Here is a 223533-nt window from a genome sequence, read left to right as displayed (position 1 = left end):
GATAGAGCTTCTTCGGGCTGGAGCCGCCGGTCAGGCAGATCGCGATGCGGCCGGGATTGGCCGCGATCCGCGCCATCACCCGCTCGGCCGCGGCGCGGGCGAGGGCCTCGGCGTCGGCCTCCACGATCAGCTTCGGCTGGCCCGCCGCGGCCATCACGAGAACTTCCGCCAGCTTCGCCCGTCGCGCCGCAGCAGCTCGTCGGCGCATTTCGGCCCCTCGCTGCCGGCTTCATAGGTCTCGATGCCGTTGGTGCCCGCGCTTTTCCAGGCGTCCAGGAACGGCTGCACCGCCTGCCATCCGGCCTCGATGCCATCGGCGCGCTGGAACAGGATGTTGTCGCCGATCATGCAGTCGTAGATCAGCGTCTCATAGCCGGTCGAGGGATCGGCCCGGAAATAGTCGCCATAGCGAAACTTCATCTCGACACCGTCGATGGTGACGCTCGGCCCCGGGATCTTGGCGTTGAACTGCAGCTCGATGGTCTCGGTCGGCGCGATGCCGATGGTGAGGAAGTTCTGCGACAGACGATCAATCGCCGTCCCCGAGAACATCGACAGCGGCGCCTGCTTGAACTTGATCGCCACTTCCGTGCGCTTGTGCGCCAGCGCCTTGCCGGTGCGCAAGTAAAACGGCACGCCGGCCCAACGCCAATTGTCGATCATCAGCTTCAGCGCGACATAGGTCTCGGTGGTGCTGCCGGGCTTGACCTCCTCGGTCTTGCGGTAGTCCGGGATCTCCTCGTCGCCGATCTGCCCGGCGAGGTATTGCGCACGCACCGAATTCCTCAAGGCTTCTTCCCGGCTCGGCCGCTGAATCGAGGTGAGCACCTCGGCCTTCTCGGAGCGCACGGAATGCGCATCGAAACGCGCCGGCGGCTCCATCGCGACCAGCGACATCAGCTGGAACAGATGGTTCGGCACCATGTCGCGGAGCGCGCCGGTCGAATCGTAGAAGCCGCCGCGATGGCCGACGCCGAGCTTCTCCTCCACCGTGATCTGGATGTGGTCGATGTGGTTGCGATTCCAGATCGGCTCGAACATGCCGTTGGCAAAGCGCAGCACCAGGATGTTCTGCACCGTCTCCTTGCCGAGATAATGATCGATCCGGTAGATCTGGTGCTCCTCCATGATCTTCAGGAGCTCGGCGTTGAGCGCGCGCGCCGAGGCGAGGTCGGTGCCGAACGGCTTCTCGATCACCAGCCGCCGCCAGGCGCCGTTCTCCTTCATCAGACCCGTGCGACCGAGCTCGCGCGCGGTCGGCGCGAACGCGGCAGGCGGCGTGGCAAGGTAGAACAGGCGGTTGCCGCCGGTGCCTTGCGAGCATTCCAGCGAGTCCAGATGCGCGCGCAGGCGGTCGAACGACGGCGGGTCCTTCGGATCGGCCTCGACGAAGGTGACGCATTGCAGCAGCTGTGTTGCGACGTCGTCGTCGACCGGCCGCGTCGCGAACTCGCGCAAGCCCTTCATCAGGCTGTGGCGCAGCTCGTCATCCGACTGGCTCTTGCGGCCGACGCCGACGACGCAGAACTTTTCCGGCAACAGGTTCTCGGCGGCGAGATTGTAGAGCGACGGCATCACCAGCCGATGGGTGAGGTCGCCGGTCACGCCAAAGATGACGAAGGCGCAATTCTCAGGCTTGCGCTTTGGCTGCGGATCTTTTGTCACGAATGATGGGCCTTCGCTTGTTACGTCTTATCTCGGCTTGGTGCCCGGCTGCTTCGGCTCCTTGTGGCCGCCGAACCCCGCGCGCATCGCGGAGAGAATTTTCTCGGCGAATGTGTGTTCCCGACGGGAACGGAAACGTGTGTAGAGGGCGGCGGTCAGCACTTCGGCCGGTACGGCCTCGTCGATCGCGGCATTCACGGTCCAGCGGCCTTCGCCGGAATCCTCGACGTAGCCGGAATATTCCGTGAGCTGCGGGCTGTCGGCGAGTGCCGTGGCGGTGAGGTCGAGCAGCCATGACGGGATCACGCTGCCGCGCCGCCACACTTCCGCGATGTCGGCGAGATCGAAATCGTAGCGGTGATCCGCCGGCAGGGCCTCGATGTTGGCGTTCTTGAGGATGTCGAAGCCTTCGGCATAGGCCTGCATCAGGCCGTATTCGATGCCGTTGTGGATCATCTTGACGAAATGGCCGGCGCCGACGGGGCCGGCGTGGATATAGCCCTGCTCGATGCGGGGATCGCGGCCCTCGCGCCCCTCCGTGCGCGGAATGTCGCCGGCACCGGGCGCGAGCGCGGCGAAGATCGGAGCGAGCCGGTCAACCACGGTCTTCTCGCCGCCGATCATCATGCAATAGCCGCGGTCGAGACCCCAGACGCCGCCCGAGGTGCCGACGTCGACATAGTGGATGCCGCGGGCCTTCAGCGCCTTGCCGCGGCGGACGTCGTCCTGCCAGAAGGTGTTGCCGCCGTCGATGATGACGTCGCCTTCCTGCATCACGCCGGCTATCGTGTCGATCGTCGTCTCCGTGATGTGGCCGGCCGGCAGCATCACCCAGGCCGTGCGCGGCCGCTCCAGCTTCGAGATGAAGTCCTCGAGCGAGGCGGAGCCGACCGCGCCGTCGGCGGCAAGGCCCGCGACCGCCTTGGCGTCCTTGTCGTAGACCACGGTCGAATGTCCCTGGCGCATCAGGCGGCGAACGATGTTGCCGCCCATCCGGCCGAGGCCGATCATGCCGAGTTGCATTGGCAATATTCCTTAAGTGAGCGCGTCGTTGAGGGCTGCATTGAGCGCGGCGAGGCCCTTCGTGAGTCCGCCCTTCAGGTGCACGCGGAGCGCGCGCCTCCCGCGTTCGGTCAGCACGTCGAAATCGCCGCGCGCCTGGGCCGCCTTGATCACGCCGAAGCTTGCCTTGTGTCCGGGCACCTTGAGATCCCTGGCGTCGTCGGCGGTGATCTGGAGGAACACGCCGCTGTCGGGCCCGCCCTTGTAGGCCTGTCCGGTCGAGTGCAGGAAGCGCGGCCCGAACTCGGCGCAGGTCGCGACATGCCGCTTCTCGCGCACCTCCAGCCGCATCGCCTGCAGCGCGTCGATCGTCGCCTTGTCGCGCGCGATGTAGCCGAGCAGCGCGACGTAGTCGCCGTCGCTGGATCGCGACAGATGCGCCTTCAGCCAGGAGCTGAGATCGCCGTTGGCGCCGGCGGCGCGTAGCGCCGTGGCGTTGGCCTCGTCGGTGTAGAGATCGGCCTCATCGGTGCTGATCACCGGCTGCTCCTCCGGCAGCGCGCCGGTCTTCTCGAACGCGGCAGTGAGCTCACGGGTCTTGATCTTGGCCGCTTCCACGTCCGGCTGGTCGAACGGGTTGATGCCGAGGATCGAGCCCGCCACGGCGGTGGCCATCTCGAAGCGGAAGAACTCCTGGCCGAGATGGTCGATCGACTTCATGACGATGCGCACTACGGGATGGCCGGCCGCTTCGATGGCGGCGAGCTTGGAATCGTGGGCGGCGTCCGCTTCGCCCTCGACGCGGATGTCGATGAAGAAGCGGTCGTTGCCGTAAACGGAAGGGTCGCCCAGCGGCTCGCCCTCGATCGGGATCAGGCCCTTGCCTTCCTTGCCGGTCGATTCCGCGATGAGCTGCTCGGCCCAGGCGCCGAAATCGGCGATCTTGTTCGAGGCCAGGATCGTCACCTTGTCGCGGCCTTCGAGGCCGGCAAGGCCCATGGCGAGGCCGAGCTGCACGCCCGGGTTTTCACTCGGCGGCACGTCCGGGCCGCAGGAGCGGGCCATCGAGAGCGCATGCTTGACGAAGGTCTTGACGTCGATGCCGGCGGTGGCCGCCGGCACCAGGCCGAACGGCGAGAGCACCGAATAGCGGCCGCCGATCGAGGGCTCGCCGTGGAAGATGCGGGCATAGTTCAGCTTCTTCGCCGCCGTCTCCAGCGACGAGCCGGGATCGGTCACCGCGATGAAGCGATGGCCGGTCTTCACCTTCGCACCCACCGCCTTGGCAACCTGCGCGTGGAAATAATCCTTCATCGCATTCGGCTCGGTGGTGCCGCCGGACTTGCTCGACACGATGAACACGGTGTTGGCGATGTCGATCTTCGCCTCCATCGCGCGCACCTCGGCCGGGTCGGTCGAATCCAGCACATGCAGCTTCGGGAAGCCGGGCTTCTTGCCGAAGGTCTCGGCCAGCACCTCGGGACCGAGGCTCGATCCGCCCATGCCGAGCACGACGGCGTCGGAGAATTTCTGACCCTTCACGCGGCCCGCATAATCCTCGTAATCGGCGACGTCGGCCTTGGCGGGGCTGTCGAGCCAGCCGAGCCATTTGTCCTCATCAGTGCCGGTCCAGACCGACTTCTCGCGCTGCCACAGCCTGCGGATCTTGGCGGACGCGCGCCATTCTTCCGTGCTCTTGGCCACGGCCTTGCCGAGGCCATCGCCAAGCGAGAGAAGCTGCCGATCGAGTGCGGGGGCGAGCACGGTGGCGCGCTTGTGAGCGACCGCGCCGTAGAGCTTGTCGGCGGCGTCCGCGAACAGCTTGACGCCGTCCTTGACCAGCTCCTCGGTGATGGCGTCGAGCGAGATGCCGGAGCGCTCCAGCTCCTCCAGCACACGCCTGGCGTCATCGACGTTCTCTTCCAGGCTGTCGCGCGGCTTGCCGTGGTCACGGAACGCGTCCAGCGTCGCCGGCGGCACCGTGTTGATGGTGTCCGGGCCGATCAGCTCCTCGACATAAAGGACGTCGCTGTAATCCTTGTTCTTGGTGCCGGTCGAGGCCCACAGCATGCGCTGCGGCTTGGCGCCCTTGGCGGCGAGCTTGTCCCAGCGGGGACCTGCGAACAGGCGCTTGTAGTCCTGGTAGGCGACCTTGGCGTTGGCGATCGCGACCTTGCCCTTCAGTGCGGCGAGCCGCTCCTTCTCTGACGGGTCGTTGGCGCGGGCGATCTTGTCGTCGAGCTGCTTGTCGACCACGGAATCGATACGGCTGACGAAGAAGCTTGCGACGCTCGCGACATAAGCGGGGTCGCCGCCGCCGGCGACGTATTTCTCGAGCCCGGCGATGTAGGCTTCGGCCACCTGGAGGTAGACCGCCCTGGAGAACAGCAGCGTGATGTTGATGCTGATGCCCTCGCCAATCAGCGTCTCGATCGCCGGCAGGCCCTCGGGCGTCGCCGGCACCTTCACCATCAGGTTCTTGCGGTCAACGTCCTTCCACAGCCGCCGCGCTTCGGCGACGGTGCCCGATGTGTCCATGGCGAGATAGGGCGAGACCTCCAGGCTGACATAGCCGTCGCCTCCCTTGAGGCGGTCATAGACCGGGCGGAGCACGTCGGCGGCGTTCTGGATGTCCTCGACCGCGATGGTCTCGAACAAATCGGCCACGGTCCGGTCGCCGCGCTTCAGTGCCTTGCCGATCGGGGCATCGTATTCGTCCGAGCTGCCGATCGCCTTCTCGAAGATCGAGGGATTGGAGGTGACGCCCTTGACGCCGTCGGTGTCGATCAGCCGCTTCAGGTCGCCCTTGGCGATGAAGCCACGGGCCAGGAAGTCCAGCCAGACCGCTTGTCCGTGCTTTTCCAGTTCTTTGACGGGATTCATGATGCTTATTTATCTCCAAGCCTGCGGGCGAGGGGTTTCCGCGCCAGTCCTGACGCGCTATCCTCTAGCTTACATGCTCCCGGGAGGGAACCAATCAAGGGTACAGGCGTCCTACCCTCCGGTGTAACTCCGTCGCGATCATGGCGATCCCGGCGACAGTAGTCCTGTTGCGTAAAAAGCCTTCGGCCGAAAGCTCGGCCGAGGCCAGTTGAGCAACGTCGGTTCGCCCTGAATTTGGTTGCCGAAATTTCTGCTGAACTGCGCCGCGGGCACGAGATGATCGCGCTGACGCCGACGCTCGACTTGAAGCGGCCATTCCGCCGTATCCCTCAACTTGACCCGCGCAGAACGATCGGAGCGTCCATCCGGTCGGACGGCTTGGCAGTCGATTTGATACAGTGCTGCGTGGCGACGCGCACTGTGCACCGCATTGCAGCAGGAAGATGAACGCGGCTCTCGAGGCTGCGCTCAAGGCTTCGCCGTACAAGCGTCATAAGATCGCCGCTGGCGGCTCGCTATGCTGCAACGCCGGATGAACGCATCCCCGGTAAGGCCCGGATGTTGCGACCAAGTGACATTTTCTGGAAATGAGCCAATATAGATGGAGATTCGCACAAAATACGGGCAGGTGCCTGTTCGTAACTCAACGAGTGCCTACGTTGTGCGTTGCGTCGTGTCGGCACCCGGGTGTCCAATGATCGTCATGTGCTCACGCTGATTCGAAACGGCCTGAGGAACGGTCCGGTAACTGCTTTCGTTTCAGCTTGTAGCGGAACTCACGCGGAGAGGGATCATGTACAACGATTCTCTATTCAACGCTTTCGCTCGGTCGTTCGAGGCGAGAAGCCAGCACGACATGTCGATGGCAGAATATCTGGAATCGTGTCGAAGCGATCCCATGAAATACGCGAACGCGGCCGAACGACTACTAGCGGCGATCGGTGAGCCTCAGACGATTGACACGGCCAAGGACCCACGCCTTGGCCGTATTTTTTTGAACCGCACGATCCGGACCTATCCGGCCTTCGCCGGCTTCTACGGCATGGAAGAAACCATCGAGCGCATCGTTGGTTTCTTCCGTCATGCGGCGCAGGGCCTCGAGGAGCGCAAGCAGATCCTCTATTTGCTCGGGCCGGTCGGCGGCGGCAAGTCTTCGCTGGCCGAGCGGCTGAAGTCGCTGATGGAAGTGCATCCGATCTACGTGCTCAAGGCCGGCGATGAACTCTCCCCGGTGTTCGAGAGCCCGCTCAGCCTGTTCGATCCCGATCAGCTCGGCCCGATGCTGGAAGAGAAATACGGCATTCCGCGCCGGCGTCTCACCGGTTTGATGAGCCCGTGGTGCTACAAGCGGCTGGAAGCCTTCGGCGGCGACATCTCCCAGTTCCGGGTCGCCAAGATCCAGCCGTCGCGGCTGCGCCAGATCGCGATCGCCAAGACCGAGCCCGGCGACGAGAACAACCAGGACATCTCCTCGCTGGTCGGCAAGGTCGACATCCGCAAGCTCGAGACCTACGCCCAGAACGATCCCGACGCCTACAGCTATTCCGGCGGCCTCAACCGCGCCAACCAGGGCGTGCTCGAGTTCGTCGAGATGTTCAAGGCGCCGATCAAGATGCTGCATCCGCTGCTCACCGCGACGCAGGAAGGCAATTACATCGGCACCGAGAATATCGGCGCGATCCCGTTCACCGGCGTGATCCTGGCGCACTCCAACGAGGCCGAGTGGGCGAGCTTCAAGGCGAACAAGAACAACGAGGCCTTCATCGACCGCATCTGCGTGATCAAGGTGCCGTACTGCCTGCGCGTCACCGAAGAGCAGAAGATCTACGAGAAGCTGATCCAGGGCTCCGAGCTCGCCGCGGCGCCGTGCGCGCCCTCGACGCTGGAGACGCTGGCGCGGTTCTCGGTGATGTCGCGCCTGCGCAAGCACGAGAATTCCACCCTGTTCGGCAAGATGCGGGTCTACGACGGCGAGAGCCTGAAGGAATCCGATCCGAAGGCGCGCAGCGTCCAGGAATATCGCGATGCCGCCGGTGTCGACGAGGGCATGGACGGCGTTTCCACCCGCTTCGCCTTCAAGATCCTGGCTGCGACCTTCAACCACGATCCGCAGGAGGTTGCAGCCGACGCGGTGCATCTGATGTACGCGCTGGAGCAGGCGATCCGTAGGGAGCAGCTGCCGGAGGAAGTCGAGAAGCGCTATCTTGAATTCATCAAGGCGGATCTGGCGCCGCGTTATGCCGAGTTCATCGGCAACGAGATCCAGAAGGCCTATCTGGAATCCTACTCGGATTACGGCCAGAACCTGTTCGATCGCTACGTCGACTATGCCGACGCCTGGATCGAAGACCAGGACTTCAAGGATCCCGACACCGGCCAGCTGCTCGATCGCGAGCTTTTGAACCAGGAGCTGACGAAAATCGAGAAGCCGGCGGGCATCGCCAACCCCAAGGACTTCCGCAACGAGGTCGTCAAATTCTCGTTACGGTCGCGGGCCCAGAACGGCGGCAAGAATCCGGCCTGGACCTCCTACGAGAAGATTCGCGATGTGATCGAAAAGCGGATATTCTCCCAGGTCGAGGACCTGCTTCCGGTCATCTCCTTCGGGTCGAAGAAGGACGGCGAGACGGAGAAGAAGCATGGCGAGTTCGTCGCGCGCATGGTGGAGCGTGGCTACACTGAGCGTCAGGTTCGCCGGCTCGTCGAATGGTACATGCGCGTGAAGCAGGCCGGTTGAGGCGGATGGGAGGCGAATGGTCAAGTGCCCATTCATATTATTGACAGGCGCCTGAATCCAGGCGGCAAGAGTCTTGAGAACCGCCAGCGGTTCTTGCGTCGGGCCAAGTCCCTGGTGCAGGGCGCCGTCAAGAAGACCTCGCAGGAGCGCGACATCAAGGACGTCCTGGAGGGGGGCGAGGTCACGATCCCCCTCGACGGCATGCACGAGCCGCGCTTCCGCCGCGAGGGCGGCACGCGCGACATGGTGCTGCCCGGCAACAAGAAGTTCATCGAGGGCGACTATCTACAGCGCTCCGGCCAGGGCCGCGCCAAGGATTCCGGCCCGGGCGAAGGCGACAGCGAGGATGCGTTCCGCTTCGTGCTGTCCCGCGACGAATTCGTCGATCTTTTCCTGGACGATCTCGAGTTGCCCGATCTTGCCAAGCGCAAGATCGCCCAGACCGAGAGCGAGGGCATCCAGCGTGCCGGCTACACTACGTCGGGCTCGCCCGCCAACATTTCGGTGAGCCGGACGGTGAAGCTCGCGCTGGCCCGCCGCATTGCGCTCAAGCGCCCCCGCAAGGAGGAGATCGAGGAGCTGGAAGCTGCGATCGCGGCCTGCACCGACGAGGACGAGCGTGAAGTGCTGCTCGCCCAGCTCGAAAAGCTCAAGGCGAAATCCAAGCGCATCCCCTTCATCGACCCGCTCGACATCCGCTACCGCCGCTTCGAGACGGTGCCGCGGCCGGTGGCGCAGGCGGTGATGTTCTGCCTGATGGACGTCTCGGGCTCGATGTCCGAGCACATGAAGGATCTCGCCAAGCGCTTCTACATGCTGCTCTACGTGTTCCTGAAGCGCCGCTACAAGCACGTCGAGATCGTCTTCATCCGCCACACCGACCGTGCCGAGGAGGTCGACGAGCAAACCTTCTTCTACGGCCCGGCCTCGGGCGGCACGCTGGTGTCGAGCGCCCTGCAGGCGATGCACGAGATCGTGCGCGAGCGCTTCAACCCGTCGGACTGGAATATCTACGCCGCGCAAGCCTCCGACGGCGACAATTCCTATTCCGACGGCGAGCTCACCGGCATGCTGCTGACCGACAAGATCCTGCCGGTCTGCCAGTTCTTTGCCTATCTCGAGGTCGGGGAGTCCGGCGGCAGCGCCTTCGATCTCTCCGACTCCTCGCTCTGGAGCCTCTATGAGCGCCTGCGCAACAGCGGCGCGCCGCTCTCGATGCGCAAGGTCTCGGAGCGCAGCGAGATCTTTCCGGTGTTTCACGATCTGTTTCAGCGCCGCGAAACGTCCCAGGAGAAGGCCACTCCATGACGGAACGATTGTTTGAAGGCGCCGATTGGGACTTCCACACCTTGCAGCGCATCACCGATGCCTGCGAGGAGGTGGCACTGAAGGATCTCGGGCTCGACGTCTATCCGAACCAGATCGAGGTCATCACCGCCGAGCAGATGCTAGACGCCTATTCGTCGGTCGGCATGCCCTTGTTCTACAAGCACTGGTCGTTCGGCAAGCATTTCGCCTTTCACGAGGCGTCCTATCGCAAGGGCCTGATGGGGCTCGCCTACGAGATCGTGATCAACTCCTCGCCCTGCATCTCCTATCTGATGGAGGAGAACACGGCGACGATGCAGACCCTGGTGATCGCGCACGCCGCCTTCGGCCACAACCACTTCTTCAAGAACAACTACCTGTTCAAGCAGTGGACCGATGCCGACGGCATCCTGGATTATCTCGACTTCGCCAAGAACTACGTCATGCAATGCGAGGAGCGTTACGGCCGCATCGAGGTCGAACGCACCCTGGACGCTGCGCACGCGCTGATGTCGCACGGCATCGACCGCTATCCCGGCAAGAAGAAGCTCGATCTGCGCGCCGAGGAGAAGCGGGCCGGGCGCCGCCGTCAGCACGAGGAAGAGGTCTTCAACGACCTCTGGCGCACCGTGCCGGCCGGCAAGAGCAAGACCCGCTCTGCGCTCAGCATCGAGCGCCGCCGCAAGCTGCTCGGTCTGCCGCAGGAGAATTTGCTCTATTTCCTGGAGAAGAGCGCGCCGCGGCTGGCGCCGTGGCAGCGCGAGCTGCTGCGCATCGTCCGCCACATCGCGCAATATTTCTATCCGCAGAGCCAGACCAAGGTGATGAACGAGGGGACGGCGACCTACGTCCACTATCGCATCATGACCCAGTTGCACCAGCAGGGCCGCATCACCGACGGCAATTTTCTCGAATTCCTGGGCTCGCACACCAATGTGGTGTTCCAGCCCGAGTTCGACGATCCGCGCTTCTCCGGCTTCAACCCTTACGCGCTCGGCTTTGCCGTGATGCAGGACATCGAGCGTATCGTCACCAGGCCGGAGGACGAGGACCGCGAATGGTTCCCCGACATCGCCGGCAAGAACGACGTGATGGGCGTGCTGCGCGACGTCTGGGCCAATTACCGCGACGAAAGCTTCATCGCCCAGTTCCTGAGCCCCAAATTGATGCGGCACTTCCGCATGTTCCACCTGCACGACGATCCCGAGGAGCGTGCCGGCATCAGGGTCGACGCCATCCACGACGAACGCGGCTTCCGCCGCGTCCGCCGCGAGCTGGCACGGCAGCATGATGTCGGCTATATCGACGCCAATATCGAGGTGGTCGACGTCGATCTCTCCGGCGACCGCCGCCTGATCCTGCATCACCACGTCATCAAGGGCGCGCAGCTCAACGAGACCGATGCCAAGCGCGTGCTGCAGCACCTCGCCGATCTCTGGACCTACGACGTCGCACTGATCGAGGTCGATGCCAACGACAAGGTCCTGCGCGAATATGTCGTGAGCCCGCGCCCGATCCCCGCCGCGGTGGCGTGAGGTGGGCCGGCTGTGTGGGCAATAAGGCGAGATGCGCGTTGATGTGCCCTCGCCCCTTGTGAGAGAGGGCAGCGAGGACGGCAGACACAAGCTCACTTGGGTGAGGGGTATCTCTCCACACCTTCTCCTGCCGATGGAGACCCCTCATCCGGCGCTCCGCGCCACCTTCTCCCACAAGGGGCCTGTTGCATTATCGGCCTTTGAGGCTGAGGCCGTCAGGAGAGAGGGACACGGACACGGCAATTGCCCGGCAAGTCTGTAGTTGTCGCCCTCGGTGGGCGGCTCAGGCCGCGATCGTGGCCCACCGCCTCATGTTGAAGGCGATCGAGGCGAGTAGGACCTGCCCGCTTGCCTTCATCAGACCAACGTAGCGGATGCAGGTCAGTCGCATGCGGCGTTTGAGGGTGGCGAAAGTGGTCTCGACCTGGGCTCGTCGTCGCGCGATGAGAAGATTGTAGCGTTTGAGCCGGGCCGGCAGTTCCGGATGGTGCCTGTTGGGACGGAACGCGATGCGGGGCTTTTTGCCTTCCGCCTTCAGTCGAGCCCTCCTGGCATGCGTGTCATAGGCCGCATCAGCCCACACCACGGCCTCGTCGCCGCGGATCAACTCATCGGCTGGCGTCGTGTCATTGATGTTGGCAGGCGTGGTCAACACCGCGCGGATCAGGCCGGATCCTTCGTCAACGCCCATATGGGCCTTGTAACCGAAGGTCGAGCCGCTCTTGCCCTGCCGCTTGGTGAAGCGAGCGTCGGGATCGTTTGAAGGACGATCCTCCTTCGGAGGAGCCGACACCGCCTGGATCAGGGTTGCATCCAGCATCGTGCCGCGCTTGAGGATGACGCCGGCATTCTCAAGCTGGCGATCCAGTTCGCCAAACAGCTTCTCCAGCAGGCCTTGCTCAACGAGCCGGTTCCGGAAACGGTTCAGGACCGTATGATCGGGTGTGGCATCCTCCAGGCTCAAACCAACGAATCGCTTGAACGACAACCGGTCGCCCAGCGCCTCCTCCAGTTCGCGTTCCGAAAGACCATAGAGCGACTGCAACAGCACCGCACGAAACAACACAAGCACCGGATAGCCTGGACGACCGGGGCTCCCTTCATCCCGTAAATGACCGATCAGCTTCTCGAACCGATACCACTTCACCAAGCCAGCCAACCGATCCAGCGCCGCATTGGCGCCGGCGCCCTTCGGCATCAGCGCTTCTACAAAGCTCGGCTGCCCCGTCCGCTTCACCGCCATCGATCCCTCCAGCCTTTGCCTTAGGGAATCACAACTGGCGAATTACGCAACAGCCCCACAAGGGGAGAAGGAAGGCCCTGCGCTACGGCGCATCAGGCCGGCCGCTTCTTCGCCTCCTTCTTCTTCGACGCATTCAGCTCCACGGCCGCGCGGATCAACGCCTTCAACGCCCTCTCGTTGACCTTTTCGCCTTCGCGAATATCGATCGCCCGCCGCACATTGCCGTCGAGGCTGGAATTGAACAGGCCTGAGGGGTCGTCGAGTGCCGCGCCCTTGGCAAAGGTCAGCTTCACCACTTGCTTGTAAGTCTCGCCGGTGCAGATGATGCCGTCGTGCTCCCACACGGGGACGCCGCGCCATTTCCACGCTTCCGAGACGTCAGGGTCGGCTTCCTTGATCAGGGCGCGGATCCGCTTCAGCATGTCCCCGCGCCAGTCGCCCAGCTCCTTGATCCTGCCGTCGATCAACTTGGCGGGCGAAAGCCCGGTCGCTTCCGTCGCGCCGACTCTCTTTGCAGTCACGGACTTCTTCATTATCTCGCCTCACGCGTTGCTGCGGCCGAGATAGGGCAGCGCGAATAGATACAGTCCTGTCGCAAGCAACGGAATCAGCGGCACGAGTGCCAGGAATCCGATCCACACGGCCTGGAGCTGCATGATCATCGCGGCGATGTTGGCGACGACGGCCAGCGTGAAAGCCATCGACAGCCAACGATGAATTTGCCGAATCCACATCTGCGTGCTCATCGGATCCTCCCTTGCGAATGTTTGGAAATAGACACGGCGGAGGGGCTAGTCCCCTCGCGCCAACACCTCGTCCAGCTTGGCCAAGAACTGCTTCCAGCCGGCATGCGCACCGCCGAACGCCTGCTTCTGCGTCGGGCTGAATCCTGCCTGCTCGACGCGCAGATGCGTGCCCGCGCTGGTCGGCGTCAGCGTGAAGGTCACCACGCTCCTGAGGTCGAAGGCGGCGTCCTCATGCGAGAAATTCCAGGTATAAGCGAGGGTCTTCTGCGGCTCGATGGTGAGCACCTCGCAGTCCAGCACGCCGCCCCATTCGCCGCGCAGGTTGAAGCGATGTCCGACATCAGGCTTGAAGTCGTTCTTCATCAGCCATTCCTCGATCAGGTGCGGCTGCGTCAGCGCGCGCCAGAGCCGCTCGGCCGGAAAGGCAAATTCGCGCTCGATCACCACGGAGCGCGTCTCGGCGGGTTCGTTCATTGGTCCATCCTCTTCAGGAGATCGTCGAGGGCGTCGAGCCGCCGCTGCCAGAAGGACGACATCTGGCTGGTCCAGTCGATCAGCGGATTGAGCGCGCCGGGTTGCGCGCTGTAGTGGGTCTGGCGTCCCTCATGGCGGTCGCGCACGAGGCCAGCCTGCTTCAGCGCGCCGAGATGTTTTGACACCGCCGGCTGCGAAACCCCGGATCGCACCGTCAGCGCCCCGACCGTCTGCTCGCCCTCGCGGCACAGCCGCTCGAAGATCGCCCGCCTCGTGGGGTCGGCGAGGGTTCTGAACAGGAGGTCGGGGGTGGGGGACATGGCGATCCATAACTGGGAGGTTATGAATTGATCTATAACTGGTGAGTTATGGGTAAGTCAAGTACGAGGGGAGGCTGCGGCGATGGCTGGCGCAGCCCTCTCCGCGTCATTGCGAGGAGCTCGCGACAAAATTGCGTAGCAATTTTGCGCTGATGCGACGAAGCAATCCACACCGTCTCAACGGTGGGGCTCCGGATTGCTTCCGCCTTCGCCAAAGCTTTCAGCGGACAAGTCGCTGCGCTCGCAATGACGGGGAACTTCAGTGCCGCGCGCACTCCTAAGGCCGCAGATACAAATACCCCTGCGACTGCAGCTCGGCGATGCGGACCACGCCGCCCCTCTCCAGGTTGACGAAGCCGGGCAACAGATCCGCCAGCGTGACGTTCTGCGCCTTCATCGTGTTGCCGCAGGCGGCGAGCTCGACCCCGTCCTTGGAGAAATCACTGACGCGCCTGCTGATATCGGGATTGGCCTGCGCCGAATGAAACGCCTTCAGCGCCGGCCCGTGGATCACCAGTGCGATCGTGACATGGTCGGGGCCGCCGACGCCGTCGATATGGTTCTGGATATTGCCGAGCACGAAATTGACCTTCTCGGCGTCGCTGAGGTGGTAGACCACCTTGAGCTTGTTGCCCGGGCCGGCTCCGGTGGCTGCTTGCGCACGTGAGGCGCCGAACGCGGCGCCTAGTGCCGAGACGGCGCTCCACAAGATGTTGCGGCGATTCATGGTGAACTCCCTGAAGCGACGACGATGCCAGACAAAGTATCACTTGTGGCGCAGCGCGGCGAGTTCCTTGCGGTCGGTCACCAGCGAGGCGCATTCGCTTGTATCGGTGCGATCGAGCCGGAAGATCCTGTCGTCGGCGCCGCCGACCAGCGCATGTTCGGCCTCATCGTCCGGCTTGTTGTTTTGCCAGACGCGCACCCGCTCGAGCCGCACGATCGCCGCCTTGTCGTCCTTGGAGAGCGCAACGCCGATGCCGCCGCCGTCGCAATCGACACCGCAGCCGAGGCGCACCTCGCTGCCATTCCTGGTGAACACGGCGTGATTACACGAGCCGCTGGAGTCGAAATCGCCGCTGCGGTGACGGTATCTGAAGCCGAGGCGGAAGGAGTTGTGGAGCTCCTTGTCCTCCTTGTCGAACTCCGCAGAGACCAGCAGCTTCATCGCGGCGACCTTCTGCTTCGGATGCCGCGCCAGATGCTCGGCATCGTAGCGGCGGACGAAGCAGGCATAGGCCTTGTCGCCAGGAGGCTGCGCATACATGCGCGCATTGAAGGCCTCGGATTCAGCCTTGCTGGCCTCGCGGATATCGTCGCCTTCCTCGGCCTGGGCGGCGCCGAGGAATGCGGCAAGGGCAAGCGGAAGGACAAGAGCAAGCTTCATGGTAGCACCGGACGCTCGGCGGCAATGGCCCGCCGCGGCAGGGCGGCACAGGCCGGTCTGCCATTAGTCGCGGCGCCGGCGCAGCGCGTTCAAGCGTTCGGCACGGTCACCGCAGGCTGGCGTTGATCTTGTCCAGCACCGCCGTGCCCGGGCACAGCGTGTCGGCTTCCAGCGAGTTGAGGGGCGTCTCGACCGTGTTGAGATGCTCGTGCAGGTCTTCCGCCTCGGGGTCGACGTACAGAAGCCCGGTGACGATCTGCCCCTTTGCGGCGTGCCGGGCGAGGAAGGTCTGGGCGCCCAGCCGGTCGTGCGGATCGTAGTCCGCGTCGATCTTGCGCAGGGCGATCTTGCTGCCATCGTGTTGCTCGACCACCTGCACCGTGCCGGGCGCGTAATCGACCGCGATCGGGTCGCGGCCGACCAGCACGTCGAGCCGGTTCACCGCGTCGTTGTGCTCGCGGACATAGTCGAAGCTCTTGGTCGAGCCGGCGTGGTTGTTGAAGGCGATGCAGGGGCTGATGACGTCAATGAAGGACGCACCCTTGTGGCGGATCGCGGCCGCGATCAGCGGCACCAGCTGGGTCTTGTCGCCGGAGAACGACCGCGCGACGAAGGTGGCCCCTAGCTGCAGCGCGATCGCGACGAGATCGATGGCGTTGTCGGTGTTGGTGACGCCTTTCTTGCTCTTCGAGCCGCGGTCGGCGGTCGCCGAGAACTGGCCCTTGGTCAGGCCGTAGACGCCGTTGTTCTCGACGATATAGGTCATGTTGACGCCGCGCCGGATCGAATGCGCGAACTGGCCGAAGCCGATCGAGGCGGAATCGCCGTCGCCGGAAACGCCGAGATAGATCAAATCGCGGTTGGCGAGGTTGGCACCTGTGAGCACCGAGGGCATGCGGCCGTGCACGGAATTGAAGCCGTGCGAATTGCCGAGGAAATAGTCCGGCGTTTTCGAGGAGCAGCCGATGCCGGAGATCTTCGCCACCCGGTGCGGCTCGATCGAGAGCTCGTAGCACGCCTCGATGATCGAGGCCGTGATCGAATCATGGCCGCAGCCGGCGCACAGCGTCGAGATCTTGCCCTCGTAATCGCGGCGCGTGTAGCCGAGCTCGTTCGGCTTCAGCCCGGGATGATGGAATTTCGGTTTGGCGATGTAGGTCATGAAAGCACCTGAAGCTTCCGCGGCGTCATGGCCGGGCTTGACCCGGCCATCCACGTCTTTGCGGCGACGACGAAGCGCGTGGATGCCCGGGTCAAGCCCGGGCATGACGAAAGAGAGAGCAAGCTATGGGTCATGACACGGCCTTGCGGAGCGGGGTCACCTTGAGGTGATCCTGATGGTCGCCGATGGCTTTGGCGATGAAGCGGGCGGTGATCGGGGTGCCGTCGTAGTGCACGATCGGCACGAGGCGAACGGGATCGATGCCGTTCTCGTTGACGATGAGCTGGCGCAGCTGGCTGTCGCGGTTCTGCTCGACCACGTAGACGAAGTCGTGCTCGGCGAGGAAGCTCGCCACGCTGGAATGGAACGGGAAGGCGCGAATGCGCAGCCGGTCGAGCTGATGGCCGCGCGCCTCCAACAGGCCGATCGCTTCGTCCATCGCCGGCGAGGTCGAGCCGAAATAGATCACGCCGTATTTGGTCGGCCGTTCCGCATTGGCCTGCAGCGGCCGCGGCACCAGGTCCTGCGCGGTCTCGAATTTGCGCATCAGGCGCTGCATGTTGTCGGCGTAGACCGAGCCCTCCTCGGAATAGCGCGCATAGCGGTCGCGCGAGGTGCCGCGGGTGAAATAGGAGCCCTTGGTCGGGTGCGTGCCGGGATAGGTGCGATAGGGAATGCCGTCGCCGTCGACGTCGAGATAGCGGCCGAAGTCGCGGCCCTCATCCAGCATCTCCGCGGTCATCACCTTGCCGCGGTCATACTGCTTGGCATCGTCCCATTTCAGCGGGCGGGAGAGCCGGTGGTTCATGCCGATGTCGAGGTCGAGCATCAGGAAGATCGTGGTCTGCAGCCGCTCGGCGAGATCGAACGCGGCGGCCGCGAACTCGAAGGCCTCGGCCGGGTCTTCCGGGAACAGCAGCACATGCTTGGTGTCGCCGTGCGAGGCATAGGCGCAAGCGATGATGTCGCATTGCTGGGTGCGGGTCGGCATGCCCGTCGAGGGGCCGGCGCGCTGGATGTTCATGATCACGGCCGGGATCTCGGCAAAATACGACAGGCCGATGAACTCGGTCATCAGCGAGATGCCGGGACCTGAAGTCGCGGTGAAGGCGCGGGCCCCGTTCCATGACGCGCCGATGACGATGCCGATCGAAGCCAGCTCGTCCTCGCCCTGCACGATCGCGTACTTCGCCTTGCCCGTCTCCGGATCGTGCCGGTACTTCTTGCAGTGAGCGGTGAACGCCTCCGCCACCGACGAGGACGGCGTGATCGGATACCACGCGCACACCGTGGCGCCGCCATAGACCGCGCCGAGCGCGGCGGCGCTGTTGCCTTCGATGAAGATGCGGTCGCCGACCTTGTCGGATTTCTTGACGCGAAGCCCGATCGGGCATTTCAGGTTCGAGAGCGCCCAATCGCGGCCGAGATGCAGCGCGTGGACGTTGGAGGAGAGCAGCTTCTCCTTGCCCTTGTACTGCTCGCCGATCAGCTGCTCGATCAGCTTCGGGTCCATGTCGAGCAGGGCCGAGAGCGCGCCCAGATAGATGATGTTCTTGAACAGCTGGCGCTGGCGCGGATCAGTGTAGGTCGAGTTGGTGATGGCGGTTAAGGGGACGCCGATCACCGTGATGTCGTCGCGGAACTTGGTCGACGGCATCGGCTTGGTCGAATCGTAGAACAGATAGCCGCCGGGCTCGATGCCGGCGACGTCCTTATCCCAGGTCTGCGGGTTCATCGCCACCATCATGTCGACGCCGCCGCGGGCGCCGAGATGGCCGTCTTCGGTCACCCGCACCTCGTACCAGGTCGGCAGGCCCTGGATGTTGGAAGGGAAGATGTTGCGGGGCGACACCGGAACGCCGTGGCGCAGGATCGCGCGTGCGAACATCTCGTTGGCGCTGGCCGAGCCCGAGCCGTTGACGTTGGCGAAACGGACGACGAAGTCGTTTACGCTGCTGATCGGCTTTTTGTCGGACATGTCGAACCTGCGTGGGTCATCTCGATGAAATATTTCTGCATGTCCCAGGCGCCGGTGGGACAACGCTCGGCGCACAGCCCGCAATGCAGGCAGACGTCCTCGTCCTTGACCATCACCCGCCCGGTCTTGAGGTCACTGGAGACGTAGAGGTCCTGGTCGGGATGGAGTGATGGCGCCTTCAGGCGCTGGCGCAGGTCGCTTTCCTCGCCGTTACCCGTAAAGGTGATGCAATCCATCGGGCAGATGTCGACGCAGGCGTCGCACTCGATGCAGAGCGAGGTCGAGAACACCGTCTGCACGTCGCAGTTCAGGCAGCGATGCGCTTCGCCGAGCGCGAGCTTGACGTCGTAGCCGAGCTCGACCTCGGCGCGGATGTCCTTCAGCGCGATCACCTTGTCGCGATGCGGCACCTTGTAGCGCTTGTCGACGGAGATGTCGTTGTCATAGCTCCATTCGTGGATGCCCATCTTCTGCGACGAGACCTGCACGTCGGGCAGCGGGCGCTCGGTGATGTCCTCGCCGGAGAGCATCTTGTGGATGGACAGCGCGGCGTCGTGGCCGTGCGCGACCGCCCAGATGATGTTCTTCGGCCCGAACGCGGCGTCGCCGCCGAAAAACACTCTTGGATTGGTCGAGACGAAGGTCTTCGGGTCGACCTTGGGCATGTGCCATTTGTCGAACTCGATGCCGCAGTCCTGCTCGATCCAGGGGAAGGCGTTCTCCTGCCCGACCGCGACCAGGACGTCGTCGCAGGCGATTGTCTGATCGGGCTCGCCTGACGGAACGAGATTGCGCCGGCCCTTGGCGTCGTACTCGGCCTTCACCTTCTGGAAGGTGACGCCCGTGAGCTTGCCGGCCTCGTGCACGAAGGCGACCGGAACCATGTAATTGAGGATCGGAATGTCCTCGTGGATCGCGTCCTCCTTCTCCCAGGGCGAGGCCTTCATCTCCTCGAACCCGGAGCGGACGATCACCTTGACGTCCTCGCCGCCGAGCCGGCGGGCAGTGCGGCAGCAATCCATTGCGGTGTTGCCGCCGCCGAGCACGATGACGCGCTTGCCGATCTTGTCGGTATGGCCGAACGACACGTTGGCCAGCCATTCGATGCCGATATGGATGTTGCCGGCGGCTTCCTTCCGGCCGGGGATGTCGAGCTCGCGGCCGCGCGGGGCGCCGGAGCCGACGAAGATCGCATCGTACTTCTCCGCGAGCAGCGCCTTCATGCTGTCGATGCGGTGACCGCCTTTGAACTCGACGCCGAGGCCCAGGATGTAGCCGGTCTCCTCGTCGATGACGGAATTGGGCAGGCGGAATTTCGGGATCTGCGTGCGCATCATGCCGCCGGCTTCCGGATCGGCATCGAACACCGTGCAATGATAGCCAAGCGGTACGAGATCGCGCGCCACCGTCAGCGACGCGGGGCCGCCGCCGACCAGCGCAACACGCTTGCCGTTCTTCGGCGCGGGCCGCGGCAGGCGCTGCCTGATGTCGTCCTTGAAGTCCGCGGCGACGCGCTTGAGGCGGCAGATCGCGACCGGATTTTCCTCCACGCGTCCGCGACGGCACGCCGGCTCGCATGGACGATCGCAGGTGCGTCCCAGGATTCCGGGAAACACGTTCGATTTCCAATTGATCATGTAGGCGTCGCTGTAGCGGCCCTGGGCGATCAGTCGGATGTATTCGGGAACCGGGGTGTGCGCAGGACAGGCCCATTGGCAATCGACCACTTTGTGAAAGTAGTCGGGGGCCGCAATATCGGTTGGTTTCATTCCTACCCTGTCCGCGCAGGCTCAAAGACCCGGCGGCCTCTTTTGTTGAGCCTGGCGGACGCTTAACGCGTCTCGATCTGGTTTCTGAATGACGTCATTGGGTTAGCTTATTAGAACCGTTCCGAAGTACAACGGCAAAATTGCGCGCGCCCACGCTTTCATGGGAGCTACGCGCGCACAGCATTAACGCCATACGCAACATGCGTGCGATGCAACATGTTGCGCTGCGTGCGCGCGTCAGCCGCGTGCGATGTCGCTCTTCGCGAGATCCCACATCAGGCAGTAGGTGCCGACCGAGACGGGAAGCGGGAAGGGCGCCGCCGCAGGCCCAGTGAAGCGCTCGGCGATCACGGCGGAGACCGCGCCGATTTGCGTGCCGTCGATCAGCACGAACCAGTCGCGCGCGCCTTCGTTGGCTGTCGCCGGAATTCCTGCTTTTGCACCCGACAGTTCGGGCTCGCTTTCGAGCAGGTGCATCGAGATGATGCCGTCGCGTTTGTCCGGCGTCAGCTTTTCTTGCAGCGCATCACGCCATGCCGCGGCATTGTCCGGCGTCGGCCGCAGCCGCACCAGGCCGAGCGCGGCCCCGCGTCCGGTGCCGTTGCTGACGGTGATGCGCGCGACGACGCGCAGCATGTCCTTGAAGCGCGCCATGGTCTGCCGTGACCAGTCGGTCGGGTTCGCCAGCTGCGCCTTGTAGGCGGGGCTGTCGAGCACGCCGACCGCTTCGGTCGAGTACAGCAAGAGATATTTGGGATTGGCGGCATGCGCGACATAGCGCCGCGCTTCGAGAAATCCGGCGATCGCGACCCGCTCTTCCAGATGCTCGCGATCGTACCAGCGGTTGAAATCGGCTTCATCGGCTGCGTCGATGTTCATCGACGTCAGCAGCATGCCCTTCCCGGCGAGCGGCATTCTTCTTGTCCTCTCATCGCCTGATCTTCGATGCGAGGTCCGCGATCGACTTCATGACCGCGTCCCTCACGCCGGCATCATAGAGCGAATGTCCGGCTTCTTCCACGATGCGAAGCTCGGAACCGGGCCATACTTTCGCAAGGGCCTGTGAGGTCTGCGGCGGACAGAGCAGATCGTAGCGGCCCTGCACGATCATGCCGGGAATGCCGGTGAGCCGATGCGCGTTCCGCAACAGCTGGTGTTCGCTCATGAAGGAATTGTTGACGAAATAATGCGCCTCCATGAACGGCGTTGCCGGCAGCGTGCGCCAGACGTTCAGCGAGGCGAGGTCGAGCCGCGTCTTGGCTGCCTTGTGCTCGGACAGTGCGCGCTCGGTGTCATGCCAGGCCCGCGCCGCAGGGCCGTGCACGGCCGGATCGGCATCGAGGATGCGGCGCCAATAGGCGTCGACCGGTTGCTCGCGCTCCTCGGGCGGCAGCACGCTCAGGAAGTCCTCGTAGAGCGCGGGATAGAATTGGGACAGGCGCAAGGTGAAGGCCGTCTCGACCTCAGCCCGCGTGCCGAGGAACGTCGCGCGCAGGGCAATGCCGGAGACGCGCTCCGGATGCGCCTCGGCGTAAGCCAGCGCCAGCGTGGCGCCCCAGGAGCCGCCGACCACCATCCATCGATCAAAGCCGAACCTTTCGCGGATCGCCTCGATGTCCGCAACCAGATCGGCGGTGGTGTTGTGCGCCCGCGAGCCCTTCGGCCTGCTGCGGCCGCAGCCGCGCTGGTCGAACAGCACGGCGCAGAAACGATCGGGATCGAACAGCCGGCGATGGTCCGGCTGGCAGCCGCTGCCGGGTCCGCCGTGCAGGTAGATCGCAGGGATTCCGTCGGCGCGGCCGACGCTCTCGACGTAGAGCTCATGGCCGTCGCCGACGTCGAGCATTTCGGAAGTCAGCGGCGCAAAGGGATCGGCGCGTCCCGCCGCCGTGCCTGCGTCGGCGTCAGGTCCCATTCTCGGATTCCAGGGTGCCGCCGGCGAAATTGCGATAGACGAAGCGGCTGGTGTCGCCCTCGGCCTCGGCTTCCGCCTGCTTGAAGATGGTCTCGTGCAGCGGCGACAGCGCGCAAGCGGGATCGGTGTTGGCGGCGTCCCCGGTCAGCGCAAAGGCCTGGCAGCGGCAGCCGCCGAAATCGATCTCGCGGAACTCGCAGGACTTGCACGGCTCCTTCATCCAGCCGGTGCCGCGATAGCGGTTGAAGGCCTCGGAATTCTGCCAGATCCAGGCGATCGAATGATTGGAGCGCACCGACTCGAATTCGAGCCCGGTGATGCTCTCGGCGGCGTGGCAGGGTAGTACCTTGCCGGCGGGCGAGATGTTGAAGAACTGCCGGCCCCAGCCGCCCATGCATTTCTTCGGCCGCAGCGCATAGTAATCGGGAACGACATAGTCGATCGTCAGCCGGCCCTTCAGCCGCTCGCGCGCCGCCTCGACGATTTCAGTGCACTCGTCCAGCTGCGCCACGGTCGGCATCAAGGCGGCGCGGTTCTTCAGCGCCCAGCCGTAATACTGGACGTTGGCGACCTCGAGCCGGTCGGCGTCGAGATCGAGCGACATCTGGATGATGTCAGGCAGCTGGTGCAAATTCTGCCGATGCATCACCGCGTTCACGGTGAGCGGCAAATCGAGTTCGCGCGTCCATTTCGCGACCTCGAGCTTCTTGCGGTGCCCGCCCTTGTAGCCGGCGACGCGGTCGGCGAGGGTTTCCTCGATGCCCTGGAAGGAGATCTGCACATGGCAGAGCCCGGCATCGGCAAGCTCACTCAAACGCTCGCGCGTCAGCAGCACGGCCGAGGTGATCAGATTGGTGTAGAGCCCGACCTCGCTGGCGTGCTTCACGAGTTCGACGAGATCCTTCCGCGCGGTCGGCTCGCCGCCGGAGAAATGCACCTGGAGCACGCCGATCTCGGCGAGCTCGCTCAAGACCTTCTTCCATTCCTCGGTGGTCAGCTCCTTGCCGGAGCGGTCCAGCTCGACCGGATTGGAGCAATAGGGGCATTGCAGCGGGCAGCGATGCGTGATCTCGAGCAGCACCGCGAGCGGAATGCCGAAGGTTTCCGCGGCCGAGCGCTGCTTCTCCAGCACCGCCAGGCTGTCGTTGGGTGGGATAGTCACGTCGCTCATGACGTCTTCTCCCTGATCTCGGTGAGAAAGCCCTTGTCGGCGAGATCCTGCAGCATGACGATGACGTCAGCGAGGATCGCCTCGCGCGGAGCTGCGTATTTCGCTGCCAGCTGGTCGGAGACGTCGCCGACGCTGCGCTTGCCGTCGCAGAGCTCCAGCACCTCGACCGCGATCTCGTCCGGGGCCAGCACGCGTTCCGGCGCCAGGATCACCCAGACCTTGCGGGTCTCGTCATATTTCAGCTTGGCATGCCGCGGCAGCACGGGGCGGCTTGCCTCGCTGACGCTGATGTGACGCGGCCCGGCCATCAATCTTCCTCTCAGCCCGCTTTGGGCACGAACGCGCCCGGCGGAATGTGGCCCTCGACATAGGCATGCTGGAGCGCGTCGAGCTGCACCCACAGCACGTTGGTCTTGAAGATCAGCGCGTTGCACACCTGTGCGCGCTGCTCCGGCGTCGTGGCATGCGTCTTGACGTAATGAAGCGCGAAATTGGCATCGCGCGGCGCCTGCGTCAGGCGGCGCTTGAAGTAGCTCATGGTGTCGGGATTGACGAAATCGTAGTGCTGCAGCATGCCCGCGATGCGTTCTTCGTGGATGCTCGGCGCGAACAGCTCCGTGAGCGAGGAGGCGATCGCCTCCAGCGGGCTCTTCTCGCGGCAGTAATGCACGTAAGCCTCCACAGCGAAGCGCGTCGCCGGCAAGATGCCTTCGGTGGATTCGACGTAAGCCGTGTCGAGGCCGAGGCCTTCCGTCAGCTTGATCCAGCGCTCGATGCCGCCTTCGCTTCCGACGTCGCCGTCATGGTCCTCGATGCGGTGACGCCATTCCACGCGGGTGGCGCGGTCGCGGAAGCGCGAGATCACCACCGCGTCCTTGATCGGGATCGTGCTCTGGTAATAGTAGCGGTTGAGCGCCCAGGCCTGCACCTGGCCCTTGTTCAGCTTGCCGCCGTGCAGCAGCTTGTGGAACGGATGCAGGCTGTGATAGCGGGTCGCGCCGATGTGGCGCAGCGTCGCCTCGAGCTCCTCGGCCGAGTTGAGCCTGATATCCCTGCCGATCGAGAGCGCAGTCATTCCAGTCATTGATGCCGTAGTCACAGCACGATCTCCGTTCCATCCGCCGGTATCTGCCAGCCGGCCGCCTCAGCTTCCTTGCGCTCGGGTGAGGCAGGCAGCAGCGCCGGGTTCGAGTTATTGATATGCAGAAATATCTTCCTGTCGATATCGAGATCGGCCAGGCGCGCGATGGCGCCGTCGTCGCCGGACATCGCGACATGTCCCATGCTCTTGCCGGTCTTGTGGCCGAGGCCGGCCCTGATCATCTCGTCGTCCCGCCAGACGGTGCCGTCGAAGAACACCAGCGAGGCGCCGTCGATCTCGGCCTTGAGCGCGTCGGTCACGTCGGCGCAGGCCGCGATGAAGTAGAAATACTTGCCGGTCGACTTGTCGGTGATCTTCAGGCCCAGCGTATCGCCGTCGCCGCTGCTCCCGCCGGGATGCGCCTTGCCTTCCAGGTACCAGGCCGACTTGCCCGGCACTGCGAAGGGCAGCACCTCCAGGCCGGAGCGCGCACCATCCGGAAGGCGAGGCTCGAATGGCTCATTGATGCCGATCGGCTGGCGCCGCACGTGCTTCTCGTTCAGCACGTTGAAGATGCTGTTGCTGGCGAGGATCGCCAGCACTTTGTCATGCGCATAGATCGTGAACGGCGAGCTTTCGCGCATCGAGAGCAGGCCCGCCACCGCATCCACTTCGCTGTTGGTCAGGATCACGCCCGCAATCGGACTGTGGCGCAGCGCGCCGGCCCTGGGGTGCAGTTGCGGCGTGGCATTCAATTGCTGGCGCAGGTCGGGGGAGGCGTTGATCAGGAACCAGTTCTCGCCGTCACCGCTGAAGGCGACCGAGGCCTGCGTCCGGTGCAGCTCAGGCCCGCCTTTGCGAGCCGCCCGGCAGCCTTCGCAGCCGCAATTCCACTGGGGAACTCCGCCGCCGGCTGCGGCGCCCAGGACGACGACGCGAAGCATGATCCGTCTCCTGGAAGGGAACACGCGCGGTGGATCTCAGGCCGACGCAAGCGCCGACACGGATTCTTTCCTTCGGAGATGCCTCGTGACCGAAAGATCCACCGCCGCAGAACGCGAGTTCGCCAACTGGCTTACTTGCGGGTGGCGCTCACATACATGTTGATTTCCATGCCACAGGGCACTTCGACGATCTTCGGGGCTTTCCATGCCATTTTGGCTCTCCATTTCTGCGAATTCGGACGTATCCGCCCATTGGCTAAGTTAATGCGGGCGGAGAAGTTCGCTAGTGAAATTTTCCCGGACCTAGGTAGTAGGCCTGCCGAATTGCTGCACTGCAAAGCGAGCGCATTGCCGCAGTAGAGATCCGCAATGGACATTCGCAAAAACCGCCGATAGGTCGTGATCCCTGTCGGGATAAACGAGTTGTGAGTTAGAACGGCTTCCAATCATCTGCAGGCGACCCCATTGGATCAGGCATGCCCAGATATTTCTTCAATACCCGTATCGGCGACGAACTGATCGTGGATCCTGACGGTGAGGACCTGCGCAACCCCGACCGCGCCTGGGAGGTCGCCCGCCAGATGATCCTGGAGGTGGTGAAGTCGGAAGGCACCCAGCGGGCCCTGCTCGAGGCGGTGATCGAGGTGACCGACACCGACGGCGAGGTCGTGCTGGAGTTCCCCTTCACCGAGGCGCTGCTGGATATGCCGGATCCCTCGGCGACGAGGCATTAACCCCCGCTCTCTCCCCGTCATTGCGAGCGTAGCGAAGCAATCCAGACTGCCTCAGCAGAGGCACTCTGGATTGCTTCGTCGCAAGAGCTCCTCGCAATGACGGGCGGAAATCCGACCCTTTCCCGCCCTTCTTCCCTGCGAAATCTGCATGGCTTTGCTGCGTTCCCGGCGCTAAAAGACGCCGGATACACGGAGCAAGTCATGCAAGATCTCTGGCGCCTGTCGGCCGCCGACCTCGCCACCCTCGTCAAATCCAGGAAAGTCTCCGCCAGGGAGGCGGCCACGGCCGGTCTTGCCCGGCTCGACGCCGTCAATCCCCAGCTCAATGCGGTGATCGACCACCGGCCGGACGACGTGCTCAAGCAGGCCGACGCCATCGATGCCGCCATCGCGCGAGGCGAGGACGTAGGCATGCTCGCCGGCGTGCCCGTCACCATCAAGGCCAATGTCGACCAGGAAGGCTTTGCCACCACCAACGGTCTGAAGCTGCAGCGCGACGTGATCGCGCGCGAGGACAATCCGGTCGTCGCCAATTTCCGCAAAGCCGGCGCCATTCTGCTCGGCCGCACCAATTGCCCGGCCTTCTCCTATCGCTGGTTCACCACCAATCTGATCCACGGCGACACCAAGAACCCGCGCGATGCATCGCTGACGCCGGGCGGCTCGTCCGGCGGCGCCGGTTCGGCGGTCGCGGCCGGCATCGGCCACATCGCCCACGGCACCGACATTGCGGGCTCGATCCGCTATCCCGCCTATGCCTGCGGTGTGCACGGCCTGCGTCCGACGCTGGGCCGCATCCCCGCCTTCAACCCCGCGCTGCCGGAGCGCCCGATCGGACCGCAGATCATGGCGGTGTCGGGTCCGCTGGCACGCACTGTCAACGACCTCAGGATTTCGCTCGAAGCAATGGCAGCCCGCGACATCCGCGATCCCTGGTTCGTGCCGGTGCCGCTGCAGGGCCCGGCGCGGGACAAGCGCGCTGCGCTTTGCCTCAATCCCGGCGGCCTTGCCACCACACCGGAGGTGAAGGCGGCGGTGAGCGATGCCGGCAAGCGGCTGGAGCGCGCCGGTTGGACCGTCGACGTGATCGAGGACACCCCGCCGATGCGCGAGGCGGTGGAGTGGCAGATCAAGCTCTGGCTCGGCGACGGCTACGAGGCGCAGCTCGAGATGGCCGAGCGCGAGGGCGATCCCGGCGCGCTGGCGTGCCTGCGCGGCAACCGCGCCAGGGTGACGCCGATGGACCAGGCCAATTACGCCAAGGCGCTGACACGCCGCGCCACGCTGACGCGCGAGTGGATGCTGTTCTTCGAAAAATATGCGGTGCTGCTGACGCCGGTCTCGGGCGAGCTGCCGTTCCCGGATCACCTCGACCGCAAGGACGACGAATCCTTCAAGCGGGTCTGGGAAGCGCAGCTGCCGCAGATCGCCATTCCCTTCATGGGATTGCCGGGCCTCGTGGTCTCCACCGGTCTGGTCGGCAAGGCGCCGGTCGGCGTGCACGTCGTGTCCGGCCGCTATCGCGAGGATCTCTGTCTGCTCGCGGGCGAGGCGATCGAGGCCGGCGGCGTGCCGCCGTCGCCAATCGACCCCGTGGGCTAGCGATGTCCGCCATCTACGACTTCAAGGCCAACTCGCTTGCCGGCGAGGAGGTGCCGATGAGGCGTTTCGAGGGACAGGTGTTGCTGATCGTCAACACCGCGAGCAAATGCGGCTTCACGCCGCAATATCGCGGGCTGGAGGATCTGCATCGCGATCTCTCGCCGCGCGGCTTTTCCGTGCTCGGCTTTCCCTGCAACCAGTTCGGTGCGCAGGAGCCGGGCCAGGCGAGCGAGATCCAGGCGTTCTGCTTGGCCAACTACGCCGTCACCTTCCCGCTGTTCGAGAAGGTCGACGTCAACGGCGCAAATGCGCACCCTCTGTATGCGTACCTGAAACGCCAGCAATCGGGCCTGTTGGGGGCTTCCATCAAATGGAATTTCACCAAATTCCTGGTGGACCGTGACGGCCGCGTGGTCGCGCGCTATGCGCCGACCGCCCGGCCCGAAGCATTGCGGACTCAAATCGAAACACTGTTGTGAGCGAGACAATCATGAGCGACGAATTTCCGGACCGCCTGTCGGTCGATCCGAACAGCCCCTATTACAACGCGGACATCCTGTCGCGCGACGTCGGCATCCGCTTCAAGGGCATCGAGAAGACCAATGTCGAGGAGTACTGCATCAGCGAAGGCTGGGTCCGCGTCACCGCCGGCAACGCCAAGGACCGCCACGGTAACCCGCTGACCATCAAGGTGCACGGGCCGGTCGAGCCGTATTTCAGGGATAAGAAGTAGCTATCTGCGTCGGACGCACCACACCCTCCGTCGTCATGCCCGGGCTTGACCCGGGCATCCACGTCCTCGACCTTGCTCCGTGGCAAAGACGTGGATGGCCGGGTCAGGCCCGGCCATGACGAGTGGAGAGAGCTAGCCAGGAAGAGAGAACAAATGTCCGTCCGCATCGTCGACGTCCGCGAGATCACCAAGCCGATCTCGTCCCCGATCCGCAATGCCTATATCGACTTCACCAAGATGACGACGAGCCTTGTCGCCGTCGTCACCGATGTGGTGCGCGATGGCAAGCGCGTCGTCGGCTACGGCTTCAACTCCAACGGCCGTTACGGCCAGGGCGGCCTGATCCGCGAGCGCTTTGCCCCGCGCATCCTCGAGGCCGATCCGAGGTCGTTGCTCGATGAAGCCGGCGGCAATCTCGATCCGGACAGGGTCTGGGCCGCGATGATGACCAACGAGAAGCCCGGCGGCCATGGCGAGCGTTCGGTCGCGGTCGGCACCATCGACATGGCGGTGTGGGACGCCGTGGCGAAGATCGCGGGCAAGCCGCTGTTCCGCCTGCTCGCCGAACGCCACGGCCTCACCGCCAATCCGCGCGTCTTCGTCTACGCCGCCGGCGGCTATTACTATCCGGGCAAGGGCCTGTCGATGCTGCGCGGCGAGATGCGCGGCTATCTCGATCGCGGCTACAACGTCGTGAAGATGAAGATCGGCGGTGCCGATATCGCCGAGGACCGCAAGCGCATCGAGGCCGTGCTGGAAGAGATCGGCAACGACGCGCAGCTCGCCGTCGACGCCAACGGTCGCTTCAACCTGGAGACCGGCATCGCCTACGCCAAGATGCTGCGCGACTATCCGCTGTTCTGGTATGAGGAGGTCGGCGATCCCCTCGACTATGCGCTGCAGGCCGCGCTGGCCGAATTCTATCCCGGCCCGATGGCGACAGGCGAAAACCTGTTCAGCCACCAGGACGCCCGCAATCTGATCCGCTACGGCGGCATGCGTCCCGACCGCGACTGGCTGCAATTCGACTGCGCGCTGTCCTACGGCCTGTGCGAATACCAGCGCACGCTGGAAGTCCTGAAGACCCACGGCTGGTCGCCCAGCCGCTGCATCCCCCACGGCGGCCACCAGATGTCGCTCAACATCGCCGCTGGCTTGGGCCTTGGCGGCAACGAGAGCTATCCCGACCTGTTCCAGCCCTATGGCGGCTTCCCGGATGGCGTCCGCGTCGAGAACGGCCACATCACCATGCCGGATTTGCCGGGCATCGGCTTCGAGGGAAAATCCGATCTCTACAAGGAGATGAAGGCGCTGGCGGAGTAGCCCGACTGTCGCCACATGCACCGTCATTGCGAGCGCAGCGAAGCAATCCAGAATCCTTCCGCGGCGGCAGCCTGGATTGCTTCGTCGCTACGCTCCTCGCAATGACGGTGGGGTGCGAGCCGACCGCCCCCTACGACAACCGCATGTCCAGCAGCCTTCGCCCTTCGCTCTTCAGCAGCTTCTTCACCGCGCTCGACGCCACCACCTCGCCGTCATTGGCGTAGGCTTCGTGGTTCTTCTCGATGTCGTCGAGGCGGTAGAGGTAGTTGACCATCACGCCGGCGGATTCGCGCATCCCCTTCGGCGAGAGGTCGCCGAGCCAGTTGATGCGCTCGAGCCGGGCGCCGTTGCCGAGATGGAAGCGGGCGACGGAATCGATCAGCTTGCCCTTCGGCGTGCGCGCCTTGAGGAAGTAATGCGCGGCCAGCGGCTCGATCACGGCGCGGAGCAGCGTCGTCGTCTCCGGGTTCTCGAACCATCTGGGATCGTCGAGACGCTTCAGCACCTCGCGGTCCTCGTCCGACAGCGGCAGGTCCTTGTCCTGCTTCACCCAGGCCATGAAGCCGGGCACCGGCGACAGCGTCACGAAGGTGTCGAGCTTCGGCGTCTCGCGGCGCAGCTCCTCCACCACCTGCTTGATCAGGAAGCTGCCGAAGGAGATGCCGCCGAGGCCGCGCTGGGTGTTGGAGATCGAATAGAACACGGCGGTGCGCGCGCGCTCGATCGGCAGATGCTGGCGGTCGACCGCAAGCAGCGGCGCGATCGCGCCCGGGATCGTCTCGGTCAGCGCCACCTCGACGAAGATCAGGGGCTCGTCCACCATCGCGGGGTGGAAGAAGGCGTAGCAGCGGCGGTCGACCGGATCGATGCGGCGGCGCAGATCGTCCCAGTCCGAAATCTCGTGCACGGCCTCGTAACGGATGATCTTTTCGAGGATGTTGGCCGGGGTCGACCAGTCGATCCTGCGCAGCACGAGAAACCCCCTGTTGAACCACGAAGAAAGAAGATGCGAGACGTCGCGGTCGAGCGCGGCGAGATCGGTGTGCCCGTTCATCATGTCGAGCAGATCGGCGCGCATGGCGACGAGGTCGCCGGTGCCGCCGGGCGCGCGGTTCAGCCTTCGGATCAACTCCTGCCGCCGCGGCTCCGAGGCGAAATGCAGGGAGCTCGCGTCCTCGTCGCTCGGCGCGGCGCGCCATGTCTCGATCGCCCGGGACAGGCGCTCCCGGTCCGGACCGAAGTCGCGCACCAACCCTTCGAAGAAGGCGCGCCGTCCCGCCGCATCGAGCTCCCGGTAGATGTCGAGCACCTCGCGCGCGATGGCGATACCCGATGCTTCGCCCCGGCCCGACAGCAGCGCATCGCACAGCTCGAGCAACCCGTCGGCATCCCGTCCGGTGTCAGCGGATTCGCCGCGACGAAGCAGCGTGCGGCCGCGCTCGGAGATGGTGGCGAGCAGGTCGGAGAAGAAGGCATTGGCCATAGGGGCTTTCGTATAAGGTTTGTGCGTTGCGGAAGCTTACACGGGATTTGGGTCGAAGCCGATCACAATCAAGCGGAGGAATGCGGCAACTTTAGTCGGGCCGTGCGTTTGGAGAATGCCGGCATGCCTGATGGGGACGGGGTGATGTGGCGGCGCGTCCTCGCCCCAAACACGATGTCATGCCCCGCGAAGGCGGGGCATCCAGTACTCCGCGGCCCATCTGTTCTATCACCATCGCCGGTGGAATACTGGATTGCCCGCCCCTGTGCGCAATTGCGCACTAGGCGGGCAATGACACCGAGCGAGTGGCTAACCCTTCCCTGCAAACTCCGTCGGCGTCCGCCCCGTCACCTGGCGGAACGCGGCCGAGAACGCCGGCACGCTGGCATAGCCGAGCTGGGTCGCGAGCTGCTTCACCGACACGCTGGCATCGGTCGACAGCCGCTGGATTGCCGCGGCGATCCGCGCGCGCTGGCACCAGCTCTTGAAGCTGAGCTGCGTCTCCGTCGAGAACAGCCGCGACAGCGTCCGCGCCGAGGTTCCGACCGCCCGCGCCAGCGTGTCGATGTCGTGCAGGCCGGTGGGGTCGTCGAGCACGATCATCGCGGCGCGCCGGCAGCGCACGTCGCGCGGCAGCGGCACGAACGTCGTGGAATCCTCGGCCTGGTGCAATTCCAGCATCACCAGGCGCACCAGGAGCTCGGTGCGCTCTTCGGTGTTGCGCGCGTCGAACAGCGCGAGGATGGCCTGGTTGAGCAGCGGCGACACCCGCACCACGAATTCCCTGGTGAGGCCGTCGTAGCGCTGCTCGCGCTTCAGCCAGGCGAGATCGAAATACAGCGTGCGCATCTCGATGTCGGCGAGCAGGTCGATGGCGTGCTCGAGCCCGGCCGGGACCCACACCGCCCGGTCCGGCGGCACCAGCCAGCGCCCCCCAGGCGTCGTCACCTGCATGGTGCCCCTGGCCGCATAGATCAGCTGCGCCTCGCGGTGCAAATGCGGGTCGATCCGCATGCCCCTGGGATAGTCGCGCGCGACCAGGTGCACGCCCGCGGGGGAGCGATGATTGCTGCGGACCTCACGCAGGACTGGCGTTTCCAAAATTGGCGTTTCAAAGACAGTCATTGGCGGCATCCCGTCATGGGGAGGACATATAACTCATTTCGGAGCAGGAGAGGATTCGGGAATGAACAGCCCCAGTCGGGTCATCAGTTTCGTCAACGCAGGCCATTTCATCGACCATTATTCGATGCTGATCTTCGCCGCCGCCGTCATCATCATGGGCCCGGCGCTCGGCATGGCCTATTCGGAACTTTTGCCCTACGCGACACCTGGCTTTGTGGCGTTCGGCGCGGGCTCGCTGCTCACCGGCTGGCTCGGCGACCGCTGGAGCCGCCGCCACATGATGCTGATCTTCTTCGTCGGCATCGGGGCGTCCATGGTCGCGGTCGGCTTCGTGCAGACCCCGGCGCAGCTCGGCGCCGCGCTGCTGGCGATCGGCATCTTTGCCTCGATATATCATCCCGTCGGCACCGCCATGATCGTGTCCTATGCCGATCGGCTCGGCCGCGAGATGGGCATCAACGGCGTCTGGGGCAATCTCGGCGTGGCGTCCTCGGCGCTCGTCACCGGCGTGATCGGCCAATATCTCGGCTGGCGTTTCGCTTTCATCATTCCCGGCGCGGTCACGATCCTGATCGGCATCGCCTTTGCGATCATGGTCGTGCACGAGGACCGCAAGGGCTCGAAACAGGCGGCGGCGCAGGCGCGGGTGGCCAGGCAGGACATGTGGCGGGTGGTGCTGTCGCTGCTGATCGTGGTGATCGCGATCTCCACGACGTTCAACGCTGTCACCGTGGCGTTGCCGAAATTGTTCGCCGAGCGGCTGGCGGACTTGACCAAAAGCGCGGCGCTGCTCGGGGCCATCGCCGCTGGCGTCTATGTGTTCGGCGCGATGACCCAGTACACGATCGGCCGGCTGCTCGACCGCTATTCGCTCAAGACGGTGGCATTGCCGCTGTCCTTCATGCTGGCGCCGTTCCTGTATCTGGCCGCGAGCCTGGAGAACCTGCCGCTGATCCTGGTCTCGATCGGCATCGTCATGGGGGCGTTCGGGCAGGTCACGGTCAACGACGCCATGGTCGGCAAATACACCAGCGAGGAATGGCGCTCGCGCGCCTATGCCGTGCGTTACTTCATCGGCTTCACCGCGGCCGGCGCCTCGGTCGGCCTGGTCGCCTGGCTCTACGAGCAGGGCGGCTTCGTCACCATGCTGCACGCCTTCGCCGCCCTCTGCCTGCTCGCGATCGCGGCCGCCATCATCCTGCCGCGCGAGATCCGGACGCCGCAGGCGGTGTGAGGTCATTGTGAGGCGGGCAACTGTCTCCACATCGTCATTCCGGGGCGCGCGTCAGCGCGAACCCGGAATCCATCGGGCGGCAGTGATTGCGGAGAAATGGATTCCCGGCTCGTCGCTGCGCGACGCCCCGGAATGACAGGGAGCGGAGCGGCACGTCACGCACGCCGCCGATCATGCAACTCTGCCCCTGTTTTGCCCGACGGCGCAAACTGCTTCGGCAAGGCCGAAATTTTCCCAAGCTTTTCAACTCCTTCCTTACTGTGCATGGGGTTGTTTTCGCAATTTTGTCCTCGCCCGCCCCCTCTCACCTCTGGAACCCGCTCCACCTTCCGCGGGTTCTGTCTCCATGGCCCCGACGCCGGGGGTGAAGGGGGAAATCGCCTTTATGCTATCGCGCCTGCTCCGATCGGCCGGCCTCGTCCCGGCGGCGCTCGTCCTCACCACCATTGCGGCCGGCGCTGAAGCGGGCAAAGCGGCCGGCCCGTCCGAATTCCTGCTGGTGGCGCAGATCGTGCTGCTGATCGCGGTCGGCCGCGGCCTCGGCGAGATCATGCAGCGGATCGGCCAGCCCTCGGTGATCGGCGAATTGCTCGCCGGCATCATTCTCGGGCCGTCGCTGTTCGGCTGGATCTGGCCGGAGGCGCAAGCCGCGCTCTTCCCCAAGTCGCCCGAGCAGAAGGCGATGCTCGACGGCATCGCGCAGGTCGGCATCCTGCTGCTGCTCCTGCTCACCGGCATGGAGACCGATCTCAAGCTGGTCCGCAAGGTCGGCAGGGCCGCGGTCGCGATCTCGATCGCAGGCATCGTCGTGCCGTTTGCCTGCGGCTTCGCGCTCGGCGAGTTCCTGCCCGATGCGCTGCTGCCCAATCCGGAGCAGCGCCTGGTGGCCTCGCTGTTCATGGGCACGGCGCTGTCGATCTCCTCGGTCAAGATCGTCGCCGTGGTCGTGCGCGAGATGAACTTCATGCGCCGCAATGTCGGCCAGATCATCGTCGCGACCGCCGTCATCGACGACACCATCGGCTGGATCATCATCGCCGTCATCTTCAGCCTGGCTTCGCACGGCACGCTGGACATCGCTTCGGTGGCGAAGGCGGTGCTGGGGACGCTGCTGTTCCTCGCGGTCAGCTTCACGATCGGCCGCCGCCTGGTGTTTCAGCTGATCCGCTGGGCCAACGACAACCTCGTCAGCGCCGCGGCGGTCATCACGGTGATTCTGCTGCTGATGTGCGTGATGGCGATGATCACGCATGCCATCGGCGTCCACACCGTGCTTGGCGCCTTCGTCGCCGGCATCCTGGTCGGGGAATCCCCGATCCTGACGCGGCAGATCGACGAGCGCCTGCGCGGCCTGATCTCCAGCTTCTTCATGCCGGTGTTCTTCGGCCTTGCCGGCCTTGCCGCCGATCTTTCGGTGCTGCGCGATCCCGATCTGCTGATGCTCACCGGCCTCCTGGTCTTGATCGCCAGCGTCGGAAAGTTCGGCGGCGCCTTCGTCGGCGGCGCATTGGGCGGCCTGAGCAACCGGGAATCGCTGGCGCTGGCGAGCGGCATGAACGCGCGCGGCTCGACCGAGGTGATCATCGCCACCATCGGCCTGTCGATTGGCGTGCTCAGCCAGAACCTGTTCACGATGATCGTGACCATGGCGATCGTGACCACGATGGCGATGCCCCCGATGCTGCGCGCAGCGCTGGCGAGGTTGCCGATGGACCGGGAGGAGAAGGAGCGGCTGGAACGGGAGGAATTCGAGAAGCGCGGCTTCCTCGCCAATCTCGAGCGTCCGCTGCTGGCGGTCGACGAAAGCGTCAACGCCACCTTCGCCGCCCACCTCGCGGGCCTGATCGCCGGCATGCGCGGCCTGCCGATTACCGTGCTGCACATCGGCCGAAACGCCAAGGAGCAGGAGAAGAGCCACGACGCCGAGGAGAGCCACGAAGCCGTGGTGAAGAAGGCGGCCGAGGTAGTGGCGGCCAGCAAGGAAGAGGACACTGGCAGCATCGATGTCGTCACCCGCGCAAGGCGTGCGGAGCTCGGCGAGACCATCATCGAGGAGGCACGCAAGGGTTTTGATCTGCTCGTCGTCGGCATCGACAAGGTCGCCGCGACCAAGGATCGCTTCGACCGCAGGATCGAGGACATTGCCGCGAAATTCGAGGGACCGCTCGCGATCGCCGCGGCCAAGGGCAAGCACCTGAAGCAGCCGAATCCCGAGGGACTCAACATCCTCGTTCCGGTCTCCGGCAGCGCCATCTCCAAGCGCGGTGCCGAGGTCGCGGTCGCGCTGGCGCAAGCAGGATCGGGCTCGCTCCGGATGATCTACGTCGCGACCACGCGCGACAAGGGCGCGCAGCGCGGCACCTCCCGCGGCCTCGGCCAGGAGGCCGGCATCCTCAAGGACGCCAGCGATCTCGCCGCACGCTACGACGTCGACTTCACCACCACGCTGCGGGTGAACCGTGCGCCGGAAGTCGCGATCCTGCGCGAGATCGACACCACCGACGTCGATCTCGTCGTCATGGGCGTCGACCGCATCCAGGCCGACCACCTCTCCTTCGGCGGCGTCGCCGACGCCGTGCTCAGGCAGTCGAAGGTCTCGGTGCTGCTGGTGTCGAGCGGCGAGGCGCGGCGGCCTGCGGTGGAGAAGGCTTGAGCAACGCTCTCCGCCGTCATTGCGAGGAGCGAAGCGACGAAGCAATCCAGACTGCCTCCGCGGAAAGACTCTGGATTGCTTCGCGGAGCCTGTCATCGGGCCGCGCTTCGCGCGGACTCGTTGGCTCGCAATGACGATTGGGCCGACAGCCGTTGTCTACTTCACCGCCACCGGCTTCGCCTTCGGCGCCTTCTTGCTCGCCCGCCAGTTCTCGAAGCGCTGCACCACCACGAAGAAGGCCGGCACGAACAGCACGGCAAGACAGGTCGAGGCCAGCATGCCCGAGAACACGGTGATGCCGATCGACTTGCGCGCGCTGGCGCCGGCGCCGGTGGCGAGCACCAGCGGCACCACGCCGAGGATGAAGGCGAACGAGGTCATCAGGATCGGGCGGAAGCGCGCGCGGGCCGCTTCGATCGCGGCTTCCAGCACCGGCTTGCCGTCGCGGCCGTGCAGCTCGAGCCCGACCTCGACGATCAGGATGGCGTTCTTGGCCGACAGCGCGATCAGCAGGATCAGGCCGATCTGGCAATAGAGGTTGTTGTCGATCTTGAGCCCGGACAGGATCAGCATCGGCCCGAGCAGCGACAGCGGCACCGCGAGGATCACCGAGATCGGCGCGTACCAGCTCTCATATTGGCCGGCGAGCACGAGATAGACCAGCAGCATGGCAAGGCCGAACACCCAGTAGATCTGGTTGCTGACTGCCTTCTCCTGATACGACATCGCGGTCCACTCGTAGCCGGTGCCCGGCGGCAGCGTCTTGTCCGCGATCTCCTCCATCAGCTTCAGGGATTGGCCGGAGGAGTAGCCCTGTGCCGGCAGGCCGATCACGGTCGAGGACGGATAGAGATTGTAGAGGCTGATCAGCGATGGGCCGGTGGCCGGCGTGATCTTGGCGACGGTGCCGATCGGGATCATGTCGCCGTTGGAGTTGCGCACCATCATGTTGACGATGTCGCGCTCGGTGACGCGGAAGGCGGGATCAGCCTGGGTGTAGACCTGGAACACGCGGCCGAACTTGTTGAACTGGTTGACATAGGACGAGCCGAGATAGGTCGACAGCGCCGCGAACACCTGATCGGTGGTGACATGCAGCGTCTGGGTCTTGACCCGGTCGATCTCGACGTTGAATTGCGGCACCGAGGAGCGGAACGACGACTGCACGCGCTGCAGTGCGCTCTGGCTCTGGCCGTTCGCGACCACCGCGCCGGTGATGGCCTGCAGCTTGGCGAAATCGCTGTTGCCGTCGCGCAGCTCGACCTGCATCGAGAAGCCGGCGGCGTTGCCGATGCCCTGGATCGGGGGCGGCGGCAGCACGATGGTGCGGGCTTCCATGATGGTCGCGAGCTTGTCGTTGAGGCCGTAGACCAGCGAGCGCAGATCCTCGCCGGGCCCTTTGCGGGCGTCCCAATCCTTCAGGATGATGTAGGCGACCCCGGCATTGGCGAGGCTGGCGCTGTTGTCGAGCGCCGAGATGCCGGCGATGGTGATGACCTGCGCCACGCCGGGCGTATCCTTGATGATCTCGCTGGCGCGATCGAGCACGTTCTGGGTCCGCTCCAAGGCGGCGCCGTCGGGCAGCTGGACGGCGGCGATCAGATAGCCCTGGTCCTCGATCGGCAGGAATCCGGTCGGCACCCGCGACAGCCCGTAGCCGCTGGCGCCGATGACCAGCAGCGCGAACGCGACCGAGATTGTGGCGTGCTTGACGAGGAAAGTGATCAGCCTGGTATAGCCGCGCTCGACCCGGTCATAGACCGCGTTGAAGCCGCGGTAGAAGAAATTGCGTTGCTCCGGCGGCACCGCCGGCCGCAGCCACAGCGCGCATTGCGTCGGCTTCAAGGTCGCCGCGTTGATGGCGGACAGCAGCGCGGTCGCGGCGATCACCAGCGCGAACTGCGAGTAGATCCGTCCGGTGAGGCCGGCAAGGAACGAGGCCGGCAGGAACACGGAGATCAGCACCAGGGTGATGCCGACGATCGGCGCGAACAGCTGGTCCATCGCCTTGATCGCGGCGTCGTGGCCGTTCATGCCCTGCTCGATGTTGTGCGCGGCGCCCTCGACCACGACGATGGCGTCGTCGACCACGATGCCGATCGCCAGCACGATCGCGAACAGCGTCGACATGTTGATGGTGAAGCCGAGCGCCGCCATCGCGGCGAAGGCGCCGATGATGGTGACAGGCACGGTGGTGGCCGGCACCAGCATCGCGCGCCAGTCCTGCAGGAACACCAGGATCACGACCAGCACCAGAAGGCCGGCCTCGATCAGCGTCATGTAGACCTCGTGCACCGAGGCCTCGACGAACTTGGTGGTGTCGAACGGCGTGTCGTATTTGATGCCTTCCGGAAACCGCTTGGCGAGCTCGGTCATCTTCTTCTCGACGGCCTTCTCGACCTGGAGTGCGTTGGCGCCGGGCGACTGGAACACGCCGATGCCGACCGCCGGCTGCTTGTTGAGCGAGAAGATCTGGCTGTAGGTCTGCGCGCCGAGCTCGACCCAGCCGACGTCGCGCACGCGCGTAACGTCGCCGCTGCTGCCGGACTTGACGATGATGTTCTCGAACTGGCTGGTGTCGTCGAGCCGTCCGTTGACGTTGAGCGTGTACTGGAACGCCTGTCCCGGCGGTGTCGGCGGCGCGCCGACCTGGCCGGCGGCGACCTGCTGGCTCTGCTGCTGGATCGCCTGGATGACGTCCTGCGGCACGAGGCCACGGACCTGCAGCTTGTTGGGATCGAGCCAGACCCGCATCGAATACTGGCCGGCGCCGAACACGGTGACGTTGCCGACGCCGGGCAGGCGCGAGAGCTCGTCGCGGATGTTGATGGTGGCGTAGTTGCTCAGATAGAGGCTGTCGTACCTGGAGTCCGGCGAGGTCAGCGTCACGAACAACAGGATCGAGGTCGACCGCTTCTGCACGGTGACGCCCTGGTTCTGCACCGCCTGCGGCAATTGAGACAATGCGCTTGAGACGCGGTTCTGCACCAGCACCTGCGCGAAGTTGAGATCGGTGCCGATCTTGAAGGTCACCGTCAGCGTGTAGGTGCCGTCGGAGCCGCTGTAGGACTGCATGTACAGCATGTCCTCGACGCCGTTGACCTGCTGCTCGATCGGCAGCGCCACGGTGTCGATCACGGTCTTGGCGCTGGCGCCGGGATAGCGTGTGGTGACCTGCACGGTCGGCGGCACCACGTCGGGATATTGCGCGACGGCGAGGTTGAACAGCGCGACGCCGCCGATCAGGATCATCAACAGCGCGATGACGTTCGAGAGGACCGGCCGCTCGATGAAGAATTTTGAGATCATGGCTGGCCCCTCACTTGCTCGAGGCTTGCGGCTGCTCGATCTTGGTCACCTGCGGATCGATCTTCTGGCCCGGGATCACCCGCAGCAATCCTGCGATCACCACGCGATCGTCCGGCTTCAGGCCGCTTTCGATCACGCGCAGCCCGTTGTCGACCGGGCCAATCTGCACCTTGCGCTGCTCGACGACATTGTCGCCGTTGACCACCAGCAGATAGCGGCCGCCCTGGTCGCTGCCCAGCGCGGCGTCGGGGACGAGCAGAGAGCTCTTCTCCTGCTCGAACGGCACGCGGACGCGGACGAAATAGCCCGGCAGCAGCAAGCGCTTGTCGTTGGCGACGAGGCCGCGCACCGCCAGCGTGCCGGTGGATTGATTGAGGGTCGGCGCCACGTAGTCGAGATGACCTTCGTGGGGATAGCCGGTCTCGGTCTGGAGGCCGATCTGGATCGGAAATTGCTTGAGGTTGGCGGGGGTATATCCCCGGCGGGCCGCTTCGGCGCGGATGCGCAGCACGTCCTGCTCGTTGACGGTGAAGTTCACATAGATTGGGTCCATCGCGACGATGGTGGCGAGCTGGGTCGGCGAGGAGACGCCGACGAGCTCGCCGACCGAGACCATGTGGGCGCTGACGATGCCGTCGAACGGCGCCGTCACCTTGGTGTAGCCGTAATTGACCTGGGCCAGCCTGGTGTTGACCTGCGCCTGCTGCAGATTGGCCTGGGCGTTGTCGCGCGCGGAAGTGGAATTGTCGAGCGTGGCTTGCGAGACCGCCTGGCGCTGCACCAGCTCGGCCTGCCGCTTGTAATCGGCGTCGGTCTGCCGCACCGAAGCCTGCGCGCCGATCTCCGCCGCCTGCGCCTGTTCGAGCTTGAGCTTGTAGGTTTCCGGCTCGATCGTGAACAGCTGGGTCCCCTGTTTCACGAAAGTGCCGTCCTGGTAGTCGATCGATTGCAGGAAGCCCTGCACCCGCGCCACCAGATCGACGCTCTTGATCGGCGCGGTGTTGCCGGTGGCCTCGATGTAGCGCGTCACCGGACGCTGCACGGGCGTTGCGACGTCCACCTTGGGCGGCGGCGGGGCGACATACGCGTTCTTGTCCTCGCAGCCGGCGAGCACGGTCATGGACGCCGCAGCGGAAAGGACCCGCCCGATATGCCTCCACGCTTCATTGCGGCGCGCGGGAGTGGCGGGATTCGGCGCGGTCATTCGGTAGCCCCCGATTGCTGTCTGTCGGTGCGGCAGGCTAGCAATAAACGATTGGCCGTGGAACACCATAGCCATGGCAGTCACCGGCCTTGCCCTGCAACGAGCGATGTGGCCTTTGACAAGTTTATCACGACAAACCGCTCTTCATCGGCGGCGTGATCGACCGGAATTGTATCAAAGGCCGTGCGAGCCAAACGGAGCGGTCGCAGGGAAGAAAGAGTGAGGAGACCATGACATGCCCGCGCCAGCAGACGGCTTGAAGGACGAGATCGCGCCGACCGGCAAGCTGCGGGTCGCGATCGCCATCAGCCCCGCAGGCGGCGCGTTCTGGTCGACCAGGACCGAAGCCGGCTATGCCGGCGTGCCGGTCGATCTCGGCAAGGCGATGGCCGCGCAGCTCGGCGTCCCCGTCGAATATGTCGCGCACCAGAATTCCGGGCAGATCACCGACGCGGCGTCGACAGGGAGGTGGGACGTCACCTGGCTGCCCAAAGATCCCGAGCGCGAGACCAGGATGCTGTTTGGCCCGATCTACGAGGTCGCGGACGCCACCTACATCGTCAAGCCCGGCTCGGCGGTCACCAATTTCGCAACGCTGGACCGACCCGGCACCAAGGTCGCCGCCGTCAACGCCACCACGACCATGCGCGGCGCGATCGCGCATCTGAAGCATGCCGAGGTCACGGGCTATCAGACCTATGACGAGATTTTCGGCCTGCTCAGGAGCGGCGAGATCGACGCCTTCGCATTGTCGCGCGACCAGCTCAACAAGATGGCGCAGAAGATCCCGGGCACGCGCGTGCTGGACGAGACGTTCAAGAAGACCGTGACCGCCGTCGCCGTGCCGCTCGGCCACAACCGGGCGCTGGCGTTCGTCACGACGTTCATGACGGACGCGACGAGCAACGGCACCCTGCGCAGGGCCTATGACGATAACGGCCTGAAGGATTCGCCGATCAGGACGGAGTAGCGTCCGTCAGCCTGTTTTCCACGATTGGGCTAAGTCCCGGTCGCAGCTGCCTCGCGCGCGTGCCACGCTGAGAGCACCGCACGTTCTTCATCGGCGGTCAGCCCGACGACCGGGCCGTCGCTGCTACGAAGCCAATGCAGCGTATCGCGCGCGGTATCAGCCGGTGGTCGCGAGATTAGGCCGGCCTCGCGGGCCGGTGAGGTGTCGCGCGACATGAAGCCGGCGAAGTCGGGCAGGGGCAGCCACAGCGGCAATGATCGCGGGCCCGCCCAGCGCCGCACGTCGTGGGCCTCGAGAAACGCATGGTCAATCCAGGTGAAGGTGCAGGACGCGTTCAGCGCCCCTGCGCAATCGGCCAGCAATTCGCCGCGCCTGCGTATCGGTCCGATTCCATCGTAGATCCCCGTGAGGCGAACTTCCGCCGCGTGTACGATCCACTGAGCGAGATCGCGCACGTCGATGAACTGGACGGCATCATCAGGAGACCCCGGCGCCAGCACCTCGCCGCCGCGCGCAAGCCGTGTCGGCCAATAGGCGAAGCGCCCCGTCGGGTCTTGCGGCCCGGCGATCAGGCCGGCGCGGCAGATGAAGGCATCGTTCCCGACCGCCTGTTCGCAGGCGATCTTGGCGGCGCCGTAAATGGCATCCGTGCTGTGCTCCGGATCCCCTGCCGCAGGCTCGCGCAGCGGCGCCGTATCCGCGCGCTGTCCTGGTACCCGGTTGTCCGCATACACGCTGATCGTGGAGACGAACGTCCAATGCACGCCGGGTCGCTTCAGCGCCGCGACCGCGCGCCGGACCTGGCCGGGATGACGCGAGACGTCGACCACGGCATCGAACGTCTGGCCCGCGAGCGGCGCAAGACCGTTGGTCACATCGCGGTCGATCTGGATGAAGCGCGCGCCCGCCGCAATCGGCCCGGCAAGGCCGCGAGCGGCGCAAATCACGTCGTGGCCGGCAGCGCAGGCATGGCTCGCGACCGCGCGTCCGAGAAACTGGCTGCCGCCCAAAATGAGGATGCGCATGTCCGAGCCGCCGATGAGAGCGAGAGATCACAATTTCTGGTAGCAGCTGCAACCGCCGGCGTCGAGCGGCGCCGGAGCGAGCAAGCTAAAGTGGAGTGAGGCGCTCGATCCCGGTCGCCTTGCCTTTTACTGCCATCCGCAGGATCGCTTCGCTCGGGCGCGAATTCTCCTGGGCTCGGATTGGATGTGATCCAAGACCGACGTCCTCTCGTTAGAGTCACCGAGGAAGCTGTCCATGAACAAAACGCTTGCGAAGATCTGTCAGGAAATGGCTGGCCGGGTGCTCGAACTTCAGCGCGGCCTCAACACGCCCGAACGGCGGTTAGAATTGGCGGGTGAACTTCAGGCTACGATTGAAAAGTACCTCGCGTTTGAAAAGCGAAAGAACCGCTTTTCGGTGCGGAAAGACAGGTAGCAGCGCTGCAATCAGGTTGAGTTCCGAAATGTTCGGCATGTCGGCGCCGTGCTGCACTGATTTATTTGAGCTTTTCGTTCTGAACGTTTGGAAACGGGAGGAACTCTCCGAGCTGAACGTCCAACATGTCCGTGTTTTCACGGTTACAGCGAAGCACCGCTCAATGGTGTCTAGTTGTTACGGCATTTCAGCCCAAGGGGACTACAGATGAAAAAAACAATGCTAGCCAGTGTCGCAGTGGCGGCACTGGCGTTGAGTACCCATGCGCAGGCCGCTGATATGGCGGCAAGGCCGTACGTTAAAGCGCCGCCGCCCGCTGTGGCGTCGGTTTACGATTGGAGCGGCTTCTACATCGGCGGCAACGGCGGATGGGGCACCACCCGCAACTGCTGGGACTTTGTGAGCTTCGCGGGCGCAGCCTTTACGGCAGGCGAGGGATGTCACAACGCAGACGGTGCCGTTGCTGGCGGTCAGATCGGATATCGCTGGCAGTCGGCGTCCTGGGTGTTCGGACTGGAGGCGCAAGGGGATTGGGCCGACTTGAACGGATCGCGGGTGTCGTCGCCTGCCTTCGTGTTCGCGCCGGGTGACCTCACCATCAATTCTCGGGTGCGCGCCTTCGGTCTTTTCACGGGCCAGGTCGGATGGGCCTGGAACAACGTGCTGCTCTATGCGAAGGGCGGTGCGGCCGTGGTGGATAATCGCTACACCCACACGTTCACGGCGACCAGTGCGTTGATCAACAGCAGCAGCGATACGCGGTGGGGAGCCACTGTCGGCGCCGGCGTGGAGTTCGGCTTCGCTCCCAATTGGTCGGTCGGCGTGGAGTACGATCACATTTTCCTCGATCGTCGGACTCTGAGCTTTGCGGCTGCGCCTGGAGGTGTTGCCACGACCAACAGCATCGGTCAGGACGTGGATATCGTGACTGCGCGCATCAACTATCGCTTCGGCGGGCCGGGCCTGACGCGTTACTGAGGACCCCGGTACGGCCGCGGATTGTCACCACGATCCCGCAATTTGAAGAATGATGAGAAGGGCGACCGGTGATCCGGTCGCCCTTTTCACGCGAGAATGATCGTCTGGTTCGAGTTCGCACGCCCCCCAATAAGAAGCGATACGCTCGCGCGCGACCTACCGCCCCTTGATCTCCGCATACTTCGCCATCGCCTTCTCGAACTTGCGGTTGAACAGCCACATCGCGGCGAAGATCTCGCGATAGCTTGCCGAAGTTCGCGCCCGGTCGGCCTGTCCGAACGCGAAAATGCTGTTGTTGCGCAGGTACCTCATGATCCTGGGGCTGGACACCCGGTAGTTCAGGAGATCGCCCGATCTCAGCGCGGACCGCGTCGGGGTGGGAACGATCTGGATCAGTTGAAACAGCTTCATCTGGTCGATCGGGTCGGGCAGCGTCTTCGCGATGCCCGGGATCTCCCGGAACAGGTCGGCGTGCGCGTTCATCAGTCCGTTGCGCACATTGGTCCAGTGGTTGAAGCGCTGATCGGTGCCGCGCGCCCGGGCCTCTTCCTTGTCGTCGCGCGCGCTCAAGCCCGGGTCGATCGCAGCGACGTCGCCCTTGATCTTCTCCCATTTCCTGTGGCCGTTGCGGTCCTCGGAGGGGCCGGTCTGGAAGCTGCCCATGTAGGTGTTCGAGCGCGCATTGCGGACATTCTGCTTGCCGTTGGTCTCGGCAAAGAACAGCCCGAGGCTGATGCGTCCCGCGGCGTCGGCATGCTCCGGCGCGAGCCCCTTGGCGCGCGCGATCGCAACGGCGAGGTCGACGACGTCCCTGAACGGCGTCGGCGAATTCTGCGCGCCCGCAGGCGGCGCCTCCATGATGTCGAACAGCCTGCTGTATTCCTCGATCAGCGGCTCGATATCGGCGTCGAAATAGGCCGGGGGAATCTCGAACTTGTTGGGCCGGCCGATCCGCGACGGCATGACGTCGGTGAGATCCTTGTAGGTGCTGATCACGGCGACGCGCGCCAGATACAGCGCCTGTCCCGGCAGGTTCGGCAGCGGCTCCTTGGCGTCGATCTGGCGCCGCCGCTCGGCAAGGATCGATTTGAACTCGCCGAGCGCGCGGTCATAGGCGGCGACCGCCTCCGATTGCCGGGGCGTGAGCGCGACCTTCTGCGCGAGGGCAGGGCCCATGATGAAGAAGGCAACAGCCACAAAGACTGCGAGACGTCTGAATCCCATGGCCGGTTCCCGTCGATTCGCTGGCCAGGGAGATCGTAAGCAACAGAGGTGAGGGCTGGCGAGACGCAAATCCCGCTCAGCCGGATTTCTTATGCAGCCCGATAGTCCGGCGCCGTCGCCAGGAATTTGGCGTAGGCGTCCGCGTCCGGCGGCTGGAAGCGGCCGGCAAGCCCGCCGCGCTTCTGGTTCTTCGCGCCGATGTCGGCCATCAGCTCGTCGAAATGGCGGTAATGATAGGGCGCGACGCACAGGCCGCCATAGACGCCCGCGGCCGGGCGCTCGACGCGCTTGAAGTGCAGCATCATCTCGATGTTGTCGCGCATCGCTTGCGCCGTCGGCTGGTTGGCGAGCTGGCCGTCGGCATAGCGCACCAGCCAGTTGGCGGCGAGGTCGGCGCAGAGCACGGTGCAGAACGAGGAGTTGAAGCCGACGAAGCCGAGCTCGGGCAGATCGGGGTTGGCGATCAGGCGATAGAGCCGGTACTGGCCGTCGGCATCGACCAGCTTCTGCCTGTAAGCTTCGGGCAGGAACGGCACGCCGAGCTTGTAACCGATCGCGAGCACCGCGACGTCGGCGCCCACCCGCTCGCCGCCGCTCATCACGATGCTGTCGCCGTCGTAATGGTCGAAGGTGCCGAACACCGCCTTGATGCGGCCGTCGGCGACCATCGGATAGAAGCCGGGCGTTGCGATCGGCACCGAGCAATTGACGCCGTCCTCGATCCGCTCCTTCGGCACCATGTTGCAGCGGCCGAGCTTGAGCTGCGCCTTCAGCAGGCTTTCCAGCCCGCGCCAATTGGCCCAGACCAGCGGCGCGGCGATGCGATGCGCGAGCCGCCCCATTGAACTGATGCCCCAGCCCGGAAACATCTCCTCCTGCGCGCGGATGTAGAGGATGCGCTTGAAGTTCACGAGGCCGCCGATGAAATAGGGGATGCGCCAGACCGGCTCGCGCATCACGATGGTGACCTCGCGCGCGCCCGACTTCACCGCGTTGACCGCGATGTCGGTCGCCGATTTCGAGCCGCCGAGCACGACGATGCGGCGGCCCTTCGCCAGCGAGGGATCGCCGTATTTCGAGGAATGCAGGATCTGGCCGCCCTGTGCGAGGAACGCGTCCTCGCCGGGGCAATGCAGCTCGCGCGGCTCGTTGAATTGCCCGGTGCAGACCGCGACGAAGTCGAAATCTTCGCTCGTCACCGCGCCGTCCTTGCTCTTCAGCGCGAGCGTCCAGCCCGGTCTGCCGTCGGCGCGCCGCGCCATGCCGGCGACCTCGGTGTCGAGGCGCAGCATGCGGTCGAGGCCGAAGCTGCTGGCGTAGTCGGCGAGATAGGCATGGACCTGCGGCCCGGTCGGCCATTCCGGATAGCCTTCCGGCATGGCGCGGTCGGTGTAGCGATAGAGCTCCTTCGGGCTCTGCGTCTGCACGTCAGGATAGGAGCGCGCCGGCTCCCAGACCCCGCCGAGATCCGAGCTGCGCTCGACGATGGCGACGCTGTGGCCGCGGGCAGAGAACGCCTTGGCGGCGGCAAGGCCGGAGACGCCGGCGCCGATCACGCAGACATGCTTGGGACTGACCATGGGTTTGCTCGCAATGTGTTTGGGCGCAAGCGGCCACGTTCGGCCGCAAGGCGCGGCCGGCGGGCCAGCAAGCGGATGCAGTGGAGGAGGAACCTAGTCGTTGGCCTCGGGCGGCAGGAAATCGACCTCGTGCAGCGCCGAGATGCGCACGACTTCCGCGGGGTCGGTCAGATTGTGCAGCTGGTTGAACAACGCCTCCAGCTTCTGCATCGGCGAGACCCAGAACAGCGCGCGGCAGGGCTTGTCGGATTTGTTGAAATAGCCGTGCGGGATGCCGCGCGGCATGCGCACGAGATCGCCGGCATGGGCCTTGACCCATTGTCCGTCGAGCTTGAGGTCGAGCGTGCCCTCCTGCACCAGGATGAACTCGTCCTGGGTCGGATGGATGTGCACCGGCACGAACTGGCCGGGATCGCTGTTGGTCTCGAACGCGAAGGTGGAATCGGTGACGGCCTTGGGGAAATAGACCTGGCCAAGGATATTCCAGCTCTTGCCGCCATAGCCTGTGCCGTTCGCGGTGATGCCTTTTTCGAGTGCAGTCATGGCTTGCTCCTCATGGATTCCGGCGGGGACGGAGCATCGTCCGAGGACGGTCCGACTGTCTATCCGCTAAACGAATCCGGATGAACCTATTGCCATGCAGCACGACGAATTTGCGAGCTACGGCCCTTTTCGCCCCCACGGAACTATTATAGGCTTAAAGGAATTCCGGGCGCGAAGCATGGTCGACGATGTCCGCAGCCGAGCTGGAAATGAGCGCAACAGCCTCTGCAGCCGAACGGCTTGCGGCGTTCGCCCGCGTCACCACCGATGACGTCGACGAAGCGGCCGAACAGATCGGGCGCATCTTCTGTCCGCACGACCTCAAGCCGGCACAGGCGCGCGCGGCCGGATTCTCGGCCCGGCACAATTGCGCGGCCTTCGACGGTTTCTCCATCAATTACGTCGCCTATGGCGGATCGGTCTGCATCGATCCCGGTTGCCTCGAGCGCTTCTTCCTGGTGCAGATTCCGCTCGCGGGCACAGCCCACATCCGCGCCGGAATCGCCGAGCTCGAGGCCGCGCCGGAGCGGACGGCGTCGCTGCTGTCGCCGACGATCCCGACCCGGATGATGTGGCGCGACTGTGCGCAGGCCATCCTGCTGCTCGACCGCCGCATCGTCGAGCAGCGCGCCGCGGCGCTGTCGGGCAGGGCATCGGGCGCCGTCGAGTTCGATCCGGTGATCGACCTGGAGACGCCGGCCGGACGGGTGCTGCGAACCCGTCTTGCCGAGCTGATGACGATCGCCGAGCGTCTAGGTCCGTCCGGCAGGCTGTCGGCGATCGCCATGGCCGATTGGCGCGAAATGCTGCTCGATCATCTCCTCAATGGCCAGCGGCATGGCCTCTCGGATGCGATCACCACATTCTCCGGCCGCGCCGAGCGGCTGCCGCGCACGCTCCGCGCGGCGCGCGACCATCTTGCGGACAACGCCGGCGAGCCGCTCGACCTCGCACAGCTCGCCTGCGCCTCCGGCATCGGCATCCGCGCGCTTCAGCTCGGCTTCCGCCGCCATTTCGGCCAGTCGATCTCGCAGATGCTGCTCGACATGCGCCTCGCAGCTCTGCATGCCCGGCTCGCGCAAGGATCGCCCGATGCCTCCGTCACCGACATCGCGTTCGAGCTCGGCTTCACCCATCTCAGCCGCATGGCCGGGGCCTACCGCGAAAAATTCGGCGAGACGCCGTCGGCCACGCTGCGGCGGCGGCTGAGCTGAAGGATCGTCAAGCAGTCGCGGGATTTTCGCGCAGCGTCGTCACCCAGATCACGCGCGCTGCCTGCTGGGTCGGATTGTCGAACATGTGCGGCACGGTGCTCGGAAAGCGGAAGCTGTCGCCGGCTTCCAGCACATGGGCCTGGTTGTCGAGCCACAGCCGCAGGCTGCCGGACAGGATGTAGCCGGCCTTCTCGCCGGTGTGCTGCAGGAAGTCGGTGCCGGAGGAGGCGCCGGGATTGAGCGTGAGCTCGTAGAGTTCGAGCTGGCCCTTGCCTTCGGGAGTGAGGGCTTCCTTGACGACGCCGCTGGCGGTGAGGCGCAGCAGCCGGCGGCTGTTCTTGCGGACGATGTAGCGCGGCACCTCGGCGGGATCGCTGGTCTCGAAGAAATAGGAGATCGGCACGTCGAGCGCGATGCTGAGCAGGCGCAGCGTCCGGATCGACGGCATGGCGCGCGCGCGTTCGAGCTGGCTGATCATGCCGGTGGAGAGGCCCGTCTTGTTGGCGACGTCCTGGATCGAGAAGCCGGCACGCTGACGCAGCAGCCGCACGGTTTCGCCGAGCCGCTGGTCGACCGCATCGTCCGCCTCGCTGGTCGGGGCGTCCTTCGGACTGTTGGTGTCGCCGCGACCATCCATGTCGCTCTCCCATGCATCATCATGAGCCTCGGCCGCATGGGTGAGAGGCATCAGTTGGAGTGAAAAGGTCGCGCATATTAGCAATGCGATTGACAGTTGTATTTAGTCGTGATGAAATTTTGGTTCAAGAATTTAGAAGCACTAAAGCCCACTCCTGTCCCCTGCCGGGGTCTTGGGGGCGCGGGAGACGGTGCCGCGTGCGGGAACGGAGACTGGTCATGGCAGACAGCACCGGCAGGTTCGGCGTTGGCGGAGTCCACTTCGGCATTCCAAGTCGCCGGCAATTCTTCCAGCTCGGTGCGGGCGCCGCGGCGGGTTTGACGCTTCCAGGCCACGCCTTTGCGCAGAGCGAACGTCCCTCCAATCCGCCGGACAAGCCGCGCGGGCAGGTGATCGCGGCGCTGTCGCAGGAGCCGACGGTCTTTCATCCATTGATGCCCGGCATCGAGGTCGATCAGGGCGTCTGGTGGCAGGTGTTCTCGCTGCTCTGGTACATCGACCCCGCCGGCAATTTCGTTCCCGATCTCGCCCGCGAAATCCCGACCATCGAGAATGGCGGCCTGTCGGCCGACGGCCTGACCTGGAAGATCAAGCTGCGCAGCGACGTGAAGTGGCACGACGGCACGCCGTTCACGGCCGACGACGTCAAGTTCTCGCTCGAGCTGATCAACGATTCCAATTTCCGCGCGCGCAGCCGCGTCGGCCACAGCCTGGTCAAGGACATCAAGGTCGTCGCGGCGGACGAGATCCACTGGCGCATGGAAGCGCCTTATTCGCCCTACATGTCGATCCTGGGGTCGCTGACCTTCATCGTGCCCAAGCACATTCTGGAGAAGGTGTCCGATCCGAACGCCTCGCCGTTCCACAATGCGCCAGTCGGCACCGGGCCTTTCCGCTGGGGCGAACGGGTGCCCGGCGACCACATCCTGCTCAATGCGCACACCGGCTATCACGGCAAGGGGCCCTACGTCGAACGCGTGGTCTTCAAGTACATTCCGGATCTCACCGTGCTCTACACCCAGTTCCGCACGGGACAGGTCGACTACACCGGCCTGCAAGGCATCCTGCCGAACTTCGTGCAGGAGGCGAAGACGCTGAAGGGCCGCAAGATCGTCGTCTCCTCGACCTCCTCGGTGGAGCATATCGCGCCCAATCTGGAGTTCGGTCCCTTTGCCGACCGCGCGGTGCGCGAGGCGCTGTATCTGGCCATCAACAAGCAGGCGATCATCGACGCGCTCTATTACGGCCTGCCGACGCAGACCGAGAGTTTCGTGCCGCAACAGGCCTGGTCGTCCCAGCAGGGACTGCCGCAGCACAAATACGATCCTGCCAAGGCCAATGCGCTGCTCGATGCGGCGGGATGGGTGCGCGGCGCCGGCGGCGTGCGCGAGAAAGGCGGCGTCAAGCTCGAATTCACCAATTCGACCACGTCGGGCAATGCGGCGCGCGAGCAGACCCAGCAGCTCCTGATCCAGGATTGGCGCGCGATCGGCGCCGCGATGCGCGTCAACAACATGCCGGCGGCCGTGATCTGGGGCGAGTTCTGGCAGCAATCCAAGTTCAATTCGGTGATCGTCGGCGTGAACTTCATGCTCGGCAGCGACCCCGACGTGACGCCGCGCTTCGGCTCCGGCGCCATTCCCGCCAAGGGCGGCCGCGGCTACAACACTTATCAATATCAGAGCGCGGAGGCCGACCGGCTGCTGGCCCAAGGCGCCAGGCAATTCGATCTGGCGCAGCGCAAGACCACCTATGGCGAGCTGCAAAAGCTGATCCGCAACGACCTGGCGATCCTGCCGCTGTTCCAGGGCTTCATCGCAGAAGGCGTGAAGGAGGGGCTGCAAGGCTTCCGCCCCAACATCAACACCTCGATCAATTGCTGGAATATCCGCGAATGGTACTGGGCCTGACGGATCAGGTGCGCAGGGCAGCCTGAGATGGCCCGTTACGTCGTCAACCGCCTGGCGCAGGCGATCATGCTGCTGGTGATCGTCTCGGCGATCGGCTTTGCCATCCTGCATCTGGCGCCCGGTGGCCCGCTGTCGCAATTTGCCGTCTCCGGACAGATGACGCAGGAAGATCTCGATCGCGTCACCAAGCAGCTCGGGCTCGATCGGCCGCTACCGGTGCAGTATCTCGACTGGTTCGGTCGCATGCTCAAAGGCGATTGGGGCCGCTCCTATCGCGACGGCGAAGCGGTGTTGTCGGTGATCTCCTCGCATCTCGGCGCCACACTGGAGCTGATGGCGACGGCGACCATCATCGCGGTGCTGCTCGGCTGCTGGATCGGCATCCTTGGCGCGCTGCGCCGCTATTCGCTGTTCGATACGCTCGCCACCGTCGGGGCCATGATCGCGCTGTCGATCCCGACCTTCTGGTTCGGCCTCGTCACCATCTACGTGTTCTCGGTCAAGCTCGGCTGGCTGCCTGCCGGCAACCGGCACACCATTGGCGACGGCTCCTTCCTCGATCTGCTGCATCATCTGATCGCGCCGGCGATGGTGCTGGCGCTGGTGGAGACCGCGATGTGGGGCCGCTTCATGCGCTCCTCCATGCTCGAGGTGATCAACCAGGACTACATACGCACCGCGCGCGCCAAGGGCATGCCGGAATGGCGCATCCTCACCGTCCACGCGTTCCGCAACGCGCTGCTGCCGATGATCACGGTGGCGGGCCTGCAGTTTCCCACGCTGCTCGGCGGCGCGCTGGTGGCCGAGACCGTGTTCACCTGGCCCGGCATGGGCCGGCTGTTCCTGGATTCGATCGGCTACCGCGACTATCCCGTGGTGATGGGCATCCTGATGTTCTCGGCGACCATGGTGCTGATCGGCTCGCTGCTGGCCGACATCCTCTATGCCGTCGTCGATCCGCGCATCCGGGTGGGCTAGGTGATGGCGACCGCAGCGCTCTCCACCGTCCAGCTCGCGCCCGGCCAGGCCGCGTGGCGGCGCTTCCGCCGGCACCGGCTCGCGCTTGCCGGCGCCGTGGTCATCCTGGTCCTCGTGCTCGGCTCGGCGTTCGGCCCGTATCTGCTGCCGTTCGACGACACCTATATCGACATCATGAAGCGGTTCGCGCCGCCGCTCTCGGGTGCGCATATCCTCGGCACCGACGAGCTCGGCCGCGACGTGCTGGCGCGGCTGATGATGGGCGGCCGCGTCTCGCTTTCGATCGGCATCGTCGCGATGGTGATCGCGATGGCGGTCGGCATCGCCGTCGGCGCCTTCGCCGGCTTCTATGGCGGCGCGGTTGGTGCGGTCCTGATGCGGCTGGTCGATGCCGTCCTGTGCTTTCCGACCATCTTCCTCCTGCTGGCGCTGGCCGCGCTCACCGAGCCCGGCCTCGTCACCACCACCGTGCTGATTGCGGCGACGGCCTGGATGGCCGTCGCCCGCGTGGTCGAGGCCCAGGTGCGGTCGCTGCGCGAGCGCGAGTTTGCGGTCGCCGCGCTCGCCTTCGGCTCGTCGAACCTGCGCATCATGTTCCGCGAACTCGTGCCCAACGCGATCGCGCCGATCGTGGTGGCCGCGACGCTGAACGTTGCAAAAGCGATCCTGCTGGAATCCTATGTCAGTTACCTGGGCTACGGCATCCAGCCGCCGGCGGCGAGCTGGGGCAACATGCTCAACAATGCGCAGATCTATCTCACCAGCGCGCCGTGGCTCGCGATTGCGCCGGGCGTTGCCATCACGCTGGCGGTGACCAGCTTCAACTTCCTCGGCGATGGGCTGCGCGATGCGCTCGATCCGCGCATGAACATCCCATGACGAACCAGATCTCGATCGAACCGATTCCAGGAGTGCCCGATGTCCCCGCCGCTCAACCGTATCAACAGCGATGAACGCCTGCCGGCGCAGGTGGATGTCGTCGTCATCGGCGGCGGCGTCATCGGCGTCTCCGCGGCCTATCATCTGGCGAAGAAGGGGCATTCGGTTGCTCTCGTCGAAAAGGGCCATGTCGGTGGCGAGCAGTCGAGCCGCAACTGGGGTTGGTGCCGGCAGCAGGGCCGGGCGCGCGAGGAGATTCCGCTGGCGCGCGAGGCGCTGCGGCTCTGGGAGGACATGCAGAACGACGCCGGCGTCGATGCCGGCTTCCGCCGCACCGGCGTGCTGTTCCTGACCAAGAGCAAGGACGAGCTCGCAAGCTGGGAGCGGTGGGCCGCGGTCGCGCGCGAGATGCAGGTCCACTCCACCGTCCTGACGCCGGCCGAGGTTGCCGAGCGCATGCCGGGCAATACCGACGCATGGGTCGGCGGCCTGCACACGCCGAGCGACGGCCGCGCCGAACCGTCGATGGCGGTGCCGGCGCTGGCCACTGCCGCGCGCAAGCACGGCGTCACCATCCATCAGGGCTGCGCGGCGCGTGGGCTGGAGACGACCGGCGGGCGCGTCAGCGCCGTCGTGACCGAGAAGGGCACCATCCGCACCCAGGCCGTGCTGCTGTCGGGCGGCGCCTGGTCGTCGCTGTTCTGCCGCCGCCACGGCATCGAGCTGCCGATCGGTCTCGTCAACGCCACCGCGTGCAGGACCACGCCGGGGCCGGAGATCACCTCGGGAGCGCTCGGCACGGATTTCTATTGCATTCGTCGCCGCCTCGACGGCGGCTTCACGCTGGCGCTGCGCAACCGCGGCACGGTCGAGCTGTCGCCCGACCTGTTCCGCTACGCGCGCACGTTCTGGCCGACCTATTTGCATCGCAAGAACGGGCTCAAGCTCTCGTTCGGCAAGTCCTTCTTCGAGCAGATCGTGCGCGGCACCAGCTGGAGCTTCGACAAGCCGTCACCATTCGAGACCGAGCGCGTGCGCGATCCCGCGCCCGACATGTCGCTGGTCAATGCCGCGCTGGCCTCGTTGATCAAGGCCAATCCGGAGTTGAAGGACATCGAGATCGCGGAAGCCTGGGGCGGCACCATCGATTGCACGCCGGATACCATCCCCGTGATCTCGCCGGTCGATGCGTTGCCCGGCTTCTTCCTCGCCACCGGCTTCTCCGGCCACGGCTTTGGCATCGGCCCTGCGGCCGGCAAGCTCGCCGCCGACATCGTCACCGGTGCGACGCCGCTGGTCGATCCCGCCGCCTACAGCCACAAGCGCATGATCGACGGCCGGCGCCTGGCGCCGGTCAGTCCGTTCTGAGCGCGGCATGACGGTTCTCTACAAGGCCAACATGGAGCGCGGCGCCGAATGGGCGCGCTTCTTCGCGGAGCGCGCGCCCGACGTGCCGTTCCGGCTCTGGCCCGATATCGGCGACCCCGGCGCGGTGCGTTATCTCGTGGCTTGGGTGCCGCCGGACGATATCGCGACGACCTTTCCGAACCTGGAGCTCATCTTCTCGGTCGGTGCCGGCGTCGACCAGTTCGATGCCACGAATATTCCGGCTCATATTCCGCTGGTCCGCATGCTGGAGCCCGGCATCGCCGAGACCATGGTCGAATACGTCACCATGGCCGTGCTCGCGCTGCATCGCGATCTCCTGGATTTCATCAACCAGCAGAAGCAGCAGGTCTGGCGCGAGATCCGGATCACGCCGGCGAAGCGGCGGCGTGTCGGCGTGATGGGACTGGGCCAGCTCGGCCAGGCCGTGCTCGAACGTCTCAAGGCGTTCGGCTTTGCGCTATCGGGATGGAACCGTTCGCCGCGTGAGATCGAAGGTGTCACCTGTTACGCGGGCGTGGATACATTGCCGGAGTTTCTGGCGCAGGCCGACATTCTCATCTGCCTGTTGCCTCTGACCGACGAGACGCGCGGCATCCTGAACGCAGACCTGTTCGCGCGCATGCCGCGCGGGGCGGGGCTCGTCAATGTCGGCCGTGGCCCGCATCTCGTCGAGGCTGATTTTCTCGCGGCGCTCGACAGCGGCGCCTTGTCGGCTGCGGTGCTCGACGTCACCGATCCCGAGCCGCTGCCTTCGGGCCATCCGTTCTGGAGCCACCCGCGCATTCTGCTGACGCCGCACAATGCCAGTATGACGATGCCCGACACCGCCGTCGATTTCGTGCTCGACGTCATCGCGCGCCACCGCCGCGGCGAAGAGCTGCCAGGGCTGGTCGATCGTAATCGTGGCTATTGAGGTGATGATGGGAACTCCGGTGCAGCCGCAGGCTCCTCTTGCCTCTCCCGCTCGCGGGAGAGGTCGGCGCGAAGCGCCGGGAGAGGGTTCTCTCCTCTGGGGGAGCCTTCGTCGTCGAGACACCCTCTCCCCAACCCTCCCCCGCAAGCGGGGAAGGGAGCGCACCTTCTTCGCGGCAGAGCTTGAGGTCTGCCTATGACCAGCGCCGCGACCAAGCCCGAGCAGCTCGTTGCCGAAGCTCCCGTGCTGTCGGTCGCCGGCCTCACCACCTCCTTCATGCTCGATCGACGATGGATACCCGTCGTTCGCAACGTCTCGTTCGACGTCGCAGCCTCCGAGACCGTGGCGATCGTCGGCGAGTCCGGCTCGGGCAAGAGCGTCACCGCGCTGTCGATCATGCGGCTCATCCCGCAGGAGATCGGCCGCATCGAGGGGCGCGTCACGCTGGCCGGACGCGAGCTGCTGACGCTGCCGCAAGCGCGCATGAAGGATATCCGCGGCAATGACGTCGCCATGATCTTCCAGGAGCCGATGACGAGCCTCAATCCGGTGCTCACCATCGGCTTCCAGATCGCGGAGGCGCTGATCCAGCATCGCGGCCTGTCGCGTGTGGCGGCGGAAGCCGAGACCGTGCGCCTGCTCGATCGCGTCCGCATTCCCGCGGCGAGGTCGCGTTTCCACGAGCATCCGCATCGCTTCTCCGGCGGCATGCGCCAGCGCGTGATGATCGCGATGGCGCTGGCCTGCAGGCCAAAGCTCCTGATCGCGGACGAGCCGACCACCGCGCTCGACGTCACCATCCAGGCCCAGATCCTCGAGCTCCTGAAGCAGCTCCAGCAGGAGGAGGGGATGTCGATCCTCTTCATCACCCACGACATGGGCGTGGTCGCAGAGATCGCCGACCGTACCGTGGTGATGTATGGCGGCCAGGCGGTGGAGACGGATACGACCGCGCGCATCTTCGAAACGCCCTCGCATCCCTACACCCGCGCGCTGCTCGCCGCGGTGCCGCGGCTCGGCTCGATGGACGGCCGCGCGCGCCCGATGCGCTTTCCGATCGTCGACAAGGTGACGGGGGCTTCGGACGAGCCGGCGGAGACGCCCGACACCGTCTCGACGGCGGAGCGGCCGCTGCTCGAAGTCGCCGGCCTCACCACGCGTTTTCCGATCCGTTCCGGATTGTTCGGCAAGGTCTCCGGCCGCGTCCATGCGGTCGAGAACGTCTCGTTCACCTTGCGGGCCGGCGAGACGCTGGCGCTGGTCGGCGAATCCGGTTGCGGCAAGTCGACCACGGGACGCTCGATCCTCAAGCTGACGGAGCCGGACGGCGGCACCGTGCTGATCGACGGCCAGGACGTCCTCGCCATGAAGGGCCGTGCCTTGCGCGACGTTCGAAAGCACATGCAGATCGTCTTTCAGGATCCGTTCGCGAGCCTCAATCCGCGCATGTCGGTGGGGACGGCGATTGCGGCGCCCTTGCTGGCCAATGGCCTCGCTACCGCATCGCAGGCGCGCGACAAGGTCGCCGACCTCCTCAAGCGCGTCGGTCTTTCCGCCGACATGGCCGCGCGGTTTCCGCACGAATTCTCAGGCGGCCAGCGCCAGCGCATCTGCATCGCGCGCGCGCTCGCGCTCGGGCCGAAGCTGATCGTCGCCGATGAGGCGGTCTCCGCGCTGGACGTCTCGGTCAAGGCGCAGGTCGTCAATCTGATGCTCGACCTGCAGGCCAGCATGGGCCTTGCCTATCTCTTCATTTCCCACGACATCGCGGTGGTCGAGCGCATGAGCCACCGTGTCGCGGTGATGTATCTCGGCGAGATCGTCGAGATCGGGCCACGCGCATCCGTGTTCGGCAATCCCCAGCATCCTTACACCAAGAAGCTGATGGCCGCCGTGCCGGTGCCCGATCCCTCCCGTCGTGGCACCCGGCGTGACGTCTCGAACGACGAGATCAGAAGCCCCGTGCGCGCGCCGGACTACCAGCCCCCGGTGCGGCACTATCGCGAAGTCTCGCCCGGCCACGTCGTCCAGGCCTGGGGCGAGGAATGGTCGGGCTGAGGCGTCTCACGAATTGACGTGCACGAAATCCCGCAGCAGCGGATAGATCTCGTTGTTCCAGCGCTTGCCTGAGAACACGCCGTAATGGCCGACGCCGGCCTGCATGTGGTGGACGCGGCGATAGGCGCGCACGCCGGTGCAGAGGTCCTGGGCAGCGAGGGTCTGGCCGATCGAGCAGATGTCGTCCTTCTCGCCCTCGACCGTCATCAGCCCCATGCGGCTGACGGCCTTGGTGTTCACCGGGCGGCCGCGATGCATCAGCCTGCCCTGCGGCAGCAGGTGCTCCTGGAACACGTCGCGCACGGTCTCGATGTAGAACTCGGCCGGCAGATCCATCACGGCGAAATATTCGTCGTAGAAGGTCTTGATGGTCGCGGCCTTGTCCTTCTCGCCCTTGGCGATGTGGTTGGCGAGGTCGAGATGCTGCTTGATGTGGCGCTCGAGATTCATCGAGACGAAGGCGGTGAGCTGCACGAAGCCGGGATAGACTTTTCGCAAGGCGCCGCGGCACTGCACCGGCACGTAGTTGATCAGGTTCTGCTCGAACCATTCGATTGGCCTGCTCTTGGCGAAGTCGTTGACCCGGGTCGGCTGGATCCGCGTGTCGATCGGGCCGGCCATCAGCGTCAGCGTCGCCGGGCGCGAGGGATGGTTGTCCTCGCACATGATGGCGGCGGCCGCGAGCGCGGAGACCGAGGGCTGGCAGATCGCGACCATGTGCGGGCGCGGACCGAGCTGGCCGAGGAAATCGATCAGATGCTCGGTGTAGTCGTCGAGCCCGAAGCGGCCTTCGCTGCGCGGAATGTCGCGCGGATTGTGCCAGTCGGTGATGTAGACGTCGTGGTCCTGCAGCAGCGTCTGCACGGTGCCGCGCAACAGCGTCGCGAAATGGCCGGACATCGGCGCCACCAGCAGCATGCGCGGCTGCTCGCCGACCCCGTCTTTCTTGAAGTGCAGCAGCGAGCCGAACGGCGTTGCGTAGGCGATCTCCTCGGTGACGGCCACCTCGCGATTTCCCACCATCACGCGCTCGATGCCGTAGGCGGGGCGGTGATAGGTCAAGGTCGAGCGTGAGATCAGCTCCAGCGCGGCCGCGAGCCGGCCAATGAGCTGATCCGACATGCCCTGCGGCACCAGATTGAGAAACTTGAGCGCGGACGAGGCCCCCGCGCGCCACGGCGCCGTCAGGTCCATGTGGTTCTGAAAGGCCTGATAATTCATCGACATCATAACTGGAACGCCCACCCGTCCCGCATTGCTATGCAATAACGACGCCAAACCGGGCGGCCGGACCGCCTGCAAAATTGGCACGTCGCTTGCTGCTCACGTCACGGCAGGCACGGGCACATCCGCGAGCTGGCGGACAGGCGGGATCAGGGAAGGGCCATATGGCGAAGGCGACACTGACCATCAGCAGCAAGAATTATTCGTCCTGGTCGCTGCGCGGCTGGCTGCTGGCGAAATTCTCCGGGCTCGATTTCGAGGAGATCGTCACCGCGCCGGACGATCCGTCGGCGCGCGCGGAGATCCTGTTGCTGTCCTCGTCAATCCTGGTGCCGTGCCTGCGGCACGAGGGCGCCGTGGTCTGGGATACGCTGGCGATCGCCGAATATCTCAACGAGGTGATGCCGGCGGCCGGCCTGTTGCCCGATGACCGCATCCAGCGCGCCCATTGCCGCTCGATCTCGGGCGAAATCCATTCCGGCTTCACCACGCTGCGCGCCTCGCTGCCGGTGAATCTGAAGGGACGTTTCCCCGGCTTCAAGATCTGGTCGCGCGCGCAGGCCGATATCGACCGCGTCTCGTCGATCTGGCGCGACTGCCTGGAGCGGTCGGGCGGCCCCTTCCTGTTCGGCGCGCAGCGCACCATGGCGGATGCGATGTACGCGCCCGTGGTGACGCGCTTCGTCACCTACGACGTCAAGCTGGAGCCGCGGCTGCAGGCCTATGCCGACACCATCATGGCGATGCCCGAGATGGCCGAATGGATCGCAGCGGCGCGGGAGGAGCCCGCCGAGATCGAGGAGCTCGAGGTCGAATATTAGGCAGGCTTGGCACGGCTTGCCTGTTTCGGGGGCGGCGCCGGTCGCGGCAGCCTGAGCAGTGTATGTCCTTGCCGGGGTTAACCTTTGGCGCTGCGCGCGGCCGAGGCCGTACGCCGCGCCGCACAGATATTGTACGCACCTGCCCTCACCGCATCGACATCTAGCCGTGAACAGGTGCGTACACGGCCATTCGGCTGATTCGGGCGCGATTCGTTCGGGCCGCGTTCCGTTCGTTAAAGCGGAGCGCGGCGCCGTTGCATTTTGGAACAGATATGGGGCTTCAGGCGGCCCCGCGCTGCTTCACGCGCGGCAGGCGCCAGCCGATCACGGTGGCTTCGACCGCGATGCCGGCTTCGTGGTTCTGCCAGCGTCCCTCGACATAGCGGCAGGCGAACGGCAATTGATACGTTCCGCTGTGGTCCTCGCACAGGACTTCAAGCGCCAGGCCCGGCGGCGGTTCTCCGGCGCCGTCGAATTCCGCCAGTCGTCTATCGCGCGTTGCCATTCCGAAAATCTCCCCTAAACAAAGCCGCGGAACGAGCGCCCACTTCGTCCGCGTGCGGATCATCGTTCCCCGTCCGAGGGAACGGCGCAAGCTCAACGCGAGAATGCGGTACGAGTGTGGTAGCCTTTACCGGCTGTGCGCAAACAGCGCACATTGCCGTGATCGATCGGACGAGGAACCCTTCATGCTGCTTCGAAGCGCCGGCTTTTGTTTCGCGATATTGCTGCTCGCAACGCTGGCGCATGCGCCAGTGCACGCGCAGGACGTGCCCGGCATCGAGATCTGCACGGTCGAGAAGACCATGGAGCGGCGCACCTCCTGTCTGCAGAGCAATGTCGACTTCCTGCAGAAGACGATCACCAAGCTCAATCTCGATCATCAGCAGAAGCTCGACGCCGCCAACCGGCAGATCGACGCGCTGAAGACGAACCTCGCCGGCCTGCAGAAGACGCTTGGCGACCTCCAGGCCGCCCAGGCGAAGACGGCCGAGGACCTGAAGAAGAAACAGGACGCGCCGCCGGCCAAGGACGCGAAATAGCGCGCCGTTCACGTCACGCGGTAGCGCTCCATCACGCCAGGATCGGGCTCGTAGCCGAGCCCGTGGCCGGAGGGCACTGCGACATGGCCGGTGGCATCGGCATCGATGCGGCCGCCCCAGAGGCAGGCTTCGCGCTTGAGATGAAACATCTCCACAAGCCCGCCGTCGCGCGTCGCCAGCAGATGCAGCGTCGCCAGCAGGCCGGGGCCGAAATAGGGCGAGTGCGGCACGATCTTCACCCCGAGCCGGTCGGCGAGCGCGGCGACCTTCACAAATTCCGTGATGCCGCCGACCTTGGTCACCGACGGCTGGGCGTGGCTCACCGCGCCCGCCTCCATCATCTGGCGGAATTGATACTCGGTGCAGGCATTCTCGCCGGCGGCAATGTCGAGCCCGCCCTTGCTGCGCACTTGCGCAAGCGCGGCAAAATCCTCCGGCGGCCAGACCGGCTCCTCCAGAAACATCGGCTGCGCGTCCCGGCAGTCTTTCGCGAAGCCGATCGCCTGCGCGGCCGTGAGCGGGCAGTTCATGTCGACCATCAGCGGAATGTTCGGCCCGATCGCCTCGCGGGCGGCGAACACCGCCGGCGCCGTGGTCTCGTGCAGCTTGATCGCGCCATAGCCGAGCGCGAGCGCCTTCTTGCATTCGGCGGCGATGTCGTCGGGCGAGCCGATCCGGAGCAGGCTCGCGTAAGCCGGAATGGCCGTGCGCCTGGTCTCGCCGAGCAGGCGATGCACCGGCACGCCCTTCACCTTTGCCGCCAAATCCCACAGCGCGATGTCGAGGCCCGAGATCGCGAACATGGTGATGCCGTAGCGGCCGAACAGATGCAGGTTGCGCTGGATCTGCTCCATCGCCGCGGGGATGCCGGCGGCATCGGGCACCTTCAGCCCGCGGGCCTGCGGCGCGATCATCTCCTCCACCGCGCTGCGCGTGGTGCGCGGGCAGACATAGGCGAAGGCATCGCCCCAGCCGGTCAGCCCGGCATCGGTCGAGACCTCGACCAGCACCATATCGAGGGCGGTGATCGCGGAGGCGCCCTGGCGGAAGCTCGCGACACCCGCGTCATAGGGAATGCGGATATGGTGTGCCCGCACATCGGTGATCTCCATGACGCGGTTCCTCCTTGCTTTCTGCTGAGCGGTTCTCGGGAATGTAGCCGTGAACCGCCGGGCGTTGCCAGTGGCCATTCCCGGTCTATCCTCATGCCGGGACAGCAATGCCGATCAAGCGAAGCGGCCGATGGCCTGCGCATCATCGCCGCGCTTCAACGAGGGTGAGCCGCCATGAATCCAGCGCAGCGCGCGCTCTGGTATATCGAGAGTCATCTGGCCGAGCCGATGACGCTGGACGACATCGCTGCGGTCTCGGGCGTGTCGCGGTTCCACATCGTGCGTGCGTTTGCCGCAGCCACGGGTCTTCCGGTGATCCGTTACGTGCGCGCGCGCCGGTTGACGGAGGCCGCACGCAGCCTTGCGAACGGCGCGCCCGATATCCTGTCGCTGGCGCTGGAGGCGGATTACGGCTCGCACGAAGCATTCACCCGCGCGTTCCGCGACCAGTTCGGTGCCACGCCCGAAGCGGTGAGGGCGGCGACGTGCGTCAGCCACCTCAAGCTTCAGGAGCCGATCCTGATGGATTCCACCATGCTCGACCATCTCGCCCCGCCGCGTTTCGAAACCGCAAAGGCCTTCCTCGTCGCCGGTCCCGCCGAGCGCATCTCCTGCGATAATGGCGCCATGATCCCGGGCCTGTGGCGGCGCTTCCATCAGGAGGTCGCGGACATTCCCGCACGTGTCGGCCAAGGGAGAGATCGAGGGAGAGATCAAGTCGCTTACGGCGTCTGCTGCAATGGCGACGATGCCGGCAATTTCGACTACATCGCCGGCGTCGAGGTCGCCGATTTCTCCGACCTGCCGCGACGCTTCGCCCGCATCCGCATTCCCGGGCAGCGTTATGCGGTGTTCACCCATGCCGATCATATCGCCTCGGTCCGCCGCACCGTCAACACGATCTGGAATCAGTGGCTGCCGGCATCGGGTCTCGAGGCTGCGGATGCGCCGAATTTCGAGCGCTACGGCGAGGCCTTCGATCCCGTGACCGGCAATGGCGGCTTCGAGATCTGGGTGCCGGTGAGGGAATAGAGCTTCCGCAACGCTGGCATACCGTCCCGCTTGCTTGGCAAGCCGCGGCGACTTTGTCATAACCGCAGGCAAAGCTTGCGTGCGGAGCCGTGCCGGACATCCCGTGCAAGTCATAACAAGCCGGGAGGATCTCACGATGCCTGACGTCCGCGTTCTCGCCACCGATCTCGAATTTCCCGAAGGGCCGGTCGTGATGCCCGACGGTTCGGTGGTGCTCGTGGAGATCCGGGGACAGCGCCTGACGCGCGTCTATCCGGACGGACGCAAGGAGATCGTGGCGAAGATTCCCGGCGGTCCGAACGGCGCCGCACTCGGGCCCGACGGCAAGATCTACATCTGCAACAATGGCGGTTTCTCCTGGATCCCGACCCGCAACATGTTCATGCCGGGCCCGCAGCCGGACGACTATCTCGGCGGCTCGATCCAGCGGGTCGATTTGCAATCGGGCAAGGTCGAGACCGTCGTGACCAAATGCGGCGCGCACGATCTGCGCGGGCCGAACGATCTGGTGTTCGACAAGCAGGGCGGCCTGTGGTTCTCCGATCTCGGCAAGCGCCGCGCGCGCGAGATGGACGTCGGCGGCATGTATTATCTCAAGCCCGGCATGACCGAGCTCGTCGAGGTCGTGCACGGCATCCTGCCGGCGAACGGCATCGGGCTGTCGCCGGATGAGAATACCGTCTACATCGCGGAGACGCCGACCGGCCGTCTCTGGGCCTACGAGCTTTCCGCGCCCGGCACGCTGAAGCCGCGCGACGTGATCTATCGCGGCGAGCGGGGCAAGCCGATCTGCGGCCTCGGCGGCTACCAGATGTTCGACTCGCTCGCGGTGGAGGCCGGCGGCAATGTCTGCGTCGCCACGCTCGTCTCCGGCTGCATCTCGGTGATCGCGCCCGACGGCACGCTGGTGGAGCAGGTCCCGACCGGCGACCGCGTCACCACCAACATCGCCTTCGGCGGCCCCGAGCTGAAGACCGCCTACATCACGCTGTCAGGCAAGGGCGAGCTGGTCGCCATGGACTGGCCGCGCGGCGGATTGCCGCTCAATTTCCTAAACACGTAAACGGTGCTAGTGACCGTCATTGCGAGCGAAGCGAAGCAATCCAGGAATGCGTCCACGGTGACAGTCTGGATTGCTTCGTCGCTTCGCTCCTCGCAATGACAACGGAGAATAACATCAATGCCCTGGCCCGATCCCGTCACCCTGCGCGGACAGCACGCCCGTCTGGAGCCGCTGTCGCATCAGCATCGCGAGGGGCTGGTCGAGGCCGTCAAGGACGGCGAGCTCTCGAAGCTCTGGTACACGGCGGTCCCGACGCCCGAGGGCATGGCGAAGGAGATCGACCGCCGCCTCTCCCTGCAGACCGCGGGCTCGATGCTGCCCTTCACGGTGTTCGATGCCGCCGGCAACATCGTCGGCATGACCACCTACATGAACATCGATGCCGCCAACCGCCGCGTCGAGATCGGCTCGACCTGGTACGGCAAGAGCGCGCAGCGCGGCCCGCTCAACACGCAGTGCAAATTGCTGCTGCTGCGGCACGCCTTCGAGGCGCTGAACTGCATCGCGGTCGAGTTCCGCACGCATTTCTTCAACCACCAGAGCCGCCGCGCCATCGAGCGCCTGGGCGCCAAGCAGGATGGCATCCTGCGCAGCCACCAGATCGCGCCGAACGGCACGCTGCGCGATACCGTGGTCTACAGCATCACCGCCGCCGAATGGCCGACGGTGCAGGCGCACCTGGAATTCCAGCTCAATGACAAGCCGCGCTAGGGGCGGCCGAGGGACCATGGATAGATTCGACTACGTGATCGTCGGCGCCGGCTCTGCCGGCTGCGTGCTCACCAGCCGCCTCAGCGAGGACCCGAACACCAGCGTCTGCGTGCTTGAGGCCGGGCCGTCCGACTGGCATCCCTACATCCATCTGCCGGCGGGTTTCATCAAGACCTTCCACATGAAGAGCATCAACTGGGCCTACCAGCAGGAGCCGGGGCCCTGGACCGGCGGGCGCAGCATCTATGCGCCGCGCGGCAAGACGCTCGGCGGCTCGTCCTCGATCAACGGCCACATCTACAATCGCGGCCAGCGCATGGATTTCGACACCTGGGCGCAGATGGGCAATCGCGGCTGGGGCTATGCCGACGTGCTGCCCTACTTCCGTCGGCTGGAGAGGCGCGTCGGCGAGGGCGAGGACACCTATCGCGGCCGTGAGGGCAGCCTCACCGTCACCACCATGGACTGGCGCGATCCGCTCTGCGAAGCCTTCATGGAAGGCGCAGTCTCGCTCGGCATTCCCCGCAATCCCGACTACAACGGCAAGAGCCAGGAAGGCGTCTCCTACTGCCAGCGCACCATCGAGAGGGGCCTGCGCGTCTCCGGCGCGACCGCGTTCCTGAAGCCGGCGATGAAGCGGCCGAACGTGCATGTGCACACGCATGCGCACGCGACCGAGATCATCTTCGAGGGCAAGCGCGCCGTCGGCGTTCGCTATATGAAGGGCGGTCGCGGCGGCACGCCGGTCGAGGTGCGTGCCAACAAGGAGGTGATCCTCTCAGGCGGCACCTATAATTCGCCGCAGCTCCTGCAGCTCTCCGGCATCGGCTCGCCCGACCTCCTGCAGCAGCACGGCATCGCCGTGCGTCACGCGCTGCCGGTCGGCGAGGGCCTGCAGGATCATTACGCCCCGCGCACGGTGGCGCGGGTGAAGGACATCAAGACCATCAACGAGCTCCGCCGCGGCTTGTCGCTGTGGATCGAGGCGCTGAAATGGGCAACCGCGCGCCGCGGCCTGCTCTCGCTGTCGCCGACCATGGTCTATTGCTTCTGGCACTCCGGCGAGAGCGCGGAGAGCTCCGACCTCCAGCTCACCTTCACGCCGGCGTCCTACAAGGAAGGCGTCCAGGGCCAGCTCGAGGACGAGCCCGGCATGACCGTGGCTTCCTGGCAGCAGCGCCCGGAGAGCCGCGGCTATGTCCGCATTCGCTCCTCAGATCCGTTCGCGCCGCCGATCATCCAGACCAATTATCTCGACGCCGAGCTCGACCGCCGCGTCATCGTCGGCGGCATGAAGCTTGCGCGCAGGCTTCTGAAGTCCGCGCCGCTGTCGCCCTATTACGCCTACGAGGATTTCCCCGGCCCCAACGTCAACACCGACGACGAATTCCTGCACGCCGCGACCCAGCGCGGCACCACCACCTTCCACCCCGGCTGCACCTGCCGCATGGGCCCGGCGGACTCGACCTGGGCGGTGGTCGATGATCAGCTCCGCGTCCACGGCCTCGAAGGCCTGCGCGTCATCGACGCCTCGGTGATGCCGCGCATGATCTCGGCGAATTTGAATGCGTCCACGATGATGATCGCCGACCGCGCCTCGGACCTGATCCGCGGCAAGGCCCCGATGGAAGCCGCACGGATTCCGGATACGGCGGTGGCGTGAGCTTTCGTAGGGTGGGTAGAGCGAAGCGAAACCCATCATCGTGCGGCAATCGCTGAAGCACGATGGGTTTCGCTTCGCTCTACCCATCCTACAAGAGCGATGACGTCTATCCGAGGTTGTGCCATGATGAGGGCATGACCTCCTATCGGCGCAACTTCGTCCCCGGCGGAAGCTTCTTCTTCACGGTCAATCTCGCCGACCGTCGACAATCGCTTCTGACGGCGAATATCGACCTGTTGCGCGCGGCCTTTCGCGAGATCCATCGACGGCATCCCTTCACGATCGATGCGATTGTGATCCTGCCGGAGCATCTTCACACCGTCTGGACGATGCCGGACGGAGATGCCGATTTTGCAACGCGCTGGCGACAAATCAAATCCGCTTTCTCCCGCAGTCTCGCAACAAGCGAGCCGGTGTCGGCCAGCCGCGCCGCCAGAGGGGAGCGCGGCATCTGGCAGCGCCGCTATTGGGAGCACACCATCCGGAACGAGGAGGATTATGCCCGGCACATCGACTACGTGCACATCAACCCGGTCAAGCATGGCCTCGTCAAACGGCTGTGCGATTGGCGTCACTCGTCGTTCCACCGCCACGTGACGCTCGGCATCTATCCGGCAGACTGGGCTGGCGATCTCTCAAAGTTAGAGCGCGGCGCCGACTTCGGGGAGCCGAGTTGATGCGATGATCTGTAGGATGGGTAGAGCGCAGCGAAACCCATCATCGTGCGGCAATCGCTGAAGCACGATGGGTTTCGCTGCGCTCTACCCATCCTACTAATTGCTGTAGCGCGTCCGGGACACGCGTTCGCTCGCAAGGCTTGCGAGTATCGTAGGGTGGGCAAAGCGACTTGTCCGCCATAGCTCGGAGAGCGGCGGCGGAAGCGTGCCCACGCTTCTGTTGCGATGTTGTAGAGGTGGTGGGCACGGCGCAAGTGCGCCTTTGCCCACCCGACAAGCTTGCTGTGTCGCTCGGCAGTCAACCCCTCCTCGCAAAAATATTCCACTTTACCGAAATTCGGAATTGCGGCATAGATCGACGCAGCCCGGCCCACGAAGAGGGGCGGTTCGCGAGTCGTTCGAAACGCGGGCCGGGTTGCGGTGGACGCGGCAGCGTTGTGCGCGAGAGGCGCGGGCAGGGCGGGTAGTCCCTGTGAGCCCGAGGCTTCGTGCGGACGAGCGGCGCTGAAGTCCGGCGAAGCCTCCTGGCGAAGCCGGATGAGCTGCGTACGGCAAAACCGTGTGGTCCTGGCCGTCGTTGCTACGGTCAAGCTTCCGCGGAGGTGCGAGCGAGCCCAACCGGGCAGACTGCATCATCCAATTCGCGGGGCGAGGGAGGCCAGAAGGAAAGTTCGGCTCCCGGGAGAGCACGGCATAAGCCGTCCAACCATCGCGCAGGGAAGGCCGAGCGTTCGGCGACACCTGTATGCTGCTGTGCGGTCTTTTTCGCGTGTGCTTTTCGCGCGGCAGACCGCGGGTGCCCGTCGGCGCCCGGCCTTCCCTGCGCCCTCTTTCTTTTGGGGCGAGGAATGAACGCAAAGCTCGGGCGAGATGCGCCGCGAGGCTGCGAAGGTGTGTCTGCGAGCCAATGTCGTCGTAGGATGGGTAGAGCGGAGCGAAACCCATCATGTTTCCGCGAGGTGGATGTGCGATGGGTTTCGCTCCGCTCTACCCATCCTACGAGTGCACGTCGGAGATTGACGCCGATGCTCTCAATGACGGTTTGGAGGCAGGCTCGCGCCAGCTCCGCTCTCGTGCCCCGGACGCAGCGCAGCGCCCTTGCGGTGCGCTGCAGAGCCGGGGCCCATGTCTTCGAGCAACATCTCCGAGCAATCCGTGCTGCCCTGGGTCCCGGCTCTGCGCAGCAGCGTTGCACGCTGCAGCGCGTCCGGGACACGAAACCTTAGACTTCCCGCCGGCTCAAGAACGCCAGCCGCTCGAACAGATGCACGTCCTGCTCGTTCTTCAGCAGCGCGCCGTGCAGCGGCGGGATCAGCTTGCGCGGATCGCGCTCGCGCAGCTGCTCGACGCTCATGTCCTCGTTGAGCAGCAGCTTGAGCCAGTCCAAGAGCTCCGACGTCGACGGCTTCTTCTTCAGGCCGGGCACCTCGCGCACCTCGAAGAAGATGCGCAGGGCTTCCTCCACCAGGCGCTTCTTGATGCCGGGGAAGTGGACGTCGACGATGCGGCCCATCGTGTCGGCGTCCGGGAACTTGATGTAGTGGAAGAAGCAGCGGCGCAGGAAGGCGTCCGGCAGCTCCTTCTCGTTGTTGGAGGTGATCATCATGATCGGGCGCTGCTTCGCCTTGATCGTCTCGCCGGTCTCGTAGACATGGAATTCCATGCGGTCGAGCTCGAGCAGGAGGTCGTTCGGGAATTCGATGTCGGCCTTGTCGATCTCGTCGATCAGGAGCACCGGGCGCTGCTCGGCGCTGAACGCCTCCCACAGCTTGCCGCGCTTGATGTAGTTCCTGATGTCGGAGACGCGCGCATCGCCCAGCTGGCTGTCGCGCAGACGCGACACCGCGTCGTATTCGTAGAGACCCTGCTGCGCCTTGGTGGTGGACTTGATGTGCCAGGTCAGAAGCGGCGCGTTCAGCGCCTTCGCCACTTCCTCCGCCAGCACCGTCTTTCCGGTGCCGGGCTCGCCCTTGATGAGGAGCGGGCGCTCCAGCACGATCGAGGCGTTGACGGCGACCTTGAGATCGTCGGTCGCAACATAGTCCTTGGTGCCGGTAAATTTCATCGCGCGTCCTTGTTGGTCGTCGTCGTGAGGCAGTGCCAATTTCGCTGCCTCGGTCACGACAAGCGAACGGCCGCACATGGCGGCCGTTCCTGGTTCGGTCAGGCTTTCAGACCCGTTTTATCAGCGAAAGGATGACGAGCACAATCACCGCGCCGATGGTGGCGTCCACGATCGCGCCGACCGTGCCGGTGGCGAGCTGGATGTGCAACTGGGGCAGCACCCAGCTCGCAACCAGCGCGCCGATGATGCCGACGACGATGTTGCCGATCAGCCCAAATCCCGCCCCGTGGACAATCTTGCCGGCAAGCCAGCCTGCGATCGCGCCGATGATGAGCGCTGCGAGAATTCCCATTGCATACGTCCCCAAGACAACCCCGTGAGGGCGCCAATTCTAGAGCAAAAAGCATCCGGGTCCAGCGCCCAGCGGCAGCCTCCGCCCCTTGACGTTCGCCCCCCGACGGGCAATCTGTCACCCATGTTCCTGCAATTCTTCACCTCTCTGCGCGACGCGCAGGTCCCTGTGACGCTGCGCGAATACCTCACGCTGGTGGAGGCGCTCGACGCCGACCTTGCGGACTACTCGGTCGAGAACTTCTACTACCTGTCGCGCGCCTCGCTGGTGAAGGACGAGCGCAATCTCGACAAGTTCGACCGCGTCTTCGGCACGGTGTTCAAGGGGCTGGAAAACCTCCTGGACGCCATGGAGAAGGCCGAGATCCCCGAGGAATGGCTGAAGAAGCTCGCCGAGAAATACCTGACGGAAGAAGAGAAGAAGCAGATCGAGGCCATGGGCTGGGACAAGCTCATGGAGACCTTGAAGAAGCGGCTGGAGGAGCAGAAGGGCCGGCACCAGGGCGGCTCGAAGTGGATCGGCACGGCAGGCACCTCGCCGTTCGGCGCCCACGGCTACAATCCCGAGGGCGTGCGCATCGGCCAGGAAAAGAACCGCAACAACCGCGCCGTGAAGGTGTGGGACAAACGCGAGTTCAAGGATCTCGACGGCAATGTCGAGCTCGGCATCCGCAACATCAAGGTGGCGCTGCGCCGCCTGCGCAAGTTCGCGCGCACCGGCGCGCCCGACGAGCTCGATCTCGACACCACCATCCGCGAGACCGCCAATCACGGCTATCTCGACGTCCACATGCGCCCCGAGCGGCGCAATGCGGTGAAGCTCTTGGTGTTCTTCGACATCGGCGGCTCCATGGACATGCATATCGAGCAGGTCGAGGAGCTGTTCTCGGCGGCGAAGAGCGAGTTCAAGCACATGGAATATTTCTACTTCCACAACTGCCTGTATGAAGGCGTGTGGAAGCAGAACAAGCGCCGCTTCACCGACCGCACGCCGACCTGGGACGTGCTGCACAAATACCCGCACGATTACAAGATCGTGTTCGTCGGCGACGCCTCGATGAGCCCTTACGAGATCATGGTGCCCGGCGGCTCGGTCGAGCACGTCAACGAGGAGCCCGGCTCGGTCTGGCTCGACCGCATCATCCGCACCTATCCGCATGCGGTGTGGCTGAACCCGGTGCAGCAGAAGCACTGGGACTATTCGGAATCCACCACCATCATCAAGCGCATCTTCGCGGGCCGGATGTATCCGATCACGATCGAGGGGCTGGAAGCCGCGATGAAGGAATTGACGCACTAGCTCCATCCACCGTCATTCCGGACGGCCGCAAGGCGGCCGATCCGGAATCTCGAGATGGAGTGTGACGATCGAGGTTCTCAGGTGCGCAAGTGCGCACCATGGTTCGATGCTGCGCATCGCCCCGGAACGACGGAGAAAAGAAGGGAAGACCCATGCCCCAAAACATCACCCGCGGCATCAAGGCGCTGATCGACGAGGCCAATGCCGAGATCGAGACGCTCACCGCCAAGGACGCCATCGAGATCTCCAAGAACGGCGACGTCGTCATCGTCGACATCCGCGACCCCCGCGAGATCGAGCGCGACGGCCGTATCCCCGGCGCCTTCGCCTGCACCCGCGGCATGCTCGAATTCTGGATCGATCCGCAGAGCCCCTACGCCAAGCCGATCTTCCAGGAGGACAAGAAGTTCGTGTTCCACTGCGCCGGCGGCCTGCGCTCCGCGCTCGCCGCCAAGACCGCGCAGGACATGGGCCTGAAGCCCGTCGCCCACATCGCCGGCGGCTACGCCGCCTGGCGCGATGCCGGCGGCCCGGTCGAGAAGTGGGAGCCGAAGAAGAAGGGCTAAATTTGTCACACGCGGGCTTGACCCGCGTGTCCATCATTTCAAGAACGATGGATTGCCGGGGCAAGCCCGGCAATGACGACTGGAGAGTAACTTCGCATGACCGCCACCGACCCCCTCGTCTCCACCGAATGGCTCGCCGCCCATGTCGGCGATGCCAACGTCAAGATCCTCGACGCCAGCTTCAAGCTGCCGGGCGTGCTGCCGCTGCCGAAGGACGATTATCTCGCCGCGCATCTGCCCGGCGCTGCGTTCTTCGACGTCGATGCGGTGTCGGACCATTCCAACCCGCTGCCGCACATGTATCCGAGCGCCGAGCAGTTCGGCCGCGACGTCGGCAATCTCGGCATCTCGAACGCCGACACCGTCGTGCTCTACGATGCCGGCGGCTGGGTCGCCGCGCCGCGGGCGTGGTGGATGTTCCTGGCGTTCGGCCACGACAACGTGCGCATTCTCAACGGCGGCCTGAAGAAATGGCGCGCCGAGGGCCGCCCCGTGGAGAGCGGCGAGGTGAAGCCGAAGCCGGCGGCGTTCAAGGCGAGCTTTGACGGCAAGCGCGTGCGCAGCATGCAGCAGCTGATCGCCAATGTCGAAACCCGTGCCGAGCAGGTGATCGACGCCCGCGCCGCCGACCGTTTCGAGGGCCGCGCGCCCGAGCCGCGTCCGGGCATCCGCTCCGGCCACATCCCCGGCGCCCGCAACGTGCCGTATAATCTGCTGTTCGACGCCGCGACCGGCACGATGAAGCCGCTCGAGGATCTGCGCGCCGCCTTCACGGGCGCCGGCGTCAGGCTCGATGCGCCGATCGTCACCAGCTGCGGCTCCGGCGTCTCCGCCGGCGTGCTGACGCTCGCGCTCTACCGCCTCGGGATCACCGACACCGCGCTCTATGACGGCTCCTGGTCGGAATGGGGCCAGGAGGGCGGCCCGGCCATCGCGACCGGTCCGGCGTAACACCACGATGACGGTGCGCTCCCTCGCCCCGCTTGCGGGGAGAGGCGAAGCAAGAGCCTCACCGCGTCCGCGCGGTCGTCGTCGCGAACGCCGGCTGCTGCTGCTGGCCGAACGGATCCAGCTGCTGCTGCAATTGCTGCGGCGGCGGGCGCCGCACCACGCGCTGCCGCTTCTTCGCCTTCGCCTTGCGCTTGGTCGCCTTGTCGTCGGGCTTGCTCTCGACCTTGCTTTCGGCCTTGGCCTTCGCCGGCGCATCCTTCACGGCCGTCGTCGCCGGGTCGTTTAGCGCAGCCAGCTTCCCCGAAGCGACCTCGGGCGCCGAGGAGGCGGGGGCGGCATGGGGATCGACCGGTGCCGGCTCGCTGGCGGTTGCGGCGGCGTCAGGCTGACCGTCAGGCTTGGCGTCCAGCTTGGCGTCCGGAATCGACGCCGTGGCGTCGGCTGGGGTGAGCGTGTCGGCAGGAGCCGGCGCAGCGGCTTCCGTCGTCGTCTCGGACTCGACCGGCTCGATGGCCGCCGCGTCCGTGGCGGGCGCAGCGACCTGGGCCGGGACGTCAGCCTCGGTCAGCGCGGCGACCTGCTCCGGCTCGGGCTCGGTTGCCGGCAGTCCAATGGTCGGCACCCGGTCGCGCAACGACGGCTCGGGGTCGGCCGCGACCTCCGGCTCGGCGCGGAGGATTGCGAGCACCGGCGGGGCCGGCTCGGACACCCGCGCGAACATCTGCTCCTGCGGGCCGTTCCGCCAGGAGGGGTTGCTGACATACTGCTCATGGCTTGCGCGCAGCAGCGCGGCGGCGCCCAGGCCGAACACCAGGATGGAGGTTGACAGCAGGATCGCGGCAAACAGGAAGCGAAAGCCGGGAAGCATCGAAGGATTGCGGATTTCCGCCCCGGCGGCGTGGGGTGCCAGGGCCCATGAGCCATCTGAACGCGGTGACGGTACTGTTTGCCGCGTTCGCCGCGCGGGGATCGGAGCTCAAATCGGCGGCGAATCAGGCTGATTCGAACATACCGCAACGATTCCGAGCCGTTCCGTTAAATTCGGAGCTGACGTGACGGGCAATCCGCGGCGCCATCCGATTTCCGGCCCGTGATGCAACGGGGCAACGGTAGTCTTGCGGATCACAAAACGGCAAATCCGGCTCAAATAAGCCTGATATGTCTTGAATGTGCCGCTATCTTCCGTCATCTGGCCGTTAACGGTCCGATCGGGCTTGGGGACTATACAAGAGCGATGATGATCAAACATTTTCTGACGATATGCGCTGCCGCAACGGTCGCTGCGGCCGGAACCTCGCTCGCGCAGGCTCAGAGCTATCCGGTCCAGCAGGTGCCGGCCTACGGCGCACCGTCGGAGTATCGCCCCGGCGATCGCACGCCGAATTTCGATGCGCTGGACGATGACGACGACGGGCTGCCGCACGCATCATTGCCGCCGCCCGGCCCGGCTGACGATCCGCGCTATGGCCGCCCGCTCGGCACGCCCCCGGTCTACTCGGCAGCCCCGCCTCAGGGGCCGGTGATGTCGCCGGATGATCCGCGTTACGGCCGTCCGGCAGGCGCTCCACCGGTCTATTCGGCCGCGCCGCCGCAGGGCCCGGTGATGTCGCCCGACGATCCGCGCTATGGCCGCCCCGCCGGTCCGCCGGCGGTGATTTATGCCGATCGTCCCCCCCAGCAGGCTCCTGCCAATGATGGCCTGCGTCCGCCGGAGGCCGTCGGCGGTCCCGCCGCGACCGGAACGGTCCAGGCCGGCCAGCCGCCCGTCGGCACCGATGGTCGCCCTGTGACCCTGGCTGCGCTGCCGCCCGAGGAGCAGCCCGATGCTGCGCCGGTGCAGCTGCCGCCGAACCTGCGCCGCCAGGAGGTTTCGTTCCAGACCAAGGAGCCGGCCGGCACGCTCGTGGTCGATACGCCCAACACCTATCTCTACTACGTGCTCGGCAATGGCCGCGCGATCCGCTACGGCGTCCGCGTCGGCCGCGACGGCTTCACCTGGACCGGCGTGCAGAAGATCACCCGCAAGGCCGAGTGGCCGGATTGGCATCCGCCGACCGAGATGATCGAGCGCCAGCCCTATCTGCCGCGCTTCATGGCCGGCGGCCCCGGCAATCCGCTCGGCGCCCGCGCGATGTATCTCGGCTCGACCGTCTACCGCATCCACGGCACCAACCAGCCCTCGACCATCGGCAAGTTCGTCTCGTCGGGCTGTATCGGCATGCTGAACGAGGACGTCTCCGACCTGTTCGATCGCGTCAAGGTCGGCACCCGCGTCGTCGTGCTCCCCGGTGGCCCACCGCCGGGAACGGCGACCGCCTCGGCTGCGCCGACGCCCGGCGCTGCCACATCCGGTGCAGCTGGTCCGGCTCCGATGTCGGCCCAGGCTGGTCCGGTCCCCGGGACGCAGCCGACGGTGGTGCCGCCGCTGCCTGCCCCGGTGACCGTACGCTAAGCGCTACAAGAAATCTGATAGAGCGAAGGGCGTGCCATCGGCACGCCTTTCATCGTTTCAGGCCAGCCTGCGCGGCAGCTCTGCGCCCGCGGTGAAAGCATCGATCGCCTCGACCATCTGGCCGTAATGGATGCCAAGACCATCCTTGGTGGCGTAGCCGAGATGCGGCGTCAGCACGAGATTGTCGAGCTTGCGGAAGGGATGCTCGACCGGCAGCGGCTCGACCGAGAACACGTCGAGGCCGGCGCCCGCGATCCTGCGCTGCTGCAACGCCTCGAGCAGCGCCTGCTCGTCCACGATCGGCCCGCGCGCGGTGTTGACGAGGAATGCCGTCGGCTTCATCCGGGCCAGGTCGTCGCGGCTGACGAGACCGCGCGAGCGCTCGCTCAGCACGACATGGATGGTGACGATGTCGGCCCTGGCGAACAGCTCCTCCTTGGTGGCGTAGCCGACGCCGGAGCCCGCGCATTTCTCCGGCGTCAGGTTCGGGCTCCAGGCGATCACGTTCATGCCGAACGCCTTGGCGATCCCGGCCATCTTGCTGCCGAGCTTGCCGAGCCCGACGATTCCGAGCGTCATGCCCTCGATCTCGACGCCGGCAAAGGTCTGCCAGGGCTCGCCGGCATGCATGCGCGCATTCTCACGGCCAATGCCGCGGGTCAGCTCCAGGATCAGGCCCATGGCCAGCGGCGCGGTGGGATCGCGGGAATATTGCGTGCCGCCGACGGCGATGCCGCGCGCCTTCGCAGCTTCCATGTCGATCGCGGCGTTGCGCATGCCGGAGGTCAAGAGCAGCTTCAGCTTCGGCAAGCTCTCGAACAGGCTCTTGGGGAAAGCGGTGCGCTCGCGCATCGCGCAGATGATCTCGAAGTCGGCCAGCGCGCTGGCGGCGGCCTGCTCCGAAGCGAAGGGGTGGCTGAACACGGTGACGTCGATGCGGTCGGACAGTCTCTGCCAGTCGGCAACATCGAGCGCGAGGTTGAAATAATCGTCGAGAATTGCACAGCGCAGCCGGCTCATCAGCGTTCATCCATGGCGAGGGGTGAGGGCGCTGGACGAGCGCCATCGTCGGACCGGGCCATGGTTGCGCGCAATCGCAGCAGCGCGCAAGCCGTCTGCGTCTTCAAGAATCCGACAGCAGAGCGGGCTTTAGAGGTCGCGGGGCTTCAGGCGGAACGGCGCATCCATGCCGTGCTTGGCGCGCCAGGCGGGTCCGGGGCCGCGCATGTAGTGCAGCTCAGGCCGGTAGGGATTGAAGGCGGTGGCGAAGAAGCGCTTCCAGAATCCCCTGATCTCCGAGGCGAAGTCGGAGACGTGGCCGGCTTCTGCCGGAACAGGAAGAGAATGGGTCTCGATCAGAGCCATGATGCGGCCTCGCTGTGCTCCCGTTCGTTCTGAGCGGTGGCGCTGTTTCCGCGCGCGAAACCGAGCTTTCGGCCTGATTTATTAAAAGATGGTTTCAATTGTCCGGATCGGTGGCCGGATGGTGTCCGGTCCGTAATCACCAGTGGTGAACGGACGGAAAACGTTGCCCTTTTGGGACGGGCTCGCTACATCGCTGGCAAAGCAAATTTCCTCAAATCGAAGGTTTTCGGGACCGATGGCGCGCCAGTTCATCTACTTCATGCAGGGCCTGACCAAGAGCTACCCGACCCGCAAGGTGCTCGATAACATCCATCTGTCGTTCTACCCGGACGCCAAGATCGGCGTGCTCGGCGTCAACGGCTCGGGCAAGTCGACCCTGCTCAGGATCATGGCCGGCCTCGACAAGGAATACACCGGCGAGGCCTGGGTCGCCGAGGGCGCCCGCGTCGGCTATCTCGAGCAGGAGCCGCAGCTCGACCCTGCGCTCTCGGTGCGCGAGAACGTCATGCTGGGCGTCGCCAAGAAGAAGGCCATCCTCGACCGCTACAACGAGCTTGCGGTCAACTACTCGGAAGAGACCGCCGACGAGATGACCAAGCTGCAGGACGAGATCGAGGCCCAGGGCCTCTGGGATCTCGACAGCAAGGTCGACCAGGCCATGGACGCGCTGCGCTGTCCACCCGACGATGCCGACGTGACCAAGCTCTCCGGCGGCGAGCGCCGCCGCGTCGCGCTCTGCAAGCTGCTGCTCGACCAGCCCGAACTCCTGCTGCTGGACGAACCGACCAACCATCTCGACGCCGAGTCGGTGTCGTGGCTGGAAGGCCATTTGCGCAACTATCCCGGCGCGATCCTGATCGTGACCCACGACCGCTACTTCCTCGACAACGTCACGGGCTGGATCCTCGAGCTCGACCGCGGCCGCGGCATTCCCTATGAGGGCAATTACTCGTCCTGGCTGGTGCAGAAGCAGAAGCGCCTGGAGCAGGAGGGACGCGAGGACGTAGCGCACCAGAAGACGCTGGCCCGCGAGCAGGAATGGGTCGCGTCCTCGCCGAAAGCGCGCCAGGCCAAGTCCAAGGCGCGCTACCAGCGCTATGAGGAACTGCTCAAGAAGGCGAGCGAGAAGCAGACCCAGACCGCGCAGATCATCATTCCCGTTGCCGAACGGCTCGGCGCCAACGTGGTCGATTTCGATGGGCTCAGCAAAGGCTTCGGCGATCGCCTCCTGATCGACAATCTCACCTTCAAGCTGCCGCCCGGCGGCATCGTCGGCGTGATCGGTCCGAACGGCGCCGGCAAGACCACGTTGTTCAGGATGATCACCGGCCAGGAGAAGCCGGACGCTGGGACCATCACGATCGGCGAGACCGTGCATCTCGGCTATGTCGACCAGTCGCGCGATGCGCTCGACGGCAAGAAGACCGTGTGGGAGGAAATCTCCGGCGGCAACGAGCTGATCCTGCTCGGCAAGAAGGAGGTGAATTCGCGCGGTTATTGCTCGTCGTTCAACTTCAAGGGTGCGGACCAGCAGAAGAAGGTCGGTGCGCTCTCCGGCGGTGAACGCAACCGCGTGCATCTGGCCAAGATGCTGAAGTCCGGCGCCAACGTGCTGCTGCTCGACGAGCCGACCAACGACCTCGACGTCGACACGCTGCGCGCGCTCGAAGAGGCGCTGGAGGATTTTGCCGGCTGCGCCGTCATCATCAGCCATGATCGCTGGTTCCTCGACCGTATCGCGACCCACATCCTGGCCTTCGAAGGCGACAGCCACGTCGAATGGTTCGAGGGCAACTTCCAGGACTACGAGAAGGACAAGATGCGCCGGCTCGGCCAGGACAGCATCATCCCGCACCGCATGAAGTACAAGAAGCTGACGCGGTGACGGCGGCATGATGCGGCGGGCGCTCATCGCTGCGATGATCGCGGTCACCTGCGGCTGGTCGTCCGCCCGCGCCGCTGATGCCGCCTTTACCCAGTTCATCGCTTCGCTCTGGCCGGAGGCGCAGGCCGAAGGCGTCTCGCGCACGACCTTCGATGCGCAGACGCGCGGGCTCGAGCCGGACTACAAGCTGCCCGACCTGATCCTGCCCGGGCGCCCCGCGACGGGCGCGCCGTCGCAAGCCGAGTTCGTGCAGGTGCCGGCGGATTACGTCAGGGAATCCTCGATCGCGCGGCTGGCCGGCGAGGGGCAGCGGCTGCTGCAAAAGCATCGCGCCGTGCTCAGCGAGATCGAAAAGAAGTCCGGCGTGCCGGCCACCGTGATGCTGGCGATCTGGGGCCGCGAGACCGATTATGGCCGCTACACGCTGCCTTACGATCTGGTCCGCGTGCTGGCGACCCAGGCCTATGTGGGGCGGCGCAAGGATCAATACCGCACCGAGTTCATCCTTGCGCTGAAGCTCCTCGGCGAGGGCGTGGTGACGCGCAAGGACATGCGCTCGTCCTGGGCGGGCGCCACCGGACTCACGCAGTTCCTGCCATCGGAGTATTACAAGCACGGCGTCGATTTCGACGGCGACGGCCGCATCGACATCTGGCACTCGGTGCCGGATGCGCTGGCCTCGGCCGCGCAGCAGCTCGCCAACAAGGGCTGGCAGAGCGGCGTGCGCTGGGCCTACGAAGTGCAGGCGCCCGCAAAGGTCGATTGCACCGCTGGCGTACCCGAGGTGACGAAGCCGATCGGCCAGTGGCTGCGCGAAGGCTTCGTGCCGGTGCGTGGCCAGCGCCTGAGCGCGGCGGAGCAGGCCCAGCCGGCCTCGCTGCTGCAGCCCGAGGGCATCTACGGCCCGTCATTCCTGACCACCAAGAACTACTTCGTCATCAAGGAATACAATTTCTCCGACCTTTATGTGCTGTTCGTCGGCCATCTCAGCGACCGCATGACCAGCCCGCTGCCGTTCGCAACGCCCTGGTCGGCCTCGAAGCAGTTGCGCACCAAGGACGTCGAGACCATGCAGCGCGGGCTGACGCGGATCGGACTCTACAAGGACAAGATCGACGGCAAGGCCGGCATGCAGACGCGTGCAGCGCTGGGCGCCTATCAGAAGTCGGCGGGCCTCAAGGTCGATTGCTGGCCGAGCGAAGAGGTCCTCCGCTCGATCCAGGCGGCGCGCTAGCGAAGCGGCAAAAGAAAAGCCCGGCCGATGCTCTCGGCCGGGCTTCCCGATCGCGGCGCGCATGCGCCAAAGCGATCAGATCAGGCGATCAGATCAGTAGCAGACGCGAACCGGACGGCTGACCCAGCCGTAGCCATCCCAATAGCGCTCACGACGCCAGTAGCAGGGCGCGGGCGGCGGGGGCTCGGCGATATAGACGGGACCGCCATAGGCGGGACGGCTCGAGGCGATCGCGCCGCCGACAATGGCGCCACCGATCAGGCCGGCCGCGATGCCGGCGCCGACGTCGCCGGCTTTCGCGGACGGCGTGGCGGTGACCAGCGAACCGGCGACCGTCGCGACCGTGAGGGCGGCAACTAGAGTCTTCTTCATGCTCAGGGCTCTCCTGGGAGATGGGTCCTCTGGTTAGAGGCGCCCGGGTTTCAAAGGTTCACGCACACTCTGATGGAATTGGCCGTCCGGCTAGGAAGCGCGCAAATGGTCAATCCACGGTAAACGCACACGGAGCTGTGACGAGAAAAAGCGGTGTTTTTCAGGCCCCGAGATGAACAGCGTATCCGTAGTGAACCGGTGCAGCTGAAGCCGTCGCAGTGAGCCGGTTGGAGGCGGCTCAGCCACAGACCCTGACGCGGCGGATGCGCCAGGCATAGCCGTCCCAGAAACGCTGCTTCTGCCAGACGCAGCCGCCGCCATAATATCCGCGGCCATAATAGCCGTCGGCGACATAGCCGGGAGCCGGCGCATAATAGCGGGGCGGGTAATAGCCGGGTTCGTAATAGCCCGGACCGGGTCCGTAATAATACGGAGAGGCCAGCGCGCCGCCGACAATTGCGCCGCCGATGATGCCGGCGGCTACGCCCGCGGCGACGCCGCGCTGGGCGTGCGCCGGAGTTCCGGCCGCCACGGCCAGGGTCGCGACGGCTGCGACCGCCAGGAGCAATTTCTTCATTGGCTTGGACCTTTCGTACAAACACGCTGGAACCCTTTGCGGCAGAGTTCCATACTTCGCTTGAATGATCAATGAACGGCCCCTTTGCCGGGCGCGACCAATTGATGTGAACCGGGTCTGCCAGGAAGCGACGATGGGCAACGCGATGATGAATGCACTGATCGCAGCGGGGGCTGTCTCTGCGATCGGCTACGGCTGGCTGGTCCACCTCCAGAATCGCCGCCGACGCTCGCGTGCCGGAGCCGGTGGCGACGGCGGGAGCAGCAGCGAGACCTCCTACAGCGGGACAAATGACGGCTTCTCGCTGGGCAGCTGGTTTTCCGGCGACAGCACGGGGAACTCGACCGATAGCGGCACTTGTTCCAGCAGCGACAACGGCGGCGGTGGCGGGGATTGTGGAGGTGGCGGCGACGGTGGTGGGGGCGGCGGCGGCGACTAGATCCGCTCTAATCTTGATCCACCGCAACGCCGGGTTTTGAAGTCCTTCTAGGCTGTCCGTGGGCCAGTTTGGAATAGCTTAAAATACCGGTTTTTCCCTTTGCATCCGGGCGGCCCGTTAAATATCGATGATGACGCATCACCGAAGGGCCTGCCGCTTCCATGATCGTTTGTTCCTGTAACGTGCTGAGCGATGACGACATCCGCGCCGCCGTCGCCGAGTCCGACGACGCCGTGCGCCATGCCAAGCAGGTCTATGGATGCCTCGGCTGCAGCGCCGAATGCGGCCGCTGTGCGCGGACGATCAAGACCATCATCGACGAAGCCCTTGGCCCCTGCGCCCAGTCCTGCTGTGCCGGTTGCCCGCACAGCCACACGATGGCCGCCAATGACGAGACGGCCGCGCCCGTCCAGTTCGCCCTCGCGGCCTGCTGACGTCTTCCCGCCGGATCGGCAGAGCTTTTCCCCGGTTGCGTCTCGGTAGCCAGTTGCCCTCATCCGCAAATTGACTTAGAACCATTCTAAATTCGGTTAGGGCCGATTTGGAATGCAAGAGCTGGAGTGAACCATGCAGGGCGACGCAAAAGTCATCGACTATCTCAACAAGGCGCTGCGTCACGAACTGACTGCGATTAACCAGTACTGGCTGCACTATCGCTTCCTCGACAATTGGGGCCTCCTCGACATGGCCAAGGTCTGGCGCAAGGAATCGATCGAGGAGATGGAGCATGCCGACAAGCTCACCGCGCGCATCCTGTTCCTCGACGGTTTCCCGAACATGCAGGTGCTCGATCCGCTGCGCATCGGCCAGAACGTCAAGGAGATCATCGAGTGCGATCTCGCCGCCGAGATGAGCGCGCGGGCGCTCTATCAGGAGGCGGCGACCTACTGCCACGGCGCCAAGGACTACGTCACGCGCGACCTGTTCGAGAAGCTGATGAGCGACGAGGAGCACCACATCGACTTCCTCGAAACCCAGCTCGACCTGATCGGCCGCATCGGCCTCGAACTCTACACCCAGAAGCACGTCGGCGGGCTCGAGGGCGAGGGGCATTAGGCCCTGGCTCTGGCCCATCCATTCGTCATGGCCGGGCTTGACCCGGCCATCCACGTGTTGCCGCGCGACACAGACGTGGATGCCCGGGACAAGCCCGGGCATGACGGTTCGTTTGCGGAACCACGCCCCACTACAACTGCGTCTTGTAGAGCTCTTCCACGGTCTCCTGGCTGGCCGGTTCGCCGAGGCCGGTCTGGTCGTGAATGACCGTGACGATGCTCGGCATCACCGAGCGCTGCACCTTGTCCGACGACCATAGCTTCGAGCGCATCAGCGCCTTGCCGCAGTGGAAATAGACTTCGCTCACGGCGACGTTCAGCACCGCCCGCGGCGGCTTGCCGAACTCGATCATGGACGCGAGCAGGTCCGGATCGGCCGAGAGCGTGCCGCGCCCGCCGACGCGCAGCGTCTCGTCGATGCCGGGAACGAAGAACAACAGCTGCACGAAGCCCGAGCCCTCGACGACGTTGCGGAAGCTGTCGATCCGGTTGTTGCCGGAGCGGTCGGGCATCAACAGCTGGTTGGGACCGGCGACGTGGACGAAGCCGATGCCGCCCCCGCGCGGCGAGGCATCGACGCTGCCGTCCGCTCCCGATGTCGCGAGCACGCAGAACGGCGACATCTCGATGAACTTCTTCGCATGCGCGTCGATCGCGGGACGCGCTTTCGCGATCACGCGCGGGCTCGGCTTGGCATAGATGGTGGCGAGGTCTTCGGCGCAAAGATCGGTCAAAGGCGTGCCTCCGCATCGGATTGGCGGCAACCTACCCGATCGGCCCGTTGCCAGCCAATGGAATCGATCAAGGCGCGTTATACCGCGTCCGCCGGCACGAAGCAGCTGATGATGATGGCGCCGCGGTGGTGGACGTACCACACCACGGCCTGGCCGACCGGATTGCCCTGATCGCGGATCACCGCGCGCCCGGGCACCTCCATCCATTGTCCTTCGATCGGCACCCAATAGACGCCGCCGCGCACGTCGTACTCGGTACGATGGCCGTCGGAGATGTCGCAGCAGGGCACGCCGTTCGGCGCGATGACGCTCTTGAACCAGGCGCGGATGTCAGGCGGAACATGGTCGTATTGACCGTTGTCGCGCGCGAACGCGGCGCTCGTCAGCGCCGTCATCGCGGCCAGCCAAACGCACAATGCGAGGCTGCGCATGCGGTCCTCCTCGTCGCGTGTCGTGCATCGGCGCGCAATCGTCCCGCGCGTCGATTCGGATTCGTTGGCGCGATTAAGCCCGAGCTCTCAGCGCATTGCATGCTCAAATAATATGCGGCGCCGACGCGTCGCACATGATGCGTTGCAAAATCAGCGGCGCGCCGATTCCATGGTTTGCTGGGGCGTGCTCTCCAGCCATTGCCTGATCTGCTCGCTGTAGAACTTCGCATTGCCGGTGGTGCCGTGGCCGCGCGTCTCGGCGCTGGCAGGGATCAGATACAACTTGCCGTTCTTGACCCGCTTCATGGCCGCCTCGGTGATGCCGGTCTCGGGGGGATTGCGCTCGTCGTCGGCGGAATTGATCAGGAGCAGCGACGCTTCGATGGCCTCCAGCTTCTCGCCGGCATTGTAGTCGTGCGAGGACTCCCACTGGTAGACGAAGTCGTTGGCATCTGCCGTGATCGGCGTCGCGAGCCGGTCGTCGACCATCTTGTCGGCCTTGGCCGCGGTCGGGGCCTGCGCTTGATAGGCGAGCGTGCCGCCGATGCTGGCGATGCCGTAGGCTGTGACGGCGTACTTCATCATGCGCGGCTGGCCGGTGTAGTTGCCGCCATTGTAGTCGGGATCGTTGCGGATGGTGTCGAGCATGATCCGCCGCATCATCCAGTTGCGCGAGGCCATCTCGGTCGGCTGCGAGGCCATCGGAATCAGCGCGTCCATCGCCTTCGGATATTTCACGCCCCACAGCCAGGTGTGCATGCCGCCCATCGAATTGCCGATGACGAGCCGCAAATGCTTGACGCCGAGGCCCTCCGTCACCAGGCGGTACTGCGCCTCGACCATGTCGTCGTAATTGTATTTCGGAAAGTTCGTCTTCATGCCGTCGGACGGCTTCGACGATTTGCCGTGGCCGATGCTGTCGGGAAGGATGATGTAGTACTTGGCGGCGTCGAGCGGCTGCCCGGGGCCGAACAGCTCGCCGCCGAAGGAAGGTCCCAGCATGCCGGTGCCCGAGCCGCCCGTGCCGTGCAGCACCAGCACCGGCTGGCCCGAGGGCTCGCCGACCGTGGTGTAATGCAGCTTCAGTTCAGGCATGACCTCGCCGGTGTGGAACTTGAAATCCTTGGCGATCCAGTCGCCCTGCCGGGGGGCGGGACGATCTGCGGCCGTCGCAGACATCGAAAAGGACAACAGGACGGTCGATAGCGCGGCGCAAAGCACCTTCATGTCTCTCATGTCTCTCTCCCCGTTGCGGCTCGTCAGTGGCCGCGTTGCGATGGAACTTAGCAGAAATGCGGGGAAGGATGTAGGATTTCGGCTCCGCCGATCGTCTTCATGGAAACATCCGAAGAGAGGCCTGCATGTGCCGCAACATCAAGACGCTGTTCAATTTCGAGCCGCCGGCGACGGAGGACGAGATCCATGCCAGCGCGCTGCAATTCGTGCGAAAATTGTCCGGCTTCAACAAGCCGTCGCAGGCCAATGAGGCGGCGTTCGACCGTGCGGTGGCGGAAGTCTCGGAGGCCGCGCGAAGATTGCTGAGCTCGCTGCACACCCATGCGCCGGCGCGCGACCGCGAGGTCGAGGCGGAGCGGGCCAGGGAGCGCTCGCGGCTGCGGTTCGGCTAGAGCAAGATCATGCCCAATCAACACCCTCAAGCGCGATGGCGATTCATCCAAGTCTCATCGCGCTTTGGCAGCGCCGCCACTCCTTCCGTGATCTGGCTCACGGTATGGGCGGCCCGGCCTTGCCATGATGTCCACCGGGGTTTTGACAGCCCGGGAGCACGATCATGAGCCGCCCCCTTCTTCCTCTGAAAGCAGGTGCCATCGTTCTCACGCTGCTATGGACGGCGTGGATGATGTGGTGGAGCGGCTCGTTCTCGAGCGCCCAGGTGATCATCCTTGCCCTGTGCGGCGCGGCGGTCGGCTATCTCTGGTATCGCGCCATGCGCTGGCAGTTCGAGCGCATGGGCTTGCTGCCGCACAAGGACGATGCGTCCGGCGCGTCCTGATCTTTCTCGTGTCCCGGACGCGGTGCGGCGCGAAGTGCCGCCCTGCAGAGCCGGGACCCAGTCATCGTCGGCGCAGGTCTCGGTAATATGGGCCCCGGCTCAGCAGCGCAGCATTGCATGCCGCGCTGCGTCCGGGGCACCGCGATGCTGCTAGTCTTCGTCGACGTGCTTCTTCTTTTTCTTCTTTTTCTTGTGCCCGTCGCCGTCGTGGCTCTCGTCAACAATGGCTTCATCGGGCTCCTGAACGGCGGCCGCCAGCGCTTCCCGCTCGGCGGCCTCGCGCTCGCGTTGACGGCGGCGCTCGTCCCAGGCATCGAAGAGTTGGTCGAGCCACGGCAGCACCTGCTCGATCGAGGGCAGCTGACCGGCAGGCCCCGGCTCGCCGCGCGGGCCTTGCGGCCCCGTCGGCCCCTGCGGTCCGGCAGGTCCCTGCGCGCCGACTGGCCCGCGCGGGCCGGCTTCGCCCTGCTTGCCTTGCGGACCGGGCTTGCCAGGCGGGCCGGCCTTTCCGAGCGGCCCCGGCTTGCCCTGCGGCCCCGGCTTGCCGCGCGCACCGTCGGGCCCGCGCCGTCCCGGATGACCCTGCGGCCCAGGCCGTCCCGGCTCGCCCTGCCGTCCGCGCGGGCCTTGAGGTCCCGGCCGTCGTCCTTGATCGTCTGCCACGCCACTGCTCCCTTAACCCGAAGCAAGCTACTTAGCGGCGTTTGACGACAGCAGCAATTCCGCGCCCGCGCATCGCGCGACGCGGGTCAACGTCGATGCGCGCGGCCCACGCGCTAGTCCTGATAGGCAGGCACCTCGATGCCGGATGCGGCATAGAGCTTGATCTTGTTGCGCAGCGTGCGCACCGACAGGCCGAGTACGCGCGAGGCGCGGGTGCGGTTGCCGTCGCAGCGCGCCAGCGTCTGCAGCACGAGCTCGCGTTCGACCTCGTCGACGGTGGCGCCGATCAGCAGTGGAACGATCTGGTTAGGGGCAAGAAATTGGGCGCCCGGCTCGGACGCGGCGACGTGAACAGTGGTCATCGATACACTCCCCGATCAACGCCCGCTTCCATCGTTGGAAGCGGATCGAGAACAAACGACCCCCAAGCCGTAGATCTACGGTGAGCGGGTTTGGTTAATGAAAGGTTAATTGCGGGACGCCGCACCAGATGACCTCAGGAATGCCGCGAAGCCGCCGCGATTGGCGGCGGCTTCGTGATGAATCCGGTCACACCGTCCGATAGCCGCCGTCCACCATCACGATCGTTCCGGTGACATAGGCCGACAGGTCCGAGGCGAGGAAGAGCGCGGGTCCGACGATATCCTCGGGCTTGCCGGTGCGCGCCAGCGGGGTGTGGTCGACGAAGGCCTGCACCAGCGCCGGATTGGTCGCACGCACGTTGGCGTTGATGTTGGTCTCGATGAAGCCCGGCCCGATGGCGTTGACGCGCACGCCCTCCTTGCCGAGCTCGACGGCGAGCGCCTTGGTGAAGCCGAGCACGCCGTGCTTCGAGGTGGTGTAGGCCGCCGAGCTCGGCGTGCGCAGATGCACGAAGGACTGGATCGAGCCGATGTTGACGATGCGGCCCTTGCTGGCGCGCAAGGGGGCGAGGAAGGCCTGCGTCATGTTGAAGACGCCGTTGAGGTTGAGCGAGATGATGTCGTTCCAGTCCTTCGCCACCGTCTCGGTCTCGGCGGTGAAGGCGTTGCGGCGGGTGATGCCGGCATTGTTGACGAGGATCGAGACCTGCCCGACCTTGTCGGCGACTTGGCTGGCCAGCGCGAAGCAGTCCTCGCGCCGGGTAACGTCCAGCGCAAAGCTCTCGGCCTTGCCGCCCGAATTCCGGATCTCCTGCGCGGCCTCCGCGACGGTGTCGGAATTGACGTCGAGCAGCACCACCTGCGCGCCCTCGCGCGCATAGCCGGCGGCGATGGCGCGGCCGATGCCGGAACCGGCGCCCGTGACGACGGCGATGTGGTTTGCGAGCAAGGCCATGACATTTTCCTCCCGATTTCGTTTCGAAGTTTCACGAAACGCTAACTCGAAATTAAGGGGCCGGAAACGGCAGCCTTGGCATACTGATCGTGATTGCTAAACGTTGCGCGCATGATGGAACGGCTCGACTCCCGGCTGGACTCTTGGAAACTCGCCCTTGAACGGCTGCGGTCGGCGCCATCCGCCGACTTCGCCGAGGCGGGCCGGCTCGTGGCCGAGATCGTGCGGATGAGCGTCGACGTCACGCTGCGCCAGGCGGCGGAGCAGGCGCTTCCGGTGCTGCGCCAGGCGGCAGGCAACGACGATCACGGCGTGACGCTGGCGGCGCAGCGCCGCCTCGGCGTGGTGCTCGAGGTCGTCCATGATCTGACCGCGCCGCGCTTCGGCCGCCGCAACGCCATGCCGAAGAAGCTCTCCCGCGAGGATCACGCCCGCAGGATGCTCGGCCTCCCGCTCGCGGTGCAGCTGACCTGCGAGGACATCAACCAGGCCTATCGCCGCGCCGCCAAGGGCATGCATCCCGATCACGGCGGCAGCGCGCAAGGCTTCATCGACCTCGCCGCCGCGCGCGATATCCTGATCCATCCCGGCGCGCACAAGGACGCGTGAGCGTCTCAACCCTTCGAAAAACAGAACGGGCAAGGACGCTGAGGTCCTTGCCCGGTTCTTCGTCCGCCGATCGATTACCTTACCACTTGCAGCTGCCGCTCTTGAGCGCGGCGTCCTTCACCGCGAGTGCGTCGATGAAGGTCGCGACGCTCGGGCTGGCGCGGTGATAGCCGGCCGGCCACGGCGTGGTCGGGATGCTCTCGTCCCAGATCTGGCAGAAGCCGCTGTCCTGCCAGCGGATCAGGTGATAGCCGGCCTCGGCGGGGCTCGCCGCGACGAAGGCGGTGACGGCAAGGCCGGCGGCGGCGCACAGCAGGGAAATACGACGCATGATCAGCTCCTCAAAATAAATGATGTGATGCGCCTCCCGGCAATGACGGGGAGGGCGGGTGCCGGACGCTCGTGGTCGATGCGCCCCGGACAAGATGTGAGTAGTTCCGCCTGCCGCTCAGGTTCAACGGACGCGCGCGGGAGACGGCCGGTCGGGGACGGAAAAATGCGCGGTCCTGTCAAAGACAAAGGGCGGACCGCCTGCGCGATCCGCCCTTGAAATCCGCGTCTGTTGCGGTGCCTCTAAAGCGTGCAGCGGCGCTCGCCGCGCATCTTGATCTGGAGGTCGGACGCCTGCTGGAAGGTCGGGAACGACTTGCTGACGACCTTGTAGGTCGAGGTCCCGATCTGGAGCGGCTTCATCTGCAGGTCCTCGTTCCAGACCTGGCAGATGCCGGTGTTGTCCCAGCGGATCACGTAATAGCCGACCTTCGCGGAGGCGGGCACGGCGAACACGGAACTGGCGATGCCGGCAACGGCACTGAGCGCGAGAAGGCGACGCATGAAATAACTCCTTTGGGATATGGACCGGAAAAACTCGTGCGGTAAAAGCAGGTCCTTTGCAAGCGAGTGAGCCGCCACTCACGGACATGTCAGCCCTGCCTTGCGCATTCGGTTCGGCCGCGTGCCCTGCGGGCCACAGCCAGCTGACGTGAGCCTGACATGGCCCTTATTTGAACCTCACTTCTTTGAGCCTCACTTGGCCAGCGAGGCCACCGCCTCGATCTCGATCAGCATCTCCGGTCTCGGCAGCGCCTGCACCACGCAGGTGGTGCGCGCCGGATAGGGCGGCGGGCCGAAGGCGCCGGCATAGAGCGCGTTCATGGCGGCGACGTCGGAGGCGCGGGTCAGGAGCACGTTGACCTTGGCGAGGTCGCGGATGCCGGCCCCGGCCTCGTCCAGCACGCGCTTGATGTTGACGACGACATTGGCGAACTGCGCCTCGAAGCCGTCAGGCAGCGCGCCGTCGGCATCGAAGCCCGGAATGCCCGAGACGAACAGGAGATCGCCGACCCGCGTCGCAAAGGACAGCGGCGGCGCCTTGACGTGCGGCGGGGGCGCGAAATGCTGGATCGGCATGGGATCACCTCGAAGGATAGTCGCTGATGCCGCAAGCGTAGCGGCAGGCGAGGGGGCCTCAAACCAAAAAATGCGAAAACAACCCCATGCACAGTAGGAGTCCAGCGGAAATCATCGGCTTTTTGGAATGCTGAAATGTCGAAATTGCCATTGCTCCGTCGGGCAAAGCAGGAGCAGGATGGCATGGTGGACTGGGTTCGGCCCCAAGCTCCGCTGTCATGCCCGGATTGACGCCGCCTCTCATCATGTTGCCGCCCCGATCGATCAGATAAATTCGCCGCGTCTGATTCGAATCCCCCTCAGAAACAGCCCCGGAGACCCCCATGAAGCTTGCATCCACCCTTCGCGCCGCGCTGGTCGCCATTGCCGCACTTGCCGGCCTCTCGACCGCGGCGCGGGCCGACAGCGGTTTCGTGACGCTGACGATCTACAAGGCGGGCTGGATCATCGGCGGATCGGGCGGCTCGGGCGTGCTCAACTTCCGCGGCCGCACCTACGCGCTCTCCACCGGCGGGCTCGACTACGGCCTGGTGTTCGGCGGCTCCAAGACCGTGCTGCGCGGCCGCGTCAGCAACATCAACCGCCCCTCCGACGTCGCCGGCGTCTACGGCGCCGCCGGTGCCGGCCTCGCCGTCGGCCGCGGCGCCCGCGCCATCGTGCTGACCAACCAGAAGGGCGCGGTGCTGGAGCTGACCGGTCACCAGGTCGGCCTGATGGCGAACGCCGATCTCTCGGGGCTTGCGATCACGATGCGCTAGGCAAGGTGCCATAGGGTGGGCAAAGGCGCAGAAGCGCCGTGCCCACAATCTCTTCATGATCGCGACAGGTGGTGGGCCCTCTTTCCGCCTTCGCTCTTCGACTACGGCGGCTAGCGCCGTTGCAGATTGTCGATCGCCGAATAGGATGGCCGCAACACGGTTCGAAAGGAGGTCGATATGGCCATCAACACGGACAAGATCGACGACGCGGCGCTCGCTCTGCTCTATCTGACCCTGCACGATGGCTATCGGGCGTGGAAGGGTTTTGATTGGGGCGTGCTTGGCCGCCTGCATGACAAGGGCATGATCGACGATCCCGTCGGCAAGGTGAAGTCGGTGGTGTTCACGGACGAAGGCCTCGAACGCGCGAAGACGCTGTTCAAGGAATTGTTCGAGGAGTGATGCGTTGCGTAGGGTGGGTTAGCCGCTCACGAGCGCGGTCCGTCAACACGGAACGGCGCAAGGCGTAACCCACCACTTGCGGCGACCGCGGCGACCGAAGCGATGGGTTACGCCGCGCGACCGCGCTTCGCGCCGCCGCGCAGCTAACCCACCCTACGAAGCAATCCACGCCGCCAGCTCGCGCCACGGCCTGATGGTCCAACTCCCCGACGCCGCGCCCGACGGCGACGGCAGCACAAAAATCTCCGGCAAGCTCCCCTCGCGCGGCTGCCGCCCCAGCGCAATCCCGCGCGACGGCCGGCCGTAAAACAAGCTCGCCGCCTTCTTGCTCGTGAACGCAATCGTCCGCGGCCGATAAGTCTCCATCTTCGCCCTGAAGCCCGGCACGTCGATCGTCTCCGCCACGATCTGATGATCCATCCCGGCGCCCGTCTTGCAGAGATCGGTGAAGCCGATCCCGAGATCGATCAGGGAAGCGAACTCGCTCGGCTGATAGCGCCGCGGCGTGATCCCGGCCTCATGGATCGCGCGCCAGAAGCGGTTGCCGGGATGGGCGTAGTAGTGCCCGAGCTCGGCCGAGCGCGTCGAGGCGGCGGTGCCGACGAAGACGAGGCGGAGGCCCGAGCGGAGCTGGTCGGGGAGGCGGTGGGTTTCAAGCAAGTCAATCGTCCGTGGCTGCGCTCACTCGTCCGCCTTGCGGGCTTCGCGGCCATGCCAAATCCGCGTGATCAGGATGTCTTTCGCTTCCACCAACACGGCATAACGCACGATGTAACCGGACGCGCCAAAGCGGACCACGATCTGGCGAAGCTCGGCATCTTCGGTCTGCGTGCCCAGATCTGGAAACTCCTCTAGCCGCTCGATCGCCCGCCAGATCGACGCGAGCGCGCGCTGCGCGGCGGCCGGGCTGTGTTGATCGAGGAAAAGGCGCAATCGCTCGACGTCCTCGACGGCGTCGGGCGAAAGCAGGATCATCCGATTTTGCGCGCCACCGGTCGCGGCAGCTCCTTCGCCGATCCCCAGCTCGCGACCCAGTCCTTCACCTCGTTGAGCGGCACGGCGGCGCGGCTCTTGCGGAATTCATCCAGCCGCCGGCGGTCCTCGGCGACATCGGGGCCGGCAATATCGACCACGGAATCGAGCAGCGCCACGGCCTCCGCGAGCACGGCGGCGACATCCTGCCCGCGCTCGTCGGCCATCTCGCGCAAACGCGCGTCGGTGTCGGCGTCGATGTCCAGCGTGCGGCGAATGATGTTCATGGATTCAGAATAGGCGCGGAGCGGGAATTTGTCGAGGTGGCCGAATTGGAGAGATCGGTGAAGCCGATCCCGAGTGCGAGCAGTGATGCAAACTCGCCCGGCTGATAGCGCCGCGGCGTGATCATACGGCGCGCGCCAGAAGCGGTTGCCGGGATGCGCGTAGTAGTGCCCAAGCGCGCCGAGCGGGTCGAGGCGGCCGTGCCGACGAAGACGAGGCGGAGATTCGGGCGGAGCTGGTCGGGGAGGCGGTGGAGGAGGGCGCGTCATTTCATCGCGGCCGTAGCCTAATGAGAGAGCCTCATCAGGGGAGACTCACAGCCCGCAAGTCTTTGCGATCATCGGGTCTGCGCCGGCAAGATACAAACGATTATGATCATTCTTTGTCGGCTAAGCTTGCCCCATCCGGCAACTCCTCGTCAGCTCCACGCGCTTTGTCTAATAGGAAGGCGCCGTCCTTTGATTTAGGAATTGCTCGCAGTTTCATGAGTATCGTCTCTCCATACGGAGTCAGCGACCAATAGCGATTTGTATCTGAAGGGACGTGCTTCTTCGGGCTCTTCTGAATCAGTCCAAGAGCAAAAAGTTGCACCTTTATTGTATCGAAGCTGTCGTCGGAGATCGTCTTCAGTCCTCCCGGCGGAAAATCATCCATGTTATATTTCCATAGCTCAGCAGATAGTCGGTTCTTCATCTGAGTTTCTGTGGCTTCTTCCATCATCAGTGGAGCAAGCTCGAAGAATATAGTGTTCCAAGTAACACCAACATCATGATCACTGTCGCTGTAGCTGCTACCCTTCCAAATGCGATACTGAATGACAGCATTGAATCTATCTGTTCCCCCCGCGTAGTTTTCTGCTCCGCTCGGCGCTTCTGATTTGGCCGCAGCAAGTTCTGCGCGAAGGATTTCGACCTCGTTGCGCAACCCCTCGAGTAATGTCGGATCGACAACCCGGCCGGCCCTTACCCATCCCTCCTGTGGGTTGCGCTTTGTCTCTGCAGAAATGGACTGGATAACTTTTGCTCGCAAGTCGTCTGGGTTGGACCAGAATTTTACATGTCTGTCCGATTCAACCTTCGACCGAAATGCCTTTAGTTTCGCACGAGCTGCATCGCTCAGATCTGTTTTGCCAGCGGGGATCTGCTCAGGGTGTTGATGCACAAAAGCTAGAATGGGCTTCTTGCGCAGCTTGGCGTAGTCAAATTCCATTTCGGTGTAGCTAATGCCTTCAGCTGTTGTAGAGCCGTAGCGACCTCCCACGACCAGAACATAGTAGTCACTATCGTCGATTACGCCCTTGATCAGAGCCCACTGGTCTTCATCTGATGCAGGAAACAACTCCATGCCTGCAGGAAAATGATCTAGGCTCAACAGGGCTTGCATCACAGCTTGGCGTTCTTCTTGCAGATCGGCGAAAGTCGAGCTGACGAAAATCTGATAGCGCTTGTCCATAATATACTTCGCTTTGGGTGGCCTTGCGGTATGCTAATGCTCGCAAGGGTAGCTCTGCAAGATGCGCCCAAATGAAAAGAAGCCGAGCTATCGCTCGGCTTCTTTCCTTTTGCGTTGCGTCAAGTTGCTACAACACCCGATTGCTCTCCTTCACCTTCTCCGCATCGAGATAAACGCTGCTCCCCATCTCCTTGAACTTCGCGCTCATCTTGGCCATGCCGTCTTCGGCCGTGCCCTGCATCGACATCCCCACGCTGTTCGGATCGTTCAGCGTCGCGGCGTAATCCCGCACGTCCTGCGTGATCTTCATCGAGCAGAATTTTGGGCCGCACATCGAGCAGAAATGGGCGACCTTGTGGGCTTCCTTCGGCAGGGTCTCGTCGTGGAAGTTCTTGGCGGTCTCGGGGTCGAGGCCGAGGTTGAACTGGTCGGTCCAGCGGAATTCGAACCGGGCGCGGGAGAGGGCGTCGTCGCGCAGTTGCGCGGCGGGGTGGCCCTTGGCGAGGTCGGCGGCGTGGGCGGCGATCTTGTAGGTGATGACGCCGGTCTTGACGTCGTTGCGATCGGGCAGGCCGAGATGCTCTTTCGGGGTGACGTAGCAAAGCATGGCGCAGCCGAACCAGCCGATCATGGCGGCGCCGATCCCTGAGGTGATGTGGTCATAGCCCGGCGCGATGTCGGTGGTCAGCGGTCCCAGCGTGTAGAACGGCGCCTCGCCACACTCCTTGAGCTGCTTGTCCATGTTGATCTTGATCTTGTGCATCGGCACGTGGCCGGGGCCTTCGATCATGACCTGGCAGCCCTTGTCCCAGGCTATCTTGGTGAGCTCGCCGAGCGTCTCCAGCTCGGCGAACTGCGCGCGGTCGTTGGCGTCCGCGATCGAGCCCGGACGCAGGCCGTCGCCGAGCGAGAACGAGACGTCATACTTGCGCATGAGGTCGCAGATCTCGTCGAAATGGGTGTAGAGGAAGCTTTCCTTGTGATGCGCCAGGCACCACTTCGCCATGATCGAGCCGCCGCGGGAGACGATGCCGGTGACACGGCTGGCGGTGAGGTGGATGTATTGCAGGCGCACGCCGGCGTGGATGGTGAAATAGTCGACGCCTTGCTCGCACTGCTCGATCAAGGTGTCCTTGTAGAGCTCCCAGGTCAGCTTGACCGGATCGCCGTTGCACTTCTCCAGCGCCTGATAAATGGGAACGGTGCCGATCGGCACCGGCGAGTTGCGCAAAATCCACTCACGCGTGGTGTGGATGTTGCGGCCCGTCGAGAGGTCCATCACGGTGTCGGCGCCCCAGCGGATTGCCCACACCATCTTCTCGACCTCCTCCTCGACCGACGAGGTCACGGCGGAGTTGCCGATATTGGCGTTGATCTTGGTCAGGAAGTTGCGGCCGATGATCATCGGCTCGAGCTCTGCGTGGTTGATGTTGGAGGGGATGATGGCGCGGCCGCGCGCGATCTCGTCGCGCACGAACTCCGGGGTGATGAAGGCGGGCACGGAGGCGCCAAAGCTCTCGCCGTCGGCAAGCGCCGCTTCCGCGCGCTCCAGCTGCTGCTTGCGGCCGAGGTTTTCGCGCGCAGCGACGTAGATCATCTCCTTGGTGACGATGCCGGCGCGGGCGAATTCGAGCTGGGTGATCTTGTGGCCGTCGAGGCCGCGCAGCGGCTTGTGATAGGCCGAGAAGGCGCGCGCGGCCTTGTCGGTGGAGACGCCGCCATTGTCCTCCGGCTTGATCTGACGGCCCTCATATTCCTCGACGCCGCCGCGCTCCAGCACCCATTGCTTGCGGTTGCGGGGCAGGCCCGCGTTGACGTCGATGGTCACGCTCGGGTCGGTGTAGGGGCCCGAGGTGTCGTAGACCGGCAGGTTGGGCTCGCCCGCGCCTTCGGACAGGATGATCTCGCGCAGCGGCACGCGCAAATCGGGCGCGGCGTCGGGGCTCGCGAAGATCTTGCGCGAGGAGGGCAGGGGGCCGGTGGTGACGGCGGGGACGGTTTTTTCGGGGTTGGAGCGGATGTTCATAGGGATCCTCCGGTTTTAATTCGTTAGTTTCGCTGCGCGAGAGGCAATTACCGCTGTCATCCCCGCGAAGGCGGGGATCCAGTACTCCGCGGCGGTACGGCTAGGGCCGAGAAGGCGCGGCGTACTGGATCGCCCGGTCAAGCCGGGCGATGACAGTGTGGGTGAGGTGAGAGTGAGGCGCATCACGCCGCCTCCTTCGACAGGCCGAGCCATTGCCGCACGCGGGCGTCGGGGTCGGGGTTCTGGGTGACGTCGGATACCACCGCAATGGAATCCGCGCCCGCGGCAAAGATCTCCGCGGCGTGCTCGAACTTGATGCCGCCGATGGCGACCAGCGGGATATCGCCGATGCGCTTCTTCCATTCGGTGATCTTGGGAATGCCCTGCGGCTCGAAGCGCATCGATTTGAGCGTGGTGAAGAAGATCGGGCCGAGCGCGACGTAGTCGGGCTTGGCCTCGAGCGCGGTTTCAAGCTCGGCGTCGTCATGGGTGGAGATGCCGAGTGACAGGCCGGCTTCGCGGATCGCCTTGAGGTCGGCCTCGGCGAGATCTTCCTGGCCGAGATGCAGGTACTTCGCGTCGGCGACGATCGCTGCGCGCCAATAATCGTTCACGACCAGCTTGGCTTGCGTGCCCTTCGTGATCGCCAGCGCGTCGGTGACCATCTGCAAGGCCTGGCCGTCGTCGAGCTCCTTGGCGCGCAGCTGGATGGTGCCGACGCCGAGCCTGGTCAGGCGCTCGACCCACGCCAGGCTGTCGACGACGGGATAGAAGCGATCAGGATACGCGTGGCGATCAGGATACGGCATGCCAGAACGGGGTCCCAACGACAGGGGTGGAGGGGGAGGCGAAGTCGCGGGCGTTCATCAGCCCGGCTTCGTAAGCGGTGCGGCCGGCCTCGATGCCGAGGCGGAAGGCCCTGGCCATCGCGACCGGGTCGGCGGCCTTTGCGATCGCGGTGTTGAGCAGCACGGCATCGTAGCCGAGCTCGAGCGCCTGCGCCGCGTGGCTGGGAGCGCCGAGACCGGCATCGACCACCAGCGTGATGTCGGGCAGCCGGTCGCGCAGCAGGCTCAAGGCATCGCGATTGGTGATGCCCTTCGCGCTGCCGATCGGCGCTGCCCACGGCATCACCACCTTGCAGCCGGCATCGACCAGGCGGTTCGCGACTGAGAGATCCTCGGTGCAATAGGGGAATACCTCAAAGCCGTCCTTGGTCAGGATGCCGGCGGCTTCGACCAGGCCGACGACGTCGGGCTGCAGCGTGTCGTTGTCGGCGATGACTTCCAGCTTGATCCAATTGGTGCCGAACAGCTCGCGCGCGAGCTTGGCGGTGGTCACCGCCTCGCGCACGGTGCGGCAGCCCGCGGTGTTGGGCAGCACTGACACGTCGAGCTCGCGGATCAGCTTCCAGAACGCATCCCCGGTCTTGCCGCCGGCGGATTCGCGCCGCAGCGACACCGTGACGATGTTGGCGCCGGAGGCGCGGATCGCGTCCTGCATGATCGCGGGCGAAGGATAGAGCGCGCTGCCGATGAGCAGGCGCGAGGCGAAGGTCTTGCCGTAGAAAGTCACCATGTGGAATTCCCCGTCATTCCGGATGGGCTGCGGTACGCGGACCGATCCGGAATCTCGAAGTTGTGGCGCGAGATTCCGGGTTCACGCTTCGCGTGCCCCGGAATGACGGGCCATTGCAGGTGTCATCCCCGCGAAGGCGGGGATCCAGTATTCCAGAGGCCGCGCGGCTGGAACCGTGAAGCCGCGGCGTACTGGATCGCCCGGTCGAGCCGGGCGATGACAGCGGAGTGTGTGGCAGGCGTCGGGCCAACGAACGAAGAGCCATCACCTCACCCTCCCTGCCGCGGCGTGATGATCTCGATCTCGTCGCCCGCCTTCAATGCGGTCTCGGCCCAGCGGCTTTTCGGCACGACGTCGTAGTTGAGCGCGATCGCGAAATGGGTGCCCTCGTAGTCGAGCTCGGACAGCAGCGCATCGACGCTGGCCGCATTCACCTCGCGCTGCTCGCCGTTGACGATCAAACGCATGGCACGATCACCCGCATTGCATCACCTCGTTGTCGATCTGGCCGCGCTCGACATAGGCGAGCGTCAGCTCGGCGAGCGCAGGCGCGATCAGGAAGCCGTGGCGGTAGAGGCCGTTGACGGAGATCGTCCTGCCGCGAATGCCGATGCGCGGCAGATTGTCGGGGTAGGCGGGACGAAGCCCCGAGCCGAACTCGACGATGCGGGCTTCGCCGAAGGCCGGGTGCACGGTGTAGGCGGCGCCCAGGAGCTCCAGCGCGGAGCGGACGCTGACGCCGGTGTCCTCGGCCTCGATCGAGGTCGCGCCCAGCATGAACAGATTGTTCTCGCGCGGGATCACGTAGAGCGGCCAGCGCGGATGCATCAGCCGTACCGGGCGCGCCAGCTGCACCTCGGCCGTCTCGATCAGGATCATCTCGCCCTTGACGCCGCGAAGCTCGCTGTGCTCGTCGCGGGCACTGATGCCGCGGCAGTCGATGACGATGCCGTCGGGGTCCTTGGCGAGATCGCTTGCGGTCACGTCGCTTTCGAACTTGATGGTGCCGCCGGCGGCGCGGATGCGCGCGTGCAGCTGCGGCAGCACGCGGCGCGGCTCGACATGGCCCTCGGCCGGGAAGAACAGCGCGTCGCGGAAGCGGCCCTCCAGCGAGGGCTCGAGCGCGGCAAGGCCGGCGGCGTCGAGCCGGCGGTGGTCCTCGGTCATGCGGGCAAAGCGCTCGAAATCGTTGCGCTCGCGCGGATGGGCGACGACGAGCGAGCCGTTGAACGGCGTGTCGGGCAGCTCGCGCCGCCAGATATGAAGCGAGCGCAGCCCGAGGCGGCTGATGATGGGCTCGGCGACTTCCGCCTCGCAATAGGGCGCGAGCATGCCGCCGGCCCAATGGCTGGTGGCGTCCGTCATCGCCTCGTCACCGCGCTCGTGCAAGGTCACGGCATGGCCGGCCTGTGCGAACAGCAGGGCCTGCCAGGCGCCCGCAATGCCTGCGCCGATAATGGAAACCGGTGAATCCGGTCGCTTGGTCTTCTGCAACATCCCTGTCCCTTCGCCGGCATGACCCGGATCAGGTTCAAAGGGTCACCGCGGTCCTGGCAAGCCGGTTGATCGGCATTGCCCATTTAGCGGTATCTCAGCTCCTCCTCGGAGCACCCCTCGGAACGCTGCTAATGTAGGACAGTGGGGCGGGGCGGTCAACGCGTGTTGGCGCGCGGCTGTCATTCCGGGGCGATGCACCGCGTCGAACCCGGAACCTCGTCGCTCGTGCCCCGGACGCGATGCAGCGCGCCCCTGGCGATGCGAAGCATCGTCCAGTGCGGCGTGATGCGTCGCTGAGCCGGGGCCCATAATGCGGAGCGCTGGGTCCCGGCTCTGCGCAGCAGCGCTTCGCGCTGCCGCTTGTCCGGGACACGGGGTGTTACCGCGAGGCCTGCGCCCGCGCGTTGCGGACGCGCTGGGCCAGCTTCCGGTGCGGAGCGGCGGCGAACATCGGCTGCGGATTGCCGTTTGGCTCGAGCCAAACTTGACCCATACCCCCCTGGCCCATGCTGCTGTCGCTCATGGTGGCGAGCTGCACGGCGTCCTGCCGCTGGCGCTTGGCGACGTAGTAGTAGCCGCCGGCGAAATAACGCACGGCGCGGGCGTGGTCGCCATTGGCGGCGCGATAGGCGCCGGCAAGGTACTTCACGGCATAGGTGAGGTTGGTGTTGGGATCGCGCAGGCCGGCGGCGTCGCCGGTGTAGCCGACGCCGCGGGCGGTCGCGAGCTTGATCTGCATCAGGCCGATGGTGCCGCCGCGGCCGACCAGGTGGGGCTGATAGCGGCTCTCGCGCATGATCACGCGGTGCACCAGCGCTTCCGGCACGCCGTTGGCGCGGGCATGGGCCGCGACCATCTCGGCATAGTCGGCTTGGCCGGCGAGCGCGGCTTGCGGCAATGTCAGTCCAGCTGCGAGCAGCGCGGCAATGCGTAAAATTTTCATCAGATATTCCTTAGGCCCTTGGGCCCTTGGGTGTGACCTGCGCCCGGCCGCCGTTAGGCCTTCCGAACGCGGCGATGATGTGACCAAACGCCGCCAATGGCGATTTTGCGGCGCCGAGCCGCTTTGACGACTCAATGCCGGATTACGGGTTCCCTCAGGCGGATGCCCGCTCGCGGCAGCAAGGCTGTCTATTCGCACGGGCACGCGAAAGCGAGTAAGAAGCGGCTAGCAAATCGGGAGAGGTGCCATGCCGAAAGCAATCCTCAGCTACACCCCCAGGCAGAACCCCTGCGCCCAGTGCGGCACGCCGATCCCGCGGCCCGACTGGATCGAGCCGGGCGAGGGACGCGTTTCGTATCTCTGGACCTGTCAGGCCTGCAATTACCGCTTCGAGGCGGTGGCCATCTACGACGCGGCGGCCGTCGAGCACCCGCCGCTCGCGGCGTAAGGCCTTCCGCCGATCTACGCCGCCAGGCGCGGCTGCCAGACGTCCTCGACGTCGATGGCGAGTCTGCTGTCCGCGACGTCGAGGCCGATCGACACCGCGCAATATGTTCACCTCGCAATATGTTCCTGGGTGACTCAGGAACAATGCGCATGCGCGCATCGCGACGAAATTGCGGCGTGCACGGAACTGCGTGTGGTCAACGCTGTTTTCTCCTTACGAGTTTCGTTGAAGGAGAGGACAACATGATGAAGTCGATCGTCGCCGGTCTTGCCGGCACTGCACTGCTTACGACCGTTGCGTTCGCGCAAGCACCGACCGCCACCACCGACAAGGCGGCGCCGTCCGCCACCACGACTACGTCCACGGCCACGACCGCCTCGACCACGGCGTCCGGCCAGTGGCGTACGTCCAAGATGGACGGCCTGAAGGTGTATAACGAAGCCAACGAGAACATCGGCACCATCAACGACCTGCTGATGGACAAGAACGGCGACATCAAGATCGCCGTGATCGGCGTCGGCGGCTTCCTCGGCATGGGCGAGCATCTGGTTGCCGTGCCCTACGAGAAGCTGAAGTTCGTCAACGAGGCCGTGGCCTATACCGGCACCGGCGCGAAGCCTGCCACGACCACCACGACCGGCGCTGCGACCGGCACCGCCGACACCAAGCCTGCTGCGACCACGACGTCGTCCACCTCGAAATGGTATCCGGACCACGCCGTGTTCAACGCCAGCAAGGACGAGCTGAAGAACATGCCGGAGTTCAAGTATACGGAGTAATCGCGCTCTGAGCGAGCAGACGAGGCGCGCCCGGTCTTCACCGGGCGCGCTGTCGTGCCGTTTTTATTTCGCGAGTTGCGCCGTCTTCAGCCGCCGGCCTTGAGCCGCTCGTTGCGGCGGCGCAGGGCTTCCATGGTGGCGAGGAGGATGACCGACACACTGGTCAGGATCAACGCTGCGGCCGTGATGGTCGGGCTGATGTTCTCGCGGATGCCGCTGAACATCTCGCGCGGCAGGGTGCGCTGCTCGGGGCCCGCCATGAACAGCACGATCACCACCTCGTCGAAGCTGGTCGCGAAGGCGAACAGCGCGCCCGATGCGAGGCCGGGCAGGATCAGCGGCAGGATCACGCGGCGGAACGCTTGAAGCGGCGAGGCGCCGAGCGAGGCGGCGGCGCGCGCCAGATTGGTGTCGAAGCTCTGCAGCGTCGCGCCGACCGTGATCACCACGAAGGGCGTCGCCAGTGCCGTGTGGGCCAGGATCAGGCCGAGATAGCTGCCGGTCAGTCCGATCGGCGCGAAGAAGAAATAGAGACCGACCGCGGTGATGACGCCGGGCACGACGACCGGCGACAGCACGAAGGCCAGCACGAGCGGCTTGAACCGGCTCTTCCACTGCGCCAGCCCCAGCGCGGCCAGCGTGCCAAGCACCATCGACAGTGCGGTCGAGGCGACGCCGATGATCACGCTGTTCTTCAGCGCGTTCATCCAGCGCGGCGAGGTGATGAAGTCGTCGTACCAGCGCAAGGACAGTCCGGGCAGCGGATAGGTGAGGTAGGAGCCCGAGCTGAAGGACAGCGGCATGATCGCGAGGATCGGCGCGATCAGGAAGACGAACACCAGCGTCGAGACCACGATGGTCGCGGTCCACGCGATGCGTTGGCTGGGTGTGCGCAGGGCGGAATTGTCGCTCAATTCTTCATGCCTCCCGTGACCTGCTGGCCCTGCACCAGCTTGCCGTAGACGAGCGCGAGCAGAATGGTGGCGAGCAGCAGCACCGCGCCCAGCGCCGAAGCCAGGCCCCAATTGGCGGTGTCGGTGGTGTAGAGCGCGATGAAATAGCTGATCATCTGGTCGGCGGCGCCGCCGACGAGGGCCGGCGTGATGTAATAGCCGAGCGCCAGGATGAAGACGAGCAGGCTTCCCGCGGCGATGCCGGGCAGGGTCTGAGGCAGGTAGATGCGCAGGAAGGCGGTGACCGGCGGCGCGCCGAGCGAGGCGGCGGCGCGCAAGTAGGCCGGCGAAATCGCCTTCATGCTGCTGTACAGCGGCAGGATCATGAAGGGCAGCAGAACGTGGGTCATGGCCACGCAGACGCCGAAGCGGTTATAGATCAGGCGCAACGGCTCGTCGATGATGCCGAGCCAGTGCAGGCTGTCGTTGACGACGCCTTTGCTCTGCAGCAGCACGATCCAGGCGCAGGTGCGGACCAGAAGCGAGGTCCAGAACGGCAGCAGCACGAAGATCATCAACAGGTTCGACTTTCCGGGCGGCAGCGTCGCCAGGAGGTAAGCGACCGGAAAGCCGAGGATCAGGCAGAGGACGGTGACGCTGAGGCTGATGACGAAGGTGCGGACGAACAGGCTGCGGTAGATGGCCTGGTCCGGCGGGGCCGCGACGATCGCGCCGTCCGCGTTGCGCACGAGGTCGAGCGCCGCCAGCAGGTAGAAGCCCGTGATGGGGCCGCTGGCGTCCTTGATCGTCGTCCAGGTGGCGCGTTCGCGCCAGGCCGGATTGATCTTGCCCAGCGTCTCCTTGGCGGTGCCGGGCTCGGGCGCGGTCTTCAGATTGCGGGCGGTGCTGGTCAGGATGGTGCGAAAACCGTTCAGCGCGTAGTTCAACCGCTTCGCCGCGATGGCGATGGTGTCGGCGGCGCGCGCCGCCAGCACGTCGCTTGCCAGTGCTGAATAGGCTTTCTCGTCTGGCAGGTCCTTGCCGTCCCAATCGGCGAGAGCAGCTATGGTTTGCGGCAGAACCTGACGCACCTCCCTGTCATCGACCGCGCGCCACAACATGCCGGCGATGGGCCCGGCGAAGGTGAAGAGCAGGAAGATGAGAAGCGGGAGGACCAGCGCCAATGCCTTGAGCTGGCGCGCCCGCTCCGCCTGCTTCAGGCGGCGCTTGAGCGGGACTTCGTGCAAGGACGCTGCTGTCACGGCGCGAGTCGCTTTGACGGGAGGCCTGAGCAAGCGCCTCGTCCTTCGAGACGACCGCTTCGCGGTCTCCTCAGGATGAGGCTCCACGGTATCGGTGTCCGCGAAGTCGTTGCCGCACACTCAACCCTCATCCTGAGGAGCCCGCCAAAGGCGGGCGTCTCGAAGGATGGCCGCAATGAAACTGCTTTCCATGTGCGCCGCACGCGGGTGCTGCCGCGCGCTATTTCGCGGCCCATTTGTTGAAGCGCTCGGTCAGGCGGTCGATGTTTTCGAGCCAGAAGGCCACGTTGATCTCGACCGCGTTCTTGATGTTGTCAGGGGCCGTCGGCAGATCCTTCAAGACGGCGGGCGAGAGCTTGCCGGCCGCGTCCTTGTTCGAGGTGCCGTAGGCGATGTTCTCCGACAGTTTCGACTGGTTCTCCGCCTTGCCGACGAAGTCGAGGAACTTGTAGGCGGCGTCCTTGTTCGGGCTGCCCTTGAGGATGACCCAGCTGTCGAGCGTGAACAGCGCGCCGTCCCACACCATGCCGAAGTTCTTCTTCTCGTTCTTGTTCGCGGTGTCGATGCGGCCGTTGTAGACCGAGGTCATCACCACCTCGCCGGAGGCGAGCAGTTGCGGCGGCTGGGCGCCGGCCTTCCACCAGACGATGTCGCCCTTGATGCTGTCGAGCTTCCTGAAGGCGCGCTCGACGCCCTCGTCGGTCGCCAGCACCTTGTAGACGTCTTTCGGTGCGACGCCGTCGGCCATCAGCGCGATTTCCAGCGTGGTCTTCGGACCCTGACGCAGCGCGCGCTTGCCCGGAATCTTCTTGATGTCGAAGAAGTCGGCCCAGCCCTTCGGGGCTTCCTTCAGCCTGTCTTTGTCGTAGCCGAGCACGAAGTCGTAGAGGATGGCGCCGACGCCGCACGGATTGACCGATGGCGGGATATAGGCGGCCTCGCCGCCGATCTTGGTATAGTCCAGCTTCTCGAACAGGCCTTCCTCGCAGCCGACCGCGAGCTCGTCGCTCTCGACCTGGACGACGTCCCAGGTGGCGGCACCGCCTTGCACCTTGGCGCGCAGCACGCCGACGCCGCCGTCCCAGGACTCGTCGTTCATGGCAATTCCGGCGGCCTTCTTGAACGGCTCGAAGTAGACCTTCTTCTGGGCCTCCTGGTAGGCGCCGCCCCACGACACGACGGTGAGGTCCCGCGCCTGTGCGACCGTCGCCAGCGCAGCGCTGGCACCGAGCGCGGCGGCGAAACCCAGAGCAATCCTGCCCATCTTGCGCTTCATCATGGTCCTGGTTCCTTCTTGGTGCGAGTTGCGTTGAGGTTGAGCATTTCAGGTCTGCTCGCGTTCGATCAGACCGGATCGAGGGCGAGGCAATCCTCCGGGCGGAAGCTGATGAAGACGCTCTCGCCGTGGCTCAGGCTGCCATGGGCGCCCGGCTGAAGCTTGACCATGAACTCGGCGTTGCCGGCGACGTCGAGCACGGCCAGCGCGTGGTCGCCGAGATAGATGGTGTTCTGCACCTTCGCCGGCAGGCGGTTCGGTCCGTCGCCGGAGCTGCCGTCCGCGATGATGGCGATCCGTTCCGGTCGCACCGAGAGCGAGGTGGATGCGCCCGCGCCCGAGACGTTGACCGCCCGGGCGGTGACGGCGCCGCCACCGGTCAGCGCGACGCGGCAATAATCCTTGTTGACCGTCTCGACGGTGCCGGCCAGCACGTTGTTCTCGCCGATGAAATGGGCGACGAAGCTGTTGACCGGGTGCTCGTACAGCGCGTCGGGCTTGTCGATCTGCTGCACGACGCCGTCGTTGAACACGGCGATGCGGTCGGACATGGTGAGCGCTTCGCTTTGATCGTGGGTGACGTAGACGATCGTGATGCCCATCGTCTCGTGCAGCTGCTTGATCTCAAGCTGCATCTGCTCGCGCAGGCGCTTGTCGAGGGCGCCGAGCGGCTCGTCCATCAGCACGAGCTGCGGGTTGAAGACCAGCGCACGAGCCAGCGCCACGCGCTGCTGCTGGCCGCCGGACAACTGGCCTGGCCGCCGGTGCGCCAGGTTTTCCATCTTGATCATGCGCAGCGCCGCAGCCACGCGCTCCTGCACGTCCGCCTTGCTCGTCTTGCGAACGGATAGCGGGAAGGCGATATTCTCGGCGATCGTCAGATGCGGAAACAGGGCATAGTTCTGGAACACCATGCCGATGTCGCGCTTGTGCGGCGGCATGTTCTTGATCGGCCGCTCGCTGAGATAGATCTCGCCATGGGTCGGCACCTCGAAGCCGGCCAGCATCATCAGCGTGGTCGTCTTGCCCGAGCCCGACGGGCCGAGCAGGGTGATGAACTCGCCCTTCCTGATGTCGAGATCGAGGTTCTTCACCACGAGGTGCTCGCCGTCATAGGTCTTCTGAATGCCGGAAAAGCGCACCAATGCCGGCGGGGGCGTGACCATGCCGGCTTCCATGTTGACCTCGGCTTGCCGCTACAATGCTTGTCAGCACCTCGTTCGAGGTGGCTCAGAACAGCTTAGCATCCTCGAATGAGAATGCCAGCGGGGCGACCGATGAAGAGGCTGCGGAGCCGCGCTACATCCCCGACAGCTTGCTTACAAACACGTTCAGCGAGCCGCCGGCTTCCGCGACCACGCGCAAGGTCTTGGAATCGAAGGCGATGTCGGCCAGCGTCAGGCTGTCGATCCTGGCCTCGACCTTGAGGCCGTCCTCACTCTTCTGGTAATCGGCGATTGCCGCGGCGATCTTCTCGCGGGCGTTGGCGGCGATCGGCTTCAGGTCGAGCGTCGCCCTTTGCAGTAGTGCCTGCTGCATCTGCGGCACCACGGCGCGCGCCGCGGCGCCCAGCAGGCCGAACGCCGCCTCGGATTCCACCGCGAGCTCGATGTCGGTGAGCCGCAGCGTCTGTTGCGCCTGGTCGAGCACCGGCCGCCCCCAGATGTGCACATTCGCCTCGGCGCCGAGGCCGAGCCAGCTCTTCTTCTCCTTGGCGCGCACCAGCAGCGAGATCAGCAGCCGGTCCCCCGACGGGGTCACGTTGGCGCTCTTCACGGTGACGTCCACCGGGCCGGAGCCGTCCTCGGGATAGGTGCGGCCGACCATCTGCGCGGCGATCAGCTTGTTGATCTCGGTGAAGGGCACGTCGATCGGCACGCCGATGTTCACGCCGGTGCCGGTCGGCGGCACGATCGAGATCTTGTCGGGGAACGGACAGTTCGGCTTGGTTGGCGTCGAGGTGACGCGGGTCTCCGCTTCCAGGCCGAGCAGCAGCGTCACGGCCTGCGCGTCGACGCGCGGCTGCGCGGCGATGGCGCGGATCGGTTTCATCTCCAGCCAGAGCGGCGGCAGCGCGGCCGAGGCGCCCGAGCCCTGCAGCGGGATCGAGCGGCACGCCTTGGCCCATTGCAGCTTCGCGTTCTCGCGCAGGGAGGGATCGTTGCGGATCCGCTCGGAGACGATGTTGATCTGCTCGCCGACATTCTTGTCGATCAGCGGCTTCACCTGCGCCGGCACGTTGACCTTTGCGCCGGAGACATTGAGGTTGGTGTCGCCGAGATTGACCTGGGCGCCGAGGTTGGGCTCGAGATGCCAACTGGCCGCGAGCTTCGGGCGCGAGGTGACGACCACGTTGCCCTTGATCTCCGCGCTGGCGTTCAGATTCTTGATGTTGACGGCGCCGATTCGCTTGGCTGCGTCACCGCCGAGCACACTGCCGAGCGCGTCGCCGAGCGCGCCGGTGGCCTTCGCCGACAGCGAGCCCGTCACGTTCAGCTTGCCGGAGAGCGGCGTCGAAATCGTCAGCACGTCCTTGTCGCCGCTAGCTGCCATCGGCCCGCGCACGGCGGACCAGCCGATGTCGGCGTTCTCCAGGATCTGCGAGATCGGGTTGTCGGCCTTCCCCGAGAAATTGCGCGGCGCGGCCTTCTCGGCCTGTTCGCGGATCGCCGAGAGCGCGATGGCGACCGGCGCGATCACGATCGAGCTCTTGGCGGCCGGCGGCAGCGGCGGCAATTGCGCGACCGGCGGCGCGGAATTCGTCGCGCGCGGCGACAGCCAATCCATCGCCTTCAAGCTGATGAAGAAGGACGCCGCGAGCACGGCGACGCCGATCAGGATCGTCTTCAGATTCAACGTTGGTCGCATCAATCCCCCAGGCCGCCCCGGCGGGGATTCTACAGGGCGGGCGAGAACGGCGCTAGAGCGCACCGGTGGGGTGGAATTGCGGCGAATAGGTTAACGGATGCGACCCGCCGTTGCCATGCATTCAGCCGCGCCGGGGACGGCGGACCGCTCTTACATTGCCATTGGCGCCGCCGCCGCAAAAGAAGCGGTCGCCGCCATCGGATTCCAGCCCGGACACACCCGTCCCGGCGGGCAGGTCGAGCTGCTCGAGCACCTTGCCGGTCGCGGGGTCGATCCGCCTGATGTCGCTCTCCTCGTTCTCCCAGGTGCCGTGCCAAAGCTCGCCGTCGACCCAGGTCACCCCGGTCACAAAGCGCTTGCTCTCGATGGTGCGGAGAACCTTGCCGGTTTCCGGATCGACCTGATGGATCCTGCGCTCGCGATATTCCCCGACCCACAGCGAGCCTTCGGCCCAGGCGAGGCCTGAATCGCCGCCGCCACCCGGCGCCGGAATGGTGCTGAGCACCTTGCCCGAGGCCGCATCGATCTTCTGGATGCGATCCTCGGCGATCTGGAACAGGTGCCTTCCGTCGAATGCCGTTCCCGCATGTGCGGCGACATCGATGGAGCGCGCGACCTTGCCGCTGTCAGGATCGACCGCATTCAATTTGTCGCCGGAGGCGAACCAGACATGGCTGCCGTCATAGGTGACGCCATGCACGGCCTCGACGCCCTCAAACGGCCCGTACTCCCTGATGATCTCGGCGGCTGAACGCTTCATCTGCTTGCTCCCTGTGATGTGGCCTCAACGTTACGTCTTCAGGAGCGGCGTGGGGAGTAACAAGCCTGTCGGGAAACCCGGGACGGGCGGCGTCATCCAGCGCCGGGCGCGCCCGTGCCCGAAACATTGCACCTTGTTCGAGCGCGCCAGTTCGTCGAGGGCCCGCTGCACCGTGCGTGGGCTCGTTCCCAGCGCCAGCGCCAGCGCCGAGCTCGCCCAGGGCTCGCCGTCGGAGAGGAGGGCGAGAACATTGGCGTGCTTCTCGTCGACCGGCCGCGCCAGCACGAGGATGTCGCGCGTCCTGCGCGGCGCCAGCGCAAATCCTTGGCTGGTTGCGTTCACGTCGGCGAGCGGTTTGAGCTTGGTGCGGAGCCGACCGATCTCGACGCGCAACCGCGCCCGATGCGATTCATCGAGATGTCTGGCGCGAAACGCGCCCGCAATCAGCGTCTGCCGCGACACATCCGCAGGCCACGCCTGTGCCAGGATGCGGACGAGGGCAAACAGCACCGGCCGGGTGCCGAGCAGCACCACGGTGCCGCGCCTGCGCACCGAATGATGGAACGTGTCCACGACGAGCGCCTCGGATGTCGCGAGCTGCTCGACCTCCGCAAGCAGCAATGGCCGCTCCTCGCCGCGCGTGATCAGGCGCGCTGTCGGCGTATCGAGCACGCGGCTCGCGCCTTCGACTTCGGCGGCGAGCGCGGGGATGCCGGCCTGCCGTGCGGCGCGGGCCGCCCGCGCGAGCGCCGCACGCGCATCCTTCGATCGGAGCCGCCGTATGGCGATGCCGGCGAGCACCAGCTCGCGAACGACTTGTGAGGCGGGCGGGAGCGGGAAGCGGCCGGGATCGGCGAGCATACGTTCCGCCTCCTCGATATGTCCGAGCAGGAGAAGACGCCGCGCGGCGATGTGGCGGGCATGCGCCGCGTTGGCGAGATCGCCGTGCTTTTCGAGGGTCGTGCGCGCGGCGGCGAGTGTCCTGTCCGGCCAGCTCAGGTCGCGCGAGACCAGCGCGATCTCGGCTTCGGCCACCACGCATCTTGCCCGCGCCACCGCTTCGCGCGGACCGAAGGCGCGCGCCGCATTTCGCAGCAGCGACTTGGCCTTGGCGAGGTCGCCGAGCTGCGCCATCGCGATGCCGCGCAGCGCCAGCGACGGTGCGTCGTTACGCAGCGCGACGCGGTTCAGCGCGCCGAGCGGATCGCCGGCCTCGAGCGCGCGCGCTGCGGCCGTGATCAGCGACTCCATTCAAATCCCGCCACACTTGTTACTCCCACCGCGCAACCGCGCGGTGCCAGAAATCGTTGTCGACCGACAATGTGCGGTGCGGGGCGGAATGGACTTGAGCGAGAGATTTGGAGAGTCATGATGACATCAACCCAGAACGAACCGAATAACGGACAGTCCGTCATGCAGACACCGCCTGTGGTGTCGCCGCAGGACTGGGAGGCCGCTCGTCAGCAACTGCTCGTGAAGGAGAAGGCGCATACCCGTGCCCGTGACGCCCTGGCCGCCGAGCGCCGGCGCATGCCGTGGATGGAAGTTTCCAAAACCTATGCGTTCGAGGGGCCCGGCGGCAAGCTCAGTCTCGTCGACCTGTTCCAGGGTCGGCGGCAGCTGATCGTCTACCGCGCGTTCTTCGAGCCCGGCGTGTTCGGCTGGCCCGATCACGCCTGCCGCGGCTGCTCCATGGTGGCCGACCAGGTCGCCCACGTCGCGCATTTGAATGCTCGCGACACCACGCTCGTGTTCGCCTCGCGCGCGCCGCAAGCCGATATCATCAGGCTGAAGCAACGGATGGGCTGGACCATGCCATGGGTCACCATCACCGACAGCTTCGACGCCGATTTCGGCGTCGACGAATGGCACGGCACGAACGTGTTCTACCGCGACGGGACGCGCATCTTCCGCACCTATTTCGTCAAGAGCCGCGGCGACGAGCAGATGGGCGGCACCTGGAACTACCTCGACATCACGCCGCTCGGCCGCCAGGAGGTCTGGGAGGACTCGCCGAAGGGCTATCCCCAGACTCCGACCTACAAATGGTGGAACTGGCACGACAGCTACACGGAGGGCGCCGCGCCCGACAAGAAGTGGGTCGAGATCTCAGACGCCGGCGAGAAGGCGTTCCGCCGGGAGGCGGCGGAAGGCCGTGACTAGCCCGGTCGGCGCAATGGCCGGCACCGGCCGCAATGGCGTGCTGACGGTGCGCCACCTTGCCAGGTGGCTGTCGCTGGCGGCGACACCGATCTTCGCGATCATGGCCGTGCTTACGGCCGTGGCCGGGCCGGCCGACACGCTGTGCGCCGCCGGGCAGGGGTCGCTGCTCGGCGGGATGGTGCCGATGTATCTTTTGATGAGCGCGTTTCATTCGGCAGCGTGGCTGAGGTTGATGGCGGAGCGGCGGGGCGCGGTCAGCCGGTGATCGCGCGGGGGAATGAGGGCGGCCCGACATCACCGGGGCTGTGTCGGGTCGCTTCCATCGAAGAACAGCACCATCAGGATCTCATCGTAATATCGGCCGTCCTGCTTCAGCGCTTTCACGCCGCGGCCGTATTCAACGAAGCCGGCGGCCGAATAGAGCCGCACTGCGGCCTCGTTCTCGCTGACGACGGCGAGCAGCAGCTGCTCGACGCGCGTCGCGGCATGCGCTGCGACCGCATCGACGAGGCGCCGCCCCGTGCCGGATTTTCGCGCCTGCGGTCGCACATACATGCCCCAGAGTACCGCTTTGTGCGCGGTCTTCGCGCCGTCCTCCCGGTGAAAACCGGCGATACCCACGAGTTCGTCGGAAATAAACGCGCCAAAGACGTCCGAGATTGCAAGGCGCTCCTCGAACCATGCGAGTGGTTTTTCCCGCTCGCGTTCGAACGTGCTGCCAAAAGCCTCGGGATGCGTCGCGAGCGCCTCCAGCCTGATCCTCCGGTAGAGAGCGGCGTCGGCGGGCGTGAGCAGCCTGATCATGGCTATGAGAGATGCGCCAGCGGGAGGGGCGCGCCGGCCTTCAGCGTCTGGATCGCGATGCTGCTACGGACCTCCCGCACGATGGGCAGGTTGAGGAGCTTGTCGACCAGAAAGCGCTGGTAGTCCTCCAGCTCGGGCACGACGATCTCGAGGAGGTAGTCGGCTTCGCCGGCGACGAGGTGACAGGCCACGACCTCGGGCATGGCGACCACCGTCCTCTCGAAGCTCAACGCTTGATCGTTGGCATGGCCGTTGATCTTGACGCCGAGGAAGGCCGAGAAGCCGAGCCCGATGCGGCCGCGCCGCAAGGACGCGCGGTAACCGTCGATATAGCCGTCCTGTTCCAGCCGCCGCACCCGCCGCAGGCAGGGGGACGGCGACAAACCGACCTTGTCCGCCAGCTCGATGTTGCTCAATCGTGCATTTCTCTGGAGTTCGGTAACGATGCGCCGGTCGATCGCATCCAGCTCGCATTTTGGCATGAAGTGCATCCTGTAGGATCGGAAAGGGCACAATGTTGCGCCCGAGCCGTCGAGACTAGCCCAGTTCGCAAGGACGTGCCTCGGCTTTCCGTGGGATGACATGCTCCGATGTTGCCGCTGATGGAATGAACCATGACCGAAAACCCGGATATCGCGCCTCTGCTGGAGGCCGTCGAACGCTACTTCACGCTGATGTACGACAACGACGTCGCGCAGTTCGACCACGTCTTTGCGCCGACTGCGCAGCTCCACGGATTTCGCGATGACGAATTGCGGATATTGCCGGTCCGGGAATATAGGACGATGCTGGCCTCGGTCCCGTCGCCCAAGTCCAAGAACGCACCGCGCCTTCAGGAGATACTGCTGATCGATCTGGCGTCGGCGCGGCAGGCCATGGTCAAGGTTCGAGTTCGGATCGATCTGCTCCAGTACATCGACTATCTGGCGTATCACCGCATCCACAATGCATGGCTGATCACGGCGAAGTCGTTCCATATCGAGCGACGGCACGAGCCGGTGGCCACCTAGTGCCGCTTCATCCTATTGCGTTGCTGCCCCCTGAAGATAAGCAACGATCTTGCCCGCTTCCTCTGCCGACACGCCGCCATAGGGCTGCATCTTGTTGCCCGACACCACCTCGTCCGGCTTAACCATGAAGCGCGTCAGCTTGTCCTGGTCCCAGACGATGCCGGCGTCCTTCATCGATGACGAGTAATTGTAGTTCGGCAGCGCGCCGGCCTTGCGCCCGACGATCTTGTTGAGGTTGGGGCCGAGGCGGTTGTCGCCTTCCTTCATGGAGTGGCAGGTGCGGCAGGAATTGTTGAAGGCTTGCTTGCCTGCCTCATCGCCCGCCGGCTGCTGCGCGAGCGAGGCGGGCGCGGACATGAGCAGCGTCAGCATGGCGGCGCCGGCGATTGCGTGCAGCCACGGATAGGGCGAGGATTGCAGGCGTGATTGCATTTGCGCCTCCATCGGGGACCGCGCCGCAGCCGGCGCGCGTCAACATGTCGAGGGCAAACAAAAGCGGCCCCGGCAGGTTCCGGGGCCGTTTGCGTCACGATGTCCTGCCGGCTCAGCGCGTCGCGGTTCCGAGTTCCGCGCGGCGTTCCGTCATCGGCAGCACCACGACCTTGGTGCCGACATTGACGCGGGAATAGAGGTCCGTGACGTCTTCGTTGGTCATGCGGATGCAGCCGGACGAGACGCGCTTGCCGATGGTCTCGGGCGCGTTGGTGCCATGGATGCGATAGATGGTGCCGCCGAGATACATGGCGCGCGCGCCGAGCGGATTGCCGGGGCCGCCGGCCATGTGGCGAGGCAGATAGGGCTGGCGGGCGATCATCTCCGGCGGCGGCGTCCAGGCCGGCCACTCGGCCTTGCGGGTCACCGACTGGATGCCGGACCAGGTGAAGCCGTCGCGGCCGACGCCGATGCCGTAGCGCAGCGCCTGGCCGCCTCCGAGCACGTAATAGAGATAGGTGTTGGGCGTATCGATGATGATGGTGCCGGGCGCTTCGCGCGTCGCGTAAGCGACGGTCTGGCGGCGGAAGCGGGCCGGCATCTCGACGGCGTCCTGGTCCTCGGACGGCTCGGTCTGGTAGGTCGGCGCCTGATAGGGCTGGTAGGGCTGGAACGGCTGCGGCGCGGCCATCGGCGGCAGCGGCTGGAAGAACGGGAAGATCTGCACCGGCGCTGCCTTGGCTGCGCCTGCGAATGCGATCGCGGAGGCCGCGACTGCGCCAAAAGCAACGGCGCGCGAAAACGTCTTGAACGTGTCCAGATTGAACATGTGATCGCCCCTGTTGGCTCGGTGGTCTCGGCCACCGCGGCACCGCTGCGGTGCTCTGTTGCCTGGATCACTAACGGCAAAACGTTTCGGGACATTTGCGCGGAAAACCGAAAACGGTTTCACCGCGGCAAGAATTGTTTCATGACAGTTTCGTGGCCGCAGGCGTCCGTTAACGCACAAAACGACGGGCCGACACTTCTATGACGTCACACGCCTGAAATATCCTTCGTTGATGGTCGGAAACCGAGAATCATCAAACTCTCGGGATTTTCCCATGCGGGTATTAATCGCGACGGACGCCTGGCATCCGCAGGTCAACGGCGTTGTCCGGACGCTGACCTCGCTGGCGAATGCGGCCAAGGCGCTGGACGTCGAAATCGGCTTCCTGACCCCGGACGGCTTTCCGTCCTGGCCGCTGCCGACCTATCCGGGCCTGCGCTTTGCGTTGCCGGGCAGCAAGGAGATCGCGCGGCGAATCGAGGCCGCGGCGCCGGACGCGCTGCATATCGCGACCGAAGGCCCGATCGGCTGGGCGGCGCGGGCCTATTGCCGCCGCAACCGGCTCGCCTTCACCACCTCCTACACGACGCGCTTTCCCGAATACGTCGCGGTGCGGACCGGCATCCCCGCAGGCGTCGGCTATGCCGTGCTGCGTCACTTCCACGATGCCGCCGCGATGACCATGGTGGCGACGCCGTCGCTGCGGCAGGAGCTGTTTGAGCGTGGCTTCAAGCGCCTCGGCTTCTGGACCCGCGGCGTCGACACCGAGCTGTTTCATCCCGATGCTCCGGCCCCGCTCGAGCTGCCGCGGCCGATCTTCATGACCATGGGCCGCGTCGCGGTGGAGAAGAATCTCGACGCGTTCCTCGCGCTCGACCTGCCCGGCACCAAGGTCGTCGTCGGCGACGGCCCGCAGAGGGCGGCGCTGGAACGGAAATATCCCGATGCCGTCTTTCTCGGCGAGAAGAAGGGGGCCGATCTCACCGCGCATCTCGCCGCCGCCGACGTGTTCGTGTTTCCGAGCCTGACCGATACGTTCGGCGTGGTGCAGCTGGAGGCGCTGGCCTGCGGCACGCCGGTTGCCGCGTTTCCTGTCACGGGTCCGAAAGACGTCATCGCCGATCATCCGATCGGCGCGATCGATCACGATCTGCGCGCCGCCTGCCTGCGCGCGCTCACCATGTCGCGCGAGACCTGCCGCAACTTCGCGCTGGAGCGTTCCTGGGAAAACAGCGCGCGCCAGTTCGTTGGCAACCTGACCTCACTCCAACCCAGCCGCGCCTTGCGCGCTTCGCCCCGCATGGCGCGGCGGCCGGTGCGCGGTTGAACTTTCCTTAGACCCACAGCGAGAACCTCATCGATGGCCAAGATCATGAACCTTGACGGCACCCAGCAGCTCGACCTCACCCGCGGCACGGTCGAGCAGGCCTATGACCGCTGGGCCCCGGTCTATGACCTCGTGTTCGGCGGCGTGTTCGCCAAGGGCCGGCAGGCGGCGATCGCGGCCACCAACAAGATCGGCGGCCGCGTGCTCGAGGTCGGTGTCGGCACCGGCATCTCGCTGCCGATGTACGCGCCGCATTTGCGCATCTTCGGCACCGACATTTCGGAGGCGATGCTGGACAAGGCGCGCCAGCGCGTCGCCGAGCGCAAGCTGAAGAATGTCGAGGGCCTCGCGGTGATGGACGCCGAGAAGCTCGAATTCCCGGACAATTCCTTCGACGTGGTGATGGCGCAATATGTCGTCACCGCGGTGCCAAATCCGGAGAAAGCGCTGGACGAATTCGCCCGCGTGCTGCGTCCGGGCGGCGAGCTGATCGTCCTCACCCGCGTCAGCGCGGATGCCGGCATGCGCCGCTTCATCGAGCAGAAGCTGCAGCCGGTGGTGCGTCCGCTCGGCTTCCGCACCGCCGAGTTCGCCTGGTCGCGTTATACGAAATGGCTGGCCGGCGCCGAAGGCATCGAGCTCGCGGAACGGCGCCTGATTCCGCCACTCGGTCATTTCTCGCTGGTGCGCTTCCGCAAGGTCGATGTCGCCAAGGCGGCGTGACCTCGAGCGCAGGCGTCGTGCGTCATCGCGCCGCCGCGTGCCATCACATGACAAGATGATGTTGTCACACGGCGTTCATCGAATCCCTTTAACCCCGTAGCCGAAAGCATTTGGGGAAGAGCATGATCAAGAATTATCTCGAGCAGCTGCGGATCCAGCGCTGGGACGACCATCGCTACTACCACCACAGCCGCATCAATCAGAGCCTGCACTTCGTCAGCGCGCTGAGCTTCCTGTTCGCCTATGTCTGGCTGTTCGTCGATCCCGTCGTCTCCGCGCTGGTTGGCTGGCTGATCTCGATGACCTCGCGCCAGGCCGGTCACTTCTTCTTCGAGCCGCACACCTACGACCACGTCAACCAGGCGACGCACGAGTACAAGGAAGAGATCAAGGTCGGCTACAACCTGCAGCGCAAGGTCGTGCTGATGGCGATCTGGGCGCTCTCGCCGCTGGTGCTGGTGATCGATCCCACGTTGTTCGGCCTGTTCACGCCCTGGCAAGGCGCGACCGACTTCATGCGGCAGGTCGCCAAGATCTGGCTCGTGGTCGGCGGCGGCGGCCTGTTGTTCCGAACCGTGCACCTGTTCTTCATCCGCGATGTCGAGACCGGCCTGGTCTGGATGACCAAGATCCTGACCGATCCGTTCCACGACCTGATGCTCTACCACAAGGCGCCGCTGGCGCTGATGCGGGGCGAGCTGATGGACCCGGGCCTGCATCTCAATCCCGAGCACACGCTGGGTCTGATCAGCGAGCCCGTGCTCGAAGAGCAGCACGCCTGATACGGCCCCTACCCAGGTCGCGAATGTTTATGGTCTACGTCATGCCCGGGCTTGTCCCGGGCATCCACGTCTTGAAGCCATCGTGCGGAGACGCGTGGATGGCCGGGACAAGCCCGGCCATGACGGGTTCGGCCTCAGCGCCGGAAACGCCTGGACAGCATCTCTTTCAGGATCTGCCGCTTGATCTGCTTGTTGGTGAGCACGCCGTCGTGCCACCAGAAGCCGTCGGCCTTCATCTTCGCGGCCGCGCGGACGAAGCGTTCGGCGACTTCGGCGAAATCGGCGTCGGTGTAGTTCAGGCTGAAGATCAGCCGGCCGGTGCCGACCCAGCTCAGCGCCAGACCTTCGGCACGCAGGTAATATTGCAGCATCCAATTGTAGCGGGACGGGGTGGTGTATTTCACCGTCCAGATCGAGGAGAAATTGGCGAACCGCACCGGCAGCTCGGCGTCCTCCATCATCCCGTTGAGCTTCTGCACGCGGCCGTTCCAGGTCTCGTCGAGGCCTTCATAGACCGCGCGGAAGTTCGGGCTGGCGAGGCGGCTCAAGAACTCGTCCATCGCCGTCATGACATAGGGATGCGAGTTGAAGGTGCCGCGGGCGAAGCAGATGTCGGCGGGGCGGTCGTCGCGAAAGCGGCGCATCAGCTCGCGCTTGCCGCAGACGACGCCGACCGGCAGACCGCCGGCGAGGCTCTTGCCGTAGGTCACCATGTCGGCCTTGACGCCGAAATAGTCCTGGGCGCCGCCGGCAGCGAGACGGAAGCCGACGAACACTTCGTCGAAGATCAGCACGATGCCGCGCTGGTCGCAGACCTCGCGCAGCTTCTTCAGCCACTCGGTATAAGCGGCGCGGTCGAAACGGCCGCCGCGCGACGAGTCGACCAGCGCGGAATCGCCGGGCGCGTTGGCGTTGGGATGCAGGCCCTGCAGCGGATTGACCAGCACGCAGGCGATGTCCTTGCGTGTACGCAGCACATGCAGCGTCTTCTCCGACATCTCGGCGAGCGTGTAGGTTTCGTGCGCAGGGATAGGGTTGCCGACGCCGGGCTGCACGTCGCCCCACCAGCCGTGATAGGCGCCGGCGAAGCGGACGAGATGCGTACGCCCAGTGTGGTAGCGCGCCAGCCGCACCGCCTGCATCACGGCTTCGGTGCCGGACATGTGGAACGAGACCTCGTCGAGGCCCGATATCTGGCAGAGCCGCTGCACGTTCTCCAGGATGACGGGATGGTACGGGCCGAGCACCGGGCCGAGCGCGTGCGCGCGCTTCTCGGCGCCCTCGATGCACTCCTTGTAGAAGTCGTTGCCGAAGATGTTGACGCCGTAGGACCCGGTGAGATCGTACGACGTGTTGCCGTCGACGTCGGTGACGGTGACGCCGCTGGAGGAGGCCACGAAGGTCGAGGTGCCCAGATGCTCGCGGACCAGGCGCGAGAACTGGAACGGCACGCGGTAGCTCTCGGTGAAGTTCAGGTCGGAGATTTTTTCAGCCGCTTCCTTTGTCATCGCGCGCCCCTTCGCGTAGCGCTCGGCGTAGAGAGCGGCGAGACGGAAGAAGCCGTCCTTGCGTTGCGCGGCGATGTTCGCCGGCGCGCCGTCGCACGAGAAGTAGTCGTTCTCTCCGAACTCGTAGAACGGGAGCAGCTTGGCCACTCGTCGCGACATCTTGGAGTGTCCGGCGAGCGAGCGGTGCTTGGCGCGGGACAACTCGATCCGCGCCTTCAGCTTCGGGAGGACGGCGGCAGCGGACGCTGCGGCAGCCACGGACATCGAGAGAATCGGGAGTGTCGTTTCCATGACAACAAGCGCTAAACCTGCGAGCTGACAGATTCATGACAGTCAAAGCCCTCATCGCCTCTTTCACCCAGCAGGAAGACCTTAACTTCCTGTTGACCAACCGCATCCCGCGCGCCGCCCTGACCCGCTTCATGGGATGGTTCTCCAAGATCGAGAATCCCCTGGTTCGGGACTTCTCGATCGCGCTGTGGAAGCTGTTCTCCGATCTCGATCTGTCGGAGGCGCGCGAGACGCATTTCAAAAGTCTGCACGACTGCTTCACCCGCGAGCTCAAGCCGGGCCTGCGGCCCTTTGATCCAGACCCCGCCATCATGGCGAGCCCCTCGGACGGCATCGTCGGCGCTCACGGCAGGATCGCGGATACCGAGCTGTTCCAGGTCAAGGGTGCGCCGTATTCGCTGCTCGATCTCGTCGGCGATTCCGCGCTGGTCGATCAGCACCGCAACGGCTCGTTCGTCACGCTGCGGCTGACGTCGAGCATGTATCACCGCTTCCACGCGCCTTACGATGCGCATATCGAGGGCGTGACGCTGATCCACGGCGACGTCTGGAACGTCAACCCGATCGCCTTGAAGCGGGTCGAGCGGCTTTTCTGCAAGAACGAGCGCGCCGTGATCCGCACGCATCTTTCGACCGGCGAGGCCGTGACGCTGGTGCCGGTCGCCGCGATCCTGGTCGCGAGCATCCGGCTGCATTTCCTCGATCTGGTGCTGAACGCGCAGACCCGCGGTCCCGTCAATTTCCCCTGTGATGTCAAGGTGGCCAAGGGCGAGGAGCTCGGCTGGTTCGAGCACGGCTCGACCATCATCATCCTGGCGCCCGGCGACTTCACCTTCTGCGACGGCATCGCCGAGGGCACGCGCATCCGTGCCGGCCAGGGGCTGCTCAGAAGAAAGTAGCCTTCAATCCGCCGTTCCCGGCGCCTATATCGTCGGTGGGGACGGTTCGACGACGGATTTGGTGATGGCGCGGACGCCGGTGATGGCGGCGGGTGGTATCGTGCTGCGGCGTGGTTCGACGCCGCTGATCGCGGTCGTGCGCCAGCGCAAGCGCAACGAATGGGTGTTGCCGAAGGGCAAGCTCGACGACGGCGAGACGCCGAAAGAAGCCGCGCATCGCGAGGTGCTGGAGGAGACCGGCCACGACGTCGCCGTGCACGAATTCCTCGGCACGCTCGCCTACCAATCCGGCGGGCGCTCGAAGGTCGTGCATTTCTGGCGCATGGAGGCCGAGGGCGGGCCGGTCCGGAAGCTGACGAACGACGTCAAGGCGGTCGACTGGCTCTCGCTGGACGACGCGATCGCGCGGCTGTCGCGCGAATACGAGCGCGCGTTCCTGACCCAGACCGGCCCGATCGCGCTTGCCGCAGCAGGGCTGGTGCCGCAGCCAGTGCAATCGGCCCATGACATCGATTCAGCCTTGCAGACGCTGACGCAAGCCGAGGCCGCCTCCGCCGAGGAGTTGCGGCACGGCCTGTTGCACAAGATGAAGGCCTGGCTGCGCGGCGAGGCGTGAGGTCCAGAGCACACTGCTTGCGGTCTGAAGACATCCACGAGCGGATGGGCCTGTGAGAGCCTGAGCTCTTTCCAACGACGGAGGAAGAGCGGCGTACTGGCACCAGGAACGTGTCTGCCCGGGACAAGCCCGGGCATGACGGTGCAGGTGTCGGGGCTGCCACGCTCGGCGTGTCAGCTCACGCGCTTCCAGGTCTGGCCGCCGCAGAACATGCCGCCGAAGGCGCAGCCTTGCACGCGCATCGTATTCGGGCCCTTCATCGCGATGGTCGAGTCGTAGTTGCGGCCGGAATTGGGATCGCGGATGCGGCCGCTCCACTTCGAGCCCTCGGGCTTCATGTTGATCAGGATGCGCTCGTTGGTCTTCTCAGCGTAGCCGCACAGATTGGCGCCGCACTGCTCGACCCGGACATTGCCCTTCCCCTCTTCGGTCGCCCAGATGCCGATCGGCGAGTTCGCTACCGCCACGGGCGCGGCAGCCACCGGAGCCGGAGCCGGAGCGGCCGCCACCGCAGCGGGCGCAGCAACGGGAGCGGGCGCCGCGGCCGGCGCGGGCTGCGTCGTCGTGTCGACGGACGGCGCGGCGGCAACGGTCGACGCAGGCGCGGTGGGGGCGACACTTGGTGCGGCCGGGGCGGTCACCTGCGCCGGCGCCTGCTGCATGGGCTGCTGCTGCACCGGAGCCGGCGCGGGCTGCGCGGCCGTGGCCGGAGCCGGAGCCGGCGTGGCGTCGGCGTCATCATCCTTGGAGCCGCCGAAGCCCTTGAGGTTGATGTTGTTCAGCTTGATCGGCTTGTCCGACAGGCCCGGCGCGACGATGGTCACGCAGTTGAGCGAGGCGCAGTTGCGCGGCGTCTCGATGCGGATGTGCTGGCCCTCGATCTGGAACGAGATCGTATTGCCGCCGGCATGGGCGGCGGTCGAGGCGAGGAAGAGCGCGGTGGCGGCGACGGTGAGCTTGTTCATGACAACCTCCGAAAATGGCGCGGTCTCGATATGGACCGAAGTCGCTGGTGGATGAAGCGTGGCTCGACCCTATGCCGGGCTGGCCCGGTGTTCTGTGATGAGGGTCACAACGGCGGTGCGGGTCTGGGTGAGGCAGCGCACATTCGGCCGCAATTCCTCTGCGTAAGCTCGTCGCGACATTGAGGGAGAGGGCGATGCAACGGCTTGTGATTTCGCTTGGCACATTGATCGCGCTGATGGCGATCGCGCCGGCGGCCGAGGCCGGTTCCTATTCCGTCTCGATTGGCCGCCACCGCTTCCATGTCGAGGCGCCCAAAACGTGCCGATCCACATCCTGCGTGTCGATCTCGTCCCATCGCAGCTTTCGGCCGGTGGATGACGCCGCGACGAGACCGGTCCCGCCGCCGGCGCCGATAGCCCGGACCTCGCCGGTCGATCCGGCCATCCCGCTTCGCCCGCCGCAGGCGACCCTGGCCCCAACACCGCCGGCTGCTCCAGCACCGACGCTGGCCGCGACGACGTCGCAGCCGGTCGTGCCGCCGCAGACACCAAGACCAGAGCCACCGAGACCTGAGCCACCAAGAGCCGAGGCGCCGGATCCCGATCCGCCGCGCCTGGAGCCGCCGGTCCCGAGCCCCGAGATCAAGCAGACCGTGGCGGTCGCACGGCGCAACGACGACGAGCAGGCCTATACGCCGCTCGGCGAATGGGAGAGCCGAGGTGCCAAGGGCACGGTCCGCATCGAGCGCTGCGGCCCTGCGCTTTGCGGTTATGCGTTGACCGAGACCTCGCGCCGGGGCGAGAGCGTGCTCGTCAACATGAAGCCGAAATCGCACGACGTCTGGACCGGCAGCATCTACAGCCGCGCCAGCGGCAACACCTATTACGCAACGATGACGCTGAAGAGCTCCGGCAGGCTGCACGTCGAGGCCTGTGCACTTTGGCGTTTCTGGTGCTCGGCCAATGATTGGACACGGATCGAAGCGCCGCGCGAGCAACTGATCACGACCTCGCGGCAATGGAGCGCGCGGTCGTAGCGTCGCGCAAAATGCCCGCGCCGCTTGCGGGAGAGGGCATGTCCGCGAACGCCGGCGCGCGAGGGGAGAACCCCTCATCCGGCGTTTCACGCCACCTTCTTCCGCAAGGGCAGAAGGGAAGAAGCCGCCTTCGATGCGCTCGATGAGCCGCTAGAGCATGCCGAGCACGATGGCGCCGACGAAGGCCATGGCGAGGTAGGCGGTGACTACGCTCAGTTTCCCGGCGAACGTCATGAGTCGCTTCCTCCACGTGCGCTGCTTTGCGCGCGAGGATCATAGTTAACAGAGAGTCTCGTCTCGATAAAGTCAGCCCTGCTGTCGTTCGGTTCTGTCCCAAGGTTCGGCGCGCGGGCCGGTATGGTTAAAGAACACTGAAATCAACGTGTTGAAGAGTCTTTAAGTAAATTCACCCAACGTGCGTACATGACGCGCGGAGTTCGTTTGTATCTCGTCGGCTCCATCGTCCTTGTTTCGCTAGCGGGTTGCGGACGCGGCTTCTTCCAGGCCGAACGCGAACCGTGGCGGGCCGAGGCGGAAGCCGCATGCCTGAAATCGGGCGCGGTGAAGGAGGGGCCGGATCTCGTCCGCATCGACCCGATTTCCGGACCCGGCCAGTGCGGCGCCGAATTTCCACTCAAGGTCGCCGCTATCGGCGAGGCCTCCAGCACCTATGGCTTCGCCGACGAGCCGTTGCGGCCGCCGGGAAGCATCGGCAACCAGCCGCGCTGGCCCGTGAGGCAGCCGCAATCGAACTATCCGCAGGGCCAGAACTACCCGGCCTCCGGCTATCCGCCGCAGTCGAACTATCCTGAGAGCGCGGTGCGCCACCCGTCCGGCTACGGCGCCTCGTCCGGGCCGGTGTCGCTGAACGCACCGGGCGTGGCGGCGCAGGAGGACGAGATCGACCTGCCGCCCGATGGCACCGATGCCGCAGGCGCGGCGCGCTACATGAATTCGCCGAGCTATCCGGCCCGGCCGGCGCCTTACTCGCAGGCGCCCGCGCAGCAACCTCTGCCGCGCCTCGGCCCTGCGCAGGGCAATTCCGTCACGGCCGTGGGGCCCGTCGCGATCAAGCCGACGGCGACGCTGGCCTGTCCGATCGTGTCCGAGCTCGATCGCTGGCTCGCCGACACCGTCCAGCCCTCGGCGATGCGCTGGTTCGGCGTCCGCGTCGCCGAGATCAAGCAGATCTCCGCCTATTCCTGCCGCGGCATGAACGGCAACTCGCGGGCCCATATCTCCGAGCACGCTTTCGGCAACGCGCTCGACATCTCCGCCTTCGTGCTCGCCGACGGCCGCCGCGTCACCATCAAGGACGGTTGGCGTGGCATGCCGGAGGAGCAGGGCTTCCTGCGCGACGTGCAAGCGGGAGCGTGTGCGCATTTCACCACCGTTCTCGCGCCGGGCTCGAACGTCTTTCACTACGATCACATCCACGTCGACCTGATGCGCCGCGCCAGTCGGCGCCTGATCTGCCAGCCCGCGGCGGTGTCTGGCGAAGAGGTCGCCGCGCGTGCGCAGTCGCGCAGCCCCTATGCCAATGCGCGCGATCCCTCCGTCACCGGTTCGCTCGGTGCGCGCAAGAGCACGGCGCGCAAGCGCGAGGATGACGATTACATCGACGAATAGCGGCACGGTTCACCGTGGCCGGATCGAGCGGAAGCGCAGTCCGGGAATTGCTCCCGCATTCCGCTGCGCTCCGCAGGCTAGGATCTGCCAGGCCGGCTTGACGGTGCAGGTGCCAGCCCCATGCAGCGTTGCACCTCGCCCGGGACGTTGTAGGTGCGCATGATGTGGCGGCTGTCGCGCAGGCCCGTCGCCTCCCGCTGGACCACGAACATCCAGAGCGCCTGGCCGGCTTCCAGCACCAGCTTGCGCCTGGCCGGCTGCATCGAGGCTGCAGTTTCCGCGGCGGCGTGGGCGGCGTCAAACTCGCGCAAGCGCGCCAGCGCCTGTTCGAGCGCGCGGCCCATCCGACCGAGTGCCGAGGCCTGTTCCTGGACGATCTCGTAGTGGAGGATGTCGACCGGCGGGCGAAGATCACGAGACATGGCCGCAATATAATGCGGCCCCGCCTGCAGGCGCAACGCGCTGCTACTTCGTCTTGTACGCCGCCAGGAACATCCGCGTGGCGCTGTCGACCACCTCGGCCATGCGCTGTTCCGACGGTGCCGGCGCGGCCTGGAACACGAAGGGCAGGAAGAGTGAAGCCTTGGCCAGTTCCATGAACTGCGAGGCGGCAAGATCGCAATCCTCGATATCGAGATCGCGCGCGACCACACGGGCCCTGAGATAACCGGAGAGGCGGCTGATGCTCTTGTCCAGCACCCGCGCATAATAGCGGCGGCCGACATCAGGCATGCGTTCGGCGATCGCCATCACGGTCCGGATCGCCGATCCGCCACCGGGCCGGCAGATCAGGTGAAGGTAGGCGAGGCCGAATTCCCTCAGCGTGGCCTCGGCATCGCGGGCAGGATCGAAGCTGAACACGACCTGGCCGTGCTGGAGGGCCTCTTCCTCGATGATGGCTTCGAACAGCGCGGACTTGTCGGCGAAGTAGACGTAGAGCGTGCCCTTGGAGACCTGCGCGGCGCGCGCGATCTCGCCCATGCTGGCGCCGTCGAAACCCAGGTCCATGAACACCTTGCGGGCACCGTCCAGGATCTGGCGACGTTTGGTGCCGTCCTCCTCTTGGGCGGCGTGCAGATGGTCGCGGTTGGCTACAACCATTGGTTTAGGGTCTCGGAAGATTTCTGATCAGATGTTGAACGGTGAAACGCAAATATAAGGGATCGGCCCAGTAGGGTGCCGTTTAGAGCATTCATGTATATTGACCGAACCGTTCGGTCAATGATATTTGAGATCAGCGACAGGGAAAGCGGCCTCCGGCCGGCCGTCCTCGATCGCCTTTTGTGGAGGCCTTGATGGCGGCATCGAGAGACCAGGCTGCGCGAGTCCTTCAGGAAGCGGCGGAGCAAGCCGGCGGTAACGCTGCGATCGAGAGCTCCGCTCCCGGTACCGAGCACTTGCGCGGTGAAAGGGTCGAGGAGGCCAAGCGCCGCCCCGCTGAGGTGCTGGAGAAGCCCGCGACTGACGAGCCCGCCGCAGCAGCGCCGGACGCACCCGCCGGCCGTGCTCCCAAATCCGGCAAGCGCAAATTCGTCCTGATGGGCGTCGGTCTGCTGTTCGCGCTCGCCGCCGCGAGCTATGCCGGCTATTACACGCTGGTCGGCCGCTTCTACGTCTCCACCGACGACGCCTACGTCCGCGCCAACAACACCATGCTGGGCGCGCGGGTGTCCGGACACGTCGCCGCGATCCTCGCCGGCGACAACAGCCCGGTGCGCGCCGGCGACGTCGTCCTGCGCATCGACGACGGCGACTACAAGATCGCGGTCGAGGCCGCCGCCACCAAGATCGCGACCCAGCAGGCCGCCATCGATCGCATCGGCCGCCAGGTCGCCGCGCTCGACAGCCAGGTGGCGCAGGCCAAGGCTCAGCTCGTCTCGGCCCAAGCGGGCCTGAAGCGCGCCGATCTCGATTACGAGCGCCAGCAGGCGCTGAGCACCAAGGGGTTCGCCTCTCGTGCAGTGTTCGAGAGCTCGGAAGCCGGACGCGACCAGGGCGCCGCCGCGGTCAAGGCCGCGCAGGCCGCCTACGACGTTGCCGTCAGCAATGTCGAGGTCGCCAAGGCGCAGCAGGCCGAAGCGCAGGCCCAGCTCGCCGAGCTCAAGACCACGCTCGCCAAGGCCGAGCGCGACCTCAGCTTCACGGCGGTACGTGCGCCGGTCAACGGCACGTTCTCCAATCGCCTCGTCAACACCGGCGACTTCGTCGCAGTCGGTCAGCGCCTCGGCAACATCGTGCCGCTGGACGACGTCTATATCGACGCCAATTTCAAGGAGACGCAGCTCAAGCGCATCCGTCCCGGCCAGCCGGTGACGATCAAGGTCGACGCCTACGGCATGCGCAAGTTCTCCGGCGTGGTCGACAGCATCGCGGCGGGCGCGGGCTCGGTGTTCACGCTGCTGCCGCCCGACAACGCCACCGGCAATTTCACCAAGATCGTGCAGCGCGTGCCGGTCCGCATCCGCGTGCCGAAGTCGGTGGCGAAGCAGAACCTGCTCCGGGCCGGCATGTCGGTCTATGCCACCGTCGACACCAACAAGGGCGCGGCCGACGCCGACAGCGAGGTCGATCTCGACGATCCCGCGGTCCATCCGCAGTAGGATGCGGTGAAATGAATTGCGCCGCAGCCGCAAGTGCAGGTGCGCTCCCTCTCCCGCTTGCGGGAGAGGGCTGGGAAGAGGGTGCTTCGGCAATGGGACAGTCCCTAGGCGGAGAGAACCCTCACCCGGCGCTACGCGCCGACCTCTCCCGCAGGCGTAAGAGGTGCACCGACCCCGCGGCTGGCGCGATCCCGAGCTGACCCATGGCAACCGCCACCACCGCTTCACCTGCCATGATGGCGGACCCGGCGTCGGAGCGCATCGCGCCGAAGCGGCTGTTCGCCTTCATCATCATGGTGTTCGGGATGTTCATGTCGATCCTGGACATCCAGATCGTCTCGGCGTCCCTCAGCGAGATCCAGGCGGGCCTGTCGGCAAGCTCCAGCGAAGTCTCATGGGTCCAGACCGCCTATCTGATCGCCGAGGTCATCGCGATTCCGTTGTCGGGATTCCTGTCGCGCGCCTTTGGCACGCGGCTGTTGTTCGCGATCTCGGCGGCCGGCTTCACCGCCGCGAGCCTGCTCTGCGGCTTTGCCACCACCATCGAGGAGATGATCCTTTGGCGCGCGCTGCAAGGATTCCTGGGCGCCGGCATGATCCCGACGGTGTTCGCCTCGGCCTATACCGTCTTCCCGCGAACGAAATTCCACATCGTCGGCCCCATCATCGGGCTGGTCGCGACCCTTGCTCCCACCATCGGCCCGACCGTCGGCGGCTACATCACCGACCTGATGTCGTGGAACTGGCTGTTCTTCATCAACGTCGTGCCCGGCATCGGCATCACCGTCGGCGTGCTGGCGCTGGTCGATTTCGACGAGCCGCATTTCGAGCTGCTCGACCGCTTCGACTGGTGGGGCCTCCTGTTCATGGCGAGCTTCCTCGGCACGTTGGAATATGTGCTGGAGGAGGGCCCGCAATATCAATGGATGCAGGACACGTCGGTCGCGATCTGCGCCTGGATCTGCGGTCTCTCGGCCATCGCCTTCTTCTGGCGCGTGTTCACGGCGGCCGAGCCGATCGTCAATCTGCGCACCTTCTCGGACCGCAATTTCGCCGTCGGCTGCACGCTGCAGTTCTGCATCGGCATCGGGCTCTATGGCCTGACCTACATCTATCCGCGCTATCTCGCCGAGGTGCGCGGCTACAGCGCGCTGATGATCGGCGACACCATGTTCGTCTCCGGCATCACCATGTTCCTGGTCGCGCCGCTGGTTGGCCGGCTCATGGCGAAGGTCGACATGCGCTACATGATCGCGTTCGGCCTCGTCGTGTTCGCGCTCGGCTCCTACCAGATGACCTGGATGACGCGGGACTATGATTTCTATGAACTGCTGGTGCCGCAAATCCTGCGTGGCGTCGGCATGATGTTCGCGATGGTCCCGACCAACAACGTCGCACTCGGCACGCTGCCGCCCGACAAGGTGAAGAACGCGAGCGGCGTGTTCAACTTGATGCGCAATCTCGGCGGCGCGCTCGGCCTCGCCGTCATCAACACCGTGCTCAACGACCGCACCGATCTTCACATCAGCCGCCTGCAGGAGCGCGTGACCTGGGGCAACGCCACCGCCACCGAAACCCTGAACATGTTCATGCAGAAATTTCAGGGACTTGGCGATTCCGCGCTGATGGCCATGAAGCAGCTTTCCCAACTGGTTCATCGCCAGGCCGTGGTGATGAGCTTCGGCGATGCCTTCTTCATGCTGACGCTGTTCTATCTCGCGCTCAGCTTCCTGGTGCTGCTGCTGAACAGGCCGCCGTCGCCGTTCGGTGCCGGGGGCGATGCGCACTAATTTGCAACACTCCTCCGTGATCTCGCACGGGCCCCGTTGCAATGCGCGCGCCACACATCTATAAAGCGCACCTCATTCAATCGAACCGGGAGGGATTTGCATGATTTCGTCGCATTCGCAGATCGTACGCCCGCGCTCGATGATGACCTCGATCACGTTCTGGCTCGGTATGTACGCGGCCTGTTAGAGGCCTCTTCCGCCAGCTTCGATTGGGCCAAGGTTTCGACCAAGCGTCCCGATCGCTCCGCTTCCCAAGTCAAAGTCAGTTTTGATTGACGCTGTTTCGGCCCTCGTGGCCGGCCTGTGTCCGTCGATGGAGCCGGCCCGCGCGTGCGGCCGGATAATGTCATGACCGCTCTGTCCAAGAGACCCGCCGCAATTCGCGTGGTGCTGCCCTTCGTATTCCGGCACTGGCTGAAGCAGCCGGGGCGCGGCCTGATCGTGGCCGGCGGCCTCCTGGGTGCGACCATCGCCGATTTGTTCATGCCGGTGTTCTCGGGGCACCTGGTCGATGCGCTGACGCGCGGCCCGTCCGATCTCGAGGCGCGCCACGCCGCGCTGGTGGCATTCGGCGCGATCGTGGCGCTGGGCGCGGCCTCGATGGTGCTGCGGCTCGTCGGCCTGCAGGCGATCGTGCCCTTCACGCTGAAGATCATGTCCGACGTCGCGCAGGACGCGTTCACCCGCGTGCAGCGCTTCTCGACCGACTGGCACGCGAACTCCTTTGCCGGCTCCACGGTGCGCAAGATCACCCGTGGCATGTGGGCGCTCGACCTGCTCAACGACACCATCCTGATGGCGCTGGCGCCCTCGCTGCTGGTGCTGGTCGGCTCGATGATCCTGATCGGCGTGCACTGGACCTCGCTCGGCCTCGTGATCGCGATCGGGGCGATCCTCTACGTCACCACCACGGTCGTGTTCTCGACGCGCTACATCGCGCCGGCTGCACGCGTCTCCAATGCCTGGGACACCAAGGTCGGGGGCACGCTGGCGGACGCGCTGACCTGCAACGCGGTGGTGAAATCCTTCGGCGCCGAAATGCGCGAGGACTCGCGGCTGGCCCGCGTCATCAATCGGTGGCGGGTGCGCGTGCGGCGAACCTGGTTTCGCTACAACTACACCGCCATGGCGCAGCTGTCGCTGCTGCTGGCCTTGCGCGCCTCCGTGATCGGCGGCTCGGTGCTGCTGTGGATGTCCGGACATGCCTCGCCAGGCGACGTCACCTATGTGCTGACGAGCTATTACGTCATCCATGCGTACTTGCGCGACGTCGGCATGCACATCAACAACCTGCAGCGTTCGGTCAACGACATGGACGAGTTGGTGGCGATCCATGACGAGCCGATCGGGATCGTGGATGCGTCCGATGCGCGGCCGATCGCGATCGAGGGCGGCGAGATCGTGTTCGACGACGTCACGTTCCACTATGGCGGCCATCGCGCGCCGCTCTACGACGGGCTGTCGGTGACGATCCGGGCCGGCGAACGCGTGGGCCTGGTCGGACGCTCGGGCTCCGGCAAGACCACCTTCGTCAAGCTGGTGCAGCGGCTCTACGACGTCAGCGGCGGCCGCGTGCTGATCGACGGGCAGGATATCGCGCTCGCCACCCAGCAGTCGCTGCGCAGTCAGATCGCGATCGTGCAGCAGGAGCCGATCCTGTTTCACCGCACGCTCGCGGAGAACATCGCCTATGGCCGGCCGGGTGCCGGCCTGGAGGCGATCGAGCAGGCGGCGCGGCTGGCGAATGCGCACGACTTCATCCTGCGCCTGCCGAAGGGCTACGGCACGCTGGTCGGCGAGCGCGGCGTGAAGCTGTCGGGCGGCGAGCGGCAGCGCGTGGCGCTGGCGCGCGCGTTCCTGGCGGATGCGCCGGTGCTGATCCTGGACGAGGCGACCTCGAGCCTCGATTCGGAATCGGAGGCGTTGATCCAGCAGGCGATGGAGCGGCTGATGAAGGGTCGCACCTCGATCGTGATTGCGCACCGGCTGTCGACGGTGAGGAGCCTCGACCGCATCCTGGTGTTCGACCGCGGCGAGATCGTCGAGCAGGGCACCCACGCCGTGCTCGCGAGCAAGCCCGGCGGCATCTATCGCGGCCTGTTCGAGCGCCAGGTGGTGGAGCTCGGACATATCGCGGCGGCGGAATGAACGGCGCGGGGCGGCGGGCGCCCCGCTGTCACGCCGCCGAGGAATGCGCCAAGGATGGAACGACATGAAAGACCTGACGAACGGCTCCATCGTGAGACACATCCTGGCCATGGCCCCTCCGATCATGGTCGGCATGGTCACGATCATGATCTGCCAGCTGGTCGACCTCTATTTCGTGTCGGACCTCGGCGATGCCGCGGTCGCGGGCGTTGCCGCGGCCGGCAATGCCGGCTTCCTCGTCAACGGGCTGATGCAGGTGCTCGGCGTCGGCGCGGTGGCGCTGATCGCGCATGCCGTGGGACGCAAGGACCGGGCGGATGCAAACCTGATCTTCAACCAGGCGATGGTGCTGTCGGTGCTGTTCGGAGCGTTGACCCTGCTCGCAGGTGCCGCGCTGTCGCGTCCCTACATGCATTCGATCGCGGCGGACCAGGCCACGATCGAGGCCGGGACCACTTACCTGCTGTGGTTCATGCCGGCGCTCGCGCTGCAGTTCGCGACCCAGGTGATGGGATCGGCGCTGCGCGCCACCGGTATCGTTCGTCCCGTCATGCTGGTGCAGACGCTTGCCGTGGTCGTCAACATCGCCCTGGCGCCGGTTCTGATCTCGGGATGGGGCACCGGCCATGCGCTCGGCGTGGCCGGTGCGGGTCTGGCGAGCTCGATCGCGGTTGCCCTCGGCGCGCTGATGCTGCTGGTCTATTTCTGCAAGGTCGAGCGCTATGTCGCTTTCAGCGCGGCGCAGTGGTGGCCGCAGCCGCGCCATCTCATGCGCGTTCTCGACGTCGGCCTGCCGGCCGGCGGCGAGTTCGCGATGATGTTCATCTTCATGGCGGTGATCTATTACGTGCTGCGCGATTTCGGCGCGGCGGCGCAGGCGGGATTCGGCATCGGGCAGCGCGTGCTCGGCCTGATCAACATGCCTGCGCTCGCGGTCGGGCTGGCGGCCGGGCCGATCGCCGGCCAGAATTTCGGCGCAGCCAACGCTGCGCGCGTGCGGGAAACTTTCATCAAGACCGCTTTGATCGTCACGCTCGTGATGGCCGGCTTCATGATCCTTGCGCAGGTGACGCCGGAGTTGCTGCTCGGCGGATTCTCGAACGACCGCGAGACCATGGAGATCGCCCATCTGTTCCTGCGGATCATCTCGCTCAACATGATCGCGCAAGGGCTGATCTTCACCTGCTCGAGCATGTTCCAGGCCCTCGGCAACACCAAGCCGGTGCTTTTGACCTCGGCGACGCGCGTGTTCACCTACTCCCTGCCGGCGATCTGGCTCTCGACGCAGCCGGGCTTTCGCATGGAGCACGTCTGGTATCTCTCGGTCGCGACGACCACGTTGCAGGCCGGCTTGAGCCTGTGGCTGCTGCATCGTGAGTTCAACAAGCGCCTGACGTTGGCAGCGAACGAGAAGACCCCGGAGCAGGCGACCCCCGAACCCGTCGCGCCTCTCGCCCGCGAGCCGGTGTGACGGCAGCTTGTTCCTTGCGTTGCGTTCGTTGGAAAGGACGGAAGAGCTAGAGCATGATCCGGAAAAGTGCGCAGCGGTTTTCCGGCAAGATCATGCGCAAACAACAATCTAAAGCGCGATGACGATTGATCCAAGTCTCATCGCGGCTTAGAGCGCGCCGAGACTGTTCCAGACCAGGGTCAGGCCCGACAGGAACAGCAGGCCGAGCACGACATCGCCAAAATGCTTGTCGTTGAGGGCATGGTAGACGCGTGCGCCGGCCCAGGCGCCGATCAAGGTACCTGGAAAGGCGACCAGCGCGAGCCAGACCACTTTGAGCTCGACGAGACCCGATGCGGTCTGCAGCACCAGCGCGGTGGCCAGCACTGTGAAGTTGAAGAGCTGGAAGATGCCGCGCCGCTCGTGCTTGTTCCAGCCGCGGATGTTGGCCCACAGGATCGGCAGCGGACCCGACAATCCGGCAAGGCCGCCCAGGATGCCGCCGGCAAAGCCGATCGCGCCGTCGGCGATGCGGCCGCCGAACGTGATCGCGAGCGGCCTCTTGTTCAGATACATCGCGCTCGAAAAGATCAGAATTAGAATGCCGACGCTCAGCTTGAACACTTTAGGATCGGCCGAGGCGACCATCATGGTCCCCAGCGGCACGCCGATCAGCCCTCCGATCAGGAACGGCCAGACCAGCGAGAGGTCAAAGCTCTTCCACATCGACGGCAACGTCGATGTCTGCGCGATCACCGAGCAGATCAGCACCAGCGGCACCGCGAGCGAGGGCGGCAGCACGTAGAGCCAGATGCCGAGTGCCATCAGCGCCGTGCCGAACCCTGCCAGCCCCGAGACGAAGCCGCCGGCCAATGCGCCGAGGAGCAGCAGGACGTAGGTGAGCATTTCCAACGGATTGTCCTTCGCCGCGGCGATTCCGAATTGTCGATCGCCGCCGCCCGCATAGCACGCTTGCTGCCGTGCAAGTCAATCCATCCCGCATGCAAGCGTGATCTGCGGCGCGTCGGGCTTTCGCGAAGGGCGGCGACGATCGTGCGCTGCGGCCATCGCCCTCGTCGTCGATGGTCTAGACGATCTGCCTGGTGTCGACGGGCCTCTGCAGCGCGCCGACCAGGATGCGCAGCGCTTCCGTCAATTCAGATCTGTTCCGGGCCGCCCCCAGCGAGACGCGGGCCGCGTGCGGCGGCATCCCGCCGACCGTGAAAGCATCGGCGGCGACGACCGCAAGTCCGTTCCGCAGCAGATCTGCGGCGACATCGGGCCGGCGCTCGGGCAGCCGCAGCCATAGATGGTGCGCTGCCGGCCTCGCCAGGAATTGGAAGCCCTTCAGCGTGCGTTGCGCGAGCTGCTGCCGGCCGATTGCTTCGTTGCGAATGGCGGTGATGATGCGATCGGCAACGCCGGTCTCGATCCAATGCGTTACCAGTGCGACCATCAGCGGCGCCGGCATCTGCACGGTCGCCTGCAGAGACGTGCGCATCTGTCGCTGTGCGTCGCCGTCGGGGGTCACCAGATAGGCAACGCGCAACGCCGGTGCGATGCATTTCGACAGCGTGGTCGCCAGATACGTCCGCTCGGGAATGAGATTGGCGATCGGCGATGCCGAGCGGTCGAGCAGGCCGTAGGCGTCGTCCTCGATCAGGATCGTGGCGGCGTCGCGGATGATCTTTGCGAGGGCGTCGCGGCGCTCGGGAGAAAGCGTCGCGGTGGTCGGATTGTGCAGCGTCGGAATGAGATAGACAGCTTTTGGCCGGTGCACGCGGCAGGCCTTGGCCAGCGCATCGGGCAAAATGCCGCCATCATCCATGGCGATCCCGACGAGCCTGATGCCGAGTTGCACGGCTGCGGCCCTGATGCCGGGGAATGTCAGCGCCTCCGTCAGCACGATATCCCCGGGCTTCGCGAGGTGCGCGAGCAGGTTGAACAGGATCGTCTGCGCGCCGGGAAAGACCACGAGCCTGTCGGCATGCGCGTGCGGCACCCGCGCGCGCAGCCAGCGCGCCGCGACCTCGCGCTCATGCGCGCTGCCGCCGGGCGGCTGGTAGTTGAGATACGCCGTCAGGCCCGATTGCGCGCGGATGGATTCCAGCCCGGCGATGATGCGTTCGTCGAGCTGCGCCTCCAGCGGATGCGGCGGCACGTTCATCGACAGATCGATCGCGACGGGATGCGGCAGGTCGACCGGGCGGCGCGCGCTGGTCTCCGACACGAACGAACCCTGTCCGACCCGCGCCTCCATGATGCCGCGGCGCCGCGCCTCGGTGTAGGCGCGCGTCACCGTGGTGAGATCGATGCCGAGGGCTTTCGCCAGCGCGCGCTGCGTCGGCAGCTGTTGGCCGCGCACCAGCCGGCCGGCGGCGATGTCCGCCTCCATGGCCTCGACGATGCGCTGGTAGCGCGGGCCTGACAGCTCCGAGATTGTCGGGATCCAATCCATGCAATTCAGGCCCCTATCCTTTGAATGTATGGATACAGCCTATTATTGTATGGGTCGTCGAAAAGGAAGAGGTGTGGTCATGGCGGCCGGTTCAGTCTCTCTGGGGAAGGCGATGTGGCGTGGCTTTCGCGGCAAGTGCCCGAATTGCGGCGAAGGGCATCTCTTCGGCCGTTTCCTGAAAGTCGCCCCCAGTTGCGATCATTGCGGCGAGGAGCTGTTTCACCAACGTGCAGACGACTTTCCGGCCTACCTCGTGATGGTCGTGGTCGGCCATCTCGTGGTGCCGGCGATCCTCGCGGTCGAGACCGCCTATGCGCCGCCGGAATGGTTGCAGCTCGCCGTGTGGCTTCCGGTGACGCTGTTCGCCTCGCTCGCACTGCTGCAGCCGACCAAGGGCGCCATCGTGGGGCTGCAATGGCAGCTCGGCATGCACGGCTTCGAGGCGGGCAAGCTGCGGCGCGAGGCGGGCGAGCTCGCGCCCGGGCTGGTGAAGGCCGACGCCCGCGCCGCATGAGGCGGCGTTTACATCGCGCGGCCGGTCGCTACACTCCATCGTCGAAACAAGAACGATGGAAACGCCGATGGCCGCACGCGCGAAGACCTTCCTGCTCTGTCATGGCGCATGGTCCGGCGGATGGGCCTGGAAGAAGATGCATCCGCTGATGGCTGAGGCCGGTCATCGCCTGGTGGCTCCGACTTATACGGGCCTCGGCGAACGCGCGCATCTCGCCAGCCCGGCGATCGATCTCGACATGCACATTCAGGACATCCTCAACGTCATCAGATTCGAGGATCTCGACGACATCGTGCTGCTCGGTCACAGCTACGGCGGCATGGTCGCGACCGGTATCGCCGACCGCGCCCGCGAGCGCGTGAGGCAGCTGATCTATCTCGATGCTTTCGTGCCGCGCGACGGCCAGTCGCTGTTCGACCTCAACGAAAGCGGGCGCGAGCCGATGCGAAGGGCGGCAGCTGCTGGCGACGGATATCGCATTCCGCCGAACCCGCCGCCGCCGGATACGCCGCAGGCCGATCTCGACTGGCTGAACGCGCGCCGGGTGCCGATGCCCATCAAGTGCTTCGAGACGAAGCTGAGGCTCGAACATGGCGAGCCCACGATCCCGCGCAGCTACATCTATTGCACCCGCATCCCGCCGGGCGACGTGTTCGGACAATTCGCGACGCGTGCGAAGAACGAGAAGGGATGGCGCTCTTTCGAGCTCGATGCCAGCCACGCGCCGAATGTCACTGCGCCGGAAGCGCTGATGCGGATGTTGGACGAGATCGTCGCCTAATTCTCGCTCGTCATTCCGGGGCGCGACGAAGTCGCGAGCCCGGAATCCATTCTTCCACCAATTCTGCTGCGCGATGGATTCCGGGCTCGCGCTGCGCGCGCCCCGGAATGACACCGGTTAGGGGCGACGCGCTTGGCTAAAATGGTGAGGGGCCCGGCGCGTTGGCGCCGAACCCCTCGTTGCAAGATATCAGCCGGCCTGTAAGCCGGGTTCTGTAGGGCACCGCCCGCTTGCGCGAACGATACGTGACGGCCATTCCTCTGGGACCGTGTTTGCACACGGCCTCGAGCAACCTACCCGGACGGCGGGCCTGACATCGCCCCGCGGCGTTATCGCTTTCGCGAACAGCCCGCTACGCCGTCCCTATTCGGTTTTGCTCCCGGTGGGGTTTGCCATGCCGGCTCCGTTGCCGCAGCCGCGGTGCGCTCTTACCGCACCTTTTCACCCTTACCCCGCGAAGCCCGAAGGCGAAGCGGGGCGGTTCGTTCTCTGTGGCACTTTCCCTGGGGTCACCCCCGCCGGACGTTATCCGGCACCGCATGTCAAGGGAGCCCGGACTTTCCTCCCCGGCGGCCTTTCGGCACCTGCCGGAGCGGCCGTCCGGCCGACTGACCGGTAACGCATGGGGCATTTGTGACCGTCCCGTCAAGCCGATATCGCCGAGCGCACGGCCTGCAACAGTTCATCCTGAAGATGTGTGCCCAGTGCGTCCGGGACACGGGACGCGGCGATGGCGCGTCCGGCTCTCGTCGTCACTTCGACGCGACGGTCGTCCCTTCCGGCGGCAGGCTGGCCAGCAGCGCCTGCAATGTCGACAGCGTCGAGTGGTCCGCGACGCCATCGAGCCGCGCCGGGCGGAAATGGCGCTGGAAGGCCGTGACGACCTCCATGGTCGCGGCGTCGTATTTGCCTGATAGCGGCACGCCGTAGCCGTATCTGGCGAGCGCCTGCTGCAGGCTCAGCACCTCGTCGCTGATGGTGCCGAGCATCAAGGTCTCGCCGCGCACGACAGGGGCGGGCGTGACCCAGTGACCGACGCCGGAATTGGCGAGCGAGTGCCACGGAAACTTCTCGCCGGGGTCCTTCTTGCGCGCGGGCGCGACGTCGGAATGGCCGAGCACCCGGTGCGACGGCACCTTGCGGCGGAGCATGATGCCGCGGCACAGCGCGATCACGGCGGCGATCTGGCGCAACGGAAACTCCGGATAGCCCCAGTCATGGCCGCGATTGACGATCTCGATCCCGATCGAGCAGGAGTTGATGTCGTCCTCGCCAGCCCAGGACGACACGCCGGCGTGCCAGGCGCGCTTGGTCTCGGGCACGCATTGCACGATGCGGCCGTCCTCCAGCACGACATAATGCGCCGAGACCTCGGTGCCGGCCGTGCACAACCGCGCCAGCGCGCCCTCGACATCGGGCATGCCGGTGTAGTGCAGCACGATCATATCGGGCTGCCGTCCCTTGTTGCGCTCGCCGTAATTCGGCGAGGGGATGATGTCGGAGACGATCGAGGAGTCCGGCTCGAACGTCCGCATGCTCGCCGCGGCCTTGGGAACCGGGAGGACGCGGTGACGCTTCGAATCAGTTCCAGATGGTGTGGACGAACCGGACGGCGGCATGGACAACTCAGGTCGGACGCGAATGGGCCAAGCCCTTCTCTTTACTATTCCTTTACCGTCAACCGTACGCAATCGCGCGGCGCGGTTAACGGATGCATTTTGCGGATGTGTGTGGAAGAGGCATCACCACCGCTTCACCTTTGCGACTTGTAACGAGTCGATCAACGCTTTCTTAACGCTAAGGGCCGTTACTGAGAGATGAAGAGCCGACCCGCGTCCGGAGGCGGCCAAAGCGTATTTTGGCTCGAAATCCCATGGCTGCCCGACACATTCCGCTGGGAACACTCGGTCTGCGGCCCGGGACGACCGGGCTCGGTAACTATGCCGGACTGGGGCTTTGTCGTGGAACCGCCGCGACGCGGAATGATTCGAGGCGTTATGGGCTTGTTCGTCCCCGATCTCGCTTGGACGTCAGGCAGGGCCTTCGGCGGGCGTGGCGCATGAGCCCGGCCCCGCACATTCCCGTTCTTGGCCGCGAGGCCATCGTCCATCTCGCTCCGCGCGAAGGCGGCCTTTATGTCGACGCCACGTTTGGTGCCGGCGGCTATAGCCGTGCGATCCTGGACGTGCCGGGAACCCGGCTCATCGCCATTGATCGCGACCGCACGGCGATCGCGAGCGGCGCCGCGCTGGTCGAACGCTCCGCCGGCCGGCTGATCCTTGTCGAGGACCGCTTCTCCAATCTCGCCGATGTCTGCGCGGCACAGGGCTTCGACACCGTGGACGGCGTCGTGATGGATGTCGGCGTCTCCTCGATGCAGCTCGACCAGGCCGGCCGCGGCTTCTCGTTCCGCTTCGACGGTCCGCTCGACATGCGGATGGGACAGTCAGGGCCGACCGCAGCCGACGTCGTCGCGCGTGCCTCCGAAGGCGATCTCGCCGACATCATCTATCAGCTCGGCGAGGAGCGGCATTCGCGCCGCATCGCCCGCGCCATCGTGGCCGACCGGCAGGAGACGCCGTTCACGACCACGCGCGCGCTCGCCGATCTCGTCGGCAGGGTGGTGCGATCGAAGCCGGGCGACATTCATCCGGCGACGCGGACCTTTCAGGCCTTGCGCATCTTCGTCAACGAAGAGCTCGATGAGCTGCAGACCGCGCTGGCGGCCGCCGAACGCGTGCTCAAGCCGGGCGGCCGCCTCGTCGTGGTCTCCTTTCATTCGCTCGAAGACCGCATCGTCAAGAATTTCCTCGCCGAGCGCTCGAAGACCGGCGGCGGCTCGCGGCATCTGCCGGAACTGGCGCAAGTTGCGCCGAGCTTCCAGCTGCTGACGCGGCGGCCCATCGTCGCCGGTGACGACGAAGTCGCGCACAATCCGCGGGCGCGTTCCGCGAAATTGCGTGCGGCCGAACGCACCTCGGCGCCGGCGCATCAGGATGGCGAGCAATCGTCCTGGCCGAAACTCTCCGACGTGATCAGGGGCGGGTAGCGCATGCGCATCATCCACCTCATCGTCATAGGCGCGCTGATCTTCGCGGCGGCCTATGTCTACCGGATCAAGATGGACTCCACCGCGCGCACCGAGAAGGTGCTGCGACTGCATGCGGAGATCCGCGAGCAGCGCGACGCGATCGCGGCGCTGCGGTCCGAGTGGGCCAAGCTCGACGCGCCGCAGCGGCTGCAAGGGTTGTCCGACCGGCATCTGCAGCTCAGGCCGGTCAACGGCACGCAGTACGATTCGCTGAAGAACCTGCCGGAGCGTCCGCCGCGGATGTTCAGGCCGGGCGAGCCCGATCCGATCGGCGCCATGCTCAACACCATCGAAGCCGCCAGCGATCCCGACAATGTGACGGGCTCCGTGCCTCAGCCCGAGGACAAGCAATGAGCGCTGCGACTCCGGCCAAATCTGCAGAACCCTGGCGGCAGCGTCTGATCCGCAGCCTGCTGTACGGACGCAACGTCGACCGCGCCGTAAAGGCGCGCGCACGCGTCGGTCTCGCCATGCTCGCCTTCGGCTTGGTCTACGCCCTGATCGGCGGCCGGCTCGTGATGTTCGCGATCGGCGCCGATGCCCACAGTGCGCGTCGCGCGGCCTCGCAGGAGGTGGTTGCGACCGCGCGGCCCGACATCGTCGACCGCAACGGCGCGATCCTCGCGACCGACGTCAAGACGGCGAGCCTGTTCGGCGAGCCGCGCCGCATCATCGACAAGGACGAGGCGATCGAGCTTCTCACCGCGACCGTGCCCGACCTCGACGAGGCCGAGGTGCGCGAACGCCTCAGGACGCGCAAGGGCTTCGTCTGGCTCAAGCGCGAGGTCACGGCGCAGCAGCAGCAGGCGATTCACAAGCTCGGCATTCCCGGCATCGGCTTCCTGCGCGAGAACAAGCGCGTCTATCCGACCGGCAACGAGGTCGCCCACCTCATCGGCCTCGTCAACATCGATAACCAGGGCATCGCCGGCATGGAGAAGTGGCTCGACAATCAGGGCCTCGCCGATCTCCATCGCGCCGGATTCGCCACCGACCGGCTGCAGAAGCCGATCGAACTCTCGGTCGATCTGCGCGTCGAGCACGCGCTGCGCGACGAGCTGCTGAAGGCCAAGGACAAGTTCCACGCCAAGGCCGCCTCCGGCCTCGTCTCCAACGTCAAGACCGGCGAGATCGTCGCGATGGTGTCGCTGCCGGATTTCGATCCCAACAATCCGAAGGAAGCGCACGATCCCGACCGCATCAACCGCCTGACCACCGGCGTCTACGAGATGGGCTCGACCTTCAAGGCGTTCACGCTGGCGATGGGGCTGGATTCCGGCAAGATCAATCTGAACTCGATGTGGGACGCACGCGGCAACCTGCACTACGGCAAGTTCACCATCCACGACAGCCATCCGCTCGGGCGCTTCATCAACACCAAGGAAGTGTTCACCTACTCCTCCAACATCGGCGCGGCACGGATTGCGCTCAACCAGGGCGTCGAGGCGCACAAGGCCTTCCTCGCCAAGCTGGGGCAACTGACGCGGCTGCGCACCGAGCTGCCGGAAAGCGCGGCGCCGCTGGTGCCGCGACGCTGGGGGGAACTGAACACCGTCACCATCGCGTTCGGCCAGGGCATGTCGGTGGCGCCGCTCCAGGCGGTGATGGGCATCAACGCGCTGGTGAACGGCGGCCATTTGATTCCGCCGACCTTCATGAAGCGCAGCGAATCCGAAGCCGCGGCGCTGGCCAAGCGCGTGATCAAGCAGGACACCAGCGACAAGATGCGGTTCCTGATGCGGCTCAATGCCGAAGTCGGCTCGGCAAGAAAGGCGGACGTCAAGGGCTATTATGTCGGCGGCAAGACCGGCACGTCCGAGAAGGTCATCAACGGCCGCTACGCCAAGAAGCGCGTGCTCAACTCGTTCACCGCCATCCTGCCCTGCGACGACCCCAAATATCACGTCCTGATCATGCTGGACGAGCCGCAGGCGTTGCCCGAGACGCATGGTTTCATCACTTCGGGATGGAACGCGGTGCCGACCGGCGGCAAGGTGATCGAGCGGATCGCGCCGCTTCTGGGCGTCGAGCCGCGGTTCGACCTGCCGCCTGCGGAGCGCCTTATTCTTGCAGCATCCAGGACAACCCAGTAATCAACGGGGTAGGCTTTTCGCCGCGGCTGAGTCGGGGCTTTTCCCCCGGATTCGGCTTTTCGGCAAGGCATGTCGACTGGAAGACCATGAAGCTGCGCGACCTCCTGGGTCAGGATATTCTGGGCAATGACGCTGCGATCGAGCCCGCTGCCGCCGCGCTCGAGGTGACCGGCCTTGCGCTCGACAGCCGCGCGGTCAAACCGGGTGATGTCTTCTTCGCGCTGGCGGGCAGCAAGACCGACGGCGCACGCTTCATCGATGCTGCGATTGCCGCGGGCGCCGTGGCTGTGGTCGGTGACCATGCCCCTGATGGCAGCAAGGTGCCGTTCGTCGCGGTTGCCAATCCGCGGCGCGCGCTGGCGCTGTCCGCTGCCAACTTCTTCCCCGCCCAGCCGGCAACCATCGCGGCCGTGACCGGCACCAGCGGCAAGACCTCGGTCGCAGCCTTCACGCGCCAGATCTGGGAGCGGCTCGGGCACGCCGCCGCCAGCATCGGCACCATCGGCCTCGTCTCGCCCAAGCGCACCATCTACGGCTCGCTGACGACGCCGGATCCGATCGCGCTGCACCGGCAGATCGACGAGATCGCGCGCGAGGGCGTCACGCATCTCGCCTTCGAGGCGTCGTCGCACGGGCTTGATCAGTACCGGCTCGACGGCGTGCGCGTCTCCGCCGCTGGCTTCACCAATCTGTCGCGCGACCACATGGATTACCATCCGACCGTCGCGCATTATCTCGCGGCGAAGCTCCGCCTGTTCCGCGACCTGGTGCCGCCCGGCGGCGCGGCGGTGATCTCGGCCGATCATGATTGCTCGGCAGAGGCGATCGACGCGGCGAAGGCACGCGGCCTCCGCGTGATGGCGGTCGGCCGCCGCGGCGACGGGGCGGGTGAGGGCATCCGTCTCGCCGACGCCGCGGTCGAGGGCTTCTCGCAACGGCTGACGCTCGAACATCGCGGCAAGCGCCATGCGATCCGGCTGCCGCTGGTCGGCGAATTCCAGATCGAGAACGCGCTGGTGTCGGCCGGTCTTGCAATCGGCACCGGCAGCGATGCAGCCGACGTGTTCGCAAGCCTGGAGCATCTCGAAGGTGCCAAGGGACGATTAGAGCGCGTCGGCGAGCGCAACGGCGCGCCGATCTTCGTCGACTATGCGCACAAGCCCGATGCGCTGGCGAAGGCGCTGCAGGCGCTGCGGCCCTATGCCAAGCGCCGGCTGGTGGTCGTGTTCGGCGCCGGCGGCGACCGTGATGCCGGCAAGCGCCCGATCATGGGCGAGATCGCGGCCGAGAACGCCGACGGCATCATCGTCACCGACGACAATCCGCGCAGCGAGAAGCCGGAGGCGATCCGCGCCGCGATCCTCGCCACCGCCAAGGGCGCCCGCGAAATCGGCGACCGCGCTGCTGCGATCCGCGCCGCGATCGAGGAATTGCAGGAGGGCGATGCGCTGCTCATCGCCGGCAAGGGCCACGAGACCGGGCAGATCGTCGGCGGAGGGGTCTTGCCCTTCAGTGATCACGAGGCGGTCGCCGCCGCATTAGCGTCGAGGGTTGCATGAGCGCGCCGATCTGGACGGTTGCCGAAGTGGCGCGCGCGCTGGGCGCGGACGGATCTTTCCCGGACACCCCGATCGATTTCGTCACCCAGGATAGCCGCCTCGTGAAACCGGGCAGCCTGTTCGTGGCGCTGAGCGGCACGCCGAGCGGCGGCTTCGTCTCGGCCTTCGCCAGCGCGCGCGACGGTTGGGAGTTCGCCGACAAGGCGGAGGCTTCAGGCGCGGTCGCCATGATCGTGCCGCACCAGATCGCGGGCATCAGCATTCCCCAGATCGTCGTCAAGGATACGCTGATCGACGGTCTCTGGGGCCTCGCGCGCGCCGCACGCGCGCGTTTCAAGGGGCCGGTGATCGGGCTCACCGGCAGCGCGGGCAAGACCAGCACCAAGGAGTTTCTGGCGGCCTATCCGAACGCCTATGCCAGCCCTTCGAGCTTCAACAATTTCTGGGGCGTGCCGCTGACGCTGTGCAACGCGCGGCCCAACGCCAGCCTCTGGGTCGTCGAGATGGGCATGAACCAGAAAGGCGAGATCGCGCGGCTCAGCGAATTGACGCGGCCGACGGTGGCGCTGGTCGTCAACGTCCAGCCCGTGCATCTGGAAAAGCTTGGCTCGCTCGAAGCGATCAGGCACGAGAAAGTCTCGATCGCGCTCGGCCTGCCCGAGGACGGCGTGCTGGTGCTGCCTGCGGGACTCAAGGCCTCCGAATGGAAAGGCAAGGTCGTGCGCTTCGGCGAGCACGCCGAGGTGCATGAGGTCGCGCACGCGCCGCATGGCGAGAGCTGGCAGGTCGTGGCCATGATCGGCAAGAAGGAGATCGCCTTCAGCCTGACGCCGGGCGCGCCGCACCGCGTGCAGAATGCGCTGGCCGCGCTCGCCGCGATCCGCGCGGCCCATCTCGATCCGGCGACGCTCGCGATCAAGCTCGACCGCGTCGGCATCATGACCGGCCGCGGCGTCGAGCAGGCGGTCGGCGGCATCACCGTGATCGACGACAGCTTCAACGGCAATCCGGCCAGCGTTGCTGCCGCGCTGCAGAGCCTGCAGGCCCGCCACATGAGCGGAGGCCGCCGCATTGCGGTCCTCGGCGACATGCTGGAGCTCGGCGAAGACGCGCCAGACTACCACACCGCCCTTGCCAAGCACCTCGACGGCATCGACGGGGTCTACTGCGTCGGCCCCCTGATGCGCCACCTCTACGATGTGCTGCCGTCAGGCAAGCGCCTCGGCTGGCACGATGATCCCGCCACGCTGAAGCCGGGCGAGGTCGCAAATCTGCTGCAGGCAGGCGATGTCGTGGTTGTCAAGGGCAGCAAGAAGATGTTCTGGGTCAACAAGTTTGTGCCCGGCCTGGTGGCCGCCTTGCAGGCGAAGGCGTAAACTGCTTGGAAGGCGCCGTTCCCGAATCCCACCCTTTGCGGCGCGAAGCGATCTGGTTTCCCCTGGGGCGCGCGACCCATGATGAAGACAGCGAATGCGCGTGAGGCACGTTCAAGCCAATACCCAGGCCAAGACCGCGTGCATTGGCGCGATAGGACCGACTGAATGTTTTACTGGCTGATCGAGCTCTCCAACACATTTCCGGGCTTCGGTGCCGTCCGCACCTTCCTGAACGTCTTCCGCTACATCACCTTCCGCACGGGCGGCGCGGTGGTCACCGGCGCGCTGTTCGTGTTCCTGTTCGGGCCCTGGATCATCGACCATTTGCGCATCCGCCAGGGCAAGGGCCAGCCGATCCGGACCGACGGTCCGCAATCGCATCTCGCCAAGAAGGGCACGCCGACGATGGGCGGGCTGATGATCCTGTCCGGTCTCACCGTCGGCACCGTGCTGTGGGCCAATCCGCTCAATCCCTATGTCTGGATCGTGCTGGCGGTGACGCTCGGCTTCGGCTTCGTCGGCTTCTATGACGATTACCTCAAGGTGACCAAGCAGACCACGACCGGGTTCGGCAGCAAGCTTCGCCTCCTGATCGAGGCGGCGATCGCGCTGGTGGCCTGCTACGCGCTGGTGCGGCTGAACCGCGACCCCGCCTCGACCGCGCTGACGATTCCTTTCCTGAAGGACACCGTGCTGCACTTCGGCTGGTTCTTCGTCATCTTCGGCGCCTTCGTCATCGTCGGCTCCGGCAACGCGGTCAACCTCACCGACGGTCTCGACGGCCTCGCCATCGTTCCCGTGATGATCGCGACCGCGAGCTTTGCGATGATCGCCTATCTCGCCGGCAACGCGGTGTTCGCCGAGTATCTCCAGATCAAATATGTCGCCGGCACCGGCGAGCTCGCGGTGCTCTGCGGCGCGCTATTGGGTGCCGGCCTCGGTTTTCTCTGGTTCAATGCTCCACCAGCTTCGATCTTCATGGGCGACACCGGCTCGCTCGCGCTCGGCGGCATGCTCGGCGCCATCGCGGTCGCGGTGAAGCACGAGATCGTGCTCGCGGTGATCGGCGGCCTGTTCGTGCTGGAGGCGGTCTCCGTCATCGTGCAGGTGGTGTCGTTCAAGCTCACGGGCAAGCGCATCTTCAAGATGGCGCCGATCCACCACCATTTCGAGCAGCTCGGCTGGACCGAGCCGCAGATCGTGATCCGCTTCTGGATCATCTCGGTGATGCTGGCACTCGCCGGGCTGTCGACGCTGAAGCTGCGGTGATCGCTCGATGATCCCCGTCGCCTCCTTCGCCGGCAAGACCGTCGCGGTATTCGGCCTCGGCGGCTCGGGGCTCGCCTCCTGCCACGCGCTGAAGGCGGGTGGCGCCGAGGTGATCGCCGCCGACGACAATGCCGAGAACGTCGCCAAGGCCGCGCAGGCTGGTTTCATCACCGCCGATCTGCGCAGCGTGTCCTGGGCGAATTTCGCGGCACTCGTGCTGGCGCCCGGCGTGCCGCTGACCCATCCGGTGCCGCATTGGAGCGTGCTGAAGGCGCGCGAGGCCGGCTGTGAGGTGATCGGCGACATCGAGCTGTTCTGCCGCGAGCGGCGGCGCCACGCGCCGGATGCGCCGTTCATCGCCATCACCGGCACCAACGGCAAGTCGACCACGACGGCGCTGATCGCGCATCTCACCAAGGTCGCCGGTTACGACACCCAGATGGGCGGCAATATCGGCACCGCGATCCTGTCGCTGGAACCGCCGCGCATGGGCCGCGTCCATGTCATCGAGATGTCGTCCTACCAGATCGACCTCACGCCCTCGCTCGATCCCTCAGTCGGCATTCTGCTCAATGTCAGCGAGGACCATATCGACCGCCACGGCACCATCGAGCATTATGCCGCCGTGAAGGAGCGCCTCGTCGCCGGCGTGCAGGACGGCGGCACGGCGATCGTCGGCGTCGACGACGGCTTCTGCCGCGACATCGCCGACCGGCTCGACCGTGCCGGCAAGAACGTGGTGCGCATCTCCGTCAAGAACCCGCTGGCGAGCGGTATCTATGTCGAGCATGGCGACATCGTGCGTTCGTCGGGCGGCGCCCGCAGCGAAGTGGCCGCGCTCGGCGGCATCGGCTCGCTGCGCGGCCAGCACAACGCGCAGAACGCGGCCTGTGCCGCCGCCGCCGCGCTGGCGATGGACATCAGCTTGGAGGTGCTGCAGAACGGCCTGCGCAGCTTTCCCGGTCTTGCCCACCGCATGGAGCAGGTCGGCCGCCGCGGCAACGTGCTGTTCGTCAACGATTCCAAGGGCACCAACGCCGACGCCACCGCGCACGCGCTGTCGTCATTTTCGGATATCTTCTGGATCGCCGGCGGCAAGCCCAAGGCCGGCGGCATTACCAGCCTGACCGGTTTCTTCCCGCGCATCCGAAAAGCCTATCTGATCGGCGAGGCCGCGCAGGAATTTTCGGGAACGCTGGGCACGCAGGTGCCGCACGAGATCAGCCAGACGCTCGACGTCGCCGTCGCGCACGCCGCGCGCGATGCGGCCGCCGCAGGCCTCACCGACGCCGTCGTGCTGCTGTCCCCCGCCTGCGCCTCCTTCGACCAGTACCGCAACTTCGAGATCCGCGGCACCAGGTTCCGCGAGCTGGTGCAGGCGCTGCCGGGTGTGAAGCCGGTGGTGTGAGCGGTCTCGTGTCCCGGACGCGGTGCGGCACGAAGTGACGCTCCGCAGAGCCGGAACCCAGAAAAATTCTCGGAAGGTATCAGAGAAAGATGGGCCCCGGCTCTGCAGCGCACCGCAAAAGGCGCTGCGCTGCATCCGGGGCACGAGACTCTTCAAAACTTGAACAAGCTATTAACCCTCCGGTAACCAACCTCGGCGACCAATGGACGGACCTCCGTCCGAAAGCGGCCGCCCATGCTCTCCCGTGAAGAACGCACCCCCTTTTCCGAGTGGTGGTGGACCGTCGACAAGCCGCTGATGGGCGCGATCCTGGCTTTGATGCTGACCGGGGTGATCCTGTCGCTGGCGGCGAGCCCGCCGGTTGCGACCCGCATCGGGCTCGAGCCCTTCCACTTCTTCAGCCGCCACGTGCTGTTCCTGCTGCCGTCCTGCATCGTCCTGCTCGGAGTGTCCTTCCTGTCGCCGCGCTCGATCCGCCGCAGCGCGCTGATCATCTTCGCGATCAGCATCGTCCTGATCGTGCTGACGCTCGCCATCGGCCCGGAGGTGAAGGGCTCGCGGCGCTGGATCACGCTGCTCGGCGTCAACATCCAGGCTTCCGAGATCGCAAAGCCGTCGTTCGTCGTGATCGCGGCATGGCTGTTCGCGGAATCGACCAGGCGCCCGGAGATGCCGGCGACCACGATGGCACTGGTGCTGCTCTTGATGCTGGTCGCGCTGCTGGTGATGGAGCCCGACTTCGGCCAGACCATGCTGGTCCTGATGGTGTGGGGCTCGCTGTTCTTCATCGCGGGCATGCGCATGATCTGGGTGTTCGGTCTCGCAGGCCTTGGCGCCGCCGGCCTGTTCAGCGCCTATCTGTTCGTCCCGCACGTGGCGGGGCGTATCAGGCGCTTCATGAATCCGGCCTCCGGCGACACCTTCCAGGTCGATACCGCCATGGAAGCCTTCTACAACGGCGGCTGGTTTGGCCTCGGGCCGGGCGAGGGCATCGCCAAGCGTAGCCTGCCGGACAGCCACACCGACTTCGTATTCGCCGTCGCTGCCGAGGAGTTCGGCATCATCCTATGCCTGGCCATGCTGGCGCTGTTCGCCTTCGTCGTCCTCCGTACGCTGTCGCGCGCCTATGCCAATGAGGACATGTTCTCGCGCTTTGCCGCCTCGGGTCTGGCGATCCTGTTCGGCGTGCAGGCGGCGATCAACATGTCGGTCAACCTCCAGCTCATCCCGGCCAAGGGCATGACGCTACCGTTCATCTCCTATGGCGGCTCCTCGATCGTGTCGCTCGCCTACGGCGTCGGCATGATGCTGGCGCTGACGCGGCTGCGCCCACGCACCGAGGTCGAAGCCAGCGGCCACGCCGAGGCGATGCGCAGTTACGCTTAGCTCGTCATTGCGAGGAGCGAAGCGACGAAGCAATCCAGGCTGTCTCCGCGGAGGGATTCTGGATTGCTTCGCTGCGCTCGCAATGACGGCTGAGACACTGTAAACCTCCTCCATTATGGACAACTCCCCCCTGATTCTTCTTGCCGCGGGCGGCACCGGCGGCCATCTGTTTCCGGCCGAGGCGCTCGGCGTCGAATTGATCCGGCGCGGCTATTGCGTCCGCCTCGTCACCGACGAGCGCGCGTTGCGCTATAGCGGGCTGTTCAGCAAGGACATGATCGACGTCGTGGCCAGCGAGACCGCGCGCGGCCGCAATCCGCTGCAACTCGCCTATGCCGGCTTCACGCTCGCCGCCGGCACGCTCTCCGCGTATCGCCTGATCAAGCGCTTGAAGCCCGTCGCCGTCGTCGGCTTCGGCGGCTATCCGACGTTGCCGCCGCTGGTCGCGGCGAAATTCGCCGGCGTGCCCGGCATCATCCACGACGCCAACGCCGTGCTCGGCCGCGCCAACCGGTTCCTGTCCGCCCACGTCCGCGCCATCGCGACCTCCTTGCCCGGGGTGCTCGACCGCGATCCCGCGCTCTCCGGCAAGACCACGACGGTCGGCACGCCGATGCGTCCGGCCGTGCTCGCCGCCGCCGCTGTGCCTTATGCCGCGCCCGAAGTGAACGGCCCGCTGCGCCTGCTCGTCGTCGGCGGCAGCCAGGGCGCGCGCATCATGGCCGACATCGTGCCCGGCGCGATCGAGCGGCTCGAGCCTGCGTTATGGAGCCGCCTCGTCCTCACCCAGCAGGTGCGCGAAGAAGACATGAACCGCGTGCGCGCGGTCTATGACAAGCTCAAGATCAAGGTGGAACTCGCGCCGTTCTTCACCGATCTGCCGGCGCGGCTCGCCTCCAACCACTTGGTCGTGTCGCGCTCCGGCGCGGGCACCGTCGCCGAGCTCGCGGCGATTGGCCGGCCCTCGATCCTGGTGCCGTTGCCCGGCTCGATCGATCAGGACCAGTTCGCCAATGCCGGCGTGCTGGCCCAGGTCGACGGCGCGATCCGCATCCCGCAGACCGAGTTCACCTCCGACCGGCTGGCGTCCGAAATCTCTGCCTTCGCCGCCGAGCCGGCGCGCCTTGCCGCCATGGCCGCGGCTGCGAAGGGGGCAGGTCGGCTCGATGCGGCCGAGAGGCTCGCCGACCTCGTGGTGAAAACCGCCGGAATTTAGCGTCCGCGCCGTTCAAGCCTGCACACGGGTCGCTCGGCCCGATGGTCGCACGCGCGGCATGTTCAATCGTGCCCGATGGAGAATTTGCTTGTGGCAGGCTTGCTGATTCACTCCCTCGCGGAGTTTTCCGATCTGGTCCTCGAGGCACTCGGGCTCGCGGATGCGCGCGAGATCGTCGAGATCGGCTCGGAATACGGAGGCATGTCGCCCTTCCTTGCCGCGCATTGTCGTGAGCGCGGCGGACGCCTCACCGCCATCGATCCCGCGCCGAAGCACGAATTCATGGAGTGGCTGAAGACCACATCGGACGTTCGCCATCTCGCAAAAACGAGCCTGGAGGCGTTCGCCGATGTCGACGAGGCCGATGCCTGGGTCGTCGATGGCGATCACAACTGGTACACGGTCTACAACGAGCTCGGCCACATCGATGCGATCAGCCGTCGCGCCGGCAAGCCGCTTCTGGCCTTTGTGCACGACATCGGCTGGCCGTGTGGTCGGCGCGATTTCTACTATGCGCCCCAACGAATTCCACCCGAGTATCGCCATGCCTACAGCTTTGACGCCGGTGCGGTTCCCGGTCAGGCAGGCCTGGTCGATGGGCGAGGCTTTCGCGGCATGGGCCAGTTCGCGTTTGCCGAGGTCTCCGGCGGTGCGCGCAATGGCGTGATGACGGCGATCGACGACTTTCTGGCCGACGCGCTCAGGGGCGGCCGCGAGTTCGGCTTTGCCGAGATCCCGGCCGTATTCGGGCTCGGCGTGATCTTCGATCTGGACGCGCCCTGGAGCGCGCCGCTCGCCGATCTCCTGTTGCCGTATCATCAGAACAAGCTCCTTGGCGCACTCGAGGCCAATCGCCTGCGCAACTATCTTCGCGTGCTCGATCTCCAGGATGAGGCGGCCGCGCGAACCGGCTCCATCTGACCGCAGCGGCGACATGGTCCCCCGTGATCCGAGTGCGAGCCTCGCGATCCGCGAAACGGGCCAAAATGGGGCATCCAACCGGGAAATTACCTCGTTTGGAGGCCGTACCGGGCTTGTCCCGATCCGTCCGGTCTTGCATGAAGTGGAGGAGATTCGCCGCTGGCCGGCCACGACGGGGGTAATGCCGCGGCCGCAGCCGGACTAGACAGAGATACAGCCATGAGACTGCCGCGCGAGATCGGACCCATCCACTTCGTCGGGATCGGCGGGATCGGCATGAGCGGGATCGCCGAGGTGCTGGTCAATCTCGGTTATGCCGTGCAGGGCTCGGACGCTTCCGACAATTACAATCTCGACCGTCTGCGCAAGAAGGGGGCGAAGGTCTCAGTCGGGCACAAGGCCGAGAATGTCGACGGCGCCGAGGTCGTGGTGGTGTCCTCCGCGATCAAGCGCGACAATCCGGAATTGATGGCCGCGCGCGAACGTCGCATTCCCGTGGTGCGCCGCGCCGAGATGCTGGCCGAGCTGATGCGGCTGAAGAGCTGCGTCGCCATCGCCGGCACGCACGGCAAGACCACGACGACGACGATGGTCGCGACGCTGCTCGACGCCGGCGGGCTCGATCCCACCGTGATCAACGGCGGCATCATCAATGCCTATGGCTCCAACGCGCGGCTGGGGGCCGGCGACTGGATGGTGGTGGAGGCCGACGAGAGCGACGGCACGTTCCTGAAGCTGCCGACCGATGTCGCCATCGTCACCAATGTCGACCCCGAGCACCTCGATCACTTCAAGACCTTCGAGGCCGTGCAGGACGCCTTCCGTCATTTCGTCGAGAACCTGCCGTTCTACGGCTTTGCCGTGATGTGCATCGATCATCCCGTGGTGCAGAGCCTCGTCGGCAAGATCGAGGACCGCCGCATCATCACCTACGGCGAGAATCCGCAGGCCGATGCGCGGCTGGTCGATCTCACCGCGGGCGGCGGCGGCTCGAAATTCAAGGTCGTGATCCGCGACCGCAAGGCCGGCACCATGCACGAGATCGCCGACCTCGCGCTGCCGATGCCGGGCCGGCACAACGCCTCGAACGCGACGGCGGCGATTGCGGTCGCGCATGCGCTCGGCGTCTCGGACGAGGCGATCCGCAAGGCGATGGCCGGCTTCGGCGGCGTCAAGCGCCGCTTCACCAAGACCGGCGAGTGGAACGGCGTCACCGTCATCGACGATTACGGCCATCACCCCGTGGAGATCGCAGCCGTGCTGAAAGCGGCGCGCGATTCCTACACCGGCAAGGTGATCGCCGTGGTGCAGCCGCATCGTTACACCCGCCTGCAATCGCTGTTCGAGGAGTTCTGCACCTGTTTCAACGACGCCGACTCGGTGATCGTTGCCGACGTCTATGCCGCCGGCGAAGCGCCGATCGAGGGCATCGACCGCGACCATTTCGTCGCCGGCTTGCGCGCGCACGGCCATCGCGAGGTGATCCCGCTGCCGGCGGCATCAGAGCTCGGGGGCATCGTCAAGGGGCTCGCGAAGCCGGGCGATCTCGTCGTGTGCCTCGGCGCCGGCAATATCACGCAATGGGCGTATGCATTGCCCGGCGAATTGAAGGCGCTGGGGTAGGGTGGTGAGCTTCCCCGACATCACGCCCACTCTCAAAGCCGCGATGCCGGAACTTCGTGGCCGGCTGCTCGCCAACCAGTCGCTGGCCGAACTCACCTGGTTTCGCGTCGGCGGCCCCGCGCAGGTGCTGTTCACGCCGGCGGACGAGGACGATCTGGCTTACTTCCTCGCGCACCTTGCTGCCGACATTCCGGTTTACGTCGTCGGCGTCGGCTCCAACCTCATCGTGCGCGACGGCGGCATCGCGGGCGTGGTGATCCGCCTTTCGCCGCGGGCCTTCGGCGAGGCCAGCGCGAGCGGCGAGGTCGTCACCGCCGGCGCCGCTGCGCTCGACAAGCGGGTGGCGGAAGTCGCCGCCGCCGCCAATATCGGCGGGCTCGAATTCTATTTTGGCATTCCCGGCACGATCGGCGGAGCCTTGCGCATGAATGCGGGCGCCAACGGCGGCGAGACCAAGGACGTGCTGATCGAGGCGAGGGGCGTCGGCCGCGACGGCACCAAGCACGTGTTCTCCAACGCCGACATGAAGTTCGTCTACAGGAGCAGCGGCGTCGATCCTTCCATCATCTTCACCTCCGCGCGCTTTCGTGGTGAGACCAGGGACGCGGATGCGATCCGCGCGCGCATGGCGGAGGTGCAAAACCATCGCGAAACCGCGCAGCCGATCCGCGAGAAGACCGGCGGCTCCACCTTCAAGAATCCGCCCGGCCATTCCGCCTGGAAGCTGGTCGACGCCGCCGGCTGCCGCGGCTTGCGCGTCGGTGGCGCCCAGGTCTCGGAGATGCACTGCAATTTCCTGATCAACACCGGCGATGCCACCGCGCACGACATCGAGACACTCGGCGAGACCGTGCGCGAACGGGTGAAGGCAAATTCCGGGATCGAGCTACACTGGGAAATCAAGCGGATCGGGATTCCGATTTAACAGTCATTCCGGGGCGCGCGAAGCGCGAACCCGGAATCTCGAGATTCCGGGTCTGGTGCTGCGCACCATCCCGGAATGACTAATGCGAGGAAACATGCGCATCACCATCCTCTTCGGCGGCTCCAACCGGGAGCGTCTTGTCTCGGTCGCCTCGGCGCAGGCGCTGCATCAGGCGCTGCCCGAGGCGGATCTCTGGTGGTGGGACGTCGAGGACAAGGTGCATGTCGTGCAGTCCAAGCAACTGCTCGAACATGCTCGCCCCTTCGAGGACGAGTTCAAGCCGGGCACGCGTGGCATTCCCTTGGAGCAGGCACTCGACCAGGCCAAGGCCGAGGGGCGCGTGCTGGTGCTCGGTCTGCATGGCGGGCGTGCCGAGAACGGCGAATTGCAGGTGATGTGCGAGGCGCGCGGCGTGCCCTTCACCGGCTCAGGCTCGGCCTCCTCGCATCTTGCCTTCGACAAGGTCGCGGCCAAGCGGTTTGCCGCCCTCGGCGGTGTGACGCCGCCGGCAAACGTTGCGCTCGACAACATCGACGAGGCCTTTGCCGAATACGGCAGGCTGATCGCGAAGCCGGCGCGCGACGGATCGAGCTACGGCCTGATCTTCGTCAACGCCAAGCAGGATCTCGTCGCCGTCCGTAACGCGGCCAAGCACGAAGAGTATGTCATCGAGCCCTACATCGCCGGCGTCGAGGCGACCTGCGGTGTGCTGGAGCGCACCGATGGCTCGATCATCGCGCTGCCGCCGATCGAGATCATTCCGGGCGAGGGCAATTTCGACTACGCCGCGAAATATCTCCTGAAATCGACCCAGGAGATCTGCCCCGGCCGTTTCGCGCCCGAGATCACCGCCGCGCTGAAGGCGCAGGCGATGCTGGCGCACCGCGCGATGTCATGCACCGGCTATTCCCGGTCGGATTTCATCGTCTCGGACAAGGGCCTCGTCTATCTCGAGACCAACACGCTGCCCGGGCTGACCAAGTCCTCGCTCTACCCCAAGGCGCTGAAAGCCGAGGGCATCGCATTCGTCGACTTCCTGCGCGACCTGGTGGAGCTCGCGCAGCGGGGCGTGCGGAAATAATTAGGACTGGTTAACGGCCGGATCGGCGAAACGGGCCGGTTTGGCGTCCAAAACCGGTAAAATGCCGGACATCGCGGCACAAATGCCTCACATGGCCCGGCAAAATGCGCCGGACGTTAACGAATTTTACCTTTTGTTTACCAGGACGTCCGAAGGTTAACGCTGGCGGCGCATATGGCGCTTTGGCTGCCGGCGCGTGAGCTGTCGCGGGTGATGTCACCTCCAGCGAACGCTTTGAAGGGGAGAGGTTTTCTTCTGCTGAAGACCAGCACCCGGCCCGGCACGTCCAGGACGTCATGTTCGCCAGGATCCGCGCGATGTCGCGGCCAAACTGTTGACGAGCTCGTGCAATGGATGGAGCAGGAAGCCTCACCCGGTCTCTTTTCAGATCGCTGAGGCCCCAAGCTGACCTGAAGGCGGCCGCTGTCGGAGCGGTCGTGCTTCTGCGCGAGTGGGTGCAGGACAAGCGCCAGGAAAGACTTGAGGCGGCGCGTGCCGCCGCCAAGGACAAGACCAGGGCAAAGGCCGTCGTCGAGCGCGAGCCGCCGCCGCGCGTGGTCGCGCTGGTCGAGCGCTATCTGCCGCGCCGTGTCGGAATCAGCATGACCGTTCTGCTGCTGATCGGCAGCTGCGGCTTCGGCATCGTCAAGGGCGGCCATCTCCAGGATTTCATCACCGCGGTCAGCGACGCCCGCAACGCGCTGGCCAATTCCGCCGGATTCCGCATCACCTCCGTCGTGATCAACGGCCGCAAGCAGCTCACCCAGGACGAGATCCTGGCGATCGGCGGCGTCAGCGGCCGGTCTTCGCTGCTGTTCCTCGACGCCGACGCGGTGCGCGACAAGCTCAAGGCCAATCCCTGGATCGCGGATGCGACCGTGCTGAAGCTCTATCCGGGCCAGCTCATGATCGAGCTCACCGAGCGCAAGGCGTTCGCGCTGTGGCAGGAGGCCGGCCGGCTCTCGGTCATCGCCGATGACGGCGCCGTGCTCGAGCCCTACGTCTCGCGTCGCTTCCTGACGCTGCCGCTCGTGGTCGGCAAGGGCGCCGAGACCCAGGCGCGCGATTTCCTGGCGCTGCTGGCGCGCTATCCGCAGGTCAATGCGGTGACGAAAGCCGCGATCTACGTCGGCGAGCGGCGCTGGAATCTGAGGCTCAAGGACGGCCTCGACATCCGTCTGCCCGAGCAGGACGTCGGCAACGCGCTCGCGATGCTGTCCAGGCTCGACAAGGAGGACAGGCTGTTCTCCCGCGACATCGTCGCCGTCGACATGCGCCTGCCCGATCGGCTGGTGGTGCAGCTGTCGGAGGACGCCGCCAAGGCTCGCGAGGATCTGTTCAAGGACAAGAAGAAAAAGAAGGCCGGGGATTCCGCATGACCGGTCTCGATCGCACCCAGACGCCGAAGACGCGCCCGATGCCGCACAAGCGCGGCGGCCTCGTCGCCTGCCTCGACATCGGCACCAGCAAGATCGCCTGCATGATCGCGCGGCTGAAGCCGTCGCCGCCGAGCGAGGCGCTGCGCGGCCGCACCCATGCGGTGGAATTGATCGGATACAGCCAGATCCAGTCGCGCGGCATGAAGTCCGGCGCGGTGATCGATCTCGGTGAATGCGAGCAGGCGGTGCGCCAGGCCGTCGCGCTCGCGGAGAAGATGGCCAAGGTGCGGGTCGAGTCCGTGCTGCTCTCGGTCTCCGGCGGCCGGCTGTCGGGCCAGCTGGTCGAAGCCGCCGCCGACATCCGGGGTGGTGCGGTGACGCAAGCCGACGTCAGCCGCGTCACCTCCACCGGCATGCGTCACGCCACCGGCGAGGGCCGCACCGTGCTGCACGCGCTGCCGGTCGGCTACACGCTCGATGGCGTCAAGGGCATCCGCGACCCCCGCGGCATGGTTGCCCATCAGTTCGGCGTCGACATGAACGTCGTCACCTGCGACGCCACCGTGGCGCGGAACCTGATGCTGGCGGTCGAACGCTGCCACATCAATGTCGAAGCCATGGCAGCGAGTCCTTATGTGGCCGGCCTGTCGGTGCTGACCGACGACGAGGCCGATCTCGGCGCTGCCGTCGTCGAGATGGGCGCCGGCACCACCACGATTGCCGTTTATTCAGGCGGCCGTTTCGTGCATGCGGCGGGTTTTGCGGTCGGCGGGCAACACATCACGATGGATCTGGCGCGCGGACTCTCCGCGACCATTGCCGATGCCGAGCGAATCAAGACGTTATACGGCACCGTCATCACCGGCGGATCGGACTCGCGTGAGCTGATGTCTGTGCCGACAGCCGGTGACGAGCAGGATCTGCCGCAGATCGTCTCCCGCGCCACCATCGCCAACATCGTCAAGCACCGTGCCGAGGAAGTCTTCGAAATGGTTCGGGACAAGCTGAAGGATTCGCCCTTCGCCTCAGAGCCCAACGGCCGCGTCGTGCTCTCGGGCGGAGCCTCGCAGCTCACCGGCCTCGTCGAGCTCGGTACCCAGATTCTCGGCCGGCCCGTGCGGGTCGGACGTCCGCTCGGCTTCGGCCGGCTGCCCAACGAGGCGAAGAACGCCGCGTTCGCGGTGCCGGCCGGACTCCTCGTCTACCCGCAATATGTTCACCTCGAACATGTCGAACCGCGGCATACGCGGCACCAGGTCAAGACAGGGACCGGCGGTTATTTCGGAAAGGTCGGACGATGGCTACGCGAGGGCTTCTGATGATTCATTTCCGCAATTCCCGACTTTCACCAACACCCGCGGCCGCCGGCCGGGGCGAACCCACGCGCGCGTGATCGAGAGGCAACCATGACCATCAGCATCAATGTTCCTGATATTCACGAACTGAAGCCCCGGATCACCGTGTTCGGCGTCGGCGGCGCCGGTGGCAACGCCGTCAACAACATGATCACGGCCGGCCTTCAGGGCGTCGACTTCGTGGTCGCCAACACCGACGCGCAGGCGCTGACGATGTCGAAGGCGCAGCGCATCGTGCAGATGGGCACCGCGGTCACGCAAGGGTTGGGCGCCGGCTCGCAGCCGAACGTCGGCGCCGCGGCGGCGGAAGAGGTGATCGACGAGCTGCGCGACCATCTCTCGGGCGCCAACATGGTGTTCGTCACCGCCGGCATGGGCGGCGGCACCGGCACCGGTGCAGCTCCCGTGATCGCCAAGACCGCGCGCGACATGGGCATCCTCACCGTCGGCGTCGTGACCAAGCCGTTCCACTTCGAAGGCGGCCGCCGCATGCGCACCGCCGAAGCCGGCATCGCCGAGCTGCACAAGGTCGTGGACACGCTGCTGATCATCCCGAACCAGAACCTGTTCCGGGTCGCCAACGAGAAGACCACCTTCGCCGACGCCTTCGCGATGGCCGACCAGGTGCTCTATTCGGGCGTCGCCTGCATCACCGACCTGATGGTCAAGGAAGGCCTGATCAACCTCGACTTCGCCGACGTCCGCGCCGTCATGCGCGAGATGGGCAAGGCGATGATGGGCACCGGCGAAGCCTCCGGCGACAAGCGCGCGCTGACTGCCGCGGAAGCCGCGATCGCCAACCCGCTGATCGATGATAGCTCGATGAAGGGCGCCAAGGGCCTCCTGATCTCGATCACCGGCGGCAAGGACCTCACTCTGTTCGAGGTCGACGAAGCCGCGACCCGCATCCGCGAGGAGGTCGACCAGGACGCCAACATCATCGTCGGCGCGACCTTCGACGAAGCGCTCGACGGCCTGATCCGCGTCTCGGTCGTCGCCACCGGCATCGAGCAGGCCGCGATCGCCCGCAACAGCCAGGCCACCTCCGCCCCCGTCGCAAACCCGGCGCCGCAGGCGCAGCAGGCGCCCGCCGCTCCGGCCGCGGCCGCCGAGAGCCGTCTCGCCGACCTGACCGCGCGGCTCCGCGCCGACAACCAGCGCATGGCCGAGCGCGCCCAGAAGCTGGAAGCGCAGATCCCGGCCGCAAGCCAGGCTCCGGTTGCTGCCGCGCCGATGGCGCCCCGTCCGAACGTCGAGCGCGCCGCGCTCGCCGCCATCGCGGCTGCGGTTGCCGACGTTCCGCAGGCCCCGGCGCCGATGCAGACCTACGGCGACGTCACCGTGCGCCCGATCGCGCAGAAGCCGACCCTGTTTCCGGAGCCCGAGCAGGCTCCGGCCGTGATGCAGGAGCCGATGACGCCCGAAACCTTCATCCCGCCGCAGGCCGAGCGCCCGGTCCGCACGCCCAGGATGCCGCGCATCGACGAACTGCCGATGCCGGCCCAGGCCGAGCTGCGCCAGGCGCGCGGTGAGGTCGAGGAGGAGGCGCCGCAGAAGAGCCGCCTGTCCTTGCTGCAGCGCCTCGCCAATGTCGGCCTCGGCCGTCGCGACGAGGAAAGCGAGGCGCCCGTTGCGGCCCGCACCACCGGCCCCGCGATGCCGCCGCTGCCCGAGCGCCGGCCGCAGAAGACCGTGGCACAGCAGATCGCATCGAACGAACCGGTATCCGAGTACGCTCGCCGTCCGGCCCCGCAGGGCTTGGACATGCATGGCCGTCCCGCGCCTGTTGCGCCGGCGCCACAGGGCGACGACCATCTTGATATCCCGGCCTTCCTGCGGCGGCAGGCGACCTGAGGATTGTTACAATAAGGCAGACGAAAACAGGTCCCGGCAACCAGCTTGCCGGGACCTTTTCTTTGCTCCCGTGCATGCCCGGATTGTGCAATCAAGCAGCTGATTTTAAATGATTAATTACGCGTTTGGGTGTTCGGTAGAATTGCCGGCGGCGGCCCAAAAGCTCGGCGCAATTTGGTTAAGCCTTGGCGCGAATACGGCGGGTTTGGGGTAACAATCGGTAAAAAAGCGTGAGTTGGCGCTGTTTGGGGCAGTGATTATGGTTTGCCGTGACTTGGGGATACGGATTCGCGGCGCCGGCACTGGCCGGGCAAGTTGGTCTCGTATAAGTCGCAATGGGTCGTAGTGGGGCGGGTTCCTGATGAAATTTAGCCGGCAAACAACGCTTGGTGCGCAAGCCTCCGTGGCAGGCGTGGGCGTTCATTCCGGTCTTCCCGTCACTCTCACGCTTGGGCCCGCGCCTGTCGACGCGGGTTTTGTTTTTATCCGGACAGGCCTTGAGGGAAGTGATCGCGAAGTTCAGGCGACGGCCGATCAGGTGATCGCGACCGACTTCGCCACCGTCCTCGGCGATCGCAGCGGTCCGCTGGTGTCCACGGCCGAGCATGTTCTTGCTGCACTGCGGGGCATGGGTGTCGACAACGCCACCATCGAGATCGACGGTCCGGAAGTGCCGATCATGGACGGCAGCGCCGCGGCCTTCATTGCGGCGATCGACCAGGCCGGCATCGTGACCCAGCCGGCACAACGCCGCTTCATTCAGGTCTTGAAGCCGATCTCGGTCAAGATCGGCGATTCCTTCGGCGAAATCAGGCCCTACGCCAACGGGTTCTGTGTCGAGGTCGAGATCGATTTCACCAATCCCGTGATCGGCCAGCAGGCTTACACTTTCGACCTCAACCCGGAACGTTTCCGCCGCGAAGTCGGCCGGGCCCGGACCTTCGGTCTGATGTCCGATGTCGCGCGGCTCTGGAGCGCGGGTTATGCCCTCGGCGCCTCCTTCGACAACACCGTCGTGTTCGACGACGAGCGGCTGCTCAACACCGAAGGCCTGCGCTACGCCGATGAATGCGCCCGCCACAAGGTGCTGGACGTGATCGGCGATCTCTCGCTGGCCGGCCTGCCGCTGCTGGGCGCCTACCGCTCGGTGCGTGGCGGCCACAAGCTCAACCATGCCGTCCTGACTGCGTTGTTGGCCGATCGGACCGCCTGGCGGGTGGTCGAGGGCGAGGCGATCCGCCGCACCACGCGTCCCGTGGGCGAAGTTGGCCGCGGGATCGTCGGCGGCCGGGTTGCGGCGGCCTACGGGCCGGACGTGTCCTGAACAGAGCAGTTGCCGCGGGCCTCCGGCCGCGGCGCACCCCCGGGAAACTCCTGGTAACCATGATCGGCTAGCATTGCGGCAAGTTCGCCTTAATCCGGGCGAATTGCCTGCCTATCCGGTTGGTTAAAGATCGCTTTTAGGATCCATCGGCGTGGTCGCATGGCAGGCACCACGGCACCATTTCGCGCCCGTGACGGGGTCATGGGCTGGCGGGCACCGCATCACAGGGCGTCAGGGCTTAAACTCATGTCGGCACAGCGTATGACGCGCGGATATTTCTCGATCTCCTTGCGAGCTCGTGGGCTGCTTCAGGCCGTCACCTTCATCCTGCTCGCGCTGCCGCTCGCCGGATGCGGCACGGGTGCGCTCTGGGACAAGTTCACCGCCAAGGACGACACCTTCGTCGAGGAGCCCGCCGACAAGATCTACAATGAGGGCCTGTACCTCATGAACGAGAAGAAGGACATGAAGGCGGCGAACAAGAAGTTCGAAGAGGTCGACCGCCAGCATCCTTATTCCGACTGGGCCCGTAAATCACTGCTGATGTCCGCCTATGCGTCCTATCAGAGCGGCGACTACGACGGCTGCATCGGCGCGGCCACCCGCTACGTCACGCTGCATCCCGGCAGCCCGGATGCGGCCTATGCGCAATATCTGATCGCGGCCTCCCATTACGACCAGATCCCGGACATCAGCCGCGACCAGACCCGCACCGAGAAGGCGATCGCCGCGCTGGAAGAGGTGGTGCGCAAATATCCGAACTCGGAATATGCGACGTCCGCCAAGGCCAAGATCGAAGGTGCGCGCGACCAGCTCGCCGGCAAGGAAATGAACGTCGGCCGCTACTATGCGCAGAAGCGCGACTACACGGCGGCGATCAACCGCTACAAGACCGTCGTCACCCAGTACCAGACCACCCGCCATGTCGAGGAAGCGCTGTACCGGCTGACCGAAGCCTATATGGCGATCGGCATCGTCGGCGAGGCGCAGACCGCGGCGGCCGTGCTTGGCCACAATTTTCCTGACAGCCGCTGGTACAAGGACGCCTATAATCTTGTAAAATCCGGCGGTCTCGAGCCGAGCGAGAATCAGGGGTCCTGGATCAGCAAGACCTTCAAGAAGATGGGCCTCGGCTAGGAAATTTGGTTCCATGCTGGCGCGTCTATCGATCCGCGACATCGTCCTGATCGAACGGCTCGATATCGAATTCGCACCGGGCCTTGCGGTTTTGACCGGCGAGACCGGTGCGGGCAAATCCATCCTGCTCGATGCCTTTGCGCTGGCGCTCGGCGGCCGGGGCGATGCCGGCCTCGTGCGCCACGGCGCGGAGCAGGGTCAGGTCACCGCCGTGTTCGACGTCCCCAAGAATCACCCTGCGGCGAAGATCCTCGCCGAGAACGGCCTCGACGACACCAGCGTTGAAGAATCTTGCGAGATGATCCTGCGCCGCGTGCAGCTCGCCGACGGCCGCACCCGGGCCTTCATCAACGACCAGTCGATCAGCGTGCAGACGCTGAAGGCGGTCGGCGCCGCCCTGGTCGAGATTCACGGCCAGCACGACGAGCGCGCGCTGGTGGACGCCGCCACCCATCGCCGCCTGCTCGACGCCTTCGCCGGCCTGGAGAAGGACGTCGCCGCGGTCGAAACGCTCTGGGACGCACGCCGGACCGCCAACACCGCGCTGGAGGAGCATCGCGCCGGCATGGAGCGCGCCGCGCGCGAGGCCGATTATCTGCGCCACGCCTCCGCCGAGCTGAAACAGCTCGCGCCCAAGGACGGCGAGGAGACCTCGCTTGCCCATCGCCGGAGCACCATGATGCAGGGCGAGAAGATCGCCTCCGACCTGCGCGAGGCGCAGGAGGCGGTCGGCGGCAACCATTCGCCGGTTGCGGCCCTCTCGGCCGCGGTGCGCCGGCTGGAGCGCCGCGGCGTCAATTCGCCGGCCCTGGTCGAGCCGGCCGTCAAGGCGATCGACGCCGCGATCAACGCGCTGGAGGAGGCCGACCAGCATCTCCAGGCCGCCTTGGCCGCAACCGATTTCGATCCGGCCGAGCTCGAACGCATCGAGGAACGGCTGTTCGCTTTGCGCGCCGCCTCGCGCAAATATTCGACGCCGGTCGACGGGCTCGCCGCGCTCGCCGCCAAATATGCCGCTGACGTCGTGCTGATCGACGCCGGTGCCTCGCAATTGAAGAAGCTGGAGCAGGCCGCGATCGAGGCAGATGGCCGCTATGCCGCCGCCGCCAAGAAGCTGTCGCTGGCGCGGCAGAAATCGGCCGAGAAGCTCAACAAGGCCGTCAACGCCGAGCTCGCGCCGCTCAAGCTCGAGCGCGCCAGGTTCATGACCCAGGTCGAGACCGACGAGGCCGCGCCGGGGCCGCAAGGCTTCGACCGTGTCGAGTTCTGGGTGCAGACCAATCCGGGCACCAAGCCGGGGCCGCTGATGAAGGTCGCCTCCGGCGGCGAGCTGTCGCGTTTCCTACTCGCGCTCAAGGTCGTGCTGTCCGATCGCGGTTCGGCGCCGACGCTGGTGTTCGACGAGATCGACACCGGCGTGGGCGGTGCGGTCGCCGACGCCATCGGCGGGCGCCTGGCGCGGTTGGCGGGCAAGGTTCAGGTGATGGCCGTGACCCACGCCCCGCAGGTCGCCGCCCGCGCCGACCAGCATCTGCTGATCTCCAAGGACGCCCTCGACAAGGGCAAGCGCGTCGCCACCCGCGTCAATGCGCTCGCCGCCGACCACCGCCGCGAGGAAATCGCCCGCATGCTGGCCGGCGCCGAGATCACGGCGGAGGCGAGGGCCGCCGCGGAGCGGTTGCTGAAGGCGGCAACGGCTTAGTTAAATACACCGTCATTCCGGGGCGATGCGAAGCATCGAACCCGGAATCTCGAGATTCCGGGTTCGGCTCTTCGAGCCGCCCCGGAATGACTCCTCATCTGCAGATCGACCCGTAGAGATCACCCCAGTTTCGATTGTCCTTCTCGATCAGCTGGATTTTCCAAGCCCGCTTCCACTTCTTGAGCTCTTTCTCGCGCGAGATTGCCGAGATCGGATCGTCGTAGACCTCGAACCAAACAAGCTGCGTGATGTTGTATTTGGCCGTGAAGCCCCGAACGGCCTTGATTCGATGCTCGTGGACGCGACGCACAAGATCTTTCGTAATGCCAACGTAGATTGCCCCATCTCGTCGGCTTGCTAGAATATATACGTAATACGCCATGAGCCCCTCCCACGACTTCGTCATTCCGGGGCGCACGAAGTGCGAACCCGGAATCTCGAGGTTCCGGGTCTGGTCCTTCGGACCATCCCGGAACGACGAGATACAATCTTAAGTATAATGGCCAGAGCAGCAAAATCGAAACCGCTTCGCGACGTCGCCGATCTCACCAAGGCCCAGGCCAAGGTCGAGCATATGCGGTTGTCGCTCGAGATCGAGGGGCACAACGAGCGCTATTATCAGGAGGACGCGCCCACCGTCACCGATGCCGAATACGATGCGCTGCGCCAGCGCCTCAACGCCATCGAGAAGCGTTTCCCGGAGCTCGTCAGCGCGGACTCGCCCTCGCAGAAGGTCGGCGCCGCGCCGTCGGGGCGCTTCAAGAAGGTGCGGCATTCCGTTCCGATGCTGTCGCTCGACAATGCCTTTGCCGAAGAGGACGTGCGCGACTTCGTCGGCCGCATCGTTCGCTTCCTCAAGCTCGACGACGGCAAGGTCGATTTCTCCGCCGAGCCGAAAATCGACGGCCTCTCGATGTCGTTGCGCTACGAAGGCGGCGAGCTCGTCACTGCGGCGACGCGCGGCGATGGCGCGGTGGGCGAGGACGTCACCGCCAACATCCGCACGCTCGAAGACGTGCCGCAGAAGCTGAAGGGCCGCAGCGTCCCTGATATCTGCGAGGTGCGCGGCGAGGTCTACATGACCAAGAAGGCGTTCCTCGCGCTCAACGAACGGCAGAAGGCCGAAGGCGGCACCATCTTCGCCAATCCGCGCAACTCGGCCGCGGGCTCGCTGCGGCAGAAGGATCCGACCATCACCGCCTCGCGCCCCCTCGGCTTCTTCGCCTATGCCTGGGGCGAGATGAGCGCGATGCCGGAGCAGACGCAGAGCGGCATGATCGGCTGGTTCGAGCGCTGCGGCTTCAAGACCAACCCGCTGACCAAGCTCTGCCATTCCATCGAGGGACTGCTCGCCTTCCATCATGCGATCGAGGAGCAGCGCGCAAGGCTCGATTACGACATCGACGGCGTCGTCTACAAGGTCGACCGCATCGACTGGCAGGAGCGGCTCGGCTTCGTCTCGCGCACGCCGCGCTGGGGCATCGCGCACAAATTCCCGGCCGAGCGCGCCATGACGGTGCTGCGCGACATCGAGATCCAGGTCGGACGCACCGGCTCGTTCACGCCGGTCGGCAAGCTCGAGCCGGTCGGTGTCGGCGGCGTGATCGTGCAGAACGTCACGCTGCACAACGAGGACTACATCAAGGGCATCGGCAACAAGGGCGAGGTGCTGCGCGAGGGGCGCGACATCAGGATCGGCGACACCGTCGTGATCCAGCGCGCCGGCGACGTCATCCCGCAGGTGGTCGACGTCGTGCTCGACAAGCGGCCGAAGTCCGCCAGGGAATTCCACTTCCCGAAGAAGTGCCCATGTCCGCTGCATACCGACGTGGTGCGCGAGGAGACGGCGGCGGGCGAAGAGGGCTCGCGTGCCCGCTGCACCGGCGAGTTCGCCTGCCCCTATCAAAAGATCGAGCACCTCAAGCTGTTCGTCTCGCGCCGTGCTTTCGACATCGACGGTCTCGGCGAGAAGCAGCTGCAATATTTCTTCGACGAGGGGTGGGTGAAGGAGCCCGCCGACATCTTCACGCTGGAGAAGCGCAATTCCAGGCTCAAGCTCGAAGAGGTCGAGGGCTATGGCGCGACCTCGGTGCGCAATCTGTTCGGCGCGATCGAGAGCCGGCGCAGGATCGCGCTGGAGCGCTTCGTCTACGCGCTCGGCATGCGCCATGTCGGCGAGACCACGGCGCTGGCGCTGGCGCGTGGCTACGGCTCCTGGGACGCCTTCCACGATGCCTGCCTCAAGGTCGCCAAGGGCGACGAGGAGGCGATCGCCGAGATGGACGCGCTCGATCAGATCGGCGACACCGTGATCAGGAGCATCGCCGATTATTTCGGCGAGAGCCACAATCGCGGCATCGTCGAGCGGCTGACCAAGGAGGTCGAGATCGTCGACGCCGAGAAGCCGAAGAGCAATTCGGCCGTCGCCGGCAAGACCGTGGTGTTCACGGGGTCGCTGGAGAAGATGACGCGGGATGAGGCCAAGGCCACCGCAGAGCGCTTGGGGGCGAAGGTCTCGGGCTCGGTGTCGAAGAAGACCGATCTCGTCGTCGCCGGACCGGGCGCCGGGTCGAAGCTGGCGGAGGCCAACAAGCACGGCGTCAAGGTGCTGACCGAGGACGAGTGGCTGAAGCTGATCGGGGAGTGAGGTTCGCTCCGCTCGCGCCTCTTGCTCTGCTGTCATTCCCCGCGAAGGCGGGGAATCCAGTACGCCGCGGCTTCTCCGTATTCGTTCGGCGTCTCTGGAATACTGGATCCCCCGCCTTCGCGGGGGATGACACTGAGGGTGTTGCAACGGCCGTCGCTCAACCGACAGCTACATCATCCCGCTCTCTTCCTCCTCCGCCTGCTCGATCAGCTTCTCGCTCACCACGACCTCGCGGCGGGGAACGACGAAAATCATCATGCAGGCACAGAGCAGCGAGACCGCGAGAACCGCGGAGGTAAGCGGCAACGTGGTCGAGGAATGGCCGCCGAGATAGGCGCCGAATTGCGACATCAGCGCGCCGATGCCCTGTTGCAGGAAGCCCATGGCGCCCGAGGCGGCGCCGGCGGCTTCGGGACGGATGCTGATCGCGCCGGCGGCGGAATTCGCCATCACGAAGGCATTGCCGACCATGACGATCATCTGCGTGCCGAACAGCCAGCTTGGGGCCTCGTTCCACCCCGTGAAGCTCCACAGCAGGTTCAGCAGGCTTCCGCAGATCTGGAGCGAGAGCCCGAACCAGATCAGCTTCTCCAGCGAATGTCTGGGCGCAAAGCGCACGCAGAGCAGGTTGCCGACGAGAAATGCAAATCCCGTGGTTGCGAACCAGGCGCCGTATTCGGCGCTGGTCCGGCCCATCTGCGTCACCACGATGTAGGGGCCGCCGCCCGCGAAGGTGAAGATGATCTGCGAGGCCAGCACCTGGCACATCACGTAGCCGACGAAGGCGCGGCTCCTGATCAGGACGGCGACGTCGCCGCGGAAGCCGCCGCCGGCGGCGCGGCTGCGACGCGTTTCCGGCAGCGCCACCGCGATGCCGACGGCGACGATGATTGCAGCGATGGTGATGGCGTAGAAGATCGCGCGCCAGCCGAGCGCCGTCTCGATCAGGCCGCCGGTGAGCGGAGATACCATCTGTCCGATCATCAGCGCCGCGACCACCAGGCTGATCATGGAGGCGACGCGGTCGCGCTCATAGATGTCGCGGATGATGGCGCGGCTCACCACCATGCCGGCGGCGCCGCCCAGGGCTTGGAAGAAGCGGGCCGCGATCAGCTGCGGCAGGGTTTCGGCAAAGATGCAGGCGATGCTGGCCGCCACCATCAGCGCCAAGCCTCCGAGCAGCACCGGGCGCCGTCCGAACCGGTCGGATAGCGGGCCCATGATCAGCTGCGACAACGCGATGCCGACCATGTAGAGCGACACCGTCATCTGCGCGATCGAGATGTCGCTGCCGAAATTCGTCGCCAGCACCGGCAGTGCCGGAACCAGGATGTAGAGTGAGATCGGCGCGATCCCGGTCATCACGACCAGCAGCAACAGCACCCCGCGCGAGGTCGCGAGGTTGCGCGTCCCTTCCGGCGGCTTGCTGATGATGCCGTGCATGCGTGTCAATCTTTTGCGTTCGAATCGACTGTAGCGCGCCGGCGCAAGACCGATATCGGCGTTTCGGAATGCGGCTATACGGATTCCGGGAGGGTGATGATGGAAGCACGATGTTGGCGTCAGCCTCTGCTGACATTCCCCGCGCAGGTTTGCTGGCTCTGGAATACTGGATGCCCCGCTTTCGCGGAGCATGACAGTTGTGTTGGGGAAAGAGCTCTGCGCAGGGGACGTGGCGCCATGCGCTGCGGCAGTGAGACCCTAAGCCTTCAGCTCCGCCGTCGCCCGATCGAGCCAGGCCCGGGTCGCCTCGTCCAGCGCCGGCCCGACCTCGGATCGCACGCGCGCGTGGTAGGCGTTGAGCCAGTCGAGTTCATCCTTGCTCAGCATCGCGGCATCGATCAGCCGGCGGTCGATCGGTGCGAGCGTCAGGGTCTCGAACGCGTTCATCGCCTTCTCGGCGCCCTCGATCTCGGCGGCGACGACCAGCTCGAGGTTCTCGATGCGGATGCCGAAACCGTCGGTCTTGTAATAGCCGGGCTCGTTGGAGAGGATCATGCCGCGCTTCAGCGGCGTGGTGCCGAGCTTCGAAATGCGCGCCGGCCCTTCGTGCACCGAGAGATAGCTGCCGACGCCGTGGCCGGTGCCGTGCTCGAAATCGACGCCGGCGGCCCAGAGATATTGCCGTGCCAGCGTGTCGAGCTGCGCGCCGGTGGTGCCGTCCGGGAAAACCGCGCGCGCGATCGCGATATGGCCGCGCAGCACGCGCGTGAAGCGGTCGCGCATCTCGGCGGTCGGCTCGCCCACGGCCATGGTGCGGGTGACGTCGGTGGTGCCGTCTTCGTACTGCGCGCCGGAATCGATCAGCAGGAGGTCGCCGGGCGCGATGCGCCGGTTGCTCTTGCGCGTGACGCGGTAGTGCACGATGGCGCCGTTCGGGCCGGTGCCGGAGATGGTCGGAAACGAGACGTCCTTCAGCGCGCCGGTGTCGCGGCGAAACGTCTCCAGCGCCTCGACCGCGTCGATCTCGGTGAGCTTGCCGCTTGGCGCTTCGCGGTCGACCCACGCCAGGAAGCGCGCCAGCGCCAGCGCGTCGCGCCGATGCGCGGTCTGCGTCCCCTTGATCTCGGTCGCGTTCTTGACCGCTTTCAGCAGCGCAATCGGATCGCTGCCGCGCACCGGCTTGCCACCGGCGCTCGCGATCAGCCGGCTGAGCGCGTCGGCTGCGGTGGCACTGTCCAGTGCGATCGACCCGCCGCCCTTGGCCAGCGCCATCAGCGTCGGCGCCATCGCGTCGGGCTCGCGCACGTCGGCGGACTGCTCGAGATGGTCGCGCGTCAGGTTGGAGAGCTTGCGGTGATCGATGAAGATGGTGGGACGTCCGTCTTTCGGCACCAGCGCATAGGACAGCGGCAGCGGCGTATGGGCGACGTCGGCGCCGCGGATGTTGAAGGTCCAGGCAACCGCGTGGCTGTCGGACAGCACCAGCGCGTCGACGCCGAGCTTGCCGATCTCGCCTCTGATCTGCGCCAGCTTCTCTGCTTCGGTGACGCCGGCATGCTGGAGCCCGTGCACGGCGACGGGAGCGAGCGGCGGCTGCGGGCGGTCCTGCCAGATCGCATCGATCGGATTGCTGTCGACGGCAACCAGCTCGGCGCCGGCCTTGGCGCAGGCGGCGGACAGGCGCTCGGCTGCCGCAAAAGTGTGCAGCCACGGATCGAATCCGAGGCGGTCACCGGCTTTCAGATGCGCCGACACCCAACTCTCCGGCGGCGGGTCGATCAGCGATTCCACCACCCATGCCTTTGCATCGATCTGCTTGGCGGCCTGAAGCGTATAGCGGCCGTCGACGAACAATGCGGCCTCCTGCGCCAGAACCACCGCGAATCCCGCCGAGCCCGTGAAGCCGGTCAGCCAGGCCAGCCGTTCTTCCGACGGCGGCACATATTCGTTCTGCTGCTGATCGGCGCGCGGAACGATGAAGCCGGCGAGCTTGCGACGGGCGAGTTCTTCGCGAAATGCGGCCAGTCGTGCCGTCAATGCGACGCCGGCCTCCGGCTCCTCGAATGTCTGGAAGTGTGCTTCGAACATGGTGGATCACTTTAGGATCATGGGGACGAGTCCGCAATCTGGACGCAATTTGCGTCGCATCTGGCATGGACTGTGCTTGAATGGTTCCACTTGAATTGAGTGGAGTAAAGGATGCGGCAGCCGCGCTTCGTCCCGATGACAGCGATATTCGAGCAGGTGGTTCATCTCAACGGCGAGGGGACACACGATGCCAGCATTCTCCTTTGAGAAAATTTCCCCGCCGGCGCGCCGGGCGCCGTCTGCGACGGCACCGCAGAAGCCGCGCAGCGTCATCAGCCAGATGATCGATCGCATCGCCGAGCGCCGCGCCAGACGCGCCTTGCAGGTCGAGCGGGCAATGCGCCAAGACGACAAGCCGGCGGAGTAGGACGGCCCCGGTGCCGTAGGGTGGGTTAGCCGAAGGCGTAACCCACCGCTTTGGCGCCGCATGCTTTGGCGGATTACGCTTCACTAGTCCGCACTACGACATCTTCCGCAGCAACAGGCTGCTCCACCCCTCGATCCGCAGATGCTTCAACGGCACGAGGCCGCGGGCGCGATAGGCGGCGATCACGGCGGGGGCCTGATGCGTCAGCAGGCCGGAGAGGATGACGCGTCCGCCGGGCGCGAGATGCCGTGCCATCGGGCCCGCCAATTGCCTCAGGGGATTGGCAAGGATGTTGGCCAGCACCAGGTCGAACGGACCGGCCTGTCCAAAATCCGGCGCGCCGAAGCCGGTCGCGCGGATCACCCGCACACGGTTGCCGACTTCATTCAGCGAGGCGTTCTCGGAGGCCACCCGCACCGAGGGCGGATCGATGTCGGAGGCGAGCACGCCGCGATGCAGCGCCTTTGCCGCAGCGATCGCCAGCACGCCGGTCCCGGTGCCGAGGTCGAGCAGGTTCCTCGGGCTGGAACTCTTCAGGACATGGTCAAGCAACAGTAAACAGCCACGTGTCGTGCCGTGATGGCCGGTACCGAAGGCGAGCGCCGCCTCGATCTCGATGGCCAGCTTGTTCGGCGCCACGCGGTCGCGGTCATGACTGCCATGCACGACGAAGCGCCCGGCCGGGACGGGCACGAGATCCTCCAGGCTGGCCCTGACCCAGTCCCTGGCCTCGACAATGTCGAAGGCGAGCGTCGCGGCGATCTCATTTCCTGCTGATGTTGCAATGAGTTCGCGCAGCCATGCGGCATCAGGCGCCGCGGCGAAATGGAGCGTGACGTCCCATTGTCCGTCCGGCCGCTCAAAGGCCGCAACCGCCGCGTCGCCCTCGAAAAACACCTCCGTGAGCACGTCGACGACGCGCCTGGCGTCGGCCTCGCTGCCGATCGAAAAGCTGGCGCGATGGGTTGGAGCAGGCTGCATTCAGGGTTCCGTTGCGTTGAATTTTTGCAATTTTTGACGGCAATTTTCCGTGCAAGTTGCGGTTCCCGGTTTACCCGGCTGAAGGTTCCGCCTCGTACATTCTCGGATGTCGAATGAAGCCAACACAGCTTGGAATTGAAACGGAGGCAGTCTTGAAGAGCATGATTCAGAAGTTCTGGTCGGATGAGTCCGGTGCGACGGCGATCGAATACGGTCTGATTGCCGCGGGCATCGCCCTGGCGATCATCACCGTGGTGAACAGCCTGGGCAGCACCATGAACGAGAAGTTCACGTCGATTAGCACCAACCTGAAGTAAATTCCGCCTCCTTTCCCAGCGGGGGCTGCTTTTTCTTCCGAGGCTATCCTGATCGCCGCCCGCCAGGGGAATTCCCCCTGGCGGGCGAGGTCATTCCCGACGCCGCTTTTCCGATATTCACAGCTTATACGCTGCTCGTCGGCACGCTATCCACCGGTTATCCCGCGGCTTATCCCGCAATTGTCCCTGCAATTATCCACCCTCTCTCCCCCGGTGGTCCGGACGCCATGGTCCAGGCATCCGCGGCTTGTCCACAGACCGTTCAACAGCCTGTCCACAAGCAGTCCACAGATCTATCCACGGCGTCCGAACAGCGACCGGTGATCCCTGAGGATCGCCTGCGCGGCGTTATGGCCGGGCGCACCGGTGACGCCGCCGCCGGGATGGGCCCCTGAGCCGCAATGATAGAGGCCTCGCAACGGCCCGCGATAATCGGCATGGCCCAGCATGGGCCGTGCCGAGAACAGTTGATTCAAGGTCAGCGCGCCGTGGAAGATGTCGCCGCCGAGGAGGCCGAACTGCCGTTCGAGGTCGAGCGGGGACAGGATCTGGCGGCCCAGCACGCTCGCCGCAAAACCCGGCGCATACTTGTCCACCGTCGCGATCATGAGATCGGCGACCTCCTCGCGATGGTCGTCCCACGACTTTCCGTCCGGAAGCTCCGGCGCGACGTGCTGGCAGAACAGGCTCGCAACGTGCTGTCCCGTCGGCGCCAGCGTGTCGTCGAGCGTGGAGGGGATCAGCATCTCGACCACGGGCTCTCGGCTCCAGCCCTGCGTCCGCGCATCGAGATAGGCGCGGTCCATGTAGGCAAGGCTCGGCGCCAGGATGATGCCCGACGAGAGATGGTCGCCCTCGCCCGGCAGCGCCGTGAACGAGGGCAGGCGATCCAACGCCACGTTCATGCGGAAGGTGCCGGAGCCGTTCTTCCAGTGCCGGATGCGGGCGAGGAAGTCCGCAGGCAGCGCCTCGGCCGCGATCAGCTGCGTGTAGAGCAGCTTCGGATTGACGTTGGCCGCGACATAATTTGCGCGGATCACCTCGCCGGTCTCCAGCACGATTCCGACCGCGCGGTCGCGCTCGACGATCACCTCGCGCACGCCGGCATCCGTGTCGATCACGACGCCCCGGTCGCGCGCCGCGCGCGCCATCGCCTGCGTGATCGCGCCCATGCCGCCGATAGCATGGCCCCAGACGCCCTTCTTGCCGTTCACCTCGCCGAAGGCGTGATGCAGCATCACATAGGCCGAGCCGGCGGCGTAGGGGCTGGCATAATTGCCGACGATGGCGTCGAAGCCGAACAGCGCCTTGACCAGATCATGCTCGAAACGTTCATCCAGCATCTCGCCGGCAGAGCGGGTGAAGAGATCGAGCAGGCTGCGGCTCTGTTCCAGGGTGAGGCCGCGCAGGATGCCGGCGGTCTTCCAGGCGTTGACGCCTTCGCGCAACGCCGCCGTGCCAAAACCGTCGACGAGGTTCGGCGGCGCGCGCAGCACGAACTGCCTGAGCACGTCGGCGATGTCTTCCAGCTCGCGTGAAAACCCGTCGAGCGCGCCGGCGTCATGCGCGCTGAGCCGCGCGACCGAGGCTTTGGTCCGCCCCTCGCCGGTGAGGAGATAGTTGCCATCAGGCGCGGGGAGGAAATTCTGCGCGCGCCGCTCGACCACCCGCAGGCCTTGCCCGACGAGATCGAGATCAGCGATCACCTGCGGATTGAGCAGGCTCACGGTGTAGGCCGCAACCGAATTGCGGAAGCCGGGATGAAACTCCTCGGTGACCGCTGCGCCGCCGATCACCTTGCGCCGTTCGACGACGCGCACCCGCAAACCCGCTTTCGCGAGATAGGCCGCGCAGGTGAGGCCGTTATGGCCAGCGCCGATGATGACGACGTCGGTTTCGGTCATGAAGAATGCAAAGGCTCGGTTTCGGTCAGTACGGGGCTCGCGAAGCGAGAACTATGGTGCGCGGTTGCGCACCGGAGAATCTCGAGGTTCCGGGTTCGATGCTCCGCATCGCCCCGGAACGACATCTCTATATCAAGCATTCCTCGCTGCAACACCACGCCCCCTTTGTTGCCCGTTCAGGCGCCTTGTGCTCCATTGCGCGCGTCCGGCGCCCGCCGGGTTCTCAGCCGGAGCTTCCATGGATTCGATCGTGCAACCCGCCGCCACGGAGCAGCCGTCCGCCTCGCGCAACCGGCTGGTGCTGACGGTCTACACCGCTGCGATCTTCGTCAGCGCGCTGCTGCTGTTCTCGGTGCAGCCATTGTTCACGAAGATGGTGCTGCCGCGGCTCGGCGGCTCGCCGGCGGTGTGGTCGGTGGCGATGGTGTTCTTCCAGTCGCTGCTGCTGGCGGGCTATGCCTATGCGCATTTCCTGATGCAGGCGAGGAGCCGCGTCGTTCCGGTGGCCGTGCATCTGGTGCTGCTGATCGCGGCCTTCGCCATGCTGCCGCTCGGCATCGCCTCAGGCTATGGCGAGCCGCCGGCTTCCAACTATGCGTTCTGGCTGCTCGGCCTGTTCGTGGTCTCGATCGGCCTGCCGTTCTTCGCGCTCGCGGCCAACAATCCGCTGTTGCAGGCCTGGTTCGTCCGCACCGGTCATCCCGCCGGACATGATCCCTATTTCCTCTATGCTTCCTCCAACATCGGCAGCTTCCTCGCGCTGCTGTCCTATCCGTTCCTGCTGGAGCCGGTGTTCACGCTGCACATGCAGAACCGGCTCTGGACTGGCGGCTATGCCCTCTTGATCCTGCTGATCGGCGCCTGCGGTGTATTGCTGCTGCGCTCGCCGAAACTTGCGATGGTCGACGCGAAAACCGAGGCGATCAATGCGCCGGCGCCGGCCTTCTTGACGCGGCTGCGCTGGATCTTCCTCGCCGCGGTGCCTTCGGGCCTGCTCATTGCCGTCACCGCGCACATCTCGACCGACGTCGCGGCGGCGCCGCTGCTGTGGGTGCTGCCGCTGTCGCTGTATCTGCTGACCTGGGTCGTCGTGTTCCAATCGCGGCCGCTGCTGCCGCACAAATGGATGCTGACGCTGCAGCCGGTCGCGATCGCGGGCGTTGTCGTCCTGCTCGCCTTCGGCGGCGAACAGAATCTGCTGCTGACGCTCGGCGGCCACCAATTGTGCTTCTTCGTCATCGCCATGGCCTGTCACGGCGAACTGGCGCGGACCCGGCCGGCCGCCAAATATCTCACCGGTTTCTATGTCGCGCTGTCGTTCGGCGGCATGGTCGGTGGCCTGTTTGCCGGTCTCCTCGCTCCCTTCACCTTCTCGTGGATCGCCGAGTATCCGATCCTGGTCGCGCTCGCCGCGCTGTGCCGGCCGATTGCGAACGAACGGCTTGCCGGTGTCGTCAAATGGTACTGGCTGGCGCTCGCCGCGCTCGCGGTGGCGCTGGTCGTGCCGTCCACCACCACGGGCGGCGTCTCGACCTGGTTCGAGGATCACCGCGTCTGGGTCGCCGGCAGCGTCGGCGTGCTCGCGGCACTGCTGGCACTGGCGCTCAATGCCAGCCGCTGGAAGATCTTTGCCACGGTCGTGCTCGCGCTGGCCTTGATCCGCGTCTATCCCGCGGACGAGGGCCGCGTCACGACGGTGCGCAGCTTCTTCGGCGTGCACAAGATCGTGGTGACGCCCGGCGGCTATTTCCACGTGCTGATGCACGGCACCACCATTCACGGCGCCGAGCGCTTCCGCAACAATGACGGCACGCCCGTGACCGGCCGCCCCGAGCCGATCACCTATTATCACGCGGACGGCGGCATCGGTCAGGCCGTCAGCGCCATCCGCGAACGCAAGGGCGCTCCGCTCAAGGTCGCAGCGATCGGCGTCGGCTCGGGCACGCTCACCTGTGCCGCCGCGCCCGGCGAGGACTGGAAATTCTTCGAGATCGACCAGTCGATGGTCGATGCCGCGCGCGATCCCAGAAATTTCCGCTACATCTCGAGCTGCATGCCGGATATGAAGCCCGTGATCGGCGACGCGCGCCTCACCTTCGCCAAGGAGCCCGATGGCGCCTACGACCTCGTCATTGTCGATGCCTATTCGTCGGATGCGATCCCGATCCATCTCGCCACCGAAGAGGCGATGAAGATCTACAAGGACAAGCTCGCGCCGCACGGCGCCGTGGTGATGCACGTCTCCAACCGGCATCTCGATCTCGAGACCGTCGTGGTCGGCATCGCCGACGCCAACGATCTCAAGAGCTGGGTCTTCAACGAGGATTCCGGGCGCGATAGCGACTACATCTTCTCGACCGACGTCGTCATCTCGGCGCGCGAGGAAGCCGACATCGGCAGGCTCGCCGCCTCCAAATCGTGGGAGCAGACCGAAGCCGACGACAGGGTGCGGGTCTGGACCGACGACTATTCCAACATCCTGGGCGCGCTGCATCGGCGTCTGCGGGACGGGGAGTAGGCAAACTCCGTGCCCCGGACGCTGCGCAGCACGAAGTGATGCGCTGCAGGGCCGGGGCCCATGCCGCGGCGTCCTGGGTCCCGGCTCTGCGTCGCGTCATTTCATGCCGCGCCGCGTCCGGGACACGAGACCTCTTACGGCTCGACCGGCGTCCCCGCCGGCAATGCTATTCCCTTTTCGCCGGCGACCTGCCGCAGCAGGTCGGGTCTGTCGGAAATGATCCCGTCAACGCCGAGCTCGATCATCCGCGCCATGTCTTCCCGCTTGTTGACCGTCCAGACCACCACGCGCAATCCGAGTCCGTGGGCCTCCGCGACGAGCGCGGCGGTGACGTCGCCGAAATGGGGCGACCAGATCGCGCCGCCCGCCGCCTTGATCGTGCGCGGCAGCGAGCCGCCGTGATCGGCCGGATTGAAGCCGGCCGTCCAGTTCGTCGCCTTGTCCAGCGCCACCGTCGGAGCCGAGCCGCGCTGGAGCGTCAGGTACGCCGTCGCTATCTTGGGCGCCTGCTGCTGGACCAGCTGCAAGGTCCGCCAGTCGAACGACTGGATCATGACCCTGTCGGAAAACGCTTCGGTCTCGATCAGCGCCAGCAGCTTGGCGACAAAGGCCTGCGGACCCAGCGTTTCGTCGGGACGGTTCGGGTCGATCTTGGTCTCGATGTTGAAGCGCACACGCGCGTTGCCGGATTTTCTTACCAGCGCGAACAGCTCGCGCAGGGTCGGAATGCGCGTCCCCGGCAGCGCGCGCTGGTCGGGAAATTGTTTCGCGTAAGCACTATCCGGCCTGATCTGGCCGACGTCATAGGTCCTGACCTCGTCCAGCCGCAGCTTGACGAAGGGTGTGCCGGGCGGAGTGATGTAAGCGCCGTCGGCGCGGCGTGTGAGATCAGGATTGAGCCCGCGCTCATGCGACACGACGATCTCGCCGTCCGCGGTGACGCCGACGTCGAGCTCCAGCGTGTCCACGCCCATCGACAGCGCGTTGGCGAAGGCGGGCAGGGTGTTTTCCGGCAGCAGCGCCCGCCCGCCGCGATGCGCCTCGAGATCGAAGGCCATGGCTTGTTCTACGATGCCTCGTCCTGCAATGGCTTGTCCTGCGGTGAGCAGCGAGAGCACGGTCAGGATCGTTGCGGCGCGTGACGGCATGGTGCCTCGGCCGGTGTGGTCGATTGGTGTGCGATTGCGTCAGTTCTGGTAGTAATAGCCGCGCGGCTGATAAACCTGCCGGGGCTGCGGCTGATGATAATAGCCCTGCTGGCCGTAGCCCTGGTCGTAATAGGGTTGCGGCTGCTGCTGATAGACCTGCGCGTCATAGAGCGGACGAGTGGCCGAACGCGGCGCCGGATAGCGCGCGCCGGTGTCGCTGCCGTCGGCGGGATAGATGTAATTGTCGTCCTGCGGCATGTAGCGGCGCGCGGGCTGCGCCGGCGGCGACAGGTTCACGGGATCGCCCGATGTGGCGTATTGCTCTTCGGCGGGCTGTTGCGGAGCGCGGGCCACCGCAGCGTTGGCGCGGCCGCGCGGGTTGCGCGCCAGCGCCACCTGCGCCGAACCGGTCAGCGTCACCGTGGTGTTGAGCACGCCCTGCTGCTGCACCAGCGCATAGAGTGTCGAGGCATTCTGGCGCGACAGCCGCACGCAGCCATGCGAGGCGGGCGAGCCGAGCCGGCCGACCGAATCCGTGCCGTGGATGGCGTGCCCGACCTTGGTGAAGAAGATCGCGTGAGGCATCGGCGCGTCGTCGAATTCCTTGGAATAGTGATCCTCTTCCATGCGGAAGGCGCGGAACGCGCCGTTCGGCGTCTCGCGTGAGGGGACGCCTGTCGATACCGGCCAGCGATAGCGCGCCACGCCGTCGACCGCGACGGTCATCTGCTGATTGTCCTTGTCGACGGTGATCTCGACCTTGGCCTGCGCGGTGCCCGCGCTCAAAACCATCAGGGACGTCAAAGCAATGAAAAATGAACGCATCTGGAAACGCATTTGAATCCTGGCCTCCGGCCTTGTCTCGCTAGCCGCCGCGGCTCTCCGTCCCCGGCGTGCAATATGCCTGCAATCCGGCTTTGGTTCCAGCGGCCAGCCTGCCCATCGTTAACGTGATGCGGGGCGTAAGCAAGGCCGCTGGGTGCCGCGCCGCGCGCGGCGGCGCTGACATTTTCGCGAGCCGGACGTGCGTTCGATGCCGACAATTCGTCACAAAGGCGCAAACCATTCGGGCCGCGCGGCGCGTTGACGATGTCACTCCGGTGCCTGCCGACCCTCTCCCGTGCTCGTGCTGCGCCCGCCCCGGGATGACGGAGCGGTCAGTTCTTCAGCCGATACCCCGTGCGGAAAATCCACCAGATCACGACGAGGCAGATCACCAGGAACGCCAGCGTCATGCCGACGCTGACGGCCATGCTGACATCCGCAATCTCGTAGAAGCTCCAGCGGAAGCCGGAGATCAGGTAGACCACCGGATTGAGCAGCGCCACCGTGCGCCAGGCGGGCGGCAGCATGTCGATCGAATAGAAGCTGCCGCCGAGGAAGGTCAGCGGCGTCACCACCAGCATCGGGATCATCTGCAGCTTCTCGAAGCCGTCGGCCCAGATGCCGATGATGAAGCCGAACAGGCTGAACGTCACCGCCGTCAGCACCAGGAAGGCCAGCATCCAGATGGGATGGTGGATGTGCAGCGGCACGAACAGGCCGGCGGTCGCCAGGATGATCAGGCCCAGAATGATCGACTTGGTCGCGGCGGCGCCGACATAGCCGAGCACGATCTCGACATAGGAGATCGGCGCCGACAGGATCTCGTAGATCGTGCCGGTGAATTTCGGGAAATAGATCCCGAACGAGGCGTTGGCGATGCTCTGCGTCAGCACCGAGAGCATGATCAGGCCCGGCACGATGAAGGTGCCGTAGCTGACGCCCTCGACCTGGCTGATGCGCGAGCCGATCGCGGCGCCGAACACCACGAAATAGAGCGACGTCGAGACCACCGGCGAGACGATGCTTTGCAGCAGCGTACGCCAAGTGCGCGCCATTTCGAACAGATAGATGGCGCGGATGGCGCGATGGTTCATGACGTCCTCACGAGGTCGACGAAGATGTCCTCGAGCGACGATTGCGTCGTGTCGAGATCGTTGAAGCGGATGCCGGCGGTGCGGAGGTCGCCGAGCAGGCTGGTGATGCCGGTGCGCTCGCCCTGGGTATCGTAATCGTAGACCAGCGTCGCGCCGCCGTCGCAGAGCTCGAGCTCGTAATGGCGAAGGCTCTCCGGCAGCGCGGCGATCTTGCCCTGCAGATGCAGCGTCAGACGCTTCTTGCCGAGCTTCTGCATCAGGGTCGTCTTGTCCTCGACCAGCACGATCTCGCCCTTGTTGATGACGCCGATGCGGTCGGCCATCTCCTCGGCTTCCTCGATGTAATGCGTGGTGAGGATGATGGTGACGCCGGATTGCTGCAGGGTGCGCACCACCTCCCACATGCCCTTGCGCAGCTCGACGTCGACGCCGGCGGTGGGCTCGTCCAGGAACAGGATCTGCGGCTCGTGCGACAGCGCTTTCGCGATCATGACGCGGCGCTTCATGCCGCCGGACAGCGTGATGATCTTGTTGTCCTTCTTGTCCCACAGCGAGAGGTCCTTCAGCACCTTCTCGATATGGCCGGGATTCTTCGGCTTGCCGAACAGGCCGCGGGAGAAGCTGACGGTCGCCCACACGCTCTCGAAGGCGTCGGTGTGCAATTCCTGCGGCACGAGGCCGATCAGCGAGCGCGCCTTGCGGTAGGAGGTCTGGATGTCCTCGCCGCCGACGACGACGCGGCCCTCGCTCGGGTTGGCGATGCCGCAGATGATGGAGATCAGCGTGGTCTTGCCGGCGCCGTTGGGCCCGAGCAGCGCGAAAATCTCGCCGCGCTTGATATCGAGATTGACGTTCTTGAGCGCCCTGAAGCCGGACCCATAGGTCTTTGACAGATTGGCGACGGAGATGATGGAGGACATGATGGCCGCAAGGCTGAGGGGCAAAAGGTTGGGGAGGGGCCGGACCGGTCCCGGAGGGAGGTCAGCGGAGCCCTGAAATAGGAACGCACTTGCCTGCCCGCAATTCCCCGGGGAAAAATGGTCTCAAAACAGGCCCTTCGGTGGCAGGTTTCAGGCAAGTGTTGCGCGATGGACACGGGCTGTGGCTAAGATCGCCGTTCACGTGGCTCTTTGTTGCGTCTGCGAGCGGGCCGTGGCTACGATTCCGGCCAATCGCAAAGCGTATGTCCCCAGGGAAAACATCGATGAGACCGAACGGCCGTCACACCGCCGGCGCCAGCCAGTTGTCAGCCCTCCGCGTGTGGGCGATGGGCCTGCTCTTGCTGTCAGCTGTTGCCATGAGCCCGACCACCGCCACCGCGGCGCCGAGCCAGGCCCAGGCCGCGACCACGCATGTCTATCTGCTCCGCGGCGTGCTCAACATCTTCTCGCTCGGGCTCGACACGATCGGCGCCCGGCTCCAGGCGCAGGGCATCCCGGTGACGGTCGCCAATTTCGTGTCCTGGTCCTCGCTCGCCGACGAAGCGGCGGCCGCCTACAAGGCCGGCCGGCTCAAGACCATCGTCCTGGTCGGCCATTCCTCCGGCGCGACTGCGCTGCCCGACATGATCGCCAAGCTCAACCAGCTCGGCGTGCCCGTGAAGCTGGCGATCGGTCTCGACTCCGTGTTCAAGACCAAGCTCTCGACCGGGGCGGAGCGCTACATCAATATCTATATTGGCGACGGGCCCGGCGAGCCGGTGCGGGCCGCGGCGGGCCTTCGCGGCAAGCTCGACAATGTCGACGTGCGCGGCTCCGGCGTCGGCCACATCTCGATCGACAAGAACGAGGCGATCCAGCGCCGCGTCATCGCCGAGATCGACGCCGCGATCATGCGCTCGCGCGCTCCGGCAGCGCGAGTCGCCGAACCCGGCGTACCGCGGCCCGCTCGCGCGGCGGCGGCTACGGCGCCTGCGAGAAACTAAAGTTCCGACCAGCGACCGGCTGGTTGCGGCCGTGTCTATCGGCCATGGCCGGTGGGCGCGCAGATCGGGAGCCCGTCGCTGCGCACGTTCATCGTTAGCTCAAGAACCTGCGAATGCTCTCTGCGATCTCCCTCGCATGCGTCTCCAACGCGAAATGGCCGGTGTCGAAGAACTGCACCACGGCATTGGGATTATCGCGCTTGAACGCCTCGGCGCCGGGCGGGATGAAGAACGGATCGTTCTTGCCCCAGACCGCCAGGAATGGCGGCTTGTGCTTGCGGAAATAATCCTGGAAGGCGGGATAGAGCGCGACGTTGCTCCTGTAGTCGCCGAACAGGTCTAGCTGCACGTCGTCCGAGCCCGGCCGCGCCAGGTAGAAATTGTCGAGGTTCTGGCCATCCGGCGACACGGTCGCCGGGTCCGAGACGCCATGCGTGTACTGCCAGCGCGTCGCTTCCGGCGTGAGGAAGGCGCGCAACGCTTCGCGGTTGGCGGGCGAGGGATCCTGCCAATAGGCCTTGATCGGAGTCCAGCCGTCGCTGAGGCCGTCCTCATAGGCGTTGCCGTTCTGCGAGATGATCGCGGTGATCCGTTCGGGGTGACGCAGCGCAAGTCGGAAGCCGGTCGGCGCGCCATAGTCGAAAACGTAGACCGCGAAGCGATCGAAGCCGATGACCTCGGTGAAGCGCTCGATCACCTGCGCGACGTTGTCGAAAGTGTAGTGGAAGCTTTCGCGCGCAGGCATGTCCGACTGGCCGAAGCCGGGAAGGTCGGGCGCGACGATGTGGAATTTGTCGGCAAGCAGCGGGATCAGGTCGCGGAACATGTGACCGGCGCTTGGGAAACCGTGCAGCAGCAGGAGCTTCGGCGCGCCTCGGCGGCCGGCTTCGCGATAGAACACCTTGAAGCCGTCGACGTCGGCGGTGCGGTAGCTGGTCAGGGTCATTGGCTGTCTCCGATCCTAGTAACCTGTTAAAAGCCTATAATCAGGTTATCTACGTTCAGTAACTTGTCAATCGCTATTTTACAGGTTACAGGTGACGCACCTTATCCAGGCCGAGGATCCGCGCATGTACCGCCCGCCCGCCATGTTCGTCGCCGACTCGCTGGGTCTCGATTTCCTCAACTCGGTGGCGACACCGGTCGATACGCCGATCGACTGGATCGACGATGGCGATGGCCTGATCGACTGGCTGGAGCAGGCGAAGCTGGTGCCCGCGGATGAGCTGCACGTATTCCGGGCGGGCGCGAAGCCGGGCGAACTGGACAAGGTCGCAGATCAGGCGCGCGCCTTGCGCGAGTGGTTCAGGGGATTTGTCTTGGAGCATGCAGGCCGGCCGCTGACCGTGGAGGCGCTGCGCGAGCTTGGCCCCTTGAACAGCCTCCTGGAGCGCGATGAGGCCTTCCTGAAAATCGCGCCTCGCCACGGTGAGGAAGGACTTTCGCTGCAAGGGATGCGGCGCTGGCGATCGTCGGAATCACTGCTGCTGCCGGTCGGTGAAGCCTTGGCCAAATTCGTCTGCGAGGAGGACTTCTCTCACGTGAAGGCGTGCGAGGGCCATAACTGCACGATGCTGTTCGCCGACCATACCCACAGGCGCGCGCGCCGCTGGTGCGTGATGGCAGTCTGCGGCAACCGCGCCAAGCAGGCGGCGCATCGCAGCCGGCTCAAGAGCAGGCAGTGATGGTCGGAAGCGGCCCATTCCGCAGGTCACAGAGTCTTGATGCGCGCGGCGGTGCGTCGCGTTCCAGTTCCCGCGCCCCAAAATCCGCTAAATCGGACGCCACTAAGCGAGTCAGGGGAGGCCTCTGCCTCTCGTGGTGGGACTGCTGAACTGATGATTGATTTGAGGCGGCTCCTCGTGCTGGCGGTGGTTGCGCTGCTCGCCTTCGGCACCGGCACGGCCGCTGCCGCACCAGCCAAGTCCAAGACCAACGCGGCCGCCCCCGCTGCGCCGCCCCCGACTCCGCCGTTCGAGCCATTGTCCCCGCCGAAAATCTATCTGTTCCGCGGCGCCATGGGTCCCATCTTCTCGACCGGCATGGATCGGCTCGAAGAAAAGCTAACGAAGGCCGGCTTCTCGGCCAACGTCTACGAATTCACCATCTGCCGGTGGATCGGCGATCGCGCCATCTCGAGCTACAAGGAATCGCCGGCGCCGATCGTGCTCATCGGCCATTCCATGGGCGGGCTCTGCTCGATCGTCATCTCCGAGATGGCGGCCAAGGAGAACATCCCGATCAGCCTCGTCATTGCCATCGATCCCGCGCATGCGACCGGCGACGTGCCGCTCAATGTCGAGCGCTTCATCAACATCTTCCTCTCCGACAGCGTGCTCGGCGGCGGCGACGTCGTCGCGGTCCCCGGCTTTCGCGGCCATTACGCGAGCTACGACCTGAAGGAGAACGCGCGGGTCTCGCACATCAACATCGAGAAGTCCGACGACATTCATCGCCAGATCGTCGAGATGGTGACGCGGCTGCCGCGCATTCCACCGCAGACCGAGGCCGATGCCGTGCCGCTGCGCTATCTCGTGCCTGCGGATACGTTGGTCGAATTGTGGGATTCCGGTGTGCGGGTCCCGGTGCGCCGCGGCGACACCATGGAGAGCATCGCCGCCGCCAATCGCGTGCCGCTGTGGACGCTCGCGCAGAGCAATTCGCTTGCGGAGAATGCACAGCTCACGCCCGGGCAAACCATCATCGTCCCGCGCCACCTGACGCCGCCCGAGCCCGCAGCCGCGATGGCGATGCCGCCGGCGGCTCCGGCGAAGCGGAAGTAGCTGCTTCGTCTCCCCCGCGTGCGAGGAGAGGGAGAGACCTACACATTCGTTCCGTGGATCGCCTCGACCACGGCGTCCGTGACTTCCTTCGTCGTTGCCTTGCCGCCGACGTCGGGCGTCAGCACGCCGGCCGCGCAGACGCGCTCGACCGCCGCCATCAGGCGGGCTGCGGCGTCCTTCTCGCCGAGATGCTCGAGCATCTGCGCGCCGGTCCAGAAGGTCGCGACCGGGTTGGCGATGCCCTTGCCGGTGATGTCGAAGGCCGAACCGTGAATCGGCTCGAACATCGAGGGGAAGCGGCGCTGCGGATCGATGTTGGCGGTCGGCGCCACGCCGAGGCTTCCCGCCAGCGCGCCGGCAAGGTCCGAGAGGATGTCGGCGTGCAGATTGGTCGCGACGATGGTGTCGAGGCTCTTCGGATGCAGCGTCATGCGCACGGTCATGGCGTCGACCAGCATCTTGTCCCAGGTGACGTCGGGGAATTCGCTCGCGACCTCGGCGGCGATCTCGTCCCACATCACCATGCCGTGGCGCTGGGCGTTCGACTTGGTCACCACGGTCAGGAATTTGCGCGGGCGCGACTGCGCGAGCTGGAAGGCATAGCGCATGATGCGGGTGACGCCGACGCGGGTGAACACGGCGACTTCGGTGCCGACCTCTTCCGGCAGGCCCTTGTGCGCGCGACCGCCCATGCCGGCATATTCGCCTTCCGAATTCTCGCGCACGATCACCCAGTCGAGGTCGCCGACACCGACATTGCGCAGCGGTGAGGCGACGCCGGGCAGAATCTTCGTCGGCCGCACATTGGCGTATTGGTCAAAACCCTGGCAGATCGGCAGGCGCAGGCCCCACAGCGTGATGTGGTCGGGCACGTCGGGGGCGCCGACCGCGCCGAAATAGATCGCGTCGAACTTCTTCAGCTCGCTGAGACCGTCCGCCGGCATCATCACGCCGTGCTTTTTGTAGTAATCGGAGCCCCAGTCGAACGTCTTGACGTTGAAGGCAAGGTCGCCGCTGCGTTTCGCGAGAGCCTCCAGCACGCGGATCCCGGCCGAGATCACCTCGGGGCCGATGCCGTCGGCGGGAATGGCGGCGATCGAATGAGTGCGCATCAGGACCTCCATCGGGACACATCAGCGGTTCGCGCCAGGGGATCAGTCCAGGCCGCAGCGAGGCTTGGCGGGTCGGCAAGGCAAACCAATTCGGGCTGGCTTATACAGAAAATGTTGCGCTATGACATCATCCAACGCGAAAGCAGGGATGCCATGTCCGGACCGGAAGCCACCAACCAATTGCGGGTTGCCATCGCGGGGCTGGGCTCGATCGGCACCAAGGTCGCGACCGCGCTCGATCAGGGCATCGAGGGACTGACCCTGTCGGCCGTTGCGGTGCGCGATCCCGCCAAGCATCAGGCTTTGATCAGCAGCCTGCGCCGCCCGCCACAAGTTCTGCCGATCGAGCAGCTCGGCGAGGTCGCCGACATCGTGGTCGAATGCGCGCCGAGCCATCATTTACGGTCCATCGTCGAGCCGGCGGTGAAGCGCGGTAGGGCCGCGGTCGTGGTCAGCGTCGGCGGCCTGCTCGACAATTTCGACCTCGTCGATCTCGCCCGCGCCAATGGCGGCCGCATTCTGGTGCCGACCGGCGCGCTGATCGGGCTCGATGCCGTCAACGCCGCCGCGGTCGGCACCATCCGTTCGGTGCAGATGGTGACGCGCAAGCCGATCGACGGGCTGAAGGGCGCGCCGTTCATCGTCGCGAACAACATCGACATCGACAATCTGCGCGAGCCGCTCAAGCTGTTCGAAGGCAGCGCGCGCGAAGCGGCGAAGGGCTTTCCGGCGAACGTCAACGTCGCCGTCGCGCTGTCGCTGGCGGGCATCGGTCCCGATCGGACCCGGATCCAGGTTTGGGCCGACCCGACCGTGACGCGCAACGTTCACCGCATCGAGGTCGAGGCGGATTCGGCGCGGTTCTCGATGGGCATCGAGAACATCCCGTCGGAGAATCCCAAGACCGGCCTGATCACCGCGCTCTCGGTGATTGCGCTGCTGCGCAAGCAGCGCGCCACGCTGTGCGTGGGGACGTGAAGGGGATCAAGGCGACGCTGCGTCCTCTCTCCCGCTTGCGGGAGAGAGTCTCTCCGCAACGGGACACTCCCCCAGAGGAAAGAACCCTCACACGCGTCGCTTCGCTCCGCGACCTCTCCCGCAGGCGGGAGAGGTGCAGCCAGTCCGCGGCGCTGATCTCGCCTATTTCGGCCTACACCCCCGTCACGCGCCAGATCACGTTGCCGACGTCGTCGGCCATCAGCAGCGACGTTTTGTCGGGGCCGATCGCAACGCCGACCGGGCGGCCGTAGGATTCCTTCTCGTCGGGTGACAGAAAGCCCGACAGGATGTCGCGACCGGGACCGGACGGCTTTCCGTTCTCGAACGGGACGAATACCAGCTTGTAGCCGGACAGCTTGCTGCGATTCCACGAGCCGTGCTGGCCGATCACCATGCCGTCGCCGAAGCCGGGCAGGGTGCCCGCGGGCATCCAGCACAGGCCGAGCGAAGCGGTGTGGCCGCCGAGCGCATAGTCCGGTTGCAGCGCCTTGGCGACCATCGCCGGATCCTGCGGCACGCGGTCGTCCACGGTCTTGCCCCAGTAGCAATAGGGCCAGCCGTAGAAGCCGCCGTCGCGCACCGAGGTGAGATAATCCGGCGGCGTCTCGTCGCCGAGCCCGTCGCGCTCGTTGACGACGGTCCAGAGCACGTTCGTGTTCGGCTCCCAGGCAAGGCCCACGGGATTGCGCAGGCCCGCGCCGAAGATGCGGTGCGTGCCGGCGACGAGGTCGAGCTCGTACACTGCGGCCCGGCCTTCCTCGACCTCCATGCCCATCTCGGCGATGTTGCTGAGCGAGCCGACGCCGGCATAGAGCTTGGTGCCGTCGGGACTGGCGAGCAGGCTGCGCGTCCAATGTCCGCCCGGCTTGAACGTCGTGAGCCTCTTGCCCGGCGCGGTGATGCGGTCGGCGCCCGCGACATAGGGAAACGCCATCACGCCGTCGGTGTTGCCGACATAGAAGGTGCCGCCGACCAGCGCCATGCCGAAGGGCTGGCTCAGGTTCTCCATGAAGGCGCCGCGGTGTTCGGCGATGCCGTCGCCATCCTTGTCGCGCAGCAGCGTGATGCGGTCGGCGGACACGCCAAGCGCGGCGGCCCGGCGCATCGTCGCCTGCATCGCATAGTGGAACACGCTGCGGGGGGCGCCTGCGATCTGGGTCGCCTCCGCGATCAGCACGTCGCCGTTCGGCAGCACCTCGATCCAGCGTGGATGGTCGAGGCCTGTCGCGAACGCATTGACCTTGAGTCCGGGAGCGACGGTCGGCTTCTGGCCCTCACGCCAGCCGCGCGCACTCGGCATCTTCAAGGTCGGGATCGCGCCTTGCGGTTTCGCTTCGGGAATGGCGGGGGTCTCTCCCCAGGCCGGCGCGGGCTCGGTGCCCGTCATCTTGCGCCATTGCAGCGCGACGCCGCCGATGATCGCGACGAACTGCGCGAAGATGCTGGAGAAGGTCATGAGGAGCCCCTGTTTGCGCGCGCATCCAACTGGCTGGCGGGGCAGACGTCAACCGGTGCGGCCTGCCGCCGGGGCCCAATCCCGCGGAATGGCAGCCGATCGAATTTGCATGGGGCGAGCGCCGACGAATAGTGCCCGGAGATCAGCGGCCAATCTGCCGCTCCAACTGCCGTGCCGCACGAAAATCGTCGAGATGCTGGATGTTCGGCGCCAGCGCGGCCTCCCTGGACAGCAGGTGATAGACCCGCGCGACCGTGCGCTGCTTCTGCTTCGACCGCCCAGGCGGCAGCGCGCGCGCCTTGCGCAGGGCGGCGATCGCGTGCGCGCGAAAATAATCGTAGGCATCCGACATGGCTCGATGCTCTGCACATGTTGCAGGTGTCGAGGGGTAACGGGCGAATGGAGGGGCGGTTCCTTGTCGCTGGACGATACGTCCGTGCCCCGGACGCGGCGCAGCGCGTCTTCGCGGTGCGCTGCGGAGCCGGGGCCCATCTCACAGCGTTCCTATGTTGCCTTGGGTCCCGGACGCGCAGCAACGCTACGCGTTGCAGCGCGTCCGGGACACGAGAGTGAGGCAGTTGCTACGCCCTTACCGCGGCGAGAGGAACGGAATGATCATCGGCACGCGGCGGCAATAGGCGCCGTAGGCGTCTTCGCCGAGCTCCTTGGAGAGGAACACCTCTTCCATCCGGCCCTTCTGCCACATGCCGAGCGAGATCAGGATCGCGCCGAGGATCGTCGTCACCAAGCCGATCGCAACGCCGGTCACCAGCATGCCGAAGATCAGGCCGGTGTAGATCGGGTGACGGACGATACCGTAGGGGCCGGTGTCGATGACGCGGTGGTCTTCCTTGTGGGTGATGGTGTTGGACCAGAATTTTCCGAGATGCAGCCGGCCCCACCAGGCGAAGGCAATGCCGGCGACTGAGAGGACCGCAGCGATGATGATGCCGGTGTTGCCGAGCACCCAAAGCGGCTTCCAGCCCATCGCTTCCGCAATGAACGGCGTGTACAGGATGCCGCCGACCAGGATCGGCAGGCGATAGCGCTGAGACTCCAGCGTCATGACCTGCTTCTTGGTCTGCCCCTGCCAGAACGAGGCGCCGACCCAGCTAGCCAGAAAAGCGAGCCAGATCAGGGCGAGCAGTTGCGTCGGCCAGGTCGTGGTCCAACCACCCCAGGCGACAGAGAGAAGCTTGCTGAAATCGAAAGACATGAAGGTTCTTTGCGTTTGAAGCGGCGGCGTCAGCCCGCGCGCGAGGAGAGCGCGCGATGCTCGATGGCGCCGGTGGGCTGCTGGCCGTTGCGGGCGAGCAGGTGGGTGATGGTTTCGCGCAGCACCGGCTCGATCGGACGCGGCGAATAGCCGAGCTCGGTGCGCGCCTTGCCGATCGAAAGATCGCTCGCGGCGAGCGCGATGCGCACGCCCTCGGCGGTGCCGTTGGGGGGCCTGCGCGTGAAGTTGTCGGCCAGATATTCGAGCATGATGCCGGAGAGCTCGGCGAGCCTGCCGGGCACGACGATCGGGTACTGCCGGCGGCCGCTCATCGCCGACATCATCCGCAGGATGTTGCCGAGCGGAACGCAATCGCCGCCGAGGATGTAGCGCTGGCCCTGGCGGCCACGTTCCATGGCCAGCACCAAGCCCATGGCGACGTCGCGGACGTCGACGAGGTTGACCAGGAAGTTGAGATGCGGCTGCACCTTCTTCTGGAGGAAGTACCAGAGCATCGCGGTCGGCGGCGTCAGATTGTGGTCGGCCGCGCCGATCGGCATGGTCGGCGTGCCGATCACGAGCGGAAACCCCCTGGCCGCGGCCTTTGCGGCGCAATGCTCGGCGAGGGACTTCGAGCGCGTATAGGCGCCGGGCATGGCGTCGGCCGGCTGCAGCGCCTCTTCGGCGGGAATGCCTTTGAGGTCGGAATAGGGGAACAGGATCGATTCCGTCGAGCAGTGCAGAAAGCGCGACACGCCGCGCTTCATTGCGGCCGCGAGCACGATCTCGGTGCCGCGGCAATTGACCTCGTGAAAGTCCTGCTTGTTGGCGACCCACATGCCGGGCAGACCGGCGAGGTGATAGACCTGATCGACCCCGGCGAGCGCCGCATCGACCGCGGCGCCGTCCAGCACCGAGCCATGGACGTGTTCGACGTCGGCGTTCGCCGCGGCCGGCGCACGGACGTCGAGAACACGCACCCGCTGCCCGCGGGCGCGGAGCGCTTCGACGAGATGATGTCCGATGAAGCCACTGCCACCGGTAACCAGGACGAGAGCCATGCAGAAGGTTGCTGTTTCGCTTCTAGAGCTATCGGGTTGAAAGGGAATTGGTCGGAAGAGGCGCCAGAATCGCGGCAAGGTCGCGACGGAAGCCCAAGGCAATGAACAATTTTGCCATCACGAACATCGGTCCAAGGAAAAGATGCGAAGGAAAAGTGAACAGCGAGGCTTCGCGCCCCTCAAAAACCTTGTGGCCGATGGTCTGCGCGGCGAGGCCGAGCACCACCAGCGCAGCGAAAATCGCCCACATCGCCGCGGTGCTGACCTGCGCCGCGATGGTCGACGCAACCGAAAACAGAACGATGGAGACCGCGAGAATGCCGATCCCGAGCGCCACGTCGAGCAGCAGCCAATAGATCAGAACCGGCAAGGCCAGGATCACCGCAAGGCTGACGTCGAAACCGAACAGCGGAAGCCTGACCAGCGTCAGCGGCAGCACCGCGCCGGTGAACAGCAGGAGAATACCGACCACATGCATCGCCGTGTTGCGGGGATCGCGATGGTACTCGACGTAAACGGCAAGTTGGCGCTGGAACAAGCCACCCATTTTGGTCTCATGCAGCACGGGATCGGGAAGGGCGAGCAGTCGCTATAGCACTGGACCGGGCGGTGCACAAACCGGCACTATTGTCGCGCAAGGCCGTATGGGTGCGTGCTGGACAGGCCCCAAAACGATCAGGACTTCAAAAGGTTCCGCCAGGCGCGCAGCCGTCTCCGCTCAGCGCTTCTTGGCGGGCTTTTTCGCCGCAGGCGCCGGCGCCGCCGGATGAGGCGGCTCCTCCGGCAGCTTGGCGTAGGTCAGGATTTGCAACTGGCCGTTGACGGCCGAAGTCGGCCTGGCCCGGTCGAGCAACTGCTCCTCGCCGAGGCCGATCGGATGCAGGCGCTTGGTCGAGATCTTGAACGTGTTCACCAGCACGTCGCGGATCGCGTCGGCGCGGCGCTGGCTCAGGATCGCATTGGCCTCGCGCGTCTTCGAATTGGATTCGACATGGCCGACGATCAGGAACGTGTAGGGCAGCAGCGAGGAATGAACCAGCGCGTCCGCGATGCGGCCGACGGTCTGGTAGGAGGCCGGCTGGATGATGGGCGTGTCGGCATCGAACTGGATCTGCGCGTTGAAGGCCGGCAGCCTGGCGAGATCGGGCGCGATCAGCGGCCGGTTCACGGGTCCCGGATCGTTCTTGATCCTGGTCTTGGCGCGCTCCATCACCTGCTGCTTCAGCGCGGGCAGATCGACCTCGGCAGCCTGCTCGAAACGGTTCAGCTTGGCGACGATGTCGTCGCGGGTCGGTGCCGCCGTCTGCGCACGTGCAGGGCCGGCGAGCAGCGCGAAGCCCAGCGCGATGCCCAGTCCCGCGGTGGTGAGCCGTTTCGCGCGCATCAGCGATACCCCGCGTCGTCAACGGCTTTCAGGCAGTTGTTGCTGATGCCCTTGGGGGTCGAGACCAGGCAGGGGACCGACTTGCTGGTCTCCTTGGTCGAGCCGCCGCAGACCTTGACGATCTCGCGCTGGCAGGCGTTCGCCACGGTGACGCGCGCGGCAACGCGCTTCTGAATGGCGTCGAAGACGCCGAGATAGTCGCTCGCGCATTGCGGCGAGAGCACGTCGCGGTTGCGCGACAGGCATTCCTTCAGCCGGTTCGAATCCGGGTTGACGCCGCGGCAATTGGCGACGATTTCCGCGCCGCAGCTCGCCGCCAGCTTGCCGATCGAATCGCCAAAGCTCATGGTCTCCGCCGCCGCCAGCGACGGCATCCCCAATGCCAGCAAGATCAGTGCGATGCCCCGGACCATGGCCGCATCTGATACGGGGAAGTTGGCGATGGTCAAGACCTGTTCGGCGCAGAACCGTCGAAGGCGAGGGGAGTGCGGCGAACAATCCTCACTCGGCGGCGTCGAGGGGCGGCCATTCGATCAAGGCGACCGTGTGGTCTCTGAGGTCACCGGCCACATCGACGTCTGCCTTGAGCTCGTCCAATGTCCGCGGCGGGGGAAGCGCGCGGCCGTCAGCGGCGAGGTCCTGAGCGTAGAGCGCGAGGGCCTCGGGCGCATTCTCCAGCGCTTCGTCGATATCGTCACCTCCCGAAAAGCAGCCGGGCAGGTCCGGAAACCACAGGTTCACGGCTTCGTCCGGCTCGGTATCCTCGATGATGGCGACGTACTGAGCCATATCGGGGCCTCACGCCCGCTGCACGAAACTGTCCACGACCTTCTTCTCGCCGGCCTTGTCGAAGGCGATGGTGAGCTTGTTGCCGTCGATCTTGGTGACGCGGCCGTAGCCGAACTTCTGGTGGAAGACGCGGTCGGACAGCGAGAATTCCGACGTCGTGCCGGTCGACTTGGCGACCAGCTCGCCCTCGATCGTCAGCGGACCGCGACGGCGCGAGGCGAAGCTGCCGAAATCGGGCCCCGATGATGATGAGAACGTCGCGGCTTCTTCCTCGAAGCCGCCGCTTCGGCCGCCGCCATTGCGGCCGCCGCCGCGGTTGCGGTTGGCCTGGGCGCGCTGCCAGCCGGGCGTGGTGTAGCTGGAGCCGAACGCCTCCATGTCGTCGAAGCGCGAGGCGCCGTAGCCGCCGGTTCCGCCCCAGGCCGAGCCGCCCTTGGACTCCGTGATCTCGACATTGGCCGCCGGCAATTCGTCGAGGAAGCGCGACGGGATCGTGGTCGACCAGGTGCCGTGGATGCGCCGGTTGGTGGCGAAATAGATCATGGCGCGGCGGCGGGCGCGGGTCAGGCCAACATGGCCGAGCCGGCGCTCTTCTTCGAGGCCCGCGCGGCCCTGCTCGTCCAGCGTACGCTGGCTCGGAAACAGGCCTTCCTCCCAACCGGGCAGGAACACGTTGTCGAATTCGAGGCCCTTGGCCGAGTGCAGCGTCATCAGCGACACCGCGTCCTCCTCGGCGCCGCCCTCGCGATCCATCACCAGCGAGATGTGTTCGAGGAACCCTTGCAGGTTCTCGAACTCCTCCATCGAGCGCACCAGCTCTTTCAGATTCTCCAGCCGGCCCGCGGCGTCCGCCGAACGGTCCTTCTGCCACATTTCGGTATAGCCGCTCTCGTCGAGCACGATCTGGGCGAGATCGGTGTGTGCGGTGACCTCGCGCTGGGCGCGCCAGCGGTCGAACTGGGCCACGACGTCGCGAAGCGAGCCGCGCGCCTTCGGCTTCAGCTCGTCGGTCTCGACCACCGCGCGGGCCGCTTCGAACAGGGGGATGCGGCGCTTGCGGGCGTGGTCGTGCAGCATCTGCACCGTGGCATCGCCAAGGCCGCGCTTGGGCACGTTGACGATGCGCTCGAAGGCGAGGTCGTCGGCCGGCGAGTTGATGACGCGCAAATAGGCCAGCGCGTCGCGGATTTCCGCGCGCTCGTAGAAGCGCGGGCCGCCGATGACGCGGTAGGGCAGGCCGAGCGTGACGAAACGGTCTTCGAACTCGCGCATCTGGTAGGAGGCGCGCACCAGGATCGCGATCTCGTTGAGCTTCTCGCCGCGACGCTGCAGCTGCTCGATCTCCTCGCCGATGCCGCGCGCTTCCTCCTCGGAATCCCACGAGCCTGTGACCGTGACCTTCTCGCCGTCCTGGTCCTCGGTGCGCAGCGTCTTGCCGAGCCGGCCTTCATTGTGCGCGATCAGGTGCGAGGCGGCGGCGAGGATGTGGCCGGTCGAGCGGTAATTGCGCTCCAGGCGAATGACCTTGGCGCCGGGGAAATCGTGCTCGAAGCGCAGGATGTTGTCGACCTCGGCGCCGCGCCAGCCATAGATCGACTGGTCGTCGTCGCCGACGCAGCAGATGTTCTTGGTGGGCGCCGCAGAAGCAGCCGCCAGCGCCGCTCGCTCCGTCATTCCGGGATGCGCCGCAGGCGCAGACCCGGAATCCAGAGCTGAGGGCTCATCTCGGGATTCCGGATTCGGCTCTTCGAGCCGCTCCGGAATGACAGTGTGAGCGGCTGGCTTCGACGGCGCCTGCGACAGCAGCCGCAGCCACAGATATTGCGCGACGTTGGTGTCTTGATACTCGTCGACCAGGATGTACTTGAAGCGCTGCTGGTACTGCCGGAGGATATCCGGGTGCTCGCGGAAGATGCGGATGTTCTCGAGCAGGAGATCGCCGAAATCGGCCGCGTTCAAGATCTTCAGCCGCTCCTGATAGCTCGCATAGAGCTTGCCGCCCTTGCCGTTGGCGAACGTGGCGGCTTCGCCCGAGGGCACCTGCGAGGGCGTCAGGCCGCGGTTCTTCCAGCCGTCGATCAGGCCGGCGAGCATGCGCGCCGGCCAGCGCTTGTCGTCGATGTTCTCGGCTTGAAGCAGCTGCTTCAGCAGCCGGACCTGGTCGTCGACGTCGAGCACGGTGAAGTTCGACTTGAGCTGCGCCAGCTCGGCGTGGACACGCAGGATGCGGCCGCCGATGGAGTGGAAGGTGCCGAGCCAAGGCATGCCCTCGACGGCATGGCCGAGCATCTGGCCGAGCCGGTGCTTCATCTCGCGCGCGGCCTTGTTGGTGAAGGTCACCGACAGGATCTCGGCGGGACGGGCGCGGCCCTGGCTCAGGATATGGGCGATGCGTGTCGTCAGCACGCGGGTCTTGCCGGTGCCGGCGCCGGCCAGCACCAGGACCGGGCCCTCCAGCGTCTCCACAGCCTCGCGCTGCTCCGGATTGAGCCCTGACAGATATTGCGGGCCCACCGAGGCGCGCGCACGCGCGGCGATGCCGCCGGCTGCGGGCTGGTGGTCGGGTACGCCTGTGATCTTGCTCGGCTCGGTCATGCGAATCATTGGCCCCACGATGGCACCGCGGGGTGGCGGAAGGGAGCCTTCTAACAGGGATGGTGGCTATATGGGGCGGCGAAAAGAGGTTTTCCACGTGCGCGGCGGGCCAATTTGTTCCCGTGCGCCTTGCGAATTTCCTCCTTGACCGGGTCGGAACCATCGTTCCCGCCTTGAGATTGTCTGGCAGGTGGTGCGGCAAGCCGCGCCGGACGCAGACAACATCAAGACGAGGGTTTGACCATGCTAGGCTGGGTTGTGACGTTTCTGGTTATCGCATTGATCGCCGGCATCCTGGGCTTCGGCGGCGTCGCCGGCGCTTCGATCGAGATCGCCAAGATCATCTTCTTCATCGCGGTCGTTCTGTTCCTGGTCTCGGCCGTGGTCGGTTTGGCGCGCGGCCGCAACAGGGTATAGCGTTCACCGCTTCGAGGGCATCGCCACGTTCCGGCCGATGCCCTCGGGCCGCGGCACCGCGCTGTGGGCCTTGGTGACTGCAGCGATGCGCTCGCTGATGTCGGGCGGAAACGGCGCGACGCGCCGCGCATTCATGTCCATGTGCAGCGACATGTTCTCGGACGTGGCCGACAGCCAGCCCTCGGTCGCGTGCCGCATCTCCTCGAACGTGTGGATCCGCTTGTCGTCGGCTTCCAGCACCCAGGCGAAGATCTGCACGGGATCGCCGAGGTGGATCTCGCGCAAATATCGCACGTGGCATTCGGCGGTGAAACTCGAGCCGCCTCGCTCCTTCATGTAGGCCGGCCCCATCCCGAGCTCGAGCCAAAGCTGGTCGATCGCGCGGTCGAACATCACGTTGTAATAGGCCATGTTGAGATGGCCGTTATAGTCGATCCATTGCGGTTCGATCTGCATGATCGAGGCGCGGAATGGCTCAGGCGTTGGGGCGGTGGCGGCACTCTCCGGCATGCTTCATTCCCTAGCTATGCGTCCGGTCGCTTGACTTGACCGGCTTTATGTCCTTTGCCACGGTTCTTCTGTCGGGAGGAATTCCGTGGGCACCACCATCACCAATAATCCGCCGCGGCCGGAGCCGAAAGCCCTCGCGAGCGCGCTGGAGCAGCTCGCCGCACGCTTCGGCAACCGCCTCATCACCTCGCAGGCCGTGCGCGAGCAGCATGGCCATACCACCACCTGGCTTCCCAACCAGCCGCCTGACGGCGTGGTGATGGCGCAGGAGACCGCCGACATTCAGGACGTGGTGCGGATCTGCGCCAAGAACCGTGTCCCCGTCATTCCCTTCGGGACCGGCACCTCGCTCGAGGGCCAGGTCAACGCGCCCGCCGGCGGGATCTCGATCGATCTGCGCGACATGAACAAGGTGCTCGCGGTGCATGCCGAGGACCTCGACTGCGTGATCCAGCCCGGCGTCACCCGCAAGGCGCTCAACGAGCATCTGCGCGACCAGGGTCTGTTCTTCCCGATTGATCCCGGCGCCGATGCTTCGCTCGGCGGCATGGCATCGACCCGTGCCTCCGGCACCAATGCGGTGCGCTACGGCACCATGCGCGACAGCGTGCTGGCGCTGAAGGTGGTGCGCGGCGACGGCGAGATCATCACCACGGGCACGCGGGCCAAGAAGTCGTCCGCCGGCTACGACCTGACGCATCTGTTCGTCGGCGCCGAAGGCACGCTCGGCATCATCTCGGAATTGACCATCCGACTGCGCGGCATTCCCGAGACGATCGCGGCGGGCGCGGTGTCGTTCGCGAGCGTGCACGGGGCCTGCCAGGCCGTCATCCTGGCGATCCAGACCGGCATTCCCGTCGCGCGCATCGAGCTGCTCAACGCCGCGCAGGTGAAGGCCTGCAACGCCTATTCCAAGCTGACGCTGCCGGAGACCCCGCTGCTGCTGATGGAATTCCACGGCAGCGAGATCGAGGTCGCCGAGCAGTCCAAGGCGTTCGGCGAGATCGCCAGAGATTGCGGCGGCGGCGATTTCTCCTGGACCACCAAGCCGGAAGACCGCACCAAGCTGTGGCAGGCGCGGCACGATGCCTATTGGTCCGTGAAGGCGCTGCGGCCCGGCGACAGCATCGGCGTGGTCGCGACCGACGTCTGCGTGCCGATCTCGCGGCTTGCCGACTGCGTCAGCGAGACCGAGGAAGATCTCAAGCGGCTCAACCTGCTGTCGCCGATCGTCGGCCATGTCGGCGACGGCAATTTCCACTGCTCGCTGGTCTGCGACACCAACGACGCGGGCGAGATGGCGCGCGGCGAGGAGTTCATGCATCGCCTGGTCGAGCGCGCGCAGGCGATGGACGGCACCTGCACCGGCGAGCACGGCATCGGTCAGGGCAAGCAGAAATATCTGAAGGCGGAGCTCGGCCCCGAGGCGCTCGACGCCATGCGGGCCCTGAAGAAGGCGCTCGATCCGCTCAACATCTTCAACCCGGGCAAGATCGTGCCGGAGCCGTAGCGCGCAGCGTAGGCGCCCTTTATGCTCGCTCCATCAGTGACGGAGCGGGCAATGCGCTGGTTCGCGCGAAGGACGCGAGGGAACATCTGGGACGAAGCGATCGATGCACCGCTCGGCGACATCGAAGCCGCCGCGCGCATCCGCGCGATCTGCGATGCCGCTGCCGCGAGCGCGGCAGATTCCGCGCAGCCCGGCCAGCGTGAGCGCTACGAACGTGCCGCCCGCGTCGCGATGGAAATCGCCATGAAGATCGCAGACGATCTGATGCGCGACGATGCGGTCCGCCGCATCGTCGACCTCTGCATGAAGGCCGACGACGCCAAGACCGCGCAGATCCTGTTTCGGGCGATTCAGGCCGGCTGGGTCCGGGAGGCCGTGCAGCGCGACTATCCGGCGCTGGCGCAATAGAACCGGCCCGCGCAAGGCGCGGGCCGGTGCGGCGTCCATGCTCGAGATCGTCTCAGTACCTGCGGTTGTAGTCGCCGCGGTAATGATCGCCGCCGCCGCGGCTGCCCATTCCCACGCCGATGCCGATCCCGATGCCGACGCCCTGCATGATGGCACCGGGCGGCGGGCCGGGGGGCGGGGCGCGCTCGTAGACCACGTCGTCGGGCGGAGGCCGGCGCTTCGGCGGCGTCTCGACCACCTTGCGCTTTGGCGGCGTGTCGTCGACGCGCTTCTTGATCACGGGCGCGACGCTCGGTTTGGCCGGCGTTGCCGGCGCCGTCGGGGCCGAGCACGGGCAGGTCGGAGCCATCGCGACCGCGACCGGGGTCGCCGCGGCGGCGACAGGCACGCCATAATTGCGGTTCTGCACGCGCAGCAGCAGCCGGCGAGCGGTCGCGGCGAGGTCGCTGTTGTCCCAGTTGGCCAGATAAGCCTCGAACGAGGCGCGGGTGTTGATCGCGGTGGCGCGCTCCCAGGCCAGCATCTGCCGGCGCCGTTCCAGCACCGTGCGCAGGCGCGGCGTGCGGGCGTCCTGTGCGTACAGCTCGATATAGGCCTGATACGCCTCCACGGTGTCCTCGGTGATCACCAGCTCATAGGCGGCCATGGCCGGCTTGCCCTGCAAGGTCTTGCGCCAGTCCTCGACGCTGCGCGTGCCGCCGGCGAGCGCCATCGCGGAGGCGCCGGGAACGGCGGGCGTGTTGCCGCTGCTCTCGCCGAAGAACCTGAAGTCGGTGGTCAGCGAGGAGCTTTCCCACGGGATCTGCCGTCCGTCGGTCGATTGCGCGACGGCGACGCGGATGCGCTTGAACACTTCCTCGATCGGCAGATTGGGCTGCTTGGCGATGGTCAGCGCGGCCGCGGTGTAGGGGCTGTCGATGCCGTTGCCGTCCTCGGCTTCGGCGCCGGGCGAGGTCGAATAGGAGATGAAGGAGCCGGGCGCGCCGGCCTTGGTGTCGACGATCGCAAGGCCGTGGCCGGCGCCGCTCAGCGCCGGGAACGGATTGTTGCGGCAGGCATCGAGCATGAAGATGCGCGCGCGTGTCGGCAGCGCGCCGAGCGTGTTGAGCAGGTCGTTGAGGCGCACGCCCTGGAGCGGAATGTCGGCCTCGCGCTTGGGGTCGAGATCGACCGGAACGAGATAGTTCTCGCCGTCGATTTGCAGGCCGTGGCCGGCATAGAACACCAGCGCGACGGTGTCGGCGCCGCTGGCGCCGACCTTGCCGGCGAAATCCGAGATCGCCGCGCGCATTTCATTCTGTCCCAGATTGGCCGCCGTGGTGACGGTGAAGCCGGCATTGCCGAGCAGCTCCGTCATGCCCTTGGCGTCGTTGGCGGCGTTGGGCAGCTCGGGCACGGTGCGATAGGCGGACTGGCCGATCACCAGCGCAAGCCGCGCTTCGGCCGCCGCCTCCGTCGGCGTCATCAACTGGGCGAGGGTGAAAAAACCGCATGCAACGAGCAGATTGGAAAAGACTGGGTGGCGCATGATGTCACCTCCAACGGCAATACGCGCGATGATGTCACTTTTCCTAGAGGGCCGCCATCTATCCGTCTGTGCGCTGGGTCACGCTACGCGCTGCGGCAAATTGTGACAGGATGCCTGCCGCAGCCGGCGTTGTGCCAGGTCTCGACGGTCGCTGCCGCGGGCATTCGGTGATGGAAGGAGTCCAGTCGTGAAGGTTCTGCTTGCTCACACGCCGGAGATGCGGCGCAACTATTACGGCGACCGCAGCTTGAACGGTTTGCGCGCGGCCGCCGAGGTCATCCTGCACGAAAGCGACCAGCCGCTGGACGCCGCCGGCCTCGTGCGGGCCGCGAAGGACGCCGACATCATCGTCGCCGATCGCATGACGGAAGGCCGCGGCGAAATCTTCGCCGAGCTGCCGCGTCTGCGCGCCTTCGTCCGCTGCGCCGTCGATATCCGCAACGTCGATGTGGAAGCGGCCTCGAAGGCCGGTGTGCTCGTCACCCGCGCCGGCCCCGGCTTCGTGCAAGCCGTCGCCGAGCTCGCGCTCGGCTTCATGGTCGATCTCTCCCGCGGCGTGTCGCGGACGACGGCGGACTACCAGGCCGGCCGCAAGCCGGAGGCGCGGATGGGCCGCCAGCTTGCCGGCAGCACGATCGGCATCATCGGTTATGGCAGCATCGGGCGTTATCTCGCCGGGATCGCAAAGATGCTGCGCATGGAGGTGCTGGTCTGCGACCCCTTCGCCGATGTCAGCGATGCCGCGATCCGGCAGGTCGGCCTCGACCAGCTGCTCGCAGCATCGGATTATGTCGTCTGCCTTGCGATCGCCAACGAGCAGACCGAGAATCTGGTCAATGCGGCGGCGCTGGCGCGCATGCAGAGGCATGCGTTCTTCATCAATCTCTCGCGCGGCAATCTCGTCGACGAGCCGGCGCTGGCGCAGGCGTTGCGCGAGAACCGCATTGCCGGTGCAGCGATCGACGTCGGCCGCGCGCCGGACCAGATGCCGACACCGGAGCTCGCAAAGCTGCCGAACGTGATCGCCACCCCGCATGTCGGCGGGCTGACGCCACAGGCAATCGAATATCAGTCGCTGGAAACCGTGCGGCAGGTCGAAGCGATCGTGAAGGGCGAGGTGCCGCCGGGCGCGGTGAACGCCGAGCACTGGACGCGGCGGCCATGAACGGCCCTACAGGCGGTCCACCGCCTTGAACGTCCCGTCCTTCTGGATCACCGTCAAGAACACCTTCGGCGGCGCGTCGATCATGCGGACGCCGACGTTGACAATGCTGCCGCTGATGTCGAAGCGGCCGACATCGTTGATGGCGCGCAGCAGGCTTGCGCGGGTCGGCTCAGGTCCTGCCTGCTCCAGCGCTGCGGCTGCGAGGCGGCCGGAGAGGTAGCCTTCCAGCGATACGAAGTCCGGTGTCTGCGTCGGATCGACCGCCTTCTGCGCCGCCTGATAGTCGGCGACGAGCTTGAGCGAGCGGTCCCACGGAAATGGCACGACCTGCGAGACGACGACGCCTTCGCCCTCGGGGCCGAGCTCCCTGGCGAGCGCGTTGGCGCCGACGAAGGAGATGTTGACGAAGGTCGGATAGAAGCCGCTGCGGTGCGCGAGCTTGACGAACTCCGCGCAGGGGCCATAGGTCCCGACCATCACGATGGCCTCGGGCTCGGCGCGCTTGATCGTTCGCCAGGCGGCCTTGACCGCGCGGGTGTTGCGCTCGAAGGTGCCTTCGGCGGCGAGCTCGAGGCCGCGCCTGGCGAGCGCGCGCTTCACACCGGTCAGACCGTCGCGGCCGAAGGCATCGTCCTGGTAGAAAATGCCGATGCGCGTGAAGTGGCGATCCTCGGTGAGGTGCTTGATCCACGCTTCGGCCTCCGCACCGTAGCTCGCGCGGATGTTGACGACGTTCGCAAGTTCGAGGTCGCGCAGGAATTCGGCACCGCTGAACGGGCCGATGAAGGGAACGTTCCTGGCGCTGGTGATCGGAATTGTCGCCATCGCGGTCGGCGTGCCCACCGCCCCGATCAGCGCGAACACCTTGTCGTCCTCGATCAGCCGCAGCGTCTCGGCCGCCGAACGATCGGGATCGTAGCCGTCGTCGCGGCTGATGAGCTGGAGCTTGCGGCCGTGCACGCCACCCTTGGCGTTGATCTCGGCGAATGCTGCGACGATGCCTTGCCGCATGTGCTGCCCGAGCGCGGAGGAGGGACCTTCCAGCGCGGCGGCCTGGCCGAACAGGACCGCGTCCTCGCTGACGCCGGCCTCCTCGGCCCCGGCCGTGAGCGTGGTCGCTGCCAGGAGCACGCAGGTCAGGATCACGGATCTCGTCGATCGAAATCGATGCATCGGGAGGCCTTGCCGGACAGTGGGAAGAAACCGCAACATATCCCTGCGAGCCTGAACAGCTGGCTAATCGGCACCGTGTCGGCGCCCCGTAGGACTCCGGGCAAAATCGGCAACTTGTTTCCACACTACCGGATCGCTCGCGCACTTCATTAACTAATCCGGTGCATTGCGGCATGATCCGGTTCCGAAATTGTGCAGTTTCTTAACCGCGGTCTTGTTCCGATAGCCAAACCGATGCCTCAACCAGAGGTTCGGTTTGTCGCGGGATAGGGGACGGCGGCTTCGAAATGGGCGGTCACGATCAGCACGATCAGGATCGGAGGCGTATGACCGGATGGTGGCGTGCCGCGCTGCTGCTCGGGCTGTATCGCCCCGCGCTCGTCGCGGTCGGCGTCGGTCTTCTGTTCTCGGTCGTCGGCGCGGCCGCCGTGGCGCGGTGGGAAGATCGCGTCAACAGGATCGAGTTCGAGAACGCGGCCGAGACCGAAGCGATCGTCATGCAGAACGGCATGGGCGAATACATCTCGAGGCTGCTCGCCCTCCGCACGCTGTTCGAATCGACCAACGATGAAGTTACCCGCAGCGAGTTCGAGACTTTCAGTGCCCGCCTGTTCGAACGCCATCCCGGCATGCTGCGCGTGGCCTGGGTGCCGCGCATCAACCGCAAGGAGCGCTCCGATTACGAGGCCGCGGCGATCACGGACGGCGTCTCCGGCTATCGCATCAAGTCGCTCCAGGGCGAGAGCTTCGCGACGGCGCCGCAGAGCGACGAATATTTTCCGGTGTTCTATTCGACCCAGCCCAAGACCTCGTCGGTCTACGGAATGGACTACGCCACCGTTCCGGAGCGCCGCGCGATTCTGGAGCGCGCGCGCGACCACGATAGTGTCGCAGCCATCCGCACCCGCCTGTTCGAACCGAGGGAGGGAGGCCGGCTGCCCGACGTCCTCGTTGCCGTTCCCGTCTACGCCAAGGGGACGTCGCGCGAGACGATTGCGGACCGGCGTCGCAATCTCGCCGGCTTCGTGGTCGGAATCTTCGACCTGCCGCTGCTGATTCACGCCATTCGCGTGACCACCGGAGCAAGCCCCGCGGTCAGCATCAACGTCTATCCGCCCTTCACGGGGCAAATCGTCAGCCTGGAGCAGATGCTGCCGGACTATTCGTCGGCGGCCAGGGCGCCGCAGTCGATGCGGGACGTCGCCCGGGCACTGCACTGGTCGGGCAGCCTCAAGATCGGCGATACCGATTGGCAGGTGCGGGCCGTTCCCACCGCCGGCGGTCCGCTGGAGACGACTTACGATCGCGCGGTCGCGGTGCTGATCGTCGGCATGCTGCTCACGCTGTCGCTGTCGACCTATCTCATGCTGGCGAGCCGCAACTCGCGGCGGCTGTCACTGGCCAACCGGCGGGTGCTCGAGCTCGCCCAAACCGACGTCCTGACCGGACTACCGAACCGCGCTTTCTTCCTGAGCCGGCTCGACGAGATGAACAACCAGCTGGGGGTGCGGGGACTGCCGTTCTCGATCCTGATGCTCGACCTCGACCGCTTCAAGAACGTCAACGACTCCCTCGGTCACGGGGCCGGCGATGCGCTGCTGCGCCAGGTGGCACAGCGGCTGAAATCCGCATTGCGCGCCACCGACGTGCTGGCCCGGCTCGGTGGCGACGAGTTCGCCATCATCCAGGAAGCCGGCGCGGATCAGCGCGCCTGTGCGACCGAGCTGGCGGCGCGGATCGCCAAGCTGTTGACCGAACCGTTCCTGCTGCCCGGCCACCGCGTCGAGATCGGCACCAGCATCGGCATCGCCATCGCGCCGGATCACGGCAGCGATCAGGAGCAATTGCTGAAGAAGGCGGACCTTGCGCTCTATCGCTCGAAATCGGCGGGCCGCAACTGCTTCACCATCTACGACGAGGCGATGTCGGCCGAGCTGGAGGCCCGCAACACGCTGGAGGGGGATTTGCGCGACGCCATCGCGCGGTGCCAGCTGGAGGTACATTACCAGCCGTTCGTCGACGCTCTCAGCGGAGCGCGGTGCGGCTTCGAGGCATTGGTGCGCTGGCGGCATCCGACGCGCGGCCTGATCCCGCCGGACCAGTTCATCCAGCTTGCGGAGGAGACCGGGCTGATCGTGCCGCTCGGCGAATTCGTGCTGCGGCGCGCCTGCGCGGATGCGGCCGGCTGGCCCTCCGATCTGTCGGTCGCGGTCAACCTGTCACCGATCCAGTTCAAGGAAGCCGAGCTGTTCGAGATGATCGGCGCGGCGCTCGCGGATTCCGGCCTGCCGCCCCAGCGGCTGGAGATCGAGATCACCGAATCCGTCCTGCTGGAGCGCGGCAGCGAGAACCACGCCTTCATGGAGCGGCTCAAGCGTCTCGGCATCGAGCTCGCGCTCGACGATTTCGGCACCGGCTATTCCTCGCTCAGCTATCTGACCGCGTTCCCGTTCGACAAGATCAAGATCGACAAGTCGTTCATCCGCAACCTCACGCATCAGCCGCGCAGCTCCGCCATCATCTCCGCGATCGTGACGCTTGCGCGCGGGCTCGACATGTCGGTGACGGCCGAAGGCGTCGAAACCCGCGAGGAGTACGAGCGGCTGAAGGCGCTCGGCGTCAATTTCGCCCAAGGCTATCTGTTCGGCCGCCCGCAGCCGATCGAGCGGATCCTGTTCGATGCCCCCGTCAAACGGTCGCGGCGCGACGCCGCCTGAGCGCCCGGCGCGACGGGCATGCACGAAAAGCGCTTGACCTGAGCACCCCCGGATGGTCGGAAGGACCGTCCAGGGATGAAACAAGCACATCATGCGGCTTCCGTTCTTCTACGGCTGGGTCGTGGTCGCCGTGACCTTCGTCACCATGGCCATCGGCGTCAACGCGCGCACCGCCTTTTCGCTGTTCTTTCCGCCCATCATCTCGGAGTTCGGCTGGGAGCGTGGCGTGACCGCCGGCGCCTTCTCCTTCGGCTTCGTGGTGTCGGGCGTGGTCAGCCCGCTGATCGGCCGCCTGATGGACCGCGCCGGCCCGCGCGCGGTGATGGAGCTCGGGGTGGTGCTGATGGGCGGCGGCTTGCTGCTTGCGCCGCTCACCAGCGCGCCCTGGCATCTCTATGTCACCATCGGCGTCATGGTCGGTGCCGGCTCGGTGTGTCTCGGCTATTCCGGCCAGTCGTTGTTCCTGCCGAACTGGTTCATCCGCAAGCGCGGCTTCGCCATCGGCATCGCTTTCGCCGGCGTCGGCATCGGCTCGGTGACGCTGCTGCCATGGGTGCAGCACATGATCGAAGCGACCGGCTGGCGCACCGCCTGCACCGCGATGGGCCTGCTCGTCCTGATCGTGCTGGCGCCGGTGAACCTGCTACTGCACAAGCGCCCGCAGGACATCGGCCTCGAGCCGGACGGCGATGCCGCCCTGGCTGCGGGCGGTGCCCAGCCGGTCTCCAACATCGTCGATCCGGTCTGGGTCAATACCGATTGGACGCTGAAGCGCGCCGTCGCGACCGCGCGCTTCTGGTGGATCGCGCTCGGCTATTTCGCTGGCCTGTACATCTGGTACGCGGTGCAGGTGCACCAGACCAAGTTCCTGCTCGACATCGGCTTCAGCCCTTCCGTCGCGGTGTGGGCGCTCGGCACCGTCAGCCTGCTCGGCATTCCCGGGCAGATCGTGCTGGGCCATGTCTCCGACCGCATCGGGCGGGAGTGGGTCTGGGCGATCAGCTGCGCAGGCTTCGTGATCTGCTTCGCCGCGCTGATCGGCTTGAAGTATCAACCCTCGCTCTGGCTCGTCTACCTCATGGTGCTCGCGCAAGGCGCGCTCGGCTACGGTCTCACCTCGATCATGGGCGCGGTGGTGTTCGAGATTTTCCAGGGCAAGCACCAGGGCAGCATCTTCGGCACCATCATGCTGGCGGCGCTCGCGGGCGGAGCGGCCGGACCATGGCTGACCGGCGTGCTCCATGATCGCACCGGCGACTACACGCTCGCCTTCGGCCTCGCGATCATCGTGAGCGGATTGTCGGCGCTCGCGATCTGGCGGGCATCGCCGGGCAAGGTGAGGGCGGTGGCCGGCCGGCTGCACAAGCCGCAGAGCCGAACCGCGGAGTGAGGCGCGGGCAAACACCGCATTACCTGCGCTGCTTTTGCCGAATGTTAAGCATGTCGTGGCTTGGCAGATGCGAGGCGATTTTCAAAAACGTCTTGGACACCATCGGAGCGTAGCTTCGGGCCGATTGCCGCTTCTTCCCGATGTTCCCGGTCTCCGATGTCTGCCTCCGATCATCTTGCGACAGAAACTCCGGACGTGCTGTTGGCCGCACTCGACCGCGCCGACGATGGCGTCGTCATTGTCGATGGTGCGCACCGCATCACGCATTTCAACGCCAGTGCGGAGCGGATCTGGAAGCTCGCACGCACCGACGCGCTCGGCCGCGATGCCGAAATTCTCACCCTCAAATGTCTTCAGGCCGATCCGGTCGCGGAATTCCGCGACGAGATCAGCCTCGTGCGGCACGATGGCAGCAGGATCCGTGCGGCCATATCGCTCTCGTCCATTGCGCATGACGGCGCGACCCATCGCGTCGTGTTCGCGCGCGACGTCACCGCGGATGCCGAGCGCCGCGCCAGAATCGGGCTTCTCCACGCCGTCGCCGATCAGAGCAACCGGGCAGTGATCATCGCCGACACCGAGCAGACCATCGTCTACGTCAACACGGCCTTCACCACGCTGTTCGGCTACAGCAGCGCCGAGGCCGAGGGCCACCGCGCAGATGAGCTCATCGCCGGCCGCCACACCGACCGCAAGGCGATCGCGAAGCTGGTCGAGCGTCTGATGCGTGGCGGCCGCCGCGGCGAGGCCGAGGTGCTCGCCTACGACAAGCACGGCGAGGAGATCTGGATCTGGGCCCGGATCGACGCGTTCCGCGACAGCAAGGGGCGGGTCAAGCACATCCTCGCGCTGATCGAGGACATCACCGAGACCAGGCAATTGCGCTCGCTGCAGCAGCTCATCATGGCCTCGCTCGCGGACGAGGTTCCGATTGCCGACATCGCCGACAGGCTGTGCCGCCGCGTCGAGCAGATCGCGCCCGACGTCGTCTGCTCGCTGCTCCACGTCGATGCCGCCGGCCTGCTCCACCCGCTCGGAGGTCCCTCTCTGCCGGAGGAATATTCCCGTGCATTGGACGGCATTGGGATCGGCCCGAATGTCGGCTCCTGCGGCTCTGCCGCCTTCTACGGCGAGCCGGTGCTGGCGACCGACCTCGAGACCGATGCCCGCTGGCAGCCCTACAAGGCCATGCCGCTCGGGATTGGCCTGCGCGCCTGCTGGTCGACGCCGATCAAGTCCAAGGACGGCCGGGTCATCGCGACCTTCGCCTTCTACTTTCGGGAGCCGCGCGCGCCGAGCAACTGGCACCGGCGCATCGTCGAGGCCTGCGTCAATCTCGGCGCCTTCGCGATCGAACGCAAGGAGGCGCGCGCCGAGATCGCGCGGCTCGCCTATCACGACATCCTCACCGGCCTGCCGAACCGCGCGCAGCTGCGGCACCTGATCACCACCGCGATCGATGCCTGCCCGACCGGCAGCCATGTCGCGCTGGCCTTCCTCGATGTCGACCATTTCAAGGACGTCAACGACACGCTCGGTCACGCGGCCGGCGACGAGCTGCTGGTCCAGCTCGCCCAGCGTCTGCGCGAGCAGATCGGGCCCGAAGACATGCTGGGACGGCTCGGCGGCGACGAATTCGTCATCCTGCTGCCGCAACGCAATGCCGAGAGCGCCGCAGGCGTCGCGGCCGACATCACCGAGGCGCTGGCCGCCCCCTTGAAGCTCGGATCGAAGCTGATGCCGATGTCGGCCAGCATCGGCATCAGCCTCTACCCCGACCATGCCACCGACATCGACACGCTGATGCAGCAGGCCGACGCCGCCATGTACATGGCCAAGCAGGCCGGACGCTCGACCTATCGCATCTTCAGTGCCGAGATGAACGGGCTCACCGAGCAGCGCCTGGCGCTGATCGCAGCGCTTCGCCGCGCCATCGCGGAAGGCGCGCTGAGCCTGAGCTACCAGCCGCAGATCCGCAGCTGCGACGGCGCGATCCACGGCGTCGAGGCGCTGTCGCGCTGGCACGATGCCGCGCTCGGCGACGTCTCGCCGGCAAAGTTCATTCCGCTCGCGGAGGAGTGCGGCCTGATCGAGCAGATCGGTCTGTGGTCGGTGCGCGAAGCCTGCCGGCAGATGGCGAGCTGGCGCCGTGCCGGCCTCAACATTCCCTGCGTGTCGGTGAACCTGTCGCCGATCAATTTCCGCAACGTCACGCTCGCCGCGCGCCTCAAGGACGTCCTCGCCGAATACGACCTGCCGGCGGATGCGCTGATGCTGGAGATCACCGAGGGCGCGTTCATGCAGGACAGCGTCGCCGCGCTGGAGACGATGACCGCGATCCGCGCGCTCGGCGTCGGGCTCGCGGTGGACGATTTCGGCACCGGATATTCCAGCCTCAGCCGCCTTGCGCATCTGCCGATCCGCGAACTCAAGATCGACCGCAGCTTCATGCGCGACATCGAGCGCGACGCGGGTGCGCTCGCCATCGCCACCGCCGTGGTGCGCGTCGGCCAGGGCCTCGGCATGACCGTCGTCGCCGAGGGTGTCGAGACCGAGGGGCAGCGCAAGACGCTGGCCGAACTCGGCTGCGACGTCGTGCAAGGCTTTCTCTACGCCCCCGCGCTTCCGCCCGTCGCGTTCGAGCGCTGGCTGATCGAGCACTGCGCCGAGCAGGCGAGGTCGATGCTGGGGAAGCTCGATGTCGCGCCGAGCGGTCCCCGCGCGGTGAGGCGGTCGGCATAATCGATTGCTTTCTGGCGATATTCCCGGCAATTAGGAACGCATCGGCAGATCGGCGGTTTGCTTGAGTGAGACCTGCCGGAGGGGCGCCACGCCGTATCCAGTCTGGAGAGTGCATGGCTGCGACGAAAAGACCGGAAAAAGCCACCGCCTTGGTTCATTCGGCAGGTTTTCGGCCTTCGCAATCGCTGCTCAGAGCCATCACAGCATGGATGGCGCTTCAGGACGAAAGACCCAGCCTGTCCCAGGCAATAGGTCGCTTGGTAGAGCTGGGACTTGCGCACACCGACGAGGATCGACAGAAGCTACGCGCCCGCGAGATGGCTGGGGATGCGATTGATCGCATGGCGGACCCCGCCACGACGGCCGATGATCGGGCGATCCGCAAGCGGGTTCTGCTCGATGGACCCAAGGAATTCGACCACGTGCGAATTGATCGAGCCAAGCGCAGCAAGCCGGTTCAGGAATAAGGCGAGCACAGGGGCCCCGACACCGGGGGACTTCGAGCCGCTAGAAGCATAGAGGACGTCAGATGAAACCGCATTCCCCATCGCGTGCAGCGAACGAGGCGAACAGCCACTTCAAGCAACAGGCCGCGGCGAAGCCGGCGACCGATTACGAGAAGGCGGAACAGGCTTTCCAGGCAAATCGGGAACGACTGAAGGCCGAACGGCTGGCGAGGGAGGCTGAACTGCGGAGCCGGTCCGAGAGGACGCCTTAGGCGTCGCACTTCTCCTGCGACAGGCGCCATACGGTCGCGGCGCTGCGGCTAAAGCATGGAAAGCACGACCACCCCGTCTTGGAGCTCGCCTGAAGCAAGCCGTTCCCGCGCCATGCGCTCGAACTCGGTTCGATGCTTCTGCAGATAGCTGAAAGCCTGCTTCTGCGTGTTGAATGTCGTGGCAAGCTGGCACACCTGCCGATTTGCGCCGGACGCGAGAAAGAAGGTGATAGTTCCGTGGTCTGGCTTGATTCTAGGCACAATCTGCACCCTCCGGCCTGTGATCGGCCCCTCGATGCGGCGGCTTGAAGACGATTATCGTGCCGGCTTCTTCGAGCGCTTCTTGGGCGCCGGCGTCGGCAAAGCCAGCCGAACAGCTTCGTCAGCCGCCTCCTTGGCCTCGCGCACGGCTCGCAGCCGCGCCATGTTCTTGCGAACTTCGATGGCCTGCCGTTCGGCGTCGGCCATTGCCCGCGCTCCGTCTTCAGCGGCCACGCGGCGACGATCGGATCGCGCGACGCTTTCGGGTGACGGCTCTGCCGGCTTCTTGGTGCTCATCGTCCACCCGGCTCCGCAAACGACTAAACCCGCTCAATCCTGGGATTGAGCGGGCAGGGCGACCGTTTCAGTACATCCGTGAAACGGCGCCACGATATCAAGCCAGCGAGAGATTCTCAGCGCTGACCTTGCCTCGCATCTTGTCGGTCTTGACCTCGAAATTGACCTGCTGGCCCTCTCCGAGACCTGCAAGACCAGCCCGTTCAACGGCGCTGATGTGAACGAACACATCGTTGCCGCCGTCGTTCGGCTGAATGAAACCGAAGCCCTTTTGGCCATTGAACCACTTGACCGTACCTGTCGTCATCTTCTTCTCCAAAGCGCGCGAGCGCATTCCGCGCGACAATCACGCGGTCATCTTCAACTTCGTCGATGTCTTTGGAAAAGGAGCCCGCGGGCGCATTCAACAAGGCACAGCGGCTAATCGAACAACTTCAATATATATGATCCCCAGGATTTTGCAAGGAGCAAGGCTGGTTTGTTTTCGAACGAGCCAATTCGTCTGTTCCGATCGAGGCGCTTTGCGTGACTCTATCGATCTGGCAGCGGGACGTTAGCGATTGACAGCGCTGCATGACAATGGTCACGGTGTCTGTATCGCCGTGACAAGCAGACCTGCGTCCGAAGCCGCGACCAACGTCGCCGCCGCTATCCTCAAAATTCGCAATGAAGCTCCTGCGCGATTGGCTGCCTGCAGGACGTGTCGCCATTCGCAGCCCCCGGTCGGGAGGATCAATTGCACGTACTCGTCAGAGACAACAACGTCGAGCAGGCGCTCCGCGTTCTCAAGAAGAAGATGCAGCGCGAGGGCGTCTTTCGCGAAATGAAGCAGCGGCGCTCGTATGAAAAACCGTCCGAGCGAAAGACCCGCGAGAAATCCGAAGCCATTCGTCGCGCGCGCAAGCTGGCCCGGAAACAAGCGATCAGAGAGGGGTTGCTGCCGGCGCCGCCGAAGAAGAAGCCCTTTGAACGCAAGCCGCCCTTGCCGGAGATCAAGGCGCGGGCGGATTAGAGAAAGCTGCCGTCGCTATGACCTGAAATCGATGCCGCGCAGCACGATGCCCGGCGGCGTTCCTTCGAACTCCGTCGCGTGATACTTGCTCGCCGCGCGTGCTTCGATGCGGTCGCGCAGGCGGGTGAACTGGGCCTCCCGCTGCTCGGGCTTGACTTGGGGGCCACGCTCGAGATCGTCCATCGCAGAGGTCGAGACGGCGCAAGGAATCTCCCTGGTGCCGTCATGCATCGAGAACCGGACGATCATCCGGTCGTATTCGTGGCTGATAAAGCGGCCGCTGGTCAATGTCATGGCGTGCTCCGTTGCGTGATTGCCAGGCACGATCGCCCCCCTCTCAAATCAGCGCGGGGACCGGCCGCCTGCGTTCCCGTCGCGCATGGCACGTTGAGAATGCAGGCGGCGGTCGTTCGCCTCAGCTCTCCCCCGACAGCCGGGCAAAATCGTCGAACAGCGCCGCCACCAGCGCGCGATGGCGCGTGTCCTCGGCGGGCAGGCTCGCGGCATAGAGGTTGAGCAAATGACGGGCCTTCACCGCGGCCTCCGACCAGGACGCGGCGGGCACCGTCATCATGCGGTGCTCGAGATCGGCCTCGCGCTCGCGCAGCTCTCTGGTGTTGGCCTCGACCTCAGCCAGCGCGCGGCGCAGGTCGGTGGCCTTCTGTGCGGCCATGCCGCGGTGCTTGTCGAGGTCCACGGGATGATCAGTCATTGGCAATGCTCGCGTCTGCGGCTTGCGCGTTCGCCAGATCGACCGAGCCGATCGGCAGCATCTCCATGACGCCGCCGGCGCCTTCGGCGGGCACCGTGATCATCGTGGCAATGCGGCGATAGGCGGCGAAGGTCAGGCCCTCGATCGTTTCCTCGTCGGTGACGACCTCATAGGCGCCGGCCGGCAACACGCGATCGATGCCGCGCATGCGGAACGGATGCCTGAACGTGACGGTTTCTCGCCGCGAGCGGATGGTCATGCACGCCTGCCTTTCGCAAGTGAAGCCCCAACCGGTGCCGGCCGTCGCGAGCATGCGCTCTTGGCGCGGCAATTGCCAGCACTATCGTCGTCGCGCAGCAGACGGCGGTATCACGGCGCGACAAACGCACGCGAGGCATTTAAACGCTCGCTATCGCCTCAGTGCGGGCGTAAGATCGCCGTCATCACCGCACGTTTCACGGCTTCGACCGGTGACTGAGGGTCACGTATGCTCCCGCCGAAGGCTTCGCAGGAGCGTTCGATGTCGCCTGTTCGCATCTCGGAATGGGTCGTGCCGCCGGTGATCGTTCCACTGTTCCTTCTGCTTCTCGTGTGCGGAGCTGCCATCCTCAATGGGTAGGGCGATACGCGTGCCGTATCTGGTCAGTGGGACCAACGAATACGGCAGTTCCAATCTGGGCCGCGGCACCGCAGCGGTCGCGTTGCGTCTCGCGCGAAGGCTGCTGCGTGAAGGCTACATGGATGTCAGGGTCTGCACCCCGCGCGGACTTGTCCTGCAACCCGATGAATTCGACCAACTTGAACCGGCAAAGGAGAGCGACATGGCGAAGGGCCAGCAACGCGGCAACCGCGAAGCCAAGAAGCCGAAGAAGGAAAAGTCCAAGGTCATCGCCGCGGCCCCGAGCCGCAAGGAAGCCGCCTGGCAGCCGGATTTCGGACCTGCAAAGAAGAAGTAAGCGAATTGCAGCTCATCAGCGTGGATAGGCCTGGCGCCGCGACGAAGGCGCTCGGCCATATGTCGCAGCCGCATTCGAGATGAAGCCGGCTCGCGCCTTATGAAGATGTACCCTGGCTCGCCGCCAATCCCGTCCGGCGCCGGAGATCGGTGATCGCGCGCAGAAAGCTGTCGGCTGGCGTGGTCTCGGGATCGATCAGCCGGTGCAGGCGGAAGCCGTCCTCCAATGCGAGCACGACGGAGGCCATCCAGGGCGGATTGAGATTGCCGTTCTTGCCGTTGCTCTTGAGCGTGGCCTCGACGATGTCGGCGACCAGCTTGCGGCGCGCGCGCAGACGTTTGGCGAGCTCGGGCCGGCGCTTCTCGGCGCGCGCGACGAACAGGATCATCTCGATGTGCAGCAGCGGGGAGCGGCCGAGCGGATCCTGCCGCGTGCGGTCCATCGCCTTCAGCGCGGCGATGAAATCGTCGAGATTGTCGTGCTGGGCGAGGATGTCCATGTTGCGCCGGATCGACTGCTCGACATGGTCTTCGAGCATGGCGATGATCAGCTCGTCCTTGCTCTTGAAGTTCGAATAGAACGCGCCGCGGCTGAAGCCCGCCGCCGCCGCGATCGCCTCGATGCTGGCGCCGCCGATGCCGTCCTGTTCGAACACGCGCGCGGCCGCCTCGAACAGTTTGTCGCGCGTATCGTCCCTGGTCGGCCTGGTTCTCACCCTTGACATCGGAGCAGGGTAGGGCAGAATGCAACTCGATACAACAATGTATCGAGTTGAAAATTTCAAGGGATGGTTACGCCGCGCGAGCAGGCAAGCGTCGGCGTATTCGTGTCATGCGGCAACCGGTTTGAGGTCACCATGAACGAGCACGTGCAAGGCGCCGGCGGCGCGCCGCTGTTCAACCCGCTCTCGCCGGACTTCATCCGCGATCCCTATCCGCATTACGACCGGCTGCGCACGATCGATCCGATCCATGTCACGCCGTTCGGCCAATTCGTCGCCAGCCGCCATGCCGACGTCAGCCTGGTGATGCGCGACAAGCGCTTCGGCAAGGATTTCGTCGAGCGCTCGAAACGCCGCTACAGCGACAAGATCATGGACGAGCCGGTGTTCCGCAGCATGAGCCATTGGATGCTGCAGGCCGACCCGCCGGACCACACCCGCCTGCGCGGTCTCGTCGTCAAGGCCTTCACCGCGCGCCGGGTCGAGGACATGCGGCCGCGCATCCAGGAGATCGTCGACCAGGCGATCGATGCCGTGATCGACCGCGGTCACATGGACCTGATCGAGGATTTCGCCTTCCGCCTGCCCATCACCATCATCTGCGACATGCTCGGCATCCCCGAGGAGCACCGCGAGGTGTTCTACAACAGCTCGCGCGACGGCGGGCGGCTGCTCGACCCCGTGCCCCTGACGCCGGAGGAGATCAAGAAGGGCAACGAGGGCAACCTGCTGGCGCAGATGTATTTCCAGCAGCTGTTCGAGCTGCGCCGCAAAAATCCCGCCGACGACCTCATCACCCAGCTGGTGCAGGCCGAGGAAGACGGCAACAAGCTCAGCAACGAGGAGCTGACCGCCAACATCATCCTGCTGTTCGGCGCCGGCCACGAGACCACGGTCAACCTGATCGGCAACGGCCTGCTCGCGCTCCATCGCAACCCGGACCAGCTTGCGCTGCTCAAGGCACGCCCCGAGCTGATGGAGGGCGCGATCGAGGAATTCCTGCGTTACGATTCCTCGGTGCAGATGACCGGACGCGTCGCGCTGGAGGAGATCGAGGATCTCGGCGGCAAGCGGATCCCCAAGGGCGAGACCGTGCTGTGCCTGCTTGGCTCGGCCAACCGCGACCCGGCGGTCTATCCTGACCGGCCCGACCGGCTCGACGTCACCCGCCAGAACGTCAAGCCGCTGTCGTTCGGCGGCGGCATCCATTTCTGCCTCGGGGCCCAATTGGCGCGCATCGAGGCCGAGATCGCCATTGCCACGCTGCTGCGGCGGCTGCCGGACTTGCGCATCGACGACGTCGAGAACCCGGAATGGCGGCCGACCTTCGTGCTGCGCGGCCTGAAGCGGCTGCCGGCGAGCTGGTGAGGCTTCCCAGGCGTTAACCTCCGCGCGCAACAGTCGCTGTGACTTCGCCATACTTCCCCCTATATAAGGGGCTGTTCCGGCACGCCTGAAGTCCATTGAAGGCCAGGGTTTGGTCCGGGTGCCGGTTTGGCCGAGGGGAGACCCGTGCAGACGACGCTGCTCGGATTGGCGATTGCCTTCATCATTGCGCTGCTGGCCGCGCTGATCGGGCCTTACTACGTCGACTGGAACCAGTTCAGGCCCCAGTTCGAGGCGGAGGCCGGCAAGATCATCGGCGTGCCGGTGCGGGTCGCGGGCGAGCTCGACGCGCGGCTCCTGCCGGCGCCGACGCTGCGGCTGCGCCAGGTCACCTTCGGCGGCAACAACGATCTCGGCCGCCTGCGCGCCGACAAGCTCGACGTCGAGTTCAGCCTCAGCTCCCTGATGCGCGGCGAATGGCGCGCCACCGAGCTCTCGGTGGGCGGCATGGCGGTCGATCTCGGCCTCGATGCGCGTGGGCGGGTCGATCTGCCTTCCACCGCGAGCGGCACCTTCAATCTGGCATCCCTCGCCATCGAACGGCTCAATCTGACCGGCCGCATCGCCCTGCACGATGCCGCCAGCCGCTCGACGCTTGAGCTGAACGACATCGCCTTCTCCGGCGACGTCCGCTCGCTCGCGGGCTCGGTGCGCGGCGACGGCGGCTTCACCGCCAATGGGGTGCGCTATCCGTTCCGCGTCTCGTCCGGCCCGAGCGCCGATGGCAACGCCACCCGTCTCCACCTCAACATCGATCCCGGCGAGCGCGCCATCCTCGCCGATCTCGAAGGCGTGCTCGCCTTCGACAACCGCCTGCCGAAATTCGACGGCGCGCTGACGCTGGCCGTGCCGGCGGTCAAGACGGCCGGCGCGGCCGGGCCGACCCCCTGGAAGCTGACGACCAAGCTTAGGGCGGATCCGGCCGGCGCGAAGTTCGAGCAGATCGACGCCAGCTTCGGCCCCGAAGATAGCGCGCTGAAGCTCGGCGGCGTCGGCGACCTCAAATTCGGTGCCTCGCCGCTGCTGCGCGCGGTGCTGTCGGCGCGGCAGGTCGATGCCGACAGGCTCGCCGCCAAGAATACGGACAAGAACGATGCCGAGCCGCTCCGCATCCTGCCGGCGCTGCGCGCGGGGCTCGCTGCCATTCCGCAGGCGCCGATCCCGGCCCAGATCGAGTTCAACTCCGACCAGATCATGCTCGGCGGCCGTCCGCTGCAGAACATCACGACCGAGCTCCAGACCGACGGACGGTCCTGGACCTTCCAGCGGCTCGAGCTGCGCGCGCCCGGCATGACGCAGCTCTCGCTCAACGGCGCAACGCCCGGCGCCGACAGTTTCAGCGGCCGCCTCAGCGTCGAATCCTCCGATCCCGACACGCTGGTGGCCTGGCTCCAGGGCCGCAGCGAGGTCAACCGCCGCAGCACGCGGCCGCTGCGCCTTGCCGGCGAGGTCACGATCGCCGCCAACCATCTCGCCATCGATCGGCTGAAGGCCGACATCGAAGGCGGCACCGTGGAAGGCCGCATCGCCTTCGTGCAGACAGGCGCGAGCAAGGGTTCGCGGATCGACGCCGACCTCAAGGCCGACCGGCTCGATCTCGACTCCGCCGCAAGCTTCGTGCGCGCGCTCGCGGGACCGCAGGGCGAGTGGCCGGAGGAAGCCAAGCTCTCGCTCGATATCGGCCGCGCCATCTCCGCCGGTCAGGAGTTGCGTCCGTTCGCCGCCAAGCTCGCTTACGGCCCCGCCGTGCTGTCGCTGGAGCAGCTGCGCTTCGGCCAGTCCGGCGGCGTGACCACTGTGGCGAGCGGCAGCTTCGACCGCGCCAGGACCACCGGCAAGCTCGCGCTGCAATCCTCGGCCAATTCGCTGCGCGAGCTCACCGCGCTGATCGAGCCGTTTGCGCCCGCGCTGCGCGCGCGCATGGATGCCATCCCGGCCGCATCAGGCGCGACCCGCCTCAAGCTCGATCTCAGCCTCGACAAGAACGCCGAGCATGCCGATCGCAGCAATGCCCGCGCCGTGCTCGAGCTCGACGCGCCGCAGCTCAAGGCGACCGCGGCGCTGGCCGCGCAGACGCCGGCTGCCGCGGTCGGCGGCATCGACCTCGAGCGTCTGCGCAGCAGCGACTTCACGCTGGACTCGAAGGTGTCGACGCCGCAGGCCGGCGCTCTGCTGGCGCTGCTCGGGCTCGATCGCATGGTGGCCGCAGGCGAGGGCGCTTCGCAGCTGGAGGGCAAGCTGACCGGCGCCTGGCGGCGGCCGCTGCAACTGAGCGCGAAGCTGAGCGGCGGCGGGCTGGATGCCGACGCGCAGGGCAGTGTCGAATTGTCGGAGCCGAAGGGCAGCGTGAACCTGCGCGTGCGCAACGTCAATCTGGCGCCGCTGCTCGGGACCAGCCGGACCGACAAATCGGTGCAGAATGTCAGCCTGTCCTCCCGTCTCACGCTGACGGGCAATCGGCTGACCTTCGACGATCTCGACGGCAATGCGGCCGGCGCGCATCTGCGCGGCCATCTGGCGGTGATGCTGGATTCCGACAGAAGCGTCGACGGCGAAGTCGGTCTCGATACGCTCGATCTTGCGCCGGCGCTCGCGATGGCGGTCGGCGCGGCCGGGCGCGATGCGAGCGAGCCCCTCGGCGCGGGGCTCGTCGCCGGCTGGCGCGGCCGGATCGCCTTCCAGGCGTTGCGCGGGGCCTTGCCCGGCGGCATCGAGCTGCGTCCGTTCGGCGGCACGATCCGCGGCGACGGCCAGTCGTTCGCGCTCGATGGGCTCAAGGGCACGCTCGGTGGCGGCGAGATGTCGGCGAGCTTCGACGCGCGCAACAGTGCCAATGGCCTTGCTCTGAATGCGCGCATCGAGCTCGCCAATGTCGATGCGGCGGCGCTGCGCTACCGCGACCTCGCGCTGCCGAAGGGACGCGCCTCGGTGCAGATGGCATTGAGCAGCCAGGGCCGCAGCGTCGCAGCGCTGACCGGCGCGCTCGCCGGCAACGGCACGGTGACGCTGGAGGCCGCGGAGATCGGCGGCCTCAATCCGCGCGCCTTCGAGATCGCGATCCGCGCCAGCGACGGCGGCCAAGTCGCCGACGACAGCCGCTTGCGGCAGCTGGTCGAGCCCGCGCTTGCCGCCGCACCGATCGCGGTGGCGTCGGCCCAGATTCCCTTCACGATCCGCGACGGACGCTTGCGCGTCGGCGCGACGCCGCTGGAAGCGAAGAACGCCCGCGCCATCGTGTCCGGCGGCTACGACATTCCCGCCGACCAGGCCGACATCCGCGCCAGCCTGACGCCGATCATGACCGGCCTCTCCGGCGCCCCGCCGGAGATTCAGCTGTTTGCCGCGGGTCCGCCCGACAAGCTCAACAGCACCATCGATCTTGCGCCGCTGTCGTCCTGGCTGGCGGTGCGCACGATCGACCGCGAGACGCGGCGGCTGGACGCGATCGAACGCGGCGAGCCGCCGCCGGCCACCGCGGCGCTGCCGACGCTGGTGTCGCCGGATCCGACGCCCGAGCAGGCGCCCGCGCATGTGCCGCTGCCCGGCCAGGATCCGCGCCGCCCGCCTGCAAAGCCAAAGGCTGCGCCGACGCCGAGGCCGCCGCAAGCGGCTCCCGCTGCCCCGAGTCCTTCACTCACAAGCCCGCCGCTCGCGAGCCAGCAGCTCGCGCCGCTGCCGCCGGCCATCGACGTCAAGCCTGCCCCGGGCCCGCCGCCCGCCAAGCCGAAGCCAAAGCCGCCTTTGGTGCTGACGCCGCAAAATCCGTGAGGTGTCGTCGTCATGCCCGGGCTTGTCCCGGGCATCCACGTTCTTGATACCGCGTGGCAAAGCGTGGATGGCCGGGACAGGCCCGGCCATGACGCCGGAGAGGCCTCGGTGCGCCAAGCTCCTCGGCCCGCGCCGCACCTTCCCCGCCCGTTAACCCATTCCCTCGCATTTGAATGAATTTTGCCCGGCAAAACTGATTTGCCGATTTTACCGAATTCTCGCGTTTCCTCTCTAGCGTCGGTTCCAGAGGAATTCGGCGTCGCGTCGATTGCGGCGCAACGGTCCGCAAGAGAACGACCAAGAACTGGGGTGATCGAGATGAACGGGGCGAAATCGCTTCTGCAGGATCTGGACGACGCGATCGCGCGCGGTACCGACGAAAGCCGGGCGAAGGCGTTGTGGCATGCGACCGACATTCTGATCACCGGCCGCTACAGCGACGACGAGATCAGCACGTTCGGCGAGGTGATCGGCCGGCTCGCCGAAGAGATCGAGGTCGCGGCGCGAACGCAGCTGTCGGAGGTGATGTCGGCGTGCGATCACGCGCCCCTGAACGTCATCGAAAAGCTCGCCCTCGACGACGAGATCGCGGTCGCCGGTCCCGTGCTGCGCGATTCCAATCGCATCGACGACAGGATGCTGGTCGAGAGCGCCATGACCAAGGGCCAGTCGCATCTGCTCGCGATCGCCCAGCGCAAGTCGATCGGCGAGGCCGTGACCGACGTGCTGGTCAAGCGCGGCAACCAGGAGGTCGTGACGTCGGTCGCGAAGAACGAGGGCGCGCGCTTCTCCGGCTCGGGCCTGTTGCACATGGTCCGCCGCGCCGAGGGCGATTCGATCCTCGCCGAGCAGCTCGGCCTGCGCAAGGACGTGCCGCGCCACATCTTCCAGCAGCTGATCTCGAAGGCCTCGGAAGACGTCCGCCGCCGTCTCGAGACCGAGCGGCCCGAGATGATGGCGCAGATCCAGAGCTCGGTGACCGAGGTCACCGGCGACCTTCAGTCCAAGTTCGGTCCGTCCTCGCGCAGCTATTTCGTCGCCAAGCGCGTGGTCACGACGCAATACCGCCAAGGCAATCTCAACCAGGATTCGATCTCGAACTATGCCCGCCAGCACCGCTTCGACGAGGTCCAGATCGGCCTGTCGCTGCTCTCGTCGCTGCCGGTCGACGTGATCGAGCGCGCGCTGATGGACCGCAATCGCGAGATGATCCTGGTCTTGTGCAAGGCGCTTGACTTCTCCTGGGACACGACGATGTCACTGCTCTTCCTCGGCGCCAAGGATCATCTGATCACGGCGCGCGAGCTCCAGGACAACGAGCGCGAGTACGGTCGGCTCAAGATCGAGACCTCGCGCAGCATCTTGAAGTTCTACCAGTCGCGCAAGACCGGCGCGGGTGCCGATGCGGGCCGTCAGCCCGAGCTCCAAGTTCACTGACAGGTACATGAAGGACAGGGGAGTATCTGCAATGTTGCCTCAATTCGGCACCGCCGTTCGCAAGAAGAACCTCAACAGCGCCGCCCCCGGCGATCTCGGCGGCGGAGCACCGGACAAGGCCTCGGTCGACGCGGCCTGGCTCGTGCTCGAAGCCGCCAATGACCTCGGCGACCACGCCGCGATCGAAGCCTGTCGCCGCGTCATCGACGCCGAGCTGACCGGCACGGTGGCCCGCAGCGCCGACGTCGATCTCGTGCTCGGGTATTTCAGGTAGAGCTCCGCAGCCCGAGGGAACACAGCCCGATCAGGGCTGACGTCAACGGGACCCGGAGCGCTGGGGTTCTGTATTGAGCCGAAGGTTCGACTTTGCCGTGCTCAATGCCGCGGCCAGCTCGTCGATGTGGTAAGGTTTCGCCAGGATCTGGACACCCGCCCTCTGTGCTTCATGGACCGAGGCTTCGGCGTATCCGCTGGTCAGCAGCACCGGGATGTCACTTCGTCGCTTCTTGATTTCCCGCGCGAGCTCGACCCCATTCATGCCGCCCGGCATCATGATGTCCGAAAAGATCAGGTCGACGGAGCGACCATCGGCCAAAGCGCCGAGCGCCGCCGCGGCGCTCGCGGCGCGCGTGACCTCGTAACCGAGCTGGCCGAGCATCTCGCCGACCAGCGCGGCAACCTCGTCGTCGTCTTCGACCAGGAGGATTCGGCCATGATTGTTCTTCTTCGGCCGTATCCGGGTGAGATCGATGAGATGCCGCTCCTTCAAAGGAACGTCGAACGATCGCGGCAGATACAGTTCGATCCTGGTGCCGCGGCCGACCTCCGATCGGATACGGACCGTGCCCCGTGACTGGGTGGCGAATCCATGGACCTGCGCGAGCCCGAGCCCCGAACCCTTGCCGACGTCCTTGGTCGTGAAGAACGGCTCGAATACGCGGGACAGGATCTCCGGAGCCATGCCGACGCCGGTGTCGACGACGGACAGACGGACATAGTCGCCCGAGATCTGATCGTCGTTCAGGCTTGGCAGATTTTCCCCGCGCACGACGATGGTCCCGCCGTTGGGCATGGCGTCGCGGGCGTTGACGGCGAGGTTGAGGATGACCAGCTCGAGCTCCCCGGGATCGACCTCGACCGGCCATAGCGAGTCCGGGAAATCGAATTCGACGTGGACGTCCCCCCTCAGGCTGCGATCGAGCAGCTCCCGCATGCCGCCGATCTGTGCAGCGACGTCGACAGGCTCCGGCCGGAGCTTCTGCCGGCGCGAGAAGGCGAGGAGCTGCCTCGTCAGGCTGGCGCCGCGCTGCGCCGCCTGGATCATGCCGTCCATCAGCCGCCGGCGCCGGTTCGGGTCTGCCTGGCGGTCGAGCATGTCGAGGCCGCCGGAAATCACCATCAAAAGATTGTTGAAGTCGTGCGCGACGCCGCCGGTGAGCTGGCCGATCGCCTCGATCTTCTGAGCCTGGCGAAGCGTCTCCTCGACGCGCGTGCGTTCGTTCATTTCGAGGCGAAGCTGCTCGTTGGCTTCTTTCAATTCTCGCGTCCGCTCAACGACCAGTTTCTCGAGCTCCTGCGCCGTCTGCTCGCGCGCTTCGAGCAGGGCCCGGATTTCATATTGACGCCGCCGGGCGCGGATTGCCGATTGAATCGCACTGGTCAGCGTGATCGGCTGGACCGGCCGTTCGAGCAGCGAAACGTTACGCAGCAGCTCGACGATGCTGCGTCTCCATGCGACGACGGCCGGCTGCTCCCGATGGCTGGTGAGTACGACGAAGGGGAGGTCGGACCATGGCGGCTGGCTCGCGATCCATTGCGCGAGCGGCGCCGTGTCTTTGCCGAACAATCCCTCCTCGGCCAGAAAAACCGCTCCGACGCCAGCCGTCATCTCGGTGACGAGTTCGGGCAGACCTCGGCAATTGACCGCCTTCAGGTTCGCGCCGCGAAAAAGCTCCGCCGATGCCGGTCCGTCGCGGCCGATCGGGGCGAATATCAGCACACGGTTTGCCCGTTCGGCGCTCATTCGGCCGGTCCTTCGGGTAACGCCGTGCCGGAGTAATGGGGATTGCCGGAGAAAATGCCGCTGAACTCCTGGAGAGGCGGACCGAGCTTGATCCCCCTGCTGCCGAGCCGGAATTCCCGGATGCTGTGCTCGTGATTGCCGCTGCGCTTCTTGACGACGGACAGCGCGCGCCGCACCGTGCCGCGGAACTCGAAATAGCGCAGCATCACCACCGCATCGCTCAAATAGCTGATGTCGAGCGGCGTCTCCATCGGGCCGACGAGTCCGTGCTGAGCGAGGATCAGGATCGTAAGCACGCCCTGCTGCGCCAGATAGCTGAGGAGTTCGTGCATCTGCAGGATGAGAAAGCGCTCGTCCGGCATCGCGTTCAGGTAACCGTTCAGGCTGTCGATGACGACAAGGCGGGCATTGTCGACCTCGACGCTCCGGCGCAGCGTCGCCGCGAACTCACCGGGCGACAATTCGGCCGGATCGACCTGTTGAAACCGGATGACCCCGGTATTGAGATATTTCTCCAGGGGCAGACCGAGGGTCCGGGCCCGTGCTTCCACCGTGCCGCGGCCTTCATCGAAGGCGAAGAAGACTGCATGCTCGCCGCGCTCGGCCGCCGCGATGGCATAGGTCAGCGCAACCGACGACTTGCCGACACCGGCGGATCCGAGGAGAAGCGCGTTGGTGCCGCGCTCGAGCCCGCCTCCGAGCAGCTGATCGAGCTCCGCGTTGCCGCTGGAGACGAAATTGCCGGGAAACGTCTTGTGATGTTCGGCCGCGACGAGCCGCGGGAAGATCCGCAAGCCGCCTTGCGAGATCGTAAAATCGTGGTATCCGCCGCGGAATCGAATGCCGCGCATCTTGATCACGCGAAGCCGGCGCCGCTCCGCGCCGTAGTCGATCGCGAGTTGCTCGAGCATGACGACGCCGTGTGCGATCGAATGCAGCTGCAGATCGTCCTGGGAGGAGGACAGATCGTCGAGCAGCACGACGGTGCAATTGCGGTTGGTGAAGAAATGCTTCAAGGCCAGCACCTGGCGCCGGTAGCGGAGCGGGTTCTGGGCCAGCAGGCGCAGCTCGGACAGGCTGTCGAGCACGACGCGGGTGGGATTGAGCCGCTCGACCTCCTTGAAGATGAGGCCAGTCGTTTCGCTGAGCTCCATCTCGGCAGGATGGAAGACCGTGAGCTCCCGATCGGGGTCGAGTGTCGTCTCCGGCGGGACCAGCTCGAAGATGTCGACGCCTTGCAGGGACCAGCCGTGCCGATGCGCGACAAGCTCGAGCTCCCGCCTCGTCTCGGAGAGGGAGATATAGAGCACACGTTCGCCGTCGCGCGCGCCCCGGAGAAGGAATTGCAGCGCGATCGTGGTCTTGCCGGTGCCCGGACGTCCCTCGTAGAGATACATCCGATTGGGGTCCAAGCCGCCGCCCAGGATGTCGTCCAGACCTTCGCTGCCCGTTGAAATTCTCGGCAAATCCTTGAGGGCACTGGCCGAAGCAGCCCCTGATGGATCAGTCATTGAACCCCCTCAGCACATGTCGGAAGAGCGCTAGGCCCCCAGCATCGACAGGCTGGAGCCGGGACCAAAGAAGGCCCGTACGAGGAACTCTTCAGCAGCACCCCGGTTCCCGGCCACCGGAGCTTGGCGGGCTGTGGGCAGGTGCCGACCGCTGCGGCCAACTCGGTTCAAAATTGAACATAGTCCCGCCGGTCAACGTGCTCCAATCGTGTCATTGCAGCGTTCGGCGGTGGATGTGGTAGATCACGACGTCGCTGCCATGGCGGTTCGTGCTCCGCTCGAGCAGGTAGTTCGATTTCTCCAGCACGCGGCGCGAGGCGCCGTTTGCGATGTTCACGATGCCGATAAGGGATGGCAGGGCGAGCTCGGAGAGGCCGATGCGCGTCATCGCGGTCGCGGCCTCGGCCGCAAATCCCCGGCCCCAGAGGCTGCGCGTGAACGCGTAGGCAATCTCGATCTCGTCGATGTCGTCCACACGATGTGCCGGAGGCCAGCGCGTCCGGCGAATGCTCCGTCTTTCGTGTGCAGCGCCCAGAGGCCGAAGCCGTGCTCGTCCCAATGCGCCATGTTGACATGGAGGTAAGCCTTTGTCGTCTCCGCCGAACGGGCGCCGCCGATATAGCGGGCGACATCGGGATCGAGATGCAGCGCGACGAGGTCGGCGAGGTGGCTTTCGTTCAGCCTCTCGGCGGTCAGTCGGTCGGTGCTGAAACGGTTCATGGAGACAGATCGCCGCTTCGGTGGCGTGTCGTCGCTCATACCGCTGTCGTTGCGGTCGATGATGACATCATGCCCCTGTTTTGGCCGACGGAGCAAGCGGTGCGGAGTTCTCGGTCAGATGGTTTTCGCGCCCGACTCAAGCCATTGATTTCACTGACCCCGTCTACTGTGCATGGGGTTGTTTTCTCAGTTTTGGCTTCAGGGGTCTATCCCGCCCCGAGCGCGACGGCGACGTTGTACGTCAAAAGGCTCGCCGCATAGGCCAGCACCAGCATATAGGTGAAGGTCACACCCATCCAGGCCCAGCTGCCGGTCTCGCGCCGGATCACGGCCAGCGTGGATGCGCATTGCGGGGCGAAGATGTACCAGGCCAGCATCGACAGTGCGGTCGCCAGCGACCATTTCGTCGCCAGCACCTGGCCGATCTGCTCGGCCGCTTCCTGGCCGCCTTCGATCGCGTAGACGGTGCCGAGCGCTGCGACCGCGACCTCGCGCGCCGCCATGCCCGGGATCAGCGCGACCGCGATCTGCCAGTTGAAGCCGACGGGCGCGAGCAGCGGCTCGAGCGCCTTGCCGATCATCGCAGCCAGGCTGAAGTCGATGGCGGGCCCGGTGGCGCCCGCAGGCGGCTGCGGGAACGAGGCCAGGAACCAGATCAGCACCATCATCGAGAAGATGGTGGTGCCGGCGCGCACCAGGAACATCTTGGCGCGGGTGTAGATGCCGATCGCGATCGATTTCAGCCGCGGCATCTTGTAGTCCGGCAGCTCCAGCATGAACGGCGCCGGCGCAAAGTCGCGCAGCATGAAGAACTTGATCAGGAACGAGACGATCAGCGCGCTGGCGATGCCGGCGGCGTAGAGGCCGAACATCACGAGGCCCTGCAGATTGATGAAGCCCCAGATCTCCTTTGCCGGAATGAAGGCGGAGATGATCAGCGTGTAGACCGGAATGCGCGCCGAGCAGGTCATTAGCGGCGCGATCAGGATCGTGGTCAGCCGGTCGCGCTTGTTGTCGATCACGCGGGTCGCCATGATGCCGGGGATGGCGCAGGCAAAGCTCGACAGCAGCGGAATGAAGGCGCGCCCGTGCAGGCCGGCGCCGCCCATGATGCGGTCCATCAGGAACGCGGCGCGCGCCATGTAGCCGAAATCCTCCAGCAGCAGGATGAACAGGAAGATCAGGATGATCTGCGGCAGGAACACGATGACGCTGCCGACGCCCGAGATCACGCCGTTCTCCAGGAAGCTCTGCAAGAGGCCCTCGGGCAGGGTGGTGTGCACGAGCTCGCCGAGCGCGTCGAAGCCGGACTTGAGCAGATCCATTGCCGGTTGCGCCCAGGCGAACACCGCCTGGAACATCACGAACAGGATCAGCGTCAGCACGACGAGACCGCCGACGGGATGCAGCACGATTGCGTCGATCCGCGCGGTCCAGGTGTCGGGTCTCGCAGGCAGGCTGACGCAGTCGGCGATGATGCGGTCGGCCTCGCGCTGGGTCGCGCGCAATTCGGCGACGCTGAGCGCGCGCCAGCTGTTCGCCTCCGCCCCGGCGGCGAGCTTCGCCGAGATCTCGTCGGTCAGCTTCAAGAGCTCGGCCGTGCCGCCCTTGCGCACCGCGATCGAGGTGACCACGGGCAGGCCGAGCTCCTTGGCGAGCCGCTCGACGTCGACATTGATGCCGCGGCGGGCCGCGATGTCAAACATGTTGAGCACGAGGACCATCGGCCGTCCGGTGCGCTTGAGCTCGAGCAGCAGGCGGATGGTCAGCCGCAGATTGGTCGAATCGGCCACGCACAGCACGAGATCCGGCACGGTCTCGCCGGAGGCCTTGCCGAGCACGAAGTCGCGGGTGATCTCCTCGTCCGGGCTGCGGCCGCGCAGCGAGTAGGTGCCGGGCAGGTCGACCACCGAGACCTGGCGCCCCAGGGGGGTGACGAAGAAGCCTTCCTTGCGCTCGACGGTGACGCCGGGATAGTTCGCGACCTTTTGCCGGCTGCCGGTCAGGGCGTTGAACAGCGATGTCTTGCCGCTGTTTGGCGTGCCGACCAGGGCGAGATGCAGCAGGGGTAATTCCATGGGATCAAGGCCTGGCAAACGGCTTGTGATGAGGCGTCCGGCCGCAGGCTAAGCGACGATGACCGCCATGGCTTCGCGGCGGCGGACCGCGATCGTGATGCTGTCGACCCGTACCGCAATCGGATCGCGCCCGACCAGCCCCTCGTGCAGCACCTCGACCCGGGCGCCCTCGACGAAGCCGAGCTCGATCAGGCGGCTCTCGAGCTCGATGTCGGAAAGCGCCGAGCCCGCCTGGCTAGCGGACAGGTGCTGGATGACGCCGGAATAGCCGCGTTGGGCCAGGCCGAGCGGCATGTGCGGGCGCGTGTCGTTGGTGTCGGTCATGCCCTGTATTTTCAACGCAAGGCATTGAGGTCAAGCGCGGGCGCTCGCCGAAACCGCACCTTAGAGTGATTTTAAAGAGCGCGGATCGCGGGGCGCCTCACAGGCGCCCCCGAGGGCTGGCTATTGGGCCGGGACCTTGTCCGGCTGGGCGGCCATCGCCCGGCTCTTGAAGTAGTCCAGGACGAACAGTCGGATCGCCGACGACAGATTGCCCTGCTGGCGGTTGTTGTCGATCTCGCCGACCAGCTCCGACAACGTCATGTTGCGCAGGCCGGAGATCTCCTTCATGCCGTTCCAGAACGCTTCTTCCAGGCTGACGCTGGTCTTGTGCCCGGCGACGACGATCGACCGCTTCACGACGGGCGACTTCATGGCTGCTCCTCGCGGTCGATCTGATGCCGGTCCAACTGATGCTGATCCAGCTGCGCCTTCGCCTTGTCCGCGCGCGTCTCCTCCGCCGACCGTTCCGCCTTCGTGCGGCCGAACTTCGACCGGTTGGCGTCCGCCTGCTTCGCCGAGGCTTCCCGCTCGACGCGCTTCCTGAAACGATTCAGGTTGATGACGTTCCCCATGCCGCGTCTCCATCATCCGATCCTCGTCAGGCGGGATGAAACATTCAGAAACAGGGCGCCGCGTTGCGCCCTACAAGACTTGATCGCCATTCGCTCGTCCTCGTCAATCAGCCCCTTGGGCCATCAAAGGATGAATTCGGCCCCGTCGGGGGGCGGAAGGGTTGCGTAGCACGCCGTCCCGCCGGAACATTGACGGTAATCAAATCCCACCCCCAAAGCCGCACATTTCTGGACGCAGGGGGTCCGTATCATTACGGATGGCTATCGGAATTCGGAATTTATCCCGGGCTGGTCATCTTCTCCGGGCGTACCAGGCGATCGAACTCGTCGGCCGAGACGAAGCCGAGCCGCAGCGCCTCCTCCTTCAACGTGGTTCCGTTGGCATGGGCCGTCTTGGCCACTTTGGCGGCGTTGTCGTAGCCGATCTTCGGGGCCAGCGCCGTCACCAGCATCAGCGAGCGCTGCATCAGCTCGTCGATGCGCTTCTCGTCGGCGCGGATGCCGCTGACGCAATGCTCGGTGAAGGATCGCGCCGCATCCGCCAGCAGGCGGATCGAGTGCAGCATGTTGTAGGCCAGCACGGGCTTGTAGACGTTGAGCTCG

The 223533-nt window shown here is 65.6% G+C and carries 215 protein-coding genes, 1 other RNA gene, 2 pseudogenes and 1 riboswitch (2 of these 219 running past the window's edge); of the genes and pseudogenes, 101 read left to right on the top strand and 117 right to left on the bottom strand.

The features are described 5' to 3' along the window. The 4 genes in view from pgl to K410_RS0129440 are tightly spaced (at most 27 nt apart) and all read right to left on the bottom strand, a layout consistent with a single transcriptional unit that may run on beyond the window. A protein-coding gene (gene pgl, locus K410_RS0129455) for a 6-phosphogluconolactonase (RefSeq protein WP_028138209.1) crosses the window boundary here: on the bottom strand, nucleotides 1-154 show its start. 596 nt of this gene lie to the left of the window's left edge; only the first 154 of its 750 coding nucleotides appear in the window; its start codon is at nucleotides 152-154; its stop codon lies off the left edge, out of view. Then, on the bottom strand, nucleotides 154-1665 hold the full coding sequence (gene zwf / locus K410_RS0129450; RefSeq protein WP_028138208.1) for a glucose-6-phosphate dehydrogenase: 1512 nt from the start codon (nucleotides 1663-1665) through the stop codon (nucleotides 154-156). The genes pgl and zwf overlap by 1 nt, the downstream gene beginning before the upstream one ends. 27 nt (nucleotides 1666-1692) lie before the next feature. Continuing rightward, nucleotides 1693-2688 carry a phosphogluconate dehydrogenase (NAD(+)-dependent, decarboxylating) gene (gene gnd, locus K410_RS0129445; RefSeq protein WP_028138207.1) on the bottom strand — a complete coding sequence of 332 codons (996 nt, stop codon included), beginning with the start codon at nucleotides 2686-2688 and terminating at the stop codon, nucleotides 1693-1695. Nucleotides 2689-2700: 12 nt separating this feature from the next. Continuing rightward, the gene (locus K410_RS0129440; RefSeq protein ID WP_028138206.1) at nucleotides 2701-5550 is read right to left on the bottom strand and encodes a bifunctional transaldolase/phosoglucose isomerase; all 2850 of its coding nucleotides are present in this window, start codon (nucleotides 5548-5550) and stop codon (nucleotides 2701-2703) included. A 793-nt stretch (nucleotides 5551-6343) separates the two neighbouring features. Between K410_RS0129440 and K410_RS0129435 the strand changes: the two genes are divergently transcribed. The 3 genes from K410_RS0129435 to K410_RS0129425 are packed head-to-tail and all read left to right on the top strand — an operon-like array spanning nucleotide 6344 to nucleotide 11130. After that, complete coding sequence (locus K410_RS0129435; RefSeq protein WP_028138205.1) at nucleotides 6344-8287, top strand: PrkA family serine protein kinase; 1944 nt, start codon at nucleotides 6344-6346, stop codon at nucleotides 8285-8287. 30 nt (nucleotides 8288-8317) lie between these two features. Next, nucleotides 8318-9595, top strand: coding sequence for a YeaH/YhbH family protein (locus K410_RS0129430; RefSeq protein ID WP_028138204.1), 1278 nt, complete (start codon nucleotides 8318-8320; stop codon nucleotides 9593-9595). Next, on the top strand, nucleotides 9592-11130 hold the full coding sequence (locus tag K410_RS0129425; RefSeq protein ID WP_028138203.1) for a SpoVR family protein: 1539 nt from the start codon (nucleotides 9592-9594) through the stop codon (nucleotides 11128-11130). The genes K410_RS0129430 and K410_RS0129425 overlap by 4 nt, the downstream gene beginning before the upstream one ends. A gap of 283 nt (nucleotides 11131-11413) precedes the next feature. On the opposite strand, the gene K410_RS0129420 is transcribed toward K410_RS0129425, so the two are convergent. The 17 genes from K410_RS0129420 to pqqA form a co-directional block, all read right to left on the bottom strand. Further along, nucleotides 11414-12373: an IS5 family transposase gene (locus K410_RS0129420; RefSeq protein WP_028138202.1), complete on the bottom strand. Its 960-nt coding sequence runs from the start codon at nucleotides 12371-12373 to the stop codon at nucleotides 11414-11416. A gap of 92 nt (nucleotides 12374-12465) precedes the next feature. Continuing rightward, nucleotides 12466-12906 (bottom strand): DUF1801 domain-containing protein, encoded by a 441-nt coding sequence (locus K410_RS0129415; protein WP_028138201.1) that lies wholly within the window; start codon nucleotides 12904-12906, stop codon nucleotides 12466-12468. Between the two features lie 9 nt (nucleotides 12907-12915). Continuing rightward, nucleotides 12916-13119, bottom strand: coding sequence for a hypothetical protein (locus K410_RS0129410; protein ID WP_028138200.1), 204 nt, complete (start codon nucleotides 13117-13119; stop codon nucleotides 12916-12918). 45 nt (nucleotides 13120-13164) lie between these two features. Continuing rightward, nucleotides 13165-13593, bottom strand: coding sequence for an SRPBCC family protein (locus K410_RS0129405; RefSeq protein ID WP_028138199.1), 429 nt, complete (start codon nucleotides 13591-13593; stop codon nucleotides 13165-13167). Next, nucleotides 13590-13913, bottom strand: a complete 324-nt coding sequence (locus tag K410_RS0129400) for an ArsR/SmtB family transcription factor (RefSeq protein ID WP_028138198.1) — start codon at nucleotides 13911-13913, stop codon at nucleotides 13590-13592. The genes K410_RS0129405 and K410_RS0129400 overlap by 4 nt, the downstream gene beginning before the upstream one ends. A gap of 277 nt (nucleotides 13914-14190) precedes the next feature. Beyond that, complete coding sequence (locus K410_RS0129395; RefSeq protein WP_028138197.1) at nucleotides 14191-14640, bottom strand: DsrE family protein; 450 nt, start codon at nucleotides 14638-14640, stop codon at nucleotides 14191-14193. A gap of 39 nt (nucleotides 14641-14679) precedes the next feature. After that, nucleotides 14680-15300 (bottom strand): hypothetical protein, encoded by a 621-nt coding sequence (locus K410_RS0129390; RefSeq protein ID WP_028138196.1) that lies wholly within the window; start codon nucleotides 15298-15300, stop codon nucleotides 14680-14682. 106 nt (nucleotides 15301-15406) lie between these two features. Further along, complete coding sequence (locus K410_RS0129385) at nucleotides 15407-16462, bottom strand: 2-oxoacid:ferredoxin oxidoreductase subunit beta (protein ID WP_028138195.1); 1056 nt, start codon at nucleotides 16460-16462, stop codon at nucleotides 15407-15409. Between the two features lie 130 nt (nucleotides 16463-16592). Continuing rightward, the gene (locus K410_RS0129380) at nucleotides 16593-18440 is read right to left on the bottom strand and encodes a 2-oxoacid:acceptor oxidoreductase subunit alpha (protein WP_028138194.1); all 1848 of its coding nucleotides are present in this window, start codon (nucleotides 18438-18440) and stop codon (nucleotides 16593-16595) included. Further along, nucleotides 18410-20209, bottom strand: coding sequence for an FAD-dependent oxidoreductase (locus K410_RS0129375; protein ID WP_028138193.1), 1800 nt, complete (start codon nucleotides 20207-20209; stop codon nucleotides 18410-18412). Before K410_RS0129375 ends, K410_RS0129380 begins: the two co-directional genes overlap by 31 nt. A 237-nt stretch (nucleotides 20210-20446) precedes the next feature. Further along, nucleotides 20447-21124, bottom strand: coding sequence for a DUF4286 family protein (locus tag K410_RS0129370; protein ID WP_028138192.1), 678 nt, complete (start codon nucleotides 21122-21124; stop codon nucleotides 20447-20449). A 13-nt stretch (nucleotides 21125-21137) separates the two neighbouring features. After that, entirely contained in the window at nucleotides 21138-22124 is a 987-nt protein-coding gene (pip, locus tag K410_RS0129365) for a prolyl aminopeptidase (RefSeq protein WP_028138191.1), read from the bottom strand. Next, complete coding sequence (gene pqqE / locus K410_RS0129360) at nucleotides 22114-23295, bottom strand: pyrroloquinoline quinone biosynthesis protein PqqE (protein ID WP_028138190.1); 1182 nt, start codon at nucleotides 23293-23295, stop codon at nucleotides 22114-22116. The genes pip and pqqE overlap by 11 nt, the downstream gene beginning before the upstream one ends. Beyond that, the gene (gene pqqD / locus K410_RS0129355; RefSeq protein ID WP_028138189.1) at nucleotides 23292-23603 is read right to left on the bottom strand and encodes a pyrroloquinoline quinone biosynthesis peptide chaperone PqqD; all 312 of its coding nucleotides are present in this window, start codon (nucleotides 23601-23603) and stop codon (nucleotides 23292-23294) included. The genes pqqE and pqqD overlap by 4 nt, the downstream gene beginning before the upstream one ends. 11 nt (nucleotides 23604-23614) lie before the next feature. Further along, nucleotides 23615-24370, bottom strand: coding sequence for a pyrroloquinoline-quinone synthase PqqC (gene pqqC, locus K410_RS0129350; protein ID WP_049820377.1), 756 nt, complete (start codon nucleotides 24368-24370; stop codon nucleotides 23615-23617). Nucleotides 24371-24390: 20 nt separating this feature from the next. After that, nucleotides 24391-25320, bottom strand: coding sequence for a pyrroloquinoline quinone biosynthesis protein PqqB (gene pqqB, locus K410_RS0129345; protein ID WP_028138187.1), 930 nt, complete (start codon nucleotides 25318-25320; stop codon nucleotides 24391-24393). Between the two features lie 131 nt (nucleotides 25321-25451). Further along, nucleotides 25452-25532 (bottom strand): pyrroloquinoline quinone precursor peptide PqqA, encoded by an 81-nt coding sequence (gene pqqA / locus K410_RS37420; RefSeq protein ID WP_007595659.1) that lies wholly within the window; start codon nucleotides 25530-25532, stop codon nucleotides 25452-25454. 264 nt (nucleotides 25533-25796) lie between these two features. On the opposite strand from pqqA, the gene K410_RS0129335 reads away from it, so the two are divergent. From K410_RS0129335 to tarD, 5 genes are all read left to right on the top strand, one after another. Then, complete coding sequence (locus tag K410_RS0129335) at nucleotides 25797-26054, top strand: DUF6894 family protein (RefSeq protein WP_028138186.1); 258 nt, start codon at nucleotides 25797-25799, stop codon at nucleotides 26052-26054. A 201-nt stretch (nucleotides 26055-26255) separates the two neighbouring features. After that, the gene (locus tag K410_RS0129330) at nucleotides 26256-27656 is read left to right on the top strand and encodes an amidase family protein (protein WP_028138185.1); all 1401 of its coding nucleotides are present in this window, start codon (nucleotides 26256-26258) and stop codon (nucleotides 27654-27656) included. A 2-nt stretch (nucleotides 27657-27658) separates the two neighbouring features. Further along, nucleotides 27659-28135, top strand: coding sequence for a glutathione peroxidase (locus K410_RS0129325; RefSeq protein ID WP_028138184.1), 477 nt, complete (start codon nucleotides 27659-27661; stop codon nucleotides 28133-28135). Between the two features lie 11 nt (nucleotides 28136-28146). Continuing rightward, nucleotides 28147-28389, top strand: coding sequence for a DUF3297 family protein (locus tag K410_RS0129320; RefSeq protein WP_008559805.1), 243 nt, complete (start codon nucleotides 28147-28149; stop codon nucleotides 28387-28389). Between the two features lie 153 nt (nucleotides 28390-28542). Then, complete coding sequence (gene tarD, locus K410_RS0129315; protein WP_028138183.1) at nucleotides 28543-29712, top strand: D(-)-tartrate dehydratase; 1170 nt, start codon at nucleotides 28543-28545, stop codon at nucleotides 29710-29712. Nucleotides 29713-29842: 130 nt separating this feature from the next. Here the strand turns inward: tarD and K410_RS0129310 are convergent, their stop codons facing one another. After that, the gene (locus K410_RS0129310) at nucleotides 29843-31195 is read right to left on the bottom strand and encodes a malonyl-CoA decarboxylase (protein ID WP_028138182.1); all 1353 of its coding nucleotides are present in this window, start codon (nucleotides 31193-31195) and stop codon (nucleotides 29843-29845) included. Nucleotides 31196-31504: 309 nt separating this feature from the next. After that, entirely contained in the window at nucleotides 31505-32329 is an 825-nt protein-coding gene (locus K410_RS0129305; protein ID WP_028138181.1) for an AraC family transcriptional regulator, read from the bottom strand. A gap of 52 nt (nucleotides 32330-32381) precedes the next feature. Here K410_RS0129305 and K410_RS0129300 point away from each other — a divergent pair, with 52 nt between their 5' ends. Then, the gene (locus K410_RS0129300) at nucleotides 32382-33554 is read left to right on the top strand and encodes an MFS transporter (protein ID WP_028138180.1); all 1173 of its coding nucleotides are present in this window, start codon (nucleotides 32382-32384) and stop codon (nucleotides 33552-33554) included. A gap of 385 nt (nucleotides 33555-33939) precedes the next feature. Then, on the top strand, nucleotides 33940-36207 hold the full coding sequence (locus tag K410_RS0129295) for a cation:proton antiporter domain-containing protein (protein ID WP_028138179.1): 2268 nt from the start codon (nucleotides 33940-33942) through the stop codon (nucleotides 36205-36207). Nucleotides 36208-36363: 156 nt separating this feature from the next. Here the strand turns inward: K410_RS0129295 and K410_RS0129290 are convergent, their stop codons facing one another. Both K410_RS0129290 and K410_RS0129285 read right to left on the bottom strand, forming a co-directional pair. Next, nucleotides 36364-39516, bottom strand: coding sequence for an efflux RND transporter permease subunit (locus tag K410_RS0129290; protein ID WP_028138178.1), 3153 nt, complete (start codon nucleotides 39514-39516; stop codon nucleotides 36364-36366). 10 nt (nucleotides 39517-39526) lie between these two features. Continuing rightward, a complete protein-coding gene (locus K410_RS0129285; protein ID WP_028138177.1) occupies nucleotides 39527-40720 on the bottom strand; it encodes an efflux RND transporter periplasmic adaptor subunit in 1194 nt (397 codons plus the stop codon). A gap of 235 nt (nucleotides 40721-40955) precedes the next feature. Here K410_RS0129285 and K410_RS37415 point away from each other — a divergent pair, with 235 nt between their 5' ends. Beyond that, a complete protein-coding gene (locus K410_RS37415) occupies nucleotides 40956-41690 on the top strand; it encodes a transporter substrate-binding domain-containing protein (protein WP_049820376.1) in 735 nt (244 codons plus the stop codon). Nucleotides 41691-41719: 29 nt separating this feature from the next. Here the strand turns inward: K410_RS37415 and K410_RS0129275 are convergent, their stop codons facing one another. Further along, nucleotides 41720-42715, bottom strand: a complete 996-nt coding sequence (locus K410_RS0129275) for an NAD-dependent epimerase/dehydratase family protein (protein WP_028138176.1) — start codon at nucleotides 42713-42715, stop codon at nucleotides 41720-41722. A 235-nt stretch (nucleotides 42716-42950) separates the two neighbouring features. On the opposite strand from K410_RS0129275, the gene K410_RS0129270 reads away from it, so the two are divergent. Together K410_RS0129270 and K410_RS0129265 are read left to right on the top strand one after the other, a co-directional pair. Continuing rightward, nucleotides 42951-43130 carry a hypothetical protein gene (locus tag K410_RS0129270; RefSeq protein WP_028138175.1) on the top strand — a complete coding sequence of 60 codons (180 nt, stop codon included), beginning with the start codon at nucleotides 42951-42953 and terminating at the stop codon, nucleotides 43128-43130. Nucleotides 43131-43337: 207 nt separating this feature from the next. After that, nucleotides 43338-44108 (top strand): outer membrane protein, encoded by a 771-nt coding sequence (locus K410_RS0129265; RefSeq protein WP_028138174.1) that lies wholly within the window; start codon nucleotides 43338-43340, stop codon nucleotides 44106-44108. Nucleotides 44109-44264: 156 nt separating this feature from the next. Here the strand turns inward: K410_RS0129265 and K410_RS0129260 are convergent, their stop codons facing one another. From K410_RS0129260 to K410_RS0129250, 3 genes are all read right to left on the bottom strand, one after another. Further along, on the bottom strand, nucleotides 44265-45332 hold the full coding sequence (locus tag K410_RS0129260; protein ID WP_028138173.1) for a hypothetical protein: 1068 nt from the start codon (nucleotides 45330-45332) through the stop codon (nucleotides 44265-44267). An 89-nt stretch (nucleotides 45333-45421) separates the two neighbouring features. After that, nucleotides 45422-46912: a flavin-containing monooxygenase gene (locus tag K410_RS0129255; RefSeq protein ID WP_028138172.1), complete on the bottom strand. Its 1491-nt coding sequence runs from the start codon at nucleotides 46910-46912 to the stop codon at nucleotides 45422-45424. A 93-nt stretch (nucleotides 46913-47005) separates the two neighbouring features. Continuing rightward, complete coding sequence (locus K410_RS0129250; RefSeq protein ID WP_024339447.1) at nucleotides 47006-47455, bottom strand: cupin domain-containing protein; 450 nt, start codon at nucleotides 47453-47455, stop codon at nucleotides 47006-47008. Between the two features lie 188 nt (nucleotides 47456-47643). Here K410_RS0129250 and K410_RS0129245 point away from each other — a divergent pair, with 188 nt between their 5' ends. Continuing rightward, on the top strand, nucleotides 47644-48669 hold the full coding sequence (locus tag K410_RS0129245) for an AraC family transcriptional regulator (protein WP_028138171.1): 1026 nt from the start codon (nucleotides 47644-47646) through the stop codon (nucleotides 48667-48669). Nucleotides 48670-48676: 7 nt separating this feature from the next. On the opposite strand, the gene K410_RS0129240 is transcribed toward K410_RS0129245, so the two are convergent. After that, entirely contained in the window at nucleotides 48677-49306 is a 630-nt protein-coding gene (locus K410_RS0129240; protein WP_028138170.1) for a cupin domain-containing protein, read from the bottom strand. Between the two features lie 218 nt (nucleotides 49307-49524). Here K410_RS0129240 and K410_RS0129235 point away from each other — a divergent pair, with 218 nt between their 5' ends. The 6 genes from K410_RS0129235 (at nucleotide 49525) to K410_RS0129210 (ending at nucleotide 57433) form a co-directional block, all read left to right on the top strand. Further along, complete coding sequence (locus tag K410_RS0129235; RefSeq protein WP_028138169.1) at nucleotides 49525-51216, top strand: peptide ABC transporter substrate-binding protein; 1692 nt, start codon at nucleotides 49525-49527, stop codon at nucleotides 51214-51216. Nucleotides 51217-51243: 27 nt separating this feature from the next. Next, entirely contained in the window at nucleotides 51244-52194 is a 951-nt protein-coding gene (locus K410_RS0129230; RefSeq protein ID WP_028138168.1) for an ABC transporter permease, read from the top strand. Nucleotides 52195-52197: 3 nt separating this feature from the next. After that, nucleotides 52198-53073, top strand: coding sequence for an ABC transporter permease (locus tag K410_RS0129225; protein ID WP_028138167.1), 876 nt, complete (start codon nucleotides 52198-52200; stop codon nucleotides 53071-53073). 39 nt (nucleotides 53074-53112) lie between these two features. Continuing rightward, the gene (locus K410_RS0129220; RefSeq protein WP_028138166.1) at nucleotides 53113-54441 is read left to right on the top strand and encodes an NAD(P)/FAD-dependent oxidoreductase; all 1329 of its coding nucleotides are present in this window, start codon (nucleotides 53113-53115) and stop codon (nucleotides 54439-54441) included. A gap of 7 nt (nucleotides 54442-54448) precedes the next feature. After that, nucleotides 54449-55375, top strand: coding sequence for a 2-hydroxyacid dehydrogenase (locus tag K410_RS0129215; protein ID WP_028138165.1), 927 nt, complete (start codon nucleotides 54449-54451; stop codon nucleotides 55373-55375). A gap of 195 nt (nucleotides 55376-55570) precedes the next feature. Then, nucleotides 55571-57433, top strand: coding sequence for an ABC transporter ATP-binding protein (locus K410_RS0129210; protein WP_028138164.1), 1863 nt, complete (start codon nucleotides 55571-55573; stop codon nucleotides 57431-57433). Nucleotides 57434-57439: 6 nt separating this feature from the next. Here K410_RS0129210 and K410_RS0129205 read toward each other — a convergent pair whose 3' ends face one another. Beyond that, nucleotides 57440-58663: a polyhydroxyalkanoate depolymerase gene (locus tag K410_RS0129205; RefSeq protein WP_028138163.1), complete on the bottom strand. Its 1224-nt coding sequence runs from the start codon at nucleotides 58661-58663 to the stop codon at nucleotides 57440-57442. A 158-nt stretch (nucleotides 58664-58821) separates the two neighbouring features. On the opposite strand from K410_RS0129205, the gene K410_RS0129200 reads away from it, so the two are divergent. Then, on the top strand, nucleotides 58822-59478 hold the full coding sequence (locus K410_RS0129200; RefSeq protein ID WP_028138162.1) for a glutathione S-transferase family protein: 657 nt from the start codon (nucleotides 58822-58824) through the stop codon (nucleotides 59476-59478). 280 nt (nucleotides 59479-59758) lie between these two features. On the opposite strand, the gene K410_RS0129195 is transcribed toward K410_RS0129200, so the two are convergent. Beyond that, the gene (locus K410_RS0129195) at nucleotides 59759-59983 is read right to left on the bottom strand and encodes a hypothetical protein (protein ID WP_028138161.1); all 225 of its coding nucleotides are present in this window, start codon (nucleotides 59981-59983) and stop codon (nucleotides 59759-59761) included. A 184-nt stretch (nucleotides 59984-60167) separates the two neighbouring features. Here K410_RS0129195 and K410_RS0129190 point away from each other — a divergent pair, with 184 nt between their 5' ends. Further along, nucleotides 60168-60521 carry a coiled-coil domain-containing protein gene (locus K410_RS0129190; protein ID WP_028138160.1) on the top strand — a complete coding sequence of 118 codons (354 nt, stop codon included), beginning with the start codon at nucleotides 60168-60170 and terminating at the stop codon, nucleotides 60519-60521. An 8-nt stretch (nucleotides 60522-60529) separates the two neighbouring features. Here the strand turns inward: K410_RS0129190 and K410_RS0129185 are convergent, their stop codons facing one another. Then, complete coding sequence (locus tag K410_RS0129185) at nucleotides 60530-61633, bottom strand: mandelate racemase/muconate lactonizing enzyme family protein (RefSeq protein ID WP_028138159.1); 1104 nt, start codon at nucleotides 61631-61633, stop codon at nucleotides 60530-60532. 174 nt (nucleotides 61634-61807) lie between these two features. Here K410_RS0129185 and K410_RS0129180 point away from each other — a divergent pair, with 174 nt between their 5' ends. The 5 genes from K410_RS0129180 to K410_RS0129160 all read left to right on the top strand — a co-directional run bounded on the left by K410_RS0129180 (nucleotide 61808) and on the right by K410_RS0129160 (nucleotide 66779). Then, entirely contained in the window at nucleotides 61808-62665 is an 858-nt protein-coding gene (locus K410_RS0129180; protein WP_028138158.1) for an AraC family transcriptional regulator, read from the top strand. A gap of 136 nt (nucleotides 62666-62801) precedes the next feature. Then, a complete protein-coding gene (locus K410_RS0129175) occupies nucleotides 62802-63728 on the top strand; it encodes an SMP-30/gluconolactonase/LRE family protein (RefSeq protein WP_028138157.1) in 927 nt (308 codons plus the stop codon). A 117-nt stretch (nucleotides 63729-63845) separates the two neighbouring features. After that, nucleotides 63846-64439: a GNAT family N-acetyltransferase gene (locus K410_RS0129170; RefSeq protein WP_028138156.1), complete on the top strand. Its 594-nt coding sequence runs from the start codon at nucleotides 63846-63848 to the stop codon at nucleotides 64437-64439. A 16-nt stretch (nucleotides 64440-64455) separates the two neighbouring features. Beyond that, the gene (locus K410_RS0129165; RefSeq protein WP_028138155.1) at nucleotides 64456-66102 is read left to right on the top strand and encodes a GMC family oxidoreductase; all 1647 of its coding nucleotides are present in this window, start codon (nucleotides 64456-64458) and stop codon (nucleotides 66100-66102) included. A gap of 134 nt (nucleotides 66103-66236) precedes the next feature. After that, nucleotides 66237-66779: an REP-associated tyrosine transposase gene (locus K410_RS0129160; RefSeq protein WP_028138154.1), complete on the top strand. Its 543-nt coding sequence runs from the start codon at nucleotides 66237-66239 to the stop codon at nucleotides 66777-66779. A 1222-nt stretch (nucleotides 66780-68001) separates the two neighbouring features. Here K410_RS0129160 and K410_RS0129155 read toward each other — a convergent pair. Then, nucleotides 68002-68844: an AAA family ATPase gene (locus K410_RS0129155; RefSeq protein WP_028138153.1), complete on the bottom strand. Its 843-nt coding sequence runs from the start codon at nucleotides 68842-68844 to the stop codon at nucleotides 68002-68004. A 106-nt stretch (nucleotides 68845-68950) separates the two neighbouring features. After that, nucleotides 68951-69196: a GlsB/YeaQ/YmgE family stress response membrane protein gene (locus K410_RS0129150; protein ID WP_027519717.1), complete on the bottom strand. Its 246-nt coding sequence runs from the start codon at nucleotides 69194-69196 to the stop codon at nucleotides 68951-68953. A 123-nt stretch (nucleotides 69197-69319) separates the two neighbouring features. On the opposite strand from K410_RS0129150, the gene K410_RS0129145 reads away from it, so the two are divergent. The 3 genes from K410_RS0129145 to sseA all read left to right on the top strand — a co-directional run bounded on the left by K410_RS0129145 (nucleotide 69320) and on the right by sseA (nucleotide 72012). Beyond that, nucleotides 69320-70495, top strand: coding sequence for a vWA domain-containing protein (locus K410_RS0129145; RefSeq protein ID WP_028138152.1), 1176 nt, complete (start codon nucleotides 69320-69322; stop codon nucleotides 70493-70495). A gap of 152 nt (nucleotides 70496-70647) precedes the next feature. Next, nucleotides 70648-71061: a rhodanese-like domain-containing protein gene (locus tag K410_RS0129140; protein ID WP_028138151.1), complete on the top strand. Its 414-nt coding sequence runs from the start codon at nucleotides 70648-70650 to the stop codon at nucleotides 71059-71061. Nucleotides 71062-71157: 96 nt separating this feature from the next. Then, nucleotides 71158-72012 carry a 3-mercaptopyruvate sulfurtransferase gene (gene sseA / locus K410_RS0129135; RefSeq protein WP_028138150.1) on the top strand — a complete coding sequence of 285 codons (855 nt, stop codon included), beginning with the start codon at nucleotides 71158-71160 and terminating at the stop codon, nucleotides 72010-72012. A gap of 58 nt (nucleotides 72013-72070) precedes the next feature. On the opposite strand, the gene K410_RS0129130 is transcribed toward sseA, so the two are convergent. Next, complete coding sequence (locus K410_RS0129130; RefSeq protein WP_049820375.1) at nucleotides 72071-72880, bottom strand: hypothetical protein; 810 nt, start codon at nucleotides 72878-72880, stop codon at nucleotides 72071-72073. Nucleotides 72881-72927: 47 nt separating this feature from the next. On the opposite strand from K410_RS0129130, the gene K410_RS39860 reads away from it, so the two are divergent. Both K410_RS39860 and K410_RS0129125 read left to right on the top strand, forming a co-directional pair. Next, nucleotides 72928-73068, top strand: coding sequence for a hypothetical protein (locus K410_RS39860; protein WP_155253740.1), 141 nt, complete (start codon nucleotides 72928-72930; stop codon nucleotides 73066-73068). A gap of 181 nt (nucleotides 73069-73249) precedes the next feature. Beyond that, complete coding sequence (locus tag K410_RS0129125) at nucleotides 73250-74464, top strand: L,D-transpeptidase (protein ID WP_049820452.1); 1215 nt, start codon at nucleotides 73250-73252, stop codon at nucleotides 74462-74464. A gap of 57 nt (nucleotides 74465-74521) precedes the next feature. Here K410_RS0129125 and K410_RS0129120 read toward each other — a convergent pair whose 3' ends face one another. After that, nucleotides 74522-75484 carry a D-2-hydroxyacid dehydrogenase family protein gene (locus K410_RS0129120; protein ID WP_028138147.1) on the bottom strand — a complete coding sequence of 321 codons (963 nt, stop codon included), beginning with the start codon at nucleotides 75482-75484 and terminating at the stop codon, nucleotides 74522-74524. A gap of 129 nt (nucleotides 75485-75613) precedes the next feature. Then, nucleotides 75614-75829 carry a hypothetical protein gene (locus tag K410_RS0129115; protein ID WP_028138146.1) on the bottom strand — a complete coding sequence of 72 codons (216 nt, stop codon included), beginning with the start codon at nucleotides 75827-75829 and terminating at the stop codon, nucleotides 75614-75616. 235 nt (nucleotides 75830-76064) lie between these two features. Here K410_RS0129115 and ettA point away from each other — a divergent pair, with 235 nt between their 5' ends. Together ettA and K410_RS0129105 are read left to right on the top strand one after the other, a co-directional pair. Beyond that, nucleotides 76065-77714 carry an energy-dependent translational throttle protein EttA gene (gene ettA, locus K410_RS0129110; protein ID WP_028138145.1) on the top strand — a complete coding sequence of 550 codons (1650 nt, stop codon included), beginning with the start codon at nucleotides 76065-76067 and terminating at the stop codon, nucleotides 77712-77714. 7 nt (nucleotides 77715-77721) lie between these two features. Further along, nucleotides 77722-78948, top strand: a complete 1227-nt coding sequence (locus K410_RS0129105; protein WP_028138144.1) for a lytic murein transglycosylase — start codon at nucleotides 77722-77724, stop codon at nucleotides 78946-78948. Nucleotides 78949-79041: 93 nt separating this feature from the next. Here the strand turns inward: K410_RS0129105 and K410_RS0129100 are convergent, their stop codons facing one another. Then, a complete protein-coding gene (locus K410_RS0129100; RefSeq protein ID WP_028138143.1) occupies nucleotides 79042-79320 on the bottom strand; it encodes a hypothetical protein in 279 nt (92 codons plus the stop codon). Nucleotides 79321-79558: 238 nt separating this feature from the next. After that, a complete protein-coding gene (locus K410_RS0129095) occupies nucleotides 79559-79897 on the bottom strand; it encodes a hypothetical protein (RefSeq protein ID WP_028138142.1) in 339 nt (112 codons plus the stop codon). 133 nt (nucleotides 79898-80030) lie between these two features. Here K410_RS0129095 and K410_RS0129090 point away from each other — a divergent pair, with 133 nt between their 5' ends. From K410_RS0129090 to bfr, 3 genes are all read left to right on the top strand, one after another. Further along, nucleotides 80031-80336 (top strand): hypothetical protein, encoded by a 306-nt coding sequence (locus K410_RS0129090; RefSeq protein ID WP_028138141.1) that lies wholly within the window; start codon nucleotides 80031-80033, stop codon nucleotides 80334-80336. Between the two features lie 161 nt (nucleotides 80337-80497). Further along, the gene (locus K410_RS0129085; protein WP_028138140.1) at nucleotides 80498-80770 is read left to right on the top strand and encodes a (2Fe-2S)-binding protein; all 273 of its coding nucleotides are present in this window, start codon (nucleotides 80498-80500) and stop codon (nucleotides 80768-80770) included. Nucleotides 80771-80903: 133 nt separating this feature from the next. Further along, a complete protein-coding gene (gene bfr / locus K410_RS0129080; protein ID WP_024339472.1) occupies nucleotides 80904-81392 on the top strand; it encodes a bacterioferritin in 489 nt (162 codons plus the stop codon). A 130-nt stretch (nucleotides 81393-81522) separates the two neighbouring features. On the opposite strand, the gene K410_RS0129075 is transcribed toward bfr, so the two are convergent. The 3 genes from K410_RS0129075 to K410_RS0129065 all read right to left on the bottom strand — a co-directional run bounded on the left by K410_RS0129075 (nucleotide 81523) and on the right by K410_RS0129065 (nucleotide 83783). Next, nucleotides 81523-82125: an MSMEG_1061 family FMN-dependent PPOX-type flavoprotein gene (locus K410_RS0129075; RefSeq protein ID WP_028138139.1), complete on the bottom strand. Its 603-nt coding sequence runs from the start codon at nucleotides 82123-82125 to the stop codon at nucleotides 81523-81525. Between the two features lie 77 nt (nucleotides 82126-82202). Continuing rightward, the gene (locus K410_RS0129070) at nucleotides 82203-82556 is read right to left on the bottom strand and encodes a hypothetical protein (protein WP_028138138.1); all 354 of its coding nucleotides are present in this window, start codon (nucleotides 82554-82556) and stop codon (nucleotides 82203-82205) included. A 150-nt stretch (nucleotides 82557-82706) separates the two neighbouring features. After that, a complete protein-coding gene (locus tag K410_RS0129065) occupies nucleotides 82707-83783 on the bottom strand; it encodes an alpha/beta fold hydrolase (RefSeq protein ID WP_028138137.1) in 1077 nt (358 codons plus the stop codon). A 134-nt stretch (nucleotides 83784-83917) separates the two neighbouring features. Here K410_RS0129065 and K410_RS0129060 point away from each other — a divergent pair, with 134 nt between their 5' ends. Then, nucleotides 83918-84184 carry a DUF2277 domain-containing protein gene (locus K410_RS0129060; RefSeq protein ID WP_028138136.1) on the top strand — a complete coding sequence of 89 codons (267 nt, stop codon included), beginning with the start codon at nucleotides 83918-83920 and terminating at the stop codon, nucleotides 84182-84184. A gap of 164 nt (nucleotides 84185-84348) precedes the next feature. After that, on the top strand, nucleotides 84349-84570 hold the full coding sequence (locus tag K410_RS0129055) for a hypothetical protein (RefSeq protein ID WP_028138135.1): 222 nt from the start codon (nucleotides 84349-84351) through the stop codon (nucleotides 84568-84570). A gap of 150 nt (nucleotides 84571-84720) precedes the next feature. Here the strand turns inward: K410_RS0129055 and K410_RS38740 are convergent, their stop codons facing one another. The 3 genes from K410_RS38740 to K410_RS0129040 form a co-directional block, all read right to left on the bottom strand. Continuing rightward, nucleotides 84721-85233 carry a collagen-like domain-containing protein gene (locus tag K410_RS38740; protein ID WP_028138134.1) on the bottom strand — a complete coding sequence of 171 codons (513 nt, stop codon included), beginning with the start codon at nucleotides 85231-85233 and terminating at the stop codon, nucleotides 84721-84723. A gap of 113 nt (nucleotides 85234-85346) precedes the next feature. Continuing rightward, complete coding sequence (locus K410_RS0129045) at nucleotides 85347-85595, bottom strand: helix-turn-helix domain-containing protein (RefSeq protein WP_028138133.1); 249 nt, start codon at nucleotides 85593-85595, stop codon at nucleotides 85347-85349. A 187-nt stretch (nucleotides 85596-85782) separates the two neighbouring features. Then, a complete protein-coding gene (locus K410_RS0129040) occupies nucleotides 85783-86550 on the bottom strand; it encodes an SDR family NAD(P)-dependent oxidoreductase (RefSeq protein WP_028138132.1) in 768 nt (255 codons plus the stop codon). A 111-nt stretch (nucleotides 86551-86661) separates the two neighbouring features. On the opposite strand from K410_RS0129040, the gene K410_RS0129035 reads away from it, so the two are divergent. Continuing rightward, the gene (locus tag K410_RS0129035) at nucleotides 86662-87159 is read left to right on the top strand and encodes a molecular chaperone DnaJ (RefSeq protein WP_028138131.1); all 498 of its coding nucleotides are present in this window, start codon (nucleotides 86662-86664) and stop codon (nucleotides 87157-87159) included. Between the two features lie 79 nt (nucleotides 87160-87238). Here the strand turns inward: K410_RS0129035 and K410_RS0129030 are convergent, their stop codons facing one another. The 3 genes from K410_RS0129030 to K410_RS0129020 form a co-directional block, all read right to left on the bottom strand. Next, nucleotides 87239-87490, bottom strand: a complete 252-nt coding sequence (locus K410_RS0129030) for a hypothetical protein (RefSeq protein ID WP_028138130.1) — start codon at nucleotides 87488-87490, stop codon at nucleotides 87239-87241. A gap of 242 nt (nucleotides 87491-87732) precedes the next feature. Next, nucleotides 87733-87993 (bottom strand): hypothetical protein, encoded by a 261-nt coding sequence (locus K410_RS0129025; RefSeq protein WP_028138129.1) that lies wholly within the window; start codon nucleotides 87991-87993, stop codon nucleotides 87733-87735. A gap of 192 nt (nucleotides 87994-88185) precedes the next feature. Beyond that, entirely contained in the window at nucleotides 88186-88569 is a 384-nt protein-coding gene (locus K410_RS0129020) for a RidA family protein (protein WP_028138128.1), read from the bottom strand. A gap of 323 nt (nucleotides 88570-88892) precedes the next feature. Here K410_RS0129020 and K410_RS0129015 point away from each other — a divergent pair, with 323 nt between their 5' ends. Continuing rightward, a complete protein-coding gene (locus tag K410_RS0129015) occupies nucleotides 88893-89327 on the top strand; it encodes a hypothetical protein (RefSeq protein ID WP_028138127.1) in 435 nt (144 codons plus the stop codon). Nucleotides 89328-89504: 177 nt separating this feature from the next. Continuing rightward, a complete protein-coding gene (locus K410_RS0129010) occupies nucleotides 89505-89729 on the top strand; it encodes a DUF6429 family protein (protein ID WP_028138126.1) in 225 nt (74 codons plus the stop codon). A 153-nt stretch (nucleotides 89730-89882) separates the two neighbouring features. On the opposite strand, the gene K410_RS0129005 is transcribed toward K410_RS0129010, so the two are convergent. The 11 genes and pseudogenes from K410_RS0129005 to K410_RS0128955 form a co-directional block, all read right to left on the bottom strand. Continuing rightward, on the bottom strand, nucleotides 89883-90389 hold the full coding sequence (locus K410_RS0129005; RefSeq protein ID WP_196236078.1) for a mismatch-specific DNA-glycosylase: 507 nt from the start codon (nucleotides 90387-90389) through the stop codon (nucleotides 89883-89885). A 21-nt stretch (nucleotides 90390-90410) separates the two neighbouring features. Next, entirely contained in the window at nucleotides 90411-90704 is a 294-nt protein-coding gene (locus K410_RS0129000) for a type II toxin-antitoxin system RelE/ParE family toxin (protein WP_028138124.1), read from the bottom strand. Beyond that, a complete protein-coding gene (locus K410_RS0128995; RefSeq protein ID WP_028138123.1) occupies nucleotides 90701-90988 on the bottom strand; it encodes a hypothetical protein in 288 nt (95 codons plus the stop codon). The genes K410_RS0129000 and K410_RS0128995 overlap by 4 nt, the downstream gene beginning before the upstream one ends. A gap of 14 nt (nucleotides 90989-91002) precedes the next feature. After that, nucleotides 91003-91239: pseudogene (locus K410_RS41100) on the bottom strand (uracil-DNA glycosylase family protein); the annotation flags it as partial. A 122-nt stretch (nucleotides 91240-91361) separates the two neighbouring features. Continuing rightward, nucleotides 91362-92438, bottom strand: coding sequence for a DUF4062 domain-containing protein (locus K410_RS37400; RefSeq protein ID WP_049820374.1), 1077 nt, complete (start codon nucleotides 92436-92438; stop codon nucleotides 91362-91364). A 127-nt stretch (nucleotides 92439-92565) separates the two neighbouring features. After that, nucleotides 92566-94464, bottom strand: a complete 1899-nt coding sequence (gene thiC / locus K410_RS0128980) for a phosphomethylpyrimidine synthase ThiC (RefSeq protein ID WP_028138122.1) — start codon at nucleotides 94462-94464, stop codon at nucleotides 92566-92568. A gap of 182 nt (nucleotides 94465-94646) precedes the next feature. Continuing rightward, entirely contained in the window at nucleotides 94647-95273 is a 627-nt protein-coding gene (locus tag K410_RS0128975) for a thiamine phosphate synthase (RefSeq protein ID WP_028138121.1), read from the bottom strand. After that, nucleotides 95260-96042, bottom strand: a complete 783-nt coding sequence (locus K410_RS0128970; RefSeq protein ID WP_028138120.1) for a thiazole synthase — start codon at nucleotides 96040-96042, stop codon at nucleotides 95260-95262. Before K410_RS0128970 ends, K410_RS0128975 begins: the two co-directional genes overlap by 14 nt. A gap of 269 nt (nucleotides 96043-96311) precedes the next feature. Further along, nucleotides 96312-96509 (bottom strand): sulfur carrier protein ThiS, encoded by a 198-nt coding sequence (gene thiS, locus K410_RS0128965; RefSeq protein ID WP_028138119.1) that lies wholly within the window; start codon nucleotides 96507-96509, stop codon nucleotides 96312-96314. Nucleotides 96510-96516: 7 nt separating this feature from the next. Next, entirely contained in the window at nucleotides 96517-97539 is a 1023-nt protein-coding gene (locus tag K410_RS0128960) for an FAD-dependent oxidoreductase (protein ID WP_028138118.1), read from the bottom strand. After that, nucleotides 97527-97667, bottom strand: a riboswitch (TPP riboswitch). (Overlaps the previous gene by 13 nt.) A gap of 251 nt (nucleotides 97668-97918) precedes the next feature. Next, nucleotides 97919-98482, bottom strand: a complete 564-nt coding sequence (locus K410_RS0128955) for a lytic transglycosylase domain-containing protein (protein WP_028138117.1) — start codon at nucleotides 98480-98482, stop codon at nucleotides 97919-97921. A 247-nt stretch (nucleotides 98483-98729) separates the two neighbouring features. Here K410_RS0128955 and K410_RS0128950 point away from each other — a divergent pair, with 247 nt between their 5' ends. Both K410_RS0128950 and K410_RS0128940 read left to right on the top strand, forming a co-directional pair. Further along, on the top strand, nucleotides 98730-98930 hold the full coding sequence (locus tag K410_RS0128950) for a hypothetical protein (protein ID WP_028138116.1): 201 nt from the start codon (nucleotides 98730-98732) through the stop codon (nucleotides 98928-98930). Between the two features lie 242 nt (nucleotides 98931-99172). Next, nucleotides 99173-99709 (top strand): PRC-barrel domain-containing protein, encoded by a 537-nt coding sequence (locus K410_RS0128940; RefSeq protein WP_028138115.1) that lies wholly within the window; start codon nucleotides 99173-99175, stop codon nucleotides 99707-99709. Between the two features lie 86 nt (nucleotides 99710-99795). On the opposite strand, the gene K410_RS0128935 is transcribed toward K410_RS0128940, so the two are convergent. From K410_RS0128935 to K410_RS0128905, 7 genes are all read right to left on the bottom strand, one after another. Next, nucleotides 99796-100623 carry an ABC transporter permease gene (locus K410_RS0128935; RefSeq protein WP_028138114.1) on the bottom strand — a complete coding sequence of 276 codons (828 nt, stop codon included), beginning with the start codon at nucleotides 100621-100623 and terminating at the stop codon, nucleotides 99796-99798. Next, complete coding sequence (locus K410_RS0128930; RefSeq protein WP_028138113.1) at nucleotides 100620-101864, bottom strand: ABC transporter permease; 1245 nt, start codon at nucleotides 101862-101864, stop codon at nucleotides 100620-100622. Before K410_RS0128930 ends, K410_RS0128935 begins: the two co-directional genes overlap by 4 nt. A 220-nt stretch (nucleotides 101865-102084) precedes the next feature. Next, on the bottom strand, nucleotides 102085-103143 hold the full coding sequence (locus K410_RS0128925) for an ABC transporter substrate-binding protein (protein WP_028138112.1): 1059 nt from the start codon (nucleotides 103141-103143) through the stop codon (nucleotides 102085-102087). A gap of 65 nt (nucleotides 103144-103208) precedes the next feature. Continuing rightward, on the bottom strand, nucleotides 103209-104318 hold the full coding sequence (locus tag K410_RS0128920) for an ABC transporter ATP-binding protein (RefSeq protein ID WP_028138111.1): 1110 nt from the start codon (nucleotides 104316-104318) through the stop codon (nucleotides 103209-103211). A 121-nt stretch (nucleotides 104319-104439) separates the two neighbouring features. After that, on the bottom strand, nucleotides 104440-106008 hold the full coding sequence (locus K410_RS0128915) for a DUF4403 family protein (protein ID WP_028138110.1): 1569 nt from the start codon (nucleotides 106006-106008) through the stop codon (nucleotides 104440-104442). A 121-nt stretch (nucleotides 106009-106129) separates the two neighbouring features. Next, the gene (locus K410_RS0128910; RefSeq protein WP_028138109.1) at nucleotides 106130-106768 is read right to left on the bottom strand and encodes a Vgb family protein; all 639 of its coding nucleotides are present in this window, start codon (nucleotides 106766-106768) and stop codon (nucleotides 106130-106132) included. 30 nt (nucleotides 106769-106798) lie between these two features. Continuing rightward, nucleotides 106799-108019 carry a hypothetical protein gene (locus tag K410_RS0128905; protein ID WP_028138108.1) on the bottom strand — a complete coding sequence of 407 codons (1221 nt, stop codon included), beginning with the start codon at nucleotides 108017-108019 and terminating at the stop codon, nucleotides 106799-106801. 120 nt (nucleotides 108020-108139) lie between these two features. On the opposite strand from K410_RS0128905, the gene K410_RS0128900 reads away from it, so the two are divergent. Both K410_RS0128900 and K410_RS0128895 read left to right on the top strand, forming a co-directional pair. Next, nucleotides 108140-108931: a DUF899 domain-containing protein gene (locus K410_RS0128900; protein WP_433994217.1), complete on the top strand. Its 792-nt coding sequence runs from the start codon at nucleotides 108140-108142 to the stop codon at nucleotides 108929-108931. Then, nucleotides 108924-109196: a hypothetical protein gene (locus K410_RS0128895; protein WP_028138106.1), complete on the top strand. Its 273-nt coding sequence runs from the start codon at nucleotides 108924-108926 to the stop codon at nucleotides 109194-109196. The genes K410_RS0128900 and K410_RS0128895 overlap by 8 nt, the downstream gene beginning before the upstream one ends. A gap of 29 nt (nucleotides 109197-109225) precedes the next feature. On the opposite strand, the gene K410_RS37395 is transcribed toward K410_RS0128895, so the two are convergent. Further along, complete coding sequence (locus K410_RS37395; RefSeq protein ID WP_049820372.1) at nucleotides 109226-109735, bottom strand: GNAT family N-acetyltransferase; 510 nt, start codon at nucleotides 109733-109735, stop codon at nucleotides 109226-109228. 2 nt (nucleotides 109736-109737) lie between these two features. Further along, nucleotides 109738-110217, bottom strand: a complete 480-nt coding sequence (locus K410_RS0128885; RefSeq protein ID WP_028138105.1) for an Lrp/AsnC family transcriptional regulator — start codon at nucleotides 110215-110217, stop codon at nucleotides 109738-109740. 132 nt (nucleotides 110218-110349) lie between these two features. On the opposite strand from K410_RS0128885, the gene K410_RS0128880 reads away from it, so the two are divergent. Continuing rightward, nucleotides 110350-110745: a nuclear transport factor 2 family protein gene (locus tag K410_RS0128880; RefSeq protein ID WP_028138104.1), complete on the top strand. Its 396-nt coding sequence runs from the start codon at nucleotides 110350-110352 to the stop codon at nucleotides 110743-110745. A 12-nt stretch (nucleotides 110746-110757) separates the two neighbouring features. On the opposite strand, the gene K410_RS0128875 is transcribed toward K410_RS0128880, so the two are convergent. Beyond that, nucleotides 110758-111177, bottom strand: a complete 420-nt coding sequence (locus K410_RS0128875; RefSeq protein WP_049820451.1) for a c-type cytochrome — start codon at nucleotides 111175-111177, stop codon at nucleotides 110758-110760. Nucleotides 111178-111289: 112 nt separating this feature from the next. Further along, nucleotides 111290-112006 carry a L,D-transpeptidase gene (locus K410_RS0128870; RefSeq protein WP_028138102.1) on the bottom strand — a complete coding sequence of 239 codons (717 nt, stop codon included), beginning with the start codon at nucleotides 112004-112006 and terminating at the stop codon, nucleotides 111290-111292. 274 nt (nucleotides 112007-112280) lie between these two features. Here K410_RS0128870 and K410_RS0128865 point away from each other — a divergent pair, with 274 nt between their 5' ends. From K410_RS0128865 to K410_RS0128855, 3 genes are all read left to right on the top strand, one after another. Beyond that, nucleotides 112281-113333, top strand: a complete 1053-nt coding sequence (locus K410_RS0128865) for a glycosyltransferase family 4 protein (RefSeq protein WP_028138101.1) — start codon at nucleotides 112281-112283, stop codon at nucleotides 113331-113333. 33 nt (nucleotides 113334-113366) lie between these two features. Continuing rightward, nucleotides 113367-114056 carry a class I SAM-dependent methyltransferase gene (locus K410_RS0128860; RefSeq protein ID WP_028138100.1) on the top strand — a complete coding sequence of 230 codons (690 nt, stop codon included), beginning with the start codon at nucleotides 113367-113369 and terminating at the stop codon, nucleotides 114054-114056. Between the two features lie 122 nt (nucleotides 114057-114178). Beyond that, complete coding sequence (locus K410_RS0128855; RefSeq protein WP_028138099.1) at nucleotides 114179-114838, top strand: hypothetical protein; 660 nt, start codon at nucleotides 114179-114181, stop codon at nucleotides 114836-114838. A gap of 134 nt (nucleotides 114839-114972) precedes the next feature. Here K410_RS0128855 and K410_RS0128850 read toward each other — a convergent pair whose 3' ends face one another. Next, nucleotides 114973-116637: an aminotransferase class III-fold pyridoxal phosphate-dependent enzyme gene (locus K410_RS0128850; RefSeq protein ID WP_028138098.1), complete on the bottom strand. Its 1665-nt coding sequence runs from the start codon at nucleotides 116635-116637 to the stop codon at nucleotides 114973-114975. A gap of 35 nt (nucleotides 116638-116672) precedes the next feature. Here K410_RS0128850 and asd point away from each other — a divergent pair, with 35 nt between their 5' ends. Next, entirely contained in the window at nucleotides 116673-117536 is an 864-nt protein-coding gene (asd, locus tag K410_RS0128845; protein ID WP_028138097.1) for an archaetidylserine decarboxylase, read from the top strand. A 64-nt stretch (nucleotides 117537-117600) separates the two neighbouring features. Beyond that, nucleotides 117601-118152 carry an NUDIX hydrolase gene (locus K410_RS0128840; RefSeq protein WP_028138096.1) on the top strand — a complete coding sequence of 184 codons (552 nt, stop codon included), beginning with the start codon at nucleotides 117601-117603 and terminating at the stop codon, nucleotides 118150-118152. A 173-nt stretch (nucleotides 118153-118325) separates the two neighbouring features. On the opposite strand, the gene K410_RS0128835 is transcribed toward K410_RS0128840, so the two are convergent. After that, nucleotides 118326-119117 (bottom strand): DUF2147 domain-containing protein, encoded by a 792-nt coding sequence (locus K410_RS0128835; protein WP_028138095.1) that lies wholly within the window; start codon nucleotides 119115-119117, stop codon nucleotides 118326-118328. A 194-nt stretch (nucleotides 119118-119311) separates the two neighbouring features. Here K410_RS0128835 and K410_RS0128830 point away from each other — a divergent pair, with 194 nt between their 5' ends. Next, entirely contained in the window at nucleotides 119312-120154 is an 843-nt protein-coding gene (locus K410_RS0128830) for a DUF2147 domain-containing protein (RefSeq protein ID WP_028138094.1), read from the top strand. A gap of 423 nt (nucleotides 120155-120577) precedes the next feature. Further along, nucleotides 120578-121783: an extensin-like domain-containing protein gene (locus tag K410_RS0128820; RefSeq protein ID WP_028138093.1), complete on the top strand. Its 1206-nt coding sequence runs from the start codon at nucleotides 120578-120580 to the stop codon at nucleotides 121781-121783. A 77-nt stretch (nucleotides 121784-121860) separates the two neighbouring features. Here the strand turns inward: K410_RS0128820 and K410_RS0128815 are convergent, their stop codons facing one another. Beyond that, complete coding sequence (locus tag K410_RS0128815) at nucleotides 121861-122205, bottom strand: DUF6665 family protein (RefSeq protein ID WP_028138092.1); 345 nt, start codon at nucleotides 122203-122205, stop codon at nucleotides 121861-121863. A gap of 43 nt (nucleotides 122206-122248) precedes the next feature. Further along, complete coding sequence (locus K410_RS0128810; protein ID WP_028138091.1) at nucleotides 122249-122884, bottom strand: TetR/AcrR family transcriptional regulator; 636 nt, start codon at nucleotides 122882-122884, stop codon at nucleotides 122249-122251. Nucleotides 122885-123078: 194 nt separating this feature from the next. Between K410_RS0128810 and K410_RS0128805 the strand changes: the two genes are divergently transcribed. From K410_RS0128805 to K410_RS0128785, 4 genes are all read left to right on the top strand, one after another. Continuing rightward, the gene (locus K410_RS0128805; RefSeq protein ID WP_028138090.1) at nucleotides 123079-124383 is read left to right on the top strand and encodes an HlyD family secretion protein; all 1305 of its coding nucleotides are present in this window, start codon (nucleotides 123079-123081) and stop codon (nucleotides 124381-124383) included. A 203-nt stretch (nucleotides 124384-124586) separates the two neighbouring features. Beyond that, the gene (locus K410_RS0128800; protein WP_028138089.1) at nucleotides 124587-126173 is read left to right on the top strand and encodes a DHA2 family efflux MFS transporter permease subunit; all 1587 of its coding nucleotides are present in this window, start codon (nucleotides 124587-124589) and stop codon (nucleotides 126171-126173) included. Between the two features lie 348 nt (nucleotides 126174-126521). Then, the gene (locus K410_RS0128790) at nucleotides 126522-128321 is read left to right on the top strand and encodes an ABC transporter ATP-binding protein (protein WP_028138088.1); all 1800 of its coding nucleotides are present in this window, start codon (nucleotides 126522-126524) and stop codon (nucleotides 128319-128321) included. A 64-nt stretch (nucleotides 128322-128385) separates the two neighbouring features. After that, entirely contained in the window at nucleotides 128386-129792 is a 1407-nt protein-coding gene (locus K410_RS0128785; protein WP_028138087.1) for an MATE family efflux transporter, read from the top strand. 147 nt (nucleotides 129793-129939) lie between these two features. Here the strand turns inward: K410_RS0128785 and K410_RS0128780 are convergent, their stop codons facing one another. After that, nucleotides 129940-130683: a sulfite exporter TauE/SafE family protein gene (locus tag K410_RS0128780; protein WP_028138086.1), complete on the bottom strand. Its 744-nt coding sequence runs from the start codon at nucleotides 130681-130683 to the stop codon at nucleotides 129940-129942. 175 nt (nucleotides 130684-130858) lie between these two features. After that, nucleotides 130859-132229 (bottom strand): aminotransferase-like domain-containing protein, encoded by a 1371-nt coding sequence (locus tag K410_RS0128775; RefSeq protein WP_028138085.1) that lies wholly within the window; start codon nucleotides 132227-132229, stop codon nucleotides 130859-130861. Between the two features lie 49 nt (nucleotides 132230-132278). Here K410_RS0128775 and K410_RS0128770 point away from each other — a divergent pair, with 49 nt between their 5' ends. Together K410_RS0128770 and K410_RS0128765 are read left to right on the top strand one after the other, a co-directional pair. Next, complete coding sequence (locus K410_RS0128770; RefSeq protein WP_080672310.1) at nucleotides 132279-132743, top strand: DUF983 domain-containing protein; 465 nt, start codon at nucleotides 132279-132281, stop codon at nucleotides 132741-132743. Nucleotides 132744-132810: 67 nt separating this feature from the next. After that, the gene (locus tag K410_RS0128765; protein WP_028138083.1) at nucleotides 132811-133524 is read left to right on the top strand and encodes an alpha/beta fold hydrolase; all 714 of its coding nucleotides are present in this window, start codon (nucleotides 132811-132813) and stop codon (nucleotides 133522-133524) included. A 185-nt stretch (nucleotides 133525-133709) separates the two neighbouring features. Here the strand turns inward: K410_RS0128765 and rnpB are convergent. After that, an RNA gene (gene rnpB, locus K410_RS37680) (RNase P RNA component class A) lies at nucleotides 133710-134136 on the bottom strand. Nucleotides 134137-134276: 140 nt separating this feature from the next. Beyond that, nucleotides 134277-135059, bottom strand: coding sequence for an N-acetylmuramoyl-L-alanine amidase (locus tag K410_RS0128760; RefSeq protein WP_028138082.1), 783 nt, complete (start codon nucleotides 135057-135059; stop codon nucleotides 134277-134279). Nucleotides 135060-135583: 524 nt separating this feature from the next. On the opposite strand from K410_RS0128760, the gene rsmH reads away from it, so the two are divergent. From rsmH to recN, 19 genes are all read left to right on the top strand, one after another. Then, entirely contained in the window at nucleotides 135584-136573 is a 990-nt protein-coding gene (gene rsmH, locus K410_RS0128755) for a 16S rRNA (cytosine(1402)-N(4))-methyltransferase RsmH (protein ID WP_028138081.1), read from the top strand. Nucleotides 136574-136576: 3 nt separating this feature from the next. Beyond that, nucleotides 136577-136969: a cell division protein FtsL gene (ftsL, locus tag K410_RS0128750; protein WP_028138080.1), complete on the top strand. Its 393-nt coding sequence runs from the start codon at nucleotides 136577-136579 to the stop codon at nucleotides 136967-136969. Continuing rightward, nucleotides 136966-138708 carry a peptidoglycan D,D-transpeptidase FtsI family protein gene (locus K410_RS0128745; RefSeq protein WP_028138079.1) on the top strand — a complete coding sequence of 581 codons (1743 nt, stop codon included), beginning with the start codon at nucleotides 136966-136968 and terminating at the stop codon, nucleotides 138706-138708. The genes ftsL and K410_RS0128745 overlap by 4 nt, the downstream gene beginning before the upstream one ends. Before the next feature lie 86 nt (nucleotides 138709-138794). Then, a complete protein-coding gene (locus K410_RS0128740; RefSeq protein WP_028138078.1) occupies nucleotides 138795-140267 on the top strand; it encodes a UDP-N-acetylmuramoyl-L-alanyl-D-glutamate--2,6-diaminopimelate ligase in 1473 nt (490 codons plus the stop codon). After that, nucleotides 140264-141643: a UDP-N-acetylmuramoyl-tripeptide--D-alanyl-D-alanine ligase gene (locus tag K410_RS0128735; RefSeq protein ID WP_028138077.1), complete on the top strand. Its 1380-nt coding sequence runs from the start codon at nucleotides 140264-140266 to the stop codon at nucleotides 141641-141643. The genes K410_RS0128740 and K410_RS0128735 overlap by 4 nt, the downstream gene beginning before the upstream one ends. Nucleotides 141644-141808: 165 nt before the next feature. Then, nucleotides 141809-142912 (top strand): phospho-N-acetylmuramoyl-pentapeptide-transferase, encoded by a 1104-nt coding sequence (mraY, locus tag K410_RS0128730; RefSeq protein ID WP_028138076.1) that lies wholly within the window; start codon nucleotides 141809-141811, stop codon nucleotides 142910-142912. Nucleotides 142913-142919: 7 nt separating this feature from the next. Then, nucleotides 142920-144320 (top strand): UDP-N-acetylmuramoyl-L-alanine--D-glutamate ligase, encoded by a 1401-nt coding sequence (gene murD / locus K410_RS0128725; protein WP_028138075.1) that lies wholly within the window; start codon nucleotides 142920-142922, stop codon nucleotides 144318-144320. 234 nt (nucleotides 144321-144554) lie between these two features. Then, nucleotides 144555-145706 (top strand): putative lipid II flippase FtsW, encoded by a 1152-nt coding sequence (gene ftsW / locus K410_RS0128720; RefSeq protein WP_028138074.1) that lies wholly within the window; start codon nucleotides 144555-144557, stop codon nucleotides 145704-145706. Nucleotides 145707-145821: 115 nt separating this feature from the next. Then, nucleotides 145822-146922, top strand: coding sequence for an undecaprenyldiphospho-muramoylpentapeptide beta-N-acetylglucosaminyltransferase (gene murG / locus K410_RS0128715; protein ID WP_028138073.1), 1101 nt, complete (start codon nucleotides 145822-145824; stop codon nucleotides 146920-146922). 90 nt (nucleotides 146923-147012) lie between these two features. Next, nucleotides 147013-147843, top strand: coding sequence for a class I SAM-dependent methyltransferase (locus tag K410_RS0128710; protein ID WP_028138072.1), 831 nt, complete (start codon nucleotides 147013-147015; stop codon nucleotides 147841-147843). A gap of 219 nt (nucleotides 147844-148062) precedes the next feature. After that, nucleotides 148063-149466, top strand: coding sequence for a UDP-N-acetylmuramate--L-alanine ligase (gene murC, locus K410_RS0128705; RefSeq protein ID WP_028138071.1), 1404 nt, complete (start codon nucleotides 148063-148065; stop codon nucleotides 149464-149466). A 4-nt stretch (nucleotides 149467-149470) separates the two neighbouring features. Beyond that, on the top strand, nucleotides 149471-150391 hold the full coding sequence (gene murB / locus K410_RS0128700; RefSeq protein ID WP_028138070.1) for a UDP-N-acetylmuramate dehydrogenase: 921 nt from the start codon (nucleotides 149471-149473) through the stop codon (nucleotides 150389-150391). Between the two features lie 94 nt (nucleotides 150392-150485). Then, the gene (locus K410_RS0128695) at nucleotides 150486-151472 is read left to right on the top strand and encodes a D-alanine--D-alanine ligase family protein (RefSeq protein ID WP_028138069.1); all 987 of its coding nucleotides are present in this window, start codon (nucleotides 150486-150488) and stop codon (nucleotides 151470-151472) included. 350 nt (nucleotides 151473-151822) lie between these two features. Beyond that, on the top strand, nucleotides 151823-152851 hold the full coding sequence (locus K410_RS0128690) for a cell division protein FtsQ/DivIB (protein WP_028138068.1): 1029 nt from the start codon (nucleotides 151823-151825) through the stop codon (nucleotides 152849-152851). Continuing rightward, nucleotides 152848-154170, top strand: coding sequence for a cell division protein FtsA (gene ftsA / locus K410_RS0128685; RefSeq protein ID WP_028138067.1), 1323 nt, complete (start codon nucleotides 152848-152850; stop codon nucleotides 154168-154170). The genes K410_RS0128690 and ftsA overlap by 4 nt, the downstream gene beginning before the upstream one ends. Before the next feature lie 87 nt (nucleotides 154171-154257). Beyond that, complete coding sequence (gene ftsZ, locus K410_RS0128680) at nucleotides 154258-156060, top strand: cell division protein FtsZ (RefSeq protein WP_028138066.1); 1803 nt, start codon at nucleotides 154258-154260, stop codon at nucleotides 156058-156060. Nucleotides 156061-156421: 361 nt separating this feature from the next. Then, nucleotides 156422-157384: a UDP-3-O-acyl-N-acetylglucosamine deacetylase gene (gene lpxC / locus K410_RS0128675; protein ID WP_028138065.1), complete on the top strand. Its 963-nt coding sequence runs from the start codon at nucleotides 156422-156424 to the stop codon at nucleotides 157382-157384. Nucleotides 157385-157630: 246 nt separating this feature from the next. Further along, complete coding sequence (locus K410_RS0128670) at nucleotides 157631-158521, top strand: outer membrane protein assembly factor BamD (protein WP_028138064.1); 891 nt, start codon at nucleotides 157631-157633, stop codon at nucleotides 158519-158521. A gap of 13 nt (nucleotides 158522-158534) precedes the next feature. Next, nucleotides 158535-160223 carry a DNA repair protein RecN gene (gene recN, locus K410_RS0128665; RefSeq protein WP_028138063.1) on the top strand — a complete coding sequence of 563 codons (1689 nt, stop codon included), beginning with the start codon at nucleotides 158535-158537 and terminating at the stop codon, nucleotides 160221-160223. 94 nt (nucleotides 160224-160317) lie between these two features. On the opposite strand, the gene K410_RS0128660 is transcribed toward recN, so the two are convergent. Beyond that, nucleotides 160318-160605, bottom strand: a complete 288-nt coding sequence (locus tag K410_RS0128660) for a GIY-YIG nuclease family protein (protein ID WP_028138062.1) — start codon at nucleotides 160603-160605, stop codon at nucleotides 160318-160320. Between the two features lie 117 nt (nucleotides 160606-160722). Here K410_RS0128660 and ligA point away from each other — a divergent pair, with 117 nt between their 5' ends. Then, nucleotides 160723-162870 (top strand): NAD-dependent DNA ligase LigA, encoded by a 2148-nt coding sequence (gene ligA / locus K410_RS0128655; protein WP_028138061.1) that lies wholly within the window; start codon nucleotides 160723-160725, stop codon nucleotides 162868-162870. A 168-nt stretch (nucleotides 162871-163038) separates the two neighbouring features. Here ligA and K410_RS0128650 read toward each other — a convergent pair whose 3' ends face one another. Together K410_RS0128650 and K410_RS0128645 are read right to left on the bottom strand one after the other, a co-directional pair. Beyond that, on the bottom strand, nucleotides 163039-164313 hold the full coding sequence (locus K410_RS0128650; RefSeq protein WP_028138060.1) for a multidrug effflux MFS transporter: 1275 nt from the start codon (nucleotides 164311-164313) through the stop codon (nucleotides 163039-163041). A gap of 258 nt (nucleotides 164314-164571) precedes the next feature. Continuing rightward, nucleotides 164572-166401 (bottom strand): aminopeptidase P family protein, encoded by a 1830-nt coding sequence (locus K410_RS0128645; protein ID WP_028138059.1) that lies wholly within the window; start codon nucleotides 166399-166401, stop codon nucleotides 164572-164574. Nucleotides 166402-166588: 187 nt separating this feature from the next. On the opposite strand from K410_RS0128645, the gene K410_RS0128640 reads away from it, so the two are divergent. Then, nucleotides 166589-166768, top strand: a complete 180-nt coding sequence (locus K410_RS0128640) for a hypothetical protein (protein ID WP_028138058.1) — start codon at nucleotides 166589-166591, stop codon at nucleotides 166766-166768. 93 nt (nucleotides 166769-166861) lie between these two features. Here K410_RS0128640 and K410_RS0128635 read toward each other — a convergent pair whose 3' ends face one another. Continuing rightward, complete coding sequence (locus K410_RS0128635) at nucleotides 166862-167749, bottom strand: 50S ribosomal protein L11 methyltransferase (RefSeq protein ID WP_028138057.1); 888 nt, start codon at nucleotides 167747-167749, stop codon at nucleotides 166862-166864. Nucleotides 167750-167910: 161 nt separating this feature from the next. Between K410_RS0128635 and K410_RS0128630 the strand changes: the two genes are divergently transcribed. Then, nucleotides 167911-168066, top strand: coding sequence for a Flp family type IVb pilin (locus tag K410_RS0128630; RefSeq protein WP_155253828.1), 156 nt, complete (start codon nucleotides 167911-167913; stop codon nucleotides 168064-168066). Between the two features lie 293 nt (nucleotides 168067-168359). On the opposite strand, the gene K410_RS0128625 is transcribed toward K410_RS0128630, so the two are convergent. Further along, complete coding sequence (locus K410_RS0128625; protein ID WP_028138055.1) at nucleotides 168360-169970, bottom strand: phytoene desaturase family protein; 1611 nt, start codon at nucleotides 169968-169970, stop codon at nucleotides 168360-168362. Between the two features lie 238 nt (nucleotides 169971-170208). Here K410_RS0128625 and K410_RS0128620 point away from each other — a divergent pair, with 238 nt between their 5' ends. Further along, entirely contained in the window at nucleotides 170209-172488 is a 2280-nt protein-coding gene (locus tag K410_RS0128620) for a fused MFS/spermidine synthase (protein WP_028138054.1), read from the top strand. A gap of 134 nt (nucleotides 172489-172622) precedes the next feature. On the opposite strand, the gene K410_RS0128615 is transcribed toward K410_RS0128620, so the two are convergent. From K410_RS0128615 to K410_RS0128600, 4 genes are all read right to left on the bottom strand, one after another. Then, a complete protein-coding gene (locus K410_RS0128615; RefSeq protein WP_028138053.1) occupies nucleotides 172623-173636 on the bottom strand; it encodes a glycerophosphodiester phosphodiesterase in 1014 nt (337 codons plus the stop codon). 39 nt (nucleotides 173637-173675) lie between these two features. Continuing rightward, nucleotides 173676-174473, bottom strand: a complete 798-nt coding sequence (locus K410_RS0128610; RefSeq protein WP_028138052.1) for a L,D-transpeptidase — start codon at nucleotides 174471-174473, stop codon at nucleotides 173676-173678. Between the two features lie 320 nt (nucleotides 174474-174793). Next, entirely contained in the window at nucleotides 174794-175555 is a 762-nt protein-coding gene (locus K410_RS0128605; protein WP_028138051.1) for an ABC transporter permease, read from the bottom strand. Further along, the gene (locus tag K410_RS0128600) at nucleotides 175552-176475 is read right to left on the bottom strand and encodes an ABC transporter ATP-binding protein (RefSeq protein WP_028138050.1); all 924 of its coding nucleotides are present in this window, start codon (nucleotides 176473-176475) and stop codon (nucleotides 175552-175554) included. Before K410_RS0128600 ends, K410_RS0128605 begins: the two co-directional genes overlap by 4 nt. A gap of 284 nt (nucleotides 176476-176759) precedes the next feature. Between K410_RS0128600 and K410_RS0128595 the strand changes: the two genes are divergently transcribed. Continuing rightward, nucleotides 176760-177479 carry a hypothetical protein gene (locus K410_RS0128595; protein ID WP_028138049.1) on the top strand — a complete coding sequence of 240 codons (720 nt, stop codon included), beginning with the start codon at nucleotides 176760-176762 and terminating at the stop codon, nucleotides 177477-177479. A gap of 94 nt (nucleotides 177480-177573) precedes the next feature. Here K410_RS0128595 and K410_RS0128590 read toward each other — a convergent pair whose 3' ends face one another. After that, nucleotides 177574-178425 (bottom strand): alpha/beta fold hydrolase, encoded by an 852-nt coding sequence (locus K410_RS0128590; RefSeq protein WP_028138048.1) that lies wholly within the window; start codon nucleotides 178423-178425, stop codon nucleotides 177574-177576. Nucleotides 178426-178549: 124 nt separating this feature from the next. Between K410_RS0128590 and K410_RS0128585 the strand changes: the two genes are divergently transcribed. Together K410_RS0128585 and K410_RS0128580 are read left to right on the top strand one after the other, a co-directional pair. Continuing rightward, a complete protein-coding gene (locus tag K410_RS0128585; RefSeq protein ID WP_028138047.1) occupies nucleotides 178550-179164 on the top strand; it encodes a CGNR zinc finger domain-containing protein in 615 nt (204 codons plus the stop codon). 153 nt (nucleotides 179165-179317) lie between these two features. Next, a complete protein-coding gene (locus tag K410_RS0128580; protein ID WP_028138046.1) occupies nucleotides 179318-180262 on the top strand; it encodes a LysM peptidoglycan-binding domain-containing protein in 945 nt (314 codons plus the stop codon). 38 nt (nucleotides 180263-180300) lie between these two features. On the opposite strand, the gene K410_RS0128575 is transcribed toward K410_RS0128580, so the two are convergent. Beyond that, the gene (locus K410_RS0128575; RefSeq protein ID WP_028138045.1) at nucleotides 180301-181374 is read right to left on the bottom strand and encodes a tartrate dehydrogenase; all 1074 of its coding nucleotides are present in this window, start codon (nucleotides 181372-181374) and stop codon (nucleotides 180301-180303) included. Nucleotides 181375-181527: 153 nt separating this feature from the next. Between K410_RS0128575 and K410_RS0128570 the strand changes: the two genes are divergently transcribed. Beyond that, nucleotides 181528-182352, top strand: coding sequence for an aspartate dehydrogenase (locus K410_RS0128570; RefSeq protein ID WP_028138044.1), 825 nt, complete (start codon nucleotides 181528-181530; stop codon nucleotides 182350-182352). Nucleotides 182353-182524: 172 nt separating this feature from the next. On the opposite strand, the gene K410_RS0128565 is transcribed toward K410_RS0128570, so the two are convergent. From K410_RS0128565 to K410_RS0128525, 9 genes are all read right to left on the bottom strand, one after another. Further along, entirely contained in the window at nucleotides 182525-183829 is a 1305-nt protein-coding gene (locus K410_RS0128565; RefSeq protein ID WP_028138043.1) for a PQQ-dependent sugar dehydrogenase, read from the bottom strand. 142 nt (nucleotides 183830-183971) lie between these two features. Next, on the bottom strand, nucleotides 183972-184181 hold the full coding sequence (locus K410_RS0128560) for a hypothetical protein (RefSeq protein ID WP_028138042.1): 210 nt from the start codon (nucleotides 184179-184181) through the stop codon (nucleotides 183972-183974). Between the two features lie 237 nt (nucleotides 184182-184418). Further along, nucleotides 184419-185045 (bottom strand): methyltransferase family protein, encoded by a 627-nt coding sequence (locus K410_RS0128555; protein WP_028138041.1) that lies wholly within the window; start codon nucleotides 185043-185045, stop codon nucleotides 184419-184421. A gap of 29 nt (nucleotides 185046-185074) precedes the next feature. Next, on the bottom strand, nucleotides 185075-186106 hold the full coding sequence (locus K410_RS0128550; RefSeq protein ID WP_028138040.1) for an NAD-dependent epimerase/dehydratase family protein: 1032 nt from the start codon (nucleotides 186104-186106) through the stop codon (nucleotides 185075-185077). Nucleotides 186107-186134: 28 nt separating this feature from the next. Then, nucleotides 186135-186653 (bottom strand): Mpo1 family 2-hydroxy fatty acid dioxygenase, encoded by a 519-nt coding sequence (locus K410_RS0128545; RefSeq protein ID WP_028138039.1) that lies wholly within the window; start codon nucleotides 186651-186653, stop codon nucleotides 186135-186137. A gap of 171 nt (nucleotides 186654-186824) precedes the next feature. Next, nucleotides 186825-187490, bottom strand: a complete 666-nt coding sequence (locus K410_RS0128540; RefSeq protein ID WP_028138038.1) for an OmpA family protein — start codon at nucleotides 187488-187490, stop codon at nucleotides 186825-186827. Continuing rightward, nucleotides 187490-187903: a hypothetical protein gene (locus K410_RS0128535; protein ID WP_028138037.1), complete on the bottom strand. Its 414-nt coding sequence runs from the start codon at nucleotides 187901-187903 to the stop codon at nucleotides 187490-187492. The genes K410_RS0128540 and K410_RS0128535 overlap by 1 nt, the downstream gene beginning before the upstream one ends. Nucleotides 187904-187991: 88 nt before the next feature. Then, a complete protein-coding gene (locus tag K410_RS0128530; RefSeq protein ID WP_028138036.1) occupies nucleotides 187992-188279 on the bottom strand; it encodes a type II toxin-antitoxin system HicB family antitoxin in 288 nt (95 codons plus the stop codon). A 9-nt stretch (nucleotides 188280-188288) separates the two neighbouring features. After that, nucleotides 188289-190883: an ATP-dependent helicase gene (locus K410_RS0128525; protein WP_028138035.1), complete on the bottom strand. Its 2595-nt coding sequence runs from the start codon at nucleotides 190881-190883 to the stop codon at nucleotides 188289-188291. Nucleotides 190884-191117: 234 nt separating this feature from the next. On the opposite strand from K410_RS0128525, the gene K410_RS38065 reads away from it, so the two are divergent. Then, nucleotides 191118-191291 carry a DUF1328 domain-containing protein gene (locus tag K410_RS38065; RefSeq protein WP_028138034.1) on the top strand — a complete coding sequence of 58 codons (174 nt, stop codon included), beginning with the start codon at nucleotides 191118-191120 and terminating at the stop codon, nucleotides 191289-191291. 3 nt (nucleotides 191292-191294) lie between these two features. Here K410_RS38065 and K410_RS0128515 read toward each other — a convergent pair whose 3' ends face one another. Further along, nucleotides 191295-191801: a thioesterase family protein gene (locus tag K410_RS0128515; RefSeq protein WP_028138033.1), complete on the bottom strand. Its 507-nt coding sequence runs from the start codon at nucleotides 191799-191801 to the stop codon at nucleotides 191295-191297. Nucleotides 191802-191886: 85 nt separating this feature from the next. On the opposite strand from K410_RS0128515, the gene K410_RS0128510 reads away from it, so the two are divergent. After that, nucleotides 191887-193311, top strand: a complete 1425-nt coding sequence (locus tag K410_RS0128510; protein ID WP_028138032.1) for an FAD-binding oxidoreductase — start codon at nucleotides 191887-191889, stop codon at nucleotides 193309-193311. Between the two features lie 51 nt (nucleotides 193312-193362). Next, nucleotides 193363-193719, top strand: coding sequence for a hypothetical protein (locus tag K410_RS0128505; protein WP_028138031.1), 357 nt, complete (start codon nucleotides 193363-193365; stop codon nucleotides 193717-193719). Nucleotides 193720-193771: 52 nt separating this feature from the next. Here the strand turns inward: K410_RS0128505 and K410_RS0128500 are convergent, their stop codons facing one another. Continuing rightward, a complete protein-coding gene (locus tag K410_RS0128500) occupies nucleotides 193772-195247 on the bottom strand; it encodes a caspase family protein (RefSeq protein ID WP_049820370.1) in 1476 nt (491 codons plus the stop codon). A gap of 187 nt (nucleotides 195248-195434) precedes the next feature. On the opposite strand from K410_RS0128500, the gene K410_RS0128495 reads away from it, so the two are divergent. Next, entirely contained in the window at nucleotides 195435-196412 is a 978-nt protein-coding gene (locus tag K410_RS0128495; protein ID WP_028138029.1) for a hydroxyacid dehydrogenase, read from the top strand. 6 nt (nucleotides 196413-196418) lie between these two features. On the opposite strand, the gene K410_RS0128490 is transcribed toward K410_RS0128495, so the two are convergent. Beyond that, nucleotides 196419-197585 carry an ABC transporter substrate-binding protein gene (locus tag K410_RS0128490; protein ID WP_028138028.1) on the bottom strand — a complete coding sequence of 389 codons (1167 nt, stop codon included), beginning with the start codon at nucleotides 197583-197585 and terminating at the stop codon, nucleotides 196419-196421. A 326-nt stretch (nucleotides 197586-197911) separates the two neighbouring features. On the opposite strand from K410_RS0128490, the gene K410_RS0128485 reads away from it, so the two are divergent. The 4 genes from K410_RS0128485 (at nucleotide 197912) to K410_RS37390 (ending at nucleotide 204901) form a co-directional block, all read left to right on the top strand. Then, complete coding sequence (locus K410_RS0128485) at nucleotides 197912-200302, top strand: bifunctional diguanylate cyclase/phosphodiesterase (RefSeq protein ID WP_049820369.1); 2391 nt, start codon at nucleotides 197912-197914, stop codon at nucleotides 200300-200302. A gap of 91 nt (nucleotides 200303-200393) precedes the next feature. Further along, nucleotides 200394-201692: an MFS transporter gene (locus K410_RS0128480; RefSeq protein WP_028138026.1), complete on the top strand. Its 1299-nt coding sequence runs from the start codon at nucleotides 200394-200396 to the stop codon at nucleotides 201690-201692. A 156-nt stretch (nucleotides 201693-201848) separates the two neighbouring features. After that, on the top strand, nucleotides 201849-204434 hold the full coding sequence (locus tag K410_RS0128470) for an EAL domain-containing protein (RefSeq protein WP_028138025.1): 2586 nt from the start codon (nucleotides 201849-201851) through the stop codon (nucleotides 204432-204434). A gap of 113 nt (nucleotides 204435-204547) precedes the next feature. Next, nucleotides 204548-204901 (top strand): hypothetical protein, encoded by a 354-nt coding sequence (locus K410_RS37390; protein ID WP_155253731.1) that lies wholly within the window; start codon nucleotides 204548-204550, stop codon nucleotides 204899-204901. A 299-nt stretch (nucleotides 204902-205200) separates the two neighbouring features. On the opposite strand, the gene K410_RS41090 is transcribed toward K410_RS37390, so the two are convergent. The 3 genes from K410_RS41090 to K410_RS0128445 all read right to left on the bottom strand — a co-directional run bounded on the left by K410_RS41090 (nucleotide 205201) and on the right by K410_RS0128445 (nucleotide 206017). Beyond that, the gene (locus tag K410_RS41090; RefSeq protein ID WP_028138023.1) at nucleotides 205201-205422 is read right to left on the bottom strand and encodes a hypothetical protein; all 222 of its coding nucleotides are present in this window, start codon (nucleotides 205420-205422) and stop codon (nucleotides 205201-205203) included. Nucleotides 205423-205467: 45 nt separating this feature from the next. Further along, nucleotides 205468-205710: a transcriptional regulator gene (locus tag K410_RS0128450; RefSeq protein ID WP_028138022.1), complete on the bottom strand. Its 243-nt coding sequence runs from the start codon at nucleotides 205708-205710 to the stop codon at nucleotides 205468-205470. A gap of 97 nt (nucleotides 205711-205807) precedes the next feature. Next, a complete protein-coding gene (locus tag K410_RS0128445) occupies nucleotides 205808-206017 on the bottom strand; it encodes a cold-shock protein (protein ID WP_028138021.1) in 210 nt (69 codons plus the stop codon). A gap of 429 nt (nucleotides 206018-206446) precedes the next feature. Here K410_RS0128445 and rpsU point away from each other — a divergent pair, with 429 nt between their 5' ends. After that, nucleotides 206447-206722, top strand: coding sequence for a 30S ribosomal protein S21 (gene rpsU, locus K410_RS0128440; RefSeq protein ID WP_028138020.1), 276 nt, complete (start codon nucleotides 206447-206449; stop codon nucleotides 206720-206722). Nucleotides 206723-206737: 15 nt separating this feature from the next. On the opposite strand, the gene K410_RS0128435 is transcribed toward rpsU, so the two are convergent. The 3 genes from K410_RS0128435 to K410_RS0128425 all read right to left on the bottom strand — a co-directional run bounded on the left by K410_RS0128435 (nucleotide 206738) and on the right by K410_RS0128425 (nucleotide 207693). Next, nucleotides 206738-207016, bottom strand: a complete 279-nt coding sequence (locus tag K410_RS0128435; protein ID WP_028138019.1) for a DUF1488 family protein — start codon at nucleotides 207014-207016, stop codon at nucleotides 206738-206740. A gap of 121 nt (nucleotides 207017-207137) precedes the next feature. Continuing rightward, nucleotides 207138-207434: a hypothetical protein gene (locus K410_RS0128430; protein WP_028138018.1), complete on the bottom strand. Its 297-nt coding sequence runs from the start codon at nucleotides 207432-207434 to the stop codon at nucleotides 207138-207140. After that, a complete protein-coding gene (locus K410_RS0128425) occupies nucleotides 207427-207693 on the bottom strand; it encodes a hypothetical protein (protein ID WP_028138017.1) in 267 nt (88 codons plus the stop codon). The genes K410_RS0128430 and K410_RS0128425 overlap by 8 nt, the downstream gene beginning before the upstream one ends. Before the next feature lie 352 nt (nucleotides 207694-208045). Between K410_RS0128425 and K410_RS0128415 the strand changes: the two genes are divergently transcribed. Next, nucleotides 208046-208390 (top strand): hypothetical protein, encoded by a 345-nt coding sequence (locus K410_RS0128415; protein WP_028138016.1) that lies wholly within the window; start codon nucleotides 208046-208048, stop codon nucleotides 208388-208390. A gap of 97 nt (nucleotides 208391-208487) precedes the next feature. Here K410_RS0128415 and K410_RS0128410 read toward each other — a convergent pair whose 3' ends face one another. Further along, the gene (locus K410_RS0128410) at nucleotides 208488-209114 is read right to left on the bottom strand and encodes a TetR/AcrR family transcriptional regulator (protein ID WP_028138015.1); all 627 of its coding nucleotides are present in this window, start codon (nucleotides 209112-209114) and stop codon (nucleotides 208488-208490) included. Between the two features lie 132 nt (nucleotides 209115-209246). Between K410_RS0128410 and K410_RS0128405 the strand changes: the two genes are divergently transcribed. The 4 genes from K410_RS0128405 to K410_RS0128390 all read left to right on the top strand — a co-directional run bounded on the left by K410_RS0128405 (nucleotide 209247) and on the right by K410_RS0128390 (nucleotide 215976). Continuing rightward, the gene (locus K410_RS0128405; protein WP_028138014.1) at nucleotides 209247-210479 is read left to right on the top strand and encodes a cytochrome P450; all 1233 of its coding nucleotides are present in this window, start codon (nucleotides 209247-209249) and stop codon (nucleotides 210477-210479) included. A gap of 144 nt (nucleotides 210480-210623) precedes the next feature. Beyond that, nucleotides 210624-214265, top strand: a complete 3642-nt coding sequence (locus K410_RS0128400; protein WP_028138013.1) for an AsmA family protein — start codon at nucleotides 210624-210626, stop codon at nucleotides 214263-214265. 318 nt (nucleotides 214266-214583) lie between these two features. Next, entirely contained in the window at nucleotides 214584-215702 is a 1119-nt protein-coding gene (locus K410_RS0128395) for a DUF2336 domain-containing protein (RefSeq protein ID WP_028138012.1), read from the top strand. 31 nt (nucleotides 215703-215733) lie between these two features. Continuing rightward, nucleotides 215734-215976, top strand: coding sequence for a hypothetical protein (locus tag K410_RS0128390; protein WP_028138011.1), 243 nt, complete (start codon nucleotides 215734-215736; stop codon nucleotides 215974-215976). Between the two features lie 42 nt (nucleotides 215977-216018). Here K410_RS0128390 and K410_RS0128385 read toward each other — a convergent pair whose 3' ends face one another. The 8 genes and pseudogenes from K410_RS0128385 to fumC all read right to left on the bottom strand — a co-directional run. Next, on the bottom strand, nucleotides 216019-217725 hold the full coding sequence (locus tag K410_RS0128385; RefSeq protein ID WP_028138010.1) for an ATP-binding protein: 1707 nt from the start codon (nucleotides 217723-217725) through the stop codon (nucleotides 216019-216021). Beyond that, complete coding sequence (locus K410_RS0128380; RefSeq protein ID WP_028138009.1) at nucleotides 217722-219236, bottom strand: ATPase domain-containing protein; 1515 nt, start codon at nucleotides 219234-219236, stop codon at nucleotides 217722-217724. The genes K410_RS0128385 and K410_RS0128380 overlap by 4 nt, the downstream gene beginning before the upstream one ends. A 211-nt stretch (nucleotides 219237-219447) precedes the next feature. After that, nucleotides 219448-219956 (bottom strand): annotated as a pseudogene (locus K410_RS0128375) (GNAT family N-acetyltransferase). A gap of 206 nt (nucleotides 219957-220162) precedes the next feature. Next, complete coding sequence (feoB, locus tag K410_RS0128370; RefSeq protein WP_028138008.1) at nucleotides 220163-222034, bottom strand: ferrous iron transporter B; 1872 nt, start codon at nucleotides 222032-222034, stop codon at nucleotides 220163-220165. Nucleotides 222035-222082: 48 nt separating this feature from the next. Next, on the bottom strand, nucleotides 222083-222358 hold the full coding sequence (locus tag K410_RS0128365) for a FeoA family protein (protein WP_028138007.1): 276 nt from the start codon (nucleotides 222356-222358) through the stop codon (nucleotides 222083-222085). A 120-nt stretch (nucleotides 222359-222478) separates the two neighbouring features. Beyond that, nucleotides 222479-222730 carry a ribbon-helix-helix domain-containing protein gene (locus K410_RS0128360; RefSeq protein WP_025038043.1) on the bottom strand — a complete coding sequence of 84 codons (252 nt, stop codon included), beginning with the start codon at nucleotides 222728-222730 and terminating at the stop codon, nucleotides 222479-222481. Next, nucleotides 222727-222930, bottom strand: coding sequence for a DUF4169 family protein (locus K410_RS0128355; RefSeq protein WP_028138006.1), 204 nt, complete (start codon nucleotides 222928-222930; stop codon nucleotides 222727-222729). The genes K410_RS0128360 and K410_RS0128355 overlap by 4 nt, the downstream gene beginning before the upstream one ends. 278 nt (nucleotides 222931-223208) lie before the next feature. Continuing rightward, nucleotides 223209-223533, bottom strand: partial view of a class II fumarate hydratase gene (fumC, locus tag K410_RS0128350; RefSeq protein WP_028138005.1) — the final stretch only. It continues 1109 nt past the right edge of the window; the window shows 325 of its 1434 coding nt (coding positions 1110-1434); its start codon lies off the right edge, out of view — the gene reads right to left on this strand; the stop codon is at nucleotides 223209-223211.

The organism is Bradyrhizobium sp. 22 (genome assembly GCF_000482425.1).
In the GTDB taxonomy this organism is placed as follows: domain Bacteria; phylum Pseudomonadota; class Alphaproteobacteria; order Rhizobiales; family Xanthobacteraceae; genus Bradyrhizobium; species Bradyrhizobium japonicum_B.
This window is presented reverse-complemented; position numbering and strand designations above follow the sequence as displayed.

Coding starts and splice junctions, on each gene's coding strand:
- gnd (WP_028138207.1), bottom strand. CDS start 2,688: ATGCAACTCGGCATGATCGGCCTCGGCCGGATGGGCGGCAACATCGTT.
- K410_RS0129440 (WP_028138206.1), bottom strand. CDS start 5,550: ATGAATCCCGTCAAAGAACTGGAAAAGCACGGACAAGCGGTCTGGCTG.
- K410_RS0129435 (WP_028138205.1), top strand. CDS start 6,344: ATGTACAACGATTCTCTATTCAACGCTTTCGCTCGGTCGTTCGAGGCG.
- K410_RS0129425 (WP_028138203.1), top strand. CDS start 9,592: ATGACGGAACGATTGTTTGAAGGCGCCGATTGGGACTTCCACACCTTG.
- K410_RS0129420 (WP_028138202.1), bottom strand. CDS start 12,373: ATGGCGGTGAAGCGGACGGGGCAGCCGAGCTTTGTAGAAGCGCTGATG.
- K410_RS0129415 (WP_028138201.1), bottom strand. CDS start 12,906: ATGAAGAAGTCCGTGACTGCAAAGAGAGTCGGCGCGACGGAAGCGACC.
- K410_RS0129410 (WP_028138200.1), bottom strand. CDS start 13,119: ATGAGCACGCAGATGTGGATTCGGCAAATTCATCGTTGGCTGTCGATG.
- K410_RS0129405 (WP_028138199.1), bottom strand. CDS start 13,593: ATGAACGAACCCGCCGAGACGCGCTCCGTGGTGATCGAGCGCGAATTT.
- K410_RS0129400 (WP_028138198.1), bottom strand. CDS start 13,913: ATGTCCCCCACCCCCGACCTCCTGTTCAGAACCCTCGCCGACCCCACG.
- K410_RS0129395 (WP_028138197.1), bottom strand. CDS start 14,640: ATGAATCGCCGCAACATCTTGTGGAGCGCCGTCTCGGCACTAGGCGCC.
- K410_RS0129390 (WP_028138196.1), bottom strand. CDS start 15,300: ATGAAGCTTGCTCTTGTCCTTCCGCTTGCCCTTGCCGCATTCCTCGGC.
- K410_RS0129385 (WP_028138195.1), bottom strand. CDS start 16,462: ATGACCTACATCGCCAAACCGAAATTCCATCATCCCGGGCTGAAGCCG.
- K410_RS0129380 (WP_028138194.1), bottom strand. CDS start 18,440: ATGTCCGACAAAAAGCCGATCAGCAGCGTAAACGACTTCGTCGTCCGT.
- K410_RS0129375 (WP_028138193.1), bottom strand. CDS start 20,209: ATGAAACCAACCGATATTGCGGCCCCCGACTACTTTCACAAAGTGGTC.
- K410_RS0129370 (WP_028138192.1), bottom strand. CDS start 21,124: ATGCCGCTCGCCGGGAAGGGCATGCTGCTGACGTCGATGAACATCGAC.
- pip (WP_028138191.1), bottom strand. CDS start 22,124: ATGGGACCTGACGCCGACGCAGGCACGGCGGCGGGACGCGCCGATCCC.
- pqqE (WP_028138190.1), bottom strand. CDS start 23,295: ATGAGCGACGTGACTATCCCACCCAACGACAGCCTGGCGGTGCTGGAG.
- pqqD (WP_028138189.1), bottom strand. CDS start 23,603: ATGGCCGGGCCGCGTCACATCAGCGTCAGCGAGGCAAGCCGCCCCGTG.
- pqqC (WP_049820377.1), bottom strand. CDS start 24,370: ATGACTGCGCTCTCGATCGGCAGGGATATCAGGCTCAACTCGGCCGAG.
- pqqB (WP_028138187.1), bottom strand. CDS start 25,320: ATGCTTCGCGTCGTCGTCCTGGGCGCCGCAGCCGGCGGCGGAGTTCCC.
- pqqA (WP_007595659.1), bottom strand. CDS start 25,532: ATGGCATGGAAAGCCCCGAAGATCGTCGAAGTGCCCTGTGGCATGGAA.
- K410_RS0129335 (WP_028138186.1), top strand. CDS start 25,797: ATGCCCAGATATTTCTTCAATACCCGTATCGGCGACGAACTGATCGTG.
- K410_RS0129330 (WP_028138185.1), top strand. CDS start 26,256: ATGCAAGATCTCTGGCGCCTGTCGGCCGCCGACCTCGCCACCCTCGTC.
- K410_RS0129325 (WP_028138184.1), top strand. CDS start 27,659: ATGTCCGCCATCTACGACTTCAAGGCCAACTCGCTTGCCGGCGAGGAG.
- K410_RS0129320 (WP_008559805.1), top strand. CDS start 28,147: ATGAGCGACGAATTTCCGGACCGCCTGTCGGTCGATCCGAACAGCCCC.
- tarD (WP_028138183.1), top strand. CDS start 28,543: ATGTCCGTCCGCATCGTCGACGTCCGCGAGATCACCAAGCCGATCTCG.
- K410_RS0129310 (WP_028138182.1), bottom strand. CDS start 31,195: ATGGCCAATGCCTTCTTCTCCGACCTGCTCGCCACCATCTCCGAGCGC.
- K410_RS0129305 (WP_028138181.1), bottom strand. CDS start 32,329: ATGCCGCCAATGACTGTCTTTGAAACGCCAATTTTGGAAACGCCAGTC.
- K410_RS0129300 (WP_028138180.1), top strand. CDS start 32,382: ATGAACAGCCCCAGTCGGGTCATCAGTTTCGTCAACGCAGGCCATTTC.
- K410_RS0129295 (WP_028138179.1), top strand. CDS start 33,940: ATGCTATCGCGCCTGCTCCGATCGGCCGGCCTCGTCCCGGCGGCGCTC.
- K410_RS0129290 (WP_028138178.1), bottom strand. CDS start 39,516: ATGATCTCAAAATTCTTCATCGAGCGGCCGGTCCTCTCGAACGTCATC.
- K410_RS0129285 (WP_028138177.1), bottom strand. CDS start 40,720: ATGACCGCGCCGAATCCCGCCACTCCCGCGCGCCGCAATGAAGCGTGG.
- K410_RS37415 (WP_049820376.1), top strand. CDS start 40,956: ATGCCCGCGCCAGCAGACGGCTTGAAGGACGAGATCGCGCCGACCGGC.
- K410_RS0129275 (WP_028138176.1), bottom strand. CDS start 42,715: ATGCGCATCCTCATTTTGGGCGGCAGCCAGTTTCTCGGACGCGCGGTC.
- K410_RS0129270 (WP_028138175.1), top strand. CDS start 42,951: ATGAACAAAACGCTTGCGAAGATCTGTCAGGAAATGGCTGGCCGGGTG.
- K410_RS0129265 (WP_028138174.1), top strand. CDS start 43,338: ATGAAAAAAACAATGCTAGCCAGTGTCGCAGTGGCGGCACTGGCGTTG.
- K410_RS0129260 (WP_028138173.1), bottom strand. CDS start 45,332: ATGGGATTCAGACGTCTCGCAGTCTTTGTGGCTGTTGCCTTCTTCATC.
- K410_RS0129255 (WP_028138172.1), bottom strand. CDS start 46,912: ATGGTCAGTCCCAAGCATGTCTGCGTGATCGGCGCCGGCGTCTCCGGC.
- K410_RS0129250 (WP_024339447.1), bottom strand. CDS start 47,455: ATGACTGCACTCGAAAAAGGCATCACCGCGAACGGCACAGGCTATGGC.
- K410_RS0129245 (WP_028138171.1), top strand. CDS start 47,644: ATGTCCGCAGCCGAGCTGGAAATGAGCGCAACAGCCTCTGCAGCCGAA.
- K410_RS0129240 (WP_028138170.1), bottom strand. CDS start 49,306: ATGGATGGTCGCGGCGACACCAACAGTCCGAAGGACGCCCCGACCAGC.
- K410_RS0129235 (WP_028138169.1), top strand. CDS start 49,525: ATGGCAGACAGCACCGGCAGGTTCGGCGTTGGCGGAGTCCACTTCGGC.
- K410_RS0129230 (WP_028138168.1), top strand. CDS start 51,244: ATGGCCCGTTACGTCGTCAACCGCCTGGCGCAGGCGATCATGCTGCTG.
- K410_RS0129225 (WP_028138167.1), top strand. CDS start 52,198: ATGGCGACCGCAGCGCTCTCCACCGTCCAGCTCGCGCCCGGCCAGGCC.
- K410_RS0129220 (WP_028138166.1), top strand. CDS start 53,113: ATGTCCCCGCCGCTCAACCGTATCAACAGCGATGAACGCCTGCCGGCG.
- K410_RS0129215 (WP_028138165.1), top strand. CDS start 54,449: ATGACGGTTCTCTACAAGGCCAACATGGAGCGCGGCGCCGAATGGGCG.
- K410_RS0129210 (WP_028138164.1), top strand. CDS start 55,571: ATGACCAGCGCCGCGACCAAGCCCGAGCAGCTCGTTGCCGAAGCTCCC.
- K410_RS0129205 (WP_028138163.1), bottom strand. CDS start 58,663: ATGATGTCGATGAATTATCAGGCCTTTCAGAACCACATGGACCTGACG.
- K410_RS0129200 (WP_028138162.1), top strand. CDS start 58,822: ATGGCGAAGGCGACACTGACCATCAGCAGCAAGAATTATTCGTCCTGG.
- K410_RS0129195 (WP_028138161.1), bottom strand. CDS start 59,983: ATGGCAACGCGCGATAGACGACTGGCGGAATTCGACGGCGCCGGAGAA.
- K410_RS0129190 (WP_028138160.1), top strand. CDS start 60,168: ATGCTGCTTCGAAGCGCCGGCTTTTGTTTCGCGATATTGCTGCTCGCA.
- K410_RS0129185 (WP_028138159.1), bottom strand. CDS start 61,633: ATGGAGATCACCGATGTGCGGGCACACCATATCCGCATTCCCTATGAC.
- K410_RS0129180 (WP_028138158.1), top strand. CDS start 61,808: ATGAATCCAGCGCAGCGCGCGCTCTGGTATATCGAGAGTCATCTGGCC.
- K410_RS0129175 (WP_028138157.1), top strand. CDS start 62,802: ATGCCTGACGTCCGCGTTCTCGCCACCGATCTCGAATTTCCCGAAGGG.
- K410_RS0129170 (WP_028138156.1), top strand. CDS start 63,846: ATGCCCTGGCCCGATCCCGTCACCCTGCGCGGACAGCACGCCCGTCTG.
- K410_RS0129165 (WP_028138155.1), top strand. CDS start 64,456: ATGGATAGATTCGACTACGTGATCGTCGGCGCCGGCTCTGCCGGCTGC.
- K410_RS0129160 (WP_028138154.1), top strand. CDS start 66,237: ATGACCTCCTATCGGCGCAACTTCGTCCCCGGCGGAAGCTTCTTCTTC.
- K410_RS0129155 (WP_028138153.1), bottom strand. CDS start 68,844: ATGAAATTTACCGGCACCAAGGACTATGTTGCGACCGACGATCTCAAG.
- K410_RS0129150 (WP_027519717.1), bottom strand. CDS start 69,196: ATGGGAATTCTCGCAGCGCTCATCATCGGCGCGATCGCAGGCTGGCTT.
- K410_RS0129145 (WP_028138152.1), top strand. CDS start 69,320: ATGTTCCTGCAATTCTTCACCTCTCTGCGCGACGCGCAGGTCCCTGTG.
- K410_RS0129140 (WP_028138151.1), top strand. CDS start 70,648: ATGCCCCAAAACATCACCCGCGGCATCAAGGCGCTGATCGACGAGGCC.
- sseA (WP_028138150.1), top strand. CDS start 71,158: ATGACCGCCACCGACCCCCTCGTCTCCACCGAATGGCTCGCCGCCCAT.
- K410_RS0129130 (WP_049820375.1), bottom strand. CDS start 72,880: ATGCTTCCCGGCTTTCGCTTCCTGTTTGCCGCGATCCTGCTGTCAACC.
- K410_RS39860 (WP_155253740.1), top strand. CDS start 72,928: ATGAGCCATCTGAACGCGGTGACGGTACTGTTTGCCGCGTTCGCCGCG.
- K410_RS0129125 (WP_049820452.1), top strand. CDS start 73,250: ATGATCAAACATTTTCTGACGATATGCGCTGCCGCAACGGTCGCTGCG.
- K410_RS0129120 (WP_028138147.1), bottom strand. CDS start 75,484: ATGAGCCGGCTGCGCTGTGCAATTCTCGACGATTATTTCAACCTCGCG.
- K410_RS0129115 (WP_028138146.1), bottom strand. CDS start 75,829: ATGGCTCTGATCGAGACCCATTCTCTTCCTGTTCCGGCAGAAGCCGGC.
- ettA (WP_028138145.1), top strand. CDS start 76,065: ATGGCGCGCCAGTTCATCTACTTCATGCAGGGCCTGACCAAGAGCTAC.
- K410_RS0129105 (WP_028138144.1), top strand. CDS start 77,722: ATGATGCGGCGGGCGCTCATCGCTGCGATGATCGCGGTCACCTGCGGC.
- K410_RS0129100 (WP_028138143.1), bottom strand. CDS start 79,320: ATGAAGAAGACTCTAGTTGCCGCCCTCACGGTCGCGACGGTCGCCGGT.
- K410_RS0129095 (WP_028138142.1), bottom strand. CDS start 79,897: ATGAAGAAATTGCTCCTGGCGGTCGCAGCCGTCGCGACCCTGGCCGTG.
- K410_RS0129090 (WP_028138141.1), top strand. CDS start 80,031: ATGGGCAACGCGATGATGAATGCACTGATCGCAGCGGGGGCTGTCTCT.
- K410_RS0129085 (WP_028138140.1), top strand. CDS start 80,498: ATGATCGTTTGTTCCTGTAACGTGCTGAGCGATGACGACATCCGCGCC.
- bfr (WP_024339472.1), top strand. CDS start 80,904: ATGCAGGGCGACGCAAAAGTCATCGACTATCTCAACAAGGCGCTGCGT.
- K410_RS0129070 (WP_028138138.1), bottom strand. CDS start 82,556: ATGCGCAGCCTCGCATTGTGCGTTTGGCTGGCCGCGATGACGGCGCTG.
- K410_RS0129065 (WP_028138137.1), bottom strand. CDS start 83,783: ATGAAGGTGCTTTGCGCCGCGCTATCGACCGTCCTGTTGTCCTTTTCG.
- K410_RS0129060 (WP_028138136.1), top strand. CDS start 83,918: ATGTGCCGCAACATCAAGACGCTGTTCAATTTCGAGCCGCCGGCGACG.
- K410_RS0129055 (WP_028138135.1), top strand. CDS start 84,349: ATGAGCCGCCCCCTTCTTCCTCTGAAAGCAGGTGCCATCGTTCTCACG.
- K410_RS0129045 (WP_028138133.1), bottom strand. CDS start 85,595: ATGACCACTGTTCACGTCGCCGCGTCCGAGCCGGGCGCCCAATTTCTT.
- K410_RS0129040 (WP_028138132.1), bottom strand. CDS start 86,550: ATGGCCTTGCTCGCAAACCACATCGCCGTCGTCACGGGCGCCGGTTCC.
- K410_RS0129035 (WP_028138131.1), top strand. CDS start 86,662: ATGATGGAACGGCTCGACTCCCGGCTGGACTCTTGGAAACTCGCCCTT.
- K410_RS0129030 (WP_028138130.1), bottom strand. CDS start 87,490: ATGCGTCGTATTTCCCTGCTGTGCGCCGCCGCCGGCCTTGCCGTCACC.
- K410_RS0129025 (WP_028138129.1), bottom strand. CDS start 87,993: ATGCGTCGCCTTCTCGCGCTCAGTGCCGTTGCCGGCATCGCCAGTTCC.
- K410_RS0129020 (WP_028138128.1), bottom strand. CDS start 88,569: ATGCCGATCCAGCATTTCGCGCCCCCGCCGCACGTCAAGGCGCCGCCG.
- K410_RS0129015 (WP_028138127.1), top strand. CDS start 88,893: ATGAAGCTTGCATCCACCCTTCGCGCCGCGCTGGTCGCCATTGCCGCA.
- K410_RS0129010 (WP_028138126.1), top strand. CDS start 89,505: ATGGCCATCAACACGGACAAGATCGACGACGCGGCGCTCGCTCTGCTC.
- K410_RS0129000 (WP_028138124.1), bottom strand. CDS start 90,704: ATGATCCTGCTTTCGCCCGACGCCGTCGAGGACGTCGAGCGATTGCGC.
- K410_RS0128995 (WP_028138123.1), bottom strand. CDS start 90,988: ATGAACATCATTCGCCGCACGCTGGACATCGACGCCGACACCGACGCG.
- K410_RS37400 (WP_049820374.1), bottom strand. CDS start 92,438: ATGGACAAGCGCTATCAGATTTTCGTCAGCTCGACTTTCGCCGATCTG.
- thiC (WP_028138122.1), bottom strand. CDS start 94,464: ATGAACATCCGCTCCAACCCCGAAAAAACCGTCCCCGCCGTCACCACC.
- K410_RS0128975 (WP_028138121.1), bottom strand. CDS start 95,273: ATGCCGTATCCTGATCGCCACGCGTATCCTGATCGCTTCTATCCCGTC.
- K410_RS0128970 (WP_028138120.1), bottom strand. CDS start 96,042: ATGGTGACTTTCTACGGCAAGACCTTCGCCTCGCGCCTGCTCATCGGC.
- thiS (WP_028138119.1), bottom strand. CDS start 96,509: ATGCGTTTGATCGTCAACGGCGAGCAGCGCGAGGTGAATGCGGCCAGC.
- K410_RS0128960 (WP_028138118.1), bottom strand. CDS start 97,539: ATGTTGCAGAAGACCAAGCGACCGGATTCACCGGTTTCCATTATCGGC.
- K410_RS0128955 (WP_028138117.1), bottom strand. CDS start 98,482: ATGAAAATTTTACGCATTGCCGCGCTGCTCGCAGCTGGACTGACATTG.
- K410_RS0128950 (WP_028138116.1), top strand. CDS start 98,730: ATGCCGAAAGCAATCCTCAGCTACACCCCCAGGCAGAACCCCTGCGCC.
- K410_RS0128940 (WP_028138115.1), top strand. CDS start 99,173: ATGATGAAGTCGATCGTCGCCGGTCTTGCCGGCACTGCACTGCTTACG.
- K410_RS0128925 (WP_028138112.1), bottom strand. CDS start 103,143: ATGATGAAGCGCAAGATGGGCAGGATTGCTCTGGGTTTCGCCGCCGCG.
- K410_RS0128920 (WP_028138111.1), bottom strand. CDS start 104,318: ATGGAAGCCGGCATGGTCACGCCCCCGCCGGCATTGGTGCGCTTTTCC.
- K410_RS0128915 (WP_028138110.1), bottom strand. CDS start 106,008: ATGCGACCAACGTTGAATCTGAAGACGATCCTGATCGGCGTCGCCGTG.
- K410_RS0128910 (WP_028138109.1), bottom strand. CDS start 106,768: ATGAAGCGTTCAGCCGCCGAGATCATCAGGGAGTACGGGCCGTTTGAG.
- K410_RS0128905 (WP_028138108.1), bottom strand. CDS start 108,019: ATGGAGTCGCTGATCACGGCCGCAGCGCGCGCGCTCGAGGCCGGCGAT.
- K410_RS0128900 (WP_433994217.1), top strand. CDS start 108,140: ATGACATCAACCCAGAACGAACCGAATAACGGACAGTCCGTCATGCAG.
- K410_RS37395 (WP_049820372.1), bottom strand. CDS start 109,735: ATGATCAGGCTGCTCACGCCCGCCGACGCCGCTCTCTACCGGAGGATC.
- K410_RS0128885 (WP_028138105.1), bottom strand. CDS start 110,217: ATGCCAAAATGCGAGCTGGATGCGATCGACCGGCGCATCGTTACCGAA.
- K410_RS0128880 (WP_028138104.1), top strand. CDS start 110,350: ATGACCGAAAACCCGGATATCGCGCCTCTGCTGGAGGCCGTCGAACGC.
- K410_RS0128875 (WP_049820451.1), bottom strand. CDS start 111,177: ATGCAATCACGCCTGCAATCCTCGCCCTATCCGTGGCTGCACGCAATC.
- K410_RS0128870 (WP_028138102.1), bottom strand. CDS start 112,006: ATGTTCAATCTGGACACGTTCAAGACGTTTTCGCGCGCCGTTGCTTTT.
- K410_RS0128865 (WP_028138101.1), top strand. CDS start 112,281: ATGCGGGTATTAATCGCGACGGACGCCTGGCATCCGCAGGTCAACGGC.
- K410_RS0128860 (WP_028138100.1), top strand. CDS start 113,367: ATGGCCAAGATCATGAACCTTGACGGCACCCAGCAGCTCGACCTCACC.
- K410_RS0128855 (WP_028138099.1), top strand. CDS start 114,179: ATGATCAAGAATTATCTCGAGCAGCTGCGGATCCAGCGCTGGGACGAC.
- K410_RS0128850 (WP_028138098.1), bottom strand. CDS start 116,637: ATGGAAACGACACTCCCGATTCTCTCGATGTCCGTGGCTGCCGCAGCG.
- asd (WP_028138097.1), top strand. CDS start 116,673: ATGACAGTCAAAGCCCTCATCGCCTCTTTCACCCAGCAGGAAGACCTT.
- K410_RS0128840 (WP_028138096.1), top strand. CDS start 117,601: ATGGCGCGGACGCCGGTGATGGCGGCGGGTGGTATCGTGCTGCGGCGT.
- K410_RS0128835 (WP_028138095.1), bottom strand. CDS start 119,117: ATGAACAAGCTCACCGTCGCCGCCACCGCGCTCTTCCTCGCCTCGACC.
- K410_RS0128830 (WP_028138094.1), top strand. CDS start 119,312: ATGCAACGGCTTGTGATTTCGCTTGGCACATTGATCGCGCTGATGGCG.
- K410_RS0128820 (WP_028138093.1), top strand. CDS start 120,578: ATGACGCGCGGAGTTCGTTTGTATCTCGTCGGCTCCATCGTCCTTGTT.
- K410_RS0128815 (WP_028138092.1), bottom strand. CDS start 122,205: ATGTCTCGTGATCTTCGCCCGCCGGTCGACATCCTCCACTACGAGATC.
- K410_RS0128810 (WP_028138091.1), bottom strand. CDS start 122,884: ATGGTTGTAGCCAACCGCGACCATCTGCACGCCGCCCAAGAGGAGGAC.
- K410_RS0128805 (WP_028138090.1), top strand. CDS start 123,079: ATGGCGGCATCGAGAGACCAGGCTGCGCGAGTCCTTCAGGAAGCGGCG.
- K410_RS0128800 (WP_028138089.1), top strand. CDS start 124,587: ATGGCAACCGCCACCACCGCTTCACCTGCCATGATGGCGGACCCGGCG.
- K410_RS0128790 (WP_028138088.1), top strand. CDS start 126,522: ATGACCGCTCTGTCCAAGAGACCCGCCGCAATTCGCGTGGTGCTGCCC.
- K410_RS0128785 (WP_028138087.1), top strand. CDS start 128,386: ATGAAAGACCTGACGAACGGCTCCATCGTGAGACACATCCTGGCCATG.
- K410_RS0128775 (WP_028138085.1), bottom strand. CDS start 132,229: ATGGATTGGATCCCGACAATCTCGGAGCTGTCAGGCCCGCGCTACCAG.
- K410_RS0128770 (WP_080672310.1), top strand. CDS start 132,279: ATGGGTCGTCGAAAAGGAAGAGGTGTGGTCATGGCGGCCGGTTCAGTC.
- K410_RS0128765 (WP_028138083.1), top strand. CDS start 132,811: ATGGCCGCACGCGCGAAGACCTTCCTGCTCTGTCATGGCGCATGGTCC.
- K410_RS0128760 (WP_028138082.1), bottom strand. CDS start 135,059: ATGCGGACGTTCGAGCCGGACTCCTCGATCGTCTCCGACATCATCCCC.
- rsmH (WP_028138081.1), top strand. CDS start 135,584: ATGAGCCCGGCCCCGCACATTCCCGTTCTTGGCCGCGAGGCCATCGTC.
- ftsL (WP_028138080.1), top strand. CDS start 136,577: ATGCGCATCATCCACCTCATCGTCATAGGCGCGCTGATCTTCGCGGCG.
- K410_RS0128745 (WP_028138079.1), top strand. CDS start 136,966: ATGAGCGCTGCGACTCCGGCCAAATCTGCAGAACCCTGGCGGCAGCGT.
- K410_RS0128740 (WP_028138078.1), top strand. CDS start 138,795: ATGAAGCTGCGCGACCTCCTGGGTCAGGATATTCTGGGCAATGACGCT.
- K410_RS0128735 (WP_028138077.1), top strand. CDS start 140,264: ATGAGCGCGCCGATCTGGACGGTTGCCGAAGTGGCGCGCGCGCTGGGC.
- mraY (WP_028138076.1), top strand. CDS start 141,809: ATGTTTTACTGGCTGATCGAGCTCTCCAACACATTTCCGGGCTTCGGT.
- murD (WP_028138075.1), top strand. CDS start 142,920: ATGATCCCCGTCGCCTCCTTCGCCGGCAAGACCGTCGCGGTATTCGGC.
- ftsW (WP_028138074.1), top strand. CDS start 144,555: ATGCTCTCCCGTGAAGAACGCACCCCCTTTTCCGAGTGGTGGTGGACC.
- murG (WP_028138073.1), top strand. CDS start 145,822: ATGGACAACTCCCCCCTGATTCTTCTTGCCGCGGGCGGCACCGGCGGC.
- murC (WP_028138071.1), top strand. CDS start 148,063: ATGAGACTGCCGCGCGAGATCGGACCCATCCACTTCGTCGGGATCGGC.
- K410_RS0128695 (WP_028138069.1), top strand. CDS start 150,486: ATGCGCATCACCATCCTCTTCGGCGGCTCCAACCGGGAGCGTCTTGTC.
- K410_RS0128690 (WP_028138068.1), top strand. CDS start 151,823: ATGGATGGAGCAGGAAGCCTCACCCGGTCTCTTTTCAGATCGCTGAGG.
- ftsA (WP_028138067.1), top strand. CDS start 152,848: ATGACCGGTCTCGATCGCACCCAGACGCCGAAGACGCGCCCGATGCCG.
- ftsZ (WP_028138066.1), top strand. CDS start 154,258: ATGACCATCAGCATCAATGTTCCTGATATTCACGAACTGAAGCCCCGG.
- lpxC (WP_028138065.1), top strand. CDS start 156,422: ATGAAATTTAGCCGGCAAACAACGCTTGGTGCGCAAGCCTCCGTGGCA.
- K410_RS0128670 (WP_028138064.1), top strand. CDS start 157,631: ATGTCGGCACAGCGTATGACGCGCGGATATTTCTCGATCTCCTTGCGA.
- recN (WP_028138063.1), top strand. CDS start 158,535: ATGCTGGCGCGTCTATCGATCCGCGACATCGTCCTGATCGAACGGCTC.
- K410_RS0128660 (WP_028138062.1), bottom strand. CDS start 160,605: ATGGCGTATTACGTATATATTCTAGCAAGCCGACGAGATGGGGCAATC.
- ligA (WP_028138061.1), top strand. CDS start 160,723: ATGGCCAGAGCAGCAAAATCGAAACCGCTTCGCGACGTCGCCGATCTC.
- K410_RS0128650 (WP_028138060.1), bottom strand. CDS start 164,313: ATGCACGGCATCATCAGCAAGCCGCCGGAAGGGACGCGCAACCTCGCG.
- K410_RS0128645 (WP_028138059.1), bottom strand. CDS start 166,401: ATGTTCGAAGCACACTTCCAGACATTCGAGGAGCCGGAGGCCGGCGTC.
- K410_RS0128640 (WP_028138058.1), top strand. CDS start 166,589: ATGCCAGCATTCTCCTTTGAGAAAATTTCCCCGCCGGCGCGCCGGGCG.
- K410_RS0128635 (WP_028138057.1), bottom strand. CDS start 167,749: ATGCAGCCTGCTCCAACCCATCGCGCCAGCTTTTCGATCGGCAGCGAG.
- K410_RS0128630 (WP_155253828.1), top strand. CDS start 167,911: ATGATTCAGAAGTTCTGGTCGGATGAGTCCGGTGCGACGGCGATCGAA.
- K410_RS0128625 (WP_028138055.1), bottom strand. CDS start 169,970: ATGACCGAAACCGACGTCGTCATCATCGGCGCTGGCCATAACGGCCTC.
- K410_RS0128620 (WP_028138054.1), top strand. CDS start 170,209: ATGGATTCGATCGTGCAACCCGCCGCCACGGAGCAGCCGTCCGCCTCG.
- K410_RS0128615 (WP_028138053.1), bottom strand. CDS start 173,636: ATGCCGTCACGCGCCGCAACGATCCTGACCGTGCTCTCGCTGCTCACC.
- K410_RS0128610 (WP_028138052.1), bottom strand. CDS start 174,473: ATGCGTTTCCAGATGCGTTCATTTTTCATTGCTTTGACGTCCCTGATG.
- K410_RS0128605 (WP_028138051.1), bottom strand. CDS start 175,555: ATGAACCATCGCGCCATCCGCGCCATCTATCTGTTCGAAATGGCGCGC.
- K410_RS0128600 (WP_028138050.1), bottom strand. CDS start 176,475: ATGTCCTCCATCATCTCCGTCGCCAATCTGTCAAAGACCTATGGGTCC.
- K410_RS0128595 (WP_028138049.1), top strand. CDS start 176,760: ATGAGACCGAACGGCCGTCACACCGCCGGCGCCAGCCAGTTGTCAGCC.
- K410_RS0128590 (WP_028138048.1), bottom strand. CDS start 178,425: ATGACCCTGACCAGCTACCGCACCGCCGACGTCGACGGCTTCAAGGTG.
- K410_RS0128585 (WP_028138047.1), top strand. CDS start 178,550: ATGTACCGCCCGCCCGCCATGTTCGTCGCCGACTCGCTGGGTCTCGAT.
- K410_RS0128580 (WP_028138046.1), top strand. CDS start 179,318: ATGATTGATTTGAGGCGGCTCCTCGTGCTGGCGGTGGTTGCGCTGCTC.
- K410_RS0128575 (WP_028138045.1), bottom strand. CDS start 181,374: ATGCGCACTCATTCGATCGCCGCCATTCCCGCCGACGGCATCGGCCCC.
- K410_RS0128570 (WP_028138044.1), top strand. CDS start 181,528: ATGTCCGGACCGGAAGCCACCAACCAATTGCGGGTTGCCATCGCGGGG.
- K410_RS0128565 (WP_028138043.1), bottom strand. CDS start 183,829: ATGACCTTCTCCAGCATCTTCGCGCAGTTCGTCGCGATCATCGGCGGC.
- K410_RS0128560 (WP_028138042.1), bottom strand. CDS start 184,181: ATGTCGGATGCCTACGATTATTTTCGCGCGCACGCGATCGCCGCCCTG.
- K410_RS0128555 (WP_028138041.1), bottom strand. CDS start 185,045: ATGTCTTTCGATTTCAGCAAGCTTCTCTCTGTCGCCTGGGGTGGTTGG.
- K410_RS0128550 (WP_028138040.1), bottom strand. CDS start 186,106: ATGGCTCTCGTCCTGGTTACCGGTGGCAGTGGCTTCATCGGACATCAT.
- K410_RS0128545 (WP_028138039.1), bottom strand. CDS start 186,653: ATGGGTGGCTTGTTCCAGCGCCAACTTGCCGTTTACGTCGAGTACCAT.
- K410_RS0128540 (WP_028138038.1), bottom strand. CDS start 187,490: ATGCGCGCGAAACGGCTCACCACCGCGGGACTGGGCATCGCGCTGGGC.
- K410_RS0128535 (WP_028138037.1), bottom strand. CDS start 187,903: ATGGTCCGGGGCATCGCACTGATCTTGCTGGCATTGGGGATGCCGTCG.
- K410_RS0128530 (WP_028138036.1), bottom strand. CDS start 188,279: ATGGCTCAGTACGTCGCCATCATCGAGGATACCGAGCCGGACGAAGCC.
- K410_RS0128525 (WP_028138035.1), bottom strand. CDS start 190,883: ATGATTCGCATGACCGAGCCGAGCAAGATCACAGGCGTACCCGACCAC.
- K410_RS38065 (WP_028138034.1), top strand. CDS start 191,118: ATGCTAGGCTGGGTTGTGACGTTTCTGGTTATCGCATTGATCGCCGGC.
- K410_RS0128515 (WP_028138033.1), bottom strand. CDS start 191,801: ATGCCGGAGAGTGCCGCCACCGCCCCAACGCCTGAGCCATTCCGCGCC.
- K410_RS0128505 (WP_028138031.1), top strand. CDS start 193,363: ATGCGCTGGTTCGCGCGAAGGACGCGAGGGAACATCTGGGACGAAGCG.
- K410_RS0128500 (WP_049820370.1), bottom strand. CDS start 195,247: ATGCGCCACCCAGTCTTTTCCAATCTGCTCGTTGCATGCGGTTTTTTC.
- K410_RS0128490 (WP_028138028.1), bottom strand. CDS start 197,585: ATGCATCGATTTCGATCGACGAGATCCGTGATCCTGACCTGCGTGCTC.
- K410_RS0128485 (WP_049820369.1), top strand. CDS start 197,912: ATGACCGGATGGTGGCGTGCCGCGCTGCTGCTCGGGCTGTATCGCCCC.
- K410_RS0128480 (WP_028138026.1), top strand. CDS start 200,394: ATGCGGCTTCCGTTCTTCTACGGCTGGGTCGTGGTCGCCGTGACCTTC.
- K410_RS0128470 (WP_028138025.1), top strand. CDS start 201,849: ATGTCTGCCTCCGATCATCTTGCGACAGAAACTCCGGACGTGCTGTTG.
- K410_RS37390 (WP_155253731.1), top strand. CDS start 204,548: ATGGCTGCGACGAAAAGACCGGAAAAAGCCACCGCCTTGGTTCATTCG.
- K410_RS0128450 (WP_028138022.1), bottom strand. CDS start 205,710: ATGAGCACCAAGAAGCCGGCAGAGCCGTCACCCGAAAGCGTCGCGCGA.
- K410_RS0128445 (WP_028138021.1), bottom strand. CDS start 206,017: ATGACGACAGGTACGGTCAAGTGGTTCAATGGCCAAAAGGGCTTCGGT.
- K410_RS0128435 (WP_028138019.1), bottom strand. CDS start 207,016: ATGACATTGACCAGCGGCCGCTTTATCAGCCACGAATACGACCGGATG.
- K410_RS0128430 (WP_028138018.1), bottom strand. CDS start 207,434: ATGACTGATCATCCCGTGGACCTCGACAAGCACCGCGGCATGGCCGCA.
- K410_RS0128425 (WP_028138017.1), bottom strand. CDS start 207,693: ATGACCATCCGCTCGCGGCGAGAAACCGTCACGTTCAGGCATCCGTTC.
- K410_RS0128415 (WP_028138016.1), top strand. CDS start 208,046: ATGGGTAGGGCGATACGCGTGCCGTATCTGGTCAGTGGGACCAACGAA.
- K410_RS0128410 (WP_028138015.1), bottom strand. CDS start 209,114: ATGTCAAGGGTGAGAACCAGGCCGACCAGGGACGATACGCGCGACAAA.
- K410_RS0128405 (WP_028138014.1), top strand. CDS start 209,247: ATGAACGAGCACGTGCAAGGCGCCGGCGGCGCGCCGCTGTTCAACCCG.
- K410_RS0128395 (WP_028138012.1), top strand. CDS start 214,584: ATGAACGGGGCGAAATCGCTTCTGCAGGATCTGGACGACGCGATCGCG.
- K410_RS0128390 (WP_028138011.1), top strand. CDS start 215,734: ATGTTGCCTCAATTCGGCACCGCCGTTCGCAAGAAGAACCTCAACAGC.
- K410_RS0128385 (WP_028138010.1), bottom strand. CDS start 217,725: ATGAGCGCCGAACGGGCAAACCGTGTGCTGATATTCGCCCCGATCGGC.
- K410_RS0128380 (WP_028138009.1), bottom strand. CDS start 219,236: ATGACTGATCCATCAGGGGCTGCTTCGGCCAGTGCCCTCAAGGATTTG.
- feoB (WP_028138008.1), bottom strand. CDS start 222,034: ATGGAATTACCCCTGCTGCATCTCGCCCTGGTCGGCACGCCAAACAGC.
- K410_RS0128365 (WP_028138007.1), bottom strand. CDS start 222,358: ATGACCGACACCAACGACACGCGCCCGCACATGCCGCTCGGCCTGGCC.
- K410_RS0128360 (WP_025038043.1), bottom strand. CDS start 222,730: ATGAAGTCGCCCGTCGTGAAGCGGTCGATCGTCGTCGCCGGGCACAAG.
- K410_RS0128355 (WP_028138006.1), bottom strand. CDS start 222,930: ATGGGGAACGTCATCAACCTGAATCGTTTCAGGAAGCGCGTCGAGCGG.